Source organism: Mesorhizobium sp. CA13 (assembly GCF_020165235.1).
GTDB lineage: Bacteria > Pseudomonadota > Alphaproteobacteria > Rhizobiales > Rhizobiaceae > Mesorhizobium.
In genome coordinates this window covers 54,416-278,377 of the sequence record NZ_JAIUHS010000001.1, presented here as the reverse complement: position 1 = coordinate 278,377, position 223,962 = coordinate 54,416, and the positions used below count along the sequence as shown (strand labels likewise).

The window sequence follows — 223,962 nt, the reverse complement described above, 5'->3', positions numbered from 1 at the left end:
CATCATCGCAACCGGCTCGATGCCGCCGGACGGCGCTTTCCAACGGGCATTGCCGCAGTGGGAAAGCATTCCGGGGGGCGGGCTGGTTTTCTCGGCCGAAGCCGTGATGGCCCGTGAGGCGAGGCCAGGCAAAAATGTCATCTTGCTCGACGATGGCGGCAATTGGAAAGGGTGCGGCACCGCCTGGAAACTCGCCGAGGACGGTCACAATGTGACGCTTGTGACGCCTGACGCCCTGGTTGGCAAAGAGCTTCAGCGAATGGCCGTCGACGCGCCGCTGCGCCGCGCACTCGCCAGGCTGCGGGTGCGGTTTCTGACCGAGAGCGCCATCGTTCATTGGGACGGCAAGGCGGCCAGGGTCGCTTCCCTGCTCGACGGAACCGAGCAGGACGTCGAAGCCGATGCATTGGTCTTCGCCACGACGAGTATGGCAGCCGACATGCTTTCCATCGAACTCGACAGGCGCAAGATTGCCCACACTTCGATTGGTGATTGCACCGCCTCAAGGCAGGCGGCTTTTGCAATCCATGATGGCCGCAAGGTGGCGCTTGGTCTCTGATCGCAGTCTTGGCACGCGCGCCTGTCGGATGACCTGCACCGGCGGCGAGCCGCCCTCGGGCTTCATGAGCCGCAAAAAAGCCGATATGCAGGATGCGTGCTACTGGATTGCGCCAAGCCATCAAAAGCCGGAGATTCTGCATGAGACTGACAGTGCTCCTTGCCGCCCTTTCGACGGCCTTTCCCGCCGTCGCCCTGGCCGGTCCGGCGTCGGACGCCGTGAGGTTCTTCTATGTTCCGGAGGTCAAGTTCGAGGCCGACGCAAAATACCGGGATCGCTTCACCGAGCCGGTGACGAAACTGTTCGACCTCAACGATCAGGCAACGAGGAAGAATCCGGACCAGGTCGCCTGCATCGATTTCGATCCGGGCCTCGATGCGCAGGATTTCGACCAGAAGACCGTCTCCAAGACCCTGAAAGTATCCGAGATGGTGGATGGCGACACCGCCCAGGTGGTGGCGAGCTTCAGTCTCTTTCCGGAAGGAGACGATGCACAACGCGAAATGCACTGGTCGCTGAAGAAGATCGACGGCAAGTGGAGGATATCGGACATCGCATCGAAGACCAGCGACTGGACGCTGAGCCAGCTCGAATGCCTGGCGGGCCAAGATCCGGAGTGATCCGATGGCCCGCCGCCGGTTCTTGGCACTGTCGGCCGTGTGCATGATGATGGCGGCGGACTTGAGTAGCGGCGCTGCGCAGGGGCTGCTCGGCGCGCCGCCGGCAAACGCTCCGGCGGCCACCGCGCCCGATGACAACGAGTCGCCGCCACCTCGCGGAGCCGCCGAGCCGGCAACGCCACCGGCTGCCTCGCCGAGCGAACCCGCCGTCCCAATTCAGCCGGGCTCGCCGACAGCGGTGGTCCGGCCATTCTACGACCAGGTCGGCTTGGAGGTCGATCCGTCGCAGCGCCGCCATTTCGTCGATCCGGCGAAAACGGTGCTCGACAAGAGCGATGCGCTGCGCAAATCCGGGCAGGGCGAGTGCCTCGACCCCAACATGGCGCTCGACAATGCCGACTATGACAAGGACGAGATCGACAAGAGCCTGAAGACTATCGAGGCGATCAATGGCGACCAGGCCAAGGTCATCGTCGCCTTCGTCGTCGCCGGCAACGCGCACCGCCTCGAGTGGAAGTTCAAGAGGGTCGACGGCGAATGGAAGATATCGGACCTCTTGTCGGTGACCGGTGAATGGGCACTCAGTCAGTACCAATGCGAATGATGGTTCGAGCTAGCCTCGCCCGCGATAGGGTGCCACTCCGGTCTCAGGCAGCCAGGCGCCTTCCGGCGGCGCGCCCGTCTGCCAGAACACGTCGATCGGAATGCCGCCGCGTGGATACCAATAGCCGCCGATGCGCAACCATAGCGGGCTCGTTGCCGCCACGATGCGGCGGCCGATCATGACGGTGCAATCCTCATGGAAAGCACCATGATTACGGAACGAGGTCATGAACAGCTTGAGCGACTTCGATTCCACCAGAGCAGCGTCGGGTGCGTAGTCGATGACGATGTGGGCGAAATCAGGCTGGCCGGTGACCGGGCACAGCGACGTGAATTCCGGGCAGGTGAAGCGCACGATGGCCGGCGGGCCGTCGCCGCGCGAAAACGGCACGGTTTCCAGGACCGCCGCTTCCGGGCTCTGTGGCGTCTCGACATGCGCGCCGAGCTGGGTGAGGGTTTTGGTATCGATCATGGACGGCTCCTTGCCTGCCTGTCGCCGGAAGCACGATTCCATGGCGGTCGGCGCGAAACGAAGGTTGGAATAAACGCCGCAATCCATTCAGGGGCGGCACGTCTGGCCGCTCAATAACATAATTTGAACCCGCAGGAAGACGATGACCAGCAACGATCCGCTTCTCCAGCCCTATCAGCTCAAACATCTGACGTTGAAGAACCGGGTGATGTCGACCAGCCACGAGCCCGCCTATTCGGAAGACGGCATGCCCAAGGCGCGCTATCGGCTCTACCACACGGAGAAGGCCAAGGGCGGCATGGCGCTGACCATGACCGCCGGCTCGGCCATCGTCTCGCGCGACAGCCCGGCCGCCTTCGGCAATTTGCATCTCTATGATGACGGGATCGTGCCATGGCTCGCGGAACTGGCCGACGCCTGCCACGAGCATGACTGCAAGGTGATGATCCAGATCACCCATCTCGGCCGTCGAACCGGCTGGAACAAGGCCGACTGGCTGCCCGTGCTGTCGGCTTCGCCGGTGCGGGAGCCGGCGCATCGCGCCTTTCCCAAGACCATCGAGGATTGGGATATCGAGCGCATCGTTTCCGACTATGCTTCCGCCGCGCAGCGCTGCCAGGCCGCCGGTCTCGACGGCATCGAATTCGAGGCTTACGGCCATCTGATGGACGGCTTCTGGTCGCCGGCCACCAACCATCGCGACGACGAGTTCGGCGGCTCGCTCGACAACCGGCTGCGCTTCACCGACATGGTGCTCGACGCGGTGCGCGCGGCCGTGGGCGAGAAATTCGTCGTCGGCATTCGCATGGTCGCCGACGAGGACTTTTCGCAAGGTCTCTCGAAAGAGGAGGGCGTCGAGATCGCCAGGCGCCTGGCCCTATCAGGCAAGGTCGATTTCCTCAACATCATCCGCGGCTCGATCGAGACCGACGCGGCATTGACGAAGGTCATTCCGGTGACCGGCATGCGCTCGTCGCCACATCTCGACTTCGCCGGCGAGGTGAGGGCGGCGACGAAATTCCCGACTTTCCACGCGGCGCGAATTTCCGACGTCGCCACCGCGCGCCACGCCATCGCCACCGGCAAGCTCGACATGGTCGGCATGACCCGCGCCCACATCGCCGACCCGCACATCGTCCGCAAAGTGATGGAAGGGCGCGAGCACGAAATCCGCCCGTGTGTCGGAGCCACCTACTGTCTCGACCGCATCTACGAAGGCGGCGAGGCGCTATGCATCCACAACGCGGCGACCGGCCGCGAGGCGGACATTCCGCATATCATCACCAAGGCCGAGGGACCAAAGCGAAAAGTCGTCGTCATCGGCGCTGGTGCAGGCGGACTGGAAATCGCGCGCGTGGCCGCCGAGCGCGGACATCAGGTGACGGTGCTGGAGGCATCGGGCCAAGCCGGCGGGCAGGTCAGGCTGGCGACGCAGAACCCGCGCCGCAAGGAGTTGATCGGCATCGTCGATTGGCGGCTGGCCGAACTCGACCGGCTCGGCGTCGAGATCCGCTACGACAGTTGGGCGGAGAAGGACGACGTTCTGGCGCTGTCGCCGGATGTCGTGGTGATCGCCACCGGCGGACTGCCGCAGAATCCCCCGCTGGCGGCGGGCGACACTCTCGTGACGTCGAGCTGGGACATCATGGCCGGCAGCGTCAAGCCGGCTGAAAACGTGCTGCTCTATGACGACAATGGCGGCCATCAGGGAATGGGCGCGGCGGAACTCGTCGCGGCTGCCGGTTCGAAGCTGGAACTGGTTTCGGCGGAGCGATTCTTCGCGCCGGAAATGGGCGGCATGAACCATGTGCCCTACATGCGCGCCTTCCAGGAGAAGGGGGTCATCATCACGATCAACACAAGGCTGCGCTCGGTGCGCCGCGAGGGCAATCAACTGGTTGCCGAGCTTGCCTCCGATTTCGCCGACGGCTGGCGCGGCGAGCGGCGGGTCGACCAGGTGGTGGTCGAACATGGCACGGCGCCGCTTGACGATCTTTATCTTGCGTTGAAGCCATTGGCGAAGAACGGCGGCGCCATCGATTATGAGCGGCTGGTGAGTGGCGGCGACATTTTTCCCGAGCGCAATCCGCAGGGCTCTTTCGTGCTGTTCCGCATCGGCGATGCCGTCGCCTCGCGCAACATCCACGCCGCCATCTATGACGGCATCAGGTTCGGGCTAAGGATTTGAAAGGCTGCTGTCGCTAACAATTCCAGGGAAAGTTGTGGTGGCGCGCAACGGAACCTCCGCAAGGAGAGCCATCTGCTGCCTTGGTTCGTTGCGCGCCGCGCACGCCGCCTGCTTGCGCCGGCACCGTACGATGCGTGATCAGAACATTCTGGCGGTGGCCATGCAGAGCACGGTGAGAACCAGCAGCCAGGCGGCGATTCGCTCGCCTTGGGCCATCTTCGCGCGCAGGGCAGGTTCGGTGGCCGCGTCGGCGCCAGCAAGTTGCGTGCTGGTGCGGCGGACCATGGTGCTGAGTACGCCAGCCGCGGCGAAGGCGGCAACGATGCCGAGCGCCAGCACCATTTCCATCGAGCCGAAATAGGCGCCATGGAAGAAATACCAGAGCAGCGCACCGGTGAGAAACACCATGCCGGCCGCTCCCATTTGCGGCCCAATGAAGCGTTCAGCCCGGATCTCGGGGTCGCGCGCGAGCGTGATGGTGGTGCCGGCCCAGAACACTCCCGCCATGACGTGAAGACCGATGGTGATGATGTAGACATATTGCATACCAGCTCTCCTCTCTTGCCCGCCGTCGCCTCAATAGTTAGATATCTAACTGTTAGATGTCAATGTATAAAAGGACACCAGTTCCATCCGTGGAAAACACCGTCTAGTGTCTTGCCATGACACCCTTTGAACGCCCGCCGGTCGGCATGAATCTCGGCCGCACCGCCAAGCTTGTTGCACAGGCCTTCGACACCGCTTTGGTTGAAGCGGGCGGCACGTTGCCCGTCTGGCTTACTCTGCTGTCGGTCAAATCGAGCGAGCTAGCCAACCAGCGCGAGCTCGCTGGAATGATCGGCATACAGGGAGCGACGCTCACCCATCATCTGAACGCGATGGAGGCGCAAGGATTGCTGACGCGCCGCCGCGATCCCGTCAACCGCCGGATCCATCTGGTCGAATTGACAGAGGCCGGAGAAGCGATGTTCGAGACACTGCGCAAGGCGGCGATTGCCTTCGACAAGCGACTGCGCGCCGGCCTGTCGGACGACAGGCTGGCGGAGTTTGCGCAGGTGTTGGCGACCTTGCGGGCCAATGTGGAAAGCTGACGAAGGCGCGCGGCGTAAATCTCTTTCGACATGACGCGTTTTAGGAATCATCGCTCAGTCGTCATAGCTCTGGATTGTGCCAAAAGCATAGCCGCGCTGCTTCAGCGCGGTGATCAGCTGGGTCAGTTTCGGCTTGCCGTCGAAGCTGTCCTGGAACATCTCGTCATGCATGAGCAGGATCATCTTTCCGCGCTTGACGAAGCGGCCATAGCCGAACAGGTGATCGATCTCGCTGACCAGGTGGTCGACGCTCTGCACCGGCTTGCCTGTGTCGTCATGCACCCACTCATGGTCCCAGCCATAGAGATAGAACCCGGAGGCGGCGACGAATTCGTAGTCCGGCTCCTCCCGGCCTTCCTGCGCAAGGCCGAGCGAGGTGTCGTTCTTCGACATTGAGGGCAGTCTGAACACGTCGCGCCCAGGCAGCCTCGCATGAACCGCCGGAGCGAGCCCAAGCACGACGTTGGCCCGCAGCATGTCGGCCACAACGCCTTCGGTATCGGCATAGAAATGTTGGTAGCGGTTGTTGGCGTGGCTATAGCTGTGATTGCCGACCGTCACCAGCGGCAGAGCTTTTGCGCGTCTGACCAATGCCTTGTTGCCCGCGCTCGCCTGCGCATGCATGCCGACCATGAACAGCGTCGCCGGCACCTGCTGCGCCTCCAGCACGTCGAGGATGTTGCTGGTGCCGTTCAGCGGCCCGTCATCGAAGGTCAGATAGATGGTGCGATCCGCTGCGTAAGCGGGAAATGCGGCGAGCATGGTCAGCAAAGCAAGCAGAAGCGGCATCGGGACTACCCGTTTGCGATCGTCACAGGGGCCATCTCGGTGATGAGTTGTCAAGCGCGGGTCAGGGCTGCCTACGCCAGGCTTCCCTGCAGCACCGTCAGCCTGGCCTTCTTCGGCATGCGGGCGCTCAGCCAGTCACGGGCTTTGTCCTGCGGCATCGGGAAGGCGATGGAGTAGCCCTGCACCTGGTCGCATCCGATCGCCATCAGTGAATCGAGTTCGGCTTCGGTCTCGGCGCCCTCCGCGACGATCGAGATGCCAAGGCCGCGCGCGAGCTCGGTGATGGCGCGCACGATCTTGGAGTTGTCACCGTTCTCATGGATGTTCTGGACGAAGCGGCGATCGATCTTCAGCCGGTCGATCTCGTTGGGATTGACGTGGCTGAGCGAGGCGTAACCGGTGCCGAAATCGTCGAGCTCAAGATGGACGCCCGCGGCCCTGATATGGCGTAGCTTTGCCGCGATGCCTGTCTTCTCGTCATCGAGAATGACGGATTCGACGATTTCCAGCGACAGTTTCTGCGGCGGCAGGCCGGCCTTCTCGAGCGTCTCGAACAGGAAAGCGTCGAAGTCGTGCTCGCGCAATTCGGTTCCGGATACGTTGACCGCAAGCCGTCCGAAAGCAATGCCGGCGCGGTTCCATTCGGCGGCTTCGTTGATGGCCTTGCTGATGACGATGCGGCCGATATCAGGCATGAAACCGCATTTCTCGGCGACGGGAATGAATTCGCCAGGCGAGATCATGCCGCGCTCGGCGTGGTTCCAGCGCACCAGCGCCTCGATGCCGCTGATCGTCCCGTCGCTCAGTGAAACCTGCGGCTGGAAATAGACCTGGAATGCCCGCTGTGAAATGGCGAGCTTGATGTCGTGCTCAAGTTGCTTGCGATAATCGAGTTCGCGACGCAATTCCTCGGAGAAGAACGAGAAATTGCCGCCGCCCATCTTCTTGGCGGAGTAAAGCGCCAGATCGGCGTGGACCAGCAGGTCCTGGGCGTTGTCGGCATCGATCGGATAGACGGCGATGCCGCCGCTGGCGCCCGGCAGAATGGTCGTGCCCTGGAAGACGATCGGCTCGTTGATGTGCGCAAGAATGCGCCGTGCCAGCATGTTGATGTCTTCGGTGCCGCCGGCGCCGTTGAGGATCATCACGAACTCGTCGCCGCCGAGGCGCACGCACAGATCCGACGCCCGGCAGGAATCGCGCATGCGCTGGGCCGTGATGACCAGCACATAGTCGCCGGCGGCGTGGCCGAGCGTGTCGTTGATCTGCTTGAACCGGTCGAGATCAAGCTGCACCACCGCAAGACGTTCGCGCCGACGATGCGCGCTCTTGATCAGCGTGTCGAAATGGTCGGTCAGGAATGTGCGGTTGTGCAGACCGGTCAGCCCGTCATGAACGGCGATGAAAGCCATCGAATTTCGTGCGTCGACGAGTTCGCGCGTCTTGCGCAGGATCGCGTTCGACATGGGTCGGAAGATGAACAGTGCCACCAGCACGATGACGCCGATCGTGGCGTAAAACAGCGTGCGGTGCAGATCGAGCATCTTTTCGGATCGTTCGTCGGCGAAAGCGCTGATGCGCTGGCCAAGCGCCGAATAGCCCGACAATGTTGCGTTGGCGACCGAGGCGTCGAGGGTGACGCGTTCGTAGCCGCCCTTGTAGCCGCCATTGTCGCCGAGCGCGAGTTGCGACGAGAATGCCGATATCAGGCGTTCGCCATTGGCGACCAGCCCGACGGAAAAATAGTCGAGATGAAAAGGCTTGCCGAAAAGGACGTTCTCGATCGTCTTCGGATCGAGCCTGGCCGGCGACTTTGGATCGGCGGCCGTCTGCTTGAGCAGCAGGTCATAGTTGGTTTCGAACTCCGCCGTCGCCTGCTTGAGCGCGTTGACGAGCGCCGGCTGCTTGTCGCGCGAAGCAGCACCGGTCGCACCGGCGAGGAAGACGATGCGCTGCGACAGCGTCTTTTGCGTGCTGACGATATCGAGCAGCGTATGGTTGTGCCGTTGGGTGGCCATCACCTGCTGCAGCAGGATGAAGGAAGCCACCACCATGGCGGCGATGATCAGCAGCGCCAGCCAGTAGCCGGCCTTGATCAGCAGTATGAGCTTGCCTGAAACGGTTTGCACCGGCTGCTGCGACATCTTGGGGGGCGGCCCTCTCGCCAACGGATTCCTGTATGAGCATCATTGAACCGCAAACATTAACAGGACTGGAAATCGACAGCCGGCCGACAAGGGGAAAGGCTTAAAGATCGCGAAATGGTTATCGGCCTCTTTCGCGGCCGGTCCGCATTTGAACATTCGCCGGCCCCTGTGATCCGGATCGTCTCTCGAGCCATGCCCGCGGCATCCGTTCGACATTGCCCAGCCACCTGATCCGGTCGCTTTTGCGGTGGATTTTTTGTGCGTGCGGGACGACAGTCTGCCCACGTCAAACGAGGCACGATCATGACCGCAGCATTTCTCTCCCATATCGACGGCGAACTTGAGGGGCTCAGATCGGCCGGACTGTACAAGTCCGAGCGGGTGATTTCCTCCACGCAGTCGGCTGAGATCGAGGTCGGCGGCGAGAAGGTGCTGAATTTCTGCGCCAACAACTATCTCGGCCTCGCCGACAGCCCCGACCTGCGCGAGGCGGCGAAGCACGCGCTCGACCGCTACGGCTACGGCATGGCTTCGGTGCGTTTCATCTGCGGCACGCAGGAGGAGCACAAGCAGTTGGAAGGCACGATATCGTCCTTCCTCGGCATGGACGACACCATCCTCTACGGCTCTTGCTTCGATGCCAATGGCGGCCTGTTCGAGACGCTGCTCGGCGAGGAGGACGCCATCATCTCCGATGCGCTGAACCACGCCTCCATCATCGACGGAGTCAGGCTGTCCAAGGCCAAACGCTTCCGCTACGCCAACAACGATATGGCGGATCTCGAGGCGCGGCTGAAGGAGGCGAAGGATTGCCGCTTCCGGCTGATCGCCACCGATGGCGTGTTCTCGATGGATGGCATCATCGCCAATCTCGCGGGTGTGTGCGATCTGGCCGAAAAATACGATGCCATGGTCATGGTCGACGACAGTCACGCGGTCGGCTTCGTCGGCAGGAACGGCCGCGGCTCGGCTGAGCATTGCGGCGTCGAGGGCAGGGTCGACATCATCACCGGTACGCTTGGCAAGGCGCTGGGCGGCGCTTCCGGCGGCTATACGTCCGGCAAGAAACAGGTGGTCGACTGGCTGCGCCAGCGCTCGCGGCCCTATCTGTTTTCCAACACGCTGATGCCGGCGATTGCCGGCGCCTCGATCAGAGTGTTCGACATGATCCGCAATGGCGATGCCTTGCGCGAGCGCCTATATGCCAATGCGGAACGGTTCCGGACCCAGATGGGCAAGCTCGGCTTCACGCTGGCGGGCGCCGGTCATCCGATCATCCCGGTCATGCTGGGCGATGCCAGCTTGGCACAGGAGATGGCGGCGCGCATGCTGCAGCGCGGCATCTATGTCATCGGCTTCTCCTTCCCGGTGGTGCCAAAGGGCCAGGCGCGCATCCGCACCCAGATGTCGGCCGCGCATTCCAGCGCCGACATTGATCGGGCGGTCCAGGCTTTCGGTGCGGTTGGCAAGGAACTAGGTGTGATTTCCTGAGCGACCGGCACCGCAAACCGCTTCCGGATCAAGAGATTCAAGGGACAAAAGAATGTCGAACATGATGAAGGCGCTGGTGAAGGCCAAGGCCGAGCCGGGCATCTGGATGGAAGAGGTGCCGGTGCCGGAAATCGGCCCCAACGACGTCCTGATCAAGGTGAAGAAGACCGCGATCTGCGGCACAGACGTCCACATCTACAATTGGGACCAGTGGGCGCAGAAGACGGTGCCCGTGCCGATGGTGACCGGCCATGAATTCGTCGGCACCGTTGCGGATTTCGGCGCCGCGGTCACCGAATACAAGGTCGGCCAGCGTGTGTCGGGAGAAGGCCACATCGTCTGCGGACATTGCCGCAACTGCCGCGCGGGCAGGGGGCATCTGTGCCGCAACACGCTCGGCGTCGGCGTCAATCGCCCGGGCGCGTTCGGCGAGTACCTGGCGATCCCGCAGCACAATGTCGTGCCGATCCCCGACGATGTGCCCGACGAGATCGCTGCCATCTTCGATCCGCTGGGCAATGCCGTTCACACCGCATTGTCATTCGATCTGGTCGGCGAGGACGTGCTGGTCACCGGCGCCGGACCGATCGGCATCATGGGCGCGTTGGTCGCGCAATGCGTCGGCGCCAGGAAGGTCGTTATCACCGATATCAATCCGGTTCGGCTGGATCTTGCGCGCAAGCTTGGCGTCCAGCATGTCGTCGACGCCTCCAAGGAAAAACTGCGCGACGTGATGCCGGCGCTCGGCATGACGGAAGGTTTCGATGTCGGCTTGGAGATGTCCGGGGCAGCCCCCGCCTTCCGCGACATGATCGACACCATGAACAATGGCGGCAAGATCGCCATCCTCGGCATTGCGCCGACCGGGTTCGAGATCGACTGGAACAAGGTCATCTTCAAGATGCTGCATCTCAAGGGCATCTACGGCCGCGAGATGTTCGAGACCTGGTATAAGATGATCGCCCTGGTCCAGGGCCCGCTCGACGTCTCAGGCCTGATCACGCACCGCATCGGCATCGACGATTTCCAGGTTGGATTTGATGCGATGCGCAGCGGCAGTTCGGGCAAGGTGGTGATGGACTGGTAGTCGATGCGCTGGGAGTTTCAGCCTTCGAGGCAGGCGGTGCTAGAGTCGCATGGTTTTCAGCCATCGCACCTGTCGCCATGCGCGCCGCAACGCAGTTGCGGCGGCGCCGATCGCAATGATGGCGAGAGCGAGCGTCAACACTTCGTTGTGGCCATTCCAAAGGAATTCTCCGGCCGATAGCAGTGCCGCGACGGTTGCAACTGCCATGCGATGTGGCTTGGCCATCGGTCCGGTGAAATCGCTCGGCGCCTCGTTGGCCCGCCCTAGTTCCCGCACATAGGCGGTGAGAACCGAAAAACAGGCCGCCGCCCAGCCTAGGCCAGGCATGCCGATGCCGTAGCCTATCCCGACCATGATGGCGATATCGGCGATCCTGTCCGGGAACTCGTTCCAGAACGGCCCGTCGGCCGACGCCTTGCCGCCCTCGACTGCGACCATGCCATCGAACAGATTGCACAGCAGCCGCAGTTGGCAAAACAGCGCCGCGCCCAGCAACAGCAACAAACGAGAAGTGCCCCCGCTCTGCCCGCCAACACAGAAGGCCGCACCTGCCATCGCGCCGGCGAGGATACTGGCCTGCGAAATCCGGTTGGGGGTCACGGAGAGCGCGGCGAGACGTCTGGCCGTCGCTTGTGCCCAGCGCGTGTCGCGGCTTGCAAGTGGTCTGCGATCGCCCGTGTTCATCACTACCTCATCCCGGTGACCAGAAATAACGCGTGAGATGGAAGAAGATTGGAGCGGAGAAGACCACCGAATCCAGCCGATCTATCAGGCCGCCGTGGCCGTCGATCAGATGGCCCCAATCCTTCACGCCGCGGTCACGTTTGATGGCGGACATCACAAGGCCGCCGAAAAAACCCATCAGCGTGATCAGGAAGGCCATCGCGCCCGCTTGAAGCGGAGAGAACGGCGTGATCCACCACAGGCCAGCGCCGACGAGGCTGGCGCTCGCAACGCCGCCGAGGAAACCTTCAAGCGTCTTGGACGGCGAAAGGTTTGGTGCGATCTTCGTACGCCCGATCGCCTTTCCCCAGATATATTGCAGCACGTCGCTCAATTGCACGACGATGACAAGGAAGGCTATCAGAAGCACATTGCGGCCCTCGTAGCCCGGAATATGCAACGTCAGAAGAGCCGGGACGTGGGAGGCACAGAAAACACAGATCATCAGTGCCCATTGCACCTCTGCAATTCGAACGAGGAAGTGCTGGGTGTCGCCCCGTATGGCCGAGATGATGGGCATCAACAGGAAGGCGTAGACCGGGATGAAAACAGAAAAGATCTCGTAGTCCTCGATCCAGAGCAGCACATACTGTACCGGCAGCACGAGGAAAAACGCCGTGGCCAGCGCCCAGTGGTCGGCACGCCGGGTATTGGTCAGCGTCACGAATTCGCGAAGTGCGGCGAAGGAACAGAAGCCGAAGAGAAGCAGGACGCCGATCCGCCCGGCGATGAATGCTATGGCGATGAGAATCGCCATTACCCACCAGGCATTGATACGGGCGTTGAGGTTCTCGATGGCTGGGTTGGAGCCTTCCGGCGACAGTCGTCGCTCCAGGATATGCCCCACGAAAGAGGCCGCGAGCAGGATCCCGCAGACGCCGAGCACGAGGACCATCATATCGAATTGGGTCGAGCTCATTCCGCTGCCTTTTTCGGTGCCAGCGCCAGCAGCGCCCCACGTGCCCGCTCGAGGAACATGTCCTTGCTCTCGCCGTCAGCCAGGTGCATTGCCTCGCCGAACGTCACCGTGCAGATCAGCGGGATAGGCACGAATTCCCCTTTCGGCATCACCCGGTTGAGATTGGCGATCCATACCGGCACCAACTCGAAATCCGGGTGCGATGCCGCCAAATGGAACAGGCCGGACTTGAATGGCTGCAAGGACGCGTCGGATTGGTTGCGCGTGCCTTCCGGGAAGAGAATGAGCGAAGAGCCTTCTCTCATCGCCTCTCCCATGCTTTCGACAGGATCCGTCGTGCGTCCATCGCGATTGCGCTCGATCAGGACGGCATTGAAAACGTCGCGGCCGATGAAGGCCCGGACTTTTGATTTCAGCCAGTAGTCGGCGCCCGCTACGGGACGCACCCGCCGACGCAGGCGCGGCGGCAGAACAGCCCAGATCAAGATGAAATCGCCATGGCTGGAATGATTGGCAAAGAAGATCGAGCGACGCCGAGGCAATCTGCCTTCATGCCAAAACGGCCGCACAGCGGTGATGGCTCTGGCAAACAGCAAGACGACCACGGCCACCGGCCTCGCGAGCAGCGACTTCATCCTTCCCCCCAATTCGCCCGTCGATGATCACTGGCTTACATACAGCGCTGAAAATCCGCCATCGGGCAAGCAGGGATCGAAAATGACCGCCAGACCGTCTCTGCTTCAAGGCGCTGTCGCGTCGAGCCACCGTCTCCTATTCCATCTGGCGATAGCCGCTATCTCAGACCCAACGCGCTTTCCAACGACGCGACGCCTTTGACGATGGAGGCTTGCTGGTCGGCTCTCAGCTGGGCCAGCAACTCCCGTTCGAACGCCTTCGCCAGCGGCACCATCTCGCTATAGGCCGCAAGTCCGGCCCGGGTCAGCGCCAGGTGCTCGACGCGGCGATCGTTCTCGTCAGTGGTTCGGATGAGCCAGCGGCGACGCTCAAGCTCCGCCACAGCACGCGAAACCTTTGTCTTGTGCATCGCCGACTGCGCACCGAGTTCCGTCGCGGTCATTGTGCCGCGCTGGCCAAGCCCTGAAAGCGTACGCCATTCCGGCCGTGTGAGGCCGTGACGCTCCTTGTAGATCCGGGAGAATTCGCGGCTCACGGCATCGGCCAGCCGATACAGCCGGTAGGGCAGAAAGCTTTCGAGTTCCAGGATTTCGGATTCCATGACCAGCCATCGGGAAATGCCCGCGCACGGCATTGATAGTTACATTTTCAATGGTTACAAATGAAACCAATTTGGTCAAGCATTCGCGAGGAGGAAGCGATGGCCTTTTCCTACATGCCGGGTTTCGGCAACGATTTCGAAACCGAAAGCCTGCCGGGTTCGCTGCCGCACGGGCGCAATTCACCGCAGCGGCCGGCCTACGGCCTCTATGCCGAGCAGCTCTCCGGCTCGCCCTTCACCGCGCCGCGTGGCACCAATGAGCGCTCCTGGCTTTATCGCATCCGGCCGAGCGTCAAGCATACCGGGCGCTTCAAGTCGGTGAGTTATCCCTTCTGGAAAAGTGCGCCCAATGTCGGCGATCATGAGCTGGCGCTCGGCCAGTATCGCTGGAGCCCGGTGCCGATGCCGAAGGAGCCGACCGATTTCATCGCCGGCATGCGCTCGATCACCACCGCCGGCGACGTTCTTGGGCAGACCGGCATGGCGGCGCATGTCTATCTCGCCAACAAATCGATGGTCGACGACCATTTCTTCAACGCCGACGGCGAGTTGCTGGTGGTGCCGCAGGTGGGCGCCTTGCGCTTCGTCACCGAGATGGGCGTCATCGAGCTCAGGCCGGGTGAGATCGCGGTGCTGCCGCGCGGCCTCGTCTTCAAGGTCGAACTGGTCGATGTCGAAGTGCGCGGCTATGTCTGCGAGAACTACGGCGCCAAGCTGACGATGCCCGACCGCGGCCCGATCGGCGCCAATTGCCTGGCCAATCCGCGCGATTTCAAGACGCCCTGCGCCTGGTTCGAGGAGAAGGAGACGCCCTGCCGGCTGACCGTCAAATGGTGCGGACATTTTCATGCCACGGAAATAGGCCATTCGCCCCTTGATGTGGTGGCGTGGCACGGCAACTATGCGCCCTACAAATATGATCTGGCGACGTTTTCGCCGGTTGGTGCGATCCTCTTTGATCACCCCGATCCGTCGATCTTCACGGTGCTGACCGCGCCGAGCGGCGAGGAGGGCACCGCCAACATCGATTTCGTCATCTTCCCGCCGCGCTGGCTGGTGGCCGAAGACACGTTCCGTCCGCCCTGGTATCACCGCAACATCATGAGCGAGTTCATGGGTCTGATCCACGGTCAGTACGACGCCAAGGAAGAAGGGTTCGTTCCCGGCGGCATCAGCCTGCACAATCTGATGCTGGCCCACGGCCCGGACGCGCCTGGCTTCGAAAAGGCCTCGCGCGCGGATCTGAAGCCCGTCAAGCTCGACAACACCATGGCCTTCATGTTCGAGACCCGGTTCCCGCAGATGCTGACCCGCTACGCTGCCGAACTCGACACCAGGCAGGACAATTACATCGACTGCTGGGCCGATCTGAAGAAGCGCTTCAATGGCACGCCCGAGGGCGATTGGTCCTGAATGGATCGCTGCCGTCGGAAAACTGCCTTCAGGAAAGTTAAGCCGGCGGCTTGACGATTGCCCATAACAGCTTTGTTGTGGACCAAGCGGCGCAAGGCCACGTCAGGAGAGGAAACGCATGAAGCTTGCTACATTGAAGAACGGGACGCGCGACGGAAAGCTCGTCGTCGTCTCGCGCGATCTTACACGCTTCACCGATGCCTCCTTCCTGGTGCCGACATTGCAGGCGGCGCTCGACGACTGGCGGCGGATTTCGCCGCATCTGGCCGCAATGGCGGAGTCGCTCGAGAACAACGCGGTGCCGTCAGCGCGCTTTCACGAACACAATGCCCATTCGCCGCTGCCGCGCGCCTATCAATGGGCTGACGGTTCGGCCTATGTGAACCATGTCGAGTTGGTGCGAAAGACGCGCGGCGCCGAAATGCCGGCGAGCTTCTGGACCGACCCGCTGATCTATCAGGGCGGCTCGGACAGCTTCATCCCGCCGCGAGACCCGATCCGCATGGCCGACGAGGCCTTTGGCATCGACATGGAGGCGGAAGTCGCGGTCGTTGTCGATGATGTGCCGATGGGCGCCGGCCTCGAAAAGGCACGGGAGGCGATTCGCCTGGTGATGCTGGTCAACGACGTAACGCTGCGTGCCATTACCGGACCAGAACTCGCCAAGGGGTTCGGCTTCTTCCAGTCCAAGCCGTCTTCGGCCTTCTCGCCGGTCGCGGCGACGCCCGACGAGTTGGGCGAGGCTTGGGACGGCGGCAAAGTCAGCCTGCCGCTGCTTGCCGACCTCAACGGCAAACCTTTCGGCCGGGCGAATGCCGGCGTCGACATGACCTTCGATTTCCCAGCGCTCATCGTCCATGCGGCGAAAACACGGCCGCTGGCGGCCGGCACCATCATCGGCTCCGGCACCGTCTCCAACAAGCTCGGCGGCGGGCCTGGCAAGCCTGTCTCAGCCGGCGGCGCAGGCTATTCCTGCATCGCCGAACTGCGCATGATCGAGACCATCGAGAGCGGCGAGCCGAAGACGCCGTTCCTGCGTTTCGGCGACACGGTGCGCATAGAGATGAAGAACAAGGCCGGGCATTCGATCTTCGGCGCCATCGAGCAGACGGTCGAGAAATATCAGGGGTGAGGGCCGCAAGTTGAAGAATGAACCTGCTTGACCATCTGCGCCGCATGGCCGGCAACAATCTTTGGTCGAACGACCGGCTTTACCGGGCCGTGCTCGCGCTCAAGCCGGGCGAATTCGCGGCCGGGCGCACCGGCTTCTTCCCGTCGATCAAGGCGACGCTCAACCACATACTGGCGGTCGATCTTCTCTACCTCGATTTTCTTGAGGAGGGCGGCGTTGGCGCTGCGGTGTACGATGATTTCGTGCCGTTCGACAACGCAGCCGATTTGTCAGTGGCCCAGATCAGGTTCGACCGCAGGCTGATCACCTTCTGCGATGCCCTGTCGGAGGCCGATATCGACCGCCATGTCATCACCGATCGGCGCGGGGACGGTATGATCCCGGAGAGGATCGGCGATATCCTCGCCCATCTTTTCCTGCATGACATCCACCATCGCGGCCAGGTGCACGCGATGCTGTCCGGCACGTCGGTCGCGCCGCCGCAACTCGACGAATTCCTGCTCGATTATGACCTCAGGCTCAGGAGTGCCGAGGTGGAGCGGCTAGGCTTGGGCGATCAGACCAATGCAACGTCATAGGCTGAGAAATGCCGATCTGCTGTGACCAATGTCAGGCCTTCAATTTGAGCTTGTGCAATAAGCAGACGATCAAAGGGATCGCGATGATGGAGCGGCAAATGCCCAAGCCCTGCTGCGTGGAGTTCGTTTGCACCGAGGATTGGCCCCCCGTTCGATCGCAGTATGTCCACGATGTCGCCCGAGAGCGTGACTTTGCCGAGCGATCTCTTGATGGCAATCTCCGCTACCGAGATGGCGCTGACGATCACATCCTTGCCTGCGACAAAGATGTCGCGATGATGATCCGAAAGACGTGAATCTGCGTTGAGCACCCAAAGCAAAATGTGAGTGTCGACCAGATATTTGCGGCTCATTTAATATACTCGTCCCATTCGGGACCAAGTTCATCAAAATCATCCGATATTCAAATTTGGCCTTTCAGGGCTCCCAACAGGCGCTTGCTGCCGCCGGGCCGAGCGGGAGCACTCAAGGTCGCGACCACCTCTTCATGCCGGGTCAGATGGATTTCTTCGCCGGCCTGGGCACGCTTTAGCAACTCGGAGAGCTGGGCCTTCGCTTTCGCCATCGGAACATTCATCGTCAAAAACCAATTATGACCTGAATTTAGGTCATAATTGGCCGGAGCCGCAAGAACTCCGAGTCCATCAGACTATTCCGCCGCCTGCACCTTGATCACGCCGCGCTTGATCTGGTCCTGCTCGATCGATTCGAACAGTGCGCGGAAATTGCCTTCGCCAAAGCCTTCGTCGCCTTTGCGCTGGATGAATTCGAAGAAGATTGGTCCGATCACGGTCTTGGAGAAGATCTGCAAGAGGATCTTCGTCGTGCCGCCGTCGACCACGCCTTCGCCGTCGATCAAAATGCCATGCTTCTTCATGCGTTCGATCGGCTCGTCATGGCCGTTCACGCGTGCATGCGACATCTCGTAATAGGTCTCCGGCGGGCCGGGCATGAATTTCAGCCCATTGGCGGCAAGTTTGTCGGTTGCCTCGTAGATCGCGTCGGTGCCCACCGCTATATGCTGGATGCCCTCGCCATTGTACTTCTTCAGATATTCGGCAATCTGGCTGGTGTCGTCCTTGGATTCGTTGAGCGGAATGCGGATCTTGCCGCAAGGTGAGGTGATCGCCCGGCTGACCAGCCCGGTGATCTTGCCGTCGATGTCGAAGAAATGGATCTGCTTGAAGCCGAACAGGTCGCGGTAGAAATCCCACCATTTGTCCATGTTGCCGCGATAGACATTGTGCGTGAGGTGGTCGAGGAAATAGAAGCCGACGCCTTCCGGCCTGGGGTCGCGTTTGCCCAGCCATTCGAACTCGGCATCATAGGCCGAACCCTTCTCCCCATAGGTTTCGATGAAGTAGAGCAGCGAGCCGCCGATGCCAACGATCGCCGGCACGTCGAGCGTCTTGTCGGCGCCTTCGTAAGGCGTGGCACCCTTGCCGACAGCGTGGTCGAAAGCATGCTTGGCATCGACCACCCGCCACGCCATGGAGGCGGCGCATGGGCCATGCTTGTCGACGAACCTCATCGCATGCGAGCTCGGTTCGGCGTTGACGACATAGTTGATGTCGCCCTGGCGCCAGACGGTGATGTCCTTGGTACGGTGCTTTGCCACCGCTACATAACCCATGCGGGTGAACAATTCGGCCAGCTTCCGCGGCTCCGGATGCGCGAATTCGACGAATTCGAAACCATCGGTGCCGGCGGGGTTGGCCTTGCTGATCTTGGCGGGTGGAGCGTCGTGCGGGAAGGGACCCATGATTATCCTCCGGAAGCGGGCATTGGCCTGCCTAGGCCGTCTCATGCCATCATAGCGCCGGCGCGCCGCACGGTGCTTGCATTCAAACGCTTGAAATGTTTACCTGATGCGTGAAATGTGCACGATTTGAGAAAATATCATGAATGACGCGCGCCTTGACCAGTTTGATCGCAAGATACTGGCGCTGTTGCAGGGTGACGCGCGGCTCACCAACAACGATCTTTCGGAGCGGGTGAACCTCTCGGCCTCGCAATGCTCGCGCCGCCGCCAGCGGCTGGAGGAGGACGGCTACATCAAGGGCTATCGCGCCGTGCTTGACCGCGACAGGCTGGGCTTTTCGCTGGTCAACGTCATCTCGGTGACCTTGGCCACTCACAACCGCGACAATGCGCGGCGCTTCGGCGAACTCGTGGCGCGGCTGCCCGAAGTGCAGGAGGCGCACGCGCTGACCGGCGAAATGGACTACATCTTGAAAGTTGTCACGCCTGACCTGAAATCGCTGTCGGAGTTCGTCAATGGCGTGCTCTTGCCGCACGAATCCGTGCAGCACGTCAAGACGGCGATTGTGCTCGAGACGCTCAAGGAAACGGGCGCGCTGCCGATCTAACCCTTCGACTGCTGGATCAGCCCATAGAGATTGGTGCAGCGGGCGCCGGAACGGCAATAGGCAAAGACCGGGCCTTCCAACTCGTCGAGCGCTTGTCCCTGGTCCTCGACATTCTCGGCGGTGATCTGGCCGCTGATGACGGGGATGTAGCGGAAGGCAAGCCCGGCAGCCTCGACTGCGGCCTTGAGCGTGTCGGCGGAAGGCTGGCCGGGCTGCTCGTCGTCCGGCCGGTTGCAGATCACGCTCTTGAAGCCGGCTGCCTTGATGGCGGCGACGTCCTCGGGCTGGATCTGGCCCGAGACCGAATAGTCCTCGCTTATCTGGCGGTATTCCATTGTGGTGTCCTCGCAATCTGGTTGGGCAGTCTTGCCACTCCCCGGCACGGGCGGCAATCCACGCCGAGGGATTTCTCTGCCAAATAGCGAGTGCCGACCGGAAAATCCAACCGGGTCTCTGGGCCCGGTTGGAGCGAACGGCTCAACTGCCGAGGATCGCGCCTTTGATCTGCGTGATGTTGTTGTGCATCATGTCGATATAGGTCGAGGCCGGGCCGTCTGGCTGCGACAGCGCGTCCGAATAGAGCGTGCCGCCGACCTTGATGCCGGTCTCGCTGGCGATCTGCTCGATCAGGCGGGGGTTGGTGATGTTCTCGACGAAGATTGCCGCCGCCTTGTCCTGCTTGACCTGCTCGACCAGCTTGGCGACGTCGGCGGCCGACGGTTCGGAGTCCGTCGAGATGCCCTGCGGCGCGAGGAAGATGAGGCCGTATTCGTGCTCGAAATAGCCGAACGCGTCATGTGAGGTGATGACGACGCGCTTCGCCTGGGGGATGGACTGGATCGTCGCCTTCACTTCGCCTTCGAGCGCGTCGAGCTTCTTTGTGTAGGCCGCGGCATTGGTCTGGTAGCTGACGCAGCCATCATTGTCGGCCGCGCAGAACGCCTCGGCAATGTTCTTCACATAGATCCTGGCATTGGCGATCGACTGGAAGGCATGCGGATCGGTGACCGTCTTGCCGCCGCCGGTACCCGCGCCTTCGGCCGCGTCCGCATCGGCGAATTCCGGCTTGAAATCGATCGGCGTCACGCCCTTGGTCAAGGTGACGATCGAGGCCTTGGTGGCGCTGGCTTCGACCAGCCGCTGCAGAAAGCCCTCGAAATGCAGGCCGTTGACCAGCACCAGGTCGGCGCCCGCCATCGCTACCGCATCGGCTGGGCTCGGCTCGTAGACATGCGCATCGCCGTCGGGTCCCACGATCGTGGTGATGTTGACGCGGTCGCCGCCGACATTCCTTGCAAAATCGGCAATGACGGTGAAGCTTGCGACCACTTTCAAGGGCGCCGCAAAGGCCGACGACGCGCCGAAAGCAGTTAATGTTATAACGCTCATCACCAGGGCGGCGCGGAACGATTTCAACATAGGCGGGTCTCCTTCAGAGGTGGATGAATCAGGCCGTCCGATGACGGTGATGGACGATGCGGGCGCGCAGCGCGCCGCGCGTGCCGAACAGGATCGAGGCGAAATAGACGACGCCGGCCGACAGGATGATGGCTGGGCCGGAGGGCAGCGAGGCGTGGTAGGATAGAAGCAGTCCGGCGATGCAGGAGGCAAAGCCGATCAACACGGCCAGCACGCACATCGGTTCGACGCGCACGGTCCAGAAACGGGCGGCTGCCGCCGGCAGCATCATCAACCCGACCGACAGAAGCGTGCCCAGCGCCTGGAAGCCGCCAACGAGGTTGAGCACGACCAGGCCGAGGAAAATGAAATGCACCGGACTGCCCCACCGGCTGACCGAGCGCAGGAACAGCGGGTCGAGGCATTCGGCGACCAGGGCCCGCCAGAAGACGGCGAGGCTGGCAAGAGTCACCAGCACGATGCCGCCGATCAGCGTCAGCGCTTCGTCGTTGAGCGCCAGCACCGTGCCGAACAGCACATGCATGAGGTCAACGCTGGAGCCACGGATCGAAACCATCAGCACGCCGACGGCGAGCGAAATCAGGTAGAAGGCCGCCATCGAGGCGTCCTCGCGCTGGATGGTGAATCGTGAAACGGCGCCTGCGCCGAGCGCAACGACGATGCCGGCGATCAGGCCGCCAATGGTCATCGGCAGGATTTCCAGCCCGTAAAGCAGGAAGCCGGCTGCTGCACCCGGCAGGATGGCGTGCGCCATGGCGTCGCCCGAGAGGCTCATGCGCCGCAACATCAGGAAGACGCCGACAGGACAGGCGCCGAGCGACAGCATCAGCGAGCCGAACAGCGCCCGCTGCATGAACGCGAAATCGGCAAAAGGCGCGATGAAGAGGTCGTAAAGGAAGCTCATCAGGCAGCCCTTGGTCCAGCGCCATGATGGTGGTGATGGTCCTGCGCGTGGGCAGGCTCGTCATGATCGTGATCATGTCCGTCATGGTCATGATCGTGCCCGCCCGGCTCGCACCACGGCGCGTTCTCTTCCCATGCTTCATGGAAGCGCCTGGCCCGCAGGAGATTGTCGGACCGCAATGTCTCCTTCGTCTCGCCCCAGGCGACAGGCTGGCGGGCCAGCAGCAGCGTCTCGGGAAAATTCTGCCGGACAAGGTCGAGGTCGTGGACGACGACCATGATGGTGCGTTCCTCGCCATGCCAGCGCTTGATCAGAGCGATGAGATCGCCCACCGTCTTTGCATCGACGGCGTTGAACGGTTCGTCGAGCAGGATGAGATCGGCATCCTGCAACAGCACGCGGGCAAACAAGGTGCGCTGCAACTGGCCGCCCGACAGAGTGTCGATCGGGCGTGTCTCGAAGCCGCCAAGACCGACCGCCATCAGCGCCTCGCTGACGGATCGGCGATCCTCCTTCGTGTGGCGGCCGAGCAGCCCGCGTTTTGGCCACAGGCCGAGCGAGACCAGATCGACGACCCGGGCCGGAAAGCTGCGGTCGATTTCCGACTGCTGCGGCAGATAGGCGGCGCGCACGCCCGGCGCCCGCGTCACGGCGCCGGCCATCGGCTTCAGCACGCCGACAATACCCTTCATCAGCGTCGACTTGCCCGAACCGTTGGCGCCAACGACGGCGGTCAACGAGCCTTTGCGTATGACGCCGTCCAGATGATGGATCGCCGGATGGCTGTTATAGCCAAGCGTCAGGTCACGGAATGTCAGGCAGGTTTCGGTCATTCGACGGTCCGTGGGGGCGGAAGTGCGGCTGCCGGGCAGCGCCGACTGGATATGTGATGTTATTACATTAGTCAACAAGCCAATCGAGCGGAATTGTGGCTGGCGGCTCAACTTGCCGTGACTCTCCGGCGCCGCTGGTCCAAGGGGATTTGGAGCGCTCGGCCTTGCCCGAAGCCGACGCCAACTCTAAAGAGGCGCGACCACAAAGGAAGGAAACCTCCCATGAGCATTCGTCGCATCGATGTTGGCCCGCGCATGAGCCAGATCGTCATTCACGGCAACACCGTCTATCTGGCCGGCCAGGTGGGTGAGCCCGGCGGCAATGTCGCCTCGCAGACCCGCGATATTCTGGCGACGATCGACGAATTGCTGGCCGAGGCGGGCACCGACAAGACCAAGATCGTCCAGGCGATCATTTGGCTGGCCGACATGGGCACCTTCGCCGAGATGAACTCGGAATGGGACAAGTGGGTGCCCCAGGGCCACACGCCCGCCCGCGCCACCGGCGAAGCCAAGCTCGCCGGCCCGGAATATCTGGTCGAAATCATTATCACCGCGGCGATCTGAGCTCTTTACCCTCCCCCTTGTGGGGAGGGTCGCTGCGCAGCAGCGGGGGGGCGGTGCTCACCGTCACCCGTCTCGCCGCAAGGGAAGGTCCGCAGGCGCTATCCCTGTGACGGCGTGAACCTTGCCACAAGCGTGTGGCTCTCGGCTGCATAGGTGAAGCGCACATGGGTGACCGGGTGCTCGGCACTCCATGTCCGGCGCTCGACCACAAGACAGGCCGCGCCCAGGCCGATGTCGAGGGCATCGGCAACACGCTCGTCGGCGGCAATGGCACGAATGCGATGCTCGGCCTCGCTCCACGGCACACGGCCGATCAGCCATGGACCCGGCGCAATGTCGAGGAACTCTTCCTCGTCGGCTTCCGTGACGGCGGAGAGATTGATCAGCCGCTCTTCGAGCGCGAAGGGCCGTTCTCCGGCGAAATGCAGGCATTCCAGCGATAGCACCGAACCCGAGGCGGAAAGCCCGAGCAGCGCCCGGTCTTGCGCGCTGCTGCGCCGCTTCAGGCGCGCAAGCCGCTCGTAGCGATAGGGCAGGCCGAGCGCTTCGACCTCGATCCTGATGTCATGGATTTCCAGCACCGCCGCTTGCGATTGCGGCTGGCGCACGAAACTGCCTGAGCGCCGACGGCGTTCGATCAGTCCTGACTTGGCAAGCTGCGACAGCGCCTTGTTCACCGTCATGCGCGAGCAATCATATTCGGCCGTCAACTCGTGCTCGAACGGGATGCGATGCCCAGGCGCCCAGGCGCCGGACAGGATTTTCTCGCTTATGTCGGACAGGATGCGCTGATGCAGCGACACCGTCTCGCCGCCCTCCGTCTCCGCTGTCGCCACCATGCTCATGGGATGTCCCTGATCAGCCTGCCGAAAGCGCGGTCATGACATTGCGGAAACGCGCCGCTATGGCGTCGCGCCTGGCGTGCCTGCCGCCGCTGACTTGCCTTTGGCCGTGCACCCAGACGCAATCGACCTTGGCGCCGTTGGCGAAGATCCAGGCGTCGAGGATCGCGTCTCCGGTCTTGCTGGCGAGCGAGGGACTTTCTGCATCGAGCGAGACGAGATCGGCGGATGCGCCAATGGCGATCCGCGAGGCGCCGGCGCCAAGGGCGACGCTGCCGCCGTCAAGCGCGGCGTCGAACAGCGCGCGGCCCGTCGAGCCGCCGGCGACCGCCAGCACGTTGCGGGCGCGGTGGGCAAGGCGCTGCGAATATTCGAGTTGCCGAAGCTCGTCCGGCAGGCCGATCAGCACGTTGGAATCGGAGCCGACGCCGAAGCGGCCGCCATGTTGCGTGAACAGCGGCGCCGCAAAGGTGCCGTCGCCGAGATTGGCTTCGGTGATCGGGCACAGTCCCGCGATCGCGCCGCTCTTTGCCATCGCCACGGTCTCGGCATCGGTCATATGGGTGGCATGGATCAGGCACCAGCGCGGGTCGACATCGGCATGGCCAAGCAGAAATTCGACTGGACGCGCGCCCGACCAGGCAATGCAGTCCTCGACCTCCTTCACTTGTTCCGCGACGTGGATGTGGATCGGTCCGTCCGGCGCCATCGCAGCAACCTGTCGCAACTCCTCGACCGTCGCGGCACGCAAACTATGGGGGGCGACGCCGATGACCGCTTGAGCCAAGGCGCGAACGCATTCGCTAGACTTCTCAACCAGACGTGAGAACCGGTTCACATCATTTATGAATCTGCGCTGGCCTTCGCTGGGAGCCGCGCCGCCGAAAGAAGAGTGCGCATAGAAGACCGGCAGCAGCGTCAAGCCTATGCCGGTTTCGGCGGCGGCGGCCGCGATGCGCTCGGCCATTTCGGCGATGTTGGCGTAGGGCTTTCCGTCGCGGTCGTGATGCAGATAATGAAATTCGCCGACGCGCGAGAAGCCGGCCTCCAGCATCTCGACATAGAGTTGGGCGGCGACCGCCTCGACCTGATCGGGCGTCATCGACAGCGCGAAACGGTACATCACCTCGCGCCAGCTCCAGAAACTGTCGGCCGACGGGCCGCGCAGCTCGGCAAGTCCGGCCATGCCGCGCTGGAACGCGTGGCTGTGCAGGTTGGGCATGCCCGGCAGTACGATGGCGTGGCGCTCGTCGCCGACGTTCGGCGCAACCCCGGCGTCGATTGCCGCAACGCGCCCTTCGCCCAGCGCGATGCGCACATTGCTTCGCCAGCCTTCCGGCAGAAGCGCCTGTTCCGCAAAGATCGCCGTCAATTTGTTCTCCGAATCCTGGCTTATGATGACAATAGCACTTGCGGTGCTTTTTAATATGTATATACATAACCGCCATCCTTTCAAAGGGAAAAGATGATGGCTGGAGAGAGCAAGGGCCGGACGGCGGCGGTTCGCATATGGCGCAATGCGCGCCTGGCGACCTTTGCCGAAGGGGCGGCGGGGCAGGGCGTCGTCGAAAAGGGCGCCATCGCCGCGCGTGACGGCATCATCGTCTATGCCGGCGCCGAAGCCGATATTCCGGCGGCGTTCGAGCAGCATGCCGAGATCGTCGATTGCGAGGGCCGCTGGATCACGCCCGGCCTGATCGACTGCCACACCCATCTCGTCCATGCCGGCAACCGCGCCAACGAATTCGAGATGCGGCTGGCCGGCGCCACCTATGAGGAGGTCGCCAGGGCCGGCGGTGGCATCGTCTCGTCGGTCAGGGCCCTGCGTGCCGCGGGTGAGGACGAACTGGTCGCCCAGACACTGCCACGTCTCGATGCGCTGATCGCCGAGGGCGCTACCACCGTCGAGGTCAAGTCCGGCTATGGCCTTGACCTGGAAAACGAGAAAAAGTCGCTGCGCGCGGCGCGCCGTTTGAGCGCAGAGCGCCCGGTGACGATCCGCACGACCTTCCTCGGTGCCCATGCCTTGCCGCCGGAAGCCAAGGGCGACAAGGACGCCTTTATCGATCTCGTCGCCGCCACGATCCTGCCGGCCATCGCTGCCGACGGGCTTGCCGACGCCGTCGATGGCTTCTGCGAAGGCATCGCTTTTTCGGTCGAGCAGATGGCACGGGTCTTCGACGCCGCAAAGGCGCTTGGCCTGCCGGTAAAACTCCATGCCGACCAATTGTCGAACCTGCATGGCGCCGAGCTCGCCGCGCGCTATGGCGCGCTGTCGGCCGATCATCTCGAATATACCGACGAGGCAGGTGCGGCGGCAATGGCCGGATCGGGCAGCGTGGCGACGATCCTGCCCGGCGCCTACTATTTTATTCGCGAAACGAAGAAACCTCCGATCGAATTATTCCGCAGGCATGGCGTCAAGATGGCCGTCGCCACCGACAACAATCCCGGCACCTCGCCGCTGACGTCGTTGCTGCTGACCATGAACATGGCGGCGACCCTGTTCGGCATGACGGTCGATGAATGCCTTGCGGGCGTGACCCGCGAAGCCGCTCGCGCGCTGGGCCTGCTCGGACAGACCGGCACGCTGGAGGCGGGTAAATCCGCCGATCTTGCGATCTGGAGCATCGAGCGCCCGGCCGAACTCGTCTACCGCATGGGCTTCAACCCCTTGCACGCGCGCATCTGGAGAGGACAATGACCGAACTCGTACTGCAGCCCGGCAACGTGACCCTGGCCGACTGGCGCGCCATCTATCGCGGCGCCGTACCCAGGCTCGACGATGCCTGCCGGCCAAAGATCAGGGCGAGTGCGGAGGCTGTCGCACGCATCGTCGCCAAGGGCGAGCCGGTCTATGGCATCAACACCGGTTTCGGCAAACTGGCCAGCGTCCGCATTCCTGCCCAGGATCTCGAAACGCTCCAGCGCAACATCGTGCTCTCCCACGCCGCCGGCGTCGGCGAGCCGATGCCGGTCGCCGTTTGCAGGCTGATGATGGCCTTGAAGCTTGCCAGCCTGGCGCAAGGCGCCTCCGGCGTGCGGTCGCGCACCATCGAGCTGCTGGAAGCGATGCTGGCCAACGATGTCATCCCGGTGGTGCCGGCGCAAGGTTCGGTCGGCGCCTCCGGCGACCTCGCGCCCCTTTCGCACATGACGGCCGTGATGATCGGCGTCGGCGAATGCTTCACTCCGCATGGCCGCTTCCCGGCCAAGGTCGCCTTCGTCTCGCATGGGTTGGAGCCCGTCGTCCTTGGCGCCAAGGAAGGGCTGGCGCTGCTCAACGGCACGCAATTCTCGACCGCATACGCGCTGGCGGCCCTGTTCGAGGCCGAAGTTCTGTATCAGTCGGCACTGGTCGCGGGAGCATTGTCCACCGACGCCGCCAAGGGCTCGGACGCTCCCTTCGATCCGCGCATCCATCTCTTGAGGAAGCATCGCGGCCAGATCGAGACGGCGGATGCGCTGCGAAATCTGATGGCCGGCAGCGCCATCAGAGAATCCCACCGCGTCGGCGACGAGCGCGTGCAGGATCCCTATTGCCTGCGCTGCCAGCCGCAGGTGATGGGGGCCGCCCTCGACGTGTTGCGCAAGGCGGCCGACACGCTCGGCACGGAAGCAAATGGCGTCACCGACAATCCTTTGATCTTCGCCGAGGACGACACGGCCTTGTCGGGTGGTAATTTCCATGCCGAGCCGGTGGCTTTCGCCGCCGATATGATCGCACTCGCCGTCTGCGAGATCGGCTCGCTGTCGGAGCGCCGCATCGCCATGCTGGTCGACCCCGCGCTGTCGGGCATGCCGGCCTTTTTGACGCCGAAGCCGGGCCTGAACTCCGGTTTCATGATCCCGCAGGTGACGGCGGCAGCGCTGGTTTCCGAAAACAAGCAGAAGGCCTATCCCGCAAGCGTCGATTCGATCCCGACCTCGGCCAACCAGGAGGATCACGTTTCGATGGCGGCGCACGGTGCGCGGCGGTTGATGGGCATGGTCGAGAACGCCACGGCCGTCATCGGTATCGAGTTGCTGGCCGCGACCCAGGGCTGTGACTTCCACGCGCCGCTCGCATCCAGCACCGCGCTCGAAGCAGTGCGCAAATTGGTCAGGGCCGAGGTGTCGCATCTCGACAACGATCGGCATTTCCATCCCGACATGGAGAAAGCCATCGCCATGGTGCGCAGCGGTGCGGCGGTGAAGGCGGCGAGCGCGGTGGCGCTGCCGGGGATTGCTTCATGAAAATGCTCGCCATGGTAGGCCGCGTCCCTTCGCGCCCCCCTCTGTCCTGCCGGGCATCTCCCCCACGAGGGGGGAGATTGGCTGTCATCGAGGCTTTCGCCAATCTCCAACGTTGCAGGTTTGAGCGAGGCGCCGAAAGTGCCAATCTCCGCCCTCGTGGGGGAGATGCCCGGCAGGGCAGAGGGGGGCGCCGTAGAGCGCCAGTTTGCGGAGATCTCGCATGACACCTTCCTGGCTCACGGTCACGCGCGGCACCGCACCCCTGCTGGTCTCGATCCCCCACACCGGCATCGACCTTGCCGGGCTCGACGGCCGGCTGGTGTCACCCTGGCTTGGCCGGCGCGACTGCGACTGGTGGATCGACAAGCTCTACGACTTCGCCACCGATCTCGGCGCCACTGTCGTCCACACCGCGATCTCGCGCACCGTCATCGACGTCAACCGCGATCCGTCGGGGGTTTCGCTCTACCCCGGCCAAACCACAACCGGCCTGTGCCCGACCGAGACATTTGACGGTGATCCGCTCTACCGCCTGGGCGAGGAGCCGACCCCGTCCGAGATCGACCGGCGCCGCGAGACTTATTTCGCGCCCTACCATGCCGCTTTGCAGGCCGAGATCGACCGGCTGCGCGGCATGCACGGGAAGATCGTTCTCTACGACTGCCATTCGATTCGCTCGGTGCTGCCGCGCCTGTTCGACGGCACGCTGCCGGTGTTCAACCTCGGCACCAATGACGGCAAGAGCACCGACCCGTCATTGCAGGAAAAAGTTGCCGCCATCCTTGCCGCGACGGGCGAGAGCTGGGTCGTCAATGGTCGCTTCAAGGGTGGCTGGATCACGCGCCGCTTCGGCCAGCCGATCGAGGGCGTCCACGCGCTGCAGATGGAACTCTCCAACCGTGGCTATATGCGCGAGCCCGACGAGAAGGGCAGGCCGGGCAATTGGCCGGTGCCCTACGATGCCGGGTTTGCAGCACCAATCCGCGAAACACTGAAGCAGATTCTTCAAACCGCCATTGACTGGGCCGGGCGCTGACGCACCGCCCCATCCGAAAGGGACAATGATGACCGATCCTCGCCACAATATCCGCGAAGTGCGCAGCCCCCGCGGCGACAAGCTCAACGCCAGGTATTGGACGACCGAAGCGCCGCTGCGCATGCTGATGAACAATCTCGATCCCGATGTCGCCGAAAACCCCAACGAACTGGTCGTCTATGGCGGCATCGGCCGGGCGGCGCGCACCTGGAACGATTTCGACCGCATCGCCGCTTCGCTGAAGACGCTTGGCGAGGACGAGACGCTGCTGGTGCAGTCGGGCAAGCCGGTCGGCGTCTTCCGCACCCATCCCGACGCGCCGCGCGTTTTGATCGCCAACTCCAACCTGGTGCCGCATTGGGCGACCTGGGAGAAATTCAACGAGCTCGATCGGAAAGGCCTGATGATGTACGGCCAGATGACGGCCGGCTCGTGGATCTATATCGGCACGCAAGGCATCGTGCAGGGCACCTACGAGACCTTCGTCGAAGCCGGCCGCCAGCACTATGGCGGCGATCTCAGGGGCAAATGGATTCTGACCGGCGGCCTCGGCGGCATGGGTGGCGCCCAGCCTCTCGCCGCCGTCATGGCCGGCGCCTGCTGCCTGGCCGTCGAATGCGATCCCGACCGTATCGATTTCCGGCTGCGCACCCGCTATGTCGACGAGCGTGCCGATACGCTCGACGAGGCGCTGGAGAAGATCGCGCGCTGGACCAAGGCGGGCGAGGCGAAGTCGGTCGGCCTGGTCGGCAACACCGCCGATATCGTGCCCGAGCTGGTGCGGCGCGGCGTGCGCCCGGACATGGTCACCGACCAGACTTCGGCGCACGATCCGCTGAACGGCTATCTGCCCAAGGGGTGGACGCTGGCTGAGTGGCGCGAGAAGCGCACTTCCGACCCGAAAGCAGTCGAGAAAGCCGCCCGCGCCTCGATGCGCGAGCATGTCGAGGCGATGGTGGCGTTCTGGAACGCCGGCGTGCCGACGCTCGACTACGGCAACAACATCCGCCAGGTGGCGAAGGAAGAAGGCTTTGAGAACGCCTTTGCCTTCCCAGGCTTCGTGCCGGCCTATATCCGGCCGCTGTTCTGCCGCGGCATCGGCCCGTTCCGCTGGGCGGCCCTCTCCGGCGATCCGGAGGACATCTACAAGACCGACGCCAAGGTGCGCGAACTGACGCCTGGCAACACGCATCTGCACAATTGGCTGGACATGGCGCGCGAGCGCATCGCTTTCCAGGGCTTGCCGGCGCGCATCTGCTGGGTCGGCCTCGGCGACCGCCACCGGCTGGGCTTGGCCTTCAACGAGATGGTAGCCAAAGGCGAACTCAAGGCGCCTGTCGTCATTGGTCGCGACCATCTCGATTCCGGCTCGGTCGCCTCGCCGAACCGCGAGACCGAGGCGATGAAGGACGGCTCGGACGCGGTGTCCGACTGGCCGCTGCTCAACGCCTTGCTCAACACCGCGTCGGGCGCCACCTGGGTGTCGCTGCACCATGGCGGCGGCGTCGGCATGGGCTTTTCCCAGCATGCCGGCATGGTCATCGTCGCCGACGGCACGCCTGAGGCCGCCAGGCGCCTGGAGCGGGTGCTGTGGAACGACCCGGCGACCGGTGTCATGCGTCACGCCGATGCCGGCTACGACATCGCCATCGACTGCGCCAGGGAGCATCAGCTCAACTTGCCCGGCATCCTGGGCTAACGGGCCGACCGATGCGCGTCCTGCGGGCAGCCGGATACAAATCGATGCCATGGAAGAACGGCGGCGGCGTGACGACGGAAATCGCCGTCTCGCCGGCCGATGCCGGGCTCGACGCCTTCGACTGGCGTGTCTCGATGGCCCGCGTCGAGAGCGGCGGGCCGTTCTCCAGCTTTGCCGGCATCGACCGCACGCTATCGGTGCTGGAGGGCGAGGGAATCATTCTTGATGTCGCCGGCCAGCCGCCGGCGCGCCTGACCGCCGCTTCAGCTCCGTTTTCCTTTCCGGCCGACCGGCCGACCGGCGCCGAACTGATCGCCGGCCCGATCACCGATCTCAACGTAATGACCCGTCGCGGCCGCATGAGGCATTCCGTCGAACGTCTCGTGATTTCGGCCTCTGCGGAAATCGGGACTGAAAGCCGCGCGACCCTCGTCCTGTGCCTGGGTGGGGAAGTCGTGGTTTCCGCCGCCGAGCCTGTTCGCCTTGGCCACCTCGACGCGCTCCTGACTGCCTCAGCCGCAGCAGGCCTGCGCATCCAGCCGACCGACGACACGACAGTATTCGTGGTCCGGATCGATTGCATTCGAGCCAACGATTAACGCTTGTTTCCAAACATGATCGCGATGCCGGCGAAATATAGGGTAAGCTCCAGCCGGGATCACGAAAAAGCCTGAATCCTTTCCGTCGATCGGTCTCGGCGGGAGTGAGAGGCGTTCGTCTTTGAAACTGTCGAAAAGACGATGTCTCGTCGTGGTGCGGAAACAATTTTCGGCAAAAGCTGGGCATGCAACCAATTGCATTTGAATCGGTTTTAGGGCCATTGCCGTGGCGGTGACGCCGCTGAGTGCCCGCTTACGGAATTTTCAATGAATATTCAGACGAATCCAGCACAGATCGAAAAGACCAGCGCGAGCTTCCCGCCCATCACGGAAGAACCGATAAGATCCATTTTCCTGCCGGAGGAACGCCTTCGGCTGCTCGGTGAAAGCCTGGCCAAGGGCGATCTCGCGGATCTGTTCGGCCTGACGCCGTTCGATTTCCAGGCCCGCATCCGCGACAGCGCCAAGAAGATCCTCGAAGTCTACCGTTCGACCAACGCCGCGCAGGCGAGGGGCGAGACCATCACGCCCGCGGCGCAATGGCTGCTCGACAACAACTATCTGGTCGAGGAAACCATTTTCCAGGTCAAGCGCGACCTGCCGCGCCGCTTCTATCGCCAATTGCCGACACTGAAGCTGCCCGACGGCGGCAGCGAGCCGCGCGCGCTGGCGCTGGCCTGGACTTATGTCGCGCATTCCGACAGCTCCGTCTCCGCGACCATGTTCAAGGCCATCGTCCAGGGCTTCCAGTCGGTCGAGCCGCTGAAGATCGGCGAACTCTGGGCGCTACCGTCGCTGTTGCGCTTCGTTCTGATCGAAAATCTTCGCCGCCTGGCGGTCAGGGTCAACCGCACCCGGCAGATGCGCCAGATCGCCAATGATGTCGCAGACAAGGTGTTGGCGACCGACGATACGCGCGACCGCCAGGCGATCCTGGCCAATTTCAGCGCGCATGCCCAGGACACCACCTTTGCCACGCAACTGCTCTATCGCTTGCGCGACGGCTCGCAGAATGCAGGCAAGGCGCTGGAGTGGCTGGAAGGCGAACTCGAGAAGACCGGCTCGGACGCCGAGGAAATCATCATTTCCGAGCATCATACGCTGTCCAGCGGCAATGTGACGACCGGCAACATCATACGCGGCCTGCGGCTCATCAACGATATCGACTGGACGGTGTGGTTCGAGGGCGTCAGCCGTATCGACACGGTGCTGCGCGAGCGCACGGACTTCGCCGCGCTCGATTTCTTCTCGCGTGACCAGTACCGGACCGCGATCGAAGAGCTGGCCCGCCGCTCGAATCTCTCGGAATATCGCGTCGCCGAAAAGGCGATCGAACTGGCTGGCCAGGTCGCTAACGAGAATCCATCGGCCGCCGGCGACGCCGCTGGCGTTGCGGTTCCGCACGCGCACACGGATGTCGGTTTTTTTCTTGTCGGGCCACGCCGGCTGGAGCTGGAAAAGGCGATCGGCTACCGGCCGACCGTCAGTCAGACGGTCAAGCGCACCTTTGCCAAGACCGGATGGCTGGGCATCGTCCTGCCGGTCTTTGCGCTGACCGTGCTGCTGCTGGTGGTTTCCGGCAATGCCCTTGCCAATCTCGGCCTGTCTGTGCCTGCGATCGTCTTGATGCTGGCCCTGTTTGCCGTGCCGGCCAGCGAAGGCGCGCTCGCTTTCTTCAACACCGTTGTCTCGCTGTTCCTCAAGCCGACGCGCCTTATCGGCTATGACTACCGGCACGGCGTGCCGTCAGAGGCACGCACGCTGGTGGTGGTGCCGTCGCTGATCGGCTCGCGCGACGACGTCGAGGAAAACATCCGCAACATCGAAGTGCACTATCTCGCCAATCTGGCGGACGAGATCCACTTCGCCCTGCTGTCGGACTGGCCCGACAGCAAGACCGAGATCGACGCGGCCGACACCGAGATTCTCGAATTCGCCCGTGACGAGATCGCCCGCCTCAACGCCCGCTATCCCGCCGAAGGCGCACCGCGCTTTTATCTCCTGCACCGGCGCCGGCTCTACAATGCCGCTCAGGGATGCTGGATGGGCTGGGAGCGCAAGCGCGGCAAGCTGCACGAGCTCGACCTGCTGCTGCGCGGCGACAGCGACACCACCTTCCTGCCGCTCGATGTGCCGCTGCCGGAAAAAGTCGTTCACGTAATGACGCTCGACGCCGACACGCGCACCACCCGCGACGCGGTCGCCACGCTCGTCGGCAAGCTCTGCCATCCACTCAACCGCCCGCATTTCGATGCCACAAGGCGCGTCGTCACCTCGGGCTACACCATCCTGCAGCCACGCATCACTGCTTCGCTGACCAGCGGCGACGAGGCGTCGTTCTTCCAACGGGTCTTCTCGGCCAATCGCGGCCTCGATCCCTATGTCTTTGCGGTGTCCGACCTGTACCAGGACGTCTTCGGCGACGGTTCTTTCACCGGCAAGGGCCTCTACCATGTCGATGCCTTCGAGGCCGCGTTGCAGGGCCGCATCGAGGAAAACACCATCCTCAGCCACGATCTGCTCGAAGGCGCGCTGGCGCGTTCGGCGCTCGTCACCGACGTCGAACTGGTCGAGGATTACCCGACCCGCTATTCGGTCGACGCCTCGCGCCACCATCGCTGGGCGCGCGGCGACTGGCAGCTCCTGGGCTTCATTCTCGATCCGCGCTCCGGCGTCCCGGCGCTGTCGCGTTGGAAGATGGTCGACAATCTGCGCCGCTCGCTGACGCCGATCTTCTGGGTGATGGCCGCGATCGCCGGCTGGACGCTGCTGCCCTTCACGCAGGCAGCACAATGGCAGGCATTGCTTATCCTCAGCCTGTTCATGGCGCCCACTTTCGACGTCGTCAACGCCATACTGCCCAAGAGCGGTGACCAGACGCCGCGCGGCCATTTCTCCGCACTGGCGCGCGACGTCGCCTTCGGCACCGCCATGGTGGCGTTGAAGATCGTGCTGATGGCGCATAATGCCTGGATGATGGGCGACGCCATCGTGCGCACGCTCTACCGGCTGTTCGTCAGTCGGCAGAACCTGCTGGAATGGCGCACCGCCTCGCAGGCTCACAAGGCCGGCGACAACGACACCGGCTCCTACTACGGCATGATGTACGGCGCCGTGATCATCGGCTTCGTCGGCCTCGCCATTCCGGTGCTGGCCGATTCCACCGGCGCCTTCGTTGCCTTCTTCTTCGCGCTGTTCTGGATCGGCTCGCCGGCGATCGCCAGTTGGATCAGCCGCTCGGCCGAAACCGAGGACCGGCTGCGCATATCGCAGTCCGACATCCATACGCTGCGCACCGTGGCGCGGCGCACCTGGCACTATTTCGAAACCTTCGTCACGGCGGAGCATCATCATCTGCCGCCGGACAATTTCCAGGAGAGCCCGGCGCCAGTGGTCGCGCCTCGCACCTCGCCGACCAATATCGGCGTCTATCTCCTGTCGGTCGTGTCGGCCCGCGATTTCGGCTGGATCAGCCTGTCCGACGCCATAACCCGCATCGATGCGACGATGACGACCATCGAGAGCATGCCGCGTAACCGCGGCCATCTCTTCAACTGGTACGATACCACCACGCTGAAGCCGCTCTATCCGCTCTACATCTCGGCTGTCGACAGCGGCAATCTCGCCGGCCATCTGGTGGCGGTGGCGGCGGCCTGCGCCGAGTGGGCCGAGGCGCCGTCCGTTCATCTCCAGGGCGATTTCGAGGGCATCCTCGACACAGTGACCATCCTCGGCGAGAGCCTGGACGAGCTGCCCGACGACCGCCGTCAGCTGCGGCCGCTGCGCCAGCGCCTGGCCGACCGCCTCGACGGGATGCGGCGGGCGGTCGACACCATCAAGGCGCAGCCGGAAATGGCCTCGATCCGTACCATCAATTTGGCTGTGCTGGCCGGGGAGATCCGCAAGCTCGCCACCGCCATCCATACCGAGGCGGCATCGCCGCAGAGCGACGTCATTGTCGACTGGGCAGCCAGGCTCGAAGCCACCTGCGAGGCGCATGTCCACGACGCCCACAGCGACGACAACGCCGTCGAGGCGCTGCGGGCCAAGCTGCTCACATTGCGCGAGCGCACGCGCCGCTTCGCCTTCGAGATGGAGTTCTCGTTCCTGATGCGGCCGGAGCGCAAGCTGCTGTCGATCGGCTACCGGGTCGAGGAGCACCAGCTCGACGAGAGCTGTTACGACCTTCTGGCCTCCGAGGCGCGGCTGACCAGCCTGTTCGCCATCGCCAAGGGCGACCTGCCGACCGAGCACTGGTTCCGGCTTGGCCGGCCGATCGTAGAAATCGGCTTCCAGGGCGCGCTGATGTCCTGGTCCGGCTCGATGTTCGAGTATCTGATGCCGCCGCTGGTGATGAAGGAACCGCAAGGTTCGATTCTCAACCAGACCAGCAAGCTGATCATCAAGCGCCAGATCCAGTACGGCCGCCAGAAGAACGTGCCTTGGGGCATTTCGGAAGCGGCCTACAATGCCCGCGACCGCGAGCTGACCTACCAGTACACCAATTTCGGCGTGCCCGGTCTCGGGCTGAAGCGCGGTCTTGGCCAGAACACGGTGATCGCGCCTTACGCCACCGTGCTCGCCGCGCAATTCAACCCGCGTGAAGCGGTCCAGAATCTCGCGCGCCTGCGGGAACTCGGCGCGCTTGGCCGCCATGGTTATTACGACGCGGTCGATTTCACGCCGCAGCGCGTGCCGGAAGGCACCGATCACGTCGTCGTGCAGAACTACATGGCCCACCATTCCGGCATGTCGATCGCGGCGGTCGCCGATGCCATTTTCGAGGGTCGCCTGCGCGACCGTTTCCACAGCGATCCGGTCATCGAGTCGGCCGAACTTCTGCTCCAGGAGAGGGCGCCGCGCGACATCCCGACTGCGACCGTCAGGACCGAGGCGGACGAACGGGCGAAGGACGAGACCGAAACCGAGAGTCCCGACACCCGCATCGTGCTCGATCCTGTGCGGGCGCTGCGTTCGACCAATGTGATGTCGAACGGCCGCTATTCGGTGATGGTCACCGCGACAGGCTCCGGCTACAGCCGCTGGGGCGACCTGTCCGTCACGCGCTGGCAGCCGGATCCGACCGAGGACCGGCTCGGCTCCTACATCTTCCTGCGCGACGCCGGCACTGGTGATTGGTGGTCGGCGACGGCGGAGCCCAAGCGCGCGGCCGAGGAGCGCGCCCAGACGCTGTTCTCCGACGACAAGGCCAGCTTCGTCAAACTGGTCGGCACGCTGCGCTCCGAGGTCGAATGCATCGTCATCTCGGAAGGCAATGGCGAAGGCCGGCGCGTGACGCTGTTCAACGAGGGGCCGACCGACCGCCACATCGAAGTGACCTCCTTCGCCGAGCTGGTGCTGGGCCTGGAAGTATCCGACAATGCCCATCCCGCCTTCTCGAAAATGTTCGTGGAGACCGAAATTGCCCCCAACAATGGGGCGATCTTCGCCACGCGGCGCAAGCGCGAGACCAGCGAGCCAGACGTGACGATGGTGCATTTCGTCACCGACCCGTCCGGTCCGGCGCGCGACGCCGAAGCCGAGACCGACAGGCGCGCCTTCATCGGCCGCGGCCGCACCATCGTCGACGCTGCGGCTTTCGATCCGGGCGCCCGGCTTGGCGGCCATTCCGGCTTCACCCTCGATCCCGTCGCCTCGCTGCGCCGCCAGGTGCGCGTGCCCGCCAACAAGAAAATATCGCTGACCTTCTGGACCGTCGTCGGTTCCAACCGCGCGGAGCTGGAGGAGGCCATTGCCCGGCTCGATCACCCGGAGAGCTTTGCCCGACAGGCCATGCTTGCCTGGACGCGCAGCCAAGTGCAGACCCGGCATCTCGGCCTCAGCCTGGCCGACGCCGCCAACGTACAGAAGCTGGCGCGCTATCTGATCTATCCGGATCCATTCCTGCGCCTGCCGGCCGAATCCATCGCTTCGGGACTGGGCAAGCAGTCGAGCCTGTGGCCGACCAGCATCTCCGGCGATTTCCCGATCTTCCTGGTCAGGATCGGCGACGTCGCCGATCTCGAAATCGTCGCGCAGGCGCTGCGTTTCCAGGAGTACATGCGCACCCGTGGCATGATGATCGATTTCGTCGTCGTCAACGAACAGGCCTCCTCCTATGTGCAGGACCTGCAGCGAGCGGTCGAATCCCTGTGCGAGAACAGCCGTTTGCGCGGCAAGGAGCTCGGACCGCGCCAGCACATATTCGCCGTGCGCCGCGACCTGATGGACGAGACCACCTATAAGACGCTGCTTGCGGTTGCCCGCGTGGTTCTGCACACGCGCAACGGCACCATCTTCGATCAGATCGAGCGGGCCGAGGTGGCCGCCTTGCAGGCGCGGGACGCCCAGCAGCCGGCGGCATTGCCCGAATTGGCGTCTATGACGCATTCCTTTGGCTCGCAGGCCCTGGCGGCGGACGGGCACGGGCTCAGCCAATGGAACGGGTTCGGTGGTTTCGAGGGCGACGGGCGGCACTATGTCGTGCGCCTGGCCGGCCGCAGCACCACGCCGCAACCCTGGATCAACGTCATTTCCAACGCCTCGTTCGGCTTCCACGTCTCCGCCGAAGGCGCTGCATTCACCTGGAGCCGCAACAGCCGTGACTACCAGCTGACGCCGTGGTCGAACGATCCCGTTTCGAACCGGCCCGGTGAGGGCATCTATATCTATGATCACGCCAGCGGCCGGGCCTTCTCGCCGCTCGCCGCCGTGGTGCGCGATCCGTCGATGACTTACGAGACGTGGCATGGCCAAGGGTTCTCCACCTTCCGGTCAAAGCGCGGCTCACTGTCGATGGACCTTACCCATGTCGTCGACCCGGTCGACCCGGTGAAGATTTCCCGCCTGCGCATCCAGAATGCCGGCCCGGCGCCGGCCAGGCTGCGCGTCTATGCCTATGCCGAATGGGTGCTGGGCGGACATCGCTCGCGCACGGCGGCGACCATCGTTCCGTCGCGCGATGTCGCCACCGGCGCCTTGCTGGCCCAGAACCCCTACGGGCTCGATTTCGGCGAGCGGGTCGCCTTCCTCGCCGCCGATGACGGCGTGCATTCGGTGACATCGGACCGGACCGAGTTCCTGGGCCGGCACGGCACCAGCGAATTTCCGCAGGCGGTGCTGAGCGGCGCGGGATTGTCAGGCCGCGTGGAGGCTGGCGACGATCCCTGCGCTGCAATCGCCCGCGACATCGATGTCCCGGCCGGCGGCGACGTCACGCTGTTCTGGCTGCTCGGGGACGCCGGCTCGGCCGCGGAAGCGAGCGCCTTGGTGCGCAATCATCGGGGCAGGGATTTCGACCAGCGTCTGGCCGACAACGAGCGTGAGTGGCGCGGCTTCCTCGACACCATCCAGGTCGAAACGCCGGACAAGGCGCTCGACGCCATGGTCAACCACTGGCTGCCCTACCAGAGCCTCGCTTGCCGCATCCGCGCCCGCTCTGCCTTCTATCAGGCCAGTGGCGCCTTCGGCTTCCGCGACCAGTTGCAGGACACGCTGGCTCTGCTGGCGCACGATCCCAAACTGGCGCGAGACCAGATCCTCAACGCGGCGCGGCGGCAGTTCCCCGAAGGCGACGTGCAGCATTGGTGGCTGCCGCGCACCGGGGCGGGCGTGCGCACGCTGATCTCCGACGACGTGGTGTGGCTCGCCCATGCCACCGCGCGCTACCTGCTGGTGACGGGTGACGCCACCATCCTGAAGGAGCAACTGCCTTTCATCGATGGGCAGGCGCTGGGCGAGGGCGAGCACGATGCCTTCTTCACGCCCGAGATTTCCAAAAAGACGGCGTCCCTCTACGAGCATTGCGCGCGTGCGCTCGATCTTGCCATTACGCGCAGCAGTCCCGCCGGGCTGCCACTGATCCTCGGCGGCGACTGGAATGACGGCATGAACCGCGTCGGCGAGCAAGGCAAGGGCGAGAGCGTCTGGCTCGGGTGGTTCCTGCTGCGGACGCTGGGCGACTTTGCCGCCGTGGCCAAGACCGAGGGCGATGCCAAGCACGCGCAGGCCTGGGCAAAGCATGCCGACGCGCTGAAACGCGCGTTGGAGAGCACGGCGTGGGACGGCGAATGGTATCGGCGCGGCAGTTTTGACGATGGCACGCCGCTCGGTTCGCGCTCATCCCAGGAGTGCAGGATCGACTCCATCGCCCAGTCCTGGAGCGTGCTCTCGGGCGAGGGCGATCCGGCGCGTTCGACGACGGCCATGCAGCAGGCGACCAAGCTGCTCGTCGACGACGAACTCAAGATCCTCAAGCTGTTCACGCCACCCTTTTCGAAGACGAAGAAGGATCCGGGCTACATCAAGAGCTACCCGCCGGGCGTTCGCGAGAATGGCGGCCAGTATACCCATGCCGCCACCTGGTTCGTCATCGCGCTGGCCGAAATGGGGCTGAACGACGAGGCCTATCGCTGCTTCTCGATGCTGAACCCGGTCAACCACGCCTTGGACGAGGCCGCGGCCGAACGCTACCGCGTCGAGCCCTACGTGGTTGCCGCCGACATCTACGCCGGTGACGGCAATGCCAGCGACAACAAGGGCGGCCGCGGTGGCTGGACGTGGTACACGGGCTCGGCGGGCTGGCTGTACCGGGCGGCGGTCGAAGGCATTCTCGGCATCGAGCGGCGTGGAAAGCAGATCACGTTTAAGCCGAAACTGCCCAGCCATTGGGATGGCTACGCCGCCACGCTCAAAATGCTGGGGGCCGAAGTCACGGTACGTGTCGTCCGCGACAAAAAGACCAAGTCGATCTCGCTTGAAGTCGATGGTTCGAAGACGAAATCCGCGTCTTTCCAACCGAAGGCTGGTAGCAAGGTCGAAGTGGTCGTGAAGATACCTTCGTAAAATCAACAGCTTCAACCCTGTCCCGCGTATCCTCCGGAATGCGCGGGATAGTCTTTTGTCTATTTGCAGATCTCCGCTGCGGCAGCCGGCGCACCCGGTCGGGGCATGCCGGGCAAGTTCCCCGTGATTAAAAATGTGGCAGCGCTCAGCGGCTGCCATGATTTTGCCGCAAGGCTGACATTTCACCTTTTATCTCAACCCGTTAGGTGATCACGTGAGATTTCGCATCGTCGTCATCTTTTGTTCGCTAAACGGGAACGGAAGGGATAGACGGGCATTGTTTTGCGACGCGTTAACCGATACGTGTCAAGAAATGGTGCAGTGCACAATAAATGTTTTGGCGGAGTAGCTGAAGTGTCCCTTCTGCAAATCTACTGGCGAGCGCTCGGTTATTTGGCAGCTGACAGGAAACGCGTGGCGCTGATCTGCTCGGCCAATGTCGCGCTGGCCATCATCGCCATCCTGGAGCCGATCATGTTCGGTCGCGTGATCGACGCGATTTCCGCACACGGCTCCGTCTTTTCGACGCTCGCCCTCTGGGCCGGCCTCGGCGCCTTCAACATCATCGCGTTCGTTCTTGTGGCACGCGGCGCAGACCGCTTCGCCCACGCCCGGCGCAGCGAAGTGCTCTGCGACTCCTTCGAGCGCGTCATCACCATGCCGCTCGCCTGGCATCACCAGCGCGGCACGTCCAATTCCCTGCACACGCTGCTGCGTGCCGTGGAGACCTTGTTCAGCCTCTGGCTCGAATTCATGCGCCAGCATCTGTCCACCGCCGTCGCGCTGTTCCTGCTGATCCCGACCGCGCTCAGCATGGACGTGCGCATGTCGATGGTGCTGCTGGCCCTCGGCGTACTCTATGTCGGCATCGGCCGGCTGGTGATGAAGCGGACCAAGGCGGGCCAGGCCGCCGTGGAGCGCCACTATCACACCGTATTCGCCCATGTGACGGATTCGGTCAGCAACGTCGCCGTTTTGCAGAGCTACAACCGCCTCGGCCATGAGGCCGATACGCTGCGCCGCTATGTCAAGAACCTGCTCGATGCGCAGAACCCTGTGCTCGACTGGTGGGCCATGGCCAACGCGCTGCATCGCCTGTCGTCGACCATTTCGATGATGGTGGTGCTTTTGATCGGCGCCTATCTGGTCACCCACGGCCAGCTGCGCATCGGCGACGTCATCGCCTTCACCGGTTTTGCAACGCTGCTGATCGCCCGTCTCGACCAGATGTCGGCATTCGCCAACCAGATTTCGGAAGCCCGCGCCAAGCTCGAGGATTTCTACCATCTCGAGGACTCGGCGGCCGACGCCGCCGAACCGGACGGGCTGCGCGATCTCACCAACGTCACCGGCCACGTCCGTTTCGAGAATGTCGGCTTCGAATTCGCCAATTCGGGGCAGGGCATCCACGACGTCTCCTTCGAGGTCCAGGCGGGCCAGACCGTAGCCATCGTTGGGCCGACCGGCGCCGGCAAGACCACGCTCATCAATCTGTTGCAGCGCGTCTTCTCGCCGTCCACCGGTCGTATCCTGATCGACGGCATCGACACCCGCACCGTGACCCGCAAGTCGCTGCGCCATTCGATCGCCACCGTGTTCCAGGATGCGGGTCTGCTCAACCGCTCGATCGAGGACAACATCCGCGTCGGCCGCTCCGATGCGACCAACGACGAGATCCATGCCGCCGCCGACGCGGCTGCCGCACAGGACTTCATCCTGGCCAAGAGCAATGGCTACGACACGGTGGTCGGCGAACGCGGCGGCCAGTTGTCCGGCGGCGAGCGCCAGCGCATCGCCATTGCCCGCGCCGTGCTGAAGGATGCTCCGATCCTGGTGCTGGATGAGGCGACCAGCGCGCTCGACGTCGAGACAGAAGACCGCGTCAAGGAAGCGATCGACGAATTGCGCCGCGACCGCACCACCTTCATCATCGCCCACCGCCTGACCACCGTCCGCGACGCCGACCTGGTCGTGTTCATGGACAAGGGCCGGGTGGTCGAAATGGGCGGCTTCGCGGAACTGTCGCTGCGCAACGGCCGTTTCGCCAGCCTGCTGCGCGCCGGCGGCCTGCTCAACGACGAAGAGGTCCGGCGCCTCAGCCGCTCGATACAGGGCGAGGCCGCCTGAGCGGGTTCTTTTACCTCCTCCTCGTGGGGAGATCGGACCGAAGGTCCGGTCGGGGAGCGCCGCCATCCCTACCCCGCTGCTTCGCAGCGATCCTCCCCAAAAGGGGAGGTGACAAGGCCTGCGACACTCCCTCGATTGCCCCAGACGCATAGCCGGGCTATTTAAAGCGGCATGAGCGACAGCACTTCACGCCTGAGCGGCTGGACCGATCTTGCCAACCCGACACGGTTCGTGGCGCTTGCCGACCGGGTCGTGCCGTGGCTGGCGACGATTGCGGCGCTGACCCTTGCCGCCGGGCTCTATATGAGCTTCACCGCGCCCGAGGACTTCCAGCAGGGCATCACCGTCCGCATCATGTACATCCATGTGCCTTTCGCCTGGTTGGCCATGATGTGCTACACGCTGATGGCGCTCTCGGCGCTCGGCACGTTGGTCTGGCGCCATCCGCTGGCCGATGTCGCGCTGAAATCGGCGGCCCCCATAGGTGCCGTCTTCACCGCCCTGGCGCTGGTCACCGGTTCGATCTGGGGCAAACCGATGTGGGGCACCTGGTGGGTATGGGACGCGCGGCTGACTTCGGTGTTCGTGCTGTTCCTGATGTATCTCGGCATCATCGCGCTGACCCGCGCGCTCGATGACGTCGGCCGCGCCGCGTGGGCCGCCGCCATCATCACGCTGGTCGGCTTCATCAACATCCCGATCATAAAATTCTCGGTCGATTGGTGGAACACGCTGCATCAGCCGGCCTCGGTGTTCCGCATGGGCGGATCGACCATCGACCCCTCGATGCTGTGGCCGCTGCTGGTGATGGCCATCGGCTTCACGGTGCTGTTCTTCGCGCTTGACCTGATGGCGATGCGCACCGAAATCCGCCGGCGGCGGGTGATTGCGATGCGGCGGGTCGCGGCGCGGCAAGCTGAGCGTCAGCCGGCTTGAATCACCCGCGCCTGGCCAAAGAAGTCATCCCATCCGCCCGCGCGCGGCCACCGGCAGGGTTTCCAGCACCGTCTCGCCGTCGATCAAATTGACCTCATTGAACAGGTTTGTCACCACGCAGCAATGATCGGGCACCACGCGCACGCGCTCGCCGATGCGAAGCTTGCCATCGCCTGACAGCGTCACCGTGCCGTGTTCCTCGCTCAGGCCCGTCACCCGCGCTCCCGCAACGCCTAACAGCTCACCGAAATCGGCGAGCCCCAGCGTGTCGCTCGACAGCGCCTTGCTGCCGGCGTCGAGGATGGCACGGGTCCGCGTCGGATGGCTGACCACGGTCGACAGCACTGTCAGCGCGCAATCGTCAAGGTTGCCGACGCCCTTGGCGACCTGGTAGCGGTCGAGATAGATGTAGGTGCCGGGCCGGTATTCCGTGACGACGCTGTCTTCGCCGGAGCGCCACATGTCGGGCGTGCCGCCGCTGGAGATGCGCTCGCAGGCAAACCCGCAGGCGGCCAGCGCCTGCCTGGCGCCGGCGAGCCAGGCCTCGGCCTCCGCCGCGCGGCCCGCGGCCGGATAGGTCATCAGCCCGCCGAAGGCGAGGCCCTTGGCCGTGTCGATCTGTCTTGCCAGGCCAACCGCTTCTCCAGCCGTCTGCACGCCGCAGCGGCCCATGCCGGTGTCGCACTCGACCAGGACCGGCAGGGGATGGCCGGCATCGGTGAAGGTGGCGGCCAAGCCTTCGATCGTCTCCATGCTGTCCGCCGTCACCGATAGGGTGACGCGCCCATGCAGCGCCTTCAGCCGCTCCAGCTTGGCGCGGCCAAGGATGTTGTAGGGGAGAAAAATGTCGGTCAGCCCGGCATCGGCCATCACCTCGGCCTCGCCGATCTTCTGGCAAGTGATGCCGACCGCGCCCGCGGCGACCTGCTTCTTCGCCCAGTAGGGCAGCTTGTGCGTCTTGATGTGCGGCCTGAGCTTCAACCCGTGGCGGTCGGCATGCGCCTGCGCGCGGGCAATATTGGCTTCGGCGCGCGCGGCATCGATCAGGATCGATGGCGTATCGAGGTCGTGGATGGTCGGCATCATCTGTCACCCTGTGGAATCCGCAAGGGTTATGACCCTGAAAGTGTCTTGTGTCACCCGGCCAGCCAAGCGGATCCGTGGTTCCATGCGGCCACGCCGCAAGCCGGGATCGGGCAATACGGATCGACACCGCATCGCCGTTCGGCTATGCGATTTGTCGGAAAAGTCGACACGAGGACCACGATCATGAAACGCTCCGCCATCAACGACATCATCCGCGAAGCCGACGCTTTCATCCGCTCGTTCGGCTACATCATGCCGCCCTTCGCCTATTGGTCGCCGGAAGAGATGAAGGCGCGCCAGGTCGATTCCTCTGCGATCTTCACCTCACGGCTCGGCTGGGACATCACCGACTACGGGCAGGAAAAATTCAAGGAGCTCGGCCTGTTCCTGTTCACCGTGCGCAACGGCCGCTACGAGGACATGAAGAAGGGCATGGGCATGCTCTATGCCGAGAAGATCATGATCTCGCGCAAGGACCAGCTGTCGCCGATGCACCGCCACAACATCAAGGCCGAGGACATCATCAACCGTGGCGGCGGCAAGCTGGTGCTGGAACTGTTCATGCATGATCGCGACGGCGGCATCGATCCCAAGGCCGAGGTGTCGGTGCCTGTCGACGGAACCATCCACCGGTTGCCGGCGGGCGGACTGCTGAAGCTCGACCCGGGCCAGAGCGTCACGCTGCTGCCCGGCGTCTGGCATGCCTTCTGGGCCGAAGGCAAGGACGTGCTGATCGGCGAGGTGTCGACCGTCAATGACGATCTCACCGACAACGTGTTTCGCGAACCGATCGGCCGCTTTTCCAACATCGATGAGGACGTCGCCCCGCTGCACCTGCTGGTGTCCGACTATGAGAAGTGGCTGGGGTAGATCAGCCGTGAATTGAGGCACCGGCCGGCTGACGGTCAAGGTGGCAGCGCCTCAGGGACAGCAGCCAAGTCGAAGCGAGTCGCTCCCAGGATGCCGCTACGGCGATCCCTTTGTGATTGATCCCACCGGCTCGCCGGTGAAGATGACCTTCGTGCCTTCGTGCACTTCGGAGGCGAGGTCTTCGGCGTCCCAATTGGTCAGCCTGATGCAGCCATGCGAGAAGGTTTTCCCGATCTTGCTTGGCTCGGGTGTCCCGTGAATGCCGTAACTTTCGATGGACAAATCGATCCAGACCGAACCCACCGGATTGTTTGGCCCGGCGGCGATCGTGAAGGGGCGTTTGGTCCTCACCCCCTTGAAGGCGAAGTCGGGATCGTAGTGATAGGTCGGATTGTGCACCACGCGTTTGACCTCCGCTTGGCCGCTCGGCGCCGGCTTCTCCTGGCTGCCGATCGAGGCGGGGTACACCGCAAGCACTTTGCCGGAAGGGTCGCGCACGCGCAGCTGGCGTGCGCCCTTGTCGACCTCGACGTCAGCAACACCTGCGGGCGGATCGCCTCGGGTGACGGCAGGCACCAGCACCTTTTGCCCGGCCTTCCTGAAGCCGACGTCGGGGTTGAGCCGTTGAAGCAATTGTTGGCTGACGTGGAAGCGCTCCGCTATTTTTTCCGCCGCGTTGTGGTAGCCGAGTCTGCGCAGGCGGGCCATTCTCTCCATGCGCGCCGGAATTCGCCTGGTAAACGGTCCGCGCACATCCTTGCGCGTCAACTTGTAGGTCTCGAGCACCGGGCTCGGGGACGTCGCGGCCAGCCTGTCCCAGGTCTCGCGCGTGAGCTTGCCGTCGGCAGGCAACCCGTTGGCCGCCTGAAATGCCCGGACCGCCTTGGCGAAATTCTCTGCGGCGCGGCCGTCGATCAGGCCCGGCGAGAAGCGTGCGCGATCCAGAAGGATTTGCGCCTTCAGCACGGTCGCACTGACGCCTTTCGCTTCGCCGTCGTCGAATTGCGCGTTGTTGACGGTTGCGGCATCCAGCTTTGCCGCCGCTGATACGTCGCACGCCATGGCGAGCACAACCGCCGCGACGAGAAGGAGTCTGGTCATCGACGTCACACTCCTGCATGAGCACCTGCTTCTATGACGTTGCAGGATCGATCTGGTTCCATTCCTCCGCACCTGGGTCGCGATCACCGACTGCCAGCAAAGCGAACCCGGACCAGGAGCGCCCGGTCGCCGTGGATGCATGTGTCGATAGGCTCAACGGCAGCAGTTCGGCGCGGGCTGCACGCTCGTCCTGCACAGGCATGACGAACTGATCGGCACATCCGCCTTGGCCAACTTTGCCTCCAGCCGGCAACGCCTCGCTCTCGCGGCGCCAAGGCACATCGTGCCGACTCGGTCTGCCGAACGCATGTCGCGCGCCGACAGGGTAGACAAATCCGCTACGGCACAAATGATGATGTGCTGCAAATCTGGCCGATAATATTGAAGCCTTTGGCTGAAACCACGAGATTCCAAAGGGCCAAAAAATTCTGGTCCGGTGATACGACAGTCAATATGCGTGCCCTTGTTCTATCTGGCCCTCACCAGCTTTTTGGCGTCGGTGATATGAGTATGAGGCCACGCAACGGCTAGAGTGAACTCTATCCGGCTTACGTTTGACTGTTCGCGTTCGCCACCGCCTTCACCACCAAGCTTTACCGAAAAGACCTCAAGGGACGCGCTAGCGCCTCCTTTGGCCTTATTGCCTGTCGAAACGGCAATGTCGAACTTGATCGTATCGACTTCCATTTCGCCGAAATCGTGGGTTTTCGGATTAACATAGCCGTGCCGCCTATCCGCTTTTCGTTCTTCAATTGTCTCCTGGACGGCGTCCATGACGTCATTGAGCGCGGCCTTCACAAATTCCTTCAGTTCCATCTTTCCGTCCTCGCCCTTGGACTAGCTGTCAATCATCGGGTTCATAGTCAGGCTTGTCGAAAGCGTTCAAGCTGACTTCCTTGTGAAACTGCCGGGAACTACGCCCAGTGCAAGCAACAGGTCTGGGTCGGTATCCTTGTCGAAGCGAACCAGATAAACGACAGTCCCGCCATCGTTGCTGTCGATCGTTTCCAGTTTCCCTCCCGCTTCGTGAAGTAGCTCGACATCGACGCCCCAGTCGGCGGCGATTTCCGCCGCGCCGTCGTCATCCTCAAACATAGCCTCACCGCCCATTTGCCTATCCTTTCACCCTGATGAGCAGATCATAAGCCGGAATCACCAGCCAGGTCGCCAGAAGAAGGCGATTTCCACAGGGCGGAAAGCTAACAAAAGGTGCTAACGAACCCTGCTAATGTCGAAAGTTAAGTGATTGATTTTACTGCGAAAAATGATTTGGCTGGGGAACCTGGATTCGAACCAGGACTAACGGAGTCAGAGTCCGTGGGTCTACCGTTAACCTATTCCCCAGCAGGCGCGGTCATGAACCGCGCGGGTCGAGCGGGCGAACCGCTGTGAGCGCTGCCTTGTAGCCGCCAGCGGAAAATAGTCAAGCCTGCCGGTGTTTCAATTGTGATGTTTCGGCGCGGCGCCTCAGCTCCCTGTCCGCCCGAACTGCGAGCGCTCGAAGTAGAGCACGATGCCCAGGCCCAGAAACAGCGGGACGATGAGATAAAACAGCCGGAACACCAGCAGGGCCGCCAGCACGCCCACGGGGTCCATGTCGGAGAGCCCGGCCAGGAACACCACTTCGAACACGCCCAGCCCGCCCGGCGCGTGCGAGATCTGCGCGATCGCGAAGGAGACGAGGAACACGCCGAGAACGACGAAATAGCCGGGGTTGTGGGGCTCGGGCAGGGCAAAGAAGATGATCGCGGCTGCCGCCACCAGCTCAATCGGGCCGATCAGCAACTGCCGCGCCACGATCGGCAGGGCCGGATAGTGAAGCTGGAAGCTGCCGATCTTGAGCGGCCGCAGATGCAGCCAGCTGCCGAAGATGTAGGCGGCGACGACGGCAAGCATGACGATGCCCGCAGCACGCGAGAGGCCGTGATGGGCAATGCCCGAGAAGCGATCGATGATCTGCGGCTCGAACACCAGAACGAGGCCGGAGGCAAGTACGGTCGACAGCACGAAAGTAATCCAGCAGATCGCCACCAGCACGCCGACATCCTGTCCGCTCAATCCCCTCGTGCCGTAGGCGCGGTAGCGAATGACGGCGCCCGAAAACACCGAGCCGCCGATATTGTGCGACAGCGCGTAGGTGGTGAAGGAGCACAGCGTGACGAACAGCCACGACACGCGTTTGCCGATATGCAGGAGCGCGATGTGGTCGTATCCGGCCAGCGAGGCATAGGCGACAACCGAGCTCAGCCCCGCCAGGATCCAGCCGCTCGCCGGGATCGCCGCAATACCGTCCCAGACATCGTCGAGCGAAATGCCGCGCAATTCATGCCAGAGCAGCAGGAGCGAGAAAATCACCGCCCCGATGCCGACGACCGGCCAGAAATAGCGTCTCCAGTTCATTGCCTGATCGCCATGCGTTGCGGTCCGTTTCCTTCGCTGTCATCGCGGGAAAGCGGTCGGCGATTCCGATCGCTTTGCCCCCTCATTTCAGAAATGCCTCATCGAAGCCGGCTATTCAACCGCCGGGCCTTGCCGCTCTGGCAAGAGCCGGAAAATCGGCAACCGATCGGGAATATCGGCCCGGCCATGCGGCCGTCCCTGCATGCATTTGTGCTGAAAGTCGCTGTTTGCCCCCACTTTGCGTAAGACGCGGCAGCAGGCGGTTTGCGGACAGCCGGCAAAATTCGTGCCACGCGGCACTTGGTGATCCGGGCCGGCGCTGTTAGTCTGGCGGCAACTTGAAACAAAGAAGCGCCTGCTGCGTCCGTTCGCCGGTTCGCGCGGCGCCGGAAGGAACGACAGTGGAAGACCGCGACACCGGCGCCGGCGCGCCGGAGGTGGGCGCGTCCAGCGCTTCCCCGGGCCCGGCAGGCCCGGGGACCGGCAAATGGCAGCAACGCCGGCCGACGGAGCCGCGCTCCGCCGACGGGCAGGCGAGCGACGCGAACCATCATCAAAAGGGCAAGCCCAAGAAAAGGCGCAAACGCCGGCGCGGGCGCAAGGTTTTTGCGCGCGACGGTGTTCGTCCCGCGGTGAACGGAGCGCCGGCGCCCGGTCCTGGCGCGGCGCCAGCACCCGCAGGCATAGCCTCGCCGCCCATCGCGGTGGCGCGGCCCGAACCTGGGGCTCGTCGGCCGCCGATGCCGGAACTGCCGGTATTCGCCGCGCTCGATCTCGGCACCAACAATTGCCGGCTGCTGGTCGCAGTGCCGGCGCGTCATGGCCAGTTTCGCGTCATCGACGCCTTTTCGCGCATCGTGCGCCTGGGCGAGGGGCTCACGGCCAATGGCAAGCTCGGCCAACCGGCGATGGACCGCGCGGTCGAGGCACTGAAGGTCTGCGGTGAGAAACTGCGCAACCGCAAGATCAGGAAGGCGCGGCTGATCGCCACCGAGGCCTGCCGCTCGGCGGCGAACGGCATCGAGTTCCTGGAGCGCGTCGAGCGCGAGGCCGGCCTGAAGCTGGAAATCATCGACCGGCAGACCGAAGCGCGGCTCGCGGTATCAGGCTGCGGTTCGCTGGTCGAGCGCGACACGCAGGGCGTCGTGCTGTTCGACATCGGCGGCGGCTCCTCCGAGATCGCGCTGATCGATCTCACCGGCCGCCGCTCGCCGCGGCTGGCAAACCACATCGTGTCGTGGACGTCGCTGCCGGTCGGCGTCGTCTCGCTGGCCGAGCGTTTCGGCGGCCGCACGGTGACGCGCGAAATATTTGGCGCCATGGTCGACGACGTCGCGGCCCGGCTCGCCGCCTTCGACGGGCGTGACAGGCTAAGCCACCTCAAGGCCAGCCCGAACTTTCATCTGCTGGGCACTTCCGGAACGGTGACGACGCTGGCCGGCGTCCATCTCGATCTCGAACGCTACGACCGCCGCCGCGTCGACGGCCTGTGGATGGACAGGGACAGCGTCGACCGGATGGTCGAAAAGCTGGTCGGCTGGGATTTCCAGCAGCGCGTAGCCAACCCCTGCATCGGCGCCGACCGCGCCGACCTCGTGCTGGCCGGCTGCGCCATCCTGGAAGCGATCCGCGCCGTGTGGCCGTCGGAGCGGCTGCGCGTCGCCGACCGTGGCCTGCGCGAGGGCATATTGAGCGAGCTGATGGCCGATGACGGCGTCTGGCGCAACGATGGACGCGGAAGGACATGATCCCGCTCAAAAAAGAAATCAACCAATGACCAAGAAACCGGAAAAGCCGGGCTCGGCCGGCATTCGCGTGCTGAAGACGCGGATCAAGAAGAAAAGCGGGTTGAAGGAATCGTCGCGCCGCTGGCTGCAGCGCCACATCAACGATCCCTACGTCCAGCGCTCCAAGGCTGACGGCTACCGCTCGCGCGCGGCCTACAAGCTGATCGAGATCGACGACAAGCACCATCTGCTGAAACCCGGCATGAAGGTGATCGACCTCGGTGCGGCCCCCGGCGGCTGGTGTCAGGTCGCAGCCGCGCGGACCAAATCGACCGCGGAAAATCCGCATGTCGTCGGCATCGACTATCTGGAAATGGACGCGGTGCCCGGCGCACCGGTGCTGTTGATGGATTTCCTCGACCCTGAAGCGCCGCGCAAGCTGGCCGAGGCGCTGGGCGGCGATCCCGACGTCGTGCTGTCCGACATGGCGGCGCCCACCACCGGCCACAAGCGGACCGACCACATTCGCACCATGCATCTGTGCGAGGTCGCCGCCGATTTCGCGCTGTCGGTGCTGAAGCCGGGCGGACATTTCCTGGCCAAGACGTTCCAGGGCGGTGCCGAAAACGAGCTGCTCTCGATGCTGAAGAAGAATTTCCGCTCCGTCCACCACGTCAAGCCGCCTGCGTCGCGCGATGAGTCGGTGGAGCTGTATCTACTGGCGAAGGATTTCAAAGGAAGAGAGGCGGGCCGCGAGTAGCGCCTTCCTTCTCCCCTTGTGGGAGAAGGTGGCCTCGCGAAGCGAGGTCGGATGAGGGGTGTTCCAGGGAACGCCAACGCCTCACTCCGCTGGAACACCCCTCAACCGTCTCGGCGCTGCGCGCCGATCCACCTTCTCCCACAAGGGGAGAAGGGAAAAGCTCACTCCCCCGGCGACCTCACCGGTTCCAGCGGCTTGGGCATGGTCAGGCGGCCGTGGCCCGAGACGGCGTTGCCGGCATCCGGCGCGAGCCGCATGAACGACAGCGATGCGGCGGCGGAAATTGCCGCGACGATGAAGAAGGCGCTGTGGAAATCGGCCAGTGTCAGCGACCTGCCATGGATGCTCGTCGATATTTCCAGGATGCCGCCGGCAACCGCCACGCCGAGCGCGATCGACAGTTGCTGGAAGACGGCGGCGATCGGCGTTGCCTTGCTCGTGTCCTCGGCCGAAACCTCGGCGTAGGCAAGGGCGTTGATGCCGGTGAAGAACATCGAGCGGATGAAGCCGCCGACCAAAAGCATGGCGAGCATCAGGAGATAGGGCGTGTCGGGCGTGAACAGCCCGTTGACGGCGATCGACGCGGCAGCCACCAGCGAGCCGACGATCAGCACGCGACGAAAGCCGACGACGCGGAAGATCAGCGCTGTGACGAATTTCATGCCGATGGCGCCGATTGCCGAGACGAAGGTTATCATGCCGGACTGGAACGGCGTCAGCCCGAAACCGATCTGGAACATCAGCGGCAGCAGGAACGGCACGGCGCCGATGCCGATGCGGAACAGTCCGCCGCCAAGCACGGAGGAGCGGAATACCTGGTTGCGGAACAAGTCGAGCGCCAGCAGGGGGTTCCTGGCACGGCGCGCATGCATGAGATAGAGAGCGCCCGACACCAGCCCGACGGCCACGGTGATGAAGCCGGTCGCCGGCGGCAGATAGGGCAAGCTGATCACCGATAGGCCGAACACGACGCCGGACGCCGCCAGCCCGCTCAGCACGAAGCCGATGAAATCGAGCGGCGGCGTCTCCATCGATTCGGTTTCAGGCAGGAAGCGGGTGGCCAGCCAGATGCCGATCAGGCCGATCGGCACATTGATCAGGAAAATCCAGTGCCAGGTGAAGTAGGTGGTGATGAAGCCGCCGATCGGCGGTCCGACCAGCGGGCCCACCAGCGCAGGCACGGTCAGCCAGGACATCGCCGCGACAAGTTCGCTCTTGGGCGTGGCGCGCACCAGCACCAGGCGCCCGACCGGCGTCATCATGGCGCCTCCTATGCCTTGCAGGAAACGCGACACCACGAAGGCCGGCAGCGAGCCCGAAACAGCGCAGGCGACCGAACCGACGATGAACACCGCGATCGCGGCGCGGAAAACGTTCTTGGCGCCGAAGCGATCCGCCATCCAGCCGCTGATCGGAATGAAGATCGCCAGCGACACAAGATAGGAGGTCAACGCCAGCTTGAGCGCGATCGGGCTGGTGTGGATGTCGAGGGCGATCGCCGGCAGCGATGTCGCGATGACGGTCGAATCCATGTTTTCCATGAAAAGAGCGACCGCCAATATGAGCGGAATGGTTCGGTTCAAAGGAACGCGTCCGGGCTTGATTCCAGATGTTGCCGACCGGGAGTTTGCCGGCAGGCAGGGCGGTTATCACGGCTGGACACCAATGTCGTGTTAAATTGCTGTCACTTTTATGCGACCGCAACCTCCGGTGGCGGATGCGATACACAATCGCTTGCAAAAAGCGGGCCTTATCACTATTGTAGTGAAAATAACTACAGGGCGTTATGGTTATGGAAGAGGCCGTTTCGGCAGCCGATGCCAATCGCAGATTTTCTCGCATCCTGCGTGAGGTACGCGAGGGCCAGAGCTATGTCGTGACAAGCCATGGCCGGCCGGTGGCACGGATCGTGCCTGCGGAGAGGCACGAGGGCGTGGCCTCCCGCTCGCGCGCGGCATTGCTGTCGCGGCTCGAACGGCAGCCGATTGCCAATGCAGGACGCTGGACCCGCGATGAGCTCTACGAGGATGACCTGTGAGGGTCGCGCTCGACACCAACATTCTTGCCTACGCAGAGGGCGTTAACAACGTAGACAAACGCGACCACATTCTCGAACTGCTGCGCAAGGTTCCACAGGATGCTGCCATTGTTCCGGTCCAGGTCCTGGGTGAACTGTTCAATGTCCTCGTCCGCAAGGCCGGAAGGTCGCGCCAGGAGGCTCGGGATGCGCTGCTTAGCTGGCGCGACGCGTTCCCGGTTGCCGGGACGACGCCGGAGGTGATGACGATGGCTGTCGATCTTGCGGCGGACCATCGCTTCGGCATCTGGGATGCCGTCATTCTTTCGGCTGCATCCCAAACGGGTTGCCGGCTGCTTCTGTCGGAAGACCTGCAGGAGGGCTTCACCTGGGGCGGTGTAACCGTCGTCAATCCCTTTGCATCGCCGCGCCACGCTTTGCTGGACGCTTTCCTTGGTTCGCAATAGAAGCTGAAGCGTCCGCAACGATCGGCTTTTCTTCCGTGCCGGGACGTGGTACCAGCCACCGCCAATCCTGAAAGGGAAGAAGAGAGTCGCGCTGTCCATCCCGGTCCAGCGCTTTTCCCGCATTCAAAGGGCTGGCCATGGCAAAAATCATCGAAACGTCCACCGGCGCGCTGGCGCTGACCTTTGACGACGTGCTTTTGCAGCCCGGCCACTCCGAGGTCATGCCCGGCCAGACCGACATCCGCACCCGGATTGCCGGCGACATCGACCTCAACGTGCCGATCCTGTCAGCGGCCATGGACACCGTCACCGAGGCAAGGCTAGCCATCGCCATGGCGCAGGCCGGTGGCATCGGCGTCATTCACCGCAATTTCTCGCCGGCCGAGCAGGCCGAGCAGGTGCGGCAGGTGAAGAAATTCGAATCCGGCATGGTGGTCAACCCCGTCACCATCGGTCCCGACGCGACGCTCGCCGACGCGTTGTCGCTGATGCGCACCTACTCGATCTCGGGCATTCCGGTTGTCGAGAATGGCGGCTCCGGCGGCCACAAGAGCGGCCGGCTGGTCGGCATCCTGACCAATCGCGACGTGCGCTTCGCGTCCGATCCGGCGCAGAAGGTCTACGAATTGATGACCCGTGAGAACCTGATCACGGTCAAGGAGAATGTCGACCAGGACGAGGCCAAGCGGCTTCTGCATCAGCATCGCATCGAAAAGCTCGTCGTCGTCGACAAGCAGGGCAATTGCGTCGGCCTGATCACCGTCAAGGACATCGAGAAATCGCAGCTCAACCCGCATGCCACCAAGGACGCCCAGGGGCGTCTGCGCGCGGCCGCCGCCACCAGCGTCGGCGACGACGGTTTCGAGCGCGCCGAGCGCCTGATCGAGGCAGGCGTCGACCTTCTGGTCATCGACACCGCGCATGGCCATTCGCAGCGCGTCCTTGACGCCGTCACGCGGGCGAAAAAACTCTCCAATTCGGTGCGTATCCTGGCCGGCAACGTCGCCACCGCCGAGGGCACAAAGGCGCTGATCGACGCCGGCGCCGATGCCGTCAAGGTCGGCATCGGCCCCGGCTCCATCTGCACCACCCGCATCGTCGCCGGCGTCGGCGTTCCACAGCTTTCGGCCATCATGTCGGCGGTGGAGACCGCGCACAAATCGGGCGCCTCGGTGATCGCCGATGGCGGCATCAAATATTCCGGCGATCTGGCCAAGGCGCTTGCCGCCGGCGCCAGTGCCGCCATGATCGGCTCGCTGCTTGCCGGCACCGATGAAAGCCCCGGCGAGGTCTATCTGCACCAGGGCCGCTCGTTCAAGGCCTATCGCGGCATGGGTTCGGTTGGCGCCATGGCGCGCGGCTCGGCCGACCGATACTTCCAGGCGGAGGTTCGCGACACGCTGAAACTGGTGCCGGAAGGCATCGAGGGGCAGGTTCCCTACAAAGGACCTGTGTCTGGCGTGCTGCACCAGCTTGCAGGCGGCCTGAAAGCCGCTATGGGTTATGTTGGTGGCCGCGACCTTGCCGATTTCCGCGAACGCGCCACCTTTGTGCGCATATCCAACGCCGGACTTCGTGAAAGCCACGCCCATGACGTCACGATCACCCGCGAAAGCCCCAACTATCCCGGCGGAGCCTGATCGGCCCGACCAGGACACGTTCTGGCGCAATCTGGCCGCGACCATCCTGCGGCTGTCGCGCCACGCTGCCGCCCTTTGCACCGCATCGGTGGCGGTTTTCATCGCCATGACGCTCATGGAGTTCTTCTATTTCCGCCAGTTGAGCGGCGGTTTGCCGTCGCTCGACATGCGCGTTTTCGGCTTCACGCCGGATGAAGGCATGGCCTGGCTGACGGCGCTCGGCCGGCGCGGCGGCGAGATCATCCTGGTCTGGCACTATCTGACCTTCGATCTTCTGTTCCCCGCGCTGTTGTCGGTGACGCTGGTCAGTCTGATCCTGGCAACGGGAAGGCGGTTGAGGAATTTCCGCGTGCTTCCGGGCCAGATACAATCGATCTTCGCCCTGATCCTGGTGCTGCCCTACACGATCGCCAACTACGCCCAGAACATCGCCGTGGCCCGCCTTCTGTCGGATTTCCTGTCGGCCAATCCCGATTCCCTGGCTCTCGCCTCGGCGCTGATCGTCACCAAATTCGCGCTGCTCGCAATTCCGGTGATCATCATTACCGTCTTCTGGCTGGTGGCCCAGAAACAGAATTGACCTGTGGGTACCGGGCAGGGGAGGGTTCATGAACCAGACATCGATTTTCTGGCCCATTCTGGCGCACGTGCTGCTGGTCTACATCGTCTATGGCGTCATGGCCCGGCGCAGATATGCCGCCATCGAATCGGGCGAAGCCAAAGTCAGCCAGTACAAGGCGCGCTCGACCGAGCCGGCCTCCTGCGTGACCGTTGCCAGCAATCTCAGCAATCAGTTCGAACTGCCGGTGCTTTTCTATGTGCTGTGCCTGATGCTGCACCTGACCAACGGCGTCAACTATTTGACCTTGGCGCTGATGTGGATCTTCGTCGCGACCCGCTATTTTCACGCCTGGGTTCACCTGGGCAGCAACAATCTGCTCCTGCGCAGCCGGTCTTTCTTCCTGGGGGCAGTGATTCTTTTGCTGGGCTGGATCTGGTTCGCGCTGCATCTGCTCGGGGTGTTTTGAGCAGTACTCCCCTTCGTTGGGGCGCTCCGCCTACAAATCGAACACCGCTATTTTGCGCTTGTCGAACTTGATGCCGATCTCGCCGCGCACCAGCTTCAGCGCCGCCTCTCCGAACACGGCCCGGCGCCAGCCTTGCAGCGCGGGCACGTCGGCATCCTCTCCCTCGGCGGCGATACGGTCGATATCGTCGCTGGACGCCAGGACCTTCGAGGCCACGCCTTGCTTTTCGGCCACGATCCTGAGTAGCACCTTCAACAGTTCCGCGGCGGCACTCGAGCCCTCCGGTGGCTGGAAGGTCTTCGGCAGTTTCGGCATTTGCTCCTTGGGCAATGCAAGGGCGGTGTTGACCGCGCCGAGCAGCGCCGTCGCCGTCGAGGAGCGTTCCCAGCCCTTGGGCGTCGTGCGCAGCTTGGCGAGCGCTGCCGCGTCGCGCGGCGCCTGCTGCGCCACCTCATAGATCGCGTCGTCCTTGAGCACCCGGCCGCGGGGTACGTCGCGTTCGCGCGCCTCGCGTTCGCGCCATGCCGCCACGGCCTGCACGATCGCCAGCTCCTGCGGTTTGCGCAGCCGCATCTTCAGCCGCTTCCAGGCATCCTCCGGATGCGGATCGTAGGTTTCGCGCGAGGTCAGGACGTCCATCTCCTCGTTCAGCCAGTGGGCGCGGTTCTCCCGCTCGAGTTCGGCGCTGAGATGCTGGTAGACCTCGATGAGATGGGTGACGTCGGCAAGCGCATAGTCGAGCTGCTTTTCGGACAGCGGCCGGTGGCGCCAGTCGGTGAAGCGCGAGGACTTGTCGAGCCGCGCGCCGGTGACGCGCTGCACGAGCTGATCGTAGGAAACGCTGTCGCCGAATCCGCAGACCATCGCCGCAACCTGGGTATCGAACACCGGATGGGGAACGAGATCGCCGAGATGGACGATGATTTCGATGTCCTGCCGCGCGGCATGGAAGACTTTGACCACAGCTTCGTTGGCCATCAGCCTGAAAAACGGCTTCAGGTCGATGTCTGGCGACAGCGGATCGATCAGCGCCGTTATGCCGGGCGCCGCCATCTGGATCAGGCACAGGATCGGCCAGAAGGTCGTTTCCCGGATGAATTCGGTGTCGACGGTGACGAAATCCGATTTTTCGAAAGCGGCGAGAACGGTCTCGAGTTCTTTTTGGGTGGTGATGACGTGCATCAAATCGCTTTTGGCAGGAGTAGGGTCTTCCTAGATTTCAGCCGGAAAGGCTTTCGTCAAGCTTTGGCGCTGCGTCACCGCCCCTCCGGCCCGTCCGGATCGCCGTTTCTTCTCGCCAGCCGGGCGAAAACCGTCGAGGTGCGCAAAAGCGCGGTGAAGCGGCTGCGCTTGCCAGCCGGCACGCCCGACCGCGCCCGCATCCGATAGAGAATGACCGCGATGAAGATCGCATAGACCAGGGCGCTGAACACGAACAGCGCGCTCGGGCCAAAATACTGCATTGCCGTCGAGGCGGCGAAAGGGCCGCCAATGGCGCCGAAGGAATAGAACAGCATCAAGGCAGCGTTGATCAGAACGAATTCGCCTGCGCCGGCGCGGTCGTTGGAGTGCGCCGCCGACAGCGAGTAGAGCGGCATGGCGAAACAGCCGAAGATGAAGATGATGATGAAATTCAGAAACGGGTCGGCTCCCGCCACGAACGCCAGCGCCAGCGCCGCGAGCATGGCGCAGCAGGTCGTCGCCAGCAGCACCGAGCGCCGGTCCCAGCGATCGGAGAGATAGCCCAACGGGTATTGGATGAGAGCGCCGCCGAATATGCCGACGCTGACGAAGGTGACGACATCGGCGACCGACATGCCGATCTGCTCGGCATAGACCGGCGAAAGCGTGCGGAACGCGCTGTTGGTGACCCCGACGGCGATGCAGCCGAAACAGCCGAGCGGCGAGATCCGCCAGACGCGCGCCAGGTCGAGCTTGACGTCTTCCGGCGGCGTCGGGTTGGAGCGGTCGCCGAGCGACACCGGCACCAGCGACAGCGTGATCATCATCGACATGATGGCGAAGATTGCGAAACCACCGGCGCCGAAGATCGGGATGAGGAACTGCGCGCCGGTGACCGAGCCGATGTCTACCATGCGGTAGATGGCAAGCACGCGGGCGCGGTCCTTGTTGCTGACCCCGGAGTTGAGCCAGGCCTCCATCACCGTGAACAGGCCGGCGAAGCAGAAGCCGCCGGCAAAACGCACCGCGCACCACATCACCTGGTCGATGACCAGAACCAGGAGCAATGTGCCGGCCGAGGCGGCCGCGGCCAGCGCCGAGAAGGTCCTGACATGACCGACCGCCTTCAGGATGCGGGTGACGGCCAGGCAGCCGAGCAGGAAGCCGGCGAAATAGAACGTGCCCATCAGGCCGATATCGGAGGCCGAAAAACCTTCCTGCGCGCCGCGCAGCGCGATCAGCGTGCTTTGCAGCCCGTTGCCGCCGAGCAGGATGCCTGCGGCGATGAGGAGCGGGATCAGCGGACGGATGGAGGACATCAGGCGATCACATGACTGTGATCCCTTCTTGAACCATCGCTTCCGTCAATGCCAGCGGCAATTCCCCGCGCCAACAGGATGTGTCCGCCGGCATTCTGTTCAAGGAAGCCGGCGACTGCTTCCTCGACGTCCCACGGCGAACCGCCCGGCTGCTCCCGACGCGATGGCTATTCCCGCCAGTACCGCGATGAGCCCGACAATCAGGTTTGCATTGACTTGCTCGCCGAGAAAGACGGCGCCGAAGATCGATGCCGTCACGGGATTCACGGCAACCGAAACGGCAACCAGCGTTGGCGGCGCACGTTCAAGCGCGAACGCCCAGAGGAAGAAAATCAGGGCGCCGCAAATTACGGCCAGGTATCCGCTGGCAACCCATTGAGACCCGTCAAGCGCGGCAAGTCGCGTCAGGCCTCCAGTCAAAATCGACAGCGCCAACAGGCAGGCCGTGCCGACGGCCATGCCAGACGCGGCGAATGATGTCGGCGCGCAGCGGGAGAGAAAGGGTCGCGACCAGACATTGTAGAGCGCCATGCAGAATGCCGCCGCGATCATCAGGAGGTCTCCGCGCCATGCGCCCTGGGGAGCTGTCGTCAGGCTGCTGGCAAGCGCGACAGCCACTCCGGCCATCGCGACCAGGACGCCGACGATCTTGCGCGTCGTCGGCGGTTCGATCCCCAGAACCGCACCCGCCAGCATGGTGAGCACAGGCAGCGTCGAAAGCGCCAGAGCTCCTCGCGCCGCCGTCGTGTAGACAAGGGCCCCGTTGAAGAGCACCGGGAACAGGCCGAAGAACAGCAGGCCCAATGCGGCGGCGCCCGGCCAATCGCTTTTCGCAGGCCACTTGTCCCGCCGCAGAAGCGCTACGGCGGCGAGCACCAGAAAACCACCCCCGAACCGGATCGCGCCGATGGTGAGCGGATCCAGCGAACGCGCGAGATAGCGCGTGGCACCGACGGCGGTGCCGCCAAAGGCGCTGGAGAGAATCGCTGCGAGCACGCCTCCAGTTTCCATCGCTTCCCCCCTGCCAGTTCGGAGCCCAGCGGTATCGGGCAAACCGGGTAAAAGGAATCGAATAAACGCAATGAGCTTGATAAGCTTGCGCTATGAGCAGTCGGAGTCTCGATCCGGAATTGTTGCGGGCTTTCGTCGTCGTTGCCGAGCGGCTCTCTTTCACGCGGGCCGCCGAGCAACTCAATCGAACGCAAGCCACCGTCAGCTTGCAGGTGAAGCGCCTTGAAGAGCGCCTCGACATTTCGCTGTTCCGTCGCTCGACGGCCCATGTCGAGCTTACGGCCGTCGGGGAGGGGTTTCTGATCGACGCACGCCGCATTCTTGCACTTAACGAGCAGGCGATTGCCCGTGTCTTCAACCAACGGGTGGCGGGACGCATCCGGATCGGCGTTATGGAGGACTACGGCACCAAGATCCTGCCGCGCCTTCTCGCCGATATCGCCGTGCGATTTCCGCTCGTGCAGGTCGAAATGGAGATCGGCCTCACCGCGCGGCTGCTGAAACGGCTCGGCTCATCATTTGACGCGGTCATCGCCATGCATCCGGAAGGTGCGGCCGAGGGCGATCTGATATGCCGCGAAAGGGCGATATGGGCGGCGGCGAGGACCCACTCTGTCGAGGAACTCGACCCACTGCCCGTCGCGTTGTCGGACCCTGATTGCTTGTTTCGCGCGTGGGCGGTTGAGGCGCTCGACAGAGCGGGCCGGCCGTGGCGACTGGCCTATGTCAGCCCGAGCCTTGCCGCGACGGAGGCGATCGTCGAGCAGGGCCTTGCGGTTACCGTAGTCAAGGGCAGCATGCTCGCGTCCGGCCTGCGCGATGTCCATCCTGGCCCTTATGTGCCGCCGCTGCCCGGGGCGGAGATTCGCCTTCATCAGGCCGCAACATCCTCCGCTAGCACCGCATTGGTCGTCGATCACCTCGCGCGGCGCCTGCGGCTGTCGAGCCTTGGTTCATAGGGTGACCCTGGCCGGGACGGAGTGGTTCAATCCAGGGCGTCCGAAACTCGGGTTTAAAAAATCCGACGACGGCCAGTCCGCTGGTGCCAGTCCGCTGGTGCCTTGACAGGTGAGGGCAGTTAATGCTACAAACTATCTATGGTGCTGATTTGCGCCAGTGACCCGCCATCCAGGCGGGTTTTTCCGTTTAATGCTCCGTCAGCCAGCGCGCCGGCGAACGCTCCAAAGGTAACTCCGTGAACGCGGGTTCGTTGCCTGTCCCTCCGCCCACTCGCCTTGACAAACCCGGCCTCCCATGCGCTTTTCGCGCAAATTTTCAGGCGGGCTTCTGCCTGCAACCCAGCACCCCGGACCTTACCAATGACAATGCACCGTTACCGCAGCCATACCTGTGCCCAGTTGAGGAAGAGCGATGTCGGCAGTTCCGTTCGCCTGTCGGGCTGGGTGCATCGCGTGCGCGACCATGGCGGCCTGCTGTTCATCGACCTGCGCGACCACTATGGCCTGACCCAAATCGTCGCCGATCCCGATTCGCCGGCCTTCAAGATCGCCGAGACGGTGCGCGGCGAGTGGGTGATCCGCGTCGACGGCGAGGTCAAGGCGCGCTTGCCTGAAACCACCAATGCCAACCTGCCGACCGGCGAGATCGAGATTTTCGCGCGCGAGATCGAAGTGCTTTCGGCGGCCAAGGAATTGCCGCTTCCGGTGTTCGGCGAGCCGGACTATCCGGAGGACATCAGGTTGAAATACCGTTTCCTCGACCTGCGCCGCGAGACGCTGCACAGGAACATCGTGGCGCGCACGAAGATCATCGCCGAGATGCGCAAGCGCATGGGCGAGGTCGGCTTCACCGAATTCTCGACGCCGATCCTCACCGCATCGTCGCCCGAAGGCGCGCGCGACTTCCTGGTGCCGTCACGCATTCACCCCGGCACCTTCTATGCGCTGCCGCAGGCGCCGCAGCAGTACAAACAGCTCATCATGGTCTCGGGTTTCGACCGTTATTTCCAGATCGCCCCCTGCTTCCGCGACGAGGATCCGCGCGCCGACCGCCTGCCCGGCGAATTCTACCAGCTCGACCTCGAAATGAGCTTTGTCGAGCAGGATGACGTGCTTTCCACCATGGCGCCGGTGATGACATCGGTCTTCGAGGCCTTTGCCAACGGCAAGCCCGTCACAAAGGACTGGCCGCGCATTCCCTATGATGTTGCGATGCGCAAATACGGTACCGACAAGCCGGATCTGCGCAACCCGATCGAGATGCAGGCGGTCTCCGACCATTTTCGTGATTCCGGCTTCAAGGTCTTCGCCAACATCCTGGCCAACGATCCCAAGGCCGAGGTCTGGGCCATTCCGGCCAGGACCGGGGGCAGCCGTGCCTTCTGCGACCGCATGAACAGCTGGGCGCAAGGCGAGGGGCAGCCCGGATTGGGCTACATCTTCTGGCGCAAGGAAGGCGAGAAAATCGAAGGCGCGGGTCCGCTTGCCAAGAACATCGGCGAGGAGCGCACCGAGGCGATCCGTCTTCAACTGGGCCTTGCCGATGGCGATGCCGCCTTCTTCGTCGCCGGCGATCCAAAGAAATTCGTCTCCTTCGCGGGCGCTGCGCGCGCCCGCGCCGGCGAGGAACTGAACCTTGTAGATCGCGACCGTTTCGAGCTGTGCTGGATCGTCGACTTTCCGTTCTTCGAGTGGAACGAGGACGAGAAGAAGATCGATTTCGCCCATAACCCGTTTTCGATGCCGCAGGGCGGCATCGACGCCCTCAACAACCAGGAGCCGCTCGGCATCAAGGCGTTCCAGTACGACGCCGTGTGCAACGGCTTCGAGATCGCCTCGGGCGGCATCCGCAACCATTTGCCCGAAACCATGGTCAAGGCCTTCGAGATGGTCGGCCTGGATCGCCAGACCGTCGAGGAACGCTTTGGCGGCCTCTACCGTGCGTTCCAGTACGGCGCGCCGCCGCACGGCGGAGCGGCATTCGGCATCGACCGGGTGGTGATGTTGCTGGTGGGCGCCAAGAACCTGCGTGAGATCACCATGTTCCCGATGAACCAGCAGGCTTACGACCTGTTGATGAATGCGCCGTCGGAAGCCACGCCGCAGCAGCTTCGCGACTTGTCGCTGCGTGTCGCGCCGATCAAGAAAGAGGCGTGACGGCGCTTCGGACGGAGCTTTAAAGAACCCTCCGAAGCGACTCGTTCGATTTGAGAATCCCAGACAAAAGCCCGGCATCGCTGCCGGGCTTTTCGCATCCTGAAGCAAGTCGAGGTCGCTTCGATCAGTCTTCGTTGGCCTTGACGGTGACGCCGAGCGTCTTCGGCAGGTCGGTCGGATTGGACATGGCGCCCGCCATGATCAGCGCGAACGGCACCGACGCCGGCGGCTTGGCCGAGATTTCGAGGCTCTTCGGGTCGTCGAGATATTTGCCGACCGCCGCCGTTACCTGCGCCGTCAGCTCGGGATTGTTGAGCTGCGCCATGCCGAACGGCACGATCGCCTTGGCCTGGTTGGCGATGTCCTTGCCCGACATGCCTTGCTGCTTGCCGACATAGTCCAGCACCTTGTTGGTCAGCGAATCGTCGTCGAAGCGGATCGAGGCGCTGTTGAAGGAAAGCTGCTGCAGCAGCCCGAGCATGGCCATGCCTTGTGCAGAATTGTCGGCGCCTTCAGGCCGCGCCGCCATCTTCTTCTGCATTTCCTGCAGCGACTTGATGAAGTCGAGCGTGTAGCCGCCCAGGTCGAAGGTCATGCCGAGCGTGCCGGCATTCTCGACCGAAATGTTGTATTTCGACAGCTCCATCTTGCCGTCCGTGGGCTGCCAGGTGCCGGCCATCTCGAAATTGCCCGCAATGTTCTGGTAGCCGAGTGCGTTGATGACTTCCTTCGACTTGGGATCCTCGACCAGCGTCAGGTCGGCATTGAACTTCTCGGTGGTGCCGGTGAATTCCATCGCCTTGCCGTCCGCCGGCGGCGTGATCTGGATGGCAAGCCCGTCCATCGAGAAAGCGGTCTTGTCGGCGATCTTGACCGTCATCTTCGAGAGTTCGGCGGACTTGTACATCATCAGCGAGCCCAGCGGGCCTGTGGCGCCATCGGCCGGAACCATCATGTCGTGGATGACGAGGGGGCTTAAATTGAGGGTGACGCCGTCCTTGCTATGTTCGAAGGCCGAGGTCGACACGGTTGCGATATCATAGCCGCCATTGGCTTCGGTCACGCCTTCGAGCTTGACGTCGCCTATCGCAAGGGCTTCTTTTTCCGCGCCCGGTTTGATGGATACGCCCTGCAACACCATGCTGGCGTTGTCGCCGGTCACGCCGGTCCAGGAGATGTTGACGCCCTGCGCGGCAAGTGCCGCCTTCAGCCGGTCGGCGACCGCGGTGTCCTGGGCGAGCGCCGCGTTCAGCGGCAGTGTGAGCAAGAAGGTCGAAAAGGCGAATTTCCTGAGAGTCGAGCGTTTGATTGTCATCGCGAATGCCCCTGCGAGTGTCCTGAAAATTATTTTTCAATTTTTGGCGCCATCACCCTTCAGTGACGAACTGGACGGGAAAAAGGCGCATCCCGCCACAATGGTCAAAAATCGCGGCGAAAGGCAAACCCGATCCGAACATGCTGGAGACCGGGCCGCCGAGCGTCGCGCTTCGCAATAGAGACGGCATGTAACGGATTGATGTTGGCTGGCGGGCTTGCCTGCGGCTTCGTGTTGCAGGGCAGGGCATGCACCCGCTTCAAGGCTTGCCCTCTTGCCGCGAATCACCCGCTCGGCTAGTTCCAGCCCATGGGAAAAAGGCTTTTGCCGCCTGACAATGGTGGCGGCGATCATATCGAACCGGTCGATCTGAAGAAGGCGCTGGAAGAGCGCTATCTTGCCTATGCGCTGTCGACCATCATGCACCGGGCGCTGCCCGATGTCCGCGACGGGCTGAAGCCCGTCCATCGCCGCATCATGCACGCCATGCGCCTGCTGCGCCTCAACCCCGACCAAGGCTTCGCCAAATGCGCCCGTATCGTCGGCGAGGTGATGGGCAAGTTCCACCCGCATGGCGACCAGTCGATCTACGATGCGCTGGTGCGGCTGGCGCAGGATTTCTCGATGCGCTACCCCTTGGTCGACGGCCAGGGCAATTTCGGCAACATCGACGGCGATAACGCCGCCGCCATGCGCTACACCGAAGCGCGCATGACCGATGTGGCGACCGAGCTGCTCGCGGGCATCACCGAGGACGCCGTCGACTACCGGCCCACCTACAATGAGGAGGACGAGGAGCCGGTGGTGCTCCCGGGCGCCTTCCCCAACCTGCTGGCCAACGGCTCGTCCGGCATCGCGGTCGGCATGGCGACATCGATCCCGCCGCACAACGCGGCCGAACTTTGCGACGCCGCCCTCCACCTGATCGAGCATCGGGACGCGCCGGTGGCGAAGCTGATGGATTTCGTCCAGGGCCCGGATTTCCCCACCGGCGGCATCATCGTCGACAGCCGAGCCTCCATCCTCGAAGCCTACGAAACCGGTCGCGGCGGCTTTCGCGTGCGGGCAAAATGGAGCCAGGAAGACCAGGGCAGGGGCACCTGGAGCATCGTCGTCACCGAAATCCCCTATGGCGTGCAGAAGGCGCGGCTGATCGAGAAGATCGCCGAGCTCCTGATGGCGCGCAAATTGCCGCTGCTCGAGGACATCAGGGACGAAAGCGCGGAGGACATCCGCGTCGTGCTGGTGCCCAAGAGCCGCTCCGTCGATCCCGGTATCCTGATGGAATCGCTGTTCAAGCTCACCGAGCTTGAAAGCCGCTTCCCGCTCAACATGAACGTGCTGTCACGCGGCAAGGTGCCTAACGTCCTGTCGCTGAAAGGCGTGCTGCAGGAATGGCTCGAGCATCGCCGCGACGTGCTGATCCGCCGCTCGAAACACCGCCTCGGCGAGATCGAAAGACGGCTGGAGATCCTCGCCGGCTACCTGATCGCCTATCTCAATATCGACGAGGTGATCAAGATCATCCGCGAGGAGGATGAACCCAAGCAGGTCATGATGGCCCGCTGGTCGCTCACCGACACCCAGGCCGAAGCCATTCTCAACATGCGCCTGCGCGCCCTGCGCAAGCTGGAAGAATTCGAGATCCGCAAGGAATTCGACGGCCTCACCGCCGAAAAGAAGCAGATCGAGGCGCTGCTTGCGTCCGAAGCCAAGCAATGGGCGACGATCAAGTGGGAGGTCGCGAGCCTGCGGGACAAATTCGGCCCCGAGACCGAGCTCGGCAAGCGCCGCACCCAGTTCGCCGATGCGCCCGAGCATGACCTGACCGACATCGCGCATGCCATGATCGAGCGCGAGCCGGTCACCGTGGTGGTTTCGGAAAAGGGCTGGCTGCGGGCGATGAAGGGTCATCTGACCGACCATTCTCAGCTTGCCTTCAAGGAAGGCGACAGCCTGAAACTAGCCTTCCATGCGCAGACGACCGACAAGATCCTGGTGTTCACCACCGGCGGCAAATTCTACACCATCGGCGCCGACCGGCTCCCGGGCGGGCGCGGCCATGGCGAGCCGATCCGCATCATCGTCGACATGGACAACGACCAGGACATCGTCACCGCCTTCGTCCACGATCCGAAGCGCAAGCTGCTGCTGGTCTCGCATGACGCCAACGGTTTCATCGTGCCGGAGGAAGAGGTCGTCGCCAACACCCGCAAGGGCAAGCAGGTGATGAACGTCAAGGCGCCCGACGAAGCCAAGCGCTGCGTGCCGGTCGGCGGCGATCATCTGGCCATCGTCGGCGAGAACCGCAAGATGCTGGTGTTTCCGCTGTCCGACATTCCGGAAATGAGCCGCGGCAAGGGCGTGCGGCTGCAGAAATACAAGGATGGCGGGCTTCTCGACCTCAAGCCGTTTACGCTGGAGACCGGTCTTTCCTGGCAGGATTCGGCCGACCGCACCTTCACAAGGTCGCGCGAGGAACTGGCCGAATGGATCGGCGCCCGCGCCTCCGCCGGCCGCATGGTGCCCAAGGGTTTCCCGAGGACGGGGAAATTTGGATAATTTCCCCCCTCGTGGGGGAGATGTCGCCGAAGGCGACAGAGGGGCTCGACCGGACGCAACCTCATACTTGAACGGAGTATGCTAGCGCCTTACGCAGCGACCCCTCTGGCCTGCCGGCCATCTCCTCTCGAGGGCCCTCGTGGCGGAAATCCGCCGCTTCACCATCACGATTTGGACTATCGTCACGATTGCTGCACTATATCAGTGCACAGCAGCCGAATGGGCCGGGGAGAGACGAGCGTTTGAAGGAAGCGAAAATCCAGAGACCGGGGCAGCGCCTGTTCGGCCTGTCGACGCCGCTCAGGGCCGCCGTCATCCCACCGCTCTCGGCGGCGCGCTGGCTGCTGGTGCTGATCGTTGCCGCCGGCGTCTATTTCTTCCACGGCTTCCTGTTCCCGGTGCTGGCCGCGCTGGTCATCGCTTTCGCCAGCTGGCCGCTCTACCGGCGGCTTTTGGCCGGTGTCGGCGGCAACCGCACCATCGCCGCCACCTTCGCCATATTGTTCATCCTCGCCTTCCTGGTGATACCGATCGCGCTCGCGGGCACCTACGCCATCAACGAGGTGCGCGAATGGGTCGGCTGGGCGATCGAGACCAATCGGCACGGCGCCCCGACACCGCACTGGATCGCCACGCTGCCTGTCGTGGGAGAATGGCTGAACCAGCAATGGACGACCAATCTCGGCCATCCCGGCGGCATCGGCGAACTGATCCAACTGGTCAGCGGCGCCAATATCGGCAGCATCTATCGCGGCGCCCTTGCCGCCGGCGGCAGCGCCTTCGGCCTGCTTTTGACGCTTCTGTTCATGATGATCGCGCTGTTCTTCGCCTATCGCGACGGCGAGCATTTCGCGGGCCAGGTCGACCGGCTCGGCGAGCGCATCCTGCCGACGAGGTGGGAGCGCATCTCGCGCGTCGTGCCGGCGACCATTTCCTCGACCGTCACCGGCATGACCGTCATCGCCATCGGCGAGGGGCTGGTGCTGGGTATCGCGTATTGGCTGGCCGGCGTGCCGTCGCCGGTGACGCTTGGCGCGCTGACCGGCGTCATGGCGCTGATTCCCGGCGGAGCGCCGCTCTCCTTTACGCTGGTTTCGATCTATCTCGCCGCCAGCGGCTCACCGGTGGCCGGCCTGGCTTTGTTCATCTGGGGCACGGTCGAACTGTTCATCGTCGACAAGACCTTGCGACCGAAGCTCGTCGGCGGACCGATAAAACTGCCCTTCCTGCCGACCTTTTTCGGCCTGATCGGCGGCGTCAAGACGATGGGCTTTCTCGGCCTGTTCATCGGCCCGGTGCTGATGGCGCTGCTGGTGGCGATCTGGCGCGAATGGCTGCGTGAGGTCGAGATGATGGACGAGATGCCTGCTTCCCCGGAACAGGAAGGCTCGCCGTCGCTGATCGAGATCGACGGCGAGGCAAAGAAGATTCAGGCAGGATGACGCACCGTAAGGGCGGCGCGGCGCCTGCGTCCGTCATGCAACTGCCACACCGAATGGACCACCAATGTGACGATCAGGATCGCGCCGCCGATCAGGCTGTTGCGCGACGGCGCTTCGGAAAAGATCAGCCATACCCACACCGGCGCCAGCACGGTCTCCAGAAGGTAGAACATCGCCACTTCCGGTCCGGAGATGTATTTGGGGCCGGCCGCCAGGCAGAAGAACGAGATCGGCATGATCACGGCGCCGTTGAAGATGATCCACCAGGGCGCGCTCACATGGATGCCTTCGCCTGACACCATGAAGGCCGCCAGCACGAGCGGCGGAACAACCCCGACCAGCGCCGTGAAGCCCATGTCCTTGCCGCTGGCCCGCGAAATGGTGATGGCCACGGAAATGAAGAAGGCCGAACACAGCGCCATGAAATTGCCGAACAGATGTCCGGTGCCGACCGATCCGCCGACGATTACCAGCACGCCGAGGATCATGACCAGCATCGCCGCGAGCGTCACCGCCCGCGGTCTTTCCCGGAGAAACAACCAGGACAAGAGCGCGGCGAACACCGTGTTGAAGGCCAGGATGAACACCAGGTCGGCGGTCGAGGTGTGGAAGACGGCGGTGACGAAGGTGATCGAGGTCAGCCCGTAGCATATCGCGGCCGCCAGTCCCGACCAGCCTGGAATGAGCTGCGGGGCGTTTCGGCTCAGCACCCGCCAGACCGCCCAGATGATCATTGCCGCGATGAAGGTGGTCCCTCCGCGCAAGAGCAGGATCGTCCATGCGCCGCCATCGGCGAGCCGGATCAGCGGAATGTCGACGGTCAGCGTCAGGCCGCCAATGGCGGTTATCAGAAGGCCCTTCTGGTGGTCGCTGTGGGAACTCATATGCAAACTTTCGTAATGAAATACGGACGGAGCGGCCGATCGGCGCAATGACGCACTCTCCCGCCAAGCGGCTGAAAGACCAGCATCCCCTGCGTTGAAACAGTTAAACGTGGATCTTGGAAAAACTCAGCGTGAGACCGCTTCGTTGGTGTAGCGCTCCCAGCCTTTCGGACCGAGATGCTCCTGCGGCATGAAGCGCATCTTATAATTCATCTTGCGCGAGCCGTTGACCCAGTAGCCCAGGTAGACATGGGGCAGCCCCATTGCCCTGGCGCGAGCGATGTGATCGAGGATCATGAAGGTGCCGAGAGACCGCTCCTCGAAGTCGGGATTGAAATAGGAATAGACCATCGACAAGCCGTCCGCCATCTTGTCGGTGAGCGCCACAGCGATCAGCTCGCCCTGTCCCTTGCCGGTGATGAAGGTGTCGGGTCCGCGCCGGCGGTATTCGATGACCTTGGTGTCGACATGGGTGTCCTCGACCATCATGGCGTAGTCCAGAACCGTCATGTCCGACATGCCGCCGCGGCGGTGGCGGGCGTCGAGATAGCTGCGGAACAGCGAATATTGTTCGGTCGAGGGCTCGGCATTGTGCATGGCGCCGACAAGATCGGAATTGTGCTGCAGCACGCGCTTCATGTTGCGGCTGGCGACGAATTCCTGCGCCAGGATGCGTACGGAGACGCAGGCGCGGCAGGTTTCGCAGGCCGGCCTGTAGGCGATGTTCTGGGAGCGGCGGAACCCGCCTTGCGTCAGGAGATCGTTCATCTCCGACGCCTTGTCGCCGACCAGATGCGTGAACACCTTGCGCTCGAACTGGCCGTCGAGATAGGGGCACGGCGACGGCGCGGTCAGGAAGAACTGCGGCGACTGGGTCGGGTGCTGCGTCATCGAGTCTCGGAAACACTCCTTCGAATCGCTCTACCTTTGGCGCGGAAAGCGAAAAATTCAACAGGATTGTGAAGGCGTGGCCATGTGGACGCCTTCACATTTGCGCCGACGCCGCGGCGATGCTTGCGAAAATGCCTCTTAGCGGCCGGTGCGGCTGACCACCGTGCCGAGCAGCAGGTCGTGCAGCGTGCGCTTGCGATCGGCAAACAGCGTCACCAGCAGCACCAGCGGCGACAGGATGACGTTGCCGGCCCAGAACAGCACCGAATGGACCACCGCCGTGAGCCCGTCGATCGGCCTGCCGTCGAGCCGGTCGAGCCGGATGCCCATCATCTTCATGCCCGTGGTCGCCTGGTCGGCGCTGCCAAGCGTGTTCCAGATGTAGAGAATCGCGACCGCCGGGACCAGGACGCCGAACAGCATCCAGCCAAGCCCGAGGGTCAAAAGCCCGAGGAAAAACACCAGTATGGCGACAGGGATGGTGAGCAGCGCGACAATGACATAGTCGATCATGACCGCCAGGACACGGCGCGTGCGCACGCCTTCATAGACCCTGACGTCGTCGAGCCTGGTGTTGATGATTTCGCCGTCGAGAACGCGAGCGTTCATGTCATTTCCTCGTAACAGGGGCCTGCTTAGCCTGCGCCCCACCTGCTGGGAAAATGGTAAAGGCTGATGACGGAATCAAGATCGGGCCTTCGCCGGTAAGCAAGGCGGGCGAAGCGGCCGGCGGGCCGGTTGAATTCGCGCCTGACATGGCGTTAGCTTGTTGCGGCGCACCAAAAGCGCCGAGGGGCAGGGACGGGCAGGATGGACTACGACATGCTGGTCATTGGCAGCGGCCCTTCCGGCCGTCGTGCCGCTGTGCAATCGGCCAAGCTCGGCAAATCGGTACTGGTCGTCGACAGGGGGCGGCGCCTGGGCGGCGTTTCCGTGCACACCGGCACCATTCCGTCGAAGACGCTGCGCGAAACCGTGCTCAATCTCTCGGGCTGGCGCGAGCGCGGCTTCTACGGGCGCGGCTACCGGGTCAAGCAGGACATCTCGGTCGGCGACCTGGTCGAGCGCCTGCACAAGACCCTCGACCACGAGGTCGAGGTGCTGCAGCACCAGTTCATGCGCAACACGGTCAAGAGCGCCCGTGCCGCGGTGAAATTTCTCGGGCCCAACAGGGTCAGCCTGACATCGGACAATGGCGACTACAGCGAGGTCGGCTTCGCCAATGCGCTGATCGCCGTCGGCACGAGGCCGCACCGGCCGCGCGACGTGCCGTTCGACAAGAGCCGCGTGTTCGACAGTGACGAGATGCTCGAGCTTGACCGCTTGCCGCGCACGCTGACGGTCATCGGCGCCGGCGTCATCGGGGTCGAATACGCGACGATCTTTTCGGCGCTCGACGTGCCGGTGACGCTGGTCGAGCCGCGCAACACGATCCTCGATTTCGTCGACCGCGAGATCGTCGACGACTTCATCCACCAGATGCGCGACCGCGGCATGACCATCCGGCTGGGAAGCGCCGTGAAGGAGATCGCCTCGAGACCCGACCATGCAGAGGTCACGCTGGCCGACGGCCGCACCATACGTTCCGAGATCGTGCTCTATGCCGCGGGCCGCACCGGCAATGTCGGTAGCCTCGGCCTCGACGCGGTCGGCATCGAGGCTGACTCCAGGGGACGCATCAAAGTCAATCCGCATATCTTCCAGACCAGCGTGCCCAACATCTACGCCGCCGGCGACGTGATCGGCTTTCCGAGCCTGGCCTCCACCTCGATGGAGCAGGGCCGGGTGGCCGCCTGCCATGCCTTCGGCGTGACCTTGCCGCCGCCGCCGGAAACCTTTCCTTATGGCATTTACGCGGTGCCAGAGATCTCCACCGTCGGCCAATCCGAGGAACAGGTGCGCGAGAGCGGCGCCGCCTACGAGGTTGGCGTGGCGCGTTTCCGCGAGACCTCGCGCGGCCACATCATGGGCGTCAACACCGGCTTCCTGAAGCTTCTGTTCTCGATCGAGACGCGCCGCCTGCTCGGCGCGCATATCGTCGGCGAGGGCGCCACCGAACTGATCCACATCGGCCAGGCGGTGATCAATCTGGGTGGCACGGTCGACTTCTTCGTCAACAACACCTTCAACTATCCAACGTTGGCCGAGGCCTACAAGATCGCCGGGCTGGACGCCTGGAACAGGATGGGGCAGGGATAGTCCTGCCGCCGGCGCACTATCATCCTCACTCCGCCGCCTCCCGTTTGGCCGTGGGCGATCCGGTTGCGAGCAGCAGGGGCAGGCAGAGGACATAGAGGGTCGCGCCCGCGACCCACACCATGCCTGGGAAGACCATTCGAGTGCGAAAATAGAGCATGGCGATGACGAGTGGTCCGAACACCGAGACCAGGCTCGTCATGCTGGTGAGCACACCTTGCAATCGCCCCTGGTGATCGGCGCCGACACGTGACGTCAGCAACGATTGCAGCGCCGGGGCTCCGATGCCGCCGAGACAGAAAAGCGGCAACAGCGCGAACGCCATCCAGCCTTGCCAGGCGAGCGCGATCGACACATAGGCCGTGCTGTCGGCAAGGATGGCGACCATGAGCGCTCGCCTTTCGCCCCAACGCTCGGCGATCGGTCCGGCGACGAAACCCTGGGCCCCGGCATGGAAGAGGCCGAACAATGCCAGCGAGATGCCCACGGTGAAAAGGCTCCAGCCGAATTTGTCCTGCACGTAGAGAACCCAGACGGTGCCGCCGACTTCGCCGACAAGGCCGAGCACGGCAAAGGCGCCGAGCAGCGGCAGGAGGGCCGGAAAAGTCAACGCCCAACGCAGCGGCGCCAGCGGGTTCAACGACAGCGGCTCGCCTGTGCCGCCGACCCGCTCCGGCTCCGGCAGCAGAAGGAAGGCCAGCGCCAGATTGACGCCGGTGAACCCTGCCGCCGCCAGGAACGGCGCGCGCAGCCAGAGATCGCCGAGCAGGCCGCCGAGCGCCGGACCGGCGATGAACCCGACGCCGAAAGCCGCGCTCAGATGGCCGAAGGCGCGGGCGCGCCGCTCTTCGCTGCTGATGTCGACCATATAGGCGGAGGCCACCGCCATACTGGCGCCCGTTATGCCGGCGATCAGTCGGCCGACGAACAGCAGCGGCAGCGACGGCGCGAAGGTCATGAACAGATAATCCAGCATCGACCCGGCAAGCGACAGAAGCAGCACCGGCCGGCGGCCGTAGCGGTCCGACAACGCGCCGAGCAGGGGCGAAAACAGCACCTGCATGGCGGCATAGGCGGCCAGGAACGCGCCGAAAATCCAGCCGATGTCCTCGACATGGCCAACCTCGCGCAACAGCCCCGGCAGCACCGGCATGATCAGCCCGATGCCGGCCGCGTCCAGCGCCATTGCCGTCAGCACGACGAGATAGGCCCTTTTCATCGAGATGCTTCTTTCCTAAAGTTTATCGGTGATAAGGTGGCGTTTATCACCGATAAAATGGACGGGCAAGCGAGGTGCACATGAAGCTGGAAAAGGCGCTGATCGTCGCGCAGGCGCTCGAGCTGTTGAACGAAGTCGGCATCGATGCGCTCTCGACGCGGCTGCTGGCGCAGCGGCTCAAGGTCCAGCAGCCGGCGCTTTACTGGCATTTCAGGAACAAGCGCGCCCTGCTCGACGCAATGAACGAGGAGATTCTGCGGCGCGGCCATGACCATCGAGCCCCACTGCCGGGCGAGAGCTGGCAGGAATTCGTACGCAACAACGCCCGCAGCTTTCGCGGCGCCTTGATAGCCTATCGCGACGGTGCGCGCGTCCATGCCGGTACCGAGGCCGATCCGGGCGATCTCGAACATGTCGAACGGTTGCTCAACTTTCTGCGCGAGGCCGGCATGCCTTCCGTCATGGCCATGCGGTTGCTGATGATCGTCGGGCGCTACACGGTGGGCTGCGTCCTCGAGGAACAGGCAGAATATCCGGCCGGCCCAGGTCGAGGTGCGGCGCTCGATGCCAAGGCAAGCGGTTACCCGCTGCTCAGCCAGGCCCTGGCCGATTATCGTGCGGGCGGTCACGAGGTGCTGTTCGAAAGCGGCCTCGACTTGCTGATTGCCGGGGCGCAGGCCGGCATCGCTGAACCGGGCTGAGCGCGGCGATCCGCGTCTTGCCTGTCAGGCGACAGGAACGGGCGGGGCAAGCCATTGTCGCAAGATCGCGACATCGGGATCGCCGATTTCATGGCCCGAAGCGACGATGCGCGCATCGACCTCGGCACCGCGCTGGCTGAGCAGCGTTACCAGCGCCGGCGCGAAGGGTCCGTAGGTCAGGTCGGCGGCGCCCGCGACGATCAGCGCCTTGATGCCGGTCAGATCGGTTGCCGGCGTCTCGTCCAGCACCGGCATCGGTCGCAGCAGTGCCGCCCGTCCGACAAGGCCGGGATGGAGCAGCATCAGGCTGGAAACCAGATTGGCGCCGTTGGAATAGCCGAGAAAAGCCGTGCGCTTCGGATCGATCCGGTGCCGCTCCATGGCCGCGGCCACGAACCGCGCGAAAGCCGCCGTCTCGTGGCGGATGCTGGCCTGCTCGAAGCTGGTCGGCGTGATCCGCTCGAACCAGCGGAAGCCGTCATCCTGGACGATGCGGCCACGCACGGCGACCAGGCAGGCATGTGGCGCGATCTGCCTCGCCAGCGGCACCAGGGTCGTCTCGTCGACACCCGATCCATGCAGCAGGAACAGGCAGTCGTCGCTGGCTCCGCCGGATCCGAAGAAGCGGTAGGGGAAGGTCAGATCCAGCCGCGGCAGGCCGTTTTCGAGGCTTGTATCGCTCATGCCGCATCCTTTTGATTATATTTCGTTTCGCTCAATTTGCCGGCTTCAAAACGCAATATTTTCATGCTCCGCGAAAGTTGATTGAACCGGGCGCATTTCAGTCCGTTTCTGCGCCGATATACTCCATCGCGGAGGAATCGAAGCGGTGCGCCGGGGGTCGCATTGCTGGGCATGAACAACCAGCTTTGAGGCCTTTTGTCGATGACCACCCCAGTTCCAACCGAGCGCGATACGCGCATCGATGTGCTGCGTGCGCTCGCGCTGCTGACGATCTTCGTCGACCATGTGCCGGGCACGGCTTTCGAGACGCTGACCTACAAGAATTTCGGCTTTTCGGATGCGGCCGAGGCTTTCGTGCTGATATCGGGCATTTCGGTCGCGCTCGCCTATGGCACGAAGTTCCGCCCGGGAGGCCGGCTGCTCGCGACGCTGAAGATGTGGCGGCGGGCAGGCGTGCTCTACATCGCTCATATCGTCACCACGATGGCGGTGATGGCGTTGTTTTGTGCCGCGGCGGTGTTCGGCCATAGGCCGGAACTGCTGAAGCTGATCAACATCGAACCGCTGATGAAGGACACGCCCGAGGTGGTGGTCGGCATCGTCACGCTCGGCCACCAGCTCGGCTACAACAACATACTGCCGGTCTACGCGGTGCTGCTTTTGCTGGCGCCGGCCTTCTTGCTGTTCATCAGCTACAGGCCGCTTGCAGCGCTGACCGTGTCCGGCCTGCTATGGCTTGTAGCCGGCATCTGGCAGATCGCCCCGCCGAACTATCCCGAGCCCGGCCTGTGGTTCCTCAATCCGCTGTCCTGGCAGTTCCTGTTCAACATCGGCCTTGCCGCCATGCTGCATGTCAGGCGCGGCGGCGTCATTCCGGTCAACCGTTGGCTGATCGGTGCCGCCGCCGCCTATGTGCTGGCCGCGCTGGCATGGGTGCATAGTCCGCTTTGGGGGCAGGTGACCTGGTTCGACCTGCCGGTGGTGCTGACCGGCTTCGACAAGACATTCCTGTCGCTGCCGCGGCTGCTGCATATCCTGGCGGTCAGCTATCTGGTGGTGGCACTGCCTGTGGTCTCGAACCTGTTTCGCACCGGCCCCGACCATCCGCTGGCGATACTCGGCAAGCGCTCGCTGCCAGTGTTCATCGCCGGCACGCTGATCGCCATGGTCGCCCAGGTGATGAAGCTGATCAATCCCGGCGGCCTCGCCTATGACAGCCTGCTGCTCGCCGCCGGCATCGCGATGCAGTTCGCGCTCGCCTTCTACCTCGAATGGTTGTCGACCATCGGCGGTTCGGGGAAAGCCAGGACGACGCAAAAGGACGCCAAGCCCGTCCATGCGTCTTTCGGTATCTCGGCCGTGGCAAGAGCCAACCGCTGAGGTCGGCGAGCCGGTTCAGCGGCGCGGCGGAGCCGAGGAGGCGCGCACGATCAGTTCGACCGGCAGCAATTGCCGGCTGACCTTGCCGTCGCTTTCCAGGATCGCCTTGACGGCAAGCCGGCCCATCTCGGCGATCGGCTGTGCTACCGTGGTCAATGGCGGCTCGGATAGCGCTGCTTCGGGAACGCCGTCGAAACCGATGACTGAAACATCATCGGGGACGTTCAGCCCGCGCGCGCTCAGCCATTCAAGTGTTGCCAAGGCCATTCTGTCCGACATCGCCAGGATAGCCGTGGGTGGCTCGCGGGAAGCAAAGATCGTTTCCAGCCCCGCCTTTGTGGTGGCGGCATTGTTGGCGGTTTCGTAGACGGGCACCTTGGATGTATCGATGCCAACCCGCGAAAGCTCCCGGAAATAACCGGTGAGGCGATCGCGTGTCCCCGCATAGGCTGCGGTGCGAAGCTCCTCGGGCGAAATGAGGCCTATCCTGTCATCGGCGAAAGGCAGCGCCAGCACGGCAAAGCGGCGATGCCCGAGATCCGTGAGATGACGCGCCGCCAGGCCGGCGCCGGCGATGTTGTCGACGCCGATCGCCGCGACGGACCCATCCTCCGAATCCAGGTCGAGCGCCACGAATGGCAGCTTGCGCTCACGCGCCAATTCGACGAGGCGCGAGCCCCCTTCGATGCAGAAGACGATGAAGCCGTCGACAAGGGCGCTCTGAATATTCCAGGCAAGCTGTTCGGTGTTGGCGGCCGAGACTAAGGAGATGCCGGCCCCGGTCGCATCGCAGGCCTGCGAGATGCCCGCCATCATCACGCGCGCGAAGGGATCCTCGAAGAAATAGGAGAGGGGCTCCGCGGTGGCGACGCCGATGGCGTTGACCTTGCCGGCCCGCAGCAGGCGGCCCTTGGGGTCGGGGCCGGCATAGCCCATCGCCTCGGCCGTCGCGCGAACACGTTCGCGGACTTCTTCGCGCACGATCTCGGGGCGGCTGAAAACATTGGAGGCAGTGCCATGCGAAACACCGGCGGCCTTGGCGATGTCGGCCAGCCGGACGGGTCGTCGATTGCCTGCGGTGAGTGACGCCATTTGTGCGTGCCTCCTGACATGCATTTAGCACGTTCCCGATTTGCATCTAGCACTTTCGTTGGATCGATTCAAATTTCGCTTGACCGGCGGCTTCCGCAGGCCTATCTTTGAATCGATCCAATTCAGGCTTGCCTGCTGGACCAAACTAGATGAGAGGTGCGCCATGCATCCTGTTAACTATCTGTTCGAAGACATCTACCGCAACGACTGGAGCATCGGGTCGGCCGCCAAAGTGTCCAAGCGCCGCGGCGGAACAAGCCCGTGGATTCGCGATCTGCGCTTCCTGGTGGCGCGCAAGCGGAGCTGACTGGCGTGAATTTTTTGCGCCGGCCGATTGGATCGATTCAATTAAAATCAAAAGGAGAAGGGCCATGCATCCCATGAAGCATCTGTTCGACGACATCTATCGCAATTATTGGGGCATCAGCCCGGCCGCGGAGCGGCCAGAGGCGCCGCGCCGCGCGAAGCTCTCGGCGCGCAACCGCGATCTTTGGATCCGACTTGAACGTCGCCGGGATTGAAACCGGCCGCGCATCTCAGGGGCGCCGACGCACCACGGCGGAGACAGCTATGGCCAGCCAGCCTGCGATGAGCAGGGTGCCCCCGATCGGCGCCGACATCGGAAACAGCCTCGATCCCAGAAAATCGCGGGCAAGAAGATCGCCCGTGAAAAGCACGAGCCCGACGAGCAGCACCAGACTGGCTATCCGCAGCGGGCGATTCGCGTCGAGGAGACCGACGGCCAGAAACGCCGGTGCGTGCATCAGCAGGAAGGATGCCGCCGTACCGGTGAAGGCGCCGCCGAGATGCGCGGCGGCCGCCGACAGCGCCACTCCTGCCGCGCCAATAAGGCCTGCGGCGAGCACAAGCAGACGGCTGCCGGTCGTTTCGGCCAGGTTCATGTCGACGCTCCTTCGCTTGATCGGCTGGGCAGCTTGTCAGGGCTTGCCCGCTTCCATCAACATATGCCGCGTCCGCCGCGCCTGGACAATCCAGTTGTAGACCGCGCCGAGCGCCATCAGCACCGACGTGCCGAGAAACACCGCCCGCATGCCGAAATGGCCGCCGACGAAACCGCCCGCAAGCGGTCCGGCCACCTGCCCGACATATTGGGCCGAGATCGAAAGGCCAAGCACGTTGCCGCCGACGCCGTCGGGAATGTTGTGGCGGATGACGCTGGTGATGCAAGGCAGCAAACCGCCGAGCGCCAGGCCCATCAGGAAGCGCAGCGCGATCAGTTGCCAGCCGTCGGTGACGAAGGCCTGTGGAATGAGCAGCAGCGCCGACACGGCCAGCGCGCCGACGACGACGTTCCAATGACCGACGCGATCGGCGAGCCTGCCAAGCCATGACGCCGACAGAATGGCGCCAAGAGCGGCCGCCGACATCACCACGCCGGCAACGAGCGTCACCCGGCTCTGGTCCTCGATCAGCTGCTGCACATAGACGGTGATGATCGGCTCGATCGACATGGTGGCGAAGGCCAGCAGCATGCCGGTCGTCAGCATGGCCACGACCGGACGCTTGTCGGCAATTTGCGACCAGCCGCTCTTCGGCTTTGCCGCCGTCGCGGCCTTGCTTGCTTGCGGGCGCTGGTTCTCCTTGATCAGGAATGTCGTCGCCAGGAAGGCAAGGAAGATGACGCCGCCGGACAACAGAAAGGTCGCGCGGATACCGATTACCGGCGGCAGCGCGCCGCCGAGCAAGGGGCCGACCAGCGAACCTGCCGTGATGCCAGCGGACAAGACACCGAGCGCCCAGCCGGAGCGGTCCTTCGGCGTCTGCATGGCCACCAATATGGTCGAGCCGGAGGAATAGCCGCCGGCAAAGCCGATCAGCAGGCGCAGCAGCACCAATTGCCAAACCGTCTCGACCATTCCAGTCAGCGACATGCAGATCGCCATGCCGAAGGAGGCGCGTACCAACATCAGCTTGCGGCCGTAGCGGTCGCCGAGCCGTCCCCATAACGGCGCAACGAGCGCCGCCGCGAAGAAGGTCGCCCCATAGGCGATGCCCGACCATTGCACGATCGCCGCATGGCCCTCGACGCCCAGTTGCTCGACATAGAGCGGCAGGAACGGCAAGAGCAGGGTCATGGCGATGAGCGTGCTGAACGAACCCGCGAAGCAGACGGCGAGGTTGCGCCGCCAGTGGATGTTGTAGCCGCCCTGTTCCGTATCGTTCTGCGTCATGTCGTGCCTGCGTGTGTCAGGGGATTGTTGTGGATACCATTTTGGGATACCAAGTCGGTATCCGTCATGGACCCACAGTCCGGCCGCTGTCAATGCGGCACGTGAAAAGGCAACAACGATGTCGCAGATGCACAACGTCGAACGGCAGCTCCGCGAGATGATCCTTGGACTTGAGATCGGCCCCGGTGAGAAACTCACCGAGCGCTGGATCGAAAGCCGCTTCGGCGCCTCGCGCACGCCGGTCAGGGCTGCGCTGCTGCGGCTCGAAACCGAGGGGCTGGTCGGCAGGGACGGGCGCGGCTGGACGGTCTCGCCCATCAACCTGGCCGAACTCGAGCAGATCGCGGTCTACCGCGAAGCGGTCGAGGTCGCGGCCTTGCGGCTGACATGCGGGCTTGTCGACAGAAGTGCCGTCGATGTCGTCGAGGCTATGCTCGTCTCCTGCGACGACGACACTCCGCGCGAGGAATGGCATCGCGTCGGCATGGATTTCCACATCGAGCTGGCACGACTGTCCGGCAATGAATTCCTGTTTCGAGCCGTCCGCGATGCGATGACCAGGCTTTCGCGCGCCCGTTGGCTGGAGGTACGCGATGGAGCGGCCCTTGGCCGCGCGTGGTCCGAGCATCACGCCATCCTGGCCGCCGTGCGGAGCGGCGATGCACAGGAAGCCGCGCGCTTGCTCTCGGAGCATATCGTCGGCAGTCGCGACCGCCTGTTGACGTCGCTGGCCAATGATCGCCGCGGCCTTCGCGCCAGGGGATTTGCCGTCGTGGCGGCATAATGTGGCCTGCAGGGCAGGCCACTCGCCGCCGAAAAAAGGACCGCCGGCCCCGAGCCCCACTTTTCGGCCTCGCTTCGCGGACGCCGATGGCGTAGGACCGGGCGATGGAAAACAACCGATTTGAAGTACCCGTGACCGTCAAATCAGTCACGGCGGGAAGTACACAGCTCTTACGCTCGGCCCGCGAGGCTTCCGACTACCTCATGAACAGCTGGCCCGGCAAGCGCACTCCCAAGCATCGGGCGGCGCTGCAGGCCTGCCACGATGCGCTGGCCGGCGACAAGCCGGCCATGAAAGCAAGGCGCGCCTTTATCGCGGCGGCGCGTGAAGTGGACGTCTTCGTCAGCGACAAGGCGCCGGCCTGATCCAGGCCGGATTGCCGCGCGCCATCACTCCTCTGTTTCAGTCTCGGCGTCAGTCTCGGGTTTCGAACGCTCCCGCGCCGCAGCCTTGGCCGCCAGCTTTTCGGCCTTCTTGGCCGCCTTCTGGCGATCGCGTTCCTTGCGTTCCTGATCGTAATTTGGTGCTCGTGCCATGGCGGCTCCTTTTTGCTGTTCTTGTGGGCTGACTACGCGTCGTTCGCCTTCCGACGTCTCGGAGCCGGCATCAGGGTTCCTATAAGCTGCTTCGGTCGATCACAAGGTCAGCGGCGCCGAAACGTTCCTTTGCCGTCAGCTGCTGATGCCAATAGGGATAGAGCAGGGGCGGGCGGCTGACCGCGTCGAGACGGTCACGTTCCCCGCCGGTCAGCGTCAGGCCGGCCGCCGCGATATTGTCCTTGAACTGGGCCTCGTTGCGCCCGCCGATCACCAGCGAGCTGACGGCCGGCCGGCCAAGCAGCCAGGCAAGCGCCACCTGTGCGGCGGATACGCCGCGGGCCTTGCCGATTTCGACCAGCACATCGACGATCCGCCACAGCCGGTCCTCGTCGCGGATCGGCGGTTCGGACCACCCGGCGATCTGGCGCGCGGTCGGGCTGTCACGGTGATACTTGCCCGACAGCAGGGCGCCCGCCAGCGGACTCCACACCAGCACGCCCAGCCCCTGGTCGACCGAGATCGGCAGAAGCTCATATTCGGCTTCGCGTGCCTCGAGCGTGTAGTGGATCTGCTGGGTGACGAAGCGCGGTTGATGGCGGCTGTCGCTGATGGAGAGCGCCTTCATCACCTGCCAGCCGGAATAGTTGGAGCAGCCGACATAGCGGATCTTGCCCTGGCCGACCAGCGTGTCGAGCGCGGCGATGGTCTCTTCGAGTGGCGTCACGCCGTCCCATTCGTGCAGGAAATAGATGTCGATGACGTCGGTCTTGAGCCGCTTCAGGCTCTTCTCGCATTCGCGGATCAAATGATGACGCGACAGGCCCTCGTCATTGGGGCCATCGCCCATGCGCATGCGCGCCTTGGAGGCGATCAGCACGTCGCTCTTGCGCTTGCCGCCGAGCGCCTCACCGATGATCTCCTCCGAGAGGCCGTTCGAATAGACATTGGCCGTGTCGATGAGATTGATGCCGGCATCGATGCATAGATCGATCATGCGCTTCGCCTCGGCGAGATCGCTGTTGCCGACAGCCGCGAAAGGGCCGGCGCCGCCAAAGGTCATGGTGCCCATGGTCAGTGTCGAAACCTTCAGGCCGGAACGGCCGAGAGTGCGGTATTCCATGTCAGTCCTCGCGATTGAGTAGAATGGCCCGATAGGGTTGCTGGATTTGTAGGACAATCCGCGCGGCTTGTCGCCCTCCGGCCCCGCACACCGATGAGCGGCCGTGGCGTGCCCCTGCAATAAAACCGTCATTGCCGGCCTATACTCAGTCGGTCAGGGTGTTGCGCGCGGCCGTCAGGACGCCGCCAGTGCGCCCGGCCGTTGCCGGAGGCGGCAGCTTGCAGATGGAGCAGCACGAGATGAATGAATCCATACCCAAGTCCGGCGCCAGGGACTGGCTGGAAGCCGAACTCGCCGACACGCTCGACGAGGACTATGAACTGGAGATGTCGGAACCGGCGCTGTCGTTGGAGATCGCCAGGATCTACAAGAACGCGCATCCGCCTTCTATCGACCGCATGCAGTATTTTCGCGACCTGATCGGGCTGCAATCCGAGCTGATCAAGCTGCAATCCTGGGTCGCCTACCACAAGAAGAAGCTTGTGGTGATCTTCGAAGGCCGGGATTCGGCTGGCAAGGGCGGCGTCATCAAGCGCATCACCCAGCGGCTCAACCCACGCATCTGCCGCGTCGTGGCGCTTCCGGCGCCGACCGAGCGCGAGAAGTCGCAATGGTATTTCCAGCGTTATGTGCCGCATCTGCCGGCCGGCGGCGAGATCGTTCTGTTCGACCGCTCGTGGTACAACCGTTCCGGCGTCGAGCGGGTGATGGGTTTCGCTGGGCCCGATCAGGTGGAGGAATTCTTCCGTGACGTGCCGGAGTTCGAGCGCATGCTGGTCCGCTCGGGCATCACGCTGGTCAAATACTGGTTCTCGATCACCGACGAGGAACAGCAGATGCGCTTCCTGATGCGCATCCACGATCCGATGAAGCAGTGGAAGCTGTCGCCGATGGACCTGCAGTCACGGGTGCGCTGGGAACAGTATACCAAGGCCAAGGAAGAGACCTTTGCCCGTACCAACATTCCGGAGGCGCCCTGGTTCATCGTCGAGGGCAACGACAAGAAGCGCGCGCGGCTGAACTGCATCGACCACCTCTTGCAGCAGGTTCCCTACGAAGAGGTGCCGCACGAGGAGATCACGCTCCCCGAGCGCGTCTTCAATCCCGAATACGAGCGCCAGGTGCTGCCGCGCGAGCTCTACGTGCCGGAGAAGTATTGAGGCGGGTGAAGCTGCGATCTCCCCACGAGGGGGAGATTACGCTCCCCACCTTACGCCCGCTTGATCACCACATGCGTGGCAAGCGGCGTCGCTACCTGTTCGCTGCACTGATAGCCGAGCTTCGGCAGATTAATCCCGGCGAAGAGGTGCTCGCCGGAGCCGAGCAGCACCGGCGAGATCGCCAGATGCATCTCGTCGATGAGCTTCTCCTGAAGATATTGCCGGACGGTGGCGACGCCGCCGCCGACCCGCACATCGCTGCCATTGGCCGCTGCCCTTGCCTGCTCGAGCGCCGAATGGATGCCATCCGTAACGAAGTAAAAGGTCGTGCCGCCTTCCATGACGATGGGCTCGCGCGCATGGTGCGTCAGCACGAAGACAGGCACATGATAGGGCGGGTTGTCGCCCCACCAGCCCTTCCAGTTTTCGTCGGGCCATTCGCCGCGGATCGGCCCGAACATGTTGCGGCCGAGGATCCAGGCGCCGACATTCTCGAAGCTGCCCGCCGCGAACGCGTCGTTGGTATCGGTGGTGCCGCCATCTTCTCCGAGCACCATCTTGCGGAAGGTGCGGGTACCAATCATCCATTTGTGCAGGGCTTCCCCGCCGACGCCGAGCGGGTTTTTCAAATCCTGGTCGGGACCGGCGCCGTAACCGTCGAGCGACAAGGTGAATGCGTTGACGCGAAGTTTGGACATAGAGGCCTCCTCAGACTGCTTGTAAATTGCAACCAGTATGGAATAACGCAACCGATTGCATATTGCAAGCTGTATTCCCATTGCTGTGACGTGGTGAACTGCCGGCGGTTAGCGGCAGCACCGCCAATACGCTTAATGCTTCTGACGAAGGTGACCGGGATGCTTGTGCAGCAGGCAGCTGCGGAGTGGCCGCAGCCGGCCCGCGAGGAAATGCAGCTATTTGCCTTGCAAAGCCTTGAGGATTCGCTCGATGGCCAGGCGTAGCGGCGGTAGGCTGTCTGCAACTACTGCCCAGACGAGAGCTTCGGACGTCTTGTGATATTCGTGGCGTAGAATGTTGCCTATTCCACGAACCTGTTTCCAAGGAATTTCTGGAGCAAGAATGATCAAATCGTCCGGGATATGCCGCGTGGCTTCAGAAATAATCTCGATGCCGCGCTCGACGCCATGGCGAAGTAGCCAGTTGTTACGAAAATCTTCGAGAGTCTTGCCCGCGGTGGCAGCGTCGATGCCATCCAAGGCCGTCATGATCTCGGCTAGGATTGGCTCGATCCGGCGGGCTCCCATCAGAATACGCACACGGCCGATCGCTCGATCTCGGCTTTCAACATCGGATGAAGGCTATCGCGTGTGGTGAGGTCGATCTCCGCCGAGATATTCTCTTCGAGAAATTGCTTGATACCCACCAGATCGATCAGCGAAAACCGCCGCGTCGGATCATAGTCGATGAACAAGTCGAGATCGCTGTCAGCGTTCCCACTGTCGCGTGCGATGGACCCAAATAGGTAAAGCGATGTCGCGCCCATGCCTCGGATGGCATCCGCGTTTCTCCGCAACCGTTCGATGATCTCATCCTTGCGCATGATTCATTGTAACGGATTAGACTGAAATTCCAAACGATCAGACGGCTTAACCCCTCAGCATCTCCGCCACCTCAGGGGCGAAATAGGTGAGGATTCCGTCGCAGCCGGCACGTTTGAAGGCAAGAAGCGATTCCAGCATAGCCTTTTCGCCGTCGATCCAGCCATTGGCGCCCGCCGCCTTGATCATCGAATATTCGCCCGACACCTGGTAGGCGAAGGTCGGCATCGCAAATTCGTCCTTCAGCCTTCGGATGATATCCAGATAGGGCAGGCCGGGCTTGACCATCAGCATGTCGGCGCCTTCGGCCAGGTCCTGCTCGGCCTCGCGCACCGCTTCGTCCGAATTGGCGTGGTCGATGTAATAGGTCTTCTTGTCGCCCTTGAGCAGGCCGGCCGTGCCGACCGCCTCGCGGTACGGTCCGTAGAAGGCGGAGGCGAATTTCGTGGCATAGGACATGATCGCCACGTCCTGGAAGCCGTTTGCGTCGAGCGCATCGCGAATGGCGCCGATGCGGCCGTCCATCATGTCGGACGGCGCGATGATGTCGGCGCCGGCCGCGGCCTGGATGACGGCTGCCGCGGTCACCTGTTCCACCGTCTCGTCATTGACGATGAGACCGTCACGCAGGATGCCGTCATGGCCATGGCTGGTGAATGGGTCGAGCGCGGCGTCGGTGATGACGCCGATTTCAGGCACCGCGTCCTTGATCGCGCGCGTGGCGCGGTTGATGACGTTGTCGGGATCGAGGATATGCGAGCCGGTCTGGTCGCGCAGCGAAATGTCCACATTGGGAAAGGTGGCGAGCGCGGGGATGCCGAGCTTTGCCGCGCGTTCGGCCTCCTTGACGGCAAGGTCGATCGACAGGCGGAAGACGCCCGGCATGGCGGCGATAGGCTCGCGCACTTGTCTGCCGTCGACGACGAAGATCGGCCAGATCAGGTCGTCGACGGAAAGCCTGTTCTCCTGCACCAGGCGCCGTGACCAGTCGGCCTTGCGCATGCGGCGCAAGCGGCGGCTGCCGGTGATGTCGTCGACGCTGCGCGCGCCGGCAGGTTTTGCGGGGGTGAATCTGTTCATCGCCAAAACTCTCGTTTGGCGGGCTTTTATCACGCACCCGTGGTGCTGACCAATGCGACACGTTTGTGCCAGCGATCCGGTCGGGTCCCTATTCGGGTTGCCCGTTGCCCGAAAGGATCTGCGCCGCACCGCGCATGCCGACACGGAACGCCTCGTCGAAGCCGACGCCGCGCACTTGCCAGGCGTAGGTCTTGCCGGCCTTCGCCAGCCGCCAGTGGGCAATCCAGCCGAACTGCTTGTCGCTCCAGACGATGCTGCCGGAAAGCGCCTGATCGGCGCCGGCCATTTTCGCAACCGTGTCCAGCTTCGCCATGTCGGCGTCGCGCATGGTCCTGTCGTCCAATCCTGCCTTCGACAGCAGCGCCGCCGTGGGGAAGGCCACCTGCATGGCGATCGGCGCGGCGGCATTGCCGAACGACTCGCGCATCAGCACGCCGCGCTCGTCATCGGCATCGAGCGCGAAATGCCCGACGCCGCGCTCGGTCGACAAGAACACCGCCAGCCGTGGCCGTTCGGTCAGCCACGGCCTGCTGCCGAGCGAAGCCAGCACCGGATCGATCATCGCCGGGCTGTACTGGCAATAGAGGTTATGAGGCCGATCGTAGGTGCCCTGATCGTCGTGGTTGGGAATGCCTTCCATGCGATCGCGGTAGCGAAAGCCCGCCACGAAGCTGCCGGCCTTGTCGCGCAGCGCCGCCATCTCCGGTTTCGCCGGCAGACGCTGGTCGCCGGAGACCCGGACCAGAACAGCGTCGAGGCAACGTTTGAAGCCAGCCTGGCGGTTTTTCTCATACCGACCATTGACGATGGTCTGCGACTGGTAAAGCTCGGCGAGGCTTGCCGCCAGGGTCGGTTGCAAAGCCAGGCAAATGACGATCAGCCCGATCGTCATCGGCACGAGGCGCGCAAATCCAGCCATGAGCCACACCCCATTGGAACCCGCTACAGCTGCGCCGTCGCCATGCGGTTCCCGGCGTTGCGGCCACAACGGCTCTTTTTAGCACTGGGCTCCGGCACGAGCCAAGACGCGCTGTCAGCATGCCGGCATTGACGCGGCCATGCGCCACGCTTTAGCACTTCAGTCCCGGCGGAGCGGGGGAGGGATTCTTTCACGATGGATTTTGGCGGAGGCGACGAGATCCGCTTCGAACATCTGGGTCGGGCCGGCATCGTCACGTTGACGCGGCCGCGGGCGCTCAACGCGGTCACTCACGGGATGGTCAATGCGCTCGCCAAGGCATTGCACGCCTGGGAGCGGGACTGGAGCGTCGACGTCGTCGTCGTCAAGGCCGAGGGCAGGGCGTTTTCGGCCGGCGGCGACATTCTGCACATCTACGAGGCCGGCCGGGCCGGCAAGCCGCCCGTCGAATTTTTCGCCGACGAGTATCGGCTGAACGCCCAGATCGCACGTTTCAAGAAACCTTATGTGGCGCTGATCGACGGCATCGTCATGGGCGGCGGCGTCGGCATCTCCTTTCATGGATCGCACCGGGTGATGACGGAAAATGCCCAGTTCGCCATGCCGGAGGTGGGCATCGGCTTTTTCCCGGATGTCGGCGCCAGCCACCTGCTGCCCGATCTTGGCGGTTCCTTCGGCATGTATCTGGCGCTGACCGGCAATCGCATCCGCTATGGCGACGCGTTGTGGTCCGGGCTGGCCACGCATACGATCAAGGCGCAGGACCAGGCAGGCTTTCTTGACCAGCTCGCCGCTACCGGCGATCCAGAATCAGTGCTGCGCGGCTTCTTCATTCCGGCGAAGCGCGAGACGGACAGGCGCGTGCTGGAGGCGATCGCCCGTCATTTCGCGCAGGCCTCGCTTGCCGATATCATCGGCAGCCTGGAGCGCGCGGCAGGCAGCGACGACTTTGCCGCAACGACCCTGGCGACGATCTTGACCCGCTCGCCGACCAGCCTTCGTGTCGCCTGGCGCCAGATCACTGCCGGCCTGACGCTGCCGATGGATCAATGCATGAAGATGGAGTTCCGCATCCTCAACCGGATGCTTGCGGGCCACGATTTCTACGAAGGCATACGCGCCACCATCATCGAAAAAGGTTCCAAGCCGCAATGGATGCCGGCGACCCTCGATGCGGTCGACGATGCCGATGTCGATGCCTATTTTGCCTCGCTCGGTGAACGGGAACTCCCGCTATGAGCGAGGTGACGTCCAGACGCGTCGTGCTTCAGCCCTCGGGGGTGGAGGTTATCTTCGCCTGGTTCCAGCGGATCATATCGGGTTACTGCCTACTGTTCGGCATTCTGTACTGGGTCAGGCTGATCGGCTTCTATCCCGGCTCGCTGTGGCGCTTCGACCTGATGCCGGTCCACTGGCAGGTGACGGCGGTGGTGCTCGCCGTGTTTTTTCCCTTTGCCGCCGCCGGCCTATGGATGCTGGCCTCCTGGGGCCCGGTGATCTGGTTCATCTGCGCCGTGACGGAGATCGTCATGTATGCCGGTTTCCCCGAACTCTTCGGCCACCGTCCGCTCATCGTCGTCTCGCATGCGGGCGTGGCGCTGCTCTATGTCGTTTTCCGCCTCGTCATCTATCTACAGAAGCGGTCGCCGCGGACCTGAGACCGGCACGCGCCGCCCGCCATCCGGCGGATCAGATTTCGCCCTGAAATCATTGGCTAAATCTTTAGGTTAATTATCCTTGCTCGAGTGACCGTTCGTTAAGCGTCTTGCGAAACCTATTACCGGTAAGCTCTTGTTAGCCTTGGCGTTTAAGTCGAATTTTATGAGTATTCGATAGTGTCGCGATCAAGGTGAAAAACAAAAAATCACCAGGGCGACAAACGAGAGGCAAAGACAATGATCAATTCGCGTCCGGCGGCAAAGACCGCCAACGTTTCCGACGATCGCCGCGAGGCAATCCGTTCGCTGTACATGGAATCGCTCCAACTGGTCGAGCGCCTGCACCGCCGTCTGCTCGACGTGATCAAGGACGAGTTCGACCGCAACGGCCGTTCCGACATCAACGCCATCCAGGCCTTGCTGCTCTTCAACATCGGCAATTCGGAGCTGACCGCCGGCGAGCTGCGCTCGCGCGGCTACTATCTCGGCTCGAACGTCTCCTACAATCTCAAGAAGCTTGTCGATCTCGGCTTCATCAACCACCAGCGGTCGCGCATCGATCGCCGTTCGGTCCGCGTCTCGCTGACGCCGAAGGGCAACGAGGTGGCGGAGGTGGTCGCCGGTCTCTACGAGCGCCATGTCGGCTCGATCGAGCAGGTCGGCGGCATCAACACCGACGAATTCAAGCAGATGAACCGCGCCCTGCAGCGCCTCGACCGCTTCTGGAACGACACCATCGCTTACCGGATGTGAGCCAAGTCCAGGACTAGAAGCCGCGCCACAAAAGCGCGGCAGCAACAGCGACCTCCAGTCAGGGCCGGTGCCGAAAAGCATCGGTCTTTTCTTTTCGTTGCGTTGGCCGAAGCAAATTGCGGGCCAAGGCCACGTTGCCGCCATATTCCAATGGAACCGAAGATGGCAGTGATGCTGTGGTGAAGGCCATGGGTTCACCCGCAGCCGCGTAGCCTTGCGCGTTTTCACACCGAGGTGATGCGGACCATGGTTGGCTAATTGTTAAGATTGCCAATTTTAGAGTGCGGGCGAGATCGCCCGATGATCAACGCAGCAAGTGTCGAACTGCTACAAATGTCTGGAACGTCCATGAGAACCAGCCGCCGTTTCTTCCTTTCCGGAGCCTCCGCGCTCGCAGCCGCCGTTGTTGCCGGCCGCGCCAGCGCGCAGGACGTGATCGGGGACATCCTGAAGTCCTCGGCGCGCGGCAACTGGGATGATCAGTTCGACGCCCGCGCCAGTGCAGGCGGCAAGGTGGCCTCGACGCTGCCGATCTTCAGCCCACAGACCGTCGCCTTCACCGAGCAGGCCGTGGCGCAGTACCAGAACATCGTCGGGCAGGGCGGCTGGGTCGAGGTTCCCGCGACCAAGAAACTGCAGCTCGGCGTCGATGATCCCGATGTCGTGCCGCTGCGCAAGCGCCTGATGGTCGCCGGCGACCTGTCGCAGAGCGCCGGCATCTCGACGGCCTTCGATTCCTATGTCGACTCGGCGGTCAAGCGCTTCCAATTGCGCCACGGCCTGCCGGCCGACGGAGCGCTGGGCAAATATACCTACGCGGCGATGAACGTTTCGGCGCAGATCCGGCTCGGCCAGTTGCAGACCAATCTCCAACGATTGAAGGAGAAGGCGGGCACGCTTGGCAGCCGTTATGTGCTGGTCGATATTCCGGCAGCGCAGGTCGAGGCGGTCGAGAACGATCGCGTCGTGCTTCGCCATACCGCGATCGTCGGCAAGATCGATCGCCAGACACCGATCGTCAATTCCAAGATCAACGAGATCATCGTCAATCCATATTGGAACGCGCCGGTGTCGATCGTGCGCAAGGACATCATCCCGTTGATGCGCAAGGACCCCGATTATCTCAAGAACAGCCATATTCGCCTGTTTGCGCCAGATGGCAGCGAAGTCGATCCGATGAATGTGGACTGGTCGACCGACGACGCGGCCAAGTACCGTTTCCGCCAGGATCCCGGTTCGGACAACGCCATGGCGTCGGTGAAGATCAATTTCCCGAGCCCGGACGGCGTCTACATGCATGATACGCCGCAGCAGAGCCTGTTCGGCAAGATGATGCGCTTCGATTCCTCGGGTTGCGTGCGGGTGCAGAACGTGCGCGACCTCGTCACCTGGATCCTGCGCGACACGCCCGGCTGGGACCGTCAGCATTTCGAGGCTGCGATCAAGACTGGCGAGAACACGCCGATCCAGGTCACCAACCCAGTGCCGGTGCATTTCCTCTATCTCTCGGCCTGGTCGACGGGCCCCGGCGTCGTACAGTTCCGCGACGACATATATGGCCTCGACGGAGCCAACGAGCTGCAGATTACTTCGTCGCTCTAAGTGATTGATTGTTCAGGGAAAAGGCCGCTCTTGAGCGGCCTTTTTCTGTCGCTGTCGCCGAGCCGTTCACCCCGCCGCTGACCTCCAACTCTGCGTAGGCCCGCTCCGGCTGGACGAAGCGGGCCATTGCGCATGGTCGGCAAAACTGCCGGAATCGGACCATGCAAGTTGCCGTCTTCATCCTCGTCGTGCTCGTCCTGGTGGCGCTTTCCGGTGCATTGGTGCGGCTGGTGCGGGTGCCGCTGCCGGTTCTGCAGATCGCCATGGGTGCTGCGCTGGCCTGGCCGGCGCGCGGGCTGCATGTCGAGATCGATCCGGAACTGTTCCTGCTCGTATTCATTCCGCCGCTTCTGTTCGCCGATGCCTTTGCTGCGCCCAAGCGAGAGCTTGTCGCCTTGCGTGGACCCATCCTCGACCTTGCCATCGGACTGGTCTTCTTCACCATCGTCGGATTTGGCTACGCCTTGCATTGGCTGGTGCCCAGCATCCCACTCGTCGTCGCTTTCGCGCTCGCCGCGGTGCTGTCGCCGACCGACGCGGTGGCGGTGTCTTCCATAGTCGACAGGAACATCGTTCCGGCGCGGCTGATGCACATATTGGAAGGCGAGTCGCTGCTCAACGACGCGTCGGGTCTGGTCATGTTCCGCTTTGCCGTGGCGGCGGCATTGACCGGCAGCTTTTCCTTCGCCGCGGCCTCGCTGAGCTTCCTCTATGCCGTAGGTGCCGGCATTCTCGCCGGCATGGCGGCGCTGTTCGTTGCCGCCAAGGCGCTGCAACTGCTCAACCGCATCGGCGGCGTGCCGGCGGAGGCGCAGGTTCTGGTCATGATCCTGGTGCCTTTCGTCTCCTATCTCGGCGCCGAGCATATCGGCGCCTCGGGCATCTTGGCGGCGGTCACCGCCGGCCTGTTGACCGGAGTTTCCGGCATGTTCCGCTTTCTCGGCGTCTCGGCGCGCATGCAGACGATGTCGCTGTGGTCGACGCTGTCCTTCGTCTTCAACGGCGCGCTCTTCATCCTGCTTGGCCTGCAGTTTCCCGATATTATCCGTAAAGTGCCGCCGGAGTTGTCCAGCCGGCACTGGATCATCGAGCCGGTGCTGACAGTGCTGCTGCTGACGCTCTGCCTGATCGGCCTGCGTTTCCTGTGGATCTGGATCGGCGACATGGCTGGCGCCATGTCGGCGCGGCTCGGCAAGCGAAAGGCCGAGCCGTTCGGCCTGCGCGTGCGGCTCGCCGGATCGGTCGCCGGCGTGCGCGGAGCGATCACGTTGGCCGGCATCCTGTCGCTGCCGCTCACCATGCAGGACGGCTCGCCGTTCCCGGCCCGCGACGTGGTGATCTTCCTCGCCGCCGGGGTCATCATCTGCTCGCTGGCCATCGCCAGCCTCGCGCTGCCGAAGATCGCTCGCGGGCTGGTCGAACCGGGCGAGGACCCGGCGGCGGCCGAGGAGCGCCGGGCGCGGGTCGGCGCAGCCAATGCGGCGATCGCCAGGATCGAGAGCATCGCCAATGAGGCAGGCGAGGGCGGGGCCGTCGAGGCACGGCTTGCCGTTGCCGACAGCATCGTCGCCGGCTACCGGCGCCGCATCGCCGCCTCCGACGAGGCCGACGAAGCGCGTGCCGAGGCGCGCGAGGCGAGCCGTCTGGAGCTTGAACTCAGGGCCGCCGGCATAGAAGCCGAGCGCGCCGCGCTACGCGCCATGTTTCTCAGCCGCGAGATCAATGACCATACGATGCGGGCGCTGTTTTCCGAGATCACCTTGACCGAGGCTCTTCTGAAGCAGCGGCGCGACAGGAAATGACGGTCCGCCGCTCTGCTGCCGCAATCCGGCCAGCAAATTTCGCGCCGCAAACGTGGCGAGGCGAAAACAACTGTGTTAATGGCGCGGCGAACCCGATCCTGTCACCCGAAAATGTGCAGCGGTTTGGGACAACGGCATGCGCAAGAGAAAACCGACCCTCCGGACCTAAGGAATTCAGGCCATGGCAACAGCAGCGGCAGCGTCGAACAAATTCGAATCCTTCTTCGAAACCACGCTGGAAGACGCCGATCCGGAAATTTTCGGCGCCATCCGCAACGAACTCGGACGCCAGCGCCACGAGATCGAACTGATCGCGTCTGAGAACATCGTCTCGCGCGCCGTGCTCGAAGCGCAGGGTTCGATCATGACCAACAAATACGCCGAGGGCTACCCGGGCAAGCGCTACTATGGCGGCTGCCAGTTCGTGGATGTCGCCGAGGAGCTGGCGATCGAGCGCGCGAAAAAACTGTTCGGTTGCAATTTCGCCAACGTGCAGCCCAATTCCGGCAGCCAGATGAATCAGGCGGTGTTTCTGGCTCTCTTGCAGCCGGGGGACACCTTCATGGGCCTCGACCTCAATTCCGGCGGGCATTTGACGCACGGCTCGCCAGTCAACATGAGCGGCAAATGGTTCAAGGTCGTGTCCTACGGCGTGCGCAAGGACGACCACCTGCTCGACATGGACGCCATCGAGAAGACGGCGCATGAGACGAAGCCGAAGCTTATCCTGGCCGGCGGCACCGCCTATTCGCGCATCTGGGACTGGAAGCGTTTTCGCGAGATCGCGGATGCGGTCGGCGCCTACCTCATGGTCGACATGGCCCACATCGCCGGCCTCGTCGCAGGCGGCGTGCATCCCTCGCCGTTGCCGCATGCCCATGTGGTGACGACCACCACGCACAAGTCGCTGCGCGGCCCGCGCGGCGGCATGATCCTGTGCAATGACGAGGAGATCGCCAAGAAGATGAACTCGGCGGTGTTCCCCGGCCTGCAGGGCGGGCCGCTGATGCATGTCATCGCCGCCAAGGCGGTTGCCTTCGGCGAGGCGCTGAAGCCGAGCTTCAAGCTCTATGCCGAGAGCGTCGCCGCCAACGCCAAGGCGCTCGCGTCCAGCCTTCAGGAGACCGGCCTCGACATCGTGTCGGGCGGCACCGACAATCACCTGATGCTGGTCGACCTTCGTCCCAAGAATGCCACCGGCAAGCGCGCCGAGGCCGCACTTGGGCGCGCCAACATCACTTGCAACAAGAACGGCATCCCCTTTGACCCGGAAAAGCCCTTCGTCACCTCCGGCGTGCGGCTCGGCACGCCCGCCGGCACCACGCGCGGCTTCGGCCAGGCCGAGTTCCGCGAAATAGGCAAGCTGATCGCCGAGGTGCTGGATGGCCTCAAGGCCGCCAATTCCGATGATGGCAATGCCGCGGTAGAGGCCGCCGTCAAGGCCAAGGTCGTGGCGCTGACCGATCGATTCCCGCTCTACCCTTATCTCGGTTGACCTCGCGCCACGCGTCATCTTTTATCCGCCAGCGGCGCGCCGACCCCCGATCGGTCGACGCGCCGAACTGGAGACCAGACGATGCGTAATTTCCGCCCCGCCACTCTTGGCGCCCAAGCCTTGCTGGGCGTTTTCCTGACATTGCCCGGAGCTGCCCTTGCGCAGACCCAACCCGCTCCAGAAATGCCCGCCACCGCTACCTTCGGCAGATGGACAACCATCGTCGATACGCTCGACACCGGCCAGGATGCGCGCAAGACCTGCGCCGCTTCCACCGCCTTTTTCGATGCCAGCGGCAATTCGGGCACGCTGACGCTGTCGATCTCGAACGGCGACGCCATGCCGCCGGACGCCTACCCGGCCATCATGATTATTGTCGACAACGGGAACCTTCCCACCGGCAAGAAGATCGCCGCCACTTTTGGTGATCCTGGCGTCAAGGTTTCCGCCACGGTCTATTCGAACGATGCCGTCAACGGCCGTCCCAGCTGGACGGTCGACAACCAGCCCAAGACCAGTCTCGCTCTCTTGCGAGCCATGCGCAAAGTCACCTCGCTCGATGTCGCTTTCGGCAAAGAGGCTTTCGCCAGCATTCCGATGGACGGCTTCACCAAGGCCTACCGCAACCTCGGCACATCATGCGGCTTTCCGACCAAGGACGTTGCACCCTAGCCAGGTGTGCTGAGGCAGGTGGCAATCTGCCTCGCGGCTCGCTATCTCTGACGCGAAAGGGTCTGCGTGCCTTGCCATCGTGGCAAAAGGCTCTAAGCCTTTTCGCCTCACCAGATTCGCGAACCCAAGGCTCTCAATGCGCTGTCCCTATTGCCAGTCCGAAGATACGCAGGTGAAGGATTCACGCCCCGCCGAGGATGGCGCGGCGATCCGCAGGCGTCGCGTCTGCCCCGATTGCGGCGGCCGTTTCACCACCTTCGAGCGCGTGCAGTTGCGCGACCTCGTCGTGGTCAAGAAGTCGGGGCGAAAAGTGCCTTTCGACCGCGACAAGCTCTTGCGCTCCGTCGAGATCGCTGTGCGCAAGCGCAATGTCGATCCCGAGCGCATCGATCGTGCCGTGACCGGCATCGTGCGCCAGCTGGAAAGTTCCGGCGAGACCGAAGTGGCCTCGGGCGAAGTTGGGCGGCTGGTCATGGAAGCGCTGAAGTCGCTCGACGACGTCGCCTATGTCCGCTTCGCCTCGGTCTACCGCAATTTCCGCGAGGCCAAGGATTTCCATGAACTGCTGGGGGAATTGAAGGGCGACGAGGACAAGAGCGAAGAGGACGCCGGCTGAGCATGGCGGAACGCAGCGAGGCCGAACAGGCAGCCCTTGACCGCCGTTTCATGGCGGCTGCACTCAGACTGTCGCGCAGGAATGCGGGCCGGACCTCAACCAATCCTTCCGTTGGCACACTCATCGTGCGCGACGATGGCTTGGGCCCGATGATCGTCGGCACCGGCGTCACCGCCGTCGGCGGCCGCCCGCATGCCGAGACCGAGGCACTCGCCGAAGCGGGCGAACTGGCGCGCGGCGCCACCGCCTATGTCACGCTGGAGCCTTGCGCGCATCACGGACGCACGCCGCCTTGCGCCAACGCTCTGGTCAATGCCGGCATCGCGCGCGTCGTTGGCGCCGCCAGCGACCCCGATCCGCGCGTGTCGGGCCAAGGCTACGCGATCCTGCGCACCGCGGGCGTCGAGGTTGTGGAGAATGTCCTGGCGGCGGAGGCCGCCGAGCAGATGGCCGGCTATCTCATTCGATCGCTTAGGAAACGACCGGAAGTGACTCTCAAGCTGGCGCTTTCCAGCGACGGCAAGATCGGCATGGAAGGGGCTGGGCAGGTGTCGATCACAGGCGACATTGCGCGCCGCGAAGTCTATTTGATGCGCGCCGAGGCTGATGCCATCCTCATCGGAATTGGCACGGCGCTGGAGGACGACCCGGCGCTGACGGTGCGCTTGCCGGGACTGGAGAACCGGTCGCCGGCGCGCATTGTGCTCGACAGGCAGATCAGGCTGCCTGAGACTTCGAAACTGGTGTCCGGTGTCGACCGGGTGCCGCTCTACGTCGCGGCTTGCCTGGAAGCCGATCCTCTGCGGCGGGCAACGCTCGAACGCGCCGGCGTGCGTTTCATCGGCACCGAGACGCATGAAGGCGGCGTGGCGCTGCCGGAACTGCTCGAGGATCTTGCCGCGCTCGGCATGGCCAGCGTGCTGGTCGAAGGCGGAGCCAAGGTGGCCAGCGCCTTTCTGTCGGAAGGCCTAGTCGACCGCATCGTGCTGTTCCGGGGGCCGGAGGCGATCGGCAAGGGGGGCATTGCATCGCCCATCGATGCCAACCATGTCCCGGCGGGATTTCGCAAACTGCGCGAGATGCGGTTCGGCGAGGACAGCTACGCCGAGTGGATAAGAGACTTTTAGGATCAACACCGATGTTTACCGGCATTGTTACCGACATAGGCACCGTCGCGGCCGTCAAGCCGCTGCGGGAAGGCGTGGGATTGCGCATCGACACCGCCTATGATCCCGAAACCATCGCCATCGGCGCCTCGATCTCCTGCGGCGGCGTTTGCCTTACCGTGACGGCCTTGCCCGACAGCGGCTTGAACGCGCGCTGGTTCGAAGTCGAGGCCTGGGAGGAGGCGCTCCGGCTGACGACGGCGATGGGCTGGAAATCGGGCACGCGGATCAATCTGGAGCGGGCGTTGAAGATCGGCGATGAGCTTGGCGGCCACATCGTGTCGGGCCATGTCGACGGTACCGCCGAGATCGTCGAGCGCAAGGATGAGGGCGATGCGGTGCGCTTCACGCTGGAAGCGCCGCGCGAGCTGGCGAAGTTCATCGCGCCGAAAGGCTCGGTGGCGCTCGACGGCACCTCGCTCACCGTCAACAAGGTGGAAGGCACCCGCTTCGACGTGCTTCTGATCCACCATTCGCTGACCGTCACCACCTGGGGTGAGCGCAAGGTCGGCGACCGCGTCAATCTCGAGATCGACACCATGGCCCGCTATGCGGCACGGCTGGCGGAAGCGGCGAAAGAGGGGCTTTGAGCATCGCCGAGCTGTTCATGAGGAACTAGCGGTGATGGAACACAGGAATTCCAAAGTGCAAGCGCGGCTGAGGTGGCCGATGTAGATGCTGGCCGGGTAGTGGCCCACGCCATTGTTGCCTGGGCTCAAAGCGTCGCTACAGATTGTCCGATCTCGGTACCCCGGCCCAATGAGGCAATCTTGTGCTTGCGATCAATCCGGCTTCGGCCTAAGTCACCGGCGATCCCGGAGACATTTATGGCTGGCACATCCCAACACGGCAAAGCGTTCATTCGCCCGAAGAAGAAGGCCCACCTTCTCGTTATCGAGGCACGCTTCCACGACGATCTTGCCGACGCGCTGCTCGAAGGCGCGACGAGCGCGCTTGACGAAGCGGGTGCGACCTACGACGTCGTCACCGTTCCAGGTTCGCTCGAAATTCCCGCCGTCATAACCTTCGCGCTGGACGGCGCGGCGGAAGGCGCCACGAACTATGACGGCTTCGTCGCGCTTGGCACCGTCGTCCGCGGCGACACCTATCACTTCGATATTGTCGCCAATGAATCCAGCCGCGCACTCATGGACCTGTCCGTGCAGGACTCGGTCTGCATCGGCAACGGCATCCTGACCACGGAGAACGACGCGCAGGCCTGGACGCGGGCCAAACGTTCGGAAGGCGACAAGGGTGGCTTTGCCGCGCGCGCGGCGCTGACCATGATCGCGCTCAAGGAACGACTGGGAGCGCGATCGTGAGCGACCCCGCTTCGCCCGGACAGCCCACGGTGCGCCACGCCAACAAGCGCGGCGCGGCGCGGCTTGCCGCCGTGCAGGCCCTCTATCAGATGGATGTCGCCGGCAGCGGCGTCTTCGAGATCACCGCCGAATACGAAGCGTTCCGCCTTGGCAAGGAAGTCGATGGTGCGCTTTACCGCGAGGCGGATGCCCAATGGTTCCGCGCCATCCTCACCGGTGTCGTCGAGGACCAGAAAACCATCGATCCGGTTATCCGCCAGGCGCTGACCGATGATTGGCCGCTGTCGCGCCTCGATTCGACGCTGCGCGCCATCCTGCGCGCCGGTGTCTACGAACTGATGAAGCGCGAAGACGTGCCGGTGGCGGTGATCGTTTCCGAATATGTCGATATCGCCAAGGCTTTCTACGAGGAAGACGAGCCGAAGCTGGTCAACGCCGTGCTCGATCGCGTCTCCCGTCGGGTGCGTGGCGAGGGACGCGGCAAGGACGCTTCGTGACGGCGATCGCCATCGAGGCGGCCAGGGAGGCGCGGCGCACCGCGTTGATCCTCGCCGCCTCGCAGGCAATCATCGGTTCGGCGGCGCCCATCGCCATCTCCATGGGCGCGCTGGCCGGTCAATATCTGCTCGGCCCCGACAAGTCGCTGGCGACGGCGCCGATCACCGGCTTCAATCTCGGAGTGGCGCTCGGTGCGCTGCCGGCGGCGGCCATCATCCGCGCGATGGGCCAGCGCGGCGGCTTCATGACCGGTACGATCGTCACCGCGCTTGGCGGTCTGGTCGCGACGCTGGCACTCTTCCATGGCAGTTTTTGGCTGTTCGCCTTCGGCCTGACGGTGATCGGTGTCGGTGGCGCCTTCGTCCAGCAGTTCCGCTTTGCCGCCGCCGACAATGCGCCGCCGCAGTTCAAGGCGCGCGCCATTTCCTTCGTGCTGGCGGGCGGCATCATCACCGCCATTCTCGGACCGCAGATCGTCATCTTCACCCGCGAGTTGTTCGCACCGGTGATGTTTGCCGGTTCGTTCGCATCCATCCTGGTGCTGGCCGCCGTCGGCGCGGCGATCCTGTCATTGCTGCGCCTGCCGGCGAGGGCCACCGCCGGCGGAACGGAAATTGCCGGCAGCGATGCCCGGCCCTTGGCCGAGATCGTTACGCAGCCGCGTTTCGTCGCGGCACTTTTTTGCGCCGTCGGCAGCTATGCCCTGATGAGCTTCGTCATGACCGGCGCGCCGCTTGCCATGGTCGGCTGCGGCCTGTCGGAGGACGATGCGACGCTCGGCATTTCCTGGCATGTCATGGCAATGTTCGGGCCGAGCTTTTTCACCGGATCGCTGATCCATCGCTTCGGTGCTGAACGCATTGTCGCGGCCGGCCTCCTGCTGCTGATCGGCTGTGCGGTGGTCGCGCTGTCCGGCCTGGCGCTATGGCAATTCTGGACGGCGCTGATCCTGCTCGGCCTCGGCTGGAATTTCGGCTTCATCGGCGCCACGGCCATGGTCGCGGCAAGCTACCGGCCTTCCGAAAAGGGCAAGGTGCAGGGGTTCCACGACTTCGTCCTGTTCGGCTCCGTGGCCTGCGCCTCGCTGATGTCGGGCATGGTCTACAATGCCTGGGGCTGGACCATGCTCAACTGGATGATCTTTCCCGTCACTATGCTATGCTTCGTCGCGCTCGGCGCTCTGAGGATGGCGAGCTTGCGTCTGGCTTGACGCCCAATTTGAATCTATGCGTCCGGCGGCAGAACCTGAAGCACTCGCGCTATGAACATGTGGAACTCAGCCATATAGTTGCGCAGGAAGTCCTCGGTTGATTCGACCGTCACTTCGCCCTCGTCCGTGATCAGCCCCGGCGTGAACTGGATATAAGCTTCAGGCGCGTTCATCTGGGGCGAATTGCAGAAACTCAGAACGCTTCGAAGGCTTTGTTGAGCGACGGCGGTCGCGATGGCGCCCGGCGATGTTCCGATGACGGCTGACGGTTTGCGCGCGAAGGAATTCTTGCCGTAGGGGCGGCTGGCCCAATCGATTGCGTTCTTCAGTCCGCCGGGAATAGAGCGGTTATACTCTGGGGTGACAAACAGCACGGCCTGGACGGAGGCGATCGCCTTTTTGAAAGCCTGGGCGACCGGCGGGAAATCGGCGTCATAGTCGTAGCTGTAGAGCGGCAGATCCTTGAACGAGATTTCCGTCATTTCGAGTTCGGGAGGGGCAAGTTGAACGAGCGCCTTCGCGAGCTTGCGGTTGATGGATTCCCGGGCAAGACTGCCGATGAGGTAACCGACTTTGTGTATGGCCATGACACGCTCTCCGTGTTTGCCGCCCGCACCCTCGCTGCATTATCCGCCAGATGGCAGCAGATCGCCAGCGTCGCGTCGCAATAGGCCTTCCGAACAAAAATATTGCGTCTGTACCACTTGTTATGAAACCGTGTGCCCCGACGAGACGTTGGAGCCGTGCTCATATGCGGCACCGAATTCCGGTTCACAGCAAGGGATTTTCACAATGTTTTCAATCAAGGTTCTGGCTGGCGCGGCGCTCGCGCTCGGTATTACGATAGCGTCGGCGAATGCTCAGGTGGTCGTCTCCTCGAAGATCGACACCGAGGGCGGCGTGCTCGGCAACATCATCCAGCTCGTCCTCAATGCCAACAACATCAAGACCACTGACCGCATCCAGCTCGGCGGCACGCCGGTGGTGCGCAAGGCAATCACCGCCGGCGAGATCGACATCTATCCCGAATACACCGGCAATGCCGCCTTCTTCTTCGAGAAGACCGACGACCCGGTCTGGAAGGACGCCGCCAAGGCGTATGAGACGGCCAAGAAGCTCGACTATGACGCCAACAAGATCGTCTGGCTGTCGCCATCACCGGCCAACAACACCTGGGCGATCGCACTGCGCAAGGAGGTGGCCGAGACCAACAAGCTCGCCACCCTGTCCGACTTCGGCAAATATGTCGCCGGCGGGGGCAAGGTCGTGCTCGCGGCCTCGGCCGAGTTCGTCAATTCAGCCGCGGCCTTGCCGGCCTTCCAGACCACCTACGGCTTCACGTTGAAACCTGACCAGTTGATCACGCTCTCCGGCGGCGACACGGCCGCGACCATCGCAGCGGCAGCCAACCAGACCAATGGCGCCAACGCGGCCATGGTCTACGGTACCGACGGCGGCATCGCGCCCTCCGGGCTGGTCGTGCTCGACGACGACAAGGGCGTGCAGCCGGTCTACCAGCCGGCGCCGATCATCCGCGAGGCGGTGCTGAAGGAGCATCCCGAGATCGAGACGTTGTTGAAGCCGGTCTTCGCCAAGCTCGACCTCGTCACGCTGCAGGAACTCAACGGCCGCGTCCAGGTCGGCGGAGAGCCGGTCAAGGGTGTGGCGGAAGACTTTTTGAAAAAGAACGGGTTCTTGAAGTAGTCAGCGCACCCGTGACGTTGATGCGAGGCGCCCCCCTCTGTCCTGCCGGACATCTCCCCCACAGTGGGGGAGATTGGCAGTTTGCGCGCCTCGCTTCTTTCTACGACGACGGAGATTGGCGAAGGCCATCACGTCATCTGATCTCCCCCCTCGTGGGGGGCAGGCCAGAGGGGGGCGCCTCGCGCAAACGCGCGTCATGACCCTGCGCTTCGACAAGCTCGGCGTGGTCATTGCCGCGATTGCTGCCTATGCGGCGTTCGCCGCTCCTTTCGCCACGTTCCGCGCCAATCGCATCGTGCCCGGCCAGGCGCGCTCGATCGTTGAGGCACTTCCGGCAATGGCCGGCCCGCTGCTTTTGGCCATCATTGTCGCAGCCGCGCTTGTCGCGCTGCTGAAAACGCCGCTCGTCCTGCGCCTTGTCGCCAGCGTGATCACGCTGGCGGCTCTCGCGCTGTTGATCGGCGTCACCGGCACATTCCTGACCCCGGCAGGCAACACCTTCGCGCGCGTTTCGCCGGCCTCCGGGTTCTGGCTGCTGGTCTTCGCCTTTACCCTCCTGCTGGCCGACGTGCTGACGAGAATGAACCTGTCTCCCTGGTCACGTGTCGGCGTGCTTGTCGTTGCCGCGCTCGCCATCGGGCTGCTGCTGATATCGGGATCCTGGGACAGCCTTTCGATCCTCAAGGAGTATTTCAACCGTGCCGACAGTTTCTGGGCCGAGGGCGCCAAACATGTCACGCTGGCGCTCGGTTCGCTGGCGGCGGCGGTGATACTGGGCCTGCCGCTCGGCATCCTGTGCCATCGCGTCGAGCGCCTGCGCGCCGGCGTGCTCAACGTGCTCAACATCGTCCAGACCATTCCCTCGATCGCGTTGTTCGGCCTGCTGATCGCGCCGCTCGGCTGGGTGGCGGCGCATGTGCCGGGAGCTGCCGCGCTTGGTATCCGCGGAATCGGAACGGCACCTGCGTTCGTGGCGCTGTTCCTCTATTCGCTGCTGCCGGTCGTCGCCAACACCGTAGTCGGCCTTGCCGGTGTGCCGCGTGCCGCCAATGACGCGGCGCGCGGCATGGGCATGACCGATCGCCAACGCCTGTTCGGCGTCGAGTTTCCGCTGGCTTTCCCTGTGATCCTCACCGGCATCCGCATCGTGCTTGTGCAGAACATCGGCCTCGCCACCATCGCCGCCCTGATCGGCGGCGGCGGCTTCGGCGTGTTCGTGTTCCAGGGCGTCGGCCAGACGGCGATGGATCTGGTGCTGCTTGGCGCCGTGCCGACGGTCGCGCTCGCCTTCGCTGCCGCCATCATTCTCGACGCGGTGATCGAAATGACCTCAACCAAGCGCAGGGCGGACCCCGCATGATCGAGATCGAAGGCATTACCAAGCGCTACGATGCGACCGCGGTGGTCGATGACGTCTCGATGATCATCGAGCCGCGCACGCTTTGCGTCATCGTCGGCACCTCGGGTTCCGGCAAGACGACGCTGCTTCGCATGATCAACCGGCTGGTCGAGCCGACTTCCGGCGTCATCAAGCTTGACGGCGCCGACAACCGCTCGGTGCCTGGTTACGAGCTGCGCCGCAGCATCGGCTACGCCATCCAGGGCCACGGCCTGTTCCCGCACCGAACGGTGGCGCAGAACATCGCCACCGTGCCGGTGCTGCTTGGGTGGGACAAGGATCGCATCAAGGCCCGCGTCGACGAACTGATGACGCTCTATCAACTCGACCCGCAGGCCTACGGCCCACGCTATCCGCACGAGCTCTCCGGCGGCCAGCAGCAGCGCGTCGGCGTCGCTCGCGCGCTCGCGGCCGAACCCAATGTGCTGTTGATGGACGAGCCGTTCGGCGCGCTTGACCCGATCATCCGCACCAAGGCGCAGGAAGATCTGCTTGCGATCCAGAGGCGCTTCGGCACCACCATCATCCTCGTCACCCATGACATGGAAGAGGCCGTGCATATGGGTGACAAGATCGCCGTCATGGATGCCGGCAAGCTGGTACAATATGCCAGGCCGGCGGAGATACTGGCGAGGCCGGCCAGCGGCTTCGTCGAGACCCTGGTCGGCGCCAGCGAAAAACCGTTCCGGCTGCTGTCGCTCGGCCGCGTGCGCGACGCAGTCGAAAAGGGCGCGGCGGAAGGTGAGGCGATCCTCGACGACGCCAGCCAGCGCGACGCGCTGGCCGAACTTCTCTGGTCCGGCCGTCCGGCGCTGCCGGTCAAGGATGCCGACGGCAAGCCGCTCGGCCGCGTTACCGTCGACGGCTTGGTGAAGCGTGCGGCGAGGCCGGCATGAAAGCCTGGCTGCCGTTGCTGCTCAGGCTTGCGCTGGTGGTGCTGCTGGTCGCTTTCGTCACCAGTCCCGGCTGGTTCGAGCCGCTGCTCAAGCCGCTGACCGAGAACGGCGCGCCGGTGATCTACAATCAGGGCAGCCTGCTGACGCTGATGCTGCTGCACCTGCGCACCGTGCTGATCGCCACGCTCGCCGCCACCGTCGTGGCGGTCGCGCTCGCCATCCTGGTCACCAGGCCTGCCGGCGCCGAATTCCTGCCGCTGTCACGCAGCCTGGTCAATATCGGCCAGACTTTCCCGCCGGTGGCGGTGCTGGCGCTTGCCGTGCCGGCGGTCGGGTTCGGCGAGAAGCCGACGCTGATCGCATTGTTCCTCTATGGTCTGCTGCCGATCTTCGAGAACGCGCTGACCGGCCTGACGACGTTGCCCGGCAATGTCATGGAAGCGGCGCGCGGTGCCGGCATGACCGGTTGGCAAAGGCTGCTGAAGGTCGAATTGCCGCTCAGCGCGCCGGTCATCCTCGGCGGGATAAGGCTGTCGGTGGTGATCAGCCTCGCCACCGCCACCATCGGCTCGACGGTAGCGGCGAAGACCTTGGGCGAGGTGATCATTGCCGGGCTGTTGTCCAACAATCTCGCTTTCATCTTGCAGGGCGGCCTGATCGTCGCCGCCTTGGCCGTGCTGATCTATGACGGATTGTCGGCGGTCGAGCGCTATACCGCGCGGCGCATGGGGCGCCAGGCCGAGTAGGCTTCCATCCAGGTGCTCCGATCCTTCAACGTCCACTTGAACGGGCAGGGTGGTCGAGCGTCAGTTCGAGTTCGATGCCTTGCTCTTTGCAGATCCAGCGGCGGCAGATGACGGCAAAGTCGTGTTGTGTACCGGCTTTCACGAGCGAGACAAGATCACCCACGGCGCAATCGCTGCCGAGCTGGAGCGCCTCGATGGGTTCGGCGATGACTTGCTTGCCGGCATAATGTCTTGCGCTGGCCGTGAGCACAATCGACACCCGCCTGCCAGTTGCGCGATCTTCGGGACTCGGCGATTGATTGGGCCGATGCCCCGATCCTTCAGCAGGAGTTCTTGCCATGACCTTGCGCTTCTCCAAGATCGTCATGTGTCTCTGTCTGGCGGCTTTCGCCTTTCTTGTCGCCTTCGGCAACGTCACCGATTACGGCTCAAACTTCGCCTTTGTCCAGCATGTGCTGAGCATGGACACGACCTTTCCCGGCAACGCGCTGATGTATCGCTCGATCACCAACCCCTCGCTGTGGACGACGGGCTACTGGCTCATCATCGCCGGCGAGGCGCTGACCTGTCTGCTCTACCTGATCGCGGCCTGGAGCCTGTGGCAAGCGCGCAATGCCAGCGGACAGGTTTTCAACGATGCCAAGAAATTCGCCGTTATCGCCGCGACGATGGGATTCCTGATCTGGTATCTTGGATTCATGGTGGTGGGCGGCGAGTGGTTCGCCATGTGGCAGTCGAGCATCTGGAACGGCCAGCAGAAGGCATTCATGTTCTACATGACCATGCTGACGGTGCTGATCTTCGTCATCCAGCCAGACGGCGATCTGCGCCAGGCCTGATTGCTGATTGGCGATTTCAATCGATATAAAGCAGCAGCGGCATGGCGACACCTGCCGCTGTCCGGCTCTTTTAGGCGAAAGCCGGGCAAAAACCGAACAATATCTTGACGTTCGCGGCCCTGTTTCGCATACACCGCTGCGAAGAGGGGGATTCCGCGCACGGGATTCCGTCTTTGTCTCAACGGCCCAGGGAGGGGTTCTTTTGGGCCAGCAATCGAGGAAAACCCGGCAATGACCATAATTTCCGCCGTCATCGCCTGCGGCCTGCTTTCTGTCCTTTACGCCATCTGGGCGACACGTTCGGTCCTTGCTTCGGACCAGGGCAATGCACGCATGCAGGAAATCTCCGCAGCCATCCGCGAGGGCGCGCAAGCCTATCTGGCGCGCCAGTACACCACCATCGCCATCGTCGGCGTGGTCGTGCTGCTGCTCGCCTGGTGGCTGCTGTCCATGACCGCCGCGATCGGCTTCCTGATCGGGGCCGTGCTTTCGGGCGCGGCCGGCTTCATCGGCATGCATGTTTCGGTGCGGGCCAATGTTCGCACGGCACAGGCCGCCTCCAACAGCCTTGCCGCCGGCCTCGACATCGCCTTCAAATCGGGCGCCATCACCGGCATGCTGGTTGCCGGGCTTGCCCTGCTCGGCGTGTCGATCTACTACCTGATCCTCACCCATTTCATGGGGCTTCAGCCCAATGACCGCGTCGTCATCGATTCGCTGGTCGCACTCGGCTTCGGCGCCTCGCTGATCTCGATCTTCGCCCGTCTCGGCGGCGGCATCTTCACCAAGGGTGCCGATGTCGGCGGCGATCTGGTCGGCAAGGTCGAAGCCGGTATTCCCGAGGATGACCCGCGCAACCCCGCCACCATCGCCGACAATGTCGGCGACAATGTCGGCGACTGCGCCGGTATGGCCGCCGACCTGTTCGAGACCTATGCGGTCACAGTCGTCGCCACCATGGTTCTGGGCGCCATCTTCTTTGGCGGCACCGCCATTCTGGGTGCGGCGATGCTCTATCCGCTCGCCATCTGCGGCGCCTGCATCCTAACCTCGATCGTCGGCACTTTCTTCGTCAAGCTCGGCTCCAACGGCTCGATCATGGGCGCGCTCTACAAGGGCCTGATCGTCACCGGCCTGTTGTCCATCGTGGGCCTGGGCGTCGCCACCTCGGCCACGCTCGGCTGGGGCGAGGTCGGCACCGTCGCCGGCATGGTCATCACCGGCAAGAACCTGTTCATCTGCGGCCTGATCGGCCTCGTGGTGACCGGTCTCATCGTCGTGATCACCGAATACTACACCGGCACCAACAAGCGTCCGGTCAACTCGATCGCCCAGGCGTCGGTGACCGGGCACGGTACCAACGTCATCCAGGGCCTTGCGGTCTCTCTGGAATCGACGGCACTGCCGGCCATCGTCATCGTCGGCGGCATCATCTCGACCTATCAGCTCGCCGGCCTTTACGGCACGGCGATCGCCGTCACCACCATGCTCGGCCTTGCCGGCATGATCGTCGCGCTCGATGCCTTCGGCCCGGTCACCGACAATGCCGGCGGCATCGCCGAAATGGCCGGCCTGCCCAAGGAAGTGCGCCACTCCACCGACGCGCTCGACGCGGTCGGCAACACCACCAAGGCGGTGACCAAGGGCTATGCCATCGGTTCGGCGGGCCTCGGCGCGCTGGTGCTGTTCGCGGCCTATTCGAACGACCTGAAATTCTTTGCCGCCAATGGCGACAAATACCCCTACTTCCAGGGCATGGGCGAGGTCTCCTTCGATCTTTCCAACCCCTACGTCGTCGCCGGCCTGATCTTCGGCGGTTTGATCCCGTATCTGTTCGGTGGCATCGCCATGACGGCCGTCGGCCGCGCGGCGGGCGCCATCGTCGAGGAGGTGCGCAAGCAGTTCCGTGACGACCCGGGCATCATGGCCGGCACGTCCAAGCCGAACTATGCGCGCGCGGTCGATCTTCTGACCAAGGCGGCGATCCGGGAAATGATCATCCCGTCGCTGCTGCCGGTGCTGGCGCCGCTCGTCGTCTATTTCGGCGTGCTGCTGATCTCGGGCTCGAAAGCATCGGCCTTTGCGGCTCTCGGCGCTTCGCTGCTCGGCGTCATCGTCAACGGCTTGTTCGTCGCCATCTCGATGACTTCGGGCGGCGGCGCCTGGGACAACGCCAAGAAGTCGTTCGAGGACGGTTTCACCGACAAGGACGGCGTCAAGCACCCGAAGGGTTCCGAGGCGCACAAGGCCTCGGTGACCGGCGATACGGTCGGCGATCCCTACAAGGACACCGCCGGCCCGGCGGTCAACCCGGCGATCAAGATCACCAACATCGTGGCGCTCCTGCTGCTGGCGGTGCTGGCCCACGGCTGAGCGGCAAAGCGTTGAAAGCCCGCGGGGAGCAATCCCCGCGGGTTTTTATTTGACGGCGGTTTCGGAAAGCGGAAAAGCGAATTTCAACGGCTGCGTCCGCGTCCTGCCTTGGCTGGCTGCCCATCGCCGCCGAGCCGGCCTCTCCCGCTCCATGATAACAAAAACCCGTGGGATCGCTCCCACGGGTTTTTGGTCGCCTGAGATGGTGCTGCCTTCCCCGAGGGAAGGCGGTCTGAGATCAGGGAGTGCCGCCGCCGGGAATGCCGGGCGCCAGCTTGCTGGCGCCGTTGATGATCTGGCTGAGGAAGTTCTGGTCCTTGCCGCCAGTCGGCGTGGTGCGCGATATGAAATCGAAGATCTTGCCATCCTTCAGGCCGTAATTGGCGATCTGGGTGACCCGCCCATCGGCCCCGAAATAGACCGCCAGCACATGCTGATCGATCAGTCGCGGCTTGTCGAAGGCGACGTAGCGCTTGCGAGTCTGCGAGATGTAATAAAAGGCCTCATTGTCGAAGGTCGCCGTCGTCGAGGGCGTGCCGAGCGCGAGCAGCACCTGCTCGCGGCTCGAGCCGACCGGCACCGAATCGATCGCCTGCTGATCGATGACATACCCCTGCGTCAGCGTTTCGCTGGGGTTCAGATCGCCGATCATCTTGGAACTGTTGCAGGCCGAAAGCGCCGCAATGATGGCCAGCAGCGAGATCGCGCCAGCGGGCCTGGAAGAGAAGGTCGACTTGAAATTCAGCGCGCGCAACAACAATTCTCCATTATATCGCCGCAACTTGCGCTGGGCCGCAAAACCGGTAAACCAGCTTGCTTGCCGATGCAACAAGGCCAATTCAACAAACGGTCCCCGGAGACCATCCCCATGTTCCAGCGCCTTTTTGGTCGCGAACGCCACGCCAACCGCGCCATCACCGACGCGCTTTACGCACAAATCGTGGCGGCCGCGCGGCAGACCGTATTTTATTCCCACTGGAATGTGCCCGACACGCCGCTTGGCCGTTTCGAGATGCTGTCGCTGCACATGTTCCTGGTCCAGCACCGGCTGCGTGGCGAAGACGGCGTGGCGCAGGAGATCGCTCAGGTGCTGATCGACGAGTTTTTCCTCGACGTCGACCATTCGCTGCGGGAACTCGGCATTGGCGACGTCGGAGTGCCCAAGCGCATGAAAAAGCTGGCGAAGATGTTTTATGGCCGCAGCGCCGCCTATGACGACGCATTGGAGCGCAATGATCATGATGGGCTCACCGCCGCCCTTGCACGCAATATCCGGCCCGATGCCGTGGCCTGGGCGGAAGCGTTGCGACTGTCCGACTATGTCGCCGATGCCCGCAACCGGCTGGCCGCGCAGCCGTGCCGGGCGATCGTCTCCGGCACAGTGACCTTTCCGCTCGCCCAGGAGGCAGATCGATGAAGCACGCCGATCCGCAAAGCCCGGTGTCGTTTTTTGCCAACGTCGCCCGCCTGCCGCAGAAGGGCCTGCCGGTGGTCATCGAGGCCGACACCGCGCAGCGCGCGAAACTCGCCGAGGAGCACAGCTTGCTCTCGGTCGAAGCCTACCGCGCCGAGTTCCTGGTGACGCCTTGGAAACGCAATGGTGTGAAGGTCAGCGGCCGGGTCGAAGCCGACATCACCCAGGCCTGTATCGTCACGCTCGATCCGGTCGGAGCGAATATCGACGAATCATTCGAGGCTCTGTTCCTGCCCGAGGACTCCAAGCTTGGACGACAGGGTTTCGAAGGCGGCGGCGAGATCCTGCTCGACGCGGATGGACCTGACAGTCCCGAAACATTTTCAGGCGACACGATCGATGTCGGCGCACTCGCCGAGCAGTTCTTCGGATTGGCCATCGATCCTTATCCGCGCAAGCCGGGTGCGTCGCTTGATGCCGGCGGCGAGGCCGAACCGGTAGAGAATGAATTTCAGCAGAAACTGCGGTCGCTGCTGGGAAAATCCTGAAAACCTCGCCCGCGACGGAAAAGTCGGTTGTGCGAATGTCCAAAACCGCTATTTTCGCCGAACCTTCGCGATCACTAAAACGATCCGCCGCCTAAGCAAAACCGTGAGATGAATACCGCGTGATCAGGATTTCCATCGATGCCATGGGCGGCGATCACGGACCAGCCGTGGTCATTCCGGCGCTCATGACCGTCGCGACCCGCCGTCCCGACGTTCGCTTCGTCATCTACGGGCGGGAGGAGGCCGTACGGCCCGAACTGGCCAAATTTCCCAAGCTGGCCGGTGTCAGTGAATTCTTCCACTGCGAGGTGGCCGTCAGGATGGACGACAAGCCGAGCCAGGCGCTGCGCCATGGCCGCTGGAAGTCATCGATGTGGAAGGCTGTCGAGGCGGTCAAGTCGGGTACGGCGGACGCGTGCGTCTCGGCCGGCAACACCGGCGCGCTGATGGCGATGTCGAAATTCTGCTTGCGCACCATGGCTACCATAGACCGCCCGGCGATCGCGGCACTTTGGCCGACGCTGCGCGGCGAAAGCGTGGTCCTCGACGTCGGCGCCACCATTGGCGCGGATGCGCACCAGCTCATCGATTTTGCCATCCTTGGAACCGGCATGGCCCGATCGGTCTTCGGCGTCTCGCGGCCCAGTGTCGGCCTGCTCAATGTCGGGGTCGAGGAGATCAAGGGCCAGGAAGAGGTCAAGGAGGCTGGGCGCATGCTGCGTGAAGCCAATATGGCCTCGATGAACTATCACGGTTTCGTCGAGGGCGACGACATCGGCAAGGGCGTGGTCGACGTCGTCGTCACCGAAGGCTTCGCCGGCAACATCGCCCTGAAGACGGCAGAAGGCACGGTGCGCCAGATTGGCGGTTACCTGCGAGCGGCGATGAGCCGTACACTGATGGCCAGGATCGGGTATATCTTCGCCAAGGGTGCGTTCGATCGCCTGCGCGAGAAAATGGATGTGGGCCGCTCCAATGGCGGCGTTTTCCTCGGGCTGAACGGCATTGTGGTCAAAAGCCACGGCGGCGCTGATTCGGATGGTTTCGCCGCCGCCATCGAACTCGGCTACGACATGGTGCGCAACAATCTGCTCGACCGCATCGAGGCCGACCTGGACTTGTTCCATGCGCGCAATCCGCATGCCCAGACATCTAGGAAATCCGACGTCGTCAGCGACGCAAAGGAATAGGAAAGAACTTTGATCAGATCAGTCGTGCGCGGCATGGGCGCCGCGCTGCCCCGCCGCATCATGAAGAATGCCGACTTTGAAGGCATGGTCGAAACGTCGGACGAGTGGATCGCCCAGCGCACCGGGATCCGCCAGCGCCATATCGCGGCCGACGACGAGACGACGGCTTCGCTGGGTGAGGCGGCGGCGCGCGCAGCGCTCGCCGATGCCGGCCTGACGCCCGGAGACATCGACCTGATCGTGCTGGCGACCTCGACGCCCAACAACACTTTTCCGGCCACAGCCGTCGAGATCCAGAACCGGCTCGGCATGCATCACGGCTTTGCCTTCGACCTGCAGGCGGTATGCTCGGGCTTCGTCTATGCGGTAACCACGGCCGACCTCTATATTCGTGGCGGCTTGGCCAAGCGCGTGCTGGTGATCGGCTCGGAAACCTTTTCGCGCATCCTCGACTGGACCGATCGCTCGACCTGCGTACTGTTCGGCGACGGCGCCGGCGCCCTGGTTCTTGAAGCCGGCGAGGGGGATGGCAATATTGCCGACCGCGGCGTGCTGGCGATGAGCCTGCGCTCCGACGGCGCGCACAAGGACAAGCTCTTTGTCGATGGCGGGCCTTCGACGACGGGAACGGTCGGCTATCTCAGGATGGAAGGCCGCGAGGTCTTCAAGCATGCGGTGGGCATGATCACCGACGTCATCGAGGCGACGTTCTCGCAGGCCGGCATCACCGCCGACGACCTCGACTGGTTCGTGCCGCATCAAGCCAATAAACGGATCATTGACGCTTCCGCCAAGAAGCTCGGGATAGCCGAGCAAAAGGTGGTGGTGACGGTCGATCTGCACGGTAACACTTCGGCTGCTTCCGTGCCGCTGGCGCTTTCTGTGGCTGTTGCCGATGGCCGCATCAAAAAGGGCGACCTGGTGCTTCTGGAAGCCATGGGCGGCGGCTTCACCTGGGGCGCGGTTCTGCTTCGCTGGTAAGTGCCGAACGGTCCGGTTCGGTCCTTGACCTTGCCGGATCAATTACTTAGGCTCTGCCGCTGTTGTGTCGATTTTATGTTTTGAGCTGATGGGACGGTCGCATGGGGGGAAAGACACTTACGCGCGCCGACCTTGCCGAAGCCGTTTACCGCAAGGTAGGTTTGTCGCGCACTGAATCGGCCGAACTCGTCGAGGCGGTGCTGGACGAGATCTGCGAGGCGATCGTCCGTGGCGAGACGGTGAAACTGTCGTCTTTCGCGACATTCCACGTCCGCTCCAAGAACGAGCGCATCGGGCGCAATCCCAAGACCGGCGAAGAAGTGCCGATCCTGCCGCGCCGGGTGATGACCTTCAAGTCGTCGAACGTGCTGAAGAACCGCATCTTGCGTTCCCACCAGAGCGGCAAGGCGAAGGGCGGCAAGTAGGCTCGCTCCAAATGCACGGTTGAAAACAGGCCTTGCGATCATGCCGGGCTTGAATATTGCCTCACAAACCGCTGAAATGAGACCCGATTCGGCAACATGGCCGGATTGGTGTTCCGCGTGATCGTTACGCGCAGCCGGAATGAGCTCCCCTCCTGTCGAGGGAATCCCATTCGAACGCCGGTTCCCATGTCCCGGGATCATGCTCCAGTGTGAGGATTTCGCCCATGGACAAGAGCCCTGACGCCTTTCGCACCATCAGCGAGGTCGCCGAAGACCTCGATCTGCCGCAGCACGTGCTGCGCTTCTGGGAAACGCGTTTCAACCAGATCAAGCCGATGAAACGCGGAGGCGGCCGCCGTTACTACCGGCCGCAGGATGTTGAACTGATCAAGGGCATCCGCCATATGCTCTACGACCAGGGCTACACCATCAAGGGCGTGCAGAAGCTGTTGCGTGAAAACGGCAACCATTTCCTGGTTGCCATCGGCAATGGCGACATGGCCGCCGTCGAGGCGATCTCGCAACGAAAGCAGGCCGATCAGGTGCCGTTGACGGCGGCAGCGCAGCCGCGCGGCGGAGATGACGAACTGGTTGGCCAGCCGAGGGTCAAGCCCGGCCGCCGTTTCTTCGGCCTTGGCAAGAGCGACGAGGAAGGCCCGGTCCAGCCGGACGCTTCGAAACTGTCGCGCGACAACCGCGCGCTGTTGCAGGAAGCGTTGTTCGACCTGCTCGAATGCAAGCGCCTCCTCGACCAGGTGCGCTGACGGGCAACCGGCCGGCGCCTGAAGACCGGGAACCCGCCTTTGGGTGATGCGTTACGTTTCCTTGAGCAAGACAAGGCTTGAGCAGACAAGGAAACGCACCATGGCATCATTCTCGACCCTCTCGGAGGTCGATCTCGACAAGCGGGTCGCTGCACTCTCCAGGGAACTGGCGGCCCTGAAGAAGGCCGTGTCCAGGCGGGGCGGCGCTTATTACGAAGGCGGTCGCGACGCGGCGCTTGACACGTATTCCGACCTTGCGGAACGTCTGCACGATGCGATGCCGGCGATCCGCGAACGAGGCAGGGCGATCGAGAAATCAGCCCGCGAGCATCCGGCGACGGCCGCCGCCATAGGTCTCGTGGTGGTTGGTCTGGTCGCCAGTCTGCTATTCAGCCGGCGCTGACTTTATTTCACACCACTCGAAAGACGGCCTCCATACAACCGCCGAAGGGCGATTCATGTCGCGCGAAAGTGCAACCAGTTTGGGACAGCGGCGCCTTCGGGCGCCGCGAAGAAAGAACCCTTCCACCAGTTTGTCGGTCTGTATAACGAACAGGGGATTTTTCCTCAGAGCAGACGCTCCTTGTAGCTCTCGGGCTCCGCGGGAATCGCACTGATACGGCCCGTGTCCGGAGGAACCAAGAGAAGACCGGCTTCGAACGAGAGGCCAAAACCGGTCTTCTCATTGGCAATCGGTTAAGCTCAGGCCTTCTTGGCCATATGGTGGTGGTGGTGATGGTAGTGGTGGCTGCGATGGTGCTTGCGATGATGATGATGACGGTGATGCTTGTGCATCGGCGCCGCATCAGCGCTGGTCGCGCCGAGGATTGGCATGGTGAATGCAAGTGCAACTGCAAGCCCGAGGGCCGAGAGGAGGGACTTCTTCATGGATATTTTCCTTTTCTCGCAGGCAATGTGAATCAAGCCGACGGCCTGATCGCCGCGAGCGGGATTACGCTCTCGATTTTTTTCGTCAGTATTTCCCGAATGTAGAATTTTGTTTCTGGAATGTGTCTGGCGGCGCAGGCTGTGGGCTCCGCCGACAGGCTGAGCTCACAGTGCCGATGAGCGGGAGAAATTTTGGTACGAGGCCGCAGATCCAACCGGCTTATTTACATGGGCGGGACCACGCCATTGTTGCCGACTACGACGCGGTTGGCACTCAGCGTGCCGTCGGCGCCGCGCGTCGCGGTGACCACGACGGGCGCTCCGGGCTTGAGATCGGCCGGCACGGCCGGCGCAAAGGTGACGACCGGCGTCTTGTCGGGGATTGAGATCTTCTTTGTCTGGCCGTTGTCATAGGTCAGCGTCACCGCGCGGCCATTCACCTCGGTCACGTCGGCGACGGTGCCGTTGGTCATGCGGCTGTTGGGCTTGAGGTCCCAGGCGCGGTCGCCTTCGCCCGTGCCTTTCAAGGCTGCGGGAAACACCACGACCTCGAGCGCGCCGCTGCCGCCATCGGCCTTAGAGACGGAGGCTATGCCGAGGAAATCGCCGAGCTTGATGTCCTTTACCGACGCGCCCGCAACGCCCGATATCTTCCATCCGGCGGCTAGCTTGACCTTATCCATGCCACCCTGGCGGTTTTTCACCGTCAACTGGGATTGATCGGAACTGGCCACGACGCCGCGCACGCGCACCGTGTCTGCCGCCGGCGCGCTGGTTGCAGCAATGCCAAGGCTGGAAAGCGTGCCGAGCACGATCATGATTGTCCGCAATTTCATTGCATCGATCCTTTCAGGAAATGATAGCCGCGCCTGCAACGGTCTTGGGTTACGCGCCGGCGCAATTGAAACAACGAACGGGGCGTCAAAATTATCGAGCGACGAGGGGGGCAGGCGTTCAAAAGAACTTGATCGAGAAAGGCTGCGAGCGACGTGCGCCACACCCCGGTTCACGATGCTGTGACGGCCAGTTTGTGACTTGGCAAATCACCCGCAAGCGGGCATGTTCTCGCCGTCTCAGGCAACACCATTTTCATCAAACTCTTTCAGCCAACGGAGTTGCCAATGCCATACAGTGCAAAGCGCGAACCCCTCCCGGAACTGGTTGCCAGCGAAGCCGGGCAAGGCCCTAGCGCCCTCAGAACGATTCGGGAAACCAAGGGATACAGTGTCGAGGAGCTTTCCCTGACAACCGGTCTGGCGGTCGACGAAATCGAGGATATCGAGAACGGCAGGACGGCCGATCCGTCGAAGCTGCGCCGTATTGCGTCGGCGCTTCGGCTCCCTCAGGAGGCGCTGCTCGGCACGGCCGCGCAGGCGCGGGCTGCGCAAGACCGCCCCGCGCTGTAAGGGCCAGTGCCAAGCATGTTCGAAAACCCGCCGGGGATCTTGGCGGGTTTTCTGTTTGCCGTGACTGAAGGCTTGCCTGCTTACCCTTGGCACGTGTTTATGGACGCGCCGGCCTAGCTTGCTGCTTCGTCATGCCGATCCGCGGGGTTTCGATGAGCCTGGAATCCGTTCGTGCCTTTTTCGCCGGCAAGGCGCCCGATATCGACGTGATCGTGACCGAGGCGAGTTCGGCGACCGTAGCATTGGCTGCGCAGGCGCACGGCGTGTTGCCGGCGCAGATCGCAAAGACGATCTGCCTTCGCGTCGGCGAACGCACCATGCTGGTCGTGACCAGCGGCACCGCCAGGCTGGACAATCGCAAGTTCAAGGATCGATTCGGCAGCAAGCCGCGCATGCTGGAGACCGCTGAGGTTGTCGAGGCAACCAGCCATCCGGTCGGCGGTGTCTGCCCGTTCGGTCTGCCGACGCCGCTGCCGGTCTATTGCGACGTGTCGCTGCGCGGTTTCGAAGAGGTCGTGCCCGCCGCCGGCGCCACCAACGCGGCGGTGCGTATCGCGCCGCAACGCATGGCTGATCTCACCGACGCCGAATGGGTCGATGTCTGCCAGGGGTAGATGGCAATCGATAAGACGGACTGTGGGGGAAGTCCTTGTTTAGAATGGTCGGAGTGGCCGGATTCGAACCGACGACCCCTTGACCCCCAGTCAAGTGCGCTACCGGGCTGCGCTACACTCCGGACCGGTCGCGATGTATCGTGATAACCCCGCTCGGGTCAACCGAAATTCGGCGCTTTTCGCGCCCGTGTGGATGCGATGGCTGTTGAATCCGGCATCGCCATCCGTAACTGCCGCTGGTGGCGGTGTTCCAGTGCGATCGCCCCCCAGACCAATCCAAGCAGCAGGTAGACATGGCGCCAATGGTCGATGTCGATGAAGGTTCCGAGTCCGATATTGCCGATGAAGGCGACATAGGCGCACAGGAGATAGGGCTGCCATGGCCGGTCGCGCAGCAGGATGCGGAATCCCGCACCTATCGTCCAGATGACGAGCGTCAGGAACGATACGAAGCCGAGCCAGCCATAGTCCATCAGCATCTTCAGCCAGATGTCGTGGGTGTCCTCGCCGAAGATGGTGCCGAACACCAGCGGTCCGATGCCGAACGGATGCTCCATCGCCATCTGGAAGCCGATCGCATAGCGGGCGAAGCGGCCGAGGCGGGCGGTGTCGTAGCTTTGTTCGAGATGGGCACGGTTGGAGAACATCTCCGCCACGCCGGGCAGTTGCAGGATGACGATCATGGCGATCGTCAGCAGCGACAATGCCGCAATGGTCATCACCACCACGCGCAGCCGGAACATGCCGCTGTTGCTCTGCAGGAACAGACAGCCGGTGAGCAGAACGGCAGAGACGGCAAACATCCCCCAGGCGCCGCGCGAGAAGGAGAAGAAGATGCCTGATGTGATGATGAGCAGCGGCACCGCCAGCAGCGGCATGCGCGAGACGGGCCCGGTCAGCAGCAGATAGAGCAGATAGATGCCGGGTAGAACCAGGAATGGCCCGAACACGTTCGGGTCCTGGAAGGCGCCCGCGGCGCGGTCGTATTTGGTGAACATCTCCGCGCCCGGGAAGGCATGGAAATAGCCTGCTATACCGAGCAGCGACGTCATCACCGCGGATATGACATAGGCGATGAAGATCAGCCGGTAGAGGCTCGGCTGCGTGGCGGTGACCGATGCGAAGAACACCGCGCTGAAAGCGAGAAACAGCGACACTGCAAGGTAGAGCGGTGTGTTGGCGAGGTCCGACATCTGCGTCATGGCGATCATGCCGCCGATATTCATCGTCACCAGAAGCACCAGCAGCGGCGCGGCCGCGCGCGAAATCCTCAAACCGAAAAGCGCCCAGATGGCAATCAGGCCGGCCATGTAGATTTCGTATGGGGCCGGCTCGCTGATGACGAAGCCGGAAAGCAGGATGCCGAGCCCGACCGCGCCCGAGGAAATCAGCGCGATCAGCTTGGCGTTGACAGCCGCGCGCGGCAGGTCATGGGTGACCGCGCTCAATAGGCGTTTTCCGTGTTGAGCAGCCGGATCGGCGTCAGGAACAGGATCCGCAGGTCGAACAGCATCGACCAGTTCTCGATGTAGTAGAGGTCGTATTCCGTCCGCATGCGGATCTTCTCGTTGGTGTCCATCTCGCCGCGCCAGCCATTGATCTGGGCCCAGCCGGTGACGCCGGGCTTGACCTTGTGGCGCGCGAAATAGCCGTCGACCACTTCGTTGTAGAGCAGGTTGTGCGACTGCGCGGCAATCGCGTGCGGGCGCGGGCCGACCAACGACAGCGAACCCAGCAGCGAATTGAAGAACTGCGGCAGTTCGTCAATCGAGGTCTTGCGAATGAAGCGGCCGACACGGGTGACGCGCGGATCGTTCTTGGTGACCGTCTGCTTGGCGGTCGGGTCCGACCGGTCGGCATACATCGAGCGGAATTTGTAGACCTCGATCACCTCATTGTTGAAACCATGCCGCTTCTGGCGAAACAGCACCGGTCCCTTGCTGTCGAGCTTGATGGCGATTGCTGTCGCCAGCATCACCGGCGAGAACACGACGATGCCGATCAGGCTGAAAACGATGTCGAAGGCGCGCTTGGCCACCGAATCCCAGTCGTTGATCGGCTTGTCGAAGATGTCGAGCATCGGCACGGAGCCGATGTAGGAATAGGCGCGGGGACGAAACTGCAGCGCGTTGGAATGCGCCGACAGCCGGATATCGACCGGCAGCACCCACAGCTTCTTCAGCAATTGCAGCACGCGCGATTCGGCGGTCAGCGGCAGCGACACGATCAGCATGTCGATGCGGGCGATGCGGGCGAATTCGATCAGCTCCGAGATTGTGCCCAGCTTGGGATAGCCGGCAACGATAGGCGGCGAGCGTTTGTCGCTGCGATCGTCGAAGATGCCGCATATGCGGATGTCGTTATAGGGCTGCCTCTCGACTGAGCGGATCAGGACCTCCGCTGCCTTGCCGCCGCCGACGATGACGGCGCGCCGCTCCATGTGGCCGTCGCGCGCCCAGCGCCGGATCAGCTTCGACATCACCAGCCGCAGGCCGAAGATGAGAATGAAACCGACGGCGAACCAGGTGCCGAACAGCAATCGTGAATAGTTTTCAGATATCTTCATCACGAATGCCGTCAGCGCCATGAGGGCGAACGTGCCGGCCCAGACCAGCAGCAAACGTCCAAAATTGGCGATCGGCCGCATGAGCGAGACGATCTGGTAGCAATCGGTGACGTCGAGCAGCACCACTGCAAGGAACGACGCGGCGGCGATCGTCAGCGGATATTGCCAGGCGAAATAGTTGAAGAAGCCGACAAAGTAGAAATAGACGCCGAGCCCGGAAAGAAACAGCACTGCGAACTCGACCATCCGCAGGACGCCGCTGACCATGATGGGCGACATCGTATCGCGCCGGTATTGCGAGGCGACCTGACGGGCGACATCATTCATGCCGCCCGGCATGCCGCCATCGGTCGGGGTGTCGAGTTTGCGCACAGCCTCTGCCGAAAAGCGGTGCACGGGATCGATCTCGTTCATGGGGTTTCCGCAAGCTTCCCCCAGGCAATAGCAAAAGAGAGCTAAGAAACCCTTGAAACAACGCGTGGCTTTGGAAGGGCTTGGGACGGTGGTTTATTTGGCCAGCGCCGCGAAATACGCCTTCTCGATCTCGGCGGCCATGACATCGGCTCCGAAGCGTGCCTCCAGATCGGCGCGATCGGGCATCAGTTTTCGATAGGCGGCGGGATCGGCCAGCGCTTCGGCCATCTTGTCGGCAAGCTGCAACGGATCGGGCCTGATCAGGGCAGGGGATTCGGCGCCGAAAATCTCCGGTATGCCGCCGACGGCCGTGGCGATCATCGGTTTCCCCGCCGCAAGCGTCTCCAGCACGACATAGGGCAATGCTTCGGCGCGCGAGGGAACGACGACCAGTGCGGCCAGCGCAAAGGCATCCCTGGCCGGCATAGGCGGCAGGAAACGCACGTTGCCGTGGAGCCCGAGCCGCCTCACTTGCGCGCGGTAGCGAGGCAGGTTGTCGCCGTCGCCCACCATGACCGCGCCCAGCGGGCGTCCGAGCCGTGTCCCGGCAAGGGCCAGCGCGTCGATGAAGATGTCGGGTCCCTTGAGGTCACGCATCATGCCGATGTAGAGCAGGTCCACCGTTCCAGGCTTCTCCGGAACGGGATCGAACTCGGCCGCGCGCAGGCCATTGTAGACCAGCGCGTTCGGAACGGGCGCCTCGCCGACCTTCCTGCGATAGGTGCGTCGCTCATAGTCCGAGACGAACAGCAGACAGTCGGTGAAGTGAGCCATGGATCGCTCGAGCGCGAAGAACAGCTTTCCCGTGAACGTGCTCTCGTCATAGTGGAGAGAACCGCCATGCGGCGAATAAAGGCGGGCCACGCGAGACCTTGATACCCGCAACAATGAGCCGAACAGACGGGCATAGGCGCCACCTTTGGCGCCGTGCCCGTGCAGCACGTCCGGCCGCAATTCCTTGATGATCCCGTAGGTGCGCCAGGCCGAGGCGAGATCGCCCGGTCCGACATGGCGCTGCATCGGCGTGCGATGGATGCCGAGCGCCAGCACGGCCTTCATCCGATCGAACAGGCGCTCCTCGAATTCCCCGCCTGTGGTCGAATCGCACACGATGCCGACCGAATGGCCGGCGGCGACCTGAGCTTCCGCGAGGTCCCGCACATGCCGAAAGATCCCCCCGACAGGTGAACGAAAGCAATGGACGATCCTGAGTTTGTCCGCCACGTGTGTTCGTCAGAACAGACGTTCGCGCACATAGACGGTATCTCCGGGCAGCAGCGGGTCTGATGTGACAACCCGGCCGGTCATCACCTTGCCGTTGATATCTCGGGTGATGTCGACGCTTTCCTGGTTGGCGCGCGGCGTGAAGCCGCCGGCAATGGCGACCGCTTTCTGAACGGTGAGGCCGGGCACATAGGAATACTGGCCGGCGGCTCCCACTTCGCCCATGACGAAGATAGGCCTGTAGCGGTCGATCTCGACGGAAACGTCAGGGTCGCGCAGATAGCCCTGGCGCAGTTTGTCGGCGATTTCCTTTTCCATCTGCTGGGCGGTGTGGCCGCGCGCCGGCACGGCGCCGACCAGCGGGAACGAGAGATAGCCGGACTGATCGACACTGTAGGTGTTGGTCAACCCGTCCTGCTCGAACACGGTGACGCGGACGCGGTCACCGGCGCCCAGGCGATAGGGTTGATCGAGCACCTCGTGGAAGGCGGTCGGCGTCGGCCGGTAGCTGGAGCAGCCGGCAAGCATCGACACGGCAAGCAGCGCGCGAAAAAGGGAAGCAGTGCTTTTCATGACAGGACACATACCTTCGACTGGCCGCTGCGGCGTCGCAGCAAACATCTGAGAGCGCGTCCGTTATCGTCCTGTTAGGGTTAATGGCCGGTAAAGGGCCGATCGATACGGCATCGATCGGCAGGAGTTTTACAACTTTGACGGTTTTGCTTGGCGCCTGCCAGTAAGTCCTGACGGAAGCTTCCTGTGATCTTAACGGCTGAGTTACCATAGTTGTTTACGGTGCATGCGATCCGTATCGGAGTAGGATGCATGTCCGTTCAGTCCACGGCCGCAGACGTTGACGTCGATCTCAGGCAACTCTTCGCCAGCCTGGCGAGGAACTGGCTGCGAATATTGGTCGTCTCCCTGGTGGTTACCGGGTTGGCGTTTGCGCTCGCTTCGCTGGCAACCAAGCACTACAAGGCCCAGACGCAGGTTCAGATCGATACGCGTGAATCCGTCTACACGCGCCCGGCCGGCAGCAATGACAGCGACAAGCCTATCCTCGATGAGCAAGGCGTCGCCACCCAGGTCCAGATCATTTCGTCCAACGAAATCCTCAAGCAGGTAGCGCAGAAGCTTGATCTGTCGCGATTGCACGAATTCGATGAAACTGTCGATATGTCGCCTCTCAGCCGCCTGCTGATCCTGGTGGGGTTGAAGAACGATCCCATGGATATCCCGGTCGACGAACGCGTCCTGAAGAAGATGCGCGAGAAGCTCAACGTCTATGGGGTCGAAAAGACGCGTATCATCGCCATCGAGTTCTCTTCGGAAGATCCCAAGCTCGCGGCTGCTATCCCCGATGCCATTGCCGCCGCCTACATTGCAGGGCAGGGCGCGGCCAAGCTCGAATCCAACACCGCCGCCGCGGACTTCCTGGCTCCCGAGATCGCCGATTTGCAGAAGCAGGTCAGGGATGCCGAGGCCAAGGTCGCCGCCTATCGCGCCCAGTCGGACCTTCTGGTGGGCGGCAACAATTCTGTGCTCGCCACCCAACAACTGGCCGAACTATCGACCGAATTGTCGCGGGTGCGGGCCAACCGCGCCGCAGCGGAAGGCACCGCCGAAAGCGTGCGCAAGGCGCTGCAGAACGGCGGCTCGCTGGATTCGCTGCCCGAAGTGCTGTCGTCCGATCTCATTCAGCGCTTGCGCGAGCGGCAGGTCGAGCTGCGCGCCAACATCGCTGACCTGTCGACCACGCTGCTCGACAATCATCCGCGCATTCGCGCGGCAAAATCACAGCTGGCCGATCTCGACGCGCAGATCCGCAGCGAAGCTCAGAAGGTGATGAAGGGCCTGGCGATGCAGGCCGATGCCGCCAAGGCACGTGAGAGCCAGCTCGTCGCCGACGTCAACACGCTGAAGGCGGCTTCGGCGGAGGCTGGCGAACAGCAGGTCGGTCTCGATGCGCTGCAGCGTGACGCTGCCGCCAAGCGCCAGCAGCTCGAACTTTACCTGACCAACTACCGCGAGGCGGCTTCGCGCCAGGATCGCAACTACGTGCCGGTCGACGCACGTGTCATCTCGAAGGCCGTGGTGCCTTCCGAGGCCTACTTCCCCAAGATCGGGCCGATCGTCGGCGCTGCTTTTGCGGCCTCGCTTTTGCTCATGTCGGTGTTCACGCTGCTGCGCGAACTCTTTTCCGGCCGCGCCATGCGCCCCGCCAGTGGCGCTCGCTTCGAGCCGATCGACGAGGTGGCGATGCCGGTCGCGGCCAGGGAACCGACGATCATTCCAGAGCTCGGGCCTAAGCACCACGCCGAGAAAGCGGCAGAACCGGAGATGATGGCGGAACCGGATCTGCCCTCGCCGGCGGAACCTGCCACAGAGGTCGAAGCCGCCGCTGGCGCCCCGGTCGCCGAAACCGCTCCTGTCGCCGAGGCCGTCCCGGTCGCCAAAACCAGGCCGCGTTCGGTGCTGGGCGAGATCGACGTCGAAAAAGCGGCGGAAAAGCTGATCGCAAGCGGCGCCGCGCGCGCCATCTTCGTGTCACCGGAAGGTGACGAGGCGGCCGCGTCCGCGATCCTGGTGGCGCGCGAGGTCTCCGACGCCGGGCTGCGCGTGCTGCTGCTCGACCTCACGGCTTCCGGCGCTGCCTCGCGGCCGATGCTCGACAGTGGGCTGTTCCCGGGCATCACCAACCTGCTCGCGTCGCAGGCGCAGTTCAGCGAGGTCATCCACCCCGACCTCTATTCCGACTGCCATGTCATTCCCGTCGGCACCGCCGATCCGGTTGGCGCCATGCGCGCCGCCGACCGCTTACCGATCATCATGCAATCGCTGACCACCGCCTATGACCTGGTGGTGGTCGAATGCGGCCCCGCCGACGCGCAAGGCATCGGCCGTCTGGGTGGCGATGCGACCGAAGTGTTCCTCTCCATGCTGGAGCCGGATGACGAGGTGACGCAGGCCGCCGTCAAGCTGATCGAGAATGGTTATCCGGAGTTGACGCTGGTGACCCCGCTCGGCCACGAACCGCCGGGCACCCCGGTGCCGGGAAGGCGCTCGGCGGCTTGAGTCGTTGAGCGGAGGGTGCGGTCATCACATTGGAAGGGGTTAGCTACCGTCCTCGGCGGCCGCCGGCGCCTGGCCAGCGGCCTTGCGACGCAGCAGCTTGGTCAGCCTCCACATCGTCGGGCTGTTCTTGACGACGGCTTTCAGCCTGGCGCTTTGCCGCAGCCCCAGCGCCAGTGCGCGGCCTTTCGACGTCAGCGGAACCAGCACCTCGAAATGCTGCGTTTCGATGTCGCACCATAAACGCTTGTACGGCTCGTCGCCGACCGAGAAATCATAGACGTCGAAACCCGCCTCGCAGGCTTCCTGGATATTGTCGAAGAACAGGAAGTCGCCGGGGCTGGTGTGGGCGAGGTCATCCTCGGCGATCGCGCCGAACTCGCAGATCAGGCGTCTGCCCGAGCGGCTCGATCCGGTCACGGCGCGAAGCCTGCCGGCGACCTCGAGCCCGTGCAGTACGAAGGAGGGCTTGTCCTCGGCAAGCGCCTCGGTGAACAGGGCACGGAAGAACGCGCGCACTTGATCGTCGCCGAAGACGTTGGCGATGCCCATCCTGCGGAAGCGGAATTCCTTCATCTCGAAAAAGCCGTCGAGCAGCCGGCCGACCTCGTCCACAGTCCGCGCCTCGATGCGCCGATGGCTGCCGATGGCCTCGAACTTGCGCGTCTGCGAACGGTGCTTCTTGCGTTTGCGCTTGCCGCTTGCGCGAGAGAGCAGTGCATCGAAACCGCCGGCCAGGTCGACGGCGAGCGACAGGTTCGGGCTGTCGAAATGATCGAACGAGGCGAGTGGGTTGGCTACGCCATCGAGGTCGGGCAGCAAGCGTTCGAAGGCGACGAGATCGATGTCGGGGCGAGCCTCGCCTATAGCCGCCAGGGTCGAACGAATAGCGGCGCTGTCCGCCCTGGCAAGCCATTGCGGGTCGGCGGCGACGAAATTGCCGTTGGCGTGGCGGCCGCCCATGAAGCGGGCAATACGGAATGGCCCATGGCCGACGACCTCCAGCGCCAGTGCGAAAACCGGCCTGCCTTCGCAATTCAGCATCGCCACGACCGGGTCCGGCTCGACCTGCGCGGCCCAGTTGCGGATCCAAACCGCGCTCTGCGCCGGCGCGAACAAAGCTGAGCGGCAGAACGCGGCATAGGCCGCGAGCCCATCGGCGGAAGCGGTGGAAACCGATAGCCCAGCCGGCGCTATCGGCGGCACACCGGGCGACGCTTCGGTTGCCGCCAGGCGATTGCCGTCAAATGACGCGGCCGCGTCAACCATACCTCAATCCTTAGGGCGTATTGCTGCCGATTTGGGGGCGCTCAGGCGTATCCGTGCTTGGTTCAGCCTAGGCGCAAAAGGTGAAGGAATGATCGACGGCGGGGAGGCACTCCGAAAGCTGGCGCTCAACGTCGCCCGCTATACCGGCCTCGCACCGCTGGCCAAACCGCTGGTCGGCGGTATTGGCGCCATCCTCATGCTGCACCGCGTTACGGCAAGGCCCGAAAAGCCCGACAGCGTCAACCGTCATCTCAACATTGCGCCCGGCTTCCTCGACGCCATGATCGCCGGCCTGAAGGCGGATGGCTACGCCTTCGTCTCGATGGACGAGGCGGTGGAGCGTATCGCGGCGCGCGGCAAGGGCGGCCAATTCGCCGCCATCACCGCCGACGACGCCTATCGCGACAACATGACCGAGGCTTTGCCGGTACTCGAAAAGCACGGCGCGCCGATCACCATCTATGTGGCTCCCGGGCTGATCAACGGCACTGCGGATCTGTGGTGGGACGTGGTCGAGGATCTCGTCAACGCGGGCGATCGCCTGACCCTGACGACGCCCGACGGGCAAACGACGATCGACTGCACCAGCCCGGCCAAAAAGCTCCAGGCCATCGCACGGCTGCACACCTATCTCACCACCGAGATTCGCGAGGAGGACCTGCGCGCCGTGCTGCGCGAACTGGCGCATGCGAACGGCGTCGACGCCGACCGGCCGCGCGTAGACACCCTGATGACCTGGTCGCAGATCCGCGCGGTCGCAGCGCATCCGCTGGTGACGATCGGCGCCCATACGATCAACCATAGTAATCTGAAGCGGCTTTCAGAGGCCGATGCGCGGCACGAGATCGTCGGGGTGAAGTCCATCCTGCGAGCCGAGCTGGGCGAGGAGCCGCGCCATTTCGCCTATCCCTACGGCTATGCCAGCGCCGTCGGCTGCCGCGAAGTGGGTTTTGTCCGCGATGCCGGCTACACTTCGGCCGTGACCACCCGCCATGGCGTGCTGCGCGCCGAACACGCCGGCTTCCTGCACGCATTGCCGCGCATCTCGGTCAACGGCCGTTATCAGAACCTCGCCCACATCCGCACCATGCTGTCGGGTGTGACGACGCCGCTCGCCAACGCCGGTAAGATGGTGGTCACCGTCTGACGCTGGCCGGCCACGGTTCAGCGCTTGGGTCGGGGCTCCAGCATCAGCCATTTGATGATGCCCATCGCCGGCAGCACCCAGAGCAGGCCGCTCAGCAGGAAGAACAGGAAATGCGTCCACGGGCCCGCCTCGGACAGTCGGGCGACCGCGAAGATCGATGCGACCAGCGCATAGATGATGACAAGCGCCACCAGCAGGAACATTCCGATCAGCTTTTTCAGGCGCACGGGCATGGTTGGCCTCCTGGAGCTGGGTGAAGGTGCGGCCCAGCTCAATGTGTCGTCTTCGCATAGAACCTGTCGCGAAGCTGCGCAACCCGGCAGACGCGGCGCGACGGCGTGCCGCGCCATCCGGTCTTGCATGCGGGAATGCGATGGTCCACCAATCCGCGACCTCAACCTGCCGGGATAAACCCATGGCCGCCATTACTGCCGCGCCTTACGAGGCGCGTGACCGCGATCTGCACAACCGCGCGCTGGTGCGTGGCTGGCTCTACGTCGTGCTTCTGGTGCTGTTCGCGCTGGTGCTGGTCGGCGGCGCCACAAGGCTCACCGAGTCCGGCCTGTCGATCACCGAGTGGCAGCCGATCCACGGCGTCATCCCGCCGCTCAACGACGCAGAATGGCAAGAGGAATTCCAGCGCTATCAGCAGATCCCGCAATATGCCGAGCTCAACAAGGGCATGAGCATCGAGGCATTCAAATCGATCTTCTGGTGGGAGTGGGCGCATCGTCTCCTGGCGCGCAGCGTCGGTCTGGTCTTTGCCTTGCCGCTGCTGTTCTTCTGGGCGGCGCGCCGTATCGAGCGCGGACTGGGGCCGAAGCTGGTCGGCATCCTGCTCCTCGGCGGTCTGCAGGGCGCCATCGGCTGGTGGATGGTCGCCTCGGGCCTGGTCGACCGCGTCTCGGTCAGCCAGTACCGCCTTGCCACCCATTTGACCCTTGCCGCGTTGATCTTCACGGCCACCATGGTCGTCGCGCGCGGCCTGGCGCCGCATTCGGAGCCTGCGGCCGATCGCTCGACCCAGAAACTGGCTGGTTTCATAGTGCTTCTGGCGCTGATCCAGATCTATCTCGGCGGTCTGGTGGCCGGGCTCGACGCCGGCCTGAGCTACAACACCTGGCCGCTGATGGACGGCAAGATCATCCCCGGCGATCTGCTGATCCTGGAGCCGGCATGGCGCAATTTCTTCGAAAGCCCCAAGACGGTGCAGTTCGTGCACCGGATCGGCGCCTACACGGTGTTCGTCGTCGCCCTGTGGCACATGATCGCCACGCGTCGCCGTCTGCCCGGTTCAACGCATGCCCGCCGCGCGACGCTGTTGTTCGCCCTGGTGCTGGTGCAGGCCTCCATCGGTATCGGCACGCTGTTGATGCATGTGCCGCTGCACTTGGCGCTGGCCCATCAGGGATTCGCGTTGATCGTGCTGGGGTTTGCCGCCGCGCATTGGCGCGGCACCAAGGGCGCCTATCCCTTGCCCCACGAGATCGCCGTCGGGCGCTGAGTCTCGCAGGTCACGTCTAGAACGCCCGACTGCGCCTTGTCGCCGTAGAATTCCGCCTGACGCAAGGCGGCACGGATCAGAAGCCGAGCCGTACCGTTCGGATCGCTGCTGCCACCGAGAGTTCGCGGTTCTCCTCGACCGCGTTGTCGTCCTCATGGTGCCACGAGGCCGACAGGCAGCCATAGGCGATGGCGTGATCCAGTATTGCCGCCGGCGTCTGGCGCAGCGTTCGCGCAAAGACTTCGGCCATCCCGGCAATCCGTGGGGGATCGAGACAAAGGTCGTCGCGATCAAGAGGGTTGTAGAACATGTTCGCGGCGTCGAAGCCGGGATCGCCAAAAATGCCCTTGGGGTCGATCGCCAGCCAGCCGCGCGGCCCGTGCAGGATGTTTTCGTGGTGCAGATCGCCATGCAGCGGCCGGATGTCGTGCGGATCGTCCAGCAGCCGATCGGCGATAGCGGCGGCCTCGACATAGATGCTGACATGGCCGGCGTCGCGGTCGGTCGCGGCTTTCTTGAACAGGTTCGAAAACCGTTCCCGAAGCGGCTGCAGGTCGGCCGGGGCAGGGTGGTCCAATGGCGAAAGCAACTTTGCCATCACCTCGGCCGCGATTGCAGTCGCGGCATCGTCGCCCTGCTCATCGAGAACCTTGGAAAGCATGGTCTCCCCGGCATATTCCAGCAGCATGGAGTGCCCGTCGCGACCCAGCAGCCGCACGGCGCCTTCGCCCCGCCGCCAGGCAAGGAAATGCTCGCCGCGCAACTCGTCCGCTGCATCGTCGAATGGCTTCAGCGCCTTGACGATCGCCGGCGACCCGTCCTCGCGCCGCACCTTCCAGATGCGGCTCGAAAAGGTTTCGGCGATGAGCTCGGGCGCGCTGACCTTCCAGCGGTCCGGAAATGCCGGTGCCGCCATCAGAGACCGAGCATCAGGTCCATGTTCTGCACGGCAGCCCCCGATGCCCCTTTGCCGAGATTGTCGTAAACGGCGAGCAGCAGGGCCTGCGCGCGCTTGTCATTGGCAAAGACGTAGAGTTTCATACGGTTGGTGCCATTGTAGATTTCCGGATCGATCTCCGGAATGCGTTCCAGATGCGCATAGGGCGCCACTTCGACCACGCCGCCCTTGATGGCGGCGAAATGGTCGGCGATGGCTGCATGGAGTTCCGCACCGGTCGGCACATGGTCGAGACCACCGAGCTGCAGCGGCACCACCGTGATCATGCCTTGCGCGAAATTGCCCACCGCAGGCTGCATGATCGGATCGTGCGACAGTTTCGCATAGGCCCTGAGCTCCGGCACGTGCTTGTGCTGGAGGGTGAGCCCATAGGGCAGGAATTCAGAGGCGGCCTCGCCCTTGGCGACATAGTCCTCGATCATCGGGCGGCCGCCGCCCGAATAACCCGAGATGCCGTTGACGGTGACCGGGAAATCCGCAGGCAGCAGGCCGGCGGCGACCAGCGGCCGTAGCGTCGCGATCGGTCCTTGCGGCCAGCAGCCAGGATTGGCGACGCGTTTTGCCGCCCCGATCTTCTTCGCCTGCTCCTTGTCCATCTCGGCAAAGCCATATTCCCAACCTTGCGCGACGCGATGCGCGGTCGATGCATCGATGACCCTGGTGGTCTCGTTGGAAATCAGCGAGACACTCTCCTTCGCCGCATCGTCCGGCAGGCACAGGATCGCAACGTCGGCGGCATTGAGGAATTCGGCTCGCGCCGCAGTTTCCTTGCGGCGCTCGGCAGGAATTGAAATGATCTCCAGGTCGCCGCGCTCGGCAAGCAGCGCCCGGATCTGGAGGCCGGTGGTGCCGTGCTCGCCGTCGATGAAGATTTTCGGTTTCATTGGCTGATCAAATTCCCTGATATCGAAAAACTATATGCCGTTGCCTTGATTCACGGCGGCGCCGTTGTGGCTGCCGTTGTTCAGCTCTTCGAGCCGTGCTTTCCGCTCGGCCAGCAGGCCGAGATACTGCATGGCGATCATCGAGCCGGCAATTGCCGTTATATCGGCGTGATCGTAGGCCGGCGCAACCTCCACGACATCGGCCCCGACAATATCGATCTGGTTGAGCTGGCGCAGCGTCGACAGGATCTTTGCAGAGGACGGCCCGCCGGCGACCGGCGTGCCGGTGCCGGGTGCATAGGCAGGATCAAGGCAGTCGATATCAAAGGTGAGATAGGTCTTCTTGCCGCCCGTTCTGTCGACGATGGCGTAGGCGATGTCGGACGCACGCATCTCCTCGATCTCGTGACCATAGAGGATCTTGATGCCGAACGTGTCGGGCGCGTGGGTGCGGATGCCTATCTGGATCGAGCGGTCGGGATCGATAATGCCTTCCTTGACCGCGCGGCCGACGAAGGATCCGTGGTCGATGCGTTTGCCGTCATCCTCCCAGGTATCCTGGTGCGCATCGAACTGCACCAGAGCGAGCGGGCCATGGATTGCGGCATGTGCCTTGAGCAGGGGCCAGGTGACGAAATGGTCGCCGCCCAGCGACAGCAGGAAAGCACCTGACTTCAGGATCTTGGTCGCCTCGCGTTCGATCGTCCCCGGCGTCTTCTGGTGGTTGCCGGTATCAAGCAGACAATCGCCATAGTCGACCACCGCGAGGTGCTCGAACAGATCACGCGAAAAGGGATATTGCGGATCATTGTCGAGGATTGCCGAGGCGCGGCGGATCGCCTGCGGCCCGAAACGCGCGCCGGGCCGATTGGTGACGGCGGCATCGAAAGGGATGCCCCAAACCACAGCGTCCGCGCCTTTCACATCCTTTGTGTATCTGCGTCGCATGAACGACAGCGCGCCGGCATAGGTCGGCTCCAGCGAAGCACCCGTTTTTGAGCGGGCTGTGAAGGCATGGTCGATGTTCTTGTTCGCCATTACGGATCCTTGGTTTTCATCGGGGTGCAACAACTACAGAACCGGCACGCAACATGCCAGTCACAGCTTGGGGAAACGAAACGGCGCGGCCGCGGTGCCGCCGCGAGACAGGATTGTATCACCATGACGCAGACCGCGTTTCTTGATTCTCCCCATGGCGCGGCGTCGATCCAGGCCGGCACGGTGGCGGGTGAGCGGTTCCTGGTTCTCGATTCGTGGCGCGGCATCTGCGCCCTGCTGGTGGCGCTGTTCCACTTCCCGACCGGTTCGACGACCTCGCAAAGCGCCTTTGTCGGTTCGTCCTATCTGTTTGTCGACTTCTTCTTCGTTCTCTCCGGTTTCGTGATCGCCAGCTCCTATGGCGGGCGGCTGAACCAGCCGCGGGAGGTTGCACGCTTCGCGCTGGTGCGCTTCGGCCGCATCTATCCGCTGCACCTTCTCATGCTCGCCGGTTTTGCCGGTTTCGAGCTGCTGCGGCTGATGCTGCCGCAGTTGCATGGCGCCGGTGCCGCTCCCTTCACCGGCGGCTTCAGCCTCGAGAGCCTGCTTGCCAATCTGCTGCTGCTCCAGGGAGTCGGCTTCGAGGATCAATTGACCTGGAATGCGCCAAGCTGGAGCATTTCGGCGGAGTTCTTCGCCTATCTGTTGTTCGCCGGCGTGGTCCTCACCACAGGCGCGCGGGCCTGGGTGTGGTTCGTCGCCGCCGCCATCACCGCGCCGCTGTTCCTGCTTGGCTTCTCGACCCACCATATGGATGTGTCCTTCGATTTCGGCTTCATACGCTGCCTGTACGGCTTCTCGCTCGGCGCCTTGCTTGCCTGGTTCCAGCATGATTCCATTGCAGGCGCGCGACAGGCGCTTGCCCGGACCGGCCCCCTGCTGAGCTGGACCCTTGCCGAAATCGTGATGGCGGCTGTCATTGTGCTTTTCGTCGCGCTGGCGGGCGACAATGATGCCGGGATCGCAGCACCGCTGGTGTTTGCGCTGGCACTGTTTCTCTTTGCTCATGAGGGCGGCTGGATCAGTGTCTTTCTGGGAACCCCATTCATGCTGACGCTCGGCGCGCTGTCCTACTCGATCTACATGGTCCACATCTTCGTCCAGGCGCGCATGATCAACGTCGCCGGCCTTGTCGAGCGCAAGCTCGGCCTCGATCTTGTCGGCGACATCGTCTTGCGCGGGGAGCCAGCGACCGGCTTCGGCGCCGGCTGGGCGGGGGACGTTGCGATCCTCGTCATGCTCCTTGCCACGATAGGTGTCTCCTGGATCACCTGGCGTTTCGTCGAGATGCCTGCGATGGCCTGGTTCCGCCGACTGTCGAAACGCATCTGAGGCGACATATCACGGCAACCGCTAGCCGGCTTCGTTCACCTAGACGTCACGGGCATCGCCTATTCCCGATCCGGAATGGAGCGATTCTCGATGCGGACCTTCTGGCCGAGCCTTCTGCTTTCCGTCACGCTGGCGGCTTCCGCCAGCCAGTCAATGGCGGGCGAAACCCGCGCCAGGCAGATCCTCGACCGCTTCGAACATGCCAACCAGTGGCGCGACCACGTCATGGTGGCCGCGCATCGCGCCGGCAGCATGCAGGCCGGCAAGACGCTCTTTGCGGAAAACTCGCTCGCCGCCGTCGAAGGCTCGATCGCGATCGGCGCCGAGATCGTCGAGGTCGACATCCGACGCTCGAAGGACGGCGAGTTTGTCGTCATGCATGACAGCTGGCTTGATCGCACCACGACCTGCAAGGGTGAGGTGGTTAAGTACACGCTGGCCGAACTGAAGAGTTGCCGGCTGGTGATCGAAGGCACGGGCGCCGTAACCGACGAGACAGTCTCGACGCTGCGCGAGATGCTGCTGGCGACCCGGGACAAGATCCTCATCAATCTCGACAACAAGCTCGAGGTTGGGGACCTGTCGGGTATGGTCGCGGTGGCGCGAGATCTCGGCATGGCCGACCAGGTCATCGTCAAGGAAAACCTGTGGAACCAGACCAGGATCGCTACGGTGAAGGCTGCCATGGAAGCGGTCGGCGGCGGCGTCCACTTCATGCCGATCATCGCCGACGACGCAGTGCATGACGCCGGTTTCGCCGCGACGGTCGACCATGCTTTTGCGCCGCGCGCGATCGAACTGATCAACTGGCGCGCCGGCGCGGAGACGTTGACCGACACTGGCGGGCCGCTGTTCAGCACGCGCATGCGCGCGGCCGCGGTGAGGGGCGACTGGCACATCTGGGCCGACACCTACGCCATCGTCAACAAGCCGGGCGGCTTCCTTGCCGGCGGCCGGGGCGATGAATTGGCGGTTCAGGCCAACCTGCCGCGTGAAGCCTGGGGCTTCTGGGCCGATCGCGGCGCCACCATCATCCAGACCGATGAGCCAAAGGCGGCGATAGGCTGGCTCGCCGCGAACGGCTTTCGCGTGCCCTATGCCGGGACGGGCGAACGCGTCGAACCTGCCGCGACCGCCAGCATCAATTGATTTGCCGCGGCTGAAGTTCCGGCCTGGTTGTCGCAGGCCGGCGCCTGCTGACGCAACGGTGTCAGCGGAAACCCGTTATCCATGGGCATGCCCGATACCATCGTTCTCAAGCGCCCTGCCGCCTATGCCGCCACCGTTGCTGCGACCAGCCTCGGCTTCGTGGTCGTGCAACTCGATGTCTCCATCGTCAACGTCGCGCTGAACAGGATCGGTACTGGGCTGTCGATGGGGATCGGCGGCCTGCAATGGGTCGTCGACGCCTACACGCTTGCCTTCGCCTCGCTGCTGCTCGCCGGCGGCGCGCTCGGCGACAGGGTCGGCGCCCGCCGCGTTTTCGTTGGCGGCATGGCGCTGTTCAGCATCGCTTCGCTGGTTTGCGGCCTGGCTCCGAGTGCCTGGTTGCTGATTGCGGCGCGCGCTGCACAAGGCGCGGGTGCCGCTTTGCTGATGCCGTGTTCGCTGGCACTCCTCAATCGCGCCTACGCGTCCGACAAGGCGCGCCGGGCACGCGCCGTGGGGCTGTGGACGGCGGCGGGCGGCATCGCGCTGTCGGCAGGGCCGGTGCTCGGCGGCTTCATGGTCGCGTCGCTTGGCTGGGCCAGCATCTTTCTGGTCAACCTGCCCATTGGCGCTCTCGCCATCTGGATGGCTTATCGGTTTCTGCAGGAAACGCCGCTGAAGGCAGAGCGGCCGCCGATCGACTGGATGGGGCAAGGACTTGTCGTGCTGGCGCTGTTTTCGCTGACCGGAGCCTTTATCGAAACCGGTTCGTGGGGCTGGATCTCCATGCCGGTCATTGGCGGACTGGTGTTGGCTGTGGTGGCCGCAAGCCTGTTCCTGCTGGTCGAGAGCCGTACGAGGGCGCCGATGTTTCCGCTCGGTCTTTTTGCCAGCAGCGTGCCGGCTGTGACGAGCCTCGTCGGACTGGCAGTCAACCTGACGCTCTATGGGACGATCTTCATGCTCAGCCTGTATTTCCAGCAGGAAAGGCATTTTTCTCCCGAAATGACGGGTCTCGCCTTTCTGCCGTTCATGGCGGCCGTCACCGTGTCGAACATTGCCGCCGGGCGCCTTGCCGCGAACCATGGCCCACGATTGCCTATGGCGATTGGCCTGTTCGTCGCAGCAGCCGGTTTCGGACTGATGGCGCTGATCGAGGCCGATACATCCTACCTTTCGCTGCTGTGGCGCCTGCTGTTCCTGCCGGTCGGCATAGGCCTTGCCGTACCGGCCATGACCACCGCGCTCTTGTCTTCCGTTCCGGCGGAGATGTCGGGAACGGCATCGGGCGTGCTCAACACCGTGCGCCAGTCGGGTGGCGCGATCGGGGTGGCGCTGTTCGGATCCGCCTTGGCGGTGGGCACGGTCGAGGGCATGCAACTGGCATTCCTGGCCTCGGCGCTCGCGGTGGCCGGCTCGGCACTTTGCGCGTTCCTGTTCATCCGCGACTCCGGCCATTCCGCTCGATAGTGATGCGCAATGCAAAAAGGCCGCCCGGAGGCGGCCTTTCGATTGTGAAGCTGCGGTGCGCTTAGCGCTTCGAGAACTGGAACGAACGACGGGCCTTCGCCTTGCCGTATTTCTTGCGTTCGACGACGCGGCTGTCGCGGGTCAGGAAGCCGCCCTTTTTGAGCACGGCACGCAGCGCCGGCTCGTAATAGGTCAGCGCCTTTGAGATGCCGTGACGCACAGCGCCGGCCTGGCCCGAAAGGCCGCCGCCGATGACCGTGGCGACGATGTCGTACTGGCCCGAGCGGTTGGCGGCGATGATCGGCTGGTTGAGGATCATCTGCAGGACCGGACGCGCGAAATAGGTCGCGAATTCCTTGTCGTTGACGACGATCTTGCCCGAACCCGGCTTCACCCAAACGCGCGCGATGGCGTTCTTGCGCTTGCCGGTGGCATAGGCGCGGCCCGACTTGTCGAGCTTCTGGACATGGACGGGTGCCGCGGCCTGCGTATTGGTGTTGCCGGTGGCGGCGCCCAGTTCTGCGAGCGAGGAAAGCTCAGCCATCTTATGCGACCTTCTTGTTCTTGGAATTCAGCTTGGCCACGTCGAGGACTTCTGGCTGCTGGGCGACATGCGGATGCTCGGCACCTGCATAAACGCGCAGGTTCTTCATCTGGCGACGGCCGAGCGGGCCGCGCGGAACCATGCGCTCAACGGCCTTCTCGACGACACGCTCGGGGAACCGGCCTTCAAGCAGTTGGCGCGCGGTGCGCTCCTTGATGCCGCCGGGGTGCCCGGTGTGCCAATAATAGACCTTGTCGGTGAACTTCTTGCCGGTGAACACCACCTTGTCGGCATTGATGACGATGACATTGTCGCCGTCGTCGACATGTGGGGTGAAGGTCGGCTTGTGCTTGCCGCGAAGATGATTGGCGATAACGGTGGCGAGACGGCCGACGACGAGACCTTCGGCGTCGATCAGGATCCACTTTTTCACCACATCCGCAGGCTTCTGCGAAAAGGTTGTCATGTTTTCTGCTTTCGGTTCGGACCTTCCCCAATCCACAAAGATAAGGAAGGCGTTTCTTGTTGCTTGGATTGGCGAAAAGCGTTTTGCCCGCCGCCAATAACAAAACGGCGGCCTTCGCGGGCCGCTGCTTCGTGAGGGCTTATAGGGGAGGGCGAGGATCACGTCAAGGTGAGTGAGAAAGCGGATGTCAAAGAAAGTATAACGAAAACAAACGCTTGGCTTAAAGGTATTATTTTACCGCATCTTGTGGAGACTGCGCACCTGGTTTGGTGAGTGCTTGCCTCGATTCCCTTGCGGGCCGCGCTCGAAAGTGACGTCAGCCCTGCGGCTGCGCTGTCATTGTCGATGAACGGCACCGAGACGAGATAGCCTCATCCGGCAAGCGACTCGCATATATCAGGAAGGACGACAATCATTTCGTGGCCAGGGATATGGGGGAAGCGGATACCGAACGCGCTGTCAGTCTCTTTTTCGACTAGCGCGAAATGGTTCTCCATCTCAGCCTCCGGCATGCCTAGGTTCAATCGCTAAGATCGTTGCGGCGGGATCGAATAGGTGCCGGTCGCATGTGCAACCGTTTGTCCCTCCGGGCCGGCGACGATGTCGATATCGAACACCATCAGGCTTCTTCCAAGCTTGAGAATCCGGCAATGGCCCTCGACCGCCCCGGCTTGCGCCTTGCGCACGAAGTTGATGTTGAGATTGGTGGTGACCGAGAGCGCGTCCGGGCCGGCATGAGAGAGCACGCAGGCATAGCCGCCTATGTCGGCAAGCGTGAACAGCGACGGGCCCGACACCGTGTCGCCGGGGCGCAGGTGCCGCCCGGAGGCGTTGAGCCGAACCGTGCAGCCGCCGGGAAACACGTCGAGCACCTCATAGAAGCGGAACTGCTCGTTGAGCTGCGGATAGACGCTATTCATCAACGTGTTGGTTTCGGCCGCGGTCAGCACGGGCGTCAGATTGCTTTGGGCGGGCATGGGCGGTTTCCTATATGAAATATGAGAGCTTCGGGCGAGAGATGCCTGGGCCAAATGTTGCCATGGAGAAAACACGCCGCGCGGCTGCTCTTCAATCGGCAGCATGCTAGTTCTTTTGCTCCATGGCCCGCCAAGCCGGGCAGACAAAGAGGTTTCATATGGCTGAAATCGTCGCCATCAAGCCGGCCGCCGAAGGCCCCGTCCTTGCCAGCCTCGACAAGGGCGTGCTGCGCCTGACGCTTGCCAATCCCCCCGCTAACGCGCTTTCCCTGGCGGCGATGGCGGCGCTGACCGAGGAACTGGACCGTGCCAGGGCCGACAAGGCCGTTCGCGTCATAGTGCTTTCGGCGGCCGGCAAGGTATTCTGCGCCGGCCACGATCTCAAGGAGATGACAGCCCGCCGCGCCGACGCCGATCGCGGCAAGGCCTTCTTCGAAGAGACGTTTGCCGCCTGCGCCACGCTGATGCGGGCGATCGTGCGCCACCCCAAGCCGGTGATCGCCGAAGTCGATGGCCTGGCCACCGCCGCCGGCCTGCAGCTTGTCGCCAGTTGCGACCTCGCCATCGCCTCGCATGAGGCGACCTTCTGCACGCCGGGCGTCAACATCGGCCTGTTCTGCTCGACGCCGATGGTGGCGCTGTCTCGCAACGTCTCGCGCAAGCACGCCATGGAAATGCTCCTGACTGGCGAAACCATCGATGCCGCGACCGCCAAGGAGTTCGGCTTGGTCAACCGCGTCGTGCCGCGCGAGTACCTGAATCAGATTGTCAACAAATACGCGCAAACCATTGCTTCAAAATCATCTTCGGTGGTGAAGACCGGCAAGGAAGCGTTTTACGCGCAGGCCGAGATGGGACTGGCGGATGCCTATGCCTATACCGGCCGGGTCATGGTCGAGAACATGCTGGCGCGTGACGCCCAGGAGGGCATCGGCGCCTTCATCGGCAAACGCAAGCCGGAATGGACCGACGAATAAGGACGAAAATCATGGAGCCGCGCATCTCCATCATCACCATCGCCACCGACGATCTCGATCGTGCGGTGCGCTTCTACGAGACGATGGGCCTGAAGCGCCATGCCGGCATCACCGATGGCGTCGCCTTCTTCCAGATGGGTGGTGTTATCCTCGGCCTGTTCCCGCGCGCCAGCGCCGAGGAGGATTCCGGCATCACCTTCGCCAAGGGGCCTTCCGCCGTCTATCTCGCCTACAACACCCGCTCCGATGCCGAAGTCGACGCGGTGCTTGCGATGGCTGAAAAGGCCGGCGGCCGCATCGTCAAGCCGGCAGGCAGTGCCTTCTGGGGCGGCTGGTACGGCTATTTCGCCGATGCCGACGGACATGTCTGGGAAGTGGCGCACAACCCGGCCTTTCCGATCGCGGAAGACGGCACCATCTCGCTGCCCGATTGATGGCTTACCGCAGGCAGTTGACGCGGCTCAAGGCGCCCTATCTCAAGCGCATTCTGCTCGATTCCGAGCGGGTGACCGATTGGGAAAAATACCCGTGGAACCTGCCGCTGTTTCGCGGTCATGCCTTCGAACTCGAATTCACCACACCGATTACCATCATCGTCGGTGAGAACGGCACCGGCAAATCGACATTGCTCGAGGCGATCGGCGCGCTCGCCGGTTACGACGAAGCCGGAGGCGGCAAGGGCTACCGGCCCGTCGACCATTCCGGCGCCATCGACAAGAGTGGTGCCGCGCTGGCAGACACCTTCCGTGGCCATTGGTTGCCAAAAGTCACCGCCGGCTGGTTCTTTCGCGCCGAATCCTTCTACTCGGTGGCTCGCTATCTCGACCAGGTGGCCCTGGAAGATCCGTTCAAGCCACCTCCGCCCGACTTTCTGTCCTGGTCACATGGCGAAGGGTTCATCCGCTTCTTCGAGGAACGTTGCCGCAGGCAAGGCATCTACATCCTCGACGAGCCCGAAAGTGCGCTGTCTCCATCGCGCCAGATCGAACTTCTCAAGATGCTGCGGCGCATGGACCGGTCGGGCACCGCGCAAGTGATCATGGCGACGCATTCGCCGCTGCTGATGGCCTGTCCCGGCGCCCGGCTGTTCCGCATCAGCCGGTTCGGGCTAGATTCGACCGATTTTCGGGATACGGACCACTTCCGCATGATGCGCGATTTCAGCAGTGATCCTGATGGCTTTCTCGCCGAGGCGTTGTATGAGGACGAGCCATGAATCACGATAGCTATGACAATGCCTACGTCGCCGGCATCCTCAATTCGGTGAAGACCATCGCCATGGTCGGCGCGTCTGCCAACGATGTGCGTCCAAGCTATTTCGTGTTGAAATACCTGCTGGCCAAGGGGTTTGAGGTGTTCCCCATCAATCCGGGCCATGCCGGCAAGCAGATACTCGGCCGCACGGTCTATGGCAGCCTTGCCGAGATTGCGCAGCCCATCGACATGGTCGACATCTTCCGCGCCTCGGCGGCGGTGCCCGGCGTTGTCGACCAGGTGCTGAAGCTCGATCCTCTGCCGAAAGTGATCTGGATGCAGCTCGGCGTGCGCCACGACGAGGCCGCCGCGCGCGCCGAAGCCGCCGGCATCAAGGTGGTGATGAACCGCTGCCCCAAGATCGAATATGGCAAGCTGTCCGGCGAGATCGGCTGGACCGGGGTCAATTCCGGTGTGCTGTCGTCGAAGAAGCCACTGATGCGGTCGGGGTTCCAGAGTTTCGGCGTGCGGCAAAAATAGACAAGGGGAAGGCGCAAAATTATTCCGGCAGGAGCCGCATTTTCCTGCTGCGTGGTCGAAGATGAAACGCCGAAGGGTATTTTCTTCTTTGCATTCGTGGTCGAGCTTGGCCAAGAATGGCCGGCGAATTCAGAATTTTGTTCGAGGGAGGTTTCAGTGACCCGCACGCCCGGTTTCAACACGCTCGCCGTCCATGCCGGCGCCAAACCCGATCCGGCCACCGGCGCGCGCGCCACGCCGATCTACCAGACGACCTCCTTTGTCTTCGACGACGCCGACCATGCCGCCTCGCTGTTCGGGCTGAAGGCCTTCGGCAACATCTACACCCGCATCATGAACCCGACGCAGGCGGTGCTCGAAGAGCGCATAGCGGCGCTCGAGGGCGGCACGGCCGCCCTTGCGGTCGCGTCCGGCCACGCCGCCCAGGTAATCGTGTTCCACAATCTATTGCAGCCGGGCGACAATTTCGTCGCCGCCAACAAGCTCTACGGCGGTTCGATCAACCAGTTCGGCCATGCCTTCAAGAACTTTGGCTGGGAGGTGCGCTGGGCCGAAGCGAACGATCCGTCAACCTTCGAGAACCAGATCGATGACAAGACCAAGGCGATCTTCATCGAGAGTCTGGCCAATCCCGGCGGCACCTTCGTCGATATCGAGAAGATCGGCGACATCGCGCGCAAGCATGGCCTGCCGCTGATCGTCGACAACACGCTGGCCTCGCCCTACCTGATCCGGCCGATCGAGCACGGCGCAGACATTGTCGTCCATTCGCTGACCAAGTTCATTGGCGGTCACGGCAACTCGATCGGCGGCGCCATCGTCGATGGCGGCACGTTCGACTGGTCGAAATCAGGGAAGTACCCGATGCTGTCAGAACCGCGCCCCGAATATGGCGGCCTGGTGCTGCACGAAACCTTCGGCAATTTCGCCTTCGCCATCGCCGCGCGCGTGCTTGGCCTGCGCGATCTCGGCCCGGCGATCTCGCCGTTCAACGCCTTCCTCATTCTGACAGGCCTCGAAACCTTGCCGCTGCGCATGCAACGCCACTGCGACAATGCGATCACCGTCGCGGGTTGGCTGTCCAACCATCCCAAGGTGGCCTGGGTCAACTATCCCGGCCTTCCCAGCGACAAGAACAACGCCCTGCAAAAGAAATACTCGCCGCAAGGCGCCGGCGCGGTCTTCACCTTCGGCCTCAAGGGCGGTTACGAGGCCGGCGTCAAATTCGTCGAAGCGCTGGAGTTGTTCTCGCACTTGGCCAATGTCGGCGACACCAAGTCCTTGGTCATCCATCCGGCGTCGACCACGCACCGACAACTGTCCGACGAGCAGAAGGTCAAGGCCGGTGCGGGACCGGACACGGTGCGGCTGTCCATCGGCATCGAGGACGTCACCGACATCGTCGCCGACCTCGAACAGGCACTCGCCAAAGTTTGATCTATCCTCTCCCTCGTTGGAGGATCGGCGTAAAGCGCCGGGGGTAGGGTGAGCCGGCCCGAGGCCGGTTCTTTCATGGAGGCAAATCCTGTCCGCGCATTACCTGACGATATCGACGGACTCTGTCGACGCCGAAGAAGGCGCGCCGGCGCCCGATCGCCTGATCTCGGGCGATCCGAAATTCCTCACCTGGAATGTCGAGGAGCGCGAAGGCGGCCTTTATGCCGGTATCTGGGAATCGACTCCGGGCAAGTGGCGCATCGTCTACGACGAATGGGAATTCTGTCACATCCTTTCCGGCGTTTCGGTGATCGAAGAGGAGGGTGGCGAAGCGCGCACCGTCAGGGCCGGCGACAGCTTCGTGCTGCGGCCTGGCTTCAAGGGAAGCTGGGAAGTGCTTGAAATCACCCGCAAGCAGTATGTGATCAGGCTGTGATCACTTTGCTGCGCGCAGCTCACAGCCCAGGCCTGCGCTCCTTCAGAAGCCGACGGTGAGCGCTTCCAGCCCGTGGAAATGATACGTGTCGCGGAAGCTCGGGCTTTCGGCAAGACGGAGCTTTGGGTGCCGCTCGAACAAGGTTCTCAGCGACACCTGCAATTCGAGCCGGGCCAGGGGCGCGCCGATGCAGAAATGGATGCCGGCGCCGAACGACACGTTCTTCTGGTCGGCACGATCCGGCCGGAAGGCCCGCGGCTCGGCAAAGGCATGAGGGTCATGGTTGGCCATGCCAAGCAGCAGACCGATCGTCTGGCCGGGCTGCACGACGATCCCGGGAGCGATTTCGATCTCCTGGTAGGCGTAACGCGTGAACATGTGCAGCGGCGCATCGAAGCGCAGGCATTCCTCGACAGCGGCCGCGGTTGCCTCGGGTGAGGTGAAGAAACGCCGCGGGTCGCCGCCTTGTGCAAGGATCGTGCGCACCGCATTGCCGGTCTGGTGCACGGTCGCTTCGTGGCCGGCATTGAGCAGCAGGATCGCCGAGGACACCATTTCGTCTTCCGACAGTTTTTGGCCGTCCTCCTGCGCCGAGATAAGCAGCGACAGCAGGTCATCGCCGGGATTTTTGCGCCGCTCGGCGATGGTGCCGCGCAGGAAATCGGCGAAATCCTGCGCGGCGCGATTGGCCGTCTCCTCGGTCTCGCGGGTACGGCCATGCACGTACATGGCGACCATCTGATGTGACCAGTCGAGCAGTTGCGATCCCATTTCGACCGGCACGCCGAGCATCTCGGCGATGATGGTGATAGGCAGGGGAGAAGCGAAGGCAGGCAGCAGGTCGACTTGCTTGCCCGGCTCGAAACGATCGATCAGTTCGTTGGCGAGCGCCTCCACACGCGGCCGCAACCGTTCGACCTGGCGCGACACGAAGGCGCGGTTGACCAGTGTTCGAAGCCGCGTGTGCACCGGCGGCTCCAGTTCGAGCATGGAATTGGCTTCGATGCCGTCGAATGCCCTGAGATGTGTCCTATCCCGGCCTATGCCACGACTGTCGGGAATGCCCGCTGGGTTCTGGCGGCCGAAGCGGCGGTCGCGCAACAGCTTGTTGACATCGTCGAAGCCGCCAAAGCACCAGCACCCGAATTCTTCCCAGAAAAAGGCGTTCGATGCATCGTGCAGGAACGCGTAGGCCTCGTACGGATCCTGGAAGAAAGCCCGCTCATGCGGGTCAAGCCTCAGGCGACGGGTCGCTGGATCAAAGGCGAGGTAGGATGGCGTCGATTTGGTCATGCCAGACCAATAGCGCGGCTTGCCAGCCTGGTTCCAGACCGTATGTTGGCGCCGCAATCCAATGCGTTGAGCCAGCCGCGACGGCTGCGGAAAGTCTGATTTGATGAATGTGATCGTTGTCGGCGCGGGCATCGCCGGTCTCTCCACCGCATGGTCGCTGGTCAAGGCCGGCCACAGCGTTTCCATCGTCGAGCAGGGGCCGATCCCCAATCCGTTGGCGGCATCCGGCGACCATCACCGCATCATTCGCCGTGCCTACCGGGCCGGGACCGGTTACGGCGGGCTGATCAGCGAGGCCTATGAAGCCTGGGACGAGATGTGGGCCGACCTCGGCGAGAACCATCTCGATTCCAGGGGCTTTCTCTGCGTGTCGCGCGAACCGGGCGACGAAGCCGAGGAATACCGGGAAGGGCTGGAGGAGGGAAACTATCCGTTCGATCTGCTGGAACCCGATGCCGCGGTCGAACGCTGGCCTTTCCTGGAGCCGGGCTCGTTCCGCTATGCCTATTTTTCGCCGGAAGGCGGCGCGCTGCATTGCCGCAAGATCGCGTCCGGCCTGGCCAAGTGGCTGCGCGCCAACGGCGCCAACGTCTACGAGAACAGCAAGGTGACTGCGGTCGACCCCGAGGCAGGGCATATCGTGCTCGCGTCCGGCGAGACGATGCAGGCCGACCGCATCGTCGTCGCTGCGGGCGCCTGGGTGTTGAAACTGTTCCCCGAACTTGGCGGCCAACTGAAGACGTACCGAACCGCGCTCGCCTATGTCGAACCGCCGGCGGACCTCAAGGCCGTCTGGGAAGTTGCGCCCGTGGTCCTCGATGTCGGCGGCAAGACCGACGGCTACATGATCCCGCTGACCCGAGGTGCCGGCATGAAATTCGGTTCAGGCCTGCACAGGGTGCCGACCAGCGACGCCGACTGGAACCGGCAGCCGGTGCCGGGCGAGGGCGAGGCGATCCGCAACCTGTTTTCGCCGCCGATCGCCCGCATCGAGGAGTATGAGGTGACCGAAGTGGTCACCTGCGCCTACACATTCACGGACGATGAGAAATTCCTGGCGCATGAGACGGGCAAGTGCATGATCGTCTCGGCCTGCTCGGGCCATGGCTATAAATTCGGGGCGGCGGTCGGCAGGCGCGTGGCGGCGGCTGTCGACGATGGCGATATTGCCGGCCTGAAACGTTGGCTGCGAGCCGAAATCGCCTGAATTCAGTCCTGACAATGCCTTGGAATATGCACGCGCCGCCAGCCGGATGAGCCTTCGCGCACCAGCACGCGCCGCGGGACGGTCTGGTAGGCGGCGGGAATGTCGATGACGCGCCTTTGTTCCGGTCGCACCAGCACCTCCTCGGCGATCCTGTCATATTGCGCCGGAATGACGACGCGCCGTGTGCGCTCCGGCCGGACCACCACCGTTTCGGCGACGCGTTCATAGCGCGCCTTGTGCCGGACCTTGCACAGCACCTTGCGGCCGTGGATGACGCGCCATTCCCAGGAATAGCCGCCATCGTCGACCTTGACTGTGTGATAGACGGTGCGGGTGATTGCGGGCACCACCTCATAGGTCACCTGTGCCGGAACGGTCATCACCACGCGCTCGCGCGTGCCGTAGATCGGCGCTTCATAGTCGACCTGCTGGCTGGGCGGGCTGACCATCACGTCCTCGTACACCGTGTCATAGACATCAGGCGTGCGGACCGGCTCATAGCATTCGACGGCGCGGCCGCCCGCGGCCGTCTGAGAAATCGAGCCGAGCATGGTCAGCCCGGCCATGGCGAAGCATGCGGTTTTCCTGGACATGACATTCCCCCTGTTGAACCGCGGACACAAGTTCAACGTTGAATTGTAGGGGAAGCGGTCCGCCAGAAAAGCGGTTTCGGCGCATTTCGTTAAGCGAAGCGGTTAAGAAACTGCTACCTGTCGTCTGCCGCAGGTGCCGTCGCGGGCCTGCGGAAGCATCCGCGGCTGCGAATCTTGGCTGGAAAGCTTGATTCGACTTACCCAGATGGCTAGGACGGGTCGGCCTTGCACAAGGATGAGCCGGCATCCTATTTACGCAATAACGATCCAGAACCGATTCTGCCCGAGTTGCCAGCATGTCCGGCGCCGGAATCCCACCGCGAGACAAGAGATAACGAATGAAGAACCCCGTCGAAACCTACATGAACCTCGTTCCGATGGTGGTCGAACAGACCAATCGCGGCGAGCGGGCCTACGACATTTTCTCGCGCCTCCTCAAGGAGCGCATCATTTTCATCACAGGTCCGGTCGAGGACGGCATGGCGACGCTGGTCTGCGCGCAGCTCCTGTTCCTCGAAGCCGAGAACCCGAAGAAGGAAATCAACCTCTACATCAATTCGCCCGGTGGCGTCGTCACCTCGGGCATGGCCATCTACGACACCATGCAATTCATCAAGCCGGCCGTGTCGACGCTGTGCATCGGTCAGGCGGCCTCCATGGGCTCGCTGCTCCTGACCGCCGGCCACAAGGACATGCGCTTCGCCACGCCGAACGCCCGCATCATGGTTCATCAGCCGTCCGGCGGCTTCCAGGGCCAGGCGTCCGACATCGAGCGTCATGCCCAGGATATCATCAAACTGAAGCGCCGCCTCAACGAGGTGTACGTCAAGCACACCGGCAAGAGCTACGACGAGATTGAAAAGACGCTCGACCGCGACCATTTCATGACCGCGGACGAGGCTAGGGACTTCGGCCTGATCGACAAGGTCATTTCGTCGCGCGAAGCGGCCGAAGGGGCGCTGGCATAACGGCATATTGGCAGTTGGATAGCGGCATTACGCGCTTTTGGCGCATCTTGCGGCATTTCGGCCACAATTGGCTGTTCCCTCGACGGTCGGGATTGCCTACGTTAAGGCTATGTTGATTTTCGACGGCTTAGCTTTGTGTGGGGTTGCTGCGAATCATTGCCACGTTTTCTGATTTGTGTTTCGTACGGAATACGTTGCGGGAGCCGGGATACTGGCGGCGGCGGATTCCCGCGATAAATAGAGTATGCGCCCTTTCAGCCAGACCATCGGCGGGCGGCCATGAAAGGACATGAAAATGAGCAAAGTCGGCAACAACAGCGGCGATTCCAAGAACACGCTTTATTGCTCGTTTTGCGGCAAAAGCCAGCATGAAGTGCGCAAGCTGATCGCCGGCCCGACGGTCTTCATCTGCGACGAATGCGTCGAGCTGTGCATGGACATCATCCGCGAGGAGAACAAGACCTCGATGGTGAAGTCGCGCGAGGGCGTGCCGACCCCGCAGGAGATCCTCAAGGTTCTCGACGACTACGTCATCGGCCAGCCCTACGCCAAGCGCGTGCTCTCGGTGGCCGTCCACAATCACTACAAGCGCCTCGCCCATGCCGGCAAGAACAACGATGTCGAACTGGCCAAGTCCAACATCCTGTTGATAGGCCCGACCGGTTGCGGCAAGACGCTGCTGGCGCAGACGCTCGCCCGCATCATCGATGTGCCCTTCACCATGGCCGATGCCACGACGCTGACCGAGGCCGGCTATGTCGGCGAGGATGTCGAGAACATCATCCTGAAGCTGTTGCAGTCGGCCGACTACAATGTCGAACGCGCCCAGCGCGGCATCGTCTACATCGACGAGATCGACAAGATCTCGCGCAAGTCCGACAACCCGTCCATCACCCGCGACGTGTCGGGCGAGGGCGTGCAGCAGGCGCTGTTGAAGATCATGGAAGGCACTGTGGCCTCCGTACCGCCGCAGGGCGGCAGGAAGCATCCGCAGCAGGAGTTCCTGCAGGTCGACACCGCCAACATCCTGTTCATCTGCGGCGGCGCCTTCGCCGGGCTGGACAAGATCATCTCGGATCGTGGCCGCAAGACCTCGATCGGCTTCGGCGCCACCGTGGCATCGCCCGAGGATCGTCGCACCGGCGATGTCTTCCGCCTTGTGGAGCCAGAGGATCTCTTGAAGTTCGGCCTCATTCCCGAGTTTGTCGGCCGTCTGCCGGTCCTGGCGACGCTGGAAGACCTCGACGAGCCGGCGCTGATCCAGATCCTGACCGAGCCGAAGAACGCATTGGTCAAGCAATACCAGCGGCTGTTCGAGATGGAGAATGTCGACCTGACCTTCCACGAGAACGCATTGTCTGCGATCGCCAAGCGCGCCATCGAGCGCAAGACCGGCGCGCGCGGCCTGCGCTCCATCATGGAAGCGATCCTGCTCGACACCATGTTCGAACTGCCGGCGCTCGAAGGCGTGCGCGAAGTGGTGATTTCGGAAGAAGTGGTGACCGGCAGTGCCCGGCCGCTCTACATCTATTCCGAACAGAAGGAAAAGAAGGGCAATGTCAGCGCCTGACATGCCACTTGGCCCCATATTTTTGTGGAACGGCGCCCTCGGGGCGCCGTTTTGCCATGAGGGGCATGTGAGCTTCGCGAGGGAATGGAAAGCCGGCGATGTTAACTCTTGATCTTTGGCCCTCTGGCATCCACCTATCACGAGAAGGCCGAGGTGCCCGATTTCTGTGCTGTAAAACTCCCGTCACAAACGGTGGTAGGCGGAACGATCCCCGGTCGTTAATATAAGATTCGCGGTTGGCCTAATGGCGGCCGCGACATGAAAGGTTGGACAATGGCCAAAATAACCAAGGCTCCCAGCGACGGCGTCTTCGCAGTCCTCCCACTGCGCGACATCGTGGTGTTCCCGCACATGATCGTTCCGCTCTTTGTCGGGCGTGAAAAGTCGATCAAGGCCCTGGAAGAGGTGATGGGTCAGGAAAAGCAGATCCTGCTCGCCACCCAGATGAATGCCGCCGATGACGATCCGGAGCCCGACGCCATCTTCGATATCGGCACGCTCGCCAACGTGCTGCAATTGCTGAAGCTGCCCGACGGCACCGTCAAGGTGCTGGTCGAAGGCGCCTCGCGTGCGAAAATCACAGCGTTCACCGACCGTCCCGACTTCCATGAGGCCCGCGCTACCGCGCTGGTCGAGCCGGAAGAGGAAGAGGTCGAGGTCGAGGCGCTGGCTCGTTCGGTCGTCGCCGACTTCGAGAACTACGTCAAGCTCAACAAGAAGATCTCGCCCGAGGTGGTTGGCGCCGCCAGCCAGATCGACGACTATTCCAAGCTCGCCGACACGGTCGCTTCACACCTCGCCATCAAGATCCCCGAGAAGCAGGAGATGCTGGCCACGCTCTCGGTCAAGGAGCGGCTGGAAAAGGCCATGGGCTTCATGGAGGCCGAGATCTCCGTCCTGCAGGTGGAGAAGCGCATCCGCTCGCGCGTCAAGCGCCAGATGGAGAAGACGCAGCGCGAATACTACCTCAACGAGCAGATGAAGGCGATCCAGAAGGAGCTCGGCGAAGGCGAGGATGGCCGCGACGAGGCCGCCGAGATCGAGGCCCGCATCAAGAAGACCAAGCTCTCCAAGGAGGCCCGCGAAAAGGCGGAAGCCGAATTGAAGAAGCTGAGGACGATGTCGCCTATGTCGGCGGAATCCACTGTGGTGCGCAATTATCTCGACTGGATCCTGTCGATCCCGTGGGGCAAGAACTCCAAGGTCAAGCAGGACCTGGCGTTCGCGCAGAACGTGCTCGACACCGACCATTTCGGTCTCGACAAGGTCAAGGACCGCATCGTCGAGTATCTCGCCGTGCAAAGCCGCCAGAAGAAGCTCAAGGGGCCCATCCTGTGCCTCGTCGGCCCTCCCGGCGTCGGCAAGACGTCGCTCGGCAAGTCGATCGCCAAGGCAACCGGCCGCGAGTTCATCCGCATGGCGCTGGGCGGCGTGCGTGACGAGGCCGAGATCCGCGGTCACCGCCGCACCTATATCGGCTCGATGCCCGGCAAGGTCATCCAGTCGATGAAGAAGGCGAAGAAATCCAATCCGCTCTTCCTGCTCGACGAGATCGACAAGATGGGCCAGGATTTCCGCGGCGATCCGTCGTCGGCGCTGCTGGAGGTGCTCGACCCCGAGCAGAACTCGACGTTCATGGACCACTATCTCGAGGTCGAGTACGACTTGTCGAGTGTGATGTTCGTGACGACGGCGAACACGCTGAACATCCCTGCGCCCTTGATGGACCGCATGGAAATCATCCGTATCGCCGGCTACACCGAGGACGAGAAGATCGAGATTGCCAAGCGGCATTTGCTGCCCAAGGTGGTGCGCGATCACGCTCTGCAGCCGAAGGAGTTCTCCGTCAGTGAGGACGCGATCCGCGCCATCATCCAGACCTACACCCGCGAAGCGGGCGTCAGGAGCCTGGAGCGCGAGCTGATGAAGCTCGGGCGCAAGGCGGTGACCGAGATCCTGAAGACGAAGAAGAAGACTGTGAACATCACGGCGGACAATCTCGCCGACTATCTCGGTGTTCCGCGCTTCCGCTTCGGTCAGGTCGAGGCAGACGACCAGGTCGGCGTCATCACCGGACTTGCCTGGACGGAAGTCGGCGGCGAGCTGCTGACGGTCGAAGGCGTCATGATGCCCGGCAAGGGTCGCATGACGGTGACCGGCAATCTGCGCGACGTGATGAAGGAATCGATTTCGGCGGCGGCCTCCTATGTCCGCTCGCGCGCTCTCGATTTCGGCATCGAGCCGCCGCTGTTCGACAAGCGCGACATCCACGTCCACGTGCCAGAGGGTGCCACGCCCAAGGATGGGCCGTCGGCCGGTGTGGCGATGGCGACCGCGATCGTCTCCGTGCTGACCGGCATTCCGGTCAGGGCCGATGTCGCCATGACCGGCGAGATCACGCTGCGCGGCAGGGTGCTGCCGATCGGCGGTCTGAAGGAGAAGTTGCTTGCCGCACTGCGCGGCGGCATCAAGAAGGTGCTGATCCCGGAAGACAACGCCAAGGATCTGGCGGATATTCCTGACAACGTGAAGAACGGTATGGAGATCATCCCGGTCTCGCGGGTCGGCGAGGCGTTGCGCCACGCGCTGGTGCGTATGCCGGAGCCAATCGAATGGGTCGAACCGGTCAATTCTCCTGCCGCGACGGACACTGCGGATGACGCCGGAAAGTCGCTTGCGCATTAGTTCTTGCTAAAGTTGCAGCGCACAAACAGAAAGCCGGGCCTCGCGCCCGGCTTTTTCATGTGAAAAACCCCGGAATTCCGGGCTTTTTTCCATTCTTTCCCGGCTTTTCGACTTGGTTGCGCGAGCGCTTCTTTCTAAAGTCCGTTTCCTGCCGGATGAGTCGTGAGTTCCGGTGTTCTCATGGAAGGGAATTTTTATGAACAAGAACGAACTGGTGTCCGCTGTCGCCGACGCCGCGAGCATTTCGAAGGGTGACGCGCAGTCGGCTGTCGATGCGGTATTCTCCGTCATCACCGGCGAACTGAAGAAGGGCGGCGATGTCCGGCTTGTCGGCTTTGGCAATTTCACCGTGTCAAAGCGTGCGGCCTCGACCGGTCGCAACCCTCAGACCGGCGCCGAAGTGAAGATCCCGGCGCGCACCGTGCCGAAGTTCTCGGCCGGCAAGGGTCTCAAGGACGCCGTCAATTAAGCGCCTTTTTTAAAATTTCAAAATATCAGAAAAGCCGGGGCAAGCCCCGGCTTTTCTTTTGCGCTGGTAGTGGTGGATGGGGTCGCGATGGCGAGCTACGCGGTCGGCGCGTCCGCCCGCATCAGGCCGTCCTTCTTCAGGTCGGCCCAGAGTGCCGCAGGCAGTTTCGCATCGAGCAGCGACCGGTTGCTTTCGACCTCGCTTGGCCGCTGGCCACCGGGGATCACCGACACGACGGACGGATGCAGCAACGGGAACTGCAGCGCTGCCTCGATCAGGCGCACGTCATGGCGCCGGCAGACCGCCTCGATGCGCGCCACCCGGTCGAGCACGTCCTGCGGCGCTTCGGTGTAGTTGTAGAAGGCACCCGGCTTCGGCCCCGTGGCCAGGATGCCGGAATTGTAGGGACCGCCCAAAACGATACCGATGCCGCGCTTCTGGCAGAGCGGCAGGAAGGATGTCAGCGCCTCCTGCTCGAGCAGCGTATAGCGGCCGGCAAGCAGGAACAGGTCGAAATCACCGCGCTCGGCCAATGTCTGGGCAACCTGCCATTCGTTGATGCCGCCGCCGAAGGCCTTGATGACGCCCTGGTCGCGCAAGGCAAGCAGCCCGTAATAGCCGGAGCGCATAAACTCCTCTATGCGCTGGTCGGACGCTTCCTTGCTGCCATGAGTGAAGATGTCGACGTCGTGCACGAACAGAATGTCGATGCGGTCGACGCCGAGCCGTTCCAGGGACGCTTCGAAGGAGCGCATCACGCCGTCATAGCTGTAGTCGTAGACCTCCTTGCGCGACGGCGTGTCGAAGAACTTGCCGATGCCGGTGCGCTCTTGCGGCGGACAGGCGCGCATGATGCGGCCGACCTTGCTCGACAGCACGTAGTCGTCGCGCATCTTGCCGCGCAGGAAGGGATTGAGCCGCGTCTCCGACAGGCCAAGCCCATAGAGCGGCGCGGTGTCATAGTAGCGGCAGCCGGTCGCCCATGCAGCCTCCAGCGTCGCATTGGCGTCCTCGTCCGAGACGGCGCGGTAGAGGTTGCCAAGCGGCGCCGTGCCGAAGCCGAGTTCGGTGAAGCTGATGCCGCCATTGCCGATGCGGTCGAAATACCGTGTCTTCATATCCTGCCGTTTGCCTCATTGATTTGTCTGACATGACACTATCACGCTCGTGGCACAGCAAAAGCGCGCAGGGGCGTTGGACACGGATTTTCGCGGTGATACCATGAATAAAAACAAGCTGTTCGGGGAGAGACGTGACCGGGAATTTCCACTCTTCTTCGACCTTGGGTCGTTGGACGGCACCGCCATGAGCGATGCGGGCTCGCAGATGTTCAGGACCGCTCTGGACGAGCTCGGCACTGTGCTGGCGCGCGTTGACGACGGCCGGATCGATGCCGCCTGCGGGATGCTCGCAGGAGCACGGCAGATCGTCGTCTATGGCTGCGGCCGCGAGGCCTTGCAGGTCAAGGGCTTCGCCATGCGGCTCCATCATCTGGGCCTGCCGGTGTCGGTGGTCGGCGACATGACGACGCCGCCCGTGGGACCGGGCGATGTCTTCTTCGTCAGTTCCGGGCCTGGAGAAACCGCGACCGTACTGACCCTGATGCAGGTGGCGCGCCAGGCCGGCGCGACGGTTCTGCTTCTGACCGCCCAGCCGGGTGGCAGTGCAGCACGCTTGGCCGACTTCGCGCTGCTCGTGCCGGCGCAGACCATGGCCGACGACCAGGGCCCGCAAAAAACATCGGTCCTGCCGATGGGATCGGTGTTCGAAGGCGCACTGTTCCTGCTGTTCGAGGTCATGGTGCTGAAGCTCAGGGGTTTGACCGCGGCCTCGCCGGAGGCGATGCGGGCCCGCCACACCAATATGGAGTAGTGCGATGCGCTATGAGCTGATGCTGCCGCACCAGATCCGCAAGGCGATCGCTCAGAACTGGCCGGTCGCGCTGCCGCTCGGCGTGCTCGAATACCATGGCGAGCACATGGCGGTCGGCATGGACACGCTGGCGGTCGTCAAGACGCTGGAGCTGTTCGAGAAGGAGCGGGAGATCGTCATCCTGCCGCCATTCTACTACGGCGCGGCGAGCTACGCCGTGGCGCCGCCGGAGGGCACCGGCTCGGTGCAGGTCGGCGGCAATCAACTGGCCCCCTTCGCGGAAGAACTGTTCTACAGCCTGCTGCGCATCGGTTTTCGCAACATCCATGCCATAATCCACCACCAGACCGAGAATTTCGCCGCCGGCATGCCGACCGATCTCGCCTTCAAGACCGCCGGCCGCCAGGCGATCTTCCGCTTCCTCGAAAAGCAGCGTGGCGAGGGCTGGTGGGGGTCCGACGCGATGGCCGACTACTATGCCGGACACGCCGCGGGTGAAAACTTCTTCAACTGGGTGCAGGTGCATCCTCTGATGCCGGCCGCGATGAACGGCAAGTACCCGTTCGACCATGCCGGCATCGGCGAGACCTCGCTGATGCTGGCGCTATGCCCCGAAGCTGTCGATGCCGGCCATTTCGCCGACAATACGAGCTGGTATACGGCCAGCGCTCCGGATGCCTCGGCTGCGCTCGGAGCAGAGGGCGTGGTGATGATCCTCGATCATTTGCGGGCGATATTGGGGCGCTGACGGGACGGTTCTGCCTTCTCCCCTTGTGGGAGAAGGTGTCGCCGAAGGCGAAGGATGAGGGGTGTTCCAGGGAACGCCGACGTCTCACTTCGCTGGAACACCCCTCATCCGTCTCGGCGCTGCGCGCCGATCCACCTTCCCCCACAAGGGGGGAAGGAAGGAGCGCCGCCTATTTCACCGCTCCCGCGGTCATGCCCATGATCAGGTAGCGCTCCAGCGCGATGCCGATGACGGCCAAGGGCGCGATTGCCGCCGTGGCAAGCGCCGCCATCGACCACCAGTTGATGCCTTGCGAACCGGTCTGGCTCGCCACCATGACCGGAATTGTCTTGGCGTCGGTCGAGGTCAAAAGGGCAGCGAAGAAATACTCGTTCCAGCACAGCACCATCGCCAGGATGAAAGCCGCGACCATGCCGGGCAGGGCGATCGGCATGACGATGCGAAAGAACGCGCCCCAGATCGACAACCCGTCGACAAGGGCCGCTTCCTCGAGCTCGACGGGGATGGAATTGAACTGGTCGCGCATGATCCAGATGACGATTGGCAGCACCATCAGCGTGTAGAGCAGGATCAGCCCGATGCGCGTGTCGAGCAGTCCGACTTCGCGGTAAAGCACCAGGAACGGCAGTGCGAGCACGACTGGCGGCAGGATGAGCTGCGACAGGAAGAAGAAGGAAATGTCCTCGTTCTTGAACCAGGCGAAGTGATAGCGATAGCGTGTAAGGCCGTAGGCGGCGAGGCTGCCGATGACGATGGCCAGGCTCGACGCGCCGACCGAAGTGATGACCGAATTCATGAAGCGCTTGAAGAATTCGTCGCGGACGGTCGACGTCTGGAAGATCGAATCCGGCGACAGGCCAAGCGATCGCCAGCCCTTCCAGTCCGGCTGGAAGTCGATGAAGGGGATGAGATGGCCCTGGGTCACGTCTACCGCCGACTTGAACGAGGTCGTGATCGTCCAGTAGATCGGAAACAGGCAGATGAAGGCCCAGAACACCAGCGCGCCATAGATGAAGACGCGGCTGGCGATGAAGCTCGCCGGCGAGCGGATTTCGGAGACGGTGTAGTCGGTGGTCTGGACGCTCATGATCCCTGCCGCACTAGTTCACATTGCGCACGAAGCGGTTGGCGACCTTCAGCAGCCAGGTCACGAACACCACGATGATGACGAGATAGGCCATCGCCAGCATCGTGCCGTAGCCGACATTGGAACGGTCCCGGTACTCGCGATAAATAAAGCTCGACACGGAATCGGTGGCGCCGCCGGGACCACCCGAGGTGACCGTGATGATGATGTCTGCCAGTTTCAGCTTGAAGATGATGCGCAGCACGACCGCGGTCACCGACACCGGCAGCATCAGCGGGAAGGTGACCTGCCAGAAGGTCTGCCAGGCCGTGGCGCCGTCGACGCGCGCGGCCTCCAGCACCTCGCGTGACATCGCCTGCAGGCCGGCGAGCAGCATGATCATCATGAAGGGGATGAAGGTCCAGGCGTCGAGCATCATGATCGAGATGCGGGCGGTGATCGGGTTGGAGAAGAAGGCGGGGTTGTCCCAGCCGAGGTGGCGGGCCAGTGTCGCCGCCGGTCCGAACCGGTACTCCATCAGCGATTTGCCGATCATCCAGGATACCGCGACCGGTGACAGCATCAGCGGCATCAGGAAGACGACGCGGAAGAATTTGCGCGCCCGGATCTGCGCGTTGAGCAGCAGCGCCAGGCCGAAGGCGATGACATATTCGACCAGCACCGCCAGCACATAAAGCACCATGTTGAACAGCGCGTTGCGGTAATAGGGATCGCCGAGCATCTGCCAGAAATTGTCGAGCCCGTTGAACTTGCGGCCCGAGAATGAACTCAGGTTCCAGTCGGTCAGCGCGATGTAGAAGCCGAACAAGGTCGGGAAGATCACCATGGCGATGGTGAACAGCAGCGCCGGCAGCAGGAACAGCGCACGCTGGCCGTCTTCGCCGCGCGTCAGCACCTGGCCGACGCCGAGCGCCACGCCCCACAACACATAGGCGTAGACCACGGGCCGCCATGTCTCGAAGCCGATCGTGTCGACCTCGCTCTTGTAGAGGATTTGCACCAGGATCGTTGCCAGAAGGCCGAGCGTCGCGACGGCCATCAGGGACCAACCAAGGCGTTTGCGGCCGGGCGGGATCAGGTCGTTCGGTACGGAATTTGCCGGCCACGCATTCGTGGTCGAAGTCTGGTCAGCCACGCCTCTTGCCTCATTTGCGCAAATGACCGGCCGAAGCCGGCCGAGATACGGCCCGACGACGACGTTCCGCCGGGCCGTGATCCATCATAACGCCTGCCTACAGGCCGAGCGAGGCCTTGTAGAGCTTGATCTGGTTGTCGCGGCCGATCTGGTCGGTCAGCTTCTCCCAGGCGACGGCAATGGCGTCTGCGCCCTCCTGCGCCTTCATCTTGCCGGCGAAGGTGTTTGCCAGAATGTCCTCGGCGGCTGAATAGTACTGGAAGATGCCGGGGATGCGTGGCTCGATCGCCGCGTTCGGGTGGTTGTAGCTGTCCGATTCCGACTTGAGATAGGAGGTGATGAAGGCTTCGTCATAGCCCGCCGCCACCCACTCCGGAATGTCGAAATGCGAGTTGCGGTAGGGCTGAAAGCCCGACGGGTACATCGCCGTCCAGATCGACAGGTCCTTGCCGCCGAGATGGGCGGCGGCGGACCATGCCGCCTTCTTCTTCTTCTCGTCGCTGTCGACGCGGGCCATGACGTATACGCCCCAGCCGAGATAGGCGCAGTTCGGCGCATAGTTCGGTCCGCTGGCGAGTTTGTCCCACTGCCCGGTCTTGGAGTTGTAGACGTCGTCGGAGCCGGGCAGGATCGAGAAGCCGGTGACGTCGCCCACGACGGAGGAGTCGTTGGTCTTGACGTTCGAGCCGACATCGCCCCACCAGGTGACCATCGAGCCGGTGCCGGCCAGGAACTGCTGGAAGGCGGTGGTGTTCGGATCGGCGTTGATCTGGTCGGCGGGCTCCGAAGGCAGCGCGTCGATCACGTCCTGTATGGCGCGCACCCAGGCCGGATTGTTGATGCGCGGCTTCATCGTGTCGGCGTCGAACAGCCAGGCCTTGTCGTCGGGGTGCTTGGCGTAGGCGGTGGCGCGGCTGCCAAGGAAATAGAAGCCGAATCCGCCCCAGGGTTTCGGTGCGTCGAGATAGCCGTAGACGTCCTGACCCTTGACCTGCTTGCCCTTGAGGAACTTGGTGACCGCCTGGACCTGCTGCCAGGTCTTCGGCACGCCCCATTCGCCGCCGCCGCCGCCGTCCTTCCAGGCCTTGGCGAGATCGGCATCGGAAAACACATCGGTACGGTAATTGAAATTATGCGCGTCGCCGTCGACGGTCACGCGGTACTGCTTGCCGTTCCAGGTGCCGACAGGCGGCTTCAGATAATTGACGAGGTCGTCGAAATCGATCTGGGTCTTGACCCAGTCGGGCATCTCGGACGTGAGGCCCTTGCCGCAGACGTCGCCCTCGAAGGGCGCGCCCATCTCGATGATGTCGAAGTCGACCGTGCCGGTGGCGATCGACTGCTGCAGGCGGGCATTGTAGTCGGCCTGCGCCAGGTCGATCCAGTTGATCTTGGCGCCGGTATAGGTTTCCCAGGGCTTCAGGAAGCCGCGGAACAGCACATTGTGCAGGTTCTGGTTGTTGAGGCCCATGAAGGTAAGCTCGACGCCGGCGAATTCGCCTTCCTTGACATTGGCCTTGGTCGCCTCGAGGCAGAGCTCGCCGACCTTCTGGAAGTCGGCGTCGGTCGGCTGACCCTTGCCCACGCCGGGGATCTGCAGGATTTTCGAGCGCAGCTCGCTGGCGGCGGAGGCCGGGCGCGTGAGGGCGCCGAGCCCGGCGCCGGATGCGGCAGCGATCGCGGCCATCGAGGCCGCGCCCTTCAATATGTCGCGTCGGGTTGCCCCCGCGCGGACCAGCGTTTCGTAGAGACCTGTTTTCATCGATGTTCCTCCCAGAATATCTGTTGTGAATGTGGCCAAATTTCTCAGGCGCTGGAGCGCCAAACGATTCTCCCGGTTCGGAAACGAACGATGCAGGACCCCACCTGCTCGATTGAAGTTCCGTTTTTTTGGTTCGGGCGACCGGTATTCGGACCAGCGCCCGTCACTATTCTCGCAACCAAACGCCGTGTCAACGAGACCGGGTTTTTGTCGGGAAGAGACCGGCTTGCCCTGGCAGGTCGCGTTGGTTAGCTTCTGCGCATACGGCAATGGAGCCGACGGGGGAGATATGGCTCAAGTCGCGATCAGCAAAGTGGCCAAGGCGTTTGGAACCGTCAAGGTTCTGCACGAAGTCAGCGTCGATATATCTGACGGCCAATTCGTGGTGCTGGTCGGTCCTTCGGGTTGCGGCAAGTCCACGCTGCTGAGAATGGTGGCCGGGCTGGAGACCGTCTCCGGCGGCACGATCGCCATCGGCGACCGTGTGGTCAACCACTTGCCGCCGGCCAAGCGCGACATCGCGATGGTGTTCCAGAACTATGCGCTCTATCCGCACAAGACGGTGGAGCAGAATATGGCTTTCGCGCTCAAACTGCGCAAAACCGATCCGGCCGTGGTTGCCGAGCGGGTCAAGCGCGCCGCCGACATCCTCGACCTCAACCCTTACCTGAAACGCTATCCCCGGCAGCTTTCCGGCGGCCAGCGCCAGCGCGTCGCCATGGGCCGCGCCATCGTGCGCAACCCGCAGGTGTTCCTGTTTGACGAGCCGCTCTCAAATCTCGACGCCAAGCTGCGCGTGCAGATGCGCACCGAGATCAAGGAATTGCACCAGCGGCTGAAGACCACCACGATCTACGTCACGCACGACCAGATCGAAGCCATGACCATGGCCGACAAGATCGTGGTGATGCGCGACGGCCGCATCGAGCAGGTCGGCGCGCCGCTGGAATTGTTCGACCGGCCTGCCAACCTGTTCGTCGCCGGCTTCATTGGCTCGCCGTCGATGAACCTGCTCAAGGGCGTCGCGCGCAAGGGCGGCGTCGACATTGCCGGATCCCTGTTTCCCGTCGCGCCCGGCAGCGCCATGGAGGAAGGGCGCGCGGTCGTCTATGGCGTGCGCCCGGAGCATCTCGAGATCCATGCCGATGGCGTGCCTGCCAAGATTTCGGTGGTCGAGCCGACTGGTTCGGAAACCCTGGTCTTCCTGCGTTTCGGGGACGGCGAGATGGTCGCGCTGTTCCGCGAGCGCCACGACTTCAAGCCCGGCGATACGCTCAAGCTCAGGCCGCGGCTCGACCACATCCATCTGTTCGATGCCGAGACCGGCAGGCGTCTCTGACCTCAAACTCATTTCACGAGGAAATATCATGCTCAAAGGGATCAATCCGCTCCTCAATGCCGACGTGCTCCAGGCATTGCGGGCGATGGGACACGGCGACGACCTGATTATCGCCGACACCAACTTCCCCTCCGATTCAGTGGCGCGCCAGACGGCGCTCGGGCGGCTGCTGCGCATCGATGCGCCGGCGGCGCAAGTCGTGAAGGCGGTGCTGTCGCTCTACCCGCTGGATACGTTCGTCGACGATTCAGCCGCGCGCATGGAGATCGTCGGCAAGCCGGACGAGATCCCGCCCGTCCAGCAGGAAGTGCAAAAGGAGATCGACGCCGCCGAGGGCAAGCCGTGGCCGATGCTGCCGGTCGAGCGCTACGCTTTCTACGAGCGCGCCAAGCAGGCCTATTGCGTCATCCAGACCGGCGAACGCCGGTTCTACGGCTGCTTCGCCTTCCGCAAGGGCGTGGTCCCGCCGGATGCGGAGTAGCGGCATGGTGGCCGGCAAGCCGATCCTCATCCTCGGAGTCTTTGTCGCCGACACGGCCTATCGCGCCGCGCGGCAGCCGCGCATGGGCGAGACGATCCTCGGAACGTCCTTTACCCTCGGTCCCGGCGGCAAGGGTTCTAACCAGGCGGTTGCTGTCGGCAAGCTTGGCGCCGATGTAACCTTTCTCACGCGCCTCGGCGTCGATGCCTTCGCCGACATGGCCAAGCGCACCTGGAAGGACGCCGGCGTGAAGAATGCCGTGATCGACACGCCCGATAGCTATACGGGCGCCGCCTATATCTTCGTCGAGGAGGGCACCGGCAACAACGCCATCATCGTCAGCCCCGGCGCGGCGATGCTGATCTCGCCCGACGACATCGAGGCCAATGCCGCCTTGATTCGTGGCGCCGGCGTCTTCGTGACGCAACTCGAACAGCCCATCGAGGCGGCTCTGCGGGCGCTGGAGATCGCGCGCGGGGCAGGGGTGACGACCATCCTCAACCCGGCTCCGGCGGCCAAACTCCCCCACCGCATCTATTCGCTCTGCGACTACCTCACGCCCAACGAGACGGAGACTGAGGAGTTGACCGGCATGAAGGTTGCCTCGCTCGACGACGCCCGGCGCGCCGCCGGCAAGCTGCTCGAAAAGGGTGTCGGCACGGTCATCGTAACGCTGGGCGAGAAGGGCGCGCTCCTTCACTCGAAGAATCGCTCCGACCATGTCCCGGCCGTCAGCGCGGGGCCGGTGGTCGAGACCACTGGAGCGGGAGACGCCTTCAATGGCGGGCTGGCCGCAGCACTTTCGCGAGGCGTGGAGCCGTTGCAGGCGGTGCGCTTTGCCTGTGCGGTAGCCGGCATTTCGGTGACGCGACCCGGCACGGCGCCATCGATGCCGACGCTGCAGGAGGTTGAGGCCCTGCTCGGCAGCGTTTGACAGCTTGATCGCATCCGGGATCGATCCTGGCGAAGCCAAGCGCGAGGCCAAAGACGCAACGCCTGTGCTTCGGTTCGGAGCTCTGTGACCGATATATGGAAGTGGCAAAGGCGGGTGCCATTCTGACAAGGTTCGATAGGCCCAAGAAGGACTCCATCTTACAAATTGACATCGGCCGCATCGATCCGCGGACGACTGGATCGGCGAATGGGGACCTGAAATCAGCGGGCAAGTCAGGTCGTGTTTCCTCGTCAGCCTTTTTTCGACTTCAGTGCGCGCCCCTCGAACTGTTCAGGCTTCAGAAGGCCGGTTTTCCCGTGTGAGAAATTCGCAGGCGCAACGAACGCTTTCCCAACGGGCATCGCCGTTGCAAGTCAATGTGCGTAGTGCAGGGGTCGCATGAGCAATCAAGGAAGCGGCAACGGTGCATCACTCAAGGTCCGCAGGTAGGCAATGAGGTCTGCTCTCTGGTTCTCGTCCTTTAAACCCGGAAAAGACATGTCCGTGCCGGGCAAAGTGAGTGCGGGATTCGAGATGAAGAGATTGAGCTCCTCAAAGGTCCAATTGCCTCCAGCGTCTTTCAGAGCCGACGAATACTGGACATCGCCTTGTGCACCTTTCTGGCGCCCGACGATGTCCCATAGACTGACCTTCTTGGGCACCCTGACGCCCGGCGAAAGATGACAGGCCACGCAGGTGCTGTCGAAAATGTCCTTGCCCAATTGGGCGTTTGCCGATGCAAGGCGTGGTGAAATCGGCGCGATGGCCGGTCGGGCGGCGCCATGACTGCGCAAATAGGCCGCGACGTCCTCGTGGCCGCTGACCTTGGCCAGATGTATGGGCGGGCTTCCGTTCGACGTCAGCGCGTTGACGTCTGCTCCGGCTTCGACAAGATGGATGACGCACTGGAGGCAGCCATTTTCAGCAGCCACGTGCAGCGGCGTCTGCGCTTTCGCCACCTGATTTGGATCGGCCCCACCATCGAGCAACAATTTGACGATGTCAGCGTGCCCGCCCTTGTTGGCGGTATAGAGGGGCGTTCTCTGCCAACTGACGGGCAGGTTAACGTCCGCTCCACGCTTGATCAGAAGTTTTGCCAGCTCCACATTTCCGCGTTCGCAGGCGATGTAGAGCGGCGTAACTCCGTCGAATTCGTTTACATTGGCGCCCTTGTCCAGGGCGGCAACCACCGCCGCCAGGTCGCCATTCTTGACCAGATCACCCAAGCTGCTCGCTTGGGCAGGCAGGGTCAGAAGCCAGAGGGCCCACGAAGCCCGTAGCACCCACATGCGTCCCCGCTCGATCATTGTATCCTCCCTGAGCTGCTTGTCCCGGGCACTCAACAAGACTGACCTGCAATTTAGCGGAAAGGAACGATTTAGTACATGCTAATGTAATTGCGGGGCATTGCGACCCGCCTTTGTGTGAGGTGAGAATACGCACTCTCGGGTTTCGAGAATATAGCTGCCGTCAATCTAAGAGCAGCCGCGGCTCACCGCGTTCCTTGCGGCAGCATGGAATGTGGTGCTTTGAATTCCTCATTGCGGCGGTGCGGCCGCAACCGCACTTTTCTTGCCCAGGAATCCGCTTGCGAATGGGCATGGGGCCTGAAATCGGCAAGCTGGCGCCCACCGAAGTCGACGTCGTCTGGCAGCCTCGCTGTGGATGTTGTATGGTGGGCGATGACGGGCTCGAACCGCCGACATCTTCGGTGTAAACGAAGCGCTCTACCAACTGAGCTAATCGCCCGCTCCGGGCCGGACCTTTAAGCGGTCGGGGCCAGCTTCGCAAGGCCAAATGAGCGTGGGACGCCGTGGTTGGGGGCCGTATTTGCGAACAAAACGCCGGCTGTCAAAAAACCTTCTCCAGTTTGATGTTATGATGGTTTCGTGCGCTTGACACCCGGTGGCGAACCCCTTATCCAGCGCCCCAACGACGAACACGGCTGACACGTGCTCGTCAATGCGCGGGTGTAGCTCAGTTGGTTAGAGTGCCGGCCTGTCACGCCGGAGGTCGCGGGTTCGAGCCCCGTCACTCGCGCCATTTCTCTCAAGGGGAACAAGCCCTTGGCTTCGGAGAAATGTCGACGTTGAATGTCAAAATATCTTCTTGTCGGAGATAGTCCAGACCTTGCGGGTCAGGGATTTGACCCTACGCGTGCTGAACTGCGGCCCTGCTTGTAAACAACGATGAAAGCGTCTCCGATCGATCGAGGGGCAAAAGTCAATTACCCTGTCCTCCGATGAGCTGTAATGATCCACGCGCGCGAGTCGAAGAGTACGCCCTCGCTGGTCATATGCGCCTCCAGTAAATCGCGCAGCCGCTGCAATGTCTTGTCGGGCGCTTCATCGGTTTGCGCCAGCGCGTCCTTTACAAGATAAAGGTCGGTGAGCGCGTCAAACGCCCTGTCGACGTCTGGTCCATAGAAGACGGGTTCCCGCACGTCGATAAAATGATCGAAACAAAGCCCGCCGTGGTCAGAAGTTCTGTGGCGAGGGCAGGATCGCCAAGTGAAAACGGCGTGCCGGCATCTGCCGAAACCGCGGTTCCTGGTGCCAAGGCTCGCCGAATGGCGCCGGACCATTCGTTGCGCTCCTGACTTTGCCACACCATCCACGCAAGGCGCGCGCCCGGACGCATTGCCCGGGCAACATTGGCAAACGCCGCCGCCGGATCGGCAAAGAACATCACGCCAAACCGGCTGATGCAGAGGTCGAACGCGGCGGCGGGAAATGCGTGGTGCTGGGCGTCGCCTTGCTCAAACGCCACATTTCGCAGCCCCGCTTCACTGGAACGTCGTCGCGCAATCTCGATCATCTCCAAGGACGTATCCACGCCGGTCGCTTCGCCTTCCGACGCGGCACGGGCCGCCTCACGCGTTGTTTGTCCTGCACCGCAACCGAGATCGAGCACGCGGTCACGTATCCCAGCGCTGGCGGCGACGCGCAGATGATCATTGTGACGTTTCAGTTCCGCGTCATAGAAATCAGCCCGATCCAACATCTCCACTTCACTTGGGTTCTGCCTCGGTCACCTAGTTTCTTTAACCAGTCTCAACCCGATCAAAGCAGTCGATTGCTGACGCTGATGAGGCTACGCAGTACAGAGGCTCGATATAAGGCTGCTTGAATAACGATTTTTACTTGGCGCCGTGCCGAGCCAAGGTGGCCGGCGCCCTTTTTTGGGGGCGGGTGGGGTAAACCCGACTTGGCAGGACGCCGGCCAGGCGGGTTGGGGTCCGCCAAAAAGTATAATGGCAGAAAACCTTGCGGTTCGATATTCCGCGATAACGGAACATCTGCGCGACATGGGCGAGTTCTAGCCGATGTCGAGGGGTCCATGATCCGACTGTTCATCCACCAGCGTAGGTGGCGCATATCGGCTTTCTGGCCGCAGATATTGCAGGTGTAGACGCTGTGCTTCTTGCGCGCCGAGTCATGCGGATGGCCAGGAAGGGCGGGGGAGTCCGCCCACCGTAGGCATAACGGCTCTCGGTAAAGATGCCTTTTATGGCAGCTCTGCTATCTACCAGCCCTGCCGACTATACCAGTCGTCGACGTCTCGGCGTACGCGATCCTTCTCGATGCCGTAGCGTTCCTGGATAATGCCCTCAAGCTGATCGCGTTTGCCGGCGATGCGGTCGAGATCATCATCAGTGAGCTTGCCCCACTGCTCCTTCACCTTACCCTTGACCTGCTTCCAGTTTCCTTCGACGCGGTTCCAATCCATGGTGGCTATCTCCTGAATCACACATGGAAGAACGGGTGTATCGCCATGAGGTTCCGGCGGCCAAATCCCCGTCGATCACCGCCAGCGCGGGAATGCTGCGGCTGCGCTTTGGCATCAGCGATGATGTGCGCCGGCTTTCTTGTTTCCCTCACGCCTTGTTCACGGCGGCGTCAGCCTGAAGTCGCTCCCCTCCGGCAGCAATTGCCCGCCATCGACGACAATCGTGGTGCCGGTGATGTAGCTGGCATCGTCGGAGGCCAGGAACAGGAAGGCATTGGCGACGTCGCGCGGGCTGCCCAGCCGGCCGAGCGGAATGGCGTCTTCCATGTTTTTGATGAAGGTGGCGCCCCGGTGAAGCTCCATTCCCTCGGTGAGGATGTTGCCGGGTTCGACGCCGTTGACGGTTATGCCGTAGCCGGCGAATTCGAGCGCCGCCGAACGGATCAGCCCGTTTATGCCTGCCTTGGTCGCGGAATAGTGGCCGTGGCCGGGACTGGTGACGTGTGGTCCGGTGATCGAGGAGGTGAACAGCATGCGCCCGCGGCGCTGCGCCTTCATCGGCACCAGCGCGGCGCGGGCGGCATTGAAACTGCCGCGCAGATTGACCGCCATGACGCGGTCCCAGTCGTCCGGGCTGGTGTTCTCCAGCAATTGCCAGGGATAAATGCCGGCGTTCTGGACGATGATGTCGAGGCGGCCGTGGCGCGTGAGTGCCAGCGCGACGGCGGCCTCGACATCGGCCAAAAGCGAGATGTCCGTGCCGATGAAGGCGGCGTCAAGTTCACTGGCGGTCGCCCGCCCCACCTCGATCTCGGTGTCGGCAAGCACAAGCCTGGCGCCTTCTTCGGCGAAACGTTGGGCGATGCCCTTGCCGATGCCGCGCGCGGCGCCGACGATCAGCGCCACCTTGCCGGACAGTCTTCCGGTCTCTGGCCGTACGGTCATGCGAGCCTCTGGCGAATGGTTTGCTTGAAGGCGTCGAGCAGGACCGCCGCCAGCACCAGCAGGCCGTGAATGACCTGGGTGAAGTTGGCGGGCAAACCCATCAGATTGATCGCCGTGTTGATTGCCGACAAAAGCAGCACGCCGGCATAGACGCCGGGTAAGGTGCCGACGCCGCCTTTCAGGCTGACACCGCCGATAACGACGGCGGCAAAGGCGTTGAAAAGAAGGCCGACGCCGAGATTGGCGGTGGCGCCCGAGGTGCGGATCGCGAGCAGCCAGCCGGCAAGGCCGGCTATGGCGCCGGCAAGCACGAAGGCGATGATCAGGTTGCGGTTGACGCGGATGCCGGCACGGAAGGTCGCCGTCTCGTTGCCGCCGATCATCACCAGGTGCCTGCCGAAAGGCGTCTTGGCCATGATCAGCGAGAAGACGACGAAGCAGGCGATCGCGATCCAGGCGGTGAGCGGCAGACCGATCAGCCGCTGGATGCCGAACCAGCGGATGGCAGGCGCCAGATCCTGCGCCGAGCGGCCGCCCGAAATGACCAGCACCAGGCCGCGCACCCAGATGTAGGAGGCCAGCGTGATGATGAAGGCGCTCATCTTGACCTTGACGACCAGAAATCCGTTGAAGGCGCCGATGATGCCGCCGACGGCAAGCGCCAGCAGCAGCGAGACCGGCACCATCAGCCAGTCCGGGTGCAACTGCACCCCGAGGCCGATGCCTGAAGAGCAGAACAGGATGCCGACCGCCATGGCGCTGAGCGCGGCCACCGATTCGACCGACAGGTCCATGTGCCCGGCGATGATGACCAGCGCCAGGCCGATCGACATCACGCCCAGCACGCTGGAGGCTTCGATGATGTTGGCGAAAATACCGAGCTGGAAATAATTGGGAATGAAAAGGGAGAACACCACCAGCACGAAGACCAGCATGAACCAGACGAGATTGTCGAGGACGAACTCGAGGATTTGACGGGTGCGGGGGCTCATGGGCTGATCCGGTTTGGGTTCGAATGCCGCGGCGGTTCTATGCCGGGCAATTCTGCCGGGCAGGGCGGCTCCGGGCGCGTGGCCCGGAGCCGTTCTGGGGGAAGGTTTACTCGACGGGCTTCACGGTGTCCGTCGGCGGCTTCTGGTTGCCCCAGAAGGCCGGATTATCGACGTTCTCCTTGGTGATCGCGGCACCCGGGATCTTGATGTTCGGGCCCCAGGCCTCCTTGGTCACCACTGACTTGAGCCCAAGCACGTCATAGTCGCCGGGCTTGATCTCCTGCTTGTTGACGACCTTGTCCATGAACATGGCGACGGCCGCGGCCTGGGCGTAGAGTGGCTGTTCGACTTCGACATTGAGCCAGCCCTTGCGGATCAGGTCGAGGCCGACCGGCGCGCCGTTCGAACTCATCAGCATGACGTCGCCCGGCTTCTTGCCGGCGGCCTCGAGCGAGGCGACGGCGGCGACCGAGAGATGCGCGGCGTGGCTGAAGATCAGGTCGATGTCGGGGTTGGCAAGCATCTGGTCGGCGACGATGGTGCCGGCGTTGCTGGCCTCCCATTGCATGGCAGGCAGCGAGATGATCTTGACGTCCGGGAACGCCTTCATCTTCTCTTCAAAGCCCTTTTGGATGTCGAGCGTGTAGGGATCGCCGGGATCGCCGAGCACCTGCAGGACCTTGCCCTTCACAGCGCCGTTCTTGGCCTTCAGCAGCGCTTCGGCCTGTTCGGCGGCGACGTGGCCGATTTCGACAGTGCCGGCTACCGACGTGAAGTCGGATGGAGTGGAGGTGATCTGGCGATCGAATTCCACGACAGGTATGCCGGCCGCGCGCGCGGCCTCGATCGACGGCTTCAGCGCGTTGAAGTCGACGGCGGCCAGGATGATCGCCTTCGGTTTCAGCGCGATGACGTCGTTCATCTGCGATTGCTGGGCGTCGGTCTTGTTGTCGGCGTTCAGCGTCTTCATCTCGTAGCCGACCTGTTTCAGGAACAGTTCCAGCGCGCTCACCGAGCCGGTCTGGAACTCGTCGAGCAAGGTCGGCACCATGTAGTAGACGGTACCCTTGGACTGGGCGAATGCCGGCGTGAGCGTGGCAACTGCCAGTGCCAGGATACCGAGGACAGAAAGAAGTATTCGTTTCATGTCGTTGGCTCCTCTAGTGCCGGACCCCTCTTTTGTCCCTCAGCCCGCCGGTCCGGCACCGGCAAGCGTCTCTCCGGTGATCATATTGATCACCGCATCGGGACTTGTCTTGTTGCGTGCGACATCGCCGGCCACGACGCCCTGCCGGATCACTACGATCCGGTCTGCGACCTGGAAGGCCTGCTGCATGATGTGGGTGATGATGACGACGCCGATGCCCTGGTTCGCCACTTGGCGGATCATGTCGAGACCGCGCCGCGTTTGCTCGACCCCGAGTGCCGCAAACGGCTCGTCGAGCAGCACCAGCTTGCCGCCCCAGTGCACGAAGCGGTTGAGCTCGATGGCTTGCCGCTGCCCGCCCGAGAGATGCTCGACATTGGTGCGCAATGACGGAATACGGGTGCCGGCACTGGCAAGCGCCTTGCCGACCACGGCCTCCATCGCCCGCTCGTCGAGCACTGGAATGCCAAGCACCTTGCGCGTGATCTCACGCCCCATGAAGAAATTGGCAACCACGTCGACATTCGTGCACAGCGACAGGTCCTGGTACACGGTCTCGATGCCAGCCGCCTTGGCCTCGGCGGGGGATTTGGCAAGGAACTCCTTGCCTTCGAACAGCATGCGGCCGGAGGTGGGCTCCAGCCCGCCGGCGATGATCTTGACCAGCGTCGACTTGCCGGCGCCGTTGTCGCCCAGCAACGCGACCACCTCGCCCTTGCCGATCGAAAAGCTTATGCCCTTCAGAGCCTGGATCGCGCCATAGTTCTTGGTGACGTTGTCGAGCACCAGCAGGGGTTCGCTCATCAGGCAACCTCCCTGGCCGTCAGGATATCGCGGCCGCGTTCGCGCCCGGCGGTGAACATCTGGCCGAAGCGCGGCGACAACACGCCTGAGACGGCCAATGCGGCCGCGCCGCGCAGCACGGCATGCTGGCCGCCGCCGGCGACGATAATGCGCGGCGTCTTGCGGTCCTTGCGGGCCGAAACCGAATTGTGCAGAGGCGCAGCCGACCTCGCCAGGCGTTCGAGCAGGTCCGGCGCCGCCAGCCCGCCGAGCACGACCGTCTCGGGGTCGAAAAGGTTCTCGATGATGGCTATGGCGTTGCGGAAGATCGGGCCGACCTCGGCGACCCAATCGGCATCGCTGCCCTTCCAGCGCCCTCGCGCTTCGAGAGAGACATAACGTTCGAGGCAACCGCGATTGCCGCACGGGCAAAGCTCGCCATCGGGAACGACGGGAATATGGCCGATTTCGCCGGCATTGCCCCAGGCGCCGCGCAGCACACTGCCGTCATGCATCATGGCGCTGCCAAGGCCGACGCCGAAATAGAGATAGTAATATTCGGAATGCTGGGCGCCGATGCCGTAGAGGCGCTCGCCCATCGCGGCCGCTGCCATGTCGCCGTCGAAAAAGGCCGGCAATCCCGTCGCCGCCGTTAGCCGTTCGCGCAGTGCCACGTCCTTCCATCCGGCCATTGTGGTCGGCCCGATGAAGCTCATGGTGTCGACGCCGAACGGGCCGGGAAGCGCCATGCCGATGCCGATGACACGGCCCGCGGCGCGCGTTCCGGTAAGCTCGCGGACCATGGCGCCGACCTGGTCGAACGCATGATCGGGCGTCGCGTTGGGGGCTTCGCGGTGCAAGCTGTCGATCACGTCACCGCTGAGATTGATCAGCGCCGCGTCGATCCCCAGCGGCGTCAGGTGGATGCCGACGGCATAACCGCCCTCGGGATTGATGCGCAGCGTCGCTGGTGGCAGGCCACGGCCCTTCGGCTCCTCGCGTACGGACAGGACGTAGCCCTGCTCCTCCAGTTCGCGAACGATGGTCGAAACGGTCTGGACGGTGAGCCCGACATGCCTGGCGATGTCGCCCCTGGCGATGGGGCCGTACCGGCGGATCGATTCGAGCACGATGCGCCGGTTGTACGGCCGCCCGAACTCCTGATTGGTCCCTCGCAATGCCATGCCTTGCGTCCCCGGTTGAGGCAAGGTTGGCACCAAACATTTATTCAGTCAAATGGAATTCAAAAATGTGCCGTACTTGAGGGATGTGTCCGCGACGGCAGAAAGGCCGCGGCTGCGGCCATTGCCATCATCTGCCTGGGCGGCAGATGGAATACATCTGATACCGACCACTATATGGGCTTCGACAATTTGCGGTCGCCCCGCAAGGGAAAAGCCCTGGACGGCGACAAGGATGCGAAAAAGCAATGAGGACGGCGCGGGATGGCGGCTGCCTGGGCCCGTGCGTTAGAGATACTGCGCGACCTTCTTGCCGACCGTGAGGAAACGCAATGGATCGATCGCTTCGCCATTGTGACGGACTTCGTAATGCAGATGTGGCCCGGTCGAGCGACCGCTGCTGCCGGTCTTGCCGATGACAGCGCCGGCATCCACTTTTTCGCCTACGGTCACGTCGATTTCGCTGAGATGTCCATAGCGCGTGGCAAACCCGTTGCCGTGATCGACTTCGACCATGCGGCCATAGCCGCCATTCCAGCCGGCCTTGGTGACCACGCCTGGCGCGGTGACCTTGGCCGCCATGCCGATCGGCGCCCTGAAGTCCATTCCCGAATGCAGGGCGGCCGTGCCGAGGATCGGGTCGGTGCGCACGCCGAACGGGCTGGTGACGGAATGACCGGGTGCGGGATTGGCGAGCGGCAGTCGGCGTGCTTCCTTCTTGAGTTGGTCGAGCGTGTCCAGCGCCTCGTCCAGTTCCTTGACCTTGCTGTCGAAAAACATCGAGCTGTCGAGCGGGATCAGCGGTCCGCCGACATCGCTTTCGTTCTTGCCGAAGTCGCTGTCGACCGGCAGCCCGGCCGCCTCGAGCGCCTGGGTTATGGCATCGGCATTCTTGTAGGCGTTGTCAGCAAGTATGCTGATCCGCGTGAGCTGGTCGTTCTCGATGGATTTCAACGACTTGTTGATCGATATGAACAGCTTGTCGGCACGATCGGCGGCTGAATCGTTCGGCAGCGGATCGGAGCGGGTCGCCCACAGGGAGAACGGCCTGGTGTCGGCGGCGCCGGGGGCGGCGCCGAGGCTGGCCAGCGCGTAGTTTTGAGCAGGCTGGGCGATGCTGCCGGTTACTTCGGCGTGTTTGTCAGGCTTTGCCGGCACTGCCGGTTCTTCGGCCGTCGCCGCGCCGACTTCATTTTCGGCGCGGTCCAGCAGCGGGCCGAGGCGGCCGTGGCGCTGGCTGAGCTGCGTCTGGCGCTCCAAAAGCTCGCTCACCTTGGTTTCCATCAATTGCTGATCAAGCAATTGCCGGCTGGTGATGCGGTCGACCTGGGCGCGTAATGCGGAGATGCGGTCTTCGTAAGCCTGCTGCATACGCGCCTGGCGCGCGGTGGTGGCGCCGATCAGGTCGTCGCGCAGCACGAGATAGGAGGTGGCCAGCAGGTAACCGATGGCGATCGCCGCCAGCGCCGAACCGAGAAATACAACCAGCCAGGGCCGGATCGTGAAGTGCCTGATCTCGCTGCCGCGGGCGATGATGACTGTATGCGGTTCCTTGCGCCTGCCAAAGATCGCGGACTGACCGGTTGCGTTCACGGGACCAAGCTTTCGTTTACGACACCACGACAGCCCGACTACACATTATTAAGGTTAACAAAGCCTTGCCGAAGCAAGGCGTCGGCAAGGATTGCCCGCAAAACGAGCATGGGGTTGTGGGAGAAATCTTCGCGCCGCCTTCTGAAAACAAGGCGCCGGCACGGAGACGCGGCCGGCCCTTAAAGCGCGCGAACGGCTTCCAAGACTTCCTCGGCATGGCCCTTGACGCGGACCTTGCGCCAGATCCTGGCGATACGCCCGTCGCGGCCGATCAGGAACGTCGCCCGCTCGACGCCCATGTATTTGCGGCCATACATCGATTTCTCGACCCAAAGATGATAGGCCTCGATCACCTTGCGCTCCTCGTCGGCGGCAAGGTCGATGGTAAGATCGTATTTCGATTTGAACTTGTCGTGTTTCCTGGCGCTGTCGGGCGACAGGCCGATCACGACGGCGCCGGCCTTCTCGAATTTGGGCTTCAGCTGCGAAAAACTGATCGCTTCGGCGGTGCAGCCGGTGGTGTCGTCCTGTGGGTAAAAGTAGAGGACGACAGGTCTGCCGGCAAAGCCGGCCAGGCTGAGCGAACCGCCGCCGTCCCGCGGCAGCTCGAATTGCGGCGCAACGTCGCCCACATTGAGGTCGGCCATATCGATGCCCTTGTTTGAGGTTACGCGCGAAGCCACACCGATATAGTGTCGAGCGGGGATTCGTCCACGAGCGAGTTCGTAGAACGGAAAATTGCGTGGATCAGGAGCAACCGCAGCACGAGAAGATCAGGTTCAGGCGGGATGAAATCACCGACCTGGGCGCCTTGCCGTCGGCTTGCCGCGTTCCGCCTCTCGGCCAGGCGGCGATCGGGCGCGGTTTTCGCATCCTTTCGCGGCTGTTTGCCGGCGCCATTGCGCTGGTGGCGCTGGCGGCGGTGGCCGTCTATCTCATCGGCGTCTCCGGAATAGGGGCCGACCGGCTGCGCGTCGAGGCGGAGGCCGCCATCGAGAAGCTTGCGGGCGTCGATGTCGATGTTGCGGTCGGGCCCGCCCGCATCACCCTCGACAGTTCGAGCTTCGTCGCGCTCCAGGTGAGCGACGTCAGCCTGAAGGCAAGCGACGGCAAGCCCATGGCCGATGCGGGCAGGGTGCGTTTCGGCATGCGCCTGCTGCCGCTGCTTCGAGGCGAGGTGCGGCTGACCAGCGCCAGGATTTCCGATGCGCGCATCGTTACCGCGGCGATGCCGTCGGGCGGCGACTGGACGGCCGAGCTGCGCAATCGAGACGGGCTGATCGATCCCGAAAAACTGTCCGATGCGCTCTTTGCCAACATCAATCACGCTCTCGATGCGGTGCGCGAGGAATCGCTGCATCGTATCGATCTTCACAATGTGGCATTCGTCTTGCCCGATACCGAGGCGGTCAGGTTGATCACCGTCGCCGACGCGGTCGTCCTGCAGTCGGGGACAGGCGGCATGGAGTTCTCCTCGCAGGCAAATGTCGACGGCAAGGCGGTGACCGTCGCCGCATCCGCCAGCCGCGATGCCGAGACCCGGCGCGTGATGTCGCTGGATGCCACCGTCGGTATCGCCGAAGATGGTGACGCGAGCGGCGCCGCGGCGTCCGGCAGTAGGTTGGGCGCGCTCAGCGTGACGCTCAAAGGGGCGCAAGGCGCCGGCGACACCGCGTCGCGGCTGACGGCTGCCTTGTCGTCCAGGGGATCGGTGCTTGATCTCGGCTCGCGCGGCCTGCTGTCGGCCGATGTCGACCTCGACGCCACGCTCGTGCGCGGCAGCAACAAGATCCAGGTGGACCGGCTGTTGCTCAAGACCGGCCGCTCGACCTTCGATTTCGCCGGCTCGATTGGGCCGAGGCCCGCGACCGGCGCCGCCGGTGAGGAGCCGGCCTACCGATACGATCTGACCAGTGACGGCTCGACGCTGGCGCCTTCGGAATCGCCGGAGCCGGCGCTCACCTTCCTTGCCCGCATCGCCGGTGTCTACCAGACCAAAAGCCATAGATTGGTAGCCGATCAGATCGCAGTCCGATCCGCCGCTTCCAGCGAGGTCCTTGGCACCGCGGCCGTGGAGTTCGTTGACGGCAAGGCTCCCGGCATCAATCTGGCGCTCAACGTCCACGACATGCCGGTCTCGCACGTCAAGCAGCTTTGGCCATGGTTTTCGGCGCGCAATGCGCGGCTCTGGGTATTGGACAATCTGTTCGGCGGCCGCGTCGTGGACGCCAATCTTCAATTCCAGGTGGTGCCTGATCGCCTCGGCAATGGTGTGCCGCTTTCCGCCGACGAGGTGTTCGGCCGCTTCCAGATAGAAGGATCGCGTTTCGACACGGCTGGCCGCATCCCGCCGATCCGCGATGCCGTCGGTGTCGTCGCCTTCCACGGCAATGACGTCGATATCTCCCTGTCCTCGGGCACCGTCTTCATGCCCAGCGGCCGCACCGTGGCGGCCAGCAACGGCACGCTGACCGTCAAGGCGGCCAACCGCCCGCCGGTCGTCGGCGCACTCGACATCGACGTTGCCGGCGAAGCGTCCGCGGTCGCTGAACTTGCCTCCTACGAGCCGATCAACGCCATGCGTCATGTCGGCTTCCTGCCGGAAGACCTGTCCGGCAGTGTCACCGGCCATGTCAGGGCCGATATTCCGCTGCAGTCCGGCGTCGACAGCTCGAAGCTCGATTGGCTGGTATCGCTCGACTACAGCGGGCTTTCATTGGCCAAGCCGTTCGAAGGCCAGACCGTCACGGATGCCGACGGTTCCGTCACGGTCGACCCTGAAAAGGCTGTCATTTCCGCCAAGGCATCCCTGAACGGCATTCCGGCCGAACTCGACCTGATCGAGCCGCTGGAGGATGGCGGACCGGCACGCAGCCGCAAGGTGGCCCTGGTGCTCGACGACAAGATCCGCGCCGCCGCCATGCCGGGGCTGGCCCCATTGCTGGGCGGAACCGTGAAGGTCGCGATCGACAAAAGCGGCGAGGGCAACCAGAACGTCTCGGCCGACCTGACCAATGCCAGGCTCGACATCCCCTGGGCCGGATGGAGCAAGGGAGCAGGGATTCCCGCAAGTGCTACATTCGTCATGACCACGTCCGGCGACACCACGACGCTTTCCGACTTCGACCTCGACGGCAAGACATTCTCCGTCGACGGCAACATCGTGCTGGTCAACGGGGCGCTGTCGTCGGCAAAGTTCAGCAAAGTCGCGCTGAACCGGGGCGACGACGTGGCGGTGTCCGTCAAGCGATCGGGCAGGGGCTATGCAGTCAACATCAGCGGCAACGCCCTGGATGCCCGCTCGCTGATCAAGCAATTCACCTCCGACGTCGACACCGCGACCAAGACGACGGGCGCCGACGCGATTTCCGTCAGCGCCGATGTCGATCGGCTGACCGGTTTCCACGACGAGCAATTGTCCGATCTCAAGCTCGATTACAGCGCGGCCGGCTCGAAGGTGAACGGGCTGAAGGTCAGCGCCACCGCAAGTTCGGGAGCCGCCATAGCTATCAGCAACACGAGCAGCGCCGGCCGGCGCTCGCTCAACGTACAGTCGGCGGACGCCGGTGCGATACTGAGATTCCTCAACATCTACGAGCATATGGAAGGTGGGGCGATTGCCCTGGCCTTGTCGGGAGCGGGCGACGGGCCGATGAAGGGCAAGGTGGACACGACGAACTTCTTCGTCGTCAACGAACCGAAGCTCGCGTCCATCGTCTCGACCACGCCGGCAGGCGATAGCCGCAGCCTCAATCAGGCGGTCAAGGGCAAGCTCGACACCTCGCGGGTACAGTTCGAACGCGGCTACGCCGAGATCGAGAAGGGCAGCGGCTATCTCAGGCTGGCCAATGGCGTGCTGCGCGGTCCCCGCATCGGCACCACGTTCCAGGGCACGCTCTATGACCAGAACAACAATATGGACATGACCGGCACCTTCATGCCGGTCTATGGCCTCAACCGCATCTTCGGCGAACTGCCCATCGTCGGCGCGCTTCTGGGTAACGGCCGCGACCGCGGCCTGATCGGCGTCACCTATCGGCTCAAGGGCAACGCCAACAAGCCGCTGCTCGACATCAATCCGCTCTCGGTGATCGCGCCGGGGATATTCAGGTCGATCTTCGAGTATCGGTGAAGGGGCTCAGATCGGCCGCACCAAAATGTGCTTTTTCCTGCCGAGTGAAAGCTTTACGACGTTTTCCGGACTCAAGTCCTGGAGCGTGACAGTGCGGCGATCATCGCTGACAGGCTGATCGTTCAGCCGCACCGCGCCGCCTTGCACATGCCGCCGCGCTTCGCCGTTGGACGCCGCCAGTCCGGCGGTCACCAGCAGCGACAGGATGCCGACGCCGGCTTCGAGCTTGGCGTTCTCGACCTCGACGCTCGGCAACGTCTCGGCGAGGGCACCCTCCTCGAACGTCTTGCGTGCGGTTTCGCTGGCCTGTTCGGCGGCGCCGCGACCGTGGAGCAAGGCGGTGATCTCGGTGGCGAGGATCTTTTTCGCCTCGTTGATCTCGGATCCTCCGAGCTTCTCCAGACGCGCCACCTCGTCCAACGGCAGCGTCGTATAGAGTTTCAGGAAACGGCCGACATCGGCGTCCTCGGTGTTGCGCCAATATTGCCAGAATTCGTAAGGCGAGAGCATCTCTGCATCGAGCCAGACGGCGCCCGTGGCGGACTTGCCCATCTTGGCGCCCGACGAGGTGGTGAGCAGCGGCGTGGTCAGTGCATAAAGCTGCGCGTCCTCCATGCGGCGACCGAGATCGATGCCGTTGATGATGTTGCCCCACTGATCGGAGCCGCCCATCTGCAGACGGCAGCCGAGACGCTTGTAGAGCTCGACGAAGTCATAGGCCTGCAGGATCATGTAGTTGAATTCGAGGAAGGACAATGACTGCTCGCGGTCGAGCCGCAGCTTGACGGAATCGAAGGCCAGCATGCGGTTGACCGAAAAATGACGGCCGACGTCGCGCAGGAAATTGACGTAGTTGATCTCCATCAGCCAGTCGGCGTTGTTGACCATGATCGCGTCATTCGGGCCGCTGCCGAATTTGAGATACGGCATGAAATTGCGGCGGATGCCGGCGAGATTGTCGTCGATATCGCGCGGTGTCAGAAGCTTGCGCGCCTCGTCCTTGAAGGAAGGGTCGCCGATCATCGAGGTGCCGCCGCCCATCAAGGCGATCGGCCGGTGGCCGGTCTGCTGCAGCCAGTGCAACATCATGATCTGGATCAGCGAGCCGGCGTGCAGGCTCTTGGCGGTCGCGTCGAAGCCGATATAGGCGGTCACCGTCTCCGTGGCGAAGAGATCGTCCAACCCGGCATCATCCGAAGTCTGGTGGATGAAGCCGCGCTCGCTCATCGTGCGCAGGAAATCGGATTTGAAGGCAGGCATGTTTTCTTTCCCGAAAGCGCCCGGCCGATCCGGTACGGACGTATATGAACGCGCGCGTTTAGCACCCAAGCGCGATCAGCAAAAGTGGAATCCGGTTTTGCGCCCGATCGCGCTTTAACCAGGGACTCGCGATCAGCAAAAGTGGAATCCGGTTTTGCGCCCATCGCGCTTCGACCAGGGGCTTGGCAATCACTCGTTGTTGAAACGCCGCAACCCGCCTCTCGGCGCGGATGCTTGCTTCATTGTTTGTGCTGGCGTAATGAGGCGCGCGCCAAAAGGTCCTTGCAGCCCACGACCCCAAGCGGCACCGCACGGCATCCACCCAATGCCATATCCGACGACAGAGCCCCACGCGACATGCCGGACGCATTGATATCCATCGTCATTCCTTGCAGGAACGAGGCGGCAAACCTGCCGCTGCTGATCGATGAGATCGAGGCGGCGATGACCGGGCGCGACTTCGAACTGATCATCGTCAACGACGGCTCGACCGATGGAACCGCAGCCGTTCTCGCCAAGCAGGCAGCACTTCGCCCGTTTCCCGTCAGAGAATTGCGGCACGAGAAATCGGCCGGCCAGAGCCTCTCGGTACGCTCCGGCGCCTGGGCGGCGCGCGGAAGCATCGTTGCCACGATCGACGGCGATGGTCAGAACGATCCTCAGTACATTCCCATGCTGGTTGACGCCTTGCGGCGGGCCGGGCCCGGCTACGGCGCCGCGCAAGGGCAGCGCCTGAAGCGCCGCGACAGCAAGGTCAAGCAACTGGCGTCGCGGTTCGCCAACTGGCTGAGAAACGCCATCCTGCATGACGAGACGCGCGACACCGGCTGCGGCCTGAAGGCGGTCCACACCGAGATCCTGCGCAAGCTGCCGTTCTTCGACGGCACCCATCGTTTCGTTCCGGCGCTGGTCATCCAGGAAGGATACCATGTCGTGCATTGCGACGTCGTCGACCGCTCCCGCCGCCACGGCAAGTCGAACTACGGGATTTTCGACCGCGGCCTCCAAGGCGTGCTCGATCTCTGCGGCGTCTGGTGGCTGCGCCGCAGGCGTCGCCGGATGCCAAAAGTAGAGGAAATCATGCATGGTTAACGTGCTTCAGGAACTGGTGACCTGGATCCACCGGGTCTTCATCGAACAGTTCAACGCATGGATCCTGCTCGGCTTCGTCGCCCAGTTCTTTTTCACCATGCGCTTCGTCGTGCAGTGGCTTGCGTCGGAAAAGGCCAAGCGTAGCGTCGTGCCGATCGCCTTCTGGTTCTTCTCGCTGTTCGGCGGGGCTCTGCTGCTGGTTTATGCGATCAAGCGGCAGGACCCGGTGTTCATTGCCGGCCAGGGCATGGGCTTGTTCATCTACATCAGAAATCTCTGGCTGATCGCCAATGAACGCAAGGCGGCGATGACCAAGGTCGATTGAGCGGCTTTGCGCATCAGCAAGAATGGTCGGAGAGGCTGGAATATGGCGCTGAACAGGAACTACATCCTTCTCTTCCTGTTCAGCCTCGTGATGACGGTGTCGGGACTTGCGTCCATGCCCCCGCTGGATCGTGACGAGCCGCGCTTCGTCCAGGCCACCAAGCAGATGGTCGAGAGTGGCGATTATGTCGACATCCGCTTTCAGGACGCCTCACGCTACCAGAAGCCGATCGGCATCTATTGGCTGCAATCCGCGGCCGTGGCCCTGAGCGGCAAGGGCGCCGCCGCACCGATATGGGTCTATCGCCTGGTGTCGACGCTGGGCATCGCCCTGACCGTTCTCGGCATCGCCTGGACCGGCACCAGGCTTTTCGGAGTCAGCGCCGGCATCGCCGCAGGCCTGGTGATGGCGGCGATCTTCGCCACCGCCTTCGAGGGCCGCGACGCCAAGACCGATGCGATGCTGCTGGCCTGCTGCGTGGCGGCGCAGGGCGCGCTGGCGCAGATCTATCTGGCATCGCGCCGCAACGAGCCCGTCGCCGGCCATCTGTGGTGGATATTCTGGCTGGCGCAAGGGGCCGCGATCCTCATCAAGGGACCGATCGCCCCACTGCTGTCGGCGCTCACCATCGCTGTCTTATTTGCATTCGAACGCGACGGGCGCTGGCTGTCGAAGCTCAAAGTGGGACGCGGCCTGCTGCTCGTCGTGCTGATCGTGTTGCCCTGGCTCGCCCTGATCACCTGGAAAAGCCACGGCGCCTTCCTCCAGCAGGCCGTCGGCAAGGATATGCTCGGCAAGGTCGCCCAGGGCGAGGAATCGCACGGCCTGCCGCCCGGCTTCTACATGCTGACCTACTCGCTGTTCATGTGGCCGTTCGGCCTGATCGCCGTCGGCGCCGGCCTGCAAGCCCTCAACCGGCTCCGCGACGATGTCAGGCTGCGCTTCTGCCTCGCCTGGTACATCCCCTTCTGGCTGGTGTTCGAGTTGATCCCGACCAAGCTGCCGCACTATGTGCTGCCGGCCTATCCCGGCATGGCGCTGCTGATCGGCTGGCTTTTGACATTGCAGCCGCAGGACGCCAATGCGCCGCTCCGGCGATGGCAGCAATGGTTGTGGTGGTCAACGGCCTTTGGCCTGGTCGTGGTCAGCCTCGGCCTGGCGGCGGTCTGCGTGGCCGCCCCGATCTACCTCACCCATGCTTTCTCCTGGTGGAGCATTCCGGCGGCCGCGTCGGCGCTCGGCGCCGGCTATCTGGCCTTCTCGCGACAGTTGCAAGTACCGCTTGCCCGTATCGGCGCCGTCGCCGCCTGTGCGGGCATCACCTACGGGTTGCTGTTTGGTGTCATCGCCCCATCCTTGGGGCCGATATGGCTGAGCCCGGCGATCAACGAGGCTGTGCGCGCCTACAAGCCCTGCGACACCTCGGTGCTGGCGTCGGCCCGGTACCACGAACCGAGCCTTGTGTTCCTGGTGGGCACGAAAACGGTGCTGACCGATACCGATGGCGTGGCAAAGCACCTGCTTGCGGACCCCGCCTGCGCGCTGGGGCTGGCGCCGGTCGAGGATGAGCAGAAACTCAATGGTCTGCTGGCCGGGCAAGGCAAGGCGGCCAGCCGTCTTACACGGATCGACGGGCTCAACTTTTCATCGGGAGACAAAATGTCGCTCGGCCTCTACCGTATCGCCCAATGAATTCGACAATGGGATCGGGTTTTCAATGCTGGTGAAACCGCGCCCTTCCGTTTCCATTGCGCCCGCCGCGGTGCTGCGTCGGTCGGCCGGCAATTTCCGCGACACGCTGCGGATCGTCAGAGGGCGCTTCGCCGCTCGTTCCGCATCGTATCCCAAGATCCTCTGGCCGCTCTGGGTCTCGGCCTGGATTTTGCTGACGGCAGTGGCGTTCGTCGGCCTCGACACTCCGGCGGGGCTGCTGCACGGCCAGTGGTCGGCGGGCTTCGGCCGGCTTGCCGAGTTCCTGACGCAGTTCGGCCTGGGCGGCTGGTATCTCATCCCGCCGGCACTGCTGCTCATAGGGGCCAATCTGACGGACTGGCGAAGCCTGTCGCGGCGGTCATTGATGCTCGTCTACAACTGGACCTGCCTGGCGTTCCTTGCGCTGAGCGCCGTCGGCCTGTCCGGCCTGCTGGTCAATGTCCTGAAATATGCGATCGGCCGGGCGCGTCCGCTCTATTTTCAGGATCTTGGGGTCCTGTCGTTGCGTCCCTTCGCCTTCGATGCGCGCTTTGCCGGTTTTCCTTCCGGTCACGCCACGACCATGGGGGCCGTGTTCGGCATCCTGCTGCTTTTGTTCCCGCGGCGCTGGTACATCGCCTTGCCGGTCACGGCCTGCATCGCCTCGACGCGGGTCTTCGTCGGCGCGCATTATCCGAGTGATACCGTCGCCGGCTTTGGTCTTGGCTTTGCCTTCGCGCTGGTTTGCGGATTGGTCTTTGCCCGGCTCGGCTTCATCTTCGGCCCGACACGGTCGGGATTGCCGGTGCGCAAGCCAACCTTTCGGCTGATCGGTCGAAACAAGGCGAACGGCCATCCGATCCGTTGAGCCTGGGATTTAGAGCAATTCCAGGAAAAGTGTATACGGTTTTCCGTCCGGAATTACGTCAAAACAAGGAGTTAGAGAGTTCTCCGTTCCGTGAAACGGTGAACTGCTCTACTCGCCGTCCAGTCCGCCGTAGGACCTTACCAGGTGCACCATGTCGGATGAATTGGCCGTCTCGCTCTCAAGCCCGCGCGCAACGCCTGCGCGATCGGCGACGGGACGGTTCTGGCTGACCTTCCATTTGCCGTGGATTTCGCTGATCTCGATCTCCAGCCCGATGATGCCCTTGATCTGCGACTGGATGAACGGGGCAGGCGCATCGGTGACCGCCCATGGCGCCTCACGCGCGCCCTCCTGCGAAGCCGTCAGGTCAGCGATCTGCCGCGCCAGCCAGTCCTGGTCGTCGATCACCTTCGCGGTGCCGCGCACCTGCACGATGGCATAGTTCCAGGTCGGCACCACCTTGCCGGTTTCGCGCTTGGTCTCGTACCAGGACGGCGTCACATAGGCGTCGGTGCCCTGGAAGACGATCAGCACCGTCGAGGCCGGATTGTCGGCGATGAGGCGCCATTGCGAATTGGCTTTGGCCAGATGAGCGCGCAGCCTGCCGTTTGGCCCGATATCGGCGTCGAGCAGGAACGGGATGGCGTTGGCGACCGGCCCCTCGGGTCCGCCGGAAACCAAGAGGCCGAGCGGATTTGCCCGGATCAGCCCGTGCAGCACCTCCGGCCGCGTTTCCTGGAAATGAGGGGGCTGGTACATCGCGGTCATCCGCCCTTTAGCGCAGCCGCTTCGGGCGCGGATCCGACAATTCGCCGGCCAGCCGGCGATCGAGATAATCCGCGCATTCCTCGATCAGCAGTTCGGCATCGTTGGCGAAGAAATGATTGGCGCCGGGCAAGGTCTTCTGCGTGATGGTGATGCCCTTTTGCGTGTGTAGCTTGTCGACCAGGCCCTGCACGTCCTTCGGCGGCGCCACCTTGTCGGCGTCGCCATGGATGATGAGCCCCGAGGAGGGGCAGGGAGCGAGGAAAGAGAAATCGTAGGTGTTGGGCTGCGGCGCGACCGAGATGAAGCCTTCGATCTCGGGACGGCGCATCAAAAGCTGCATGCCGATCCACGAGCCGAACGAATAGCCGGCAACCCAGCAACTCTTGGAATCCGGATGCAGCGACTGCACCCAGTCGAGTGCGGCTGCCGCATCCGACAATTCGCCTGTACCGTGATCGAATTCGCCCTGGCTGCGGCCGATGCCGCGGAAATTGAAGCGCAGCGTGGTGAAGTCGCGCTTCTGGAACATGTAGAAGAGGTCGTACACGATCTTGTTGTTCATCGTGCCGCCGAATTGCGGGTGCGGATGCAAGACAATGGCGATCGGCGCGCTCTTTTCCTTCGAGGGCTGGTAGCGACCCTCGAGACGGCCGGCCGGACCGGTGAAAATGACCTCAGGCATGAAATACTCCACTTGGGTAATAAGAAATGCGCGGCGCCCGGAACAACCTTCCTCTGGCCTTGACGCAGGGCGAGCGTCTTCATAGAAGCTAGTTTAGAATTGTTCAAAACTGGGTGGCCGAAACGCAATCGCCCGGCCGCCCGCGCCGCAAGCCGCGTAAATAGGACGGCTTGCCTTGGAATTTCAAGGAAATAACGCGATATCTCGGTGGAATGGCTTCTGACGGGACCAACTGGAAGGAAATGGCCGGAATGCGCGCCTATCTCGACTACAATGCCAGTGCGCCGCTGCTTGCAGCGGCACGCGAGGCTATGGTCGCGGCGCTGGATATCGCCGCCAATCCATCATCGGTCCACGCCGAAGGGCGTGCGGCGCGTCGCCTGATCGAAACCGCAAGGCGTGATGTGGCGGAATTGGTGAACGCCAAGGCTGGGCATGTCGTGTTCACGTCAGGCGCCACGGAAGCCGCCTCGATGCTGCTGACGCCCGATTGGCGGATGGGGCGCGGGACCATCCGCATGAGCCATCTCTATGTCTGCGAAGCCGACCACCCCTGCCTGTTGAACGGCGGGTCCTTCCCGGCCTCGCAGGTGACGCGGATCGGCGTTGACGCCAACGGAATCGTCGACCTCGAAGCAATGGCAAACGCCCTTGCCGCGCACGACAAGGCCAGCGGCCTGCCGCTGGTGGCAATCCATGCCGCCAATAATGAGACTGGCGTCATCCAGCCGGTCGATCGTATCGCCGAAATCGTAAAGGCGGTCGGCGGTGTCCTCGTCGTAGACGCGGTTCAGGCGGCAGGCCGCATTTCGATCGACATTTCGGCGGGTTACGCCGACTATCTGATATTGTCGTCGCACAAGATCGGCGGCCCCAAGGGCGTCGGCGCCATCGTCGCCGCTGCCGATCTGATGATGCCGAAGCCTCTCATCAACGGCGGTGGCCAGGAGAAGGGCCATCGCGGCGGCACCGAGAATCTGTCCGGCATTGCGGGATTCGGCGCGGCGGCGCGGGAGGCTCTCGCCGGATTGGCGGGCATTGATACCGTGCGTCGGCGTCGCGACGAGATCGAGGCCATCGTAAAAATATTGGTGCCAGACGTGGAAATCTTCGGAACCGGCGCGCCGAGGCTTGCCAACACGACATTCTTCGCTATTCCCGGCGTCAAGGCCGAGACGGTTCAGATCGCCTTCGACCTCGCCGGTGTGGCGCTCTCGGCGGGTTCTGCCTGCTCGTCGGGCAAGGTCGGTCCGAGCCATGTGCTGAAGGCCATGGGGCACGGTGACAGCCTGGGTGCGTTGCGCGTGTCGATTGGCGCGGCGACCGGTGCGCAGGACATCGAGGCGTTCCGGCTGGCGCTGGCGGAAATCGCCGCGCGTCGGGTGCGCAAGGAGAAGGCCGCGTAGCGGTTGGACGAATTTGGGCCTTTCGGCCTGGTAGAGCCGTGCGTTTCATGCTGGCCGGGTGAATTTCCGGCCGAAGCGCACTATATGAAACTTACGCCGCCGCGGGTGCTCCTTGGGTGCTCATCCGGCGGTGCCATAGTTTGAAAACTGTCGGGCCTTGACCCCGGCGTGGATGGAGAACGCATATGCCTGCTGTGCAGGACACGATCGATCGGGTCCGAAAGATCGACGTCGACCAATACAAATACGGATTCCAGACCGAAATCGCTGTCGACAAGGCCCCCAAGGGCCTGAGCGAAGACATCATCCGTTTCATTTCGGCGAAGAAGGACGAACCGTCCTGGATGCTGGAATGGCGGCTGGAAGCCTACCGGCGCTGGCTGACGCTGGAAGAGCCGACCTGGGCGCGCGTCAACTATCCCAAGATCGATTTCCAGGACATCTACTATTACGCGGCGCCGAAGAGCACGCCCGGCCCGACGTCGCTCAGCGACGTCGATCCCGAAATCCTGAAGGTCTATGAGAAGCTCGGCATTCCGCTCAAGGAGCAGGAGATCCTGGCGGGCGTCCAGAAGACCGACGCGTCCGAGCTCGAGGAAGCCAGCGACAACGTCTATAAATCCGGCCGCGTCGCCGTCGACGCCGTGTTCGATTCGGTTTCCGTCGTCACCACCTTCAAGAAGGAGCTGGCGCAGGCCGGCGTCATCTTCTGCTCGATCTCGGAAGCCATCCGCGAACATCCGGAACTGGTGAAGAAATATCTCGGCTCGGTCGTGCCGACCTCGGATAATTTTTATGCCACGCTGAATTCGGCCGTGTTCACCGACGGCTCCTTCGTCTTCGTGCCCAAGGGCGTTCGCTGCCCGATGGAACTGTCGACCTATTTCCGCATGAACGAGAAGAACACCGGCCAGTTCGAGCGCACGCTGATCATCGCCGAGGAGGGGGCCTACGTCTCCTATCTCGAAGGCTGCACGGCGCCGCAGCGCGACGAGAACCAGCTCCATGCCGCGGTCGTCGAACTGGTGGCGCTCGATGACGCCGAGATCAAATATTCGACGGTGCAGAACTGGTATCCCGGCGACGCCGAGGGCAAGGGCGGCATCTACAATTTCGTCACCAAGCGCGGCGATTGCCGCGGCCACCGCTCGAAGATTTCATGGACGCAGGTCGAAACCGGCTCGGCCATCACCTGGAAATATCCGAGCTGCATCCTGCGCGGCGACGATTCCTCGGGCGAGTTCTATTCGATCGCCGTCTCGAACGGCTACCAGCAGGTCGATAGCGGCACCAAGATGATCCATCTCGGCAAGAACACGTCGAGCCGTATCATCTCCAAGGGCATCGCCGCCGGCTTCTCGCAGAACACCTATCGCGGCCAGGTTTCGGCGCACCGCAAGGCGACCAACGCGCGCAACTTCACCAATTGCGACTCGCTGCTGATCGGCGACCAGTGCGGCGCCCACACCGTGCCCTACATGGAGGCCAAGAACGCGACGGCTCAGTTCGAGCATGAAGCGACGACGTCGAAGATTTCCGAGGACCAGAAATTCTACGTCATGCAACGCGGCATCCCGGAGGAGGAAGCGATCGCGCTGATCGTCAACGGCTTCGTCAAGGACGTGATCCAGCAACTGCCGATGGAGTTCGCCGTCGAAGCCCAGAAGTTGATCGGAATTTCGCTCGAGGGCTCGGTCGGCTGACCGGACAGATATTCAGGAAACAAAAGAATGCTTGAAATCAAGAACCTGCATGCCCGCATCGTCGATGACGGCACCGAAATCATCCGCGGCCTGAATCTGACGGTGAAAGCCGGGGAGGTCGCCGCCATCATGGGACCGAACGGCTCGGGCAAGTCGACGTTGTCCTACATCCTCGCCGGCCGCGAGGACTATGAGGTCACCGAGGGCGATATCCTCTACAACGGCCAGTCGATCCTCGAAATGGATCCGGCCGAGCGCGCGACGTCGGGCATTTTCCTGGCCTTCCAGTATCCGATGGAGATACCGGGCGTGGCGACCATGGAGTTCCTGAAGGTTGCCATGAACGAGCAGCGCAAGGCGCGCGGCGAGGAGCCGCTGAAGATCCCCGAATTCCTGAAGCGGGTGAAGGATGCCGCAGCCTCGCTCAACATGGACATGAACATGCTGAAGCGGCCGCTCAATGTCGGCTTTTCCGGCGGCGAGAAGAAGCGCGCCGAGATCCTGCAGATGAAGCTTTTGGAGCCAAAGCTCTGCGTGCTTGACGAGACCGATTCCGGGCTCGACATCGATGCACTCAAGATCGTCTCCGATGGCGTCAACGCGCTGCGCTCGCCCGAGCGCGCCATTGTCGTCATTACCCACTATCAGCGGCTGCTCGAACACATCGTGCCCGACACTGTGCACGTGCTCTACAAGGGCCAGGTCATCAAGTCCGGCGACAAGTCGCTGGCGCTCGATTTGGAGGCCAATGGCTATGCCGGCGTGATCGGGCAAGCCGCGTGAGATGCCAGAAGGCAAGGTCAAACTGATGAACATGCATACACAACCGCAGCGGACGCCGGCCGAAACCGCGTTGATCGACGCTTTCGGCGAACGGTTGTCGCTGCTGCCGGGCGACGGCGCGGTGATGCTGAAGCGCGACGATGCCATCGAGGCGGTCAAGCACGGACTGCCGACCCGGCGCATCGAATCTTGGCACTACACCGATCTGCGCCGGCTGCTGAACGCCGTGCCGGACTTCGATCCGACGGCCGTGGCCAAAGCCATCGCGCCAGTTGTTGAAGGTTCCACCGTGTTGCCGCTTCTCAATGGTGTGTCGAGCGCCAAAACGCCCGGAATTGAAGGCGTCAGCGTCCAGGCCCTGTCGGAGAAACTGACCGACGGCAGCATCGCGCCTGGGCTCGATCCCTATGGCAGCGACGATGCCATCGGAGCGCTGAACACGGCTTTCGTCGCCGATGGCTATTTCGTCGACATCGCCGATGGCACCGAAGTGGAAAAGCCGATCGAATTGCAGAACCTGCAGGCCGGCGGTCAGACCCATGTGCGCCTGGCCGTGCGCGCCGGCGCCGATGCCAAGGCTGTGATCGTCGAGCGCCAGGCCGGCGAGGGCGCGGCCCTTGTCAGCTCGGTCAGTCAGCTCGTGCTCGGCGAAGGCGCCGAGGTGACCTGGCTGATCATCCAGGAGCAGCCGGATACGGCAACGCATCTGGCGCAGTTCAAGGCTCATATCGGCAAGAATGCGAAGCTGACGCTGTTCGTCATGAACGCCGGCGGCAAGCTCGTGCGCCAGGAGGTCGTGGTGAAGACCACGGGCGAGGGCGCCGACTTCCAGTTGCGCGGCATCAACCTGCTGGCCGGCGACGCCCACACGGACACAACCATGGTGCTCGACCATGCGGTGCCGCACACGACGTCGACGGAAGTGATCCGCAATGTCGTGACCGGCAAGGCCCGCGGCGTCTTCCAGGGCCGCATCAACGTCCATCAATATGCTCAGAAGACCAACGCCAAAATGGCTTGCAACACGTTGCTTCTCTCGGACGACGGCGAGTTCTCGACCAAGCCGGAACTCGAAATCTTCGCTGACGACGTCGTCTGCGGCCATGGCGCGACCGTCACCGAGATCGACCACAACCATCTGTTTTACCTGATGGCGCGCGGCATCGACGAGAAGAGCGCCCGTGGTCTGCTGGTGAAGGCTTTCGTCGCCGAGGTGATCGAGGAACTGGACGACGAGGTGATCGTCGAGGCGCTGGAAGCGCGACTCGACGAATGGTTTTTGACGCACGGGTGAAGTGATGAACGCACCAGGCAAGATCGGCGATTTCTACGACGTCGAGGCGATCCGCCGCGACTTCCCGATTCTGTCGCGCGACGTCTACGGCAAACCTCTCGTTTATCTCGATAACGGCGCCTCGGCGCAGAAGCCGCAGGCGGTGCTCGACGCCGTCCAGCACGCCTATAGCCAGGAATACGCCAACGTCCATCGCGGCCTGCATTTCCTGTCCAATACGGCGACCGACGCCTATGAAAAGGCGCGAGAGACGGTGCGCCGCTTCCTCAACGCGCCCGGCACCGACAACATCGTCTTCACCTCGAACACGACGTCGGCGATCAACACGGTCGCTTATGGCTATGGCATGCCCAATATCGGCGAGGGCGACGAGATCGTGCTGTCGATCATGGAGCACCACTCCAACATCGTTCCCTGGCATTTCATCCGCGAGCGCCAGGGCGCCAAACTGGTCTGGGTGCCGGTCGACGATCTCGGCGTCTTCCATATCGAGGAATTCGAAAAGCGACTGACCGACCGGACAAAGCTGGTCGCCATCACACAGATGTCGAACGCGCTGGGCACGGTGACGCCGATCAAGGAGATCGTGCGGATCGCGCATTCGCGTGGCATTCCCGTGCTCGTCGACGGCAGCCAGAGCGCCGTCCATATGCCGATCGACGTGCAGGACCTCGACTGCGATTTCTTCGTCTTCACGGGCCACAAGGTCTACGGACCCTCCGGCATCGGCGTGCTCTATGGCAAGAAGGACATCCTGCAGCGCATGCGCCCGTTCATGGGCGGCGGCGAGATGATCGAGGAGGTGACGCAGGACATCGTCACCTACAACGACCCGCCGCACCGCTTCGAGGCCGGTACGCCGCCGATCGTCCAGGCGATCGGGCTGGGCGCCGCGCTCGACTACATGGAAAAGATCGGCCGCGAACGGATCGCGGCGCACGAGGCCGATTTGAAGGACTATGCGCATGAGCGGTTGCGCGCCATCAACTCGCTGCGCATCTTCGGCGACGCGCCCGGCAAGGGCGCCATCATCTCGTTCGAACTGCAAGGCATTCATGCCCATGACGTGTCGATGGTGATCGACCGGCAAGGCGTGGCTGTCCGCGCGGGCACCCATTGCGCGCAGCCGCTGTTGAAACGCTTCGGCGTAACCTCCACATGCAGGGCATCGTTCGGCATGTACAATACACGGGCCGAAGTCGATGCTTTGGCCGATGCGCTGGAAAAAGCGCGCAAGTTTTTCGGGTGACGAGATGGAAGATGCCAGCACAGCCACCGACGCTGTTCCCGAGGCGGCCGCCAATGCGGTGGTTTCCGCCTCCGCCATTCCCGCCGACGAACTGGCGCGGCTGACCGACGACATCGTTTCGGCGCTGAAGACGGTCTACGACCCGGAAATCCCGGCCGATATCTACGAGCTTGGCCTCGTCTACAAGATCGACATCGAGGACGACCGCTCGGTCAAGATCGACATGACGCTGACCGCGCCCGGCTGCCCGGTGGCCGGCGAGATGCCAGGCTGGGTTGAGAACGCCGTCGGCGCCGTCGAAGGCGTGTCGGGCGTCGAAGTCAACATGACCTTCGACCCGCCCTGGTCGCCCGACCGCATGTCGGAAGAGGCGCAGGTGGCAGTGGGCTGGTATTGACGTCGAGCTCGTCACACTTGCGCCAGTGGTAAAACTTCACCATTTTAGGTGAGGAATCATTCGGCAGGCCTTGAACCTGCATGGAATGGAGAAGGAAAAAGATGGGACGCTTTGCCGTCATCACGATGACCGAAAAGGCCGCCGACCGGGTGCGCGAGATCGTTGCCACGCGTGAAGGCGCGCATGGCATTCGCCTCGGCATCAAGAAGGGCGGTTGCGCCGGCATGGAATACACGGTCGATCTGGTGACCGAACCCAACACCAAGGACGACCACATCGAGCGCGACGGCGCCCACGTCTATGTCGCGCCGGAGGCAGCCCTTTTCCTGTTCGGCACCGAGATGGATTTCGAGCAGACCACGCTGCGCACCGGTTTCACCTTCCACAACCCGAACCAGAGCTCGGCTTGCGGCTGCGGCGAATCCGTCGAACTGAAGCCGGCCGATCTCAAGGCGCTGGCCGAGGCGCGCGCTTCGGCCTGACCTTCCTTCGCCGGGTTTACGGGGAGAAGGTGGCCCGAAGGGCCGGATGAGAGCAGCGCGCCGGCCCATCCGAAGTCTGTGCCGCCTCACATCAGCTTGCACGTTCCCCGCACACGGGTAGAAGACTACTCCACCCACATTCCTGTCCGCTTGTGCCAGTCGGCGATCGATTCCTCGGGATAGACGTCGAACACCTTGTCGCCCGGTCCGATATCGGGCTCGACCCAGTTGGCCTTGTATTTCAGCATCAGATGCACCTTCTCAGGCGGCGTCGGCAGGTCGCTGTCGATCGCCGAGGCGAAGGGATGGACGAGTTCCGGCCAGGTCGGGTCGTAGAGCCACAGCGCCGATCCGCATTTGCGGCAGAAATTGCGCTCTCCGGTCGAGATCTCGCAATGCGGATGTTCGTCGTCCTCGATCTCGGCCCGATAGACGCCGAGGCTGCTCTTGCCCCGGATGGTCATCGTCTCGTAGTCGGCGCCGAGATTGATGGCAAAACCGCCGCCGCCCTGCTGCTTGCGGCAGATCGAGCAGTAGCACAGCATGAACGGCACGGGCGTGTGGCTTTCCACCTCGAAACGAACGGCATTGCAGCGGCAGGAGCCTTTGAGCAGGACAGGCATGGCGGGAAACTCCGATCGGTCATCCTTCAACCTGTCAGCATGGTTTTGGTTGCGCCGATGACAAGGCCGGATCGCGGTGACATGATCCGCGCATGGACAATGAACGCATAGAAGAACTCTTCCAGAGCCTGGGCCCGGTCAGCATCCGAAAACTGTTCGGCGGCAAGGGCATCTATGCCGACGGCGTCATCGTCGCCATCGTGCTGCGCGGCGAATTGATGCTGAAAGCGGACGAGCAAAGCGCGCCCGACTTCGAGGCCGCCGGCTGCACGCAGTGGACCTACACCGGGTCCCGCCACGGCAAGCTGGTTGCGATGCCCTACTGGAGCATTCCCGATGGTGCCTTCGACGACCCCGACGAGATGGCGGTATGGGCGCGGCGGGCCTATGAGGCGGGGCGGCGGGCGGGGAAGTAGGAGCTGCGTTCGCCGAAGAATACCGTCATGGGTTCTGAAGACGATCCAGAATGAGTCGCGTTCTGTCACGCCCCCCTCTGTCCTGCCGGACATCTCCCCCACGAGGGGGGAGATTGGCGGTCTGGGCGGCGACGCCCTTTCTTCGATGCTGAAAATTGGCGAAAGCAGTCGGAATATCCGATCTCCCCCCTTGTGGGGGAGATGTCCGGCAGGACAGAGGGGGGCGCTGGCCCGCAGGTATTGATAGATCTGCGCAGCAGATCTGTCCCCTACAGCGCCCTGGCAATCCTTGCCGCCAGCCGCGCATTGTTCTCGACCAGCGCGATGTTGGTCTTCAGGCTCCGGCCGCCGGTGAGTTCCAGGATTTTGGACAGCAGGAACGGCGTTACCGCCTTGCCGGTGACGTTGAGCGCCTCGGCAGCCTTCTGTGCGGCCTCGATATAGCCGGCCATCTCGCCGGCCGGGATTTCCTGATCCTCCGGCACAGGGTTGGCGATCAGCATGCCGCCGCTCAGGCCCAGCGCCTGTCGCGTCTTGTAGAAATGCGCGATGTCTTCCGGCGCGTGCAAGGTCAGCGGCGCGCGGAATGGCGACTGCCGGGACCAGAAGGCCGGCATGGTCTCGCAGCCATGGCCGATCACCGGCACGCCGCGGGTCTCCAGCACTTCCAGCGTCTTTTCGATGTCGAGGATGGCCTTGGCCCCGGCCGAGACGACGATGACGGGCGTGCGCGCGAGCTCATCGAGATCGGCGGAAATATCGAAGCTTTTTTCGGCGCCCTTGTGCACGCCGCCAATGCCGCCGGTGGCGAACACCTTTATGCCGACCATGTGCGCGGCGATCATGGTGGCCGCAACCGTGGTGCCGCCGGTGCGCCCTTGTGCGACGGCGAAGCCGAGATCGGCGCGCGAGAGCTTCATGGCATCGCCGGTCATGGCGAGCGATTCGCGTTCTCCGTCGGAGAGGCCGATCTTGATGCGGCCTGTCACCACGGCGATCGTCGCCGGCACCGCGCCGCCATCCCCAATGATCTTTTCCACGTCGGCCGCCATGGCGCCATTATCGGGGTAGGGCATGCCATGCGTGATGATCGTGCTTTCCAGCGCCACCACGGGCTTCCCGGCGGCCAAGGCTTGCGCCACCGGCGCGTGGACATCGATGAAGGGGCGGGCGGTCTCTGGGGTCATCTGGATCTCCAATCCGGAGTGCGGCGCATCCTTCCGGACGCTCAAGCCGCACTGCGGCACTGTGAACTGGCCGGTCTCATGCCACTTCCTGCTCATCGGGCACAAGAGCCAGCGCTTGCGTGAAAGTCGCCGTGGTGAAATCGGGAACGGCGCCAGCGCTTTCGATGGCCAGCGTTGCGGCGGCGACACCCTCGCGCAGCGCCGCACGCAAGGGCATGCCGCGCAGCAAGGCGGCGACCGTCGCGCCGGCAAGCGCATCGCCGGCGCCGGTGACGTCCACGATTTTTCTTGGAGGGGGCGGGACGACGGCAAAGCTGCCGTCGCGGTCGAAACCGAGCACCGGGCCGCCGCCCGCCGTGACCACCGCGCTGTCGAGCCCGGCGCTCCTCAGCCCGTCGACGATAATCTTCTGAGAAGCGGCATCGTCAAGCCCGGCAAGCGCCACCGCTTCGCGCCTGTTCATGAAGGCGACGGCCAGGCCGCCGAGCACCGGGTTCAAGCGCACGACCTTAGCCGGTGAAATGGCAATGGCGAAGACGGGCTTGCCGGCGGCAAGCGATACCAGCCGCTCCAGAGCCGCCGACGACAGATTGGCGTCGCACAGGACGGCATCGGCGGCGGCGATCTCTTCCCGCACCCTGGAGCGGCGGATCTGCTTGGTAAACGCCAGCTCATAGAGCGCCATGTCGGCAAAGCCGACGAGCAGTTCGCCCTCACGGTCGATCAGCGCCGTATAGCTCGGCGTCGTGCGGTCGAGGAACACCGCGGACAAGTCCGCAATGCCTGCTTCGGCGATGGCGCGCGAAACCGTGTCGGCGGCGGTATCGCCACCGCGCACCGACAGCAGCGAGCCCGAGACGCCTCGCCGCACCGCGCTGCGCAACGCGTTGAAGACGCCGCCGCCGACATCCTCGCGCATCGTGCCCGGGTTGGAGGCAGCCGGCACATAAGCGCCGGATACCTGGCCGCGCCTGTCGATATGGGCGCCGCCCACCGCCAGGACTCTTGGAGATTTCACCATGCGCCGATATGACCTTTGTTGGCGCTCACGCACAAGCGCCATGCCGTGCGACGGAGCTTCGCAGGCAACGGCCGGCGATTCGTGAGGCCGGCACGGCGAACCAGCCTGGCCTAATGTTCGGGCCATGCTGGAGCCGAATCGTGAGACAAAAAAAGAACAAATCAGGATGTTGCTTATTTTTCAAATGCTTGATCCCTCTTGCCAAATGAGAACAAAAAAGGTACAAATAACCAAGGATTACGGATTGTCCGGCCTTCATTGACGACTACGGGGTGATGTATCATGGCTCAGAACAGCTTGCGGCTTGTAGAGGATAAGGCAGTGGACAAATCAAAGGCTCTGGATGCGGCGCTGTCGCAAATCGAGCGAGCTTTCGGCAAGGGCTCGATCATGCGGCTCGGCGCGAACGAGCAGGTTGTCGAGATCGAAACCGTGCCGACCGGCTCGCTCGGTCTCGACATCGCGCTTGGCGTCGGCGGCTTGCCGCGCGGCCGCATCATCGAGATCTACGGGCCGGAAAGCTCGGGCAAGACGACGCTGGCGCTGCACACGGTGGCGGAAGCCCAGAAGAAGGGCGGCATCTGCGCCTTCGTCGATGCCGAGCACGCGCTCGATCCGGTCTATGCCCGCAAGCTCGGCGTCGATCTCGAAAACCTCCTGATCTCGCAGCCTGACACCGGCGAGCAGGCGCTTGAAATCTGCGATACGCTGGTGCGCTCCGGCGCCATCGATGTGCTGGTGGTCGATTCGGTCGCGGCACTGACGCCACGCGCCGAAATCGAGGGCGAGATGGGCGATTCGCTGCCCGGCCTGCAGGCCCGCCTGATGAGCCAGGCGCTGCGCAAGCTGACCGCCTCGATCTCGCGCTCCAACACCATGGTCATCTTCATCAACCAGATCCGCATGAAGATCGGCGTCATGTTCGGTTCGCCCGAAACCACCACCGGCGGCAATGCGCTCAAATTCTACGCCTCGGTGCGTCTCGATATCCGCCGCATCGGCTCGGTCAAGGACCGCGACGAGGTCGTCGGCAACCAGACGCGCGTCAAGGTGGTCAAGAACAAGCTGGCGCCGCCCTTCAAGGTGGTCGAGTTCGACATCATGTACGGCGAAGGCGTGTCGAAGACCGGCGAACTGGTCGATCTCGGGGTGAAGGCCGGCGTGGTCGAGAAGTCGGGCGCCTGGTTCTCCTACAATTCGCAGCGTCTCGGCCAGGGCCGCGAGAACGCGAAGCTGTTCCTGCGCGACAATCCCGATACGGCGCGCGAGATCGAACTTGCGCTCAGGCAGAACGCCGGACTGATCGCCGAAAAATTCCTCGAGAATGGCGGCTCCGAAGGTGGTGACGATGGGTTCGAGGATGAAGCCGGCGCGATGTAGGCGTTCGCCGGCGCAATCCAAGCGTTCGCCGGCGCGATCTGGCATTCGGTTTACGGCCCGAGTTCGGCCATAATCCAGGTTCATCAACTTGAGCTTATGTAATCGAGTTCTGTAGTATTGCGTTTCGAACCGCCGGCCCCGTGCCGGCGGTTTGCGTTTTGAGCGGCTGGCGAACCGCGAATTGACCAGCTTGCGTGTTTCTGGACAGGGTGCCAAGCGGCGGCTAAAAGGCCAGCTCCATCTTCTAAAGCGCAGAGCCCATTTTCCGCCGGTCCGGCCGGCGGCTCTCTCGAAAAGGCAGCATTCATGAGTGGCGTGAACGAGATCCGGTCGACATTTCTCGACTATTTCCGCAAGGAGGGTCACGAGGTCGTGGCGTCGAGCCCACTTGTGCCACGCAACGATCCGACGCTGATGTTCACCAATGCCGGCATGGTGCAGTTCAAGAACGTCTTCACCGGCCTGGAGAAGCGGCCCTATTCGCGTGCCACGACCGCCCAGAAAAGCGTTCGCGCCGGCGGCAAGCACAACGACCTAGACAATGTCGGCTACACCGCGCGCCACCTGACCTTCTTCGAGATGCTCGGCAATTTCTCCTTCGGCGACTATTTCAAGGAGCGCGCCATCGAGTTGGCCTGGAACCTCATCACCCGGGAATTCGGGCTGAAGAAGGACAAGCTGCTCGTCACCGTCTATCACACCGACGACGAGGCGGCTGGTCTCTGGAAGAAGATCGCCGGTTTTTCCGACGATCGTATCATCCGCATCCCGACCTCGGACAATTTCTGGGCGATGGGCGACACCGGCCCATGCGGGCCGTGCTCGGAAATCTTCATCGATCGCGGCGAGCACATCTGGGGCGGTCCTCCCGGCAGCCCGGAGGAGGATGGCGACCGGTTCCTGGAATTCTGGAACCTGGTGTTCATGCAATATGAGCAGGTGACGAAGGACGAGCGCATCGACCTGCCGCGCCCGTCGATAGACACCGGCATGGGCCTGGAGCGCATGGCCTCCATCCTGCAAGGCGTTGAAAGCGTCTTTGAGACCGACCTGTTCCGCCATCTGATCGATGCCGCGTCGTCAGCGCTCGGCCGCGGTCCCGACGCCGAGACCGTCGCGTCCTATCGCGTCATAGCCGATCACCTGCGCTCGTCCTCCTTCCTGGTCGCTGACGGCGTGCTGCCGTCCAATGAGGGGCGCGGCTACGTGCTGCGCCGCATCATGCGTCGCGCCATGCGCCATGCGCAGCTGCTCGGTGCGAACGAACCCCTGGTCTGGAAGCTGGTGCCGGCGCTGGTTCGCGAGATGGGCCAGGCCTATCCGGAACTTGTGCGCGGCGAACAGCTGATCACCGAGACGCTGAAGCTTGAGGAGACCAGGTTTCGCAAGACACTGGTACGCGGTCTCGGTCTGCTGTCGGAGGCGACGGAAAAGCTCGGCGCCGGCGACATGCTGGATGGTGAGACGGCCTTCAAGCTTTACGACACCTATGGCTTCCCGCTCGACCTGACGCAGGATGCGCTGCGCCAGCGCAACATCTCGGTCGATCTTGCCGGCTTCACCAATGCGATGGAGCAGCAGAAGGCGGAGGCGCGTAAGCATTGGGCGGGCTCCGGCGAGGCGGCGACCGAAGCGGTCTGGTTCCCGGTGCGCGAAAAAGCCGGTGCCACCGAATTCCTCGGCTACGAGACTGAAGCTGCGGAAGGCATCATCCAGGCGCTTGTCCGCGACGGCAAGGCTGTCGACAGCGCCGGCAAGGGCGAAGCGGTTGCCGTGGTCGTCAACCAGACGCCGTTCTATGCCGAATCCGGCGGTCAGATTGGCGACACGGGAACCATTTCAGGCGAAGGCTTCTCGATCGACGTTTCCGATACGCAGAAGAAGGCCGACGGGCTCTTCGTGCATCTCGGAAAGGTGATTAGCGGCACGGCCAGGACCGGTGCCGCCGTCGAGCTGAAGGTCGACCATGCGAGGCGCTCCAGGCTGCGCGCGAACCATTCCGCGACGCATCTGATCCATGAAGCGCTGCGCGAGGTGCTGGGCACCCATGTCGCGCAGAAGGGCTCGCTGGTCGCGCCCGAGCGCCTGCGCTTCGACATCTCGCACAACAAGCCCATCTCGCCCTCGGAACTCGAGGAGGTCGAGCGCATGGCCAATGAGATCGTGGTGCAGAACAGCCCGGTGACCACGCGCCTGATGTCGGTCGACGATGCAATTGCCGAAGGTGCCATGGCGCTGTTCGGCGAGAAATACGGCGATGAGGTGCGCGTCGTGTCGATGGGCACCGGCCTGCACGGGGCCAAGGCCAACCGTCCCTATTCGGTCGAACTCTGCGGCGGCACGCATGTCAGGGCAACCGGTGACATCGGCCTGGTGCGCGTCGTGTCCGACAGTGCCGTCGCCGCTGGCGTGCGCCGCATCGAGGCGCTGACGGGCGAGGCCGCGCGCAAGCATCTCGATGAACAGGACCGGCGGCTGAAGGCGGCCGCGGCAACGCTGAAAATCTCGCCGGCCGACGTGCCGGCGCGTGTTGAAGCCCTGCTCGAAGAGCGCAAGAAGCTCGAGAAGGAGCTCACCGAAGCGCGCAAGAAGCTGGCGCTGGGCGGCGGGTCGCCCGCTGACGCGCCGGCCGCGAACGAGACCGTCGCGGGGGTCGGCTTCCTCGGCAAGTCGGTTTCCGGTGTCTCGCCGAAGGATCTGAAGCCGCTGGCTGACGCCGGCAAAAGCTCGCTCGGCTCAGGCGTCGTCGTCTTCGTCGGCACGGCTGAGGACAACAAGGCGAGCGTCGTGGTCGCCGTCACAGACGATCTCGTCGGCCGCTTCAGCGCCGTCGACCTGGTGCGCGTCGCCTCCGCAGCACTCGGCGGGCAGGGCGGCGGCGGCAGGCCCGACATGGCCCAGGCGGGTGGCCCCGATGCCTCGAAGGCCGATGACGCGATTGCTGCGGTGAGGGCGGCGCTCGAAGCCGCGTGAACTGCCGGAATCATCAGATGTTCAGGGCAGCGCCGCCCCTCATCTGGCTGCCGCCATCTTCTCCCCGTAAACGGGAGAAGGACGCTCTCGGGCGTGATTTCGCCAATTATCGTCGTTGAAGAATGGCCGCGGAGGTCGCGGCCAGCTTCTTTCTCCCCGTTTTACGGGGAGAAATGCCCGGCAGGGCAATGAGGGGCGGCGCTAACGCCGAGCAAGTTTCGCTCGACTAGCCCAGCTTTTCGGTGCGTGCAAAGCTCGGGCGCTCGACCACCCGAGCATGCCAGTCCCGGATATCCGCAAACCGAGCCAGCAGATCCCGCCCCTCGCTGACCTTGACGAAATAGGCAATGATCGGCGCCGCATGCAGGTCGGCGAGCGTCACCCGGTCGCCGAGCAGCCACGGTCCGGGAACCTTGAGTGAGGTGAGCACCCTGAGGATCGTTTCCGCCTGGCTCAGGCCATCGGCGATCAGCCTCTCATCCGGCTCGGTCTTCTCCAGCCGCTCCACGGCGACATCCCAGACCATGGCCCGATAGCCATAGGCGTCGAGCATGCCGATGATCTGGTTCATCCGCGCGCGGCCGCGCGGATCCTTCGGCTGCAAGGGTGGCCCGTCGAACGCCTCATCGATATAGCGCGCAATCGCGCTGGCCTCGAACAGGCGAAAACCGTCGTGCTCGAAGGCCGGGATGCGGCCGAATGGGTGGTGCTCGAAATACCAGCCGGGGATGCCCTCGGCGGCGAAGACATCGACCGGCACAAGCTCGTAGTCGACGCCCTTCTCCTCCAGCGCCATGCGCGCTATGCGCACGTAAACACTGTAGTCAGCGCCGTAGAGGACCGGTTTGGCCATGCTGCCAGCCCTTTGCTTCGTTTTCGTTGGCCCAAAAGCCGAAGGCTCCTTCCGGAGCCTTCGGCATGTCGAACCCGCGGGTGCCTACGCCATCGCCTTCTGCAAGTTCTCGTCGATCTTGTCGAGGAAGCCGGTGGTCGAGAGCCAAGGCTGGTCGGGGCCGATCAGCAGCGACAGGTCCTTGGTCATGTAGCCGCTCTCGACCGTCTGGATGCAGACCTTCTCCAGCGTCTCGGCGAAGCGCTTCAGTTCGGCATTGTCATCGAGCTTGGCGCGGTGGGCGAGACCGCGCGTCCAGGCGAAGATCGAGGCGATCGAATTGGTCGAGGTTTCCTCGCCCTTCTGGTGCTGGCGATAGTGGCGGGTGACGGTGCCGTGCGCGGCTTCCGCTTCCACCGTTTTGCCGTCCGGCGTCATCAGCACGGAGGTCATCAGGCCGAGCGAGCCGAACCCCTGCGCCACCGTGTCGGACTGCACGTCGCCGTCATAGTTCTTGCAGGCCCAGACATAGCCGCCCGACCACTTCAGGCTGGAGGCCACCATGTCGTCGATCAGGCGGTGCTCGTACCACAGCTTCTTCGACTTGAACTCGGCCTCGAATTCTGCCTCGTAGACTTCCTGGAAAATATCCTTGAAGCGGCCGTCATAGGCCTTGAGGATGGTGTTCTTGGTCGAGAGATAGACCGGATAGTTGCGCAGCAGGCCGTAGTTCAGAGAAGCGCGGGCGAATTCGCGGATCGACTCGTCGAGATTGTACATGGCCATGGCTACGCCGGCGCCAGGCGCATCGAACACGTCGTGCTCGATAACCTGGCCATCCTCGCCGACGAACTTGATCGTCAGCTTGCCCTTGCCAGGGAAACGGAAATCGGTAGCGCGGTACTGGTCGCCATAGGCGTGGCGGCCGACGATGATCGGCTTGGTCCAGCCGGGCACCAGCCGCGGCACGTTCTTCATGATGATCGGCTCGCGGAAGATGGTGCCGCCGAGGATGTTGCGGATGGTGCCGTTGGGCGACTTCCACATCTTCTTCAGCTTGAATTCCTCGACGCGCTGCTCGTCGGGCGTGATGGTCGCGCATTTCACGCCGACGCCGTACTTCTTGATGGCGTTGGCCGAATCGACGGTCACCTGGTCGTTGGTGGCGTCGCGATGCTCGATGCCGAGGTCGTAATATTCAAGCTTGAGGTCGAGATAAGGGTGGATCAGCTTGTCCTTGATGAACTGCCAGATGATGCGGGTCATCTCGTCGCCGTCGAGTTCGACGACCGGGTTCGCCACCTTGATCTTCGCCATGGAAAGAATGCCTCGTTGCTGGGAAATGGGACGGCCTTGCCCGCGTGGCGTTCGGCCGGGATGCGCCCCTATATCAAAGCGTTTTTGGCCGCGCAAACGGCGATCGGTCACGAAAGCGAAGCGATCGCCCCGCCATTTGCGAACGCTTCATTTTCGCGGCCGAATATGGCAGGGGACGCTGAAATGCCGCAAACAGCAGTTCATTGACAATCATGCCCGTCATCAAAGATTCCGATAACGCTTCAGCCGCCGGCCCCGCCATCATCCTCGTGGAGCCGCAGCTCGGCGAGAATATCGGCATGGTCGCGCGCGCCATGGCCAATTTCGGCCTGGTCGAACTTCGCCTCGTCAACCCGCGCGACGGCTGGCCGAACGAGAAGGCGCGTGCGGCCGCCAGCCGTGCCGATCATGTCATCGACGCCGTGAAGGTTTTCGACGATCTCGCCACGGCGATGGCCGACCTGAATTTCGTTTTCGCGACCACGGCAAGGCAGCGCGACGGCTTCAAGCCCGTGCGCGGGCCGGTCGAGGCGGGAAGGGTGCTCCGGGCCCGTCATGGCATGGGTCAGCGAACCGGCATACTGTTCGGTCGTGAGCGTTTCGGTCTCTACAATGACGAGGTCGGCCTCGCCGACGAGATCGTCACTTTTCCGGTCGATCCCGATTTCTCCTCGCTCAACATCGCCCAGGCCGCGCTACTCATGTCTTACGAGTGGATGAAGTCCGGCCTTGAGGACGAGACCAAGACAAATTTTACGGGCCCGGAGATGAAGCCGGCCAGCAAGGAAGAACTGCACGGCCTGTTCACCTATCTCGAAGGCGCACTCGAAGCGCGCGGCTATTTCCGGCCGGCGCCGAAGAAGCCGAAGATGGTCGACAATCTGCGCGCCGTATTGACCCGGGCGGGTTTCGCCGAGCCGGAGCTGAAGGTGCTGCGCGGCATCATCTCCTCGCTGGACAGGTTCTCGCCGGCGATGCCGCGCGGCGACGGCTCTCCGGGAGATGATCCAAGGCGGCTTCCGGCCGCCGCGCGCGCCGGCGGTCCGGGCCGCAAGACCAACGCGGATCGTCAGGTGGCCGATGACGACGACAGCGCCACGCCGCCGCTCGGCGGCAAGGGAACCGACAATGACTGATCAGCCGATCCTGATGTTCGATTCCGGCATTGGCGGGCTGACTGTGCTACGCGAGGCGCGCGTGCTGATGCCCGACCGCCGCTTCGTCTACATCGCCGACGATGCCGCCTTTCCCTTTGGCGCCTGGGAGGAACCGGCGCTGCGGGTCCATATACTCGACCTGTTCGGCAAATTGCTCGACCGGTTCGCCCCGGCCATCTCAGTCATCGCTTGCAACACCGCCTCGACGCTGGTGATCGATGCTTTGCGCGCGAGGTTTCCCGGCCATCCCTTTGTCGGCACTGTGCCTGCGATCAAGCCTGCGGCGGAGCGCACCCGCTCCGGCCTCGTCTCCGTGCTGGCGACGCCGGGCACGGTGAAACGGCAATACACGCGCGACCTGATCAGCAAATGGGCGCAGAAATGCCACGTCCGGCTGGTCGGCAGCGACCGGCTGGCCGGGCTGGCCGAGGCCTATATGCGCGAAGGGTTCGTCGACGAGGAAGCCGTGCGCGCCGAGATCGCCCCGTGTTTCATCGAACGCGACGGCATGCGCACCGACATCGCCGTGCTCGCCTGCACGCATTATCCTTTTCTGGTCAACCGCATGCGCAAGACCGCACCCTGGCCGGTCGACTGGATCGATCCGGCCGAAGCGATCGCCCGGCGGGCGATGTCGCTGCTGTCGCCGCTCAACGAGCCGTTGCTGCAAGGTCAGCCGGACATCGCGGTCTTCACATCCGGCAAGGCGGACTTTGCCACCAGCCGGTTGATGCAGGGCTTTGGACTGACGGTCGCCTGATTTCCGGAACATTGGCGAGGCCGTTTCGTTTTCTCCCAGGCAACGAAGGGAGAAAAACCATGCCTGCCACCTCGAAAGCCCAACAGAAGGCCGCCGGCGCCGCACTGTCGGCCAAGCGCGGCGAGACCAAGAAGAGCGAGCTCAAAGGCGCTTCCAAGGGGATGTACGAATCCATGAGCGAAAAGCAGCTCGAGGAATTCGCCGAAACCAAGCGCAAAGGTCTGCCCGAAAAAAAGAAAGATTGAAGGGAAGCGCTATTGGCAATACCTTTTGCAGGGTTCGTCAGCGGCAAGAAATGGGCCCGCGACGGGGTCGCAGGCCTTTATATAATTGTCAGTTATTGGTCGGTGTAATCAGCGCCAGTGGCAGCTGTTAGCGCCAGTGGCAGCTGTTAGCGCCAGTGGCAGCGTCGCACTTTCTGGCGAATGACATGGCGGTGACCATGGCGCCACACCACGCGCTTCTTGACCACGGTCCGACATACCTGATGAGGCCGGTGGCCTTGCCAGTGCCTTGCCATCGCCGGCTCCGGCGCGATGACGGCCAGCGATCCGGCTAACACCGCCGCACCAGTCAGGCTTAGAAAGAACTTCTTCATCCGAATTCAGGCTCCTATGCTCAAGTCCCTTCCTGGAGCGGTTCAGCTTTCAGGGAATCGCCGCCCCGCTCCGGTTTTTTACACAATCCCCGGTAGAAACTGCCAGCGCTTTCCTGGAATTGTTCTAATACCGCTGGCGCGACACCTCGCGCCCGATACGGCACCGCCAACATTGAAAACCGAATATGGTCGCGCGGGGCGGCGCCAGTTGGAAGCTTGACACCGGTCAAATCTCTGTTTAACAGCGCTCCCAACACCGGGCCGCAACGCCCGGTGGTTTGTTTTGCATGCGCAAGACGCGTCGGAAGCCAGTCTGTTTCCAAGGTCTTGTTTGAACTGACGTGTCCCGTGGGTTTTCCGCCGCGTTGCGTGGGAAAACCCTGTCAGGTCTCGAAAACGGAGGCCAGAGGAGGGCGCGTTTCCTTCACCCGGAGCATGAGGTTCCGGGTGTATTCTTTTGAAAGGGAATGCGATGAGCAAGCGCGAATCCGCGAAGTACAAGATCGACCGCCGTCTTGGTGAAAACATCTGGGGCCGCCCGAAGTCCCCGGTCAACAAGCGTGAATACGGCCCCGGCCAGCACGGCCAGCGCCGCAAGGGCAAGCTTTCCGATTTCGGCCTGCAGCTGCGCGCCAAGCAGAAGCTGAAGGGCCACTATGGCGACGTTTCGGAAAAGCAGTTCCGCAAGGTCTATGAAGAGGCCGATCGCCGCAAGGGCGACACCTCCGAGAACCTGATCGGCCTGCTCGAGTCCCGTCTGGACGCGGTCGTCTACCGCGCCAAGTTCGTTCCGACCATTTTCGCCGCCCGACAGTTCGTCAACCACGGCCACGTCAACGTCAACGGCAAGCGCGTCAACATCGGCTCGTACCGCTGCAAGCCGGGCGACGTCGTCGAAGTGCGCGAAAAGTCGAAGCAGCTGGTGATCGTCCTGGAATCGGTCGGCCTCGCCGAGCGCGACGTTCCCGACTACATCGAAGCCGATCACAACAAGATGACCGCGACCTTCTCACGTATCCCGGGCCTGGCGGACGTTCCGTTCGCCGTCCAGATGGAACCGAACCTCGTCGTCGAATTCTATTCGCGTTAAGCGAAGGCTTTTTGCGAGACCGGAAGGGGCCGCCCATCGAGGCGGCCTTTTCTTTGTCGGCCATGTCCGCTAATCCGGGCGGCAACGAAGCTCCGAACGTTCGTTGCTCCAGGATTTGGAACCGACGCCATGAACATGCTGCCAGACGCTCAATCGCTTGAGCAGGCCGCCGACATCGAAGGCGGCTTTCATCCGCTGTTCGCCGATGTGCCGTCTTCGGTCGAGTTCAACAAGTTGCGCAAGCGGTTGCTGCGGCTGACCCGCCAGGCAATCGAGGATTTTTCGATGGTCAGGCCAGGCGAGCGCTGGCTGGTGGCTCTGTCGGGCGGCAAGGATTCCTACGGCCTGCTTGCCATGCTCTTGGACCTCAAATGGCGAGGCCTGCTGCCGGTGGAGCTGTTGGCCTGCAATCTCGACCAGGGCCAGCCGAACTTTCCCAAGCACATCCTGCCCGATTACCTCAATGCCCACGGCATTGCACACCGCATCGAATACCAGGACACCTACTCCGTCGTCACCGACAAGCTGCCGCAGGGCAGCACCTATTGCTCGCTTTGTTCACGCCTGCGGCGTGGCCATCTCTACCGCATTGCCCGGGAGGAGGGATGCTCGGCGCTGGTGCTCGGCCACCATCGCGAGGACATCCTCGAAACGTTCTTCATGAATCTGTTCCACGGCGGCCGTCTCGCCGCCATGCCGCCAAAGCTGCTCAACGATGAAGGCGACGTCATGGTGCTGCGCCCGCTTGCCTACTGCGCCGAAGCCGACCTCGAAAAGTTCGCTGCCGCGATGCGGTTCCCAATCATCCCTTGCGATCTCTGCGGCAGCCAGGAAGGCCTTCAGCGCAACGCCATGAAGGCCATGCTTGACGATATCGAGAAGCGCATGCCCGGCCGCAAGGATACGATGCTGCGTGCGCTGTCCAACACCAGGCCGTCGCATCTGCTCGACAGGAAACTGTTCGATTTCGCCGCCCTCGATGAAACGCTCTCCTGCAGGCAAGACATTTCCGATGACATTTGACGACACCGCGATCGACTGGCTGGCCAGCACCCTGGCCGAAGCAGCCGAAGCCGAAATCATGCCGCGCTTTCGCCGGTTGGGCGATGGCGACGTCCGCCAAAAGACGTCGGCCGCCGACCTTGTGACGCAAGCCGATGTCAGTGCCGAGCGGCTGATCACCGCCAAGCTGCGTGAGCGCTACCCAACAGCCATGATCGTCGGCGAGGAAGCCTGTTCCGACAATCCGGCGCTGCTCGACGGCCTCGGCGATGCCGATCTGGCTTTCACGATCGACCCGGTGGACGGCACTTTCAATTTCGCTTCCGGCGTGCCGTTGTTCGGCGTCATGCTGGGTGTCGTGGTCCGGGGCGAGACCGTCGCCGGCATCATCCACGATCCGGTCGGCAAGGACTGTCTGATCGGCGCCAAGGGTGCGGGCAGCCATATCAGGCACGCCCATGGCAGCCTGGAAAAGGTGCGTGTCGCGGCGCCCGCGCCGATCTCGGGAATGACCGGTTCCGTCTCCTGGCAGTACATGGCCGAACCGGAGCGGTCCCGGCTGGCGCGCAACCAGACGAAAATCCTGTCGCAATTCGCCTATCGCTGCGCCGCGCATGAATATCGCCTGCTGGCCAGCGGCCATGCCCATTTCGTCGTCTACAACAAACTGATGCCGTGGGACCATCTGCCCGGTGTGCTGATCCATGCCGAGGCCGGCGGCCACGCCGCGCGTTTCGACGCCAGCGCCTATCTGCCATCGCATGTCGGCGGCGGCCTGCTTGTCGCACCCGACCGGGAAAGCTGGCGCGAGTTGCGCAGGGAACTCTGGGCGCAATAGGCCGGCTGCCAATTCGAATGCCCAGCCGAGCGTCGCAAAGGCGACAATTCAATGCAAATCGGGGATGTGCCCTGAGACGGGTGGGTTCTGCGGCTGGAACATCTTGCCGCGCTCGGCGATGAAGATCATCAGCAGCGCTGCAACCGAGACGCTGCAGAAGCCGGCGGCGAGCGGCGTCACGGTGCCGTTGAAAGCCTGACCGATCAGCGTGCCGAGAATGCCGCCGAGAAACGTCTGCATGAAGCCCAGGATGGACGAGGCCGTGCCGGCCAACTGACCGAGCGGCTCCATGGCCAACGCATTGAAATTGGCGCCGAGCGCGCCGAACGGAAGCATGGCGCAGGCAAAGAAGGTGATGAACAGCCAGAGGGGCATCTTCATTTCCAGCGAAACGACCAGCCAGGCCAGGCTGATGACCAGAAACAACAGCAGTGCGCTCTGCGACAGGCGGCGCATGCCAATGCGGCCGACAAGGCGCGAGTTCAGATAGTTCGAGAAGGCGAGCACGCCGGCAACGCCGGCGAAGATGACCGGAAACAGCTCGCCGACGTTGAAAATATCGACATAAATCTGCTGCGCCGAGGCGATGAAGCCGAACATGGCACCGAAGATGAATGTGCTGGCGAAGGCATAGCAGATCGCGACCCGGTTGGTCAGCACGATGCGAAACCCGCCGACAATGGCATTGACGGTCAATGGCCGGCGATATTCGGGATGCAGCGTCTCGGGCAGACGCAGCAGCGACCAGGCCGAGACCACAAGCGCGCCGACGGCCATGGTGACGAAGATCAGATGCCAGGTCGCGAACAGCATGATGAACTGGCCGATGCCGGGAGCGATCACCGGGATCGCCATGAACACCATGAAGATCAGCGACATCACCTCGGCCATGCGCCGGCCATCGAACGTATCGCGCACGATCGAGACGGCGATGACGCGGGTCGCGGCCGCACCGATGCCTTGCACGGCCCGGCACAGCAGAAGCGTCTCGAAGCTTGGCGCTATGGCAGCCGCGGCCGCCGCCGCCACGTAAATGATTAGGCCGGCGACGAGCGGCGCGCGGCGACCGAAACGGTCCGAGAACGGTCCGAAAAAAAGCTGTCCGCCGCCAAAACCCAGAATATAGGCGGTGATCACATATTGCCGGTGGTTTTCGTTCTCCACGCCAAGCGAAGCGCCTATCTGCTGCAGCGCCGGCAGCATGATGTCGATGGCCAGTGAATTGAGCGCCATCAGCGCCGCGCACAGCGCGATGAACTCCCAGCGCGGAATGGGCAATTTGCTTGCCGATTGCGGTGCTGACGTCTGCTGGTCCACGGCAAGTCCGATCTCTCAAACGAAAACGCGCCGGTAGGCCGGCGCATTGGCTCGTCTCGGTCCCGGTCAGGGACGCAAAATAGCCGAGGAGGTGAGGCTCCCGGTGTTCAGGGCATGTCGGCAGCGACATGCCCAACCGAAATCAGGCAGCGCCCTTGACGCTCACGCCCTTCTCGACAAGGAATGTCTGCAACTCGCCCGCCTGGAACATTTCGCGCACGATATCGCAGCCGCCGACGAACTCGCCCTTGACATACAGCTGAGGGATCGTCGGCCAGTTGGAGTATTCCTTGATGCCCTGGCGCAGTTCGGCCGAATCCAGCACGTTCACGCCTTTGTAGTCGGCGCCGATATAGTCGAGGATCTGGACAACCTGGCCGGAAAATCCGCACTGCGGGAAACCGGGCGTGCCTTTCATGAAAAGCACGACGTCGTTGCCCTTCACCTCGTTGTCGATGTAGTCGTTGATACCGCTCATGGAATATCCTTTCCCGCCTGTGGGAGTCAGGCTCGAAGCTTTTCCATCAGATAAACCCATAGGTTGCCCGAAACAAGACTTTAGCCGCGTCGTGGCCTGAATGGCGCAAAAGATGCGGCGTTTTGGGCCAAGCGACTTTCGCGTTGGAATCCCTTAATCCGGCACGCTCGTCTGCAGCGCGAGCGCGTGCAGCACGCCGCCCATATTGCCCTTCAGCGCGTCATAGACCATCTGGTGCTGCTGCACGCGGCTTTTTCCGCGAAAGCTTTCGGCCACGACTTCGGCCGCATAGTGATCGCCGTCGCCGGCAAGGTCACGGATGGTCACCCTGGCGTCCGGGATGCCTTCCTTGATCAGTTTTTCGATGTCGCGGGCATCCATTGCCATGGCAAATTCCTGTTTTTTGGTCGGGCTGCGGCATGGCTGCCCGTGCGATGAGAGTCGGGTGAACCTAAAGCCTTTCCGGTCGGGATTGAAGCCGTTCCGTCCAGCCCCACCGCGGTTGTGGCTCACGACGCGTTCTCGCCCTGACCGCCGGCGTCGTCCGCGGGATCGTCCTCGGGCGTCGAGAAGGTCCGCCCAAGGCTGAAGGTCAGCACATAGAGAGGAAGGTTGATCGTGAGGTTGGCAATCGGCAGATAGGCGGTCATCCGCCAGACGGGCGAGAAGAACGGCTGGCCATAGCCATCGCAGACCAGCGAGGAGCCATACTCCCACAGTGCCCCCAATGCGGCCGCGACGGCGAAAAGTTTGATGCAGGTGAAGACGTGCCTCGTCCTTGCTTGGTCCGGCAGAAGCCGGCTCCAAAGCACCAGGCAGACAAGCGGAACCGCATAAAGAAGGTTCTGCAGGCCAAGCATCGGAAGCGTGTCGTTGGCCGCGGCGAGGAACTCCGCGCGTGTTTCCAACCGGGCGCAGACCTCGCTCGAGGTCGTCGACAGCAGGAAAAAGACGAACGGGCCGAGAAACCAGAAGAAGAACAGCGATGGCCAGAAGACGACTGCAAGCAGCGCCCGGGCGGCCAGTTTCCTGTGATTGAGCTTTTCCGAAAGATCGGTTCCCACTTTTCGGGATCACGCTCTGGTCAAATGGCCTGATCCATGAAGCGCGGGAACCAGCCTTCGTGCGCGGCGGTCAATTCGCCGAGCGGTATCGCCCGTGCCTCGCCGAGTTTCAGCGTGTCGCCGCCGGTCGAACCGATCCACGGCGCGAAGATGCCGAGCTCGCCTTGCTGTTTGCGGATTGCATCCCAGTCCTCACTGTCTGGATCGATCGACAGCGTCAGGAGATAGCGGCCCTGGTCCTCGCCGAACCAGACCGGGATGGGATCGGTGCCGGCCAGTCCGGGGACGGTCGCGCCGATGCCCGACGCCATCGCCATCTCGGCCAGGGCGACGGCGATGCCGCCGTCGGAAACGTCGTGAGCCGCGGTGACGATGCCGGACGCGATGAGGGCGCGCACATGGTCGCCGACCCGCTTTTCATGGTCGAGGTCGACCGGCGGCGGCGGGCCGTCGCTGCGGCCGTGGATGTCGCGCAAGTAAACCGATTGGCCGAGATGCGTGCCCCATGAGGCTGGTGCGCCGACCAGCAGGATCATCTGGCCTTGCGCCGCAAAACCGGCCCGCACCATCTTCGACCAGTCGGCGATCAGCCCGACGCCGCCGATGGTCGGCGTCGGCAGGATGCCCCGGCCATTGGTTTCGTTGTAGAGCGAGACATTGCCCGATACGATCGGGAAGCCGAGCGCGCGGCAGGCATCGCCAATGCCCTTCACCGCGCCGACCAGCTGACCCATGATCTCGGGCCGTTCCGGATTGCCGAAATTGAGATTGTCGGTGGCGGCCAGCGGCAGCGCGCCCGTGGCGGTCAGGTTGCGCCAGCATTCGGCTACCGCCTGCTTGCCGCCCTCGTAGGGGTCGGCCTCGCAATAGCGTGGCGTCACGTCCGAGGAGAAAGCCAGCGCCTTTGTCGGATGGCCTTCGACTCGCACCACGCCGGCATCGCCACCGGGAAGCTGCAGCGAATTGCCCTGGATCAGCGTGTCGTACTGCTCCCACACCCAGCGGCGCGACGACAGGTCAGGCCCGCCGAGCAGTTTCAGCAGCGCGTCGGCGACATCGGCCTGCGGAACGTCATTGGCCGCAAGCGGCGCCGGCTTCTTCGGCTCGACCCACGGACGGTCATATTCCGGCGCCTTGTCGCCGAGATCCTTGATCGGCAGGTCGGCGACCTGGTCGCCTTGATGCAGAACGCGGAAGCGCAGATCGTCGGTCGTCTTGCCGACAATGGCGAAGTCGAGCCCCCATTTGTGGAAGATCGCCTCGGCCTCCTTTTCTTTTTCGGGGCGCAGCACCATCAGCATGCGCTCCTGGCTTTCCGACAGCATCATCTCGTAGGCGCTCATACGCTCCTCGCGCACCGGCACCTTGTCGAGGTCGAGCTCGATGCCGAGATCCCCCTTGGCGCCCATCTCGACGGCCGAACAGGTAAGGCCGGCAGCACCCATGTCCTGGATGGCGATGACCGCGCCGGACGCCATCAGTTCGAGACATGCTTCCAGCAGGCACTTTTCGGTGAAGGGATCGCCGACCTGCACGGTCGGGCGCTTCTCGTCGATCTTGTCGTCGAATTCGGCCGAGGCCATGGTGGCGCCGCCGACGCCGTCGCGACCGGTCTTGGCGCCGAGATAGACGACCGGCAGGCCGACGCCCTTGGCCTCCGACAGGAAAATCGCGTCCGTCTTGGCAAGACCCGCGGCAAAAGCGTTGACCAGGATATTGCCGTTGTAGCGGGCGTCGAAATTGACCTCGCCGCCGACCGTCGGCACGCCGAAGGAATTGCCGTAGCCGCCGACGCCGGAAACCACGCCCGCCACCAGGTGCCTGGTCTTGGGGTGGTCGGGAGCGCCGAAGCGCAAGGCGTTCATCGCCGCGATCGGCCGCGCGCCCATGGTGAAGACGTCGCGCAATATGCCGCCCACGCCTGTCGCCGCCCCTTGGTAGGGTTCGATAAACGAGGGGTGGTTGTGGCTCTCCATCTTGAAGACGACGCAGTCGCCGTCGCCGATATCGACCACGCCGGCATTCTCGCCAGGCCCCTGGATGACCCGCGGGCCGGTCGTCGGCAGCGTGCGTAGCCATTTCTTCGAGGACTTATACGAGCAATGCTCGTTCCACATCGCCGAGAAGATGCCAAGTTCGGTGAAGCTCGGCTCGCGCCCGACAAGGTCGAGGATGCGCTGGTATTCGTCTGGCTTCAGCCCGTGCGCGGCAATGAGCTCGGGCGTGATCGGCACGGAATTGGAAATGGTCATGGGCGGCGGTTTTTATCCGTGGGAGCTTGGGATTTTGAGTCTCCTCTTATCGCAAGCTTTGCGGCCGATACACCCATGGGAGGACGAAAAATGGCTGAAATCCGGAGAAAGCCGCGATGTCATGAGCGCGCTTCCCATCGGACCGGATTCAACCGACGCGCCTCGGTCTTGCCGGAGGCATGCCGTCGTCCTGAACGGCGGGCGCTCCAAGGCGATGCGGATCAGGAAAAACTGTCGTAGCCGGCGCGGCCTTCGTCGAGGAGCCTCCGGATCGCCGCAACGCCGTCCGCGATGTCCTTACGCTGCCTCGGTTGCGAAATGCCGAAGCGCACGGCATGGAAGACCTGCTCGGAACGGCCCGCCTTGAACTCGTCTTCGTCGTCGATCAGCACGCCGTGCTCGAGGCAGGCGTTCTTGAACGTGCCGGAAAGCCAAGGGTCGGGCAAGGTTAGCCAGACAAAGGGTATATTGTCCCGTGACTTGAATTCGAAGCCGGCCAAAGTCTCGCGCACGATGGCGGTGCGGGCGTTGATTTCGGCGATGCTGCGTTTGCGTATGTCCGCGGCCTGGCCCGACAGCACCAGCCGGGCATTCACCTCGGCCAGCAGGAAAGGCATGCCGCCGGTCATCATCTTGTGGGCAACGCGGATGCGATGGCGATAAGCGGGCGGGCAGGAAAGCCAGCCGCCGCGAACGCCGGCCGCTACCGATTTCGACAGGCCGCCTGCGACAATGGTGCGCTCGGGTGCATAGTCGGCCAGCATTGGCGTCGGATCTTCGGTCAGGCCGCCGTAAAGATCGTCCTCGATAAGGACGACATTGTATTCACGCGCGATCCGCGCGATTGCCTCACGTCGCGCTGCCGGCAGGATCGCCAGCGTCGGATTCTGCACAGTAGGCATCAGAAAGATCATCTTCGGATGCTTTTGCGCGCAGACACGCTCGAAATCGTCGGGGTCGAGACCCTGATGGTCCGATGCCACCAGCGCCGTGCGGCGACCGATCAGGCCGGCGCTGCGCGAAATCTGCGAATAGGTCAGATGCTCGAAGGCGACGTAATCGCCGGGCGTGGTCAGTGCGGCGATCGCCGCCATGACAGCGGCATGGGTGCCGAGCGTCGGCACGATCGTATCGGCGCTCGGTCGAAACGAATTGCGCGACAGCCAGCTGGCGCCGGCCTCGAACCAGCGCTCGGGAAAATCACGCGTGTAGCTCGAAATCTCATGCGCATGATCCAAAGCCGTGCGCGACAGCACTTCGGTGACGATGGCGCCCTGGCCGATATCGGGCGCCGCGGTGCTGTCGAAGCGCAGCTTGCCGCGCGGCGCATCGATGTCGCGCGTGCCTTGCGCGTCCGGCGCTATGAAGTCGGGCCTCGCGTTCTGTCGGCCGAGGACATAGGTGCCGCGCCCGACCTCGCCGCTGACCAGTCCGCGCTCGCGCAGCAATTGATAGGCCCTGCCGACCGTGCCGACGGTTGCGCCGATGTCATAGGCGAGATCCCGCTGCGGTGGCAACTTTGCCCCGGCGTCGATCACGCCGCGGTCGATATCTGACTCTATGCTGTCAGCAAGGCGCTGATAAAGCGGGCCGGAGCTGGCCGTGAGGTCGGGAAGCCAATTTGTCATGGTGACAATTTTGTATATTGCGTCGAACGATGAGTCAATTCACATGCATTGTGTGGAAGAAAAGAGTGCAATTTGCAGCTTTGGTAGAACGAAATGGATACAATCGAGACAATCAGCCAGACAGGTGCAGGATTGTTCGGGCCTGCCGCGCGACCTGTGGGCCGCGGCGGCTTTGTCAGCCGCATCGTGCGTATGGTCAAATCGCTGGGGCGCTGGATCGACGGCCTGCTGGAGCGCAGGCGCAGCCGGCTTGCCTTGCTGGACATGACCGATGATCAGTTGAAGGACATCGGCATTTCCCGCTGCGACGCCCATCGCGAAGGGATCAGGCCATTCTGGGAATGAACAGGCGCGATGCGATGTTCAATCCGGATTGCCTAGAGCCGGAAAGGGGAAGCTGCAGCAGCCGGCCCATGCTACGCGGCGGCGGCGCAGGCCGGATTGCCTGACTGCCAGCGCGCGATGTCGGAGCCGATGCGCGCGCCGAGCGGCTCGGCCATCAGCGGACCGAACACGTCGACACGGCTCGAATTGCCTTGTGCCTGCACCACCAGCAGCGGCTTGCCGCCATAATGCTTGGCCGGCACCAGCAGGAAGCGCGGCGTGCCGCTGAACGAATTCAGTTCATTGGCCATCTGGTAGGATTTGAAGGCCGGGTCCTTGCTGGCGATCCAGCATTTATGCGCTGATATCGCCACCTGTTCCATGGCCAGCAGAGCGGCGCTCTTGCCGGGGGGTGGCGGCGCACTTTTCGGGCCCGACTGGCAGGATGCCAGCGCAAGCCCGGTCGCAGCCAGGAGGGCAAAGCGAGCAATCGTCAGTCTCATGGTCAGGCCGCCCCCACGTTCTGAAAGAATTTTGGGATATCAGGCAGCGATGCCGAGCGCGCCTTCGAACAGCGCCCGCCCGTCATTGCCGCCATGTGCCGCTTCGATCAGGTTCTCGGGATGCGGCATCAGGCCGAGCACATTGCCCTGGCTGCTGATGATGCCCGCGATGTCGTTGATCGAGCCGTTGGGATTGGTGCCGTCGGCATAGCGGAACACCACCTGGCCTTCGCCTTCCAGGCGTGCAAGCGTCTCGGCGTCGGCGAAATAGTTGCCGTCGTGATGCGCCACCGGCGAACGGATGATCTGGCCCGGCTGGTAGCGGCGGGTGAACATGGTATTGGCGTTGGCGATCTCAAGCTTCACCTGCCGGCAGACGAATTTGAGCGAGGAGTTGCGCATGAGCGCTCCCGGCAGCAGACCGGCCTCGACCAGGATCTGGAAACCGTTGCAGACGCCGATGACCATGACGCCCTTGGCTGCCTTTTCAGCGACCGCCCGCATCACAGGCATGCGCGCCGCGATCGCGCCGCAGCGCAGATAGTCGCCGAAGGAGAAACCGCCGGGAATGGCGATCAGGTCGACATCGGGAATTTCGGTGTCGGTTTGCCAGACCGTGGCTGGCGCCTTGCCGGAAATCTTGGTCAGCGCCGCGATCATATCGCGGTCGCGGTTAAGGCCAGGCAGGAGGACGACGGCTGATTTCATTTCGGTTCGTAAGGCCTTTGGGTTTCGGCAAGTTCGCGCAGGTCAAGACGGCGTTCGATATGTTCCAGCCGATCATCCAGGCGAGCGAGCACACCATAGATATTCTTCACATCGCTCTCAGTGGCTATCAGATGGCCGCGGATGGAGCCAAGCTCTGATTTCACCTCTCCAAGTGTCAAATCCATCCTGTCCAACCGCGACTGGATCGACTTGAGGACTTCAAATATCAGGCTTCCATCGATCTCGGCCACCAACCCCTCCGACACAACCTCAGGTAAGCGTCACACTATAATTCTCAATCACCGTATTCGCCAGCAGTCTGTCGCACATGGCTTTCAGGTCGGCCTCGGCCTTGGCCTTGTCGGTCCCGGCGAGCTCGACGTCGAACACCTTGCCCTGTCGCACCGAGCCGATGCCGTCAAAACCCAGCCCCGACAGCGCATGCTCGATTGCCTTGCCTTGCGGGTCCAGCACGCCGTTCTTGAGGGTTACGGTGATACGGGCTTTCATCGACGCTCCTGAATGATCGGTATCGGCCTGCGCCGGACCTGCCGTTGCCGGCAAGCCCGTTGCGGGCAATTAGTGCTTCATGCCCTTCGGCGGTTCGCTGGACGCGACGAGCACCGGTCCGGTTGGACGCGGCGGCTCGTTCTCATTCATGATGCCGAGACGGCGGGCGACTTCCTGATAGGCTTCGACAAGGCCGCCCATGTCGCGGCGGAAACGGTCCTTGTCGAGCTTGTCCTGCGTCGCCACGTCCCACAGCCGGCAGGAATCGGGCGAAATCTCGTCGGCGACGACGATGCGCATCATGTCGCCCTCGAACAGGCGTCCGCACTCGATCTTGAAATCGACGAGCTGGATGCCGACGCCCATGAACAGGCCGGACAGGAAGTCGTTGACGCGAATGGCCAGCGCCATGACGTCGTCGATTTCCTGCGGGCTCGCCCAGCCGAAGGCAGTGATGTGCTCTTCAGACACCATCGGATCGTCGAGGGCGTCGGCCTTGTAATAGAATTCGATGATCGAGCGGGGCAGGACGGTGCCTTCCTCGATGCCAAGCCGCTTGGACAGCGAACCGGCGGCGACATTGCGCACCACCACTTCGAGCGGGATGATCTCGACCTCCTTGATCAACTGCTCGCGCATATTGAGCCGGCGGATGAAGTGGGTCGGAATACCCATCCGGTTGAGATGATTGAAGATGTGCTCGGAAATGCGATTGTTAAGCACGCCCTTGCCATCGACGACTTCGTGTTTTTTCTTGTTGAACGCGGTGGCGTCATCCTTGAAGAACTGGATCAGCGTCCCGGGCTCAGGGCCTTCATAAAGTATCTTGGCCTTGCCTTCATAAATGCGGCGGCGATTTTTCATTTGATTTTTCTCTGGATTTGCGGGCAGGCGGCAAGCGACCAGTTCCTGTCCGTCTGCCTAAATTAGTGTGGCGACGGTGGCGTTCAATGCCGGTGTCTATCGTAATCGTCTTGTTTGCTCAATCGGCAAATCCTTTCAATCAACCGCTTTCGGGACCGAAATGCCGCAGCGCAGCAAACCACGAAGCGTATTGACCGGCCGCCAGCCTTTTGGTTTGTGCTCCGCCATCACATATTCATCAATGCCAGCGAATCGATTTCCATCGGAGGGATGCCATGAGCAACATGAAGGATCGCGAAGAGGGTTTTGAGCGCAAATTCGTCTTCGACGAGGAGCTTCGGTTCAAGGCGTCGGCGCGCCGCAACAAGGCTCTCGGCCTGTGGGCCGCGGAAAAGCTCGGGAAATCCGGCGCCGAGGCCGACGCCTACGCCAGGGAAGTGGTTGTTTCCGATATCGAGGAAGCCGGCGATCACGACGTCTTCCGCAAGATACGCAAGGATTTCGACGCTGCCGGCGTCAGCCAGTCGGACCATCAGATCCGCCGTACCATGGACGAATTGATGGCGCAGGCGATCGAGCAGATCAAGAACACCTGATCCGGCTGAAGCAGGTTCCGCAAAAGTGTCCCACCATTTGCGACGAACCTGCGGCACACAAAAGAATGACTGGACCAATCGACCGTCCGATCCAGCCGGGCGGTTTTTCTTTGCGTTTCCCGGCATTTCCGGCTGAAACTGCGATCCTTAGCGAGGAAGAAGCCGATGTCCCTGAAATCCCGCCTTGCGGCCGATGAAACGCTGGTCACCGCGTGGTCGGGCGTGCCGGACGCGCTGACCGTCGAAATCCTTGCCAGGCAGGGCTTCGATGCGGTCACGCTCGACATGCAGCATGGCGGCCATCATGAAGACAGCGTGTTGCGCGGCCTGGCGCCCGTGCTTGCCACCGGCAAGCCGGCATTGGTGCGTATTCCCGTCGGCCGTTTTGACATGGCCAGCCGGGCGCTCGATTTTGGCGCCGAGGCGGTGATCGCGCCGATGGTCAACTCGGTGGCGGATGCAAAACTGTTCGCTGCGGCGATGAAATACCCGCCGGTGGGCGAGCGCTCCTGGGGCCCGACCTATGCCTTCCCACGCCATGGCAAGGGTGATCATGCCGAATGGCTGCGCGACAGCAACCAGCGCACCATGGCCTTCGCCATGGTCGAGACGCGGGCGGCGCTCGATGCGCTGGACGGCATCCTCGATACACCCGGTATCGACGGCATTTTCCTGGGGCCATCGGACTTCTCGATTGCCTGGTCGAACGGCACGACCGTCAATTCGACGCTCGAAAGCATGATGGAAACGGTGGGTTCGATCGCCGAGCGTACCCGCAAGGCCGGTAAGCATGCGGCGATCTACGTCATCGAACCGGCCATTGCCGGCCGCGTCGTGGCGATGGGCTACCGGCTGCTGGCCACAGGGTCCGAGCACTCGCTGATTTCGCTGGGGGCGAAGACGCTTTTGAGGGGCATCAAGGATTCGATCGGCGCCTGATTGAAGAGCAACGATCCGGTGGGGGTCGTCAGGCCTTCAGGTCGGTCAGGAATTTGGCGAAGGTCATCGAACCTTCGGGCCATGGGCCGAAGCCTGAATCGGCGTTGAGGTGACCGGCTTCACCGGCATCGATGAAGAGAGACCCCCAGGCGCCCGCAATGTCCTCGGCGACGTCGAAGGCGCAGAACGGATCGTTGCGGCTGGCAATCACCATGGACGGGAAGGGCAGGGGCTCGCGCGAGTAGGGGCCGAACGTCATCAGGTGCCTTGGCCGTATCTCCGGATTGGCGACATCGGGCGGCGCCACGAGGAATGCGCCGGCGACCGGCTTGCGGAACCGCGGGATGGCTTGTACCGCCGCGGCAACGCCCAGCGAATGCGCGACGAGGACGACGGGTCTCTCGGCCTCGTTGACGGCGCTGGCCACGCTCGCCGTCCAGTCCTCGCGCACGGGCTTGGACCATTCCGCCTGTTCGACGCGCCGCGCGGTCGACAGCTTGGATTGCCAGCGGGTTTGCCAGTGCTCGGGTCCGGAATTGGTATAGCCCGGGATGATGAGAATATCTGCGTCCTTGACCTTCATGGCGCGCATGTAGCGAGCGTCTCTGTTTCGTGCAACTATCTCGGCAGGCACGGCACGTCACAATTGTGAACAACCTGTTCGATTTTTCTCGCCTTGTGTGAACGATCGCGATCGACGATCTACCGTGGTGAAACGAAACAGCCGTGTAAGAGCCGGGCTTTTGGATCTGACACGACGCAAGATGACCGGTGGCGCAGGGCTCCTTGCCTTGGGAGTGTCGACCGGCGCTGGCCGAGCGGAGACTTTGATGAGTGAACTGCCCTTTGCTGCGACCACGCCGGTCAGCGTCTCGCGCGTCGGTCTGAAGGCCCGCGATGCCGAAGGCCTGGCCGCTTATTACCGTGCCGTTGTCGGCTTGCAGGAATTGAGCCGCGCCGATGGCGCGATCACCCTGGGCGCCGCTAACCGTCCGCTGTTGGTGCTGGAGCCGGATGCCTCGGCCAAGCCCGACGATCCGCGTAGCGCCGGCCTGTTCCACACCGCTTTCCTGCTGCCCAGCCGAGCCGACCTTGGCCGCTGGATCAATCACGCCATCGCCAGCAAGATCGCCATCGAAGGCGCCTCCGACCATCTGGTCAGCGAAGCGCTTTATTTGACCGACCCGGAAGGCAACGGCATCGAGATCTACGCCGATCGCCGGCCGCAGGACTGGAAATGGAACGGCGACAAGATCGCGATGGCGACCGAGCGGCTGAACATCCCGTCCGTCGTTGCCGACGTGCCGGCCGGTGACGCCGGCTGGCACGGTGCGCCTGAAAACAGCATTGTCGGCCACGTCCACCTGCGCGTCGGCCGGCCGGAAGAGGCGGAAGCCTGGTGGAACCAGGAATTCGGCTTCGACACGGTGGCGAAGTATGGCGGCCAGGCTGTGTTCCTGTCGTCAGGCCACTACCATCATCATATCGGCGCCAATGCGTGGCAGAGCGCCGGCGCCGGCCGCCGCGACCCGGCCCGGTCGGGCCTTGCCTGGGTCGAGATGCGTTCCGACAACGTGGCCAATGAAACGACCCGCGAAGATCCGTGGGGCACGGTGATCAGGACCGTTCCCGGCAAAGCGTGATCGGCAGTTACGTCCCGCGGTACCTTCTCCTCGTATACCGACGGGGAGAAGGAAAGCCCCTCACGCCTCTCCGAACACCCGCCTGAAGATCGTATCGACATGCTTGGTGTGATAACCAAGATCGAATTTCTCCCGGATCTCGGCTTCCGGCAGGGCGGCGATGACGTCCTTGTCGGCCAGCAATTCTTCAAGAAAATCAGCGCCTTGTTCCCATACCTTCATGGCATTGCGCTGCACCAGCCGGTAGGCGTCCTCACGAGAGACGCCGGCTTGCGTCAATGCCAAGAGCACGCGCTGCGAATGCACTAGGCCGCGGAACTTGTTCATGTTCTTCAGCATGTTGTCGGGATAGACGAGCAGTTTGTCGATGACGCTGGTCAGCCGCGCCAGCGCGAAATCCAGCGTCACCGTCGCATCCGGCCCGATCATGCGCTCGACGGAGGAATGCGAAATGTCGCGCTCGTGCCAGAGCGCCACATTCTCCATCGCCGGCAGTGCGAAGGAGCGCACCATGCGGGCAAGGCCGGTTAGGTTCTCTGTCAGCACCGGGTTGCGCTTGTGCGGCATCGCCGACGAACCTTTCTGGCCAGGCGAAAAATACTCTTCGGCTTCCAGCACCTCGGTGCGCTGCAGATGCCGGATCTCGATCGCCAGCCGCTCCACCGACGATGCGATGACGCCGAGCGTGGCGAAGAACATGGCATGGCGGTCGCGCGGGATGACCTGCGTCGATACCGGCTCCGGCTTCAACCCGAGCTTTGCCGCGACATGCTCTTCGACATAAGGCTCGATATTGGCGAAGGTGCCGACCGCTCCCGAAATGGCGCAGGTGGCTATGTCCTCGCGAGCGTGCACGAGCCGCTCGCGGCAGCGCGAAAATTCGGCATAGGCTTGCGCCAGCTTGACGCCGAAAGTGGTCGGCTCGGCGTGGATGCCGTGGCTGCGGCCGATGGTAACGGTATCCTTGTGCTCGAAAGCGCGGCGCTTCAGCGCCGCAAGCAGCGCATCGATGTCGGCCAGCAGCATGTCGCTGGCGCGGGTGAGTTGCACCGCGAAACACGTGTCGAGAACGTCCGAGGACGTCATGCCCTGATGGATGAAGCGTGCGTCGGGCCCGACGAATTCGGCGAGATGGGTGAGAAAAGCGATGACGTCGTGCTTGGTGACGCGCTCGATCTCGTCGATCGCATCGACGTCGAACTTCGCGGCATTGCCTTTTTCCCAGATGGTTTTCGCCGCCTGTTTCGGGATGACGCCGAGTTCGGCCAGCGCGTCGCAGGCATGAGCCTCGATCTCGAACCAGATGCGAAACCGGGTTTCGGGCGACCATATGGCGACCATTTCCGGCCTGGAGTAGCGAGGGATCATCGGTCAGTCCTGACGTGTCGAGAAATTTGCCTGCGTCCTAACAGAGGCGGACAAAATGCTCAACGCCGCTGCCGCGCAAACCAGAGGCTGGCGGCAAACAAGGCGACGAAGCCGAGCGGAAAATAGAGCCGGATGCCCAGCACCGCGAACTGGTAGAGTGCCACCGCCATCGTGAAGACGAACTGAAGCCCCCAGGTGAGGGTGAAGGTGGGTGCATGCCATTCGGCATAGTAGGACCGGTACTGCAAGGCATACAGCCCGGCGGTCAGGCCGGTCGTCGCGGCGGCGAGACCCACGAATGCCGCCGCGAAGGCGACTTCCCGGCTCCTTCCGAGCGAGACCAGCCGTGCCGCGAACAGGCCAACAGGAAAGGCCAGAGCGCCGCCGCCTGCAAACAGCAGCGTCACGGTGCGGATTTTATCTGGCGTCACCCAACTTTCCAGCAACAGGTTGAGGAGCGCGCTGGCGCCCATCGTGGCGGCCCACACCACAGCGCCGAGCAGCGCCGTGCGCAGCGCAGGTATGGCATGGCGGAGGCGGCCCAGGGTGCGGAGACGCCTGGCGGGTTGGACGAGCGGTGTCACAGGCGACCCGTCACCGCGATCCAGCGATAATCCGGCCCTTCGAAGCCATATTGGCGCACCGCGATAAGCACCGCATAGGCGCTGAGACTGTCCATCGAAAATGTCTGCACGGCTCCGATGCGGTAGCCGTTCGGGCAACCCCGGCTCTTGGGGATCGATTTGTCCTCGTGCAGTAGCTTCGTTGTACCGCCGTCTTGCGCCTCGATGCGCAGCAGCCGAAAGCCGTTGATCTCGCCCTGGCTCGCGCAGCCCTCGGCATCGTTCATGCCGATCTCGTCCAGCCGAAACTCGAGCGGCTGGTCGACCGGCGAGAAGATCGGACGCGGATTGACCGCCATCCGATGCGGGTCGGCGGACAGCTCCGTTACCGGGTTGAAGCCCGCGGTAATGCCCTTGTTCGCGGCCAACTCCGTCTGGCTGACGACCGCTTCGCCCTTCTCGCGGGCCTGAACACGAGCCGCCGCCAATGTGGCGTTCTCGTCGTCCAGCCTGACGCGAATAGGCGTTCCCTTGAGAAAGCTGTCGTTGCTGGTGTCGATGTAATAGCGATTGGCGTAGGGAAATCCCGATCCATCCTGCACGCCATATTCCTCGAACGCGAAGACGCCGCCGTCTTTGGTGAAGCCCAGGATTTCAAGCTCGGCGACATCTCCGGCCCGGGCGGCGACGAGCGCGCAAAACTGCGCGAGCAGGCAAACGGCAAACAGAAGACGGTCTTGCATAAGGTTTCCCGCCGGGCCAACGATATCGCCATTCCCTATCACGGCAAGACGCCGGCGTCGCGCTGTCCGATAAAGCAAGCGCCATGCATCCAATCGCGGCCTCGTCTGTTATTGTCGGCAGTCCCAATGGAGAACCACCATGACCGACACCAGCAAAATTCGTGAGCATATGGAAGTGATCGGTGCCGATGGCGTCCATGTCGGCACCGTCGACAAGGTCGAGGGGCAGCGGATCAAGCTGACCAAGTCCGACAGCGGCATGGGCGCGCATAAGGGGCACCACCATTTCATTCCCTTGAGCCTTGTTGCGGAGGTCGAGGGAAAGAAGGTCTGGCTGTCGGCGAATTCCGACGTCGCGGTCACTTTCGAGGAAGAAAAGTCCGACCCCACCTGATCGCGTGTAACCGCCGTCAGCGCGACGACCAGACCGGAAACAGATCGCCCTCGGCGGGCGTCGCGGCGAAAACGCCTCGAGTGATGGCGCGCGCCATCGTGGCGCCTGCCGCGGCATAAAGGTCGATTGCCGTGTCGGCTTCGAGCCGGATACCGCTCCTGCCCGTCGCCAGCGCGAAGACCAGATCGCCATCGGCCGGCGTGTGCGTCGGCCATATGGCCCGCACGAAACCGTCATGCGCCGACATGGCCAGGCGCTTTGCAGCAGCCTTGGTGAGAACGGCGTCGGTGGCGATGACGGCGATTGTGGTGTTGCCGCCCGTGTCCGTCTTGCCCGTGAACTCCTTGTCGCGAAATTTCAAGAGGATGCTTTTGGCGTCGTCCGGCATCGGCGAGGGATAGCCAAGTGCGCCGAATTCATCGCCGATCTCGAACGGAGCCGCCCAGAAATGGCGGCTTCGGCTGACGGTTACCGAACCGGTCGGATTGACCGCCGCAAGCGCGCCGATCGTGATGCCATTGTCAAGCAGCGTCGAAGCCGAGCCAAGCCCGCCCTTGAGACCGGAGGTCAGCGCGCCGGTGCCGGCGCCGGTCGTGCCGATCTGGAAATCCGAACCGGCGGCCTGCGCCGCCGCGTAGCCGAGATCGCGGTACGGCGGATAGCGGCCCCAGTCCTTGTCGCCGCCATTGCGCAGGTCGAAGAGGATCGCCGCCGGCACGATCGGCACGCGAAAGCCGCCGACCTCGAAGCCAATGCCACGCTCGCGCAGCGCTGCCTGTACGCCGGACGCTGCGTCGAGGCCGAAAGCCGACCCGCCCGACAGCACCACGGCATGGACCGTCTCGACCGAATTGTGGGGTTCGAGCAGGTCCGTCTCGCGCGTGCCCGGTGCACCGCCCAGGATCTGGACGCCGGCTACAGCCGGTTCGTCGCAAAGGACGGTCGTCACGCCGGATTTCAGTCGGGCATCGGAGGCATTGCCGACGCTGAGACCGGCGACATCGGTGATCAGGTTGCGCGGGCCGGTGCGAAACATCAGTTGCTTTCCAGCGGTACGAAGCGGGCGCCATCGAAACGGAAGACGCGGTACGGTTTCCGGCTGAGGTCGCCCTTTGCGTCAAAGCGCACCGGCCCGATCGCCGTGGTGAAATCATGCCCGATGAGCGCTTCGGCAAGCGGCCTGCCGGAGCTTGCCGCTTCCGCCATGGCCGCCTTGGCGGTTTCTACCGCCGCATAGGCCGGCAGCGTATAGCCGTCCGGCACGATCTTTTGCGAGGCGAACGCCTCGAGCACCTTGGGATCGGCGACATCGGCCCATTCGGGGGGAGCGATCATCAGTGTACCCGTGGCATAGGGCACTGCGCCGGGCGGCGTGCGCAGGTTCTCGCCGCCGGCGAATACGATGCCGGCGTCGAGTTGCGCGGCGTCGCGACCCATGATGGCGATGTCGTCGCCATCGCCACCGGCAAAGACATGGGTTGCGCCGGCCTTCTTCAGCCGGCCAATCAGACCGATCTGGTTGTCGAGCTGCGGTCGGAACGTGTCGACGAACACCGGCTTCAGCGCCGCCTGTTCGGCAGCCGCCCGCAATGTCTCGGCGATCTCGCGGCCATAGATGGTGCCGTCGTCGATGACAGCGAACAGTTCGTTCTGCCAAAGCCGTGTGAGGGTGGTGGCGACGGCGTTGCGCTCGTCGTCGCCCCTCGGTCCGAGCCGGTAGACCGGCCAGCCGGTCTTGGGACGGCGGTCCGTCAGGCTTTCGGTTCGCACGCCAACAGTGATGACGGGGATGCCCGCATCCTTGAGGATCGGCATCGCCGCCTCGATCGTTTCCGTACAAAGAAATCCCACCACGACATTGACCTTCGCGGCCGCGAATTCGCGGGCTGCCGCGGCACCCCCCCCGGCCGTGCAGGCATCGTCGACCGTCTTGAATTCGATGCCGTTCACCTGGGCCGCCATCTCGGCGCCCGCCTCGATCTGCCTGCCGAGGATCGCCGAGGATCCGGAGAGCGGCGCGGCAACGCCGACAAGCACCGTTTGGGCGCTGGCGGCGCCGGTCAGCAGCAGCCAGGCCAGCGCGGCAGATATCGTTCCCCCGGGTCGCATCCTGTCGAAGACTTCCTCCAAGCGAGCCCGGATGGTTCCCGGCGCCACTCCCGCCAAGACCTAAAGGCTGCCCGGTCTTGGCGCAACACGCGAATATCGGGATATGGGCCAAGCGCTTCGCTTGTGGCATGTCATATCTAGCCATATATAGCGGTAGGGTTCTGGTTATGGAAAATCTCCGGTGTTGAAGAAGAACGACATTGGGCCGCAGGCCTATCGCGACGCGATGAGCCATTTTGCCGGCCACGTCCATGTGGTCACCACCGACGGTCCGGCCGGCAGGCGCGGCGCGACGGTGATCGCGGCCTGTTCTGTGTCGGACACGCCGCCGACCATTCTGGTCTGCCTCAACCGCGAAAATCCCAAGAATGAGCCGTTCGTGAAAAACGGCAGGTTTGCCTTGAACACGCTTGCCTCGCACCAGGAGCCGCTGTCGGTGGGCTTTTCCGGCATGACCGGCTTGCCGGTCGAGGAACGTTTCGCGCTCGGGGAGTGGGACGTGATCTCCACCGGCGCGCCGACGTTGAAGGGCGCGCTGGCGGTGTTCGACTGCGAACTGATCGACACCAAGGACTTGGCCACCCATCGTGTGCTTTTTGGCAAGGTGACAGGCCTGCGCATGGGCGATAATTTGCGGCCGCTGATCTATCACGCCCGCGGCTACCACGTTCTGGAAAGCGGGGCAGAGGCGTCCACGGAGAAGGAATGACCGAGCTGAAACCGCGCCCCGTGCCGCGGACGATCGACGAGACGCTCGATCTTCTGACCGGCGCGGACTATGTGGCGGACCGGTCGTTGGCCACCGTGCTTTTCCTGTCGCTGCGCATGAAGCGGCCGTTGTTCCTCGAGGGCGAGGCCGGCGTCGGCAAAACCGAGATCGCCAAGGTGCTGGCCGAGGCACTCGGCCGCCGGCTGATCCGTCTGCAATGTTATGAGGGTCTCGACGTCTCGTCCGCCGTCTACGAGTGGAATTATGCCGCGCAGATGATCGAGATCCGCATGGAGGAGGCGGCCGGCAAGGTCGACCGCTCCGACATGGAGCGCAACGTTTTCTCGGAAAAATATCTGATACGCCGTCCGGTGCTCGATGCGCTGACCGGCAAGGCCGGCGCCGCCCCGGTTTTCCTGATTGACGAGCTCGACCGCACCGATGAGGCGTTCGAGGCCTTCCTGCTCGAGATCCTTTCCGATTTCCAGGTGACGGTGCCCGAACTCGGCACGATCAGGGCGGAGGAACCGCCGATCGTCATCATCACCACCAACCGCACCCGCGAGATCCATGACGCGCTGAAGCGGCGCTGCCTCTATCACTGGGTCGATTATCCCAGCGCCGAGCGGGAATTGGAGATCGTGCGCCGCAAGGTGCCGCAGGCGAACAGCCGGCTTTCGGCCGAGGTGGTCTCCTTCATCCAGAAGCTGCGCCAGATCGAATTGTTCAAGATGCCGGGCGTCGCCGAGACCATCGACTGGGCCGGCGCGCTGACCGAACTCGACAAAGTCGCACTCGACCCGGAAACCGTCTCCGACACGATCGGCGTGCTGCTGAAATACCAGGACGACATTGCCCGCATCGGCGAGGGCGAAGGCCGGCGTATCCTCGACGAGGTGAAGGCCGAGCTTTCGGCGGCGGAGTAGGGCTCATGGCCATGCCTCGCGCGGAACCCAAGGAGGCGACTGTCGACGGCCACATCGCCGACAACATCGTCTATTTCGCCCGTGTCTTGCGCAAATCAGGCATGCGGGTCGGGCCGGCCTCGGTCAAGGACGCCATCGAGGCGGTACTTGCCGCCGGCATCGGCTCGCGCGACGATTTCTACTGGACACTGCATGCCGTGCTGGTGTCGCGGCATGAGGACCATGCCACCTTCGACGAGGCCTTCCGGCTATTCTGGAAGTCGCGTGAGCTGGTCGAAAAGATGCTGGCGATGCTTTCGCCGGTGGCGCCCGATACCAGGGAGAAGCAGAAGCCACGCGCGGCCGAAAGCCGTGTCAGCCAGGCTATGTTCGAAGGCCACAGCAGGAACCAGCCGACGCAGGAAATCCCAGAGATCGAGGTCGACGCGCGCTTTACTTTCTCCGGCAACGAGGTGCTGAGGGCCAAGGATTTCGCTCAGATGAATGCCGCCGAGATGGCCGATGCCAGGAAAGCGATCGCCGAACTGCGGTTGCCCTTCGACATGGTGCGGACACGCCGGTTCAAGGCCGATGCGCATGGTCGCCGCATCGATCCGCGTGCCATGATGCGCTCGGCCGCACGCACTGGCGGTGAACTGATCCTGCCGAAGTTCCGCTCGCCCCGCGAAGTGTATCCGCCGCTGGTCGTGCTCGCCGACATTTCCGGTTCGATGAGCCAATACACGCGTATTTTCCTGCATTTCCTGCATGCTCTGACGGAAAAGCGCCGTCGCGTGCACACTTTCGTCTTCGGCACCAGGCTCACCAATCTGAGCCGCCAGATGCGCCATCGCGATCCCGACGCCGCCTTGGCCGATTGTTCCGCCGCGGTGAAAGACTGGTCGGGCGGCACGCGCATCGGCGACACGCTGGCCGAGTTCAACCTGATATGGTCGCGTCGCGTGCTGGGACAGGGCGCGGTGGTGCTTTTGATCACCGACGGGCTCGAGCGAGACGCGGTCGACGGCCTCTCGGAGCAAATGGAGCGTCTGCACAAATCCTGCCGGCGGCTGATCTGGCTGAACCCCTTGCTGCGCTTCGGCGGTTTCCAGGCGCGCGCCCGCGGCGTCAGGGCGATGCTGCCGCATGTCGATGAATTCCGTGCCGTGCACAATCTCGATGCGCTCGCCGATCTCTGCGCTTCGCTGGACCGGAAGCCTGGATATGCCGTCGATCCGCGGCGATGGATGGAGGGTGGCGCGAGGCGCGCCGCGTAGCCATATGCTGCTGAAGACACATATTTTCGGGAAAAACAGACCCTGAGAGAAGCAACGATGAGCGACAGCATTTATCTCGACGAGGCCCGCGACCCGCTGATCATCGCGGAAGGCTGGATGAAGGACGGCAAGGATGTCGCCATCGCGACCGTCGTCGAGACCTGGGGTTCCGCGCCACGCCCGGCCGGCAGCCATCTGGTCATCGACGCCGACGGCAATTTCCACGGCTCGGTTTCGGGCGGCTGTGTCGAAGGCGCCGTGGTCACGGAGGCCATGGACGTCATCGGCACCGGCAAGCCCAGAATGCTGGAATTCGGCGTCGCCGACGAGACCGCCTGGCAGGTGGGCCTTTCCTGCGGCGGCCGCATCAAAGTTTATGTGGAAAGACTAGGCTGATCTTCGATGGATCCTTATGCGCTGAAAACACTCAACGCCGAGCGTCGCGCGCGCCGCGCCGCGATCCTGGTCACCGATCTTGGTGATGGCCGCGACCGTGTCGTGCGCGAAGGCGATGCGGTCGCCGGCGATCTCGGTGCCGCGATCAGCAAGGCGTTCCGCACCGGGAATTCCGGTTCGGTCGAAGCGGAAGGGCGGACCTTCTTTCTCAACGCGCATCTGCCGCATCCGCGCCTGGTGGTGATCGGCGCCGTGCATATCAGCCAGGCGCTGGCGCCGATGGCCAGGATCGCCGGCTATCCAGTCGAGATCATCGATCCGCGCACGGCTTTTGCCACGTCGGACCGCTT

Annotated in this window: 222 protein-coding genes, 4 tRNA genes and 1 pseudogene (2 of these 227 only partly in view); 123 read left to right on the top strand and 104 right to left on the bottom strand. The window is 63.2% G+C overall.

Annotated elements, in window-relative coordinates; genetic code table 11:
* The 3 genes from LB566_RS01450 to LB566_RS01440 form a co-directional block, all read left to right on the top strand.
* Nucleotides 1-559 carry the 3' end of an FAD-dependent oxidoreductase gene (locus LB566_RS01450; RefSeq protein ID WP_224622652.1) on the top strand. The gene continues 1,424 nt to the left of window position 1, outside the view, so 559 of the gene's 1,983 nt are visible here — the last part of the coding sequence; its start codon lies off the left edge, out of view; it ends in the stop codon at nt 557-559.
* 140 nt (nt 560-699) lie between these two features.
* On the top strand, nt 700-1,179 hold the full coding sequence (locus tag LB566_RS01445) for a DUF3828 domain-containing protein (protein WP_224622650.1): 480 nt from the start codon (nt 700-702) through the stop codon (nt 1,177-1,179).
* Between the two features lie 4 nt (nt 1,180-1,183).
* Nucleotides 1,184-1,783 (top strand): hypothetical protein, encoded by a 600-nt coding sequence (locus LB566_RS01440; protein ID WP_140549158.1) that lies wholly within the window; start codon nt 1,184-1,186, stop codon nt 1,781-1,783.
* 9 nt (nt 1,784-1,792) lie between these two features.
* On the opposite strand, the gene queF is transcribed toward LB566_RS01440, so the two are convergent.
* The gene (gene queF, locus LB566_RS01435; RefSeq protein ID WP_140515582.1) at nt 1,793-2,254 is read right to left on the bottom strand and encodes a preQ(1) synthase; all 462 of its coding nucleotides are present in this window, start codon (nt 2,252-2,254) and stop codon (nt 1,793-1,795) included.
* A gap of 142 nt (nt 2,255-2,396) precedes the next feature.
* Here queF and LB566_RS01430 point away from each other — a divergent pair, with 142 nt between their 5' ends.
* Nucleotides 2,397-4,442, top strand: coding sequence for an NADH:flavin oxidoreductase (locus LB566_RS01430; RefSeq protein WP_224622648.1), 2,046 nt, complete (start codon nt 2,397-2,399; stop codon nt 4,440-4,442).
* 138 nt (nt 4,443-4,580) lie between these two features.
* On the opposite strand, the gene LB566_RS01425 is transcribed toward LB566_RS01430, so the two are convergent.
* On the bottom strand, nt 4,581-4,988 hold the full coding sequence (locus tag LB566_RS01425; RefSeq protein WP_140521694.1) for a hypothetical protein: 408 nt from the start codon (nt 4,986-4,988) through the stop codon (nt 4,581-4,583).
* A gap of 116 nt (nt 4,989-5,104) precedes the next feature.
* Here LB566_RS01425 and LB566_RS01420 point away from each other — a divergent pair, with 116 nt between their 5' ends.
* A complete protein-coding gene (locus LB566_RS01420) occupies nt 5,105-5,533 on the top strand; it encodes a MarR family winged helix-turn-helix transcriptional regulator (protein WP_224622646.1) in 429 nt (142 codons plus the stop codon).
* Between the two features lie 54 nt (nt 5,534-5,587).
* Here the strand turns inward: LB566_RS01420 and LB566_RS01415 are convergent, their stop codons facing one another.
* Nucleotides 5,588-6,322, bottom strand: coding sequence for a polysaccharide deacetylase family protein (locus tag LB566_RS01415; protein ID WP_140549154.1), 735 nt, complete (start codon nt 6,320-6,322; stop codon nt 5,588-5,590).
* A 71-nt stretch (nt 6,323-6,393) separates the two neighbouring features.
* Complete coding sequence (locus tag LB566_RS01410) at nt 6,394-8,466, bottom strand: putative bifunctional diguanylate cyclase/phosphodiesterase (protein ID WP_140549153.1); 2,073 nt, start codon at nt 8,464-8,466, stop codon at nt 6,394-6,396.
* Between the two features lie 306 nt (nt 8,467-8,772).
* Between LB566_RS01410 and LB566_RS01405 the strand changes: the two genes are divergently transcribed.
* Complete coding sequence (locus LB566_RS01405; RefSeq protein WP_224622644.1) at nt 8,773-9,960, top strand: glycine C-acetyltransferase; 1,188 nt, start codon at nt 8,773-8,775, stop codon at nt 9,958-9,960.
* Nucleotides 9,961-10,012: 52 nt separating this feature from the next.
* Complete coding sequence (gene tdh / locus LB566_RS01400) at nt 10,013-11,047, top strand: L-threonine 3-dehydrogenase (RefSeq protein ID WP_140549151.1); 1,035 nt, start codon at nt 10,013-10,015, stop codon at nt 11,045-11,047.
* Nucleotides 11,048-11,086: 39 nt separating this feature from the next.
* Here the strand turns inward: tdh and LB566_RS01395 are convergent, their stop codons facing one another.
* From LB566_RS01395 to LB566_RS01380, 4 genes are all read right to left on the bottom strand, one after another.
* Nucleotides 11,087-11,734: a CDP-alcohol phosphatidyltransferase family protein gene (locus LB566_RS01395; protein WP_224622642.1), complete on the bottom strand. Its 648-nt coding sequence runs from the start codon at nt 11,732-11,734 to the stop codon at nt 11,087-11,089.
* A gap of 4 nt (nt 11,735-11,738) precedes the next feature.
* Complete coding sequence (locus tag LB566_RS01390) at nt 11,739-12,665, bottom strand: phosphatidate cytidylyltransferase (RefSeq protein WP_411910449.1); 927 nt, start codon at nt 12,663-12,665, stop codon at nt 11,739-11,741.
* A 20-nt stretch (nt 12,666-12,685) separates the two neighbouring features.
* Complete coding sequence (locus tag LB566_RS01385; RefSeq protein ID WP_224622638.1) at nt 12,686-13,324, bottom strand: lysophospholipid acyltransferase family protein; 639 nt, start codon at nt 13,322-13,324, stop codon at nt 12,686-12,688.
* 158 nt (nt 13,325-13,482) lie between these two features.
* On the bottom strand, nt 13,483-13,926 hold the full coding sequence (locus LB566_RS01380; RefSeq protein ID WP_224622635.1) for a MarR family winged helix-turn-helix transcriptional regulator: 444 nt from the start codon (nt 13,924-13,926) through the stop codon (nt 13,483-13,485).
* Between the two features lie 99 nt (nt 13,927-14,025).
* Between LB566_RS01380 and hmgA the strand changes: the two genes are divergently transcribed.
* The 3 genes from hmgA to LB566_RS01365 all read left to right on the top strand — a co-directional run bounded on the left by hmgA (nt 14,026) and on the right by LB566_RS01365 (nt 17,049).
* Nucleotides 14,026-15,339, top strand: coding sequence for a homogentisate 1,2-dioxygenase (hmgA, locus tag LB566_RS01375; protein WP_224622634.1), 1,314 nt, complete (start codon nt 14,026-14,028; stop codon nt 15,337-15,339).
* A gap of 118 nt (nt 15,340-15,457) precedes the next feature.
* Nucleotides 15,458-16,471, top strand: a complete 1,014-nt coding sequence (locus tag LB566_RS01370; RefSeq protein WP_224622632.1) for a fumarylacetoacetate hydrolase family protein — start codon at nt 15,458-15,460, stop codon at nt 16,469-16,471.
* Between the two features lie 17 nt (nt 16,472-16,488).
* A complete protein-coding gene (locus LB566_RS01365; RefSeq protein ID WP_224622629.1) occupies nt 16,489-17,049 on the top strand; it encodes a DinB family protein in 561 nt (186 codons plus the stop codon).
* Here the strand turns inward: LB566_RS01365 and LB566_RS01360 are convergent.
* The 3 genes from LB566_RS01360 to hppD form a co-directional block, all read right to left on the bottom strand.
* A complete protein-coding gene (locus tag LB566_RS01360) occupies nt 17,028-17,402 on the bottom strand; it encodes a type II toxin-antitoxin system VapC family toxin (protein ID WP_224622627.1) in 375 nt (124 codons plus the stop codon). The genes LB566_RS01365 and LB566_RS01360 overlap by 22 nt on opposite strands.
* A 50-nt stretch (nt 17,403-17,452) precedes the next feature.
* Entirely contained in the window at nt 17,453-17,614 is a 162-nt protein-coding gene (locus LB566_RS01355) for a type II toxin-antitoxin system Phd/YefM family antitoxin (protein WP_224622625.1), read from the bottom strand.
* A gap of 84 nt (nt 17,615-17,698) precedes the next feature.
* The gene (gene hppD / locus LB566_RS01350) at nt 17,699-18,811 is read right to left on the bottom strand and encodes a 4-hydroxyphenylpyruvate dioxygenase (protein WP_224622623.1); all 1,113 of its coding nucleotides are present in this window, start codon (nt 18,809-18,811) and stop codon (nt 17,699-17,701) included.
* A 139-nt stretch (nt 18,812-18,950) separates the two neighbouring features.
* Between hppD and LB566_RS01345 the strand changes: the two genes are divergently transcribed.
* Complete coding sequence (locus LB566_RS01345; RefSeq protein ID WP_224622621.1) at nt 18,951-19,418, top strand: Lrp/AsnC family transcriptional regulator; 468 nt, start codon at nt 18,951-18,953, stop codon at nt 19,416-19,418.
* Here LB566_RS01345 and LB566_RS01340 read toward each other — a convergent pair.
* The 4 genes from LB566_RS01340 to aztA form a co-directional block, all read right to left on the bottom strand.
* Nucleotides 19,415-19,753 (bottom strand): TIGR01244 family sulfur transferase, encoded by a 339-nt coding sequence (locus LB566_RS01340; protein WP_140549140.1) that lies wholly within the window; start codon nt 19,751-19,753, stop codon nt 19,415-19,417. The two genes, LB566_RS01345 and LB566_RS01340, sit on opposite strands and share 4 nt — an antisense overlap.
* 142 nt (nt 19,754-19,895) lie before the next feature.
* A complete protein-coding gene (aztC, locus tag LB566_RS01335; protein WP_224622619.1) occupies nt 19,896-20,837 on the bottom strand; it encodes a zinc ABC transporter substrate-binding protein AztC in 942 nt (313 codons plus the stop codon).
* A 28-nt stretch (nt 20,838-20,865) separates the two neighbouring features.
* Nucleotides 20,866-21,741 carry a zinc ABC transporter permease AztB gene (aztB, locus tag LB566_RS01330; RefSeq protein WP_224622616.1) on the bottom strand — a complete coding sequence of 292 codons (876 nt, stop codon included), beginning with the start codon at nt 21,739-21,741 and terminating at the stop codon, nt 20,866-20,868.
* Nucleotides 21,741-22,574: a zinc ABC transporter ATP-binding protein AztA gene (gene aztA, locus LB566_RS01325; RefSeq protein ID WP_224622614.1), complete on the bottom strand. Its 834-nt coding sequence runs from the start codon at nt 22,572-22,574 to the stop codon at nt 21,741-21,743. The genes aztB and aztA overlap by 1 nt, the downstream gene beginning before the upstream one ends.
* A gap of 222 nt (nt 22,575-22,796) precedes the next feature.
* On the opposite strand from aztA, the gene LB566_RS01320 reads away from it, so the two are divergent.
* Complete coding sequence (locus LB566_RS01320; protein ID WP_224622613.1) at nt 22,797-23,141, top strand: RidA family protein; 345 nt, start codon at nt 22,797-22,799, stop codon at nt 23,139-23,141.
* A 98-nt stretch (nt 23,142-23,239) separates the two neighbouring features.
* Here LB566_RS01320 and hutC read toward each other — a convergent pair whose 3' ends face one another.
* Both hutC and LB566_RS01310 read right to left on the bottom strand, forming a co-directional pair.
* A complete protein-coding gene (gene hutC / locus LB566_RS01315; RefSeq protein WP_224622611.1) occupies nt 23,240-23,986 on the bottom strand; it encodes a histidine utilization repressor in 747 nt (248 codons plus the stop codon).
* 13 nt (nt 23,987-23,999) lie between these two features.
* A complete protein-coding gene (locus tag LB566_RS01310; protein WP_224622609.1) occupies nt 24,000-25,355 on the bottom strand; it encodes a formimidoylglutamate deiminase in 1,356 nt (451 codons plus the stop codon).
* A 96-nt stretch (nt 25,356-25,451) separates the two neighbouring features.
* On the opposite strand from LB566_RS01310, the gene hutI reads away from it, so the two are divergent.
* From hutI to LB566_RS01270, 8 genes are all read left to right on the top strand, one after another.
* A complete protein-coding gene (hutI, locus tag LB566_RS01305; RefSeq protein WP_224622607.1) occupies nt 25,452-26,687 on the top strand; it encodes an imidazolonepropionase in 1,236 nt (411 codons plus the stop codon).
* Nucleotides 26,684-28,219, top strand: coding sequence for a histidine ammonia-lyase (hutH, locus tag LB566_RS01300; RefSeq protein WP_224622605.1), 1,536 nt, complete (start codon nt 26,684-26,686; stop codon nt 28,217-28,219). Before hutI ends, hutH begins: the two co-directional genes overlap by 4 nt.
* A gap of 220 nt (nt 28,220-28,439) precedes the next feature.
* On the top strand, nt 28,440-29,255 hold the full coding sequence (hutG, locus tag LB566_RS01295) for an N-formylglutamate deformylase (RefSeq protein WP_224622603.1): 816 nt from the start codon (nt 28,440-28,442) through the stop codon (nt 29,253-29,255).
* Between the two features lie 25 nt (nt 29,256-29,280).
* Nucleotides 29,281-30,954, top strand: a complete 1,674-nt coding sequence (gene hutU, locus LB566_RS01290) for a urocanate hydratase (protein WP_224622601.1) — start codon at nt 29,281-29,283, stop codon at nt 30,952-30,954.
* 11 nt (nt 30,955-30,965) lie between these two features.
* On the top strand, nt 30,966-31,553 hold the full coding sequence (locus tag LB566_RS01285; protein ID WP_224622599.1) for a HutD family protein: 588 nt from the start codon (nt 30,966-30,968) through the stop codon (nt 31,551-31,553).
* A gap of 267 nt (nt 31,554-31,820) precedes the next feature.
* Complete coding sequence (locus LB566_RS01280) at nt 31,821-40,397, top strand: GH36-type glycosyl hydrolase domain-containing protein (protein ID WP_224622597.1); 8,577 nt, start codon at nt 31,821-31,823, stop codon at nt 40,395-40,397.
* A gap of 354 nt (nt 40,398-40,751) precedes the next feature.
* The gene (locus tag LB566_RS01275) at nt 40,752-42,524 is read left to right on the top strand and encodes a glucan ABC transporter ATP-binding protein/ permease (protein ID WP_140521731.1); all 1,773 of its coding nucleotides are present in this window, start codon (nt 40,752-40,754) and stop codon (nt 42,522-42,524) included.
* Nucleotides 42,525-42,695: 171 nt separating this feature from the next.
* A complete protein-coding gene (locus LB566_RS01270; RefSeq protein WP_224622595.1) occupies nt 42,696-43,460 on the top strand; it encodes a heme ABC transporter permease in 765 nt (254 codons plus the stop codon).
* 24 nt (nt 43,461-43,484) lie between these two features.
* Here the strand turns inward: LB566_RS01270 and LB566_RS01265 are convergent, their stop codons facing one another.
* A complete protein-coding gene (locus LB566_RS01265) occupies nt 43,485-44,543 on the bottom strand; it encodes a D-TA family PLP-dependent enzyme (RefSeq protein WP_224623613.1) in 1,059 nt (352 codons plus the stop codon).
* Nucleotides 44,544-44,729: 186 nt separating this feature from the next.
* On the opposite strand from LB566_RS01265, the gene LB566_RS01260 reads away from it, so the two are divergent.
* Nucleotides 44,730-45,416 carry a D-lyxose/D-mannose family sugar isomerase gene (locus tag LB566_RS01260; RefSeq protein WP_140560557.1) on the top strand — a complete coding sequence of 229 codons (687 nt, stop codon included), beginning with the start codon at nt 44,730-44,732 and terminating at the stop codon, nt 45,414-45,416.
* 96 nt (nt 45,417-45,512) lie between these two features.
* Here LB566_RS01260 and LB566_RS01255 read toward each other — a convergent pair whose 3' ends face one another.
* The 5 genes from LB566_RS01255 to LB566_RS01235 form a co-directional block, all read right to left on the bottom strand.
* Nucleotides 45,513-46,517 (bottom strand): L,D-transpeptidase, encoded by a 1,005-nt coding sequence (locus LB566_RS01255; protein WP_224622593.1) that lies wholly within the window; start codon nt 46,515-46,517, stop codon nt 45,513-45,515.
* Nucleotides 46,518-46,985: 468 nt separating this feature from the next.
* Nucleotides 46,986-47,333: a trypco2 family protein gene (locus LB566_RS01250; protein WP_224622592.1), complete on the bottom strand. Its 348-nt coding sequence runs from the start codon at nt 47,331-47,333 to the stop codon at nt 46,986-46,988.
* A gap of 66 nt (nt 47,334-47,399) precedes the next feature.
* Complete coding sequence (locus LB566_RS01245) at nt 47,400-47,627, bottom strand: hypothetical protein (protein WP_224622590.1); 228 nt, start codon at nt 47,625-47,627, stop codon at nt 47,400-47,402.
* A 160-nt stretch (nt 47,628-47,787) separates the two neighbouring features.
* A tRNA-Gln gene (locus LB566_RS01240) sits at nt 47,788-47,861 on the bottom strand.
* 123 nt (nt 47,862-47,984) lie between these two features.
* The gene (locus LB566_RS01235; protein ID WP_224622588.1) at nt 47,985-48,917 is read right to left on the bottom strand and encodes a lysylphosphatidylglycerol synthase domain-containing protein; all 933 of its coding nucleotides are present in this window, start codon (nt 48,915-48,917) and stop codon (nt 47,985-47,987) included.
* Nucleotides 48,918-49,318: 401 nt separating this feature from the next.
* Between LB566_RS01235 and LB566_RS01230 the strand changes: the two genes are divergently transcribed.
* The gene (locus LB566_RS01230) at nt 49,319-50,665 is read left to right on the top strand and encodes a Ppx/GppA phosphatase family protein (protein ID WP_224622586.1); all 1,347 of its coding nucleotides are present in this window, start codon (nt 49,319-49,321) and stop codon (nt 50,663-50,665) included.
* A 25-nt stretch (nt 50,666-50,690) separates the two neighbouring features.
* Nucleotides 50,691-51,404 carry an RlmE family RNA methyltransferase gene (locus LB566_RS01225; protein WP_140549122.1) on the top strand — a complete coding sequence of 238 codons (714 nt, stop codon included), beginning with the start codon at nt 50,691-50,693 and terminating at the stop codon, nt 51,402-51,404.
* 161 nt (nt 51,405-51,565) lie between these two features.
* On the opposite strand, the gene LB566_RS01220 is transcribed toward LB566_RS01225, so the two are convergent.
* Nucleotides 51,566-52,987 carry an MFS transporter gene (locus tag LB566_RS01220; RefSeq protein ID WP_224622584.1) on the bottom strand — a complete coding sequence of 474 codons (1,422 nt, stop codon included), beginning with the start codon at nt 52,985-52,987 and terminating at the stop codon, nt 51,566-51,568.
* A gap of 209 nt (nt 52,988-53,196) precedes the next feature.
* On the opposite strand from LB566_RS01220, the gene LB566_RS01215 reads away from it, so the two are divergent.
* The 5 genes from LB566_RS01215 to LB566_RS01195 all read left to right on the top strand — a co-directional run bounded on the left by LB566_RS01215 (nt 53,197) and on the right by LB566_RS01195 (nt 56,556).
* Nucleotides 53,197-53,442, top strand: a complete 246-nt coding sequence (locus LB566_RS01215; protein WP_140549120.1) for a type II toxin-antitoxin system Phd/YefM family antitoxin — start codon at nt 53,197-53,199, stop codon at nt 53,440-53,442.
* Nucleotides 53,439-53,888: a PIN domain-containing protein gene (locus LB566_RS01210; RefSeq protein ID WP_224622582.1), complete on the top strand. Its 450-nt coding sequence runs from the start codon at nt 53,439-53,441 to the stop codon at nt 53,886-53,888. The genes LB566_RS01215 and LB566_RS01210 overlap by 4 nt, the downstream gene beginning before the upstream one ends.
* A gap of 137 nt (nt 53,889-54,025) precedes the next feature.
* The gene (gene guaB / locus LB566_RS01205; protein WP_224622580.1) at nt 54,026-55,528 is read left to right on the top strand and encodes an IMP dehydrogenase; all 1,503 of its coding nucleotides are present in this window, start codon (nt 54,026-54,028) and stop codon (nt 55,526-55,528) included.
* Complete coding sequence (locus LB566_RS01200; RefSeq protein ID WP_224622578.1) at nt 55,479-56,108, top strand: hypothetical protein; 630 nt, start codon at nt 55,479-55,481, stop codon at nt 56,106-56,108. The genes guaB and LB566_RS01200 overlap by 50 nt, the downstream gene beginning before the upstream one ends.
* Before the next feature lie 28 nt (nt 56,109-56,136).
* Nucleotides 56,137-56,556, top strand: a complete 420-nt coding sequence (locus LB566_RS01195; protein ID WP_224622576.1) for an MAPEG family protein — start codon at nt 56,137-56,139, stop codon at nt 56,554-56,556.
* Between the two features lie 30 nt (nt 56,557-56,586).
* Here the strand turns inward: LB566_RS01195 and rnd are convergent, their stop codons facing one another.
* From rnd to LB566_RS01180, 3 genes are all read right to left on the bottom strand, one after another.
* Entirely contained in the window at nt 56,587-57,738 is a 1,152-nt protein-coding gene (rnd, locus tag LB566_RS01190) for a ribonuclease D (protein ID WP_224622574.1), read from the bottom strand.
* Nucleotides 57,739-57,812: 74 nt separating this feature from the next.
* The gene (locus tag LB566_RS01185; protein WP_224622572.1) at nt 57,813-59,057 is read right to left on the bottom strand and encodes an MFS transporter; all 1,245 of its coding nucleotides are present in this window, start codon (nt 59,055-59,057) and stop codon (nt 57,813-57,815) included.
* Nucleotides 59,058-59,156: 99 nt separating this feature from the next.
* On the bottom strand, nt 59,157-60,053 hold the full coding sequence (locus tag LB566_RS01180) for a DMT family transporter (protein WP_318012811.1): 897 nt from the start codon (nt 60,051-60,053) through the stop codon (nt 59,157-59,159).
* 134 nt (nt 60,054-60,187) lie between these two features.
* Between LB566_RS01180 and LB566_RS01175 the strand changes: the two genes are divergently transcribed.
* Both LB566_RS01175 and aspS read left to right on the top strand, forming a co-directional pair.
* The gene (locus LB566_RS01175; protein WP_318012810.1) at nt 60,188-61,027 is read left to right on the top strand and encodes a LysR family transcriptional regulator; all 840 of its coding nucleotides are present in this window, start codon (nt 60,188-60,190) and stop codon (nt 61,025-61,027) included.
* A 366-nt stretch (nt 61,028-61,393) separates the two neighbouring features.
* A complete protein-coding gene (gene aspS, locus LB566_RS01170) occupies nt 61,394-63,184 on the top strand; it encodes an aspartate--tRNA ligase (protein ID WP_224623612.1) in 1,791 nt (596 codons plus the stop codon).
* 124 nt (nt 63,185-63,308) lie between these two features.
* On the opposite strand, the gene LB566_RS01165 is transcribed toward aspS, so the two are convergent.
* Entirely contained in the window at nt 63,309-64,499 is a 1,191-nt protein-coding gene (locus LB566_RS01165; RefSeq protein ID WP_224622566.1) for a hypothetical protein, read from the bottom strand.
* A gap of 309 nt (nt 64,500-64,808) precedes the next feature.
* Here LB566_RS01165 and parC point away from each other — a divergent pair, with 309 nt between their 5' ends.
* Nucleotides 64,809-67,061, top strand: coding sequence for a DNA topoisomerase IV subunit A (gene parC, locus LB566_RS01160; protein ID WP_224622564.1), 2,253 nt, complete (start codon nt 64,809-64,811; stop codon nt 67,059-67,061).
* A 242-nt stretch (nt 67,062-67,303) separates the two neighbouring features.
* On the top strand, nt 67,304-68,503 hold the full coding sequence (locus tag LB566_RS01155; protein ID WP_140549110.1) for an AI-2E family transporter: 1,200 nt from the start codon (nt 67,304-67,306) through the stop codon (nt 68,501-68,503).
* Here the strand turns inward: LB566_RS01155 and LB566_RS01150 are convergent.
* From LB566_RS01150 to LB566_RS01140, 3 genes are all read right to left on the bottom strand, one after another.
* Complete coding sequence (locus LB566_RS01150; RefSeq protein ID WP_224622562.1) at nt 68,491-69,387, bottom strand: DMT family transporter; 897 nt, start codon at nt 69,385-69,387, stop codon at nt 68,491-68,493. The genes LB566_RS01155 and LB566_RS01150 overlap by 13 nt on opposite strands.
* A 126-nt stretch (nt 69,388-69,513) precedes the next feature.
* Nucleotides 69,514-70,278: an arginyltransferase gene (locus tag LB566_RS01145; protein ID WP_140494092.1), complete on the bottom strand. Its 765-nt coding sequence runs from the start codon at nt 70,276-70,278 to the stop codon at nt 69,514-69,516.
* A 138-nt stretch (nt 70,279-70,416) separates the two neighbouring features.
* Complete coding sequence (locus tag LB566_RS01140) at nt 70,417-70,887, bottom strand: RDD family protein (RefSeq protein WP_140549108.1); 471 nt, start codon at nt 70,885-70,887, stop codon at nt 70,417-70,419.
* Between the two features lie 201 nt (nt 70,888-71,088).
* Here LB566_RS01140 and sthA point away from each other — a divergent pair, with 201 nt between their 5' ends.
* Nucleotides 71,089-72,477 carry a Si-specific NAD(P)(+) transhydrogenase gene (sthA, locus tag LB566_RS01135; RefSeq protein ID WP_224622560.1) on the top strand — a complete coding sequence of 463 codons (1,389 nt, stop codon included), beginning with the start codon at nt 71,089-71,091 and terminating at the stop codon, nt 72,475-72,477.
* Between the two features lie 25 nt (nt 72,478-72,502).
* Here the strand turns inward: sthA and LB566_RS01130 are convergent, their stop codons facing one another.
* A complete protein-coding gene (locus LB566_RS01130) occupies nt 72,503-73,693 on the bottom strand; it encodes a TCR/Tet family MFS transporter (RefSeq protein ID WP_224622559.1) in 1,191 nt (396 codons plus the stop codon).
* Nucleotides 73,694-73,773: 80 nt separating this feature from the next.
* On the opposite strand from LB566_RS01130, the gene LB566_RS01125 reads away from it, so the two are divergent.
* The gene (locus tag LB566_RS01125; RefSeq protein WP_224622557.1) at nt 73,774-74,394 is read left to right on the top strand and encodes a TetR/AcrR family transcriptional regulator C-terminal domain-containing protein; all 621 of its coding nucleotides are present in this window, start codon (nt 73,774-73,776) and stop codon (nt 74,392-74,394) included.
* Between the two features lie 24 nt (nt 74,395-74,418).
* Here the strand turns inward: LB566_RS01125 and LB566_RS01120 are convergent, their stop codons facing one another.
* A complete protein-coding gene (locus LB566_RS01120; RefSeq protein WP_224622555.1) occupies nt 74,419-75,078 on the bottom strand; it encodes an alpha/beta hydrolase in 660 nt (219 codons plus the stop codon).
* 201 nt (nt 75,079-75,279) lie between these two features.
* Here LB566_RS01120 and LB566_RS01115 point away from each other — a divergent pair, with 201 nt between their 5' ends.
* Nucleotides 75,280-76,458 carry an OpgC family protein gene (locus LB566_RS01115; protein WP_224622553.1) on the top strand — a complete coding sequence of 393 codons (1,179 nt, stop codon included), beginning with the start codon at nt 75,280-75,282 and terminating at the stop codon, nt 76,456-76,458.
* A 15-nt stretch (nt 76,459-76,473) separates the two neighbouring features.
* Here LB566_RS01115 and LB566_RS01110 read toward each other — a convergent pair whose 3' ends face one another.
* Nucleotides 76,474-77,550, bottom strand: coding sequence for a LacI family DNA-binding transcriptional regulator (locus LB566_RS01110; RefSeq protein ID WP_224622551.1), 1,077 nt, complete (start codon nt 77,548-77,550; stop codon nt 76,474-76,476).
* A 163-nt stretch (nt 77,551-77,713) separates the two neighbouring features.
* Here LB566_RS01110 and LB566_RS01105 point away from each other — a divergent pair, with 163 nt between their 5' ends.
* Both LB566_RS01105 and LB566_RS01100 read left to right on the top strand, forming a co-directional pair.
* A complete protein-coding gene (locus LB566_RS01105; RefSeq protein WP_224622548.1) occupies nt 77,714-77,857 on the top strand; it encodes a hypothetical protein in 144 nt (47 codons plus the stop codon).
* 73 nt (nt 77,858-77,930) lie between these two features.
* On the top strand, nt 77,931-78,071 hold the full coding sequence (locus tag LB566_RS01100) for a hypothetical protein (RefSeq protein ID WP_224623645.1): 141 nt from the start codon (nt 77,931-77,933) through the stop codon (nt 78,069-78,071).
* A gap of 15 nt (nt 78,072-78,086) precedes the next feature.
* Here the strand turns inward: LB566_RS01100 and LB566_RS01095 are convergent, their stop codons facing one another.
* Both LB566_RS01095 and LB566_RS01090 read right to left on the bottom strand, forming a co-directional pair.
* Entirely contained in the window at nt 78,087-78,452 is a 366-nt protein-coding gene (locus LB566_RS01095) for a DUF423 domain-containing protein (RefSeq protein ID WP_140549100.1), read from the bottom strand.
* 36 nt (nt 78,453-78,488) lie between these two features.
* Nucleotides 78,489-79,742 (bottom strand): multidrug efflux MFS transporter, encoded by a 1,254-nt coding sequence (locus tag LB566_RS01090; protein ID WP_224622546.1) that lies wholly within the window; start codon nt 79,740-79,742, stop codon nt 78,489-78,491.
* 118 nt (nt 79,743-79,860) lie between these two features.
* Between LB566_RS01090 and LB566_RS01085 the strand changes: the two genes are divergently transcribed.
* Both LB566_RS01085 and LB566_RS01080 read left to right on the top strand, forming a co-directional pair.
* Nucleotides 79,861-80,526 (top strand): GntR family transcriptional regulator, encoded by a 666-nt coding sequence (locus LB566_RS01085; protein ID WP_224622545.1) that lies wholly within the window; start codon nt 79,861-79,863, stop codon nt 80,524-80,526.
* A 104-nt stretch (nt 80,527-80,630) separates the two neighbouring features.
* Nucleotides 80,631-80,891, top strand: coding sequence for a DUF982 domain-containing protein (locus LB566_RS01080; protein WP_224622544.1), 261 nt, complete (start codon nt 80,631-80,633; stop codon nt 80,889-80,891).
* Between the two features lie 24 nt (nt 80,892-80,915).
* Here the strand turns inward: LB566_RS01080 and LB566_RS01075 are convergent, their stop codons facing one another.
* Together LB566_RS01075 and LB566_RS01070 are read right to left on the bottom strand one after the other, a co-directional pair.
* On the bottom strand, nt 80,916-81,062 hold the full coding sequence (locus tag LB566_RS01075; protein ID WP_224622543.1) for a hypothetical protein: 147 nt from the start codon (nt 81,060-81,062) through the stop codon (nt 80,916-80,918).
* 79 nt (nt 81,063-81,141) lie between these two features.
* Nucleotides 81,142-82,185 (bottom strand): aldo/keto reductase, encoded by a 1,044-nt coding sequence (locus LB566_RS01070; RefSeq protein WP_224622541.1) that lies wholly within the window; start codon nt 82,183-82,185, stop codon nt 81,142-81,144.
* Between the two features lie 239 nt (nt 82,186-82,424).
* Between LB566_RS01070 and ppk2 the strand changes: the two genes are divergently transcribed.
* Nucleotides 82,425-83,345, top strand: coding sequence for a polyphosphate kinase 2 (gene ppk2, locus LB566_RS01065; protein WP_140637792.1), 921 nt, complete (start codon nt 82,425-82,427; stop codon nt 83,343-83,345).
* A 50-nt stretch (nt 83,346-83,395) separates the two neighbouring features.
* On the opposite strand, the gene LB566_RS01060 is transcribed toward ppk2, so the two are convergent.
* The 5 genes from LB566_RS01060 to LB566_RS01040 form a co-directional block, all read right to left on the bottom strand.
* Nucleotides 83,396-84,043 (bottom strand): dihydrofolate reductase family protein, encoded by a 648-nt coding sequence (locus tag LB566_RS01060; protein WP_224622539.1) that lies wholly within the window; start codon nt 84,041-84,043, stop codon nt 83,396-83,398.
* 216 nt (nt 84,044-84,259) lie between these two features.
* Nucleotides 84,260-84,622, bottom strand: coding sequence for a DUF86 domain-containing protein (locus LB566_RS01055; protein ID WP_411910448.1), 363 nt, complete (start codon nt 84,620-84,622; stop codon nt 84,260-84,262).
* Nucleotides 84,610-84,906 (bottom strand): nucleotidyltransferase family protein, encoded by a 297-nt coding sequence (locus tag LB566_RS01050; protein WP_224622537.1) that lies wholly within the window; start codon nt 84,904-84,906, stop codon nt 84,610-84,612. The genes LB566_RS01055 and LB566_RS01050 overlap by 13 nt, the downstream gene beginning before the upstream one ends.
* Nucleotides 84,907-84,952: 46 nt before the next feature.
* Nucleotides 84,953-85,984: a porphobilinogen synthase gene (gene hemB / locus LB566_RS01045; protein WP_224622534.1), complete on the bottom strand. Its 1,032-nt coding sequence runs from the start codon at nt 85,982-85,984 to the stop codon at nt 84,953-84,955.
* Between the two features lie 88 nt (nt 85,985-86,072).
* Nucleotides 86,073-86,903: a DUF2066 domain-containing protein gene (locus tag LB566_RS01040; RefSeq protein ID WP_224622532.1), complete on the bottom strand. Its 831-nt coding sequence runs from the start codon at nt 86,901-86,903 to the stop codon at nt 86,073-86,075.
* A 195-nt stretch (nt 86,904-87,098) separates the two neighbouring features.
* On the opposite strand from LB566_RS01040, the gene LB566_RS01035 reads away from it, so the two are divergent.
* From LB566_RS01035 to LB566_RS00975, 13 genes are all read left to right on the top strand, one after another.
* A complete protein-coding gene (locus LB566_RS01035; RefSeq protein ID WP_140549090.1) occupies nt 87,099-88,142 on the top strand; it encodes an enoyl-CoA hydratase/isomerase family protein in 1,044 nt (347 codons plus the stop codon).
* Nucleotides 88,139-88,561: a DUF6163 family protein gene (locus LB566_RS01030; protein ID WP_140549089.1), complete on the top strand. Its 423-nt coding sequence runs from the start codon at nt 88,139-88,141 to the stop codon at nt 88,559-88,561. Before LB566_RS01035 ends, LB566_RS01030 begins: the two co-directional genes overlap by 4 nt.
* 237 nt (nt 88,562-88,798) lie before the next feature.
* The gene (ldtR, locus tag LB566_RS01025) at nt 88,799-89,314 is read left to right on the top strand and encodes a transcriptional regulator LdtR (RefSeq protein WP_008875359.1); all 516 of its coding nucleotides are present in this window, start codon (nt 88,799-88,801) and stop codon (nt 89,312-89,314) included.
* Nucleotides 89,315-89,662: 348 nt separating this feature from the next.
* Nucleotides 89,663-90,916 (top strand): murein L,D-transpeptidase, encoded by a 1,254-nt coding sequence (locus LB566_RS01020; RefSeq protein WP_224622530.1) that lies wholly within the window; start codon nt 89,663-89,665, stop codon nt 90,914-90,916.
* Nucleotides 90,917-91,077: 161 nt separating this feature from the next.
* Nucleotides 91,078-92,718: a Na+/H+ antiporter gene (locus LB566_RS01015; protein WP_224622528.1), complete on the top strand. Its 1,641-nt coding sequence runs from the start codon at nt 91,078-91,080 to the stop codon at nt 92,716-92,718.
* 181 nt (nt 92,719-92,899) lie between these two features.
* Complete coding sequence (glyA, locus tag LB566_RS01010; protein WP_140549086.1) at nt 92,900-94,213, top strand: serine hydroxymethyltransferase; 1,314 nt, start codon at nt 92,900-92,902, stop codon at nt 94,211-94,213.
* Between the two features lie 81 nt (nt 94,214-94,294).
* Nucleotides 94,295-94,885, top strand: coding sequence for a hypothetical protein (locus tag LB566_RS01005; protein ID WP_140549085.1), 591 nt, complete (start codon nt 94,295-94,297; stop codon nt 94,883-94,885).
* A gap of 136 nt (nt 94,886-95,021) precedes the next feature.
* The gene (gene nrdR, locus LB566_RS01000) at nt 95,022-95,501 is read left to right on the top strand and encodes a transcriptional regulator NrdR (protein ID WP_010915593.1); all 480 of its coding nucleotides are present in this window, start codon (nt 95,022-95,024) and stop codon (nt 95,499-95,501) included.
* Between the two features lie 2 nt (nt 95,502-95,503).
* Entirely contained in the window at nt 95,504-96,628 is a 1,125-nt protein-coding gene (ribD, locus tag LB566_RS00995; protein ID WP_411910447.1) for a bifunctional diaminohydroxyphosphoribosylaminopyrimidine deaminase/5-amino-6-(5-phosphoribosylamino)uracil reductase RibD, read from the top strand.
* 11 nt (nt 96,629-96,639) lie between these two features.
* Nucleotides 96,640-97,257 (top strand): riboflavin synthase, encoded by a 618-nt coding sequence (locus tag LB566_RS00990; protein ID WP_224622526.1) that lies wholly within the window; start codon nt 96,640-96,642, stop codon nt 97,255-97,257.
* 237 nt (nt 97,258-97,494) lie between these two features.
* Entirely contained in the window at nt 97,495-97,989 is a 495-nt protein-coding gene (gene ribH, locus LB566_RS00985) for a 6,7-dimethyl-8-ribityllumazine synthase (RefSeq protein WP_224622524.1), read from the top strand.
* The gene (nusB, locus tag LB566_RS00980; protein ID WP_140494035.1) at nt 97,986-98,486 is read left to right on the top strand and encodes a transcription antitermination factor NusB; all 501 of its coding nucleotides are present in this window, start codon (nt 97,986-97,988) and stop codon (nt 98,484-98,486) included. The genes ribH and nusB overlap by 4 nt, the downstream gene beginning before the upstream one ends.
* A complete protein-coding gene (locus LB566_RS00975; protein WP_224622522.1) occupies nt 98,483-99,697 on the top strand; it encodes an MFS transporter in 1,215 nt (404 codons plus the stop codon). The genes nusB and LB566_RS00975 overlap by 4 nt, the downstream gene beginning before the upstream one ends.
* Nucleotides 99,698-99,711: 14 nt before the next feature.
* Here the strand turns inward: LB566_RS00975 and LB566_RS00970 are convergent, their stop codons facing one another.
* A complete protein-coding gene (locus LB566_RS00970) occupies nt 99,712-100,284 on the bottom strand; it encodes an NADPH-dependent FMN reductase (RefSeq protein WP_140549080.1) in 573 nt (190 codons plus the stop codon).
* A gap of 205 nt (nt 100,285-100,489) precedes the next feature.
* Between LB566_RS00970 and LB566_RS00965 the strand changes: the two genes are divergently transcribed.
* From LB566_RS00965 to LB566_RS00950, 4 genes are all read left to right on the top strand, one after another.
* Nucleotides 100,490-101,401 carry an ABC transporter substrate-binding protein gene (locus LB566_RS00965; RefSeq protein ID WP_224622521.1) on the top strand — a complete coding sequence of 304 codons (912 nt, stop codon included), beginning with the start codon at nt 100,490-100,492 and terminating at the stop codon, nt 101,399-101,401.
* Nucleotides 101,402-101,597: 196 nt separating this feature from the next.
* Nucleotides 101,598-102,761, top strand: a complete 1,164-nt coding sequence (locus tag LB566_RS00960) for an ABC transporter permease (protein ID WP_224622519.1) — start codon at nt 101,598-101,600, stop codon at nt 102,759-102,761.
* Nucleotides 102,758-103,696: an ABC transporter ATP-binding protein gene (locus tag LB566_RS00955; RefSeq protein ID WP_224622517.1), complete on the top strand. Its 939-nt coding sequence runs from the start codon at nt 102,758-102,760 to the stop codon at nt 103,694-103,696. The genes LB566_RS00960 and LB566_RS00955 overlap by 4 nt, the downstream gene beginning before the upstream one ends.
* A complete protein-coding gene (locus tag LB566_RS00950) occupies nt 103,693-104,442 on the top strand; it encodes an ABC transporter permease (protein ID WP_224622515.1) in 750 nt (249 codons plus the stop codon). Before LB566_RS00955 ends, LB566_RS00950 begins: the two co-directional genes overlap by 4 nt.
* A 25-nt stretch (nt 104,443-104,467) precedes the next feature.
* Here the strand turns inward: LB566_RS00950 and LB566_RS00945 are convergent, their stop codons facing one another.
* Entirely contained in the window at nt 104,468-104,809 is a 342-nt protein-coding gene (locus LB566_RS00945) for a hypothetical protein (RefSeq protein ID WP_224622513.1), read from the bottom strand.
* Between LB566_RS00945 and LB566_RS00940 the strand changes: the two genes are divergently transcribed.
* A complete protein-coding gene (locus tag LB566_RS00940; RefSeq protein WP_224622511.1) occupies nt 104,781-105,281 on the top strand; it encodes a DUF2165 family protein in 501 nt (166 codons plus the stop codon). The two genes, LB566_RS00945 and LB566_RS00940, sit on opposite strands and share 29 nt — an antisense overlap.
* A 231-nt stretch (nt 105,282-105,512) precedes the next feature.
* Nucleotides 105,513-107,654: a sodium-translocating pyrophosphatase gene (locus tag LB566_RS00935; RefSeq protein WP_224622509.1), complete on the top strand. Its 2,142-nt coding sequence runs from the start codon at nt 105,513-105,515 to the stop codon at nt 107,652-107,654.
* Between the two features lie 238 nt (nt 107,655-107,892).
* Here LB566_RS00935 and LB566_RS00930 read toward each other — a convergent pair whose 3' ends face one another.
* Nucleotides 107,893-108,408, bottom strand: coding sequence for an outer membrane protein assembly factor BamE (locus LB566_RS00930; RefSeq protein ID WP_140494015.1), 516 nt, complete (start codon nt 108,406-108,408; stop codon nt 107,893-107,895).
* Nucleotides 108,409-108,522: 114 nt separating this feature from the next.
* Between LB566_RS00930 and LB566_RS00925 the strand changes: the two genes are divergently transcribed.
* The 7 genes from LB566_RS00925 (at nt 108,523) to LB566_RS00895 (ending at nt 113,379) form a co-directional block, all read left to right on the top strand.
* On the top strand, nt 108,523-109,071 hold the full coding sequence (locus LB566_RS00925; protein WP_224622508.1) for a ubiquinol-cytochrome C chaperone family protein: 549 nt from the start codon (nt 108,523-108,525) through the stop codon (nt 109,069-109,071).
* Nucleotides 109,068-109,616, top strand: coding sequence for a YceD family protein (locus LB566_RS00920; protein ID WP_224622506.1), 549 nt, complete (start codon nt 109,068-109,070; stop codon nt 109,614-109,616). Before LB566_RS00925 ends, LB566_RS00920 begins: the two co-directional genes overlap by 4 nt.
* Before the next feature lie 119 nt (nt 109,617-109,735).
* Complete coding sequence (plsX, locus tag LB566_RS00915) at nt 109,736-110,806, top strand: phosphate acyltransferase PlsX (protein WP_140494009.1); 1,071 nt, start codon at nt 109,736-109,738, stop codon at nt 110,804-110,806.
* Nucleotides 110,807-110,815: 9 nt separating this feature from the next.
* Entirely contained in the window at nt 110,816-111,787 is a 972-nt protein-coding gene (locus LB566_RS00910) for a beta-ketoacyl-ACP synthase III (protein ID WP_224622504.1), read from the top strand.
* A 101-nt stretch (nt 111,788-111,888) separates the two neighbouring features.
* Nucleotides 111,889-112,212, top strand: a complete 324-nt coding sequence (locus LB566_RS00905; protein ID WP_140494007.1) for an integration host factor subunit alpha — start codon at nt 111,889-111,891, stop codon at nt 112,210-112,212.
* A gap of 224 nt (nt 112,213-112,436) precedes the next feature.
* Nucleotides 112,437-112,976, top strand: coding sequence for a MerR family transcriptional regulator (locus LB566_RS00900; protein ID WP_224622502.1), 540 nt, complete (start codon nt 112,437-112,439; stop codon nt 112,974-112,976).
* A 100-nt stretch (nt 112,977-113,076) separates the two neighbouring features.
* Complete coding sequence (locus LB566_RS00895; RefSeq protein ID WP_224622500.1) at nt 113,077-113,379, top strand: hypothetical protein; 303 nt, start codon at nt 113,077-113,079, stop codon at nt 113,377-113,379.
* 299 nt (nt 113,380-113,678) lie between these two features.
* On the opposite strand, the gene LB566_RS00890 is transcribed toward LB566_RS00895, so the two are convergent.
* Nucleotides 113,679-113,864 (bottom strand): hypothetical protein, encoded by a 186-nt coding sequence (locus LB566_RS00890; protein ID WP_224622498.1) that lies wholly within the window; start codon nt 113,862-113,864, stop codon nt 113,679-113,681.
* 224 nt (nt 113,865-114,088) lie between these two features.
* Complete coding sequence (locus tag LB566_RS00885) at nt 114,089-114,700, bottom strand: hypothetical protein (RefSeq protein WP_181172346.1); 612 nt, start codon at nt 114,698-114,700, stop codon at nt 114,089-114,091.
* 285 nt (nt 114,701-114,985) lie between these two features.
* On the opposite strand from LB566_RS00885, the gene LB566_RS00880 reads away from it, so the two are divergent.
* Together LB566_RS00880 and LB566_RS00875 are read left to right on the top strand one after the other, a co-directional pair.
* Complete coding sequence (locus LB566_RS00880) at nt 114,986-115,270, top strand: helix-turn-helix domain-containing protein (RefSeq protein ID WP_224622496.1); 285 nt, start codon at nt 114,986-114,988, stop codon at nt 115,268-115,270.
* Nucleotides 115,271-115,422: 152 nt separating this feature from the next.
* The gene (locus LB566_RS00875; RefSeq protein ID WP_140549064.1) at nt 115,423-115,884 is read left to right on the top strand and encodes a YbaK/EbsC family protein; all 462 of its coding nucleotides are present in this window, start codon (nt 115,423-115,425) and stop codon (nt 115,882-115,884) included.
* A 45-nt stretch (nt 115,885-115,929) separates the two neighbouring features.
* Here the strand turns inward: LB566_RS00875 and LB566_RS00870 are convergent.
* The 5 genes from LB566_RS00870 to LB566_RS00850 all read right to left on the bottom strand — a co-directional run bounded on the left by LB566_RS00870 (nt 115,930) and on the right by LB566_RS00850 (nt 120,661).
* Nucleotides 115,930-116,006, bottom strand: a tRNA-Pro gene (locus LB566_RS00870).
* 36 nt (nt 116,007-116,042) lie between these two features.
* A complete protein-coding gene (locus LB566_RS00865) occupies nt 116,043-117,332 on the bottom strand; it encodes an O-antigen ligase family protein (protein ID WP_224622494.1) in 1,290 nt (429 codons plus the stop codon).
* Nucleotides 117,329-118,864 (bottom strand): undecaprenyl-phosphate glucose phosphotransferase, encoded by a 1,536-nt coding sequence (locus tag LB566_RS00860; RefSeq protein ID WP_140549062.1) that lies wholly within the window; start codon nt 118,862-118,864, stop codon nt 117,329-117,331. The genes LB566_RS00865 and LB566_RS00860 overlap by 4 nt, the downstream gene beginning before the upstream one ends.
* A 93-nt stretch (nt 118,865-118,957) precedes the next feature.
* A complete protein-coding gene (locus LB566_RS00855; RefSeq protein WP_224622492.1) occupies nt 118,958-120,088 on the bottom strand; it encodes a glycosyltransferase family 4 protein in 1,131 nt (376 codons plus the stop codon).
* 9 nt (nt 120,089-120,097) lie between these two features.
* Nucleotides 120,098-120,661, bottom strand: coding sequence for a polysaccharide biosynthesis/export family protein (locus tag LB566_RS00850; protein ID WP_224622490.1), 564 nt, complete (start codon nt 120,659-120,661; stop codon nt 120,098-120,100).
* A 252-nt stretch (nt 120,662-120,913) separates the two neighbouring features.
* Between LB566_RS00850 and LB566_RS00845 the strand changes: the two genes are divergently transcribed.
* Nucleotides 120,914-123,163, top strand: coding sequence for a GumC family protein (locus tag LB566_RS00845; RefSeq protein WP_224622487.1), 2,250 nt, complete (start codon nt 120,914-120,916; stop codon nt 123,161-123,163).
* 39 nt (nt 123,164-123,202) lie between these two features.
* Here LB566_RS00845 and LB566_RS00840 read toward each other — a convergent pair whose 3' ends face one another.
* Nucleotides 123,203-124,429 (bottom strand): GNAT family N-acetyltransferase, encoded by a 1,227-nt coding sequence (locus LB566_RS00840; RefSeq protein WP_224622486.1) that lies wholly within the window; start codon nt 124,427-124,429, stop codon nt 123,203-123,205.
* 88 nt (nt 124,430-124,517) lie between these two features.
* On the opposite strand from LB566_RS00840, the gene LB566_RS00835 reads away from it, so the two are divergent.
* Nucleotides 124,518-125,576 (top strand): polysaccharide deacetylase family protein, encoded by a 1,059-nt coding sequence (locus LB566_RS00835; RefSeq protein ID WP_224622484.1) that lies wholly within the window; start codon nt 124,518-124,520, stop codon nt 125,574-125,576.
* Nucleotides 125,577-125,593: 17 nt separating this feature from the next.
* Here LB566_RS00835 and LB566_RS00830 read toward each other — a convergent pair whose 3' ends face one another.
* Complete coding sequence (locus LB566_RS00830; RefSeq protein WP_140522178.1) at nt 125,594-125,809, bottom strand: DUF2842 domain-containing protein; 216 nt, start codon at nt 125,807-125,809, stop codon at nt 125,594-125,596.
* Between the two features lie 182 nt (nt 125,810-125,991).
* On the opposite strand from LB566_RS00830, the gene LB566_RS00825 reads away from it, so the two are divergent.
* The gene (locus tag LB566_RS00825) at nt 125,992-127,080 is read left to right on the top strand and encodes a COX15/CtaA family protein (protein ID WP_224622482.1); all 1,089 of its coding nucleotides are present in this window, start codon (nt 125,992-125,994) and stop codon (nt 127,078-127,080) included.
* Between the two features lie 76 nt (nt 127,081-127,156).
* On the opposite strand, the gene LB566_RS00820 is transcribed toward LB566_RS00825, so the two are convergent.
* The 3 genes from LB566_RS00820 to speB are packed head-to-tail and all read right to left on the bottom strand — an operon-like array spanning nt 127,157 to nt 129,960.
* On the bottom strand, nt 127,157-127,999 hold the full coding sequence (locus LB566_RS00820) for an aminoglycoside phosphotransferase family protein (protein WP_224623609.1): 843 nt from the start codon (nt 127,997-127,999) through the stop codon (nt 127,157-127,159).
* A complete protein-coding gene (gene argC, locus LB566_RS00815) occupies nt 127,996-128,922 on the bottom strand; it encodes an N-acetyl-gamma-glutamyl-phosphate reductase (RefSeq protein WP_224622480.1) in 927 nt (308 codons plus the stop codon). The genes LB566_RS00820 and argC overlap by 4 nt, the downstream gene beginning before the upstream one ends.
* 30 nt (nt 128,923-128,952) lie before the next feature.
* The gene (gene speB / locus LB566_RS00810) at nt 128,953-129,960 is read right to left on the bottom strand and encodes an agmatinase (protein ID WP_224622479.1); all 1,008 of its coding nucleotides are present in this window, start codon (nt 129,958-129,960) and stop codon (nt 128,953-128,955) included.
* 123 nt (nt 129,961-130,083) lie between these two features.
* Here speB and LB566_RS00805 point away from each other — a divergent pair, with 123 nt between their 5' ends.
* From LB566_RS00805 to LB566_RS00795, 3 genes are all read left to right on the top strand, one after another.
* Nucleotides 130,084-131,292 (top strand): acyltransferase family protein, encoded by a 1,209-nt coding sequence (locus LB566_RS00805; RefSeq protein WP_224622478.1) that lies wholly within the window; start codon nt 130,084-130,086, stop codon nt 131,290-131,292.
* 90 nt (nt 131,293-131,382) lie between these two features.
* The gene (locus tag LB566_RS00800; RefSeq protein ID WP_224622477.1) at nt 131,383-132,441 is read left to right on the top strand and encodes a glycerophosphodiester phosphodiesterase family protein; all 1,059 of its coding nucleotides are present in this window, start codon (nt 131,383-131,385) and stop codon (nt 132,439-132,441) included.
* An 81-nt stretch (nt 132,442-132,522) separates the two neighbouring features.
* On the top strand, nt 132,523-133,911 hold the full coding sequence (locus LB566_RS00795) for an MFS transporter (RefSeq protein ID WP_224622476.1): 1,389 nt from the start codon (nt 132,523-132,525) through the stop codon (nt 133,909-133,911).
* A gap of 61 nt (nt 133,912-133,972) precedes the next feature.
* Here the strand turns inward: LB566_RS00795 and rpsI are convergent, their stop codons facing one another.
* The 3 genes from rpsI to LB566_RS00780 form a co-directional block, all read right to left on the bottom strand.
* A complete protein-coding gene (rpsI, locus tag LB566_RS00790) occupies nt 133,973-134,455 on the bottom strand; it encodes a 30S ribosomal protein S9 (RefSeq protein ID WP_140493960.1) in 483 nt (160 codons plus the stop codon).
* Between the two features lies 1 nt (nt 134,456).
* The gene (rplM, locus tag LB566_RS00785) at nt 134,457-134,921 is read right to left on the bottom strand and encodes a 50S ribosomal protein L13 (RefSeq protein WP_010915638.1); all 465 of its coding nucleotides are present in this window, start codon (nt 134,919-134,921) and stop codon (nt 134,457-134,459) included.
* Between the two features lie 527 nt (nt 134,922-135,448).
* Nucleotides 135,449-135,898 (bottom strand): PaaI family thioesterase, encoded by a 450-nt coding sequence (locus tag LB566_RS00780; RefSeq protein WP_140549049.1) that lies wholly within the window; start codon nt 135,896-135,898, stop codon nt 135,449-135,451.
* Between the two features lie 158 nt (nt 135,899-136,056).
* Here LB566_RS00780 and LB566_RS00775 point away from each other — a divergent pair, with 158 nt between their 5' ends.
* From LB566_RS00775 to LB566_RS00750, 6 genes are all read left to right on the top strand, one after another.
* Entirely contained in the window at nt 136,057-136,875 is an 819-nt protein-coding gene (locus LB566_RS00775; RefSeq protein WP_224622474.1) for an enoyl-CoA hydratase, read from the top strand.
* Between the two features lie 11 nt (nt 136,876-136,886).
* Entirely contained in the window at nt 136,887-137,309 is a 423-nt protein-coding gene (locus LB566_RS00770) for a VOC family protein (RefSeq protein ID WP_224622472.1), read from the top strand.
* The gene (locus LB566_RS00765; RefSeq protein WP_224622470.1) at nt 137,309-138,091 is read left to right on the top strand and encodes an AAA family ATPase; all 783 of its coding nucleotides are present in this window, start codon (nt 137,309-137,311) and stop codon (nt 138,089-138,091) included. Before LB566_RS00770 ends, LB566_RS00765 begins: the two co-directional genes overlap by 1 nt.
* Nucleotides 138,088-138,609: a CoA-binding protein gene (locus tag LB566_RS00760; RefSeq protein ID WP_224622468.1), complete on the top strand. Its 522-nt coding sequence runs from the start codon at nt 138,088-138,090 to the stop codon at nt 138,607-138,609. Before LB566_RS00765 ends, LB566_RS00760 begins: the two co-directional genes overlap by 4 nt.
* Before the next feature lie 156 nt (nt 138,610-138,765).
* Entirely contained in the window at nt 138,766-140,046 is a 1,281-nt protein-coding gene (locus LB566_RS00755; RefSeq protein ID WP_224622466.1) for an O-acetylhomoserine aminocarboxypropyltransferase, read from the top strand.
* Nucleotides 140,047-140,134: 88 nt separating this feature from the next.
* Nucleotides 140,135-140,482 carry a cupin domain-containing protein gene (locus LB566_RS00750; protein WP_263497999.1) on the top strand — a complete coding sequence of 116 codons (348 nt, stop codon included), beginning with the start codon at nt 140,135-140,137 and terminating at the stop codon, nt 140,480-140,482.
* Between the two features lie 42 nt (nt 140,483-140,524).
* Here LB566_RS00750 and LB566_RS00745 read toward each other — a convergent pair whose 3' ends face one another.
* A complete protein-coding gene (locus LB566_RS00745; RefSeq protein ID WP_224623607.1) occupies nt 140,525-141,775 on the bottom strand; it encodes a cytochrome P450 in 1,251 nt (416 codons plus the stop codon).
* 103 nt (nt 141,776-141,878) lie between these two features.
* Here LB566_RS00745 and LB566_RS00740 point away from each other — a divergent pair, with 103 nt between their 5' ends.
* On the top strand, nt 141,879-142,982 hold the full coding sequence (locus LB566_RS00740; protein WP_224622464.1) for an NAD(P)/FAD-dependent oxidoreductase: 1,104 nt from the start codon (nt 141,879-141,881) through the stop codon (nt 142,980-142,982).
* Nucleotides 142,983-142,984: 2 nt separating this feature from the next.
* On the opposite strand, the gene LB566_RS00735 is transcribed toward LB566_RS00740, so the two are convergent.
* On the bottom strand, nt 142,985-143,575 hold the full coding sequence (locus LB566_RS00735) for a hypothetical protein (protein WP_224622463.1): 591 nt from the start codon (nt 143,573-143,575) through the stop codon (nt 142,985-142,987).
* A gap of 338 nt (nt 143,576-143,913) precedes the next feature.
* Between LB566_RS00735 and LB566_RS00730 the strand changes: the two genes are divergently transcribed.
* The 4 genes from LB566_RS00730 to LB566_RS00715 all read left to right on the top strand — a co-directional run bounded on the left by LB566_RS00730 (nt 143,914) and on the right by LB566_RS00715 (nt 149,267).
* Entirely contained in the window at nt 143,914-144,543 is a 630-nt protein-coding gene (locus tag LB566_RS00730) for an ATP-dependent Clp protease proteolytic subunit (protein WP_140549039.1), read from the top strand.
* A 295-nt stretch (nt 144,544-144,838) separates the two neighbouring features.
* Entirely contained in the window at nt 144,839-146,113 is a 1,275-nt protein-coding gene (clpX, locus tag LB566_RS00725) for an ATP-dependent Clp protease ATP-binding subunit ClpX (protein WP_140493939.1), read from the top strand.
* 273 nt (nt 146,114-146,386) lie between these two features.
* Nucleotides 146,387-148,798 carry an endopeptidase La gene (lon, locus tag LB566_RS00720; protein ID WP_140549038.1) on the top strand — a complete coding sequence of 804 codons (2,412 nt, stop codon included), beginning with the start codon at nt 146,387-146,389 and terminating at the stop codon, nt 148,796-148,798.
* 196 nt (nt 148,799-148,994) lie between these two features.
* Nucleotides 148,995-149,267, top strand: coding sequence for an HU family DNA-binding protein (locus LB566_RS00715; protein ID WP_006201846.1), 273 nt, complete (start codon nt 148,995-148,997; stop codon nt 149,265-149,267).
* Between the two features lie 95 nt (nt 149,268-149,362).
* Here LB566_RS00715 and LB566_RS00710 read toward each other — a convergent pair whose 3' ends face one another.
* The gene (locus tag LB566_RS00710; protein WP_224622461.1) at nt 149,363-150,385 is read right to left on the bottom strand and encodes an aldo/keto reductase; all 1,023 of its coding nucleotides are present in this window, start codon (nt 150,383-150,385) and stop codon (nt 149,363-149,365) included.
* Between the two features lie 187 nt (nt 150,386-150,572).
* On the opposite strand from LB566_RS00710, the gene LB566_RS00705 reads away from it, so the two are divergent.
* Together LB566_RS00705 and LB566_RS00700 are read left to right on the top strand one after the other, a co-directional pair.
* Nucleotides 150,573-151,139, top strand: coding sequence for an SIS domain-containing protein (locus LB566_RS00705; RefSeq protein ID WP_224623606.1), 567 nt, complete (start codon nt 150,573-150,575; stop codon nt 151,137-151,139).
* Nucleotides 151,140-151,143: 4 nt separating this feature from the next.
* On the top strand, nt 151,144-151,887 hold the full coding sequence (locus LB566_RS00700) for a creatininase family protein (RefSeq protein ID WP_224622459.1): 744 nt from the start codon (nt 151,144-151,146) through the stop codon (nt 151,885-151,887).
* A 169-nt stretch (nt 151,888-152,056) separates the two neighbouring features.
* On the opposite strand, the gene LB566_RS00695 is transcribed toward LB566_RS00700, so the two are convergent.
* The 3 genes from LB566_RS00695 to LB566_RS00685 all read right to left on the bottom strand — a co-directional run bounded on the left by LB566_RS00695 (nt 152,057) and on the right by LB566_RS00685 (nt 155,871).
* Nucleotides 152,057-152,974, bottom strand: a complete 918-nt coding sequence (locus LB566_RS00695) for a carbohydrate ABC transporter permease (RefSeq protein ID WP_224622458.1) — start codon at nt 152,972-152,974, stop codon at nt 152,057-152,059.
* A 13-nt stretch (nt 152,975-152,987) separates the two neighbouring features.
* Nucleotides 152,988-154,109 carry a carbohydrate ABC transporter permease gene (locus tag LB566_RS00690; RefSeq protein WP_224622456.1) on the bottom strand — a complete coding sequence of 374 codons (1,122 nt, stop codon included), beginning with the start codon at nt 154,107-154,109 and terminating at the stop codon, nt 152,988-152,990.
* Between the two features lie 97 nt (nt 154,110-154,206).
* Nucleotides 154,207-155,871 carry an ABC transporter substrate-binding protein gene (locus LB566_RS00685; RefSeq protein ID WP_224622454.1) on the bottom strand — a complete coding sequence of 555 codons (1,665 nt, stop codon included), beginning with the start codon at nt 155,869-155,871 and terminating at the stop codon, nt 154,207-154,209.
* Nucleotides 155,872-156,160: 289 nt separating this feature from the next.
* Between LB566_RS00685 and LB566_RS00680 the strand changes: the two genes are divergently transcribed.
* Genes LB566_RS00680 through rbsK form a run of 3 tightly spaced genes read left to right on the top strand, consistent with a single transcriptional unit; the run spans nt 156,161 to nt 158,625 of the window.
* Nucleotides 156,161-157,210, top strand: a complete 1,050-nt coding sequence (locus LB566_RS00680; protein WP_224622452.1) for an ABC transporter ATP-binding protein — start codon at nt 156,161-156,163, stop codon at nt 157,208-157,210.
* A gap of 28 nt (nt 157,211-157,238) precedes the next feature.
* The gene (locus LB566_RS00675; protein WP_140515764.1) at nt 157,239-157,691 is read left to right on the top strand and encodes an RbsD/FucU family protein; all 453 of its coding nucleotides are present in this window, start codon (nt 157,239-157,241) and stop codon (nt 157,689-157,691) included.
* A gap of 4 nt (nt 157,692-157,695) precedes the next feature.
* On the top strand, nt 157,696-158,625 hold the full coding sequence (gene rbsK / locus LB566_RS00670; RefSeq protein ID WP_224622450.1) for a ribokinase: 930 nt from the start codon (nt 157,696-157,698) through the stop codon (nt 158,623-158,625).
* A gap of 407 nt (nt 158,626-159,032) precedes the next feature.
* On the opposite strand, the gene LB566_RS00665 is transcribed toward rbsK, so the two are convergent.
* Together LB566_RS00665 and LB566_RS00660 are read right to left on the bottom strand one after the other, a co-directional pair.
* Nucleotides 159,033-159,932, bottom strand: a complete 900-nt coding sequence (locus LB566_RS00665; protein ID WP_224622448.1) for an ankyrin repeat domain-containing protein — start codon at nt 159,930-159,932, stop codon at nt 159,033-159,035.
* 366 nt (nt 159,933-160,298) lie between these two features.
* Nucleotides 160,299-160,374: transfer RNA gene (locus LB566_RS00660), tRNA-Val, on the bottom strand.
* Nucleotides 160,375-160,591: 217 nt separating this feature from the next.
* On the opposite strand from LB566_RS00660, the gene LB566_RS00655 reads away from it, so the two are divergent.
* Nucleotides 160,592-160,668: transfer RNA gene (locus LB566_RS00655), tRNA-Asp, on the top strand.
* Between the two features lie 184 nt (nt 160,669-160,852).
* Here the strand turns inward: LB566_RS00655 and LB566_RS00650 are convergent.
* Together LB566_RS00650 and LB566_RS00645 are read right to left on the bottom strand one after the other, a co-directional pair.
* Nucleotides 160,853-161,628, bottom strand: a pseudogene (locus LB566_RS00650) (class I SAM-dependent methyltransferase).
* A 522-nt stretch (nt 161,629-162,150) separates the two neighbouring features.
* Nucleotides 162,151-162,354 (bottom strand): CsbD family protein, encoded by a 204-nt coding sequence (locus LB566_RS00645; RefSeq protein WP_140493912.1) that lies wholly within the window; start codon nt 162,352-162,354, stop codon nt 162,151-162,153.
* A 23-nt stretch (nt 162,355-162,377) separates the two neighbouring features.
* Here LB566_RS00645 and LB566_RS00640 point away from each other — a divergent pair, with 23 nt between their 5' ends.
* On the top strand, nt 162,378-162,533 hold the full coding sequence (locus LB566_RS00640; protein WP_224622447.1) for a hypothetical protein: 156 nt from the start codon (nt 162,378-162,380) through the stop codon (nt 162,531-162,533).
* Here the strand turns inward: LB566_RS00640 and LB566_RS00635 are convergent.
* The 7 genes from LB566_RS00635 to LB566_RS00605 all read right to left on the bottom strand — a co-directional run bounded on the left by LB566_RS00635 (nt 162,514) and on the right by LB566_RS00605 (nt 169,642).
* Entirely contained in the window at nt 162,514-163,299 is a 786-nt protein-coding gene (locus LB566_RS00635) for an SDR family NAD(P)-dependent oxidoreductase (RefSeq protein WP_224622446.1), read from the bottom strand. The two genes, LB566_RS00640 and LB566_RS00635, sit on opposite strands and share 20 nt — an antisense overlap.
* Nucleotides 163,296-164,291 carry an ABC transporter permease gene (locus LB566_RS00630; protein ID WP_140548970.1) on the bottom strand — a complete coding sequence of 332 codons (996 nt, stop codon included), beginning with the start codon at nt 164,289-164,291 and terminating at the stop codon, nt 163,296-163,298. The genes LB566_RS00635 and LB566_RS00630 overlap by 4 nt, the downstream gene beginning before the upstream one ends.
* Before the next feature lie 106 nt (nt 164,292-164,397).
* The gene (locus LB566_RS00625) at nt 164,398-165,438 is read right to left on the bottom strand and encodes a sugar ABC transporter substrate-binding protein (RefSeq protein ID WP_140637871.1); all 1,041 of its coding nucleotides are present in this window, start codon (nt 165,436-165,438) and stop codon (nt 164,398-164,400) included.
* 39 nt (nt 165,439-165,477) lie between these two features.
* A complete protein-coding gene (locus LB566_RS00620) occupies nt 165,478-166,242 on the bottom strand; it encodes an ATP-binding cassette domain-containing protein (protein ID WP_140493903.1) in 765 nt (254 codons plus the stop codon).
* Nucleotides 166,242-167,405 carry an ROK family transcriptional regulator gene (locus LB566_RS00615; protein WP_224622445.1) on the bottom strand — a complete coding sequence of 388 codons (1,164 nt, stop codon included), beginning with the start codon at nt 167,403-167,405 and terminating at the stop codon, nt 166,242-166,244. The genes LB566_RS00620 and LB566_RS00615 overlap by 1 nt, the downstream gene beginning before the upstream one ends.
* Nucleotides 167,406-167,690: 285 nt before the next feature.
* The gene (locus tag LB566_RS00610; RefSeq protein WP_224622444.1) at nt 167,691-168,995 is read right to left on the bottom strand and encodes a M23 family metallopeptidase; all 1,305 of its coding nucleotides are present in this window, start codon (nt 168,993-168,995) and stop codon (nt 167,691-167,693) included.
* Nucleotides 168,996-169,174: 179 nt separating this feature from the next.
* Entirely contained in the window at nt 169,175-169,642 is a 468-nt protein-coding gene (locus tag LB566_RS00605) for a peroxiredoxin (RefSeq protein WP_224622443.1), read from the bottom strand.
* Nucleotides 169,643-169,737: 95 nt separating this feature from the next.
* Between LB566_RS00605 and LB566_RS00600 the strand changes: the two genes are divergently transcribed.
* Entirely contained in the window at nt 169,738-173,127 is a 3,390-nt protein-coding gene (locus LB566_RS00600; protein ID WP_224622442.1) for a DUF3971 domain-containing protein, read from the top strand.
* A gap of 6 nt (nt 173,128-173,133) precedes the next feature.
* Here LB566_RS00600 and tyrS read toward each other — a convergent pair whose 3' ends face one another.
* Nucleotides 173,134-174,387 carry a tyrosine--tRNA ligase gene (tyrS, locus tag LB566_RS00595; protein WP_224622441.1) on the bottom strand — a complete coding sequence of 418 codons (1,254 nt, stop codon included), beginning with the start codon at nt 174,385-174,387 and terminating at the stop codon, nt 173,134-173,136.
* 357 nt (nt 174,388-174,744) lie between these two features.
* Between tyrS and LB566_RS00590 the strand changes: the two genes are divergently transcribed.
* Genes LB566_RS00590 through LB566_RS00575 form a run of 4 tightly spaced genes read left to right on the top strand, consistent with a single transcriptional unit; the run spans nt 174,745 to nt 178,364 of the window.
* Nucleotides 174,745-175,479, top strand: coding sequence for a glycosyltransferase family 2 protein (locus LB566_RS00590; RefSeq protein ID WP_140548956.1), 735 nt, complete (start codon nt 174,745-174,747; stop codon nt 175,477-175,479).
* A complete protein-coding gene (locus LB566_RS00585; RefSeq protein ID WP_140548954.1) occupies nt 175,472-175,804 on the top strand; it encodes a lipid-A-disaccharide synthase N-terminal domain-containing protein in 333 nt (110 codons plus the stop codon). Before LB566_RS00590 ends, LB566_RS00585 begins: the two co-directional genes overlap by 8 nt.
* A gap of 42 nt (nt 175,805-175,846) precedes the next feature.
* Nucleotides 175,847-177,496 (top strand): ArnT family glycosyltransferase, encoded by a 1,650-nt coding sequence (locus tag LB566_RS00580; RefSeq protein ID WP_224622440.1) that lies wholly within the window; start codon nt 175,847-175,849, stop codon nt 177,494-177,496.
* Between the two features lie 25 nt (nt 177,497-177,521).
* Nucleotides 177,522-178,364 carry a phosphatase PAP2 family protein gene (locus LB566_RS00575; RefSeq protein ID WP_224622439.1) on the top strand — a complete coding sequence of 281 codons (843 nt, stop codon included), beginning with the start codon at nt 177,522-177,524 and terminating at the stop codon, nt 178,362-178,364.
* Between the two features lie 108 nt (nt 178,365-178,472).
* On the opposite strand, the gene LB566_RS00570 is transcribed toward LB566_RS00575, so the two are convergent.
* Together LB566_RS00570 and LB566_RS00565 are read right to left on the bottom strand one after the other, a co-directional pair.
* Complete coding sequence (locus LB566_RS00570; protein ID WP_224622438.1) at nt 178,473-179,123, bottom strand: FMN-binding negative transcriptional regulator; 651 nt, start codon at nt 179,121-179,123, stop codon at nt 178,473-178,475.
* A 16-nt stretch (nt 179,124-179,139) separates the two neighbouring features.
* The gene (locus LB566_RS00565) at nt 179,140-179,814 is read right to left on the bottom strand and encodes an alpha/beta hydrolase (protein WP_140493883.1); all 675 of its coding nucleotides are present in this window, start codon (nt 179,812-179,814) and stop codon (nt 179,140-179,142) included.
* 242 nt (nt 179,815-180,056) lie between these two features.
* On the opposite strand from LB566_RS00565, the gene LB566_RS00560 reads away from it, so the two are divergent.
* The 7 genes from LB566_RS00560 to sufA all read left to right on the top strand — a co-directional run bounded on the left by LB566_RS00560 (nt 180,057) and on the right by sufA (nt 187,128).
* The gene (locus LB566_RS00560) at nt 180,057-181,220 is read left to right on the top strand and encodes a cysteine desulfurase family protein (RefSeq protein WP_224623605.1); all 1,164 of its coding nucleotides are present in this window, start codon (nt 180,057-180,059) and stop codon (nt 181,218-181,220) included.
* A gap of 185 nt (nt 181,221-181,405) precedes the next feature.
* Nucleotides 181,406-182,923 carry a Fe-S cluster assembly protein SufB gene (gene sufB / locus LB566_RS00555; RefSeq protein WP_140548947.1) on the top strand — a complete coding sequence of 506 codons (1,518 nt, stop codon included), beginning with the start codon at nt 181,406-181,408 and terminating at the stop codon, nt 182,921-182,923.
* Between the two features lie 27 nt (nt 182,924-182,950).
* Nucleotides 182,951-183,706: a Fe-S cluster assembly ATPase SufC gene (gene sufC, locus LB566_RS00550; RefSeq protein WP_140548945.1), complete on the top strand. Its 756-nt coding sequence runs from the start codon at nt 182,951-182,953 to the stop codon at nt 183,704-183,706.
* A gap of 25 nt (nt 183,707-183,731) precedes the next feature.
* Nucleotides 183,732-185,000: a Fe-S cluster assembly protein SufD gene (gene sufD, locus LB566_RS00545; RefSeq protein ID WP_224622437.1), complete on the top strand. Its 1,269-nt coding sequence runs from the start codon at nt 183,732-183,734 to the stop codon at nt 184,998-185,000.
* A gap of 4 nt (nt 185,001-185,004) precedes the next feature.
* Nucleotides 185,005-186,249: a cysteine desulfurase gene (locus tag LB566_RS00540; protein ID WP_224622436.1), complete on the top strand. Its 1,245-nt coding sequence runs from the start codon at nt 185,005-185,007 to the stop codon at nt 186,247-186,249.
* Between the two features lie 4 nt (nt 186,250-186,253).
* Nucleotides 186,254-186,646, top strand: a complete 393-nt coding sequence (locus LB566_RS00535) for an SUF system Fe-S cluster assembly protein (protein WP_140548939.1) — start codon at nt 186,254-186,256, stop codon at nt 186,644-186,646.
* A gap of 101 nt (nt 186,647-186,747) precedes the next feature.
* The gene (sufA, locus tag LB566_RS00530) at nt 186,748-187,128 is read left to right on the top strand and encodes a Fe-S cluster assembly scaffold SufA (protein WP_140548937.1); all 381 of its coding nucleotides are present in this window, start codon (nt 186,748-186,750) and stop codon (nt 187,126-187,128) included.
* Nucleotides 187,129-187,253: 125 nt separating this feature from the next.
* Here sufA and LB566_RS00525 read toward each other — a convergent pair whose 3' ends face one another.
* Nucleotides 187,254-187,751, bottom strand: a complete 498-nt coding sequence (locus LB566_RS00525) for a GFA family protein (protein WP_140548935.1) — start codon at nt 187,749-187,751, stop codon at nt 187,254-187,256.
* A 92-nt stretch (nt 187,752-187,843) separates the two neighbouring features.
* On the opposite strand from LB566_RS00525, the gene LB566_RS00520 reads away from it, so the two are divergent.
* Entirely contained in the window at nt 187,844-188,167 is a 324-nt protein-coding gene (locus LB566_RS00520) for a TfoX/Sxy family protein (RefSeq protein ID WP_140548933.1), read from the top strand.
* A 269-nt stretch (nt 188,168-188,436) separates the two neighbouring features.
* On the opposite strand, the gene LB566_RS00515 is transcribed toward LB566_RS00520, so the two are convergent.
* Both LB566_RS00515 and LB566_RS00510 read right to left on the bottom strand, forming a co-directional pair.
* Complete coding sequence (locus LB566_RS00515) at nt 188,437-189,354, bottom strand: pseudouridine-5'-phosphate glycosidase (RefSeq protein WP_224622435.1); 918 nt, start codon at nt 189,352-189,354, stop codon at nt 188,437-188,439.
* A gap of 76 nt (nt 189,355-189,430) precedes the next feature.
* Nucleotides 189,431-190,375, bottom strand: a complete 945-nt coding sequence (locus tag LB566_RS00510) for a carbohydrate kinase family protein (RefSeq protein WP_224622433.1) — start codon at nt 190,373-190,375, stop codon at nt 189,431-189,433.
* Nucleotides 190,376-190,657: 282 nt separating this feature from the next.
* Between LB566_RS00510 and recA the strand changes: the two genes are divergently transcribed.
* Both recA and alaS read left to right on the top strand, forming a co-directional pair.
* Nucleotides 190,658-191,755: a recombinase RecA gene (gene recA / locus LB566_RS00505; RefSeq protein WP_010909075.1), complete on the top strand. Its 1,098-nt coding sequence runs from the start codon at nt 190,658-190,660 to the stop codon at nt 191,753-191,755.
* Nucleotides 191,756-192,061: 306 nt separating this feature from the next.
* A complete protein-coding gene (gene alaS, locus LB566_RS00500; RefSeq protein WP_224622431.1) occupies nt 192,062-194,728 on the top strand; it encodes an alanine--tRNA ligase in 2,667 nt (888 codons plus the stop codon).
* A 226-nt stretch (nt 194,729-194,954) separates the two neighbouring features.
* Here alaS and LB566_RS00495 read toward each other — a convergent pair whose 3' ends face one another.
* Nucleotides 194,955-195,581, bottom strand: coding sequence for a glutathione S-transferase family protein (locus LB566_RS00495; protein WP_224622430.1), 627 nt, complete (start codon nt 195,579-195,581; stop codon nt 194,955-194,957).
* Nucleotides 195,582-195,665: 84 nt separating this feature from the next.
* On the bottom strand, nt 195,666-196,877 hold the full coding sequence (locus LB566_RS00490; protein ID WP_140548923.1) for an NADP-dependent isocitrate dehydrogenase: 1,212 nt from the start codon (nt 196,875-196,877) through the stop codon (nt 195,666-195,668).
* A gap of 212 nt (nt 196,878-197,089) precedes the next feature.
* On the opposite strand from LB566_RS00490, the gene LB566_RS00485 reads away from it, so the two are divergent.
* From LB566_RS00485 to LB566_RS00475, 3 genes are read left to right on the top strand one after another with little or no spacing between them, the layout of a single operon-like run.
* The gene (locus tag LB566_RS00485; RefSeq protein ID WP_224622428.1) at nt 197,090-198,013 is read left to right on the top strand and encodes an RNA methyltransferase; all 924 of its coding nucleotides are present in this window, start codon (nt 197,090-197,092) and stop codon (nt 198,011-198,013) included.
* Complete coding sequence (gene murI / locus LB566_RS00480; protein WP_224622426.1) at nt 198,006-198,794, top strand: glutamate racemase; 789 nt, start codon at nt 198,006-198,008, stop codon at nt 198,792-198,794. The genes LB566_RS00485 and murI overlap by 8 nt, the downstream gene beginning before the upstream one ends.
* Before the next feature lie 59 nt (nt 198,795-198,853).
* Entirely contained in the window at nt 198,854-199,039 is a 186-nt protein-coding gene (locus tag LB566_RS00475; RefSeq protein WP_140548917.1) for a DUF3008 family protein, read from the top strand.
* A 146-nt stretch (nt 199,040-199,185) separates the two neighbouring features.
* On the opposite strand, the gene LB566_RS00470 is transcribed toward LB566_RS00475, so the two are convergent.
* Complete coding sequence (locus tag LB566_RS00470) at nt 199,186-199,392, bottom strand: hypothetical protein (RefSeq protein WP_140548915.1); 207 nt, start codon at nt 199,390-199,392, stop codon at nt 199,186-199,188.
* A 472-nt stretch (nt 199,393-199,864) separates the two neighbouring features.
* On the opposite strand from LB566_RS00470, the gene rpsD reads away from it, so the two are divergent.
* The 3 genes from rpsD (at nt 199,865) to LB566_RS00455 (ending at nt 202,322) form a co-directional block, all read left to right on the top strand.
* Nucleotides 199,865-200,482: a 30S ribosomal protein S4 gene (rpsD, locus tag LB566_RS00465; RefSeq protein WP_140493847.1), complete on the top strand. Its 618-nt coding sequence runs from the start codon at nt 199,865-199,867 to the stop codon at nt 200,480-200,482.
* 129 nt (nt 200,483-200,611) lie between these two features.
* A complete protein-coding gene (gene ttcA / locus LB566_RS00460) occupies nt 200,612-201,505 on the top strand; it encodes a tRNA 2-thiocytidine(32) synthetase TtcA (protein ID WP_224622424.1) in 894 nt (297 codons plus the stop codon).
* Complete coding sequence (locus tag LB566_RS00455) at nt 201,495-202,322, top strand: inositol monophosphatase family protein (RefSeq protein WP_140548911.1); 828 nt, start codon at nt 201,495-201,497, stop codon at nt 202,320-202,322. The genes ttcA and LB566_RS00455 overlap by 11 nt, the downstream gene beginning before the upstream one ends.
* A 48-nt stretch (nt 202,323-202,370) precedes the next feature.
* On the opposite strand, the gene LB566_RS00450 is transcribed toward LB566_RS00455, so the two are convergent.
* From LB566_RS00450 to LB566_RS00425, 6 genes are all read right to left on the bottom strand, one after another.
* A complete protein-coding gene (locus LB566_RS00450) occupies nt 202,371-203,639 on the bottom strand; it encodes a multidrug effflux MFS transporter (protein WP_224622422.1) in 1,269 nt (422 codons plus the stop codon).
* A 142-nt stretch (nt 203,640-203,781) separates the two neighbouring features.
* Nucleotides 203,782-204,117 (bottom strand): Grx4 family monothiol glutaredoxin, encoded by a 336-nt coding sequence (gene grxD, locus LB566_RS00445; RefSeq protein WP_013532137.1) that lies wholly within the window; start codon nt 204,115-204,117, stop codon nt 203,782-203,784.
* A gap of 153 nt (nt 204,118-204,270) precedes the next feature.
* Nucleotides 204,271-204,504 carry a BolA/IbaG family iron-sulfur metabolism protein gene (locus LB566_RS00440; protein ID WP_140493839.1) on the bottom strand — a complete coding sequence of 78 codons (234 nt, stop codon included), beginning with the start codon at nt 204,502-204,504 and terminating at the stop codon, nt 204,271-204,273.
* Between the two features lie 122 nt (nt 204,505-204,626).
* Nucleotides 204,627-205,181, bottom strand: coding sequence for a hypothetical protein (locus tag LB566_RS00435; protein ID WP_224622420.1), 555 nt, complete (start codon nt 205,179-205,181; stop codon nt 204,627-204,629).
* Nucleotides 205,182-205,201: 20 nt separating this feature from the next.
* Nucleotides 205,202-207,433 carry a phosphoribosylformylglycinamidine synthase subunit PurL gene (gene purL / locus LB566_RS00430; protein ID WP_224622418.1) on the bottom strand — a complete coding sequence of 744 codons (2,232 nt, stop codon included), beginning with the start codon at nt 207,431-207,433 and terminating at the stop codon, nt 205,202-205,204.
* 221 nt (nt 207,434-207,654) lie between these two features.
* A complete protein-coding gene (locus tag LB566_RS00425; protein WP_140548905.1) occupies nt 207,655-209,061 on the bottom strand; it encodes a PLP-dependent aminotransferase family protein in 1,407 nt (468 codons plus the stop codon).
* A gap of 93 nt (nt 209,062-209,154) precedes the next feature.
* Here LB566_RS00425 and LB566_RS00420 point away from each other — a divergent pair, with 93 nt between their 5' ends.
* Entirely contained in the window at nt 209,155-209,406 is a 252-nt protein-coding gene (locus tag LB566_RS00420; RefSeq protein WP_224622416.1) for a DUF1127 domain-containing protein, read from the top strand.
* A gap of 71 nt (nt 209,407-209,477) precedes the next feature.
* Here the strand turns inward: LB566_RS00420 and LB566_RS00415 are convergent, their stop codons facing one another.
* The 5 genes from LB566_RS00415 to purC form a co-directional block, all read right to left on the bottom strand.
* The gene (locus LB566_RS00415; RefSeq protein ID WP_224622414.1) at nt 209,478-209,888 is read right to left on the bottom strand and encodes a hypothetical protein; all 411 of its coding nucleotides are present in this window, start codon (nt 209,886-209,888) and stop codon (nt 209,478-209,480) included.
* 39 nt (nt 209,889-209,927) lie between these two features.
* Nucleotides 209,928-210,596, bottom strand: coding sequence for a phosphoribosylformylglycinamidine synthase subunit PurQ (gene purQ, locus LB566_RS00410; protein ID WP_140493824.1), 669 nt, complete (start codon nt 210,594-210,596; stop codon nt 209,928-209,930).
* Nucleotides 210,593-210,847, bottom strand: coding sequence for a DUF1664 domain-containing protein (locus tag LB566_RS00405; RefSeq protein WP_224622412.1), 255 nt, complete (start codon nt 210,845-210,847; stop codon nt 210,593-210,595). Before LB566_RS00405 ends, purQ begins: the two co-directional genes overlap by 4 nt.
* Before the next feature lie 19 nt (nt 210,848-210,866).
* Nucleotides 210,867-211,106: a phosphoribosylformylglycinamidine synthase subunit PurS gene (gene purS, locus LB566_RS00400; RefSeq protein ID WP_140517697.1), complete on the bottom strand. Its 240-nt coding sequence runs from the start codon at nt 211,104-211,106 to the stop codon at nt 210,867-210,869.
* A gap of 69 nt (nt 211,107-211,175) precedes the next feature.
* A complete protein-coding gene (purC, locus tag LB566_RS00395; RefSeq protein WP_127282327.1) occupies nt 211,176-211,970 on the bottom strand; it encodes a phosphoribosylaminoimidazolesuccinocarboxamide synthase in 795 nt (264 codons plus the stop codon).
* Between the two features lie 275 nt (nt 211,971-212,245).
* Here purC and LB566_RS00390 point away from each other — a divergent pair, with 275 nt between their 5' ends.
* Nucleotides 212,246-212,566, top strand: coding sequence for a DUF1476 domain-containing protein (locus LB566_RS00390; protein ID WP_140548897.1), 321 nt, complete (start codon nt 212,246-212,248; stop codon nt 212,564-212,566).
* Between the two features lie 165 nt (nt 212,567-212,731).
* Nucleotides 212,732-213,505 (top strand): HpcH/HpaI aldolase family protein, encoded by a 774-nt coding sequence (locus LB566_RS00385; RefSeq protein ID WP_224622410.1) that lies wholly within the window; start codon nt 212,732-212,734, stop codon nt 213,503-213,505.
* Nucleotides 213,506-213,533: 28 nt separating this feature from the next.
* Here LB566_RS00385 and LB566_RS00380 read toward each other — a convergent pair whose 3' ends face one another.
* Complete coding sequence (locus LB566_RS00380; protein ID WP_224623604.1) at nt 213,534-214,088, bottom strand: RBBP9/YdeN family alpha/beta hydrolase; 555 nt, start codon at nt 214,086-214,088, stop codon at nt 213,534-213,536.
* 247 nt (nt 214,089-214,335) lie between these two features.
* On the opposite strand from LB566_RS00380, the gene LB566_RS00375 reads away from it, so the two are divergent.
* Nucleotides 214,336-215,148, top strand: a complete 813-nt coding sequence (locus LB566_RS00375; protein ID WP_224622408.1) for a VOC family protein — start codon at nt 214,336-214,338, stop codon at nt 215,146-215,148.
* 60 nt (nt 215,149-215,208) lie between these two features.
* On the opposite strand, the gene purB is transcribed toward LB566_RS00375, so the two are convergent.
* Genes purB through LB566_RS00360 form a run of 3 tightly spaced genes read right to left on the bottom strand, consistent with a single transcriptional unit; the run spans nt 215,209 to nt 217,822 of the window.
* Nucleotides 215,209-216,516 carry an adenylosuccinate lyase gene (gene purB / locus LB566_RS00370; RefSeq protein ID WP_224622406.1) on the bottom strand — a complete coding sequence of 436 codons (1,308 nt, stop codon included), beginning with the start codon at nt 216,514-216,516 and terminating at the stop codon, nt 215,209-215,211.
* Nucleotides 216,517-216,575: 59 nt separating this feature from the next.
* On the bottom strand, nt 216,576-217,100 hold the full coding sequence (locus LB566_RS00365; RefSeq protein WP_224622404.1) for a hypothetical protein: 525 nt from the start codon (nt 217,098-217,100) through the stop codon (nt 216,576-216,578).
* Entirely contained in the window at nt 217,097-217,822 is a 726-nt protein-coding gene (locus LB566_RS00360) for a DUF2259 domain-containing protein (protein WP_224622402.1), read from the bottom strand. Before LB566_RS00360 ends, LB566_RS00365 begins: the two co-directional genes overlap by 4 nt.
* A gap of 139 nt (nt 217,823-217,961) precedes the next feature.
* On the opposite strand from LB566_RS00360, the gene LB566_RS00355 reads away from it, so the two are divergent.
* Nucleotides 217,962-218,216: a DUF2171 domain-containing protein gene (locus LB566_RS00355; RefSeq protein WP_140548888.1), complete on the top strand. Its 255-nt coding sequence runs from the start codon at nt 217,962-217,964 to the stop codon at nt 218,214-218,216.
* A 16-nt stretch (nt 218,217-218,232) separates the two neighbouring features.
* Here the strand turns inward: LB566_RS00355 and LB566_RS00350 are convergent, their stop codons facing one another.
* Together LB566_RS00350 and LB566_RS00345 are read right to left on the bottom strand one after the other, a co-directional pair.
* Nucleotides 218,233-219,252, bottom strand: coding sequence for a P1 family peptidase (locus tag LB566_RS00350; RefSeq protein ID WP_224622400.1), 1,020 nt, complete (start codon nt 219,250-219,252; stop codon nt 218,233-218,235).
* A complete protein-coding gene (locus tag LB566_RS00345; protein ID WP_224622399.1) occupies nt 219,252-220,325 on the bottom strand; it encodes a branched-chain amino acid ABC transporter substrate-binding protein in 1,074 nt (357 codons plus the stop codon). Before LB566_RS00345 ends, LB566_RS00350 begins: the two co-directional genes overlap by 1 nt.
* Before the next feature lie 181 nt (nt 220,326-220,506).
* On the opposite strand from LB566_RS00345, the gene LB566_RS00340 reads away from it, so the two are divergent.
* The 5 genes in view from LB566_RS00340 to LB566_RS00320 are tightly spaced (at most 57 nt apart) and all read left to right on the top strand, a layout consistent with a single transcriptional unit that may run on beyond the window.
* On the top strand, nt 220,507-221,034 hold the full coding sequence (locus LB566_RS00340) for a flavin reductase (protein WP_140548882.1): 528 nt from the start codon (nt 220,507-220,509) through the stop codon (nt 221,032-221,034).
* Nucleotides 221,031-221,960 (top strand): AAA family ATPase, encoded by a 930-nt coding sequence (locus LB566_RS00335; RefSeq protein WP_140493800.1) that lies wholly within the window; start codon nt 221,031-221,033, stop codon nt 221,958-221,960. The genes LB566_RS00340 and LB566_RS00335 overlap by 4 nt, the downstream gene beginning before the upstream one ends.
* A gap of 11 nt (nt 221,961-221,971) precedes the next feature.
* Entirely contained in the window at nt 221,972-223,216 is a 1,245-nt protein-coding gene (locus LB566_RS00330) for a vWA domain-containing protein (RefSeq protein WP_224623603.1), read from the top strand.
* Between the two features lie 57 nt (nt 223,217-223,273).
* On the top strand, nt 223,274-223,612 hold the full coding sequence (locus tag LB566_RS00325; RefSeq protein WP_140548880.1) for an XdhC family protein: 339 nt from the start codon (nt 223,274-223,276) through the stop codon (nt 223,610-223,612).
* Between the two features lie 6 nt (nt 223,613-223,618).
* A protein-coding gene (locus tag LB566_RS00320) for an XdhC family protein (protein ID WP_224622397.1) crosses the window boundary here: on the top strand, nt 223,619-223,962 show its 5' end (the start). The gene runs 361 nt beyond the window's last position; 344 of the gene's 705 nt are visible here — the first part of the coding sequence; the start codon lies at nt 223,619-223,621; the stop codon falls past the right edge of the window.

What these genes read in the sequence shown, in the direction of transcription:
- LB566_RS01445 (WP_224622650.1), top strand. Translation starts at nt 700, where the DNA reads ATGAGACTGACAGTGCTCCTTGCCGCCCTTTCGACGGCCTTTCCCGCC.
- LB566_RS01440 (WP_140549158.1), top strand. Translation starts at nt 1,184, where the DNA reads ATGGCCCGCCGCCGGTTCTTGGCACTGTCGGCCGTGTGCATGATGATG.
- queF (WP_140515582.1), bottom strand. Translation starts at nt 2,254, where the DNA reads ATGATCGATACCAAAACCCTCACCCAGCTCGGCGCGCATGTCGAGACG.
- LB566_RS01430 (WP_224622648.1), top strand. Translation starts at nt 2,397, where the DNA reads ATGACCAGCAACGATCCGCTTCTCCAGCCCTATCAGCTCAAACATCTG.
- LB566_RS01425 (WP_140521694.1), bottom strand. Translation starts at nt 4,988, where the DNA reads ATGCAATATGTCTACATCATCACCATCGGTCTTCACGTCATGGCGGGA.
- LB566_RS01420 (WP_224622646.1), top strand. Translation starts at nt 5,105, where the DNA reads ATGACACCCTTTGAACGCCCGCCGGTCGGCATGAATCTCGGCCGCACC.
- LB566_RS01415 (WP_140549154.1), bottom strand. Translation starts at nt 6,322, where the DNA reads ATGCCGCTTCTGCTTGCTTTGCTGACCATGCTCGCCGCATTTCCCGCT.
- LB566_RS01410 (WP_140549153.1), bottom strand. Translation starts at nt 8,466, where the DNA reads ATGTCGCAGCAGCCGGTGCAAACCGTTTCAGGCAAGCTCATACTGCTG.
- LB566_RS01405 (WP_224622644.1), top strand. Translation starts at nt 8,773, where the DNA reads ATGACCGCAGCATTTCTCTCCCATATCGACGGCGAACTTGAGGGGCTC.
- tdh (WP_140549151.1), top strand. Translation starts at nt 10,013, where the DNA reads ATGTCGAACATGATGAAGGCGCTGGTGAAGGCCAAGGCCGAGCCGGGC.
- LB566_RS01390 (WP_411910449.1), bottom strand. Translation starts at nt 12,665, where the DNA reads ATGGTCCTCGTGCTCGGCGTCTGCGGGATCCTGCTCGCGGCCTCTTTC.
- LB566_RS01385 (WP_224622638.1), bottom strand. Translation starts at nt 13,324, where the DNA reads ATGAAGTCGCTGCTCGCGAGGCCGGTGGCCGTGGTCGTCTTGCTGTTT.
- LB566_RS01380 (WP_224622635.1), bottom strand. Translation starts at nt 13,926, where the DNA reads ATGGAATCCGAAATCCTGGAACTCGAAAGCTTTCTGCCCTACCGGCTG.
- hmgA (WP_224622634.1), top strand. Translation starts at nt 14,026, where the DNA reads ATGGCCTTTTCCTACATGCCGGGTTTCGGCAACGATTTCGAAACCGAA.
- LB566_RS01370 (WP_224622632.1), top strand. Translation starts at nt 15,458, where the DNA reads ATGAAGCTTGCTACATTGAAGAACGGGACGCGCGACGGAAAGCTCGTC.
- LB566_RS01365 (WP_224622629.1), top strand. Translation starts at nt 16,489, where the DNA reads ATGAACCTGCTTGACCATCTGCGCCGCATGGCCGGCAACAATCTTTGG.
- LB566_RS01360 (WP_224622627.1), bottom strand. Translation starts at nt 17,402, where the DNA reads ATGAGCCGCAAATATCTGGTCGACACTCACATTTTGCTTTGGGTGCTC.
- LB566_RS01355 (WP_224622625.1), bottom strand. Translation starts at nt 17,614, where the DNA reads ATGGCGAAAGCGAAGGCCCAGCTCTCCGAGTTGCTAAAGCGTGCCCAG.
- hppD (WP_224622623.1), bottom strand. Translation starts at nt 18,811, where the DNA reads ATGGGTCCCTTCCCGCACGACGCTCCACCCGCCAAGATCAGCAAGGCC.
- LB566_RS01345 (WP_224622621.1), top strand. Translation starts at nt 18,951, where the DNA reads ATGAATGACGCGCGCCTTGACCAGTTTGATCGCAAGATACTGGCGCTG.
- LB566_RS01340 (WP_140549140.1), bottom strand. Translation starts at nt 19,753, where the DNA reads ATGGAATACCGCCAGATAAGCGAGGACTATTCGGTCTCGGGCCAGATC.
- aztC (WP_224622619.1), bottom strand. Translation starts at nt 20,837, where the DNA reads ATGTTGAAATCGTTCCGCGCCGCCCTGGTGATGAGCGTTATAACATTA.
- aztB (WP_224622616.1), bottom strand. Translation starts at nt 21,741, where the DNA reads ATGAGCTTCCTTTACGACCTCTTCATCGCGCCTTTTGCCGATTTCGCG.
- aztA (WP_224622614.1), bottom strand. Translation starts at nt 22,574, where the DNA reads ATGACCGAAACCTGCCTGACATTCCGTGACCTGACGCTTGGCTATAAC.
- LB566_RS01320 (WP_224622613.1), top strand. Translation starts at nt 22,797, where the DNA reads ATGAGCATTCGTCGCATCGATGTTGGCCCGCGCATGAGCCAGATCGTC.
- hutC (WP_224622611.1), bottom strand. Translation starts at nt 23,986, where the DNA reads ATGAGCATGGTGGCGACAGCGGAGACGGAGGGCGGCGAGACGGTGTCG.
- hutI (WP_224622607.1), top strand. Translation starts at nt 25,452, where the DNA reads ATGGCTGGAGAGAGCAAGGGCCGGACGGCGGCGGTTCGCATATGGCGC.
- hutH (WP_224622605.1), top strand. Translation starts at nt 26,684, where the DNA reads ATGACCGAACTCGTACTGCAGCCCGGCAACGTGACCCTGGCCGACTGG.
- hutG (WP_224622603.1), top strand. Translation starts at nt 28,440, where the DNA reads ATGACACCTTCCTGGCTCACGGTCACGCGCGGCACCGCACCCCTGCTG.
- hutU (WP_224622601.1), top strand. Translation starts at nt 29,281, where the DNA reads ATGATGACCGATCCTCGCCACAATATCCGCGAAGTGCGCAGCCCCCGC.
- LB566_RS01285 (WP_224622599.1), top strand. Translation starts at nt 30,966, where the DNA reads ATGCGCGTCCTGCGGGCAGCCGGATACAAATCGATGCCATGGAAGAAC.
- LB566_RS01280 (WP_224622597.1), top strand. Translation starts at nt 31,821, where the DNA reads ATGAATATTCAGACGAATCCAGCACAGATCGAAAAGACCAGCGCGAGC.
- LB566_RS01270 (WP_224622595.1), top strand. Translation starts at nt 42,696, where the DNA reads ATGAGCGACAGCACTTCACGCCTGAGCGGCTGGACCGATCTTGCCAAC.
- LB566_RS01265 (WP_224623613.1), bottom strand. Translation starts at nt 44,543, where the DNA reads ATGCCGACCATCCACGACCTCGATACGCCATCGATCCTGATCGATGCC.
- LB566_RS01260 (WP_140560557.1), top strand. Translation starts at nt 44,730, where the DNA reads ATGAAACGCTCCGCCATCAACGACATCATCCGCGAAGCCGACGCTTTC.
- LB566_RS01255 (WP_224622593.1), bottom strand. Translation starts at nt 46,517, where the DNA reads ATGACCAGACTCCTTCTCGTCGCGGCGGTTGTGCTCGCCATGGCGTGC.
- LB566_RS01250 (WP_224622592.1), bottom strand. Translation starts at nt 47,333, where the DNA reads ATGGAACTGAAGGAATTTGTGAAGGCCGCGCTCAATGACGTCATGGAC.
- LB566_RS01245 (WP_224622590.1), bottom strand. Translation starts at nt 47,627, where the DNA reads ATGGGCGGTGAGGCTATGTTTGAGGATGACGACGGCGCGGCGGAAATC.
- LB566_RS01235 (WP_224622588.1), bottom strand. Translation starts at nt 48,917, where the DNA reads ATGAACTGGAGACGCTATTTCTGGCCGGTCGTCGGCATCGGGGCGGTG.
- LB566_RS01225 (WP_140549122.1), top strand. Translation starts at nt 50,691, where the DNA reads ATGACCAAGAAACCGGAAAAGCCGGGCTCGGCCGGCATTCGCGTGCTG.
- LB566_RS01215 (WP_140549120.1), top strand. Translation starts at nt 53,197, where the DNA reads ATGGAAGAGGCCGTTTCGGCAGCCGATGCCAATCGCAGATTTTCTCGC.
- guaB (WP_224622580.1), top strand. Translation starts at nt 54,026, where the DNA reads ATGGCAAAAATCATCGAAACGTCCACCGGCGCGCTGGCGCTGACCTTT.
- LB566_RS01200 (WP_224622578.1), top strand. Translation starts at nt 55,479, where the DNA reads ATGACGTCACGATCACCCGCGAAAGCCCCAACTATCCCGGCGGAGCCT.
- LB566_RS01195 (WP_224622576.1), top strand. Translation starts at nt 56,137, where the DNA reads ATGAACCAGACATCGATTTTCTGGCCCATTCTGGCGCACGTGCTGCTG.
- rnd (WP_224622574.1), bottom strand. Translation starts at nt 57,738, where the DNA reads ATGCACGTCATCACCACCCAAAAAGAACTCGAGACCGTTCTCGCCGCT.
- LB566_RS01185 (WP_224622572.1), bottom strand. Translation starts at nt 59,057, where the DNA reads ATGTCCTCCATCCGTCCGCTGATCCCGCTCCTCATCGCCGCAGGCATC.
- aspS (WP_224623612.1), top strand. Translation starts at nt 61,394, where the DNA reads ATGCACCGTTACCGCAGCCATACCTGTGCCCAGTTGAGGAAGAGCGAT.
- LB566_RS01165 (WP_224622566.1), bottom strand. Translation starts at nt 64,499, where the DNA reads ATGACAATCAAACGCTCGACTCTCAGGAAATTCGCCTTTTCGACCTTC.
- parC (WP_224622564.1), top strand. Translation starts at nt 64,809, where the DNA reads ATGGGAAAAAGGCTTTTGCCGCCTGACAATGGTGGCGGCGATCATATC.
- LB566_RS01150 (WP_224622562.1), bottom strand. Translation starts at nt 69,387, where the DNA reads ATGAGTTCCCACAGCGACCACCAGAAGGGCCTTCTGATAACCGCCATT.
- LB566_RS01145 (WP_140494092.1), bottom strand. Translation starts at nt 70,278, where the DNA reads ATGACGCAGCACCCGACCCAGTCGCCGCAGTTCTTCCTGACCGCGCCG.
- LB566_RS01140 (WP_140549108.1), bottom strand. Translation starts at nt 70,887, where the DNA reads ATGAACGCTCGCGTTCTCGACGGCGAAATCATCAACACCAGGCTCGAC.
- sthA (WP_224622560.1), top strand. Translation starts at nt 71,089, where the DNA reads ATGGACTACGACATGCTGGTCATTGGCAGCGGCCCTTCCGGCCGTCGT.
- LB566_RS01130 (WP_224622559.1), bottom strand. Translation starts at nt 73,693, where the DNA reads ATGAAAAGGGCCTATCTCGTCGTGCTGACGGCAATGGCGCTGGACGCG.
- LB566_RS01125 (WP_224622557.1), top strand. Translation starts at nt 73,774, where the DNA reads ATGAAGCTGGAAAAGGCGCTGATCGTCGCGCAGGCGCTCGAGCTGTTG.
- LB566_RS01120 (WP_224622555.1), bottom strand. Translation starts at nt 75,078, where the DNA reads ATGAGCGATACAAGCCTCGAAAACGGCCTGCCGCGGCTGGATCTGACC.
- LB566_RS01115 (WP_224622553.1), top strand. Translation starts at nt 75,280, where the DNA reads ATGACCACCCCAGTTCCAACCGAGCGCGATACGCGCATCGATGTGCTG.
- LB566_RS01110 (WP_224622551.1), bottom strand. Translation starts at nt 77,550, where the DNA reads ATGGCGTCACTCACCGCAGGCAATCGACGACCCGTCCGGCTGGCCGAC.
- LB566_RS01105 (WP_224622548.1), top strand. Translation starts at nt 77,714, where the DNA reads ATGCATCCTGTTAACTATCTGTTCGAAGACATCTACCGCAACGACTGG.
- LB566_RS01100 (WP_224623645.1), top strand. Translation starts at nt 77,931, where the DNA reads ATGAAGCATCTGTTCGACGACATCTATCGCAATTATTGGGGCATCAGC.
- LB566_RS01095 (WP_140549100.1), bottom strand. Translation starts at nt 78,452, where the DNA reads ATGAACCTGGCCGAAACGACCGGCAGCCGTCTGCTTGTGCTCGCCGCA.
- LB566_RS01090 (WP_224622546.1), bottom strand. Translation starts at nt 79,742, where the DNA reads ATGACGCAGAACGATACGGAACAGGGCGGCTACAACATCCACTGGCGG.
- LB566_RS01085 (WP_224622545.1), top strand. Translation starts at nt 79,861, where the DNA reads ATGTCGCAGATGCACAACGTCGAACGGCAGCTCCGCGAGATGATCCTT.
- LB566_RS01080 (WP_224622544.1), top strand. Translation starts at nt 80,631, where the DNA reads ATGGAAAACAACCGATTTGAAGTACCCGTGACCGTCAAATCAGTCACG.
- LB566_RS01075 (WP_224622543.1), bottom strand. Translation starts at nt 81,062, where the DNA reads ATGGCACGAGCACCAAATTACGATCAGGAACGCAAGGAACGCGATCGC.
- LB566_RS01070 (WP_224622541.1), bottom strand. Translation starts at nt 82,185, where the DNA reads ATGGAATACCGCACTCTCGGCCGTTCCGGCCTGAAGGTTTCGACACTG.
- ppk2 (WP_140637792.1), top strand. Translation starts at nt 82,425, where the DNA reads ATGAATGAATCCATACCCAAGTCCGGCGCCAGGGACTGGCTGGAAGCC.
- LB566_RS01060 (WP_224622539.1), bottom strand. Translation starts at nt 84,043, where the DNA reads ATGTCCAAACTTCGCGTCAACGCATTCACCTTGTCGCTCGACGGTTAC.
- LB566_RS01050 (WP_224622537.1), bottom strand. Translation starts at nt 84,906, where the DNA reads ATGCGCAAGGATGAGATCATCGAACGGTTGCGGAGAAACGCGGATGCC.
- hemB (WP_224622534.1), bottom strand. Translation starts at nt 85,984, where the DNA reads ATGAACAGATTCACCCCCGCAAAACCTGCCGGCGCGCGCAGCGTCGAC.
- LB566_RS01040 (WP_224622532.1), bottom strand. Translation starts at nt 86,903, where the DNA reads ATGGCTGGATTTGCGCGCCTCGTGCCGATGACGATCGGGCTGATCGTC.
- LB566_RS01035 (WP_140549090.1), top strand. Translation starts at nt 87,099, where the DNA reads ATGGATTTTGGCGGAGGCGACGAGATCCGCTTCGAACATCTGGGTCGG.
- LB566_RS01030 (WP_140549089.1), top strand. Translation starts at nt 88,139, where the DNA reads ATGAGCGAGGTGACGTCCAGACGCGTCGTGCTTCAGCCCTCGGGGGTG.
- ldtR (WP_008875359.1), top strand. Translation starts at nt 88,799, where the DNA reads ATGATCAATTCGCGTCCGGCGGCAAAGACCGCCAACGTTTCCGACGAT.
- LB566_RS01020 (WP_224622530.1), top strand. Translation starts at nt 89,663, where the DNA reads ATGAGAACCAGCCGCCGTTTCTTCCTTTCCGGAGCCTCCGCGCTCGCA.
- LB566_RS01015 (WP_224622528.1), top strand. Translation starts at nt 91,078, where the DNA reads ATGCAAGTTGCCGTCTTCATCCTCGTCGTGCTCGTCCTGGTGGCGCTT.
- glyA (WP_140549086.1), top strand. Translation starts at nt 92,900, where the DNA reads ATGGCAACAGCAGCGGCAGCGTCGAACAAATTCGAATCCTTCTTCGAA.
- LB566_RS01005 (WP_140549085.1), top strand. Translation starts at nt 94,295, where the DNA reads ATGCGTAATTTCCGCCCCGCCACTCTTGGCGCCCAAGCCTTGCTGGGC.
- nrdR (WP_010915593.1), top strand. Translation starts at nt 95,022, where the DNA reads ATGCGCTGTCCCTATTGCCAGTCCGAAGATACGCAGGTGAAGGATTCA.
- ribD (WP_411910447.1), top strand. Translation starts at nt 95,504, where the DNA reads ATGGCGGAACGCAGCGAGGCCGAACAGGCAGCCCTTGACCGCCGTTTC.
- LB566_RS00990 (WP_224622526.1), top strand. Translation starts at nt 96,640, where the DNA reads ATGTTTACCGGCATTGTTACCGACATAGGCACCGTCGCGGCCGTCAAG.
- ribH (WP_224622524.1), top strand. Translation starts at nt 97,495, where the DNA reads ATGGCTGGCACATCCCAACACGGCAAAGCGTTCATTCGCCCGAAGAAG.
- LB566_RS00970 (WP_140549080.1), bottom strand. Translation starts at nt 100,284, where the DNA reads ATGGCCATACACAAAGTCGGTTACCTCATCGGCAGTCTTGCCCGGGAA.
- LB566_RS00965 (WP_224622521.1), top strand. Translation starts at nt 100,490, where the DNA reads ATGTTTTCAATCAAGGTTCTGGCTGGCGCGGCGCTCGCGCTCGGTATT.
- LB566_RS00960 (WP_224622519.1), top strand. Translation starts at nt 101,598, where the DNA reads ATGACCCTGCGCTTCGACAAGCTCGGCGTGGTCATTGCCGCGATTGCT.
- LB566_RS00955 (WP_224622517.1), top strand. Translation starts at nt 102,758, where the DNA reads ATGATCGAGATCGAAGGCATTACCAAGCGCTACGATGCGACCGCGGTG.
- LB566_RS00950 (WP_224622515.1), top strand. Translation starts at nt 103,693, where the DNA reads ATGAAAGCCTGGCTGCCGTTGCTGCTCAGGCTTGCGCTGGTGGTGCTG.
- LB566_RS00940 (WP_224622511.1), top strand. Translation starts at nt 104,781, where the DNA reads ATGACCTTGCGCTTCTCCAAGATCGTCATGTGTCTCTGTCTGGCGGCT.
- LB566_RS00945 (WP_224622513.1), bottom strand. Translation starts at nt 104,809, where the DNA reads ATGACGATCTTGGAGAAGCGCAAGGTCATGGCAAGAACTCCTGCTGAA.
- LB566_RS00935 (WP_224622509.1), top strand. Translation starts at nt 105,513, where the DNA reads ATGACCATAATTTCCGCCGTCATCGCCTGCGGCCTGCTTTCTGTCCTT.
- LB566_RS00925 (WP_224622508.1), top strand. Translation starts at nt 108,523, where the DNA reads ATGTTCCAGCGCCTTTTTGGTCGCGAACGCCACGCCAACCGCGCCATC.
- LB566_RS00920 (WP_224622506.1), top strand. Translation starts at nt 109,068, where the DNA reads ATGAAGCACGCCGATCCGCAAAGCCCGGTGTCGTTTTTTGCCAACGTC.
- LB566_RS00905 (WP_140494007.1), top strand. Translation starts at nt 111,889, where the DNA reads ATGGGGGGAAAGACACTTACGCGCGCCGACCTTGCCGAAGCCGTTTAC.
- LB566_RS00900 (WP_224622502.1), top strand. Translation starts at nt 112,437, where the DNA reads ATGGACAAGAGCCCTGACGCCTTTCGCACCATCAGCGAGGTCGCCGAA.
- LB566_RS00895 (WP_224622500.1), top strand. Translation starts at nt 113,077, where the DNA reads ATGGCATCATTCTCGACCCTCTCGGAGGTCGATCTCGACAAGCGGGTC.
- LB566_RS00890 (WP_224622498.1), bottom strand. Translation starts at nt 113,864, where the DNA reads ATGAAGAAGTCCCTCCTCTCGGCCCTCGGGCTTGCAGTTGCACTTGCA.
- LB566_RS00885 (WP_181172346.1), bottom strand. Translation starts at nt 114,700, where the DNA reads ATGAAATTGCGGACAATCATGATCGTGCTCGGCACGCTTTCCAGCCTT.
- LB566_RS00880 (WP_224622496.1), top strand. Translation starts at nt 114,986, where the DNA reads ATGCCATACAGTGCAAAGCGCGAACCCCTCCCGGAACTGGTTGCCAGC.
- LB566_RS00875 (WP_140549064.1), top strand. Translation starts at nt 115,423, where the DNA reads ATGAGCCTGGAATCCGTTCGTGCCTTTTTCGCCGGCAAGGCGCCCGAT.
- LB566_RS00860 (WP_140549062.1), bottom strand. Translation starts at nt 118,864, where the DNA reads ATGAACGAGATCGATCCCGTGCACCGCTTTTCGGCAGAGGCTGTGCGC.
- LB566_RS00850 (WP_224622490.1), bottom strand. Translation starts at nt 120,661, where the DNA reads ATGAAAAGCACTGCTTCCCTTTTTCGCGCGCTGCTTGCCGTGTCGATG.
- LB566_RS00845 (WP_224622487.1), top strand. Translation starts at nt 120,914, where the DNA reads ATGTCCGTTCAGTCCACGGCCGCAGACGTTGACGTCGATCTCAGGCAA.
- LB566_RS00840 (WP_224622486.1), bottom strand. Translation starts at nt 124,429, where the DNA reads ATGGTTGACGCGGCCGCGTCATTTGACGGCAATCGCCTGGCGGCAACC.
- LB566_RS00835 (WP_224622484.1), top strand. Translation starts at nt 124,518, where the DNA reads ATGATCGACGGCGGGGAGGCACTCCGAAAGCTGGCGCTCAACGTCGCC.
- LB566_RS00830 (WP_140522178.1), bottom strand. Translation starts at nt 125,809, where the DNA reads ATGCCCGTGCGCCTGAAAAAGCTGATCGGAATGTTCCTGCTGGTGGCG.
- LB566_RS00825 (WP_224622482.1), top strand. Translation starts at nt 125,992, where the DNA reads ATGGCCGCCATTACTGCCGCGCCTTACGAGGCGCGTGACCGCGATCTG.
- argC (WP_224622480.1), bottom strand. Translation starts at nt 128,922, where the DNA reads ATGAAACCGAAAATCTTCATCGACGGCGAGCACGGCACCACCGGCCTC.
- speB (WP_224622479.1), bottom strand. Translation starts at nt 129,960, where the DNA reads ATGGCGAACAAGAACATCGACCATGCCTTCACAGCCCGCTCAAAAACG.
- LB566_RS00805 (WP_224622478.1), top strand. Translation starts at nt 130,084, where the DNA reads ATGACGCAGACCGCGTTTCTTGATTCTCCCCATGGCGCGGCGTCGATC.
- LB566_RS00800 (WP_224622477.1), top strand. Translation starts at nt 131,383, where the DNA reads ATGCGGACCTTCTGGCCGAGCCTTCTGCTTTCCGTCACGCTGGCGGCT.
- LB566_RS00795 (WP_224622476.1), top strand. Translation starts at nt 132,523, where the DNA reads ATGGGCATGCCCGATACCATCGTTCTCAAGCGCCCTGCCGCCTATGCC.
- rpsI (WP_140493960.1), bottom strand. Translation starts at nt 134,455, where the DNA reads ATGGCTGAGCTTTCCTCGCTCGCAGAACTGGGCGCCGCCACCGGCAAC.
- rplM (WP_010915638.1), bottom strand. Translation starts at nt 134,921, where the DNA reads ATGACAACCTTTTCGCAGAAGCCTGCGGATGTGGTGAAAAAGTGGATC.
- LB566_RS00780 (WP_140549049.1), bottom strand. Translation starts at nt 135,898, where the DNA reads ATGCCCGCCCAAAGCAATCTGACGCCCGTGCTGACCGCGGCCGAAACC.
- LB566_RS00775 (WP_224622474.1), top strand. Translation starts at nt 136,057, where the DNA reads ATGGCTGAAATCGTCGCCATCAAGCCGGCCGCCGAAGGCCCCGTCCTT.
- LB566_RS00770 (WP_224622472.1), top strand. Translation starts at nt 136,887, where the DNA reads ATGGAGCCGCGCATCTCCATCATCACCATCGCCACCGACGATCTCGAT.
- LB566_RS00765 (WP_224622470.1), top strand. Translation starts at nt 137,309, where the DNA reads ATGGCTTACCGCAGGCAGTTGACGCGGCTCAAGGCGCCCTATCTCAAG.
- LB566_RS00760 (WP_224622468.1), top strand. Translation starts at nt 138,088, where the DNA reads ATGAATCACGATAGCTATGACAATGCCTACGTCGCCGGCATCCTCAAT.
- LB566_RS00745 (WP_224623607.1), bottom strand. Translation starts at nt 141,775, where the DNA reads ATGACCAAATCGACGCCATCCTACCTCGCCTTTGATCCAGCGACCCGT.
- LB566_RS00740 (WP_224622464.1), top strand. Translation starts at nt 141,879, where the DNA reads ATGAATGTGATCGTTGTCGGCGCGGGCATCGCCGGTCTCTCCACCGCA.
- LB566_RS00735 (WP_224622463.1), bottom strand. Translation starts at nt 143,575, where the DNA reads ATGTCCAGGAAAACCGCATGCTTCGCCATGGCCGGGCTGACCATGCTC.
- LB566_RS00730 (WP_140549039.1), top strand. Translation starts at nt 143,914, where the DNA reads ATGAAGAACCCCGTCGAAACCTACATGAACCTCGTTCCGATGGTGGTC.
- clpX (WP_140493939.1), top strand. Translation starts at nt 144,839, where the DNA reads ATGAGCAAAGTCGGCAACAACAGCGGCGATTCCAAGAACACGCTTTAT.
- lon (WP_140549038.1), top strand. Translation starts at nt 146,387, where the DNA reads ATGGCCAAAATAACCAAGGCTCCCAGCGACGGCGTCTTCGCAGTCCTC.
- LB566_RS00715 (WP_006201846.1), top strand. Translation starts at nt 148,995, where the DNA reads ATGAACAAGAACGAACTGGTGTCCGCTGTCGCCGACGCCGCGAGCATT.
- LB566_RS00710 (WP_224622461.1), bottom strand. Translation starts at nt 150,385, where the DNA reads ATGAAGACACGGTATTTCGACCGCATCGGCAATGGCGGCATCAGCTTC.
- LB566_RS00705 (WP_224623606.1), top strand. Translation starts at nt 150,573, where the DNA reads ATGAGCGATGCGGGCTCGCAGATGTTCAGGACCGCTCTGGACGAGCTC.
- LB566_RS00700 (WP_224622459.1), top strand. Translation starts at nt 151,144, where the DNA reads ATGCGCTATGAGCTGATGCTGCCGCACCAGATCCGCAAGGCGATCGCT.
- LB566_RS00695 (WP_224622458.1), bottom strand. Translation starts at nt 152,974, where the DNA reads ATGAGCGTCCAGACCACCGACTACACCGTCTCCGAAATCCGCTCGCCG.
- LB566_RS00685 (WP_224622454.1), bottom strand. Translation starts at nt 155,871, where the DNA reads ATGAAAACAGGTCTCTACGAAACGCTGGTCCGCGCGGGGGCAACCCGA.
- LB566_RS00680 (WP_224622452.1), top strand. Translation starts at nt 156,161, where the DNA reads ATGGCTCAAGTCGCGATCAGCAAAGTGGCCAAGGCGTTTGGAACCGTC.
- LB566_RS00675 (WP_140515764.1), top strand. Translation starts at nt 157,239, where the DNA reads ATGCTCAAAGGGATCAATCCGCTCCTCAATGCCGACGTGCTCCAGGCA.
- rbsK (WP_224622450.1), top strand. Translation starts at nt 157,696, where the DNA reads ATGGTGGCCGGCAAGCCGATCCTCATCCTCGGAGTCTTTGTCGCCGAC.
- LB566_RS00665 (WP_224622448.1), bottom strand. Translation starts at nt 159,932, where the DNA reads ATGATCGAGCGGGGACGCATGTGGGTGCTACGGGCTTCGTGGGCCCTC.
- LB566_RS00645 (WP_140493912.1), bottom strand. Translation starts at nt 162,354, where the DNA reads ATGGATTGGAACCGCGTCGAAGGAAACTGGAAGCAGGTCAAGGGTAAG.
- LB566_RS00640 (WP_224622447.1), top strand. Translation starts at nt 162,378, where the DNA reads ATGGAAGAACGGGTGTATCGCCATGAGGTTCCGGCGGCCAAATCCCCG.
- LB566_RS00635 (WP_224622446.1), bottom strand. Translation starts at nt 163,299, where the DNA reads ATGACCGTACGGCCAGAGACCGGAAGACTGTCCGGCAAGGTGGCGCTG.
- LB566_RS00630 (WP_140548970.1), bottom strand. Translation starts at nt 164,291, where the DNA reads ATGAGCCCCCGCACCCGTCAAATCCTCGAGTTCGTCCTCGACAATCTC.
- LB566_RS00625 (WP_140637871.1), bottom strand. Translation starts at nt 165,438, where the DNA reads ATGAAACGAATACTTCTTTCTGTCCTCGGTATCCTGGCACTGGCAGTT.
- LB566_RS00620 (WP_140493903.1), bottom strand. Translation starts at nt 166,242, where the DNA reads ATGAGCGAACCCCTGCTGGTGCTCGACAACGTCACCAAGAACTATGGC.
- LB566_RS00615 (WP_224622445.1), bottom strand. Translation starts at nt 167,405, where the DNA reads ATGGCATTGCGAGGGACCAATCAGGAGTTCGGGCGGCCGTACAACCGG.
- LB566_RS00605 (WP_224622443.1), bottom strand. Translation starts at nt 169,642, where the DNA reads ATGGCCGACCTCAATGTGGGCGACGTTGCGCCGCAATTCGAGCTGCCG.
- tyrS (WP_224622441.1), bottom strand. Translation starts at nt 174,387, where the DNA reads ATGCCTGCCTTCAAATCCGATTTCCTGCGCACGATGAGCGAGCGCGGC.
- LB566_RS00590 (WP_140548956.1), top strand. Translation starts at nt 174,745, where the DNA reads ATGCCGGACGCATTGATATCCATCGTCATTCCTTGCAGGAACGAGGCG.
- LB566_RS00585 (WP_140548954.1), top strand. Translation starts at nt 175,472, where the DNA reads ATGGTTAACGTGCTTCAGGAACTGGTGACCTGGATCCACCGGGTCTTC.
- LB566_RS00580 (WP_224622440.1), top strand. Translation starts at nt 175,847, where the DNA reads ATGGCGCTGAACAGGAACTACATCCTTCTCTTCCTGTTCAGCCTCGTG.
- LB566_RS00575 (WP_224622439.1), top strand. Translation starts at nt 177,522, where the DNA reads ATGCTGGTGAAACCGCGCCCTTCCGTTTCCATTGCGCCCGCCGCGGTG.
- LB566_RS00570 (WP_224622438.1), bottom strand. Translation starts at nt 179,123, where the DNA reads ATGTACCAGCCCCCTCATTTCCAGGAAACGCGGCCGGAGGTGCTGCAC.
- LB566_RS00565 (WP_140493883.1), bottom strand. Translation starts at nt 179,814, where the DNA reads ATGCCTGAGGTCATTTTCACCGGTCCGGCCGGCCGTCTCGAGGGTCGC.
- LB566_RS00560 (WP_224623605.1), top strand. Translation starts at nt 180,057, where the DNA reads ATGGCCGGAATGCGCGCCTATCTCGACTACAATGCCAGTGCGCCGCTG.
- sufB (WP_140548947.1), top strand. Translation starts at nt 181,406, where the DNA reads ATGCCTGCTGTGCAGGACACGATCGATCGGGTCCGAAAGATCGACGTC.
- sufC (WP_140548945.1), top strand. Translation starts at nt 182,951, where the DNA reads ATGCTTGAAATCAAGAACCTGCATGCCCGCATCGTCGATGACGGCACC.
- sufD (WP_224622437.1), top strand. Translation starts at nt 183,732, where the DNA reads ATGAACATGCATACACAACCGCAGCGGACGCCGGCCGAAACCGCGTTG.
- LB566_RS00540 (WP_224622436.1), top strand. Translation starts at nt 185,005, where the DNA reads ATGAACGCACCAGGCAAGATCGGCGATTTCTACGACGTCGAGGCGATC.
- LB566_RS00535 (WP_140548939.1), top strand. Translation starts at nt 186,254, where the DNA reads ATGGAAGATGCCAGCACAGCCACCGACGCTGTTCCCGAGGCGGCCGCC.
- sufA (WP_140548937.1), top strand. Translation starts at nt 186,748, where the DNA reads ATGGGACGCTTTGCCGTCATCACGATGACCGAAAAGGCCGCCGACCGG.
- LB566_RS00525 (WP_140548935.1), bottom strand. Translation starts at nt 187,751, where the DNA reads ATGCCTGTCCTGCTCAAAGGCTCCTGCCGCTGCAATGCCGTTCGTTTC.
- LB566_RS00520 (WP_140548933.1), top strand. Translation starts at nt 187,844, where the DNA reads ATGGACAATGAACGCATAGAAGAACTCTTCCAGAGCCTGGGCCCGGTC.
- LB566_RS00515 (WP_224622435.1), bottom strand. Translation starts at nt 189,354, where the DNA reads ATGACCCCAGAGACCGCCCGCCCCTTCATCGATGTCCACGCGCCGGTG.
- LB566_RS00510 (WP_224622433.1), bottom strand. Translation starts at nt 190,375, where the DNA reads ATGGTGAAATCTCCAAGAGTCCTGGCGGTGGGCGGCGCCCATATCGAC.
- recA (WP_010909075.1), top strand. Translation starts at nt 190,658, where the DNA reads ATGGCTCAGAACAGCTTGCGGCTTGTAGAGGATAAGGCAGTGGACAAA.
- alaS (WP_224622431.1), top strand. Translation starts at nt 192,062, where the DNA reads ATGAGTGGCGTGAACGAGATCCGGTCGACATTTCTCGACTATTTCCGC.
- LB566_RS00495 (WP_224622430.1), bottom strand. Translation starts at nt 195,581, where the DNA reads ATGGCCAAACCGGTCCTCTACGGCGCTGACTACAGTGTTTACGTGCGC.
- LB566_RS00490 (WP_140548923.1), bottom strand. Translation starts at nt 196,877, where the DNA reads ATGGCGAAGATCAAGGTGGCGAACCCGGTCGTCGAACTCGACGGCGAC.
- LB566_RS00485 (WP_224622428.1), top strand. Translation starts at nt 197,090, where the DNA reads ATGCCCGTCATCAAAGATTCCGATAACGCTTCAGCCGCCGGCCCCGCC.
- murI (WP_224622426.1), top strand. Translation starts at nt 198,006, where the DNA reads ATGACTGATCAGCCGATCCTGATGTTCGATTCCGGCATTGGCGGGCTG.
- LB566_RS00475 (WP_140548917.1), top strand. Translation starts at nt 198,854, where the DNA reads ATGCCTGCCACCTCGAAAGCCCAACAGAAGGCCGCCGGCGCCGCACTG.
- LB566_RS00470 (WP_140548915.1), bottom strand. Translation starts at nt 199,392, where the DNA reads ATGAAGAAGTTCTTTCTAAGCCTGACTGGTGCGGCGGTGTTAGCCGGA.
- rpsD (WP_140493847.1), top strand. Translation starts at nt 199,865, where the DNA reads ATGAGCAAGCGCGAATCCGCGAAGTACAAGATCGACCGCCGTCTTGGT.
- ttcA (WP_224622424.1), top strand. Translation starts at nt 200,612, where the DNA reads ATGAACATGCTGCCAGACGCTCAATCGCTTGAGCAGGCCGCCGACATC.
- LB566_RS00455 (WP_140548911.1), top strand. Translation starts at nt 201,495, where the DNA reads ATGACATTTGACGACACCGCGATCGACTGGCTGGCCAGCACCCTGGCC.
- grxD (WP_013532137.1), bottom strand. Translation starts at nt 204,117, where the DNA reads ATGAGCGGTATCAACGACTACATCGACAACGAGGTGAAGGGCAACGAC.
- LB566_RS00440 (WP_140493839.1), bottom strand. Translation starts at nt 204,504, where the DNA reads ATGGCAATGGATGCCCGCGACATCGAAAAACTGATCAAGGAAGGCATC.
- purL (WP_224622418.1), bottom strand. Translation starts at nt 207,433, where the DNA reads ATGACCATTTCCAATTCCGTGCCGATCACGCCCGAGCTCATTGCCGCG.
- LB566_RS00425 (WP_140548905.1), bottom strand. Translation starts at nt 209,061, where the DNA reads ATGACAAATTGGCTTCCCGACCTCACGGCCAGCTCCGGCCCGCTTTAT.
- LB566_RS00420 (WP_224622416.1), top strand. Translation starts at nt 209,155, where the DNA reads ATGGATACAATCGAGACAATCAGCCAGACAGGTGCAGGATTGTTCGGG.
- LB566_RS00415 (WP_224622414.1), bottom strand. Translation starts at nt 209,888, where the DNA reads ATGAGACTGACGATTGCTCGCTTTGCCCTCCTGGCTGCGACCGGGCTT.
- purQ (WP_140493824.1), bottom strand. Translation starts at nt 210,596, where the DNA reads ATGAAATCAGCCGTCGTCCTCCTGCCTGGCCTTAACCGCGACCGCGAT.
- purS (WP_140517697.1), bottom strand. Translation starts at nt 211,106, where the DNA reads ATGAAAGCCCGTATCACCGTAACCCTCAAGAACGGCGTGCTGGACCCG.
- purC (WP_127282327.1), bottom strand. Translation starts at nt 211,970, where the DNA reads ATGAAAAATCGCCGCCGCATTTATGAAGGCAAGGCCAAGATACTTTAT.
- LB566_RS00390 (WP_140548897.1), top strand. Translation starts at nt 212,246, where the DNA reads ATGAGCAACATGAAGGATCGCGAAGAGGGTTTTGAGCGCAAATTCGTC.
- LB566_RS00385 (WP_224622410.1), top strand. Translation starts at nt 212,732, where the DNA reads ATGTCCCTGAAATCCCGCCTTGCGGCCGATGAAACGCTGGTCACCGCG.
- LB566_RS00380 (WP_224623604.1), bottom strand. Translation starts at nt 214,088, where the DNA reads ATGAAGGTCAAGGACGCAGATATTCTCATCATCCCGGGCTATACCAAT.
- LB566_RS00375 (WP_224622408.1), top strand. Translation starts at nt 214,336, where the DNA reads ATGAGTGAACTGCCCTTTGCTGCGACCACGCCGGTCAGCGTCTCGCGC.
- purB (WP_224622406.1), bottom strand. Translation starts at nt 216,516, where the DNA reads ATGATCCCTCGCTACTCCAGGCCGGAAATGGTCGCCATATGGTCGCCC.
- LB566_RS00360 (WP_224622402.1), bottom strand. Translation starts at nt 217,822, where the DNA reads ATGCAAGACCGTCTTCTGTTTGCCGTTTGCCTGCTCGCGCAGTTTTGC.
- LB566_RS00355 (WP_140548888.1), top strand. Translation starts at nt 217,962, where the DNA reads ATGACCGACACCAGCAAAATTCGTGAGCATATGGAAGTGATCGGTGCC.
- LB566_RS00350 (WP_224622400.1), bottom strand. Translation starts at nt 219,252, where the DNA reads ATGTTTCGCACCGGCCCGCGCAACCTGATCACCGATGTCGCCGGTCTC.
- LB566_RS00345 (WP_224622399.1), bottom strand. Translation starts at nt 220,325, where the DNA reads ATGCGACCCGGGGGAACGATATCTGCCGCGCTGGCCTGGCTGCTGCTG.
- LB566_RS00335 (WP_140493800.1), top strand. Translation starts at nt 221,031, where the DNA reads ATGACCGAGCTGAAACCGCGCCCCGTGCCGCGGACGATCGACGAGACG.
- LB566_RS00330 (WP_224623603.1), top strand. Translation starts at nt 221,972, where the DNA reads ATGCCTCGCGCGGAACCCAAGGAGGCGACTGTCGACGGCCACATCGCC.
- LB566_RS00325 (WP_140548880.1), top strand. Translation starts at nt 223,274, where the DNA reads ATGAGCGACAGCATTTATCTCGACGAGGCCCGCGACCCGCTGATCATC.